Below are 225,176 nucleotides of genomic sequence, written 5' to 3'. Positions count from 1 at the left end.
CGGAGTCGTGCGATTGGCTGACGATTTTGAAAAGCCGTGGTGGTGTTTTGAGCGCGAATCGGTGTCGATTAGGCATGCGAATTTAGTGTCGGAACCGATTCGAATACTCGCTGCATGGCTATTCGGGTGCATTGAACCGCGAAGACCCAATGAAGACTGGCAGCAAGCGGCCACGAGCAGACTTCATTGCCAGATACTCGCTGTGCTTTTCGTAGGGTGCTGTGTGTTCCAGGCCAACGCCGATTGCTTCGGTGCGCGCAGCATTGCTGGGAACTAACGCTAGCTATCGAGTGCGGTCATCACGGGAAGTCTGTCCGAGAGAAAATCCAACAACGCCCTGACCGCCGGCACCATTCCGCGCCGGGTAGGAAACACCGCATGCACCACCAGTTCGCGTGCCGCCCATTCGGGCAAGACTTGACGCAGATCCCCGCATTCCAGAGCAGGTCGGCAGCCCAGCGCCGAAAGTAGCGCAACCCCCTGGCCGTCCCGAGTCGCTTGCATTGCCAGGGACCAGACACTGGCCATCAGGCGGGGGCGGAGTTCAATGGTGCGCACTTCGGATTCAGGACCGATCAGCTCCCACTGCTGTAGCGGAGCCTCTTCAAGCAAACTGATCGTATCGGCGTGCTTTAAGTCGTCCGGTGACTGGATTGCCGGATGTCTTTCCAGATACGCCGGACTGGCCACCAGGATACGTCGGCTGGTGCCATATCGACGTGTCACCAGTTCGGGGGCCATGCTCGATTCGGGGCGAAGTCGTAAAGCAACGTCAATGCCTTCGGCTACCAGGTCCATGACTCTATCGGAGGCCTGAAGTTGAATCTGCACACGCGGATACTGAGCCATGAATTGCGATAGCCATGGCGTCAGATATATTTCCGCCGCGCCAGCGGGGCAACTGATACGGATCAGACCTGTGGGACCGGACGAAGAGAAATCGATCGCATCCTGTGCCGCGTGCGCTTCTGCGACCAGGCTGCGGCAATGTTCCAGAAAGCGGGCGCCCACCTCGGTCAACTGAATCTTGCGCGTGGTGCGCTGGAACAACAAAACGCCCAAACGTTGTTCGAGTTGCAATACTCGCAGGCTGAGTTTGGACTTGGCAACGCCCAGCACTCGACCTGCGGCTGAAAATCCACCGTGCTCGGCCACTGCGACGAAGTAATAGAGATCATTCAGATCCTGCAATACCGCTTTTTTTTTCACCAGGATTGTCGTCCACGGAAGAACAGTTCGTCACTATATTGCCTCTTATCGAAGGATTGTCCAGGAAATAACATCCCTAACCACCTGCATCGCGATGTCGACTCCAGCGGTGCAGGCGCTTTCCCACCTGGTTAGAGATGTGACGATGAAATCTATAGTCCTGTCTGCTTTTGGAACCATGCCGATCGTGGACGAGCGCCCGCTTCCGGTCGCCGGGCCGCAGGAAATTCTGATTCGAATGACCCACGCCAGTCTGAATCCGATTGACCGGCGGATCGCAGAAGGTTTTTTCAAGGACCGGTTTGAACACCGCTTTCCGCTGACGCTCGGTATCGACGGTGCTGGCGTCGTCGAGTCGATTGGCGAACAGGTGAGCGACTTCGAGGTCGGCGATTCCGTATTCGGACGGTTTCTGCACAGCTATGTCGGTAACGGCAGCTTCTCTGAATATGTAGCCATATCGGCTGACGCAACGCTGCTGCATACGCCGCTCGGCGTGCCGCCAGCTTTGGCGGCAGCCCTGCCCACCGCGGCGACGACTGCCCTTCAGGCCGTCGAGTCCCTCGGCCTGCCGCCTGGCAGCGTTGTTCTGATAATGGGGGCCACCGGTGGAGTGGGCACGTTCGCTGTGCAACTGGCACGTGCCAAAGGCTACCAGGTGCTGGCGAGCGCATCGTCCGAAGCGGCTCCATGGCTGGCGCAATTGGGCGTCGAGCATGTTTTCGACAGAAAGCAGAATGTTCCTGAGCGGTTGAGCACGGGTTGGCCTGCTGGCATCAACGGCCTGATCGACCTCGTCAATCCTGCGCCGGCCTTTGCTGAGTTGGTTTCCTGCATTGCTCCCGGCGGGACGGCGCTCAGTAGCATTTGGTCCGCCAATGCCGATGTCGCGGCAGCGCGCGGAGTACGCGTCGTCAATCTGGAAATGCTGCCCAACCGCGAGGATCTTCGGACCCTTGCGCAACAGGTGCTCAGCGGTTCCCTTCGCGTCGTGATCGATAAGCACATCTCGCTCGAAGCCGTGCCCGCAGTCATGAGCCAACGGCAGCCCGGTGGCGCACGGGGCAAGACGGTGATCGACATCGCCTAGGGGGCCGGAAGAGGAACATGCGTGCATGTTCCATACCGCACTTTTAATAAAGGAACTTGTATGAAAGTTACTTCGGCGGTCGCTGTAAGAAGCGACGACGTACTACAAATTCTTCCTCTGGAATTGGACCCTCCGGGATTCAACGAAGTGATGGTGCGCATCGTTGCCACCGGTATCTGCCATACGGACATTGCGGTGCGAGACGAACTCGTCGATGTGCCGATGCCGGTCGTCCTGGGCCATGAGGGAGCCGGTGTGGTCGAGTGTGTCGGTCCCGGTGTCGAGCACCTGCAACCGGGTGATCATGTGGTGCTGTCTCTGGCCTCATGCGGAACCTGCAGGAAATGTGCAAGCGGCCTGCCAACCTATTGCGAATCGCATGCTGCACTCAATTGGGCGGCCTGTCGCAGCAATGCCACGACCTGCCTGCATGAACTGGACAGCGGCAAAGATGTCCACAGCCACTTCTTTGGGCAATCGTCTTTTTCCAATTACGCGACAGTCAACGTCAGCAGTGCGGTCAAGGTCGATCCCAAGGCGCCGCTGGAATATCTGGGGCCATTCGCATGCGGCATCATGACCGGTGCGGGTGCGGTACTGAACACCCTGAGCCCACGCCCGGGCTCTACGCTTGTGGTGTTCGGCCTTGGTGCGGTAGGGCTGGCTGCTGTAATGGCGGCACGCGTCGCCGGATGTGGGCATATTGTCGCCGTCGATATCAAGGACAATCGTCTAGCGCTGGCGAAACAAGTGGGTGCCACCCACTGCCTCAATCCGAAAACGGATGATCTGACGGCCCTGTTGGGGGAGTTGACCCAAGGCCGCGGTGCCGATTATGCGGTGGAAGCCGCAGGCAACACCGGCGTCATGCAGTCGGCGATCGCCTGCCTGGCCGAGAACGGCCAGTGCGCCTTGACGGGTGTGGTCAAGGAGCACACGACCATTCCGCTTGATGTAATGCATGTCATGCGTGGTCGCCATATCAAGGGAACGATCATGGGCGACGCCGCACCGAGGGAATTCATCCCGCAATTGATCGAACTCTTTCTACAGGGCCGTTTTCCAGTCGATGCTCTGGTCCGCTTCTATCCGATCGACGAGATAAACCAGGCCATCGAAGACTCTCTTTCAGGTGCGACGATCAAAGCTGTCATTCAAATGCGACATCCATAGATGAAGGGGAAAATCATGAAGCTTGTTAAACCTGTCCTGTTCGCTCTGTCGCTGGCGATGGTTGCCAGCGGTGTTTTTGCCGATACACCAGCGGAAAACGGAAAGAGCCATATCGTCCAACGAGGTGATTATAAGTATCTGGCGCCGGGTTATGACACCGAAGATGTGGCGCGCTTCTTTCGGGAAAGCCTGAATGGTTGGTCGGAGACGCCAGCCAACGTCGCACGTTACTTTACCCCGTCGGGGACATTTGAACTGGCCTATGCGCCAGCGGACGACTTCCCGATATTTTCGCGCTCCAATACCGGGCGGGAGAATATCACCCGCTATTTTACCGAGATGAGCGCCTATCTAGGGCGGCTCGAATATTCCGAGATAAAGAACTGGACCCAGCTCAAGACGAACGAGCCGGGTACGTACGTCTTCGAATACACCAGCCGCGGTCTGATCAAGGCCACTGGCGGAGAGTACAACCAGAAGTTCATTTCCATCGTCAAGGTGGCGGATGGCCAGATTTCCTACGTCCGTGAATACTGGGACCCCTACGTGGCACTGCGTGACTTCAACCTGATCCAGCGCACGCCCGCAACTTCCAACTGAGGTTGGTCTCATGAAGAACGCGTTCCTCGAGTTTGACCTTATCGTCGTTGGTGGTGGTTCGGCGGGTGCAGTTCTAGCGTCGCGCCTGAGTGAAACCCCCGGGTTCCGTGTGCTGCTCATCGAGGCAGGTCACCACTACGGCTCTCATGAGTTCCCAGACCGACTCGCATCGGTAGATTCGGTCGGCGGCGACGCCGAGCATCGATGGTCACCGACACGGGATGTCGCCCGGGGGCGCCCGACTGGAGGGTTGCGAGCAAAGGTGATCGGCGGGGGCTCAACGATCAACGCTGGCGCATTTGTGCGTGCACCACGAGCCGATTTCACACGATGGACGGAACATGGACTGAAGGGTTGGGCGTATGGTGACGTACTGCCTTTTTATAAAAAATGCGAATCTTCCGATTATGGCGATGATGCGCTTCATGGTCGTGACGGGCCGATTCCCGTTCATTTGCGCACCCTGGATGAACTGACTCGAGATGCGCGCGAGTTCATTGCGGCGGCGCAACTCGCCGGTTTCCCTTATGTCGATGACGCGAATGGGCCCTCTTCGTTTGGAGTATCCATTTATCCGGCCAATGTTCGCGACGGCGTGCGGATAAACACCGCCATGGCATATCTCGGTGGCGAAGTGGTTGCGCGTGAGAATCTCACGCTTGTCGCTGACGCCAGCGTCGATGTCCTGTTGTTTGCAGGCAAGCGCGTGGTCGGTGTCAGGCTAGCCGACGGCAGAGAGTTTCGCGGTCGTCAAGTTGCGCTTGCGGCTGGTGCGGTTGGCAGTGCGGCAGTGCTGATTCGCTCAGGCATTGGGCCGCGAGCGAAGCTCGAACGACTTGGGATTCCACTTGTAGAAGACTTGCCGGTGGGGCAGGCGCTGATGGATCAGCCGCATGTCTACTTGCAGGTTGTGACACGCGATGGAGGTGAGCGGACGCCGGCGGTGGGCGGCAAGGTGTGGGGACGTTCGCCACTCGCAACGGGAGAGGAACTCGATTTCTACCTTGGCTTCAATCATTACGCGGACGAGTCAGTCGCGTCCTCCGGACATGCGTTCGGAGTCATAGTATGCGCCTGTCATGTGGAGTCTCGTGGAACGATGGAATTGCTTGCCCGTCACCCTGATGCGGAAATCGATGTTTCACTGAACCTGCTTCAAGTACCGAACGATACCGTCCGGCTGATGGCGGGCATCGAGGCTGCATTGCGTGTGGTACGCCAGGCTCCTTTGATCGAGCGCGTGGAGAGTGTGACGTTCCGCGACGGGACCCCGGTGCCGGACGACCCGGATGTTCTGCGTGCAGCTTTACAGCAACATGTGGAACCCACCCTGCACATCACATCAACGGCGCCAATGGGGGCCGCGCGCGACGGTCTCAGCGTGACGAACTGCGAAGGGATGGTGTGGGGAGTCGAAGGGCTGCGTATCGTGGATGCGTCAATCTATCCAGAGACACCTTCCGTGGCGACGAACCCGACTGTAATCATGGGAGCTGAATACTTGGCACACAAGATCACCGTATCGGAGCAGCGACGCTGAATATGTGCTGAGAGCGTCACTGCAAGCCAAGGATTCGAATACCGCTGGTATCCCGATGATGGCGGGCGCCTGACTTCGCGAAAGATACTTCAGGCTCCTGCCAAGGGGCGGGGAGGGCGGGCACGCCTCCCGTCATTTCGGCGCATTGCCGAGCATCTCGTCCAGGTCGCGCATGGTCTGTTTCCTGGCCTGGACGCCCTTGAGTTCGGCGAACATCGCCTGGACGGTCCGCACCATGCGCGCGGTGGCCATCTTGCCCAGTGGTAGCATCTGGTTGTTGGCGCGGATGGCGGGGGCGCAGACGAAGGCGAACGAGCGTTGCAGCCAATAGTCGTACTTCTCCGGGTCGATCCAGCCTTCGACGGTTTTCACGTTGTTGATGACGTTGTCGATGCGGCGCATGGCGCGCGCGTTGTAGAAGCGGATCCTGCGCTCCTCGCACTTGAACTGGACTTCGTAGGCCGCCAGCGTCGGCATCGACGGGTCTTCGAAGATCTGCATGATCTGCGCCGACTGGATGCCCTTGGGCTTCTGCACGATGCCGGCGGCGTCGGCGACGAATATCTCGTTGTTGTAGCGTTCGCCCTTGCCGTAGACGATCCAGTAGTCGCCCGAACTTTCGGCGATGGCTGTCGTTGCCGTGCACAGGAGAAGCAGCGGCAGCAGCCAGCGTCGAAGGTGGAGGAGTGGTTTGGTCATCGCTTCTTCCTTGAAATGTGGTGTTCCTGGCCACGGGGGCGTCCAAGGGAGGAATCATAGGTGCGGGCGGCCGCGAGGGTCGACTAGCACGGATGAACTATGGGCGCGCCGGGCGATCCCCGGGGCCGCCCGCCCGCGGCCCTCGCTGTCGCCTGCATCGCGCCAGTCCATGCGGGCGATCTCTGGCTCGTCTACAGCGAAGGAGAAAAGCCCAGCCGCATCTTCGTCGTCGTCGACGAGACCTATCTCGATGCGCTGCCTTTTTCCGAGCGGACCTGCCAGCTCGAAACCATCACCACCCTGGAAAGTCCCAGGGTGCCCGACTGGGTCTCCTCGAACATGCTCATCGACTGCGCTCGCAAGACCCTGGAGGAGCAGCTCATCCAGGTCTCGCCGCGCGGCGGCAGCTCACCACCGCGCCCGACCAGCCGGCGCGCCCGGCGAGCAACCCGGTCGGCGAGGCGTTGACCGCCTTCGCCTGCGAACTGGGACCGAAGGATGGCGTCCAGCGGCGCACAGCGCGACAGGCCGAGACCGACAATCGCGAGCGGGGATGGATGTTCCTGGGACCGCTGACGACGAGCGAGGTCGGCGACGCTCGAAGCGGAGAAGACCGAGAAGGAGCGGCTCGCCGGCGTGCAGGAGACGATGGCACGTTCCGAGGCGTACTCGCACTTCAGCCGGGTGTTCGGCACGTTCGATCGAGACGCGCGGTTGCGTCGCGCAGGCCAGGCGCGGAAGGCCTTCGCTGTCGTTCGTACCGGTGTGCGAGGAACGTTCGTCAGGTCATTCCTTGCGGATGACAAGAGCCAGCGTCTCCAGCGTAACCGGCTTGAACAGGACCTCATCCGCGCCCGCTTGCTGGAAGCGCTCCGCCATGGCCTCCTCGGCGCTGGCCGTCAGGGCGATGATGCGGCGACGGGCGCGGCCTTCGGCCTGCTCTTCCGCGCGGATCCGGGCGACCAGTTCGAAGCCGTTCATCTTCGGCATGTGTCCATCCGTGACGAGCAGGTCGAATTGCCCTGTCTTCCACCGTTCCCAGGCTTCGAGCCCGTCCTCCGAAAGCGTGACGGCATGGCCCAGCTGCAGTAGTTGTCCTTCCAGGACGATGCGGTTGAACGGGTGGTCGTCGGCGACGAGGATGCTCAGCGATGTCGCCCGCGTATCCATGTCCGGACTGGCCGTCACCTCGGGCAGGGTGGCCGGAGGCGCGGCGAGCGGCAGTTCGAGCGTCACGCTGAAATGCGAGCCCTTGCCGGGTTCGCTCTGCAGCGCGATATGCCCTCCCATGTGCTCCACCAGGCGCCGCGTGATGTTCAGGCCGAGCCCGCTGCCATGAGCCTGCCCGGCCTGGGCGGACTCGACCTGGGCGAAGGGCTGGAACAGCTTGGCGCTGTCCTCCGCCGAGACGCCGATGCCGGTGTCGATGACGTCCAGTTGCACATGCAGATGCTGCGACCGGCGCGTGCCGCTTACCCGCATCGTCACGCCGCCCCGCTCGGTGAACTTGATGGCGTTGCTCAGCAGGTTGAAGGTGATCTGCTTCAGGTGCAGCGGATCCACTGTGACCCACGTGTCCACTTCGCCATGGAGCTCGGTGGTCAGCGCCAGCTGTTTCTGGCGGGCCAGGCCGTCCACCAGCCCGGCTATCTCTTCCATCAGCGCCTTCAGCGCCACGGCCTTGGGCGTGGAGTCGATTTTTCCGCTTTCGATCCGGCTCAGGTCCAGGACATTGCCGATCAGCAGGAGCAGCCCCTGGGCAGCGGTCTGCGCGGCGACGAGCGATTCCTTGTCCAGCACGCCCTGGTCGGCCTGGCGCAGGGCCAGTTCCTGCAGGCCGATCACCGCGCTCAGCGGGGTACGCAGCTCATGGCTCATGGTCGACAGGAAGATGCTCTTGGCCTGGTTGGCGGCCTCCGCCTTCTGCTCCGCCTGGCGGGTCCTGCGGATCTGCCGGGTCAGGTAGAGCCCCCAGACGATGGAAATGGCTACCAGAAGCAGAAACACGCCCACGATCTGCAGGATAAGTTGCCGGTAATCACGCCAGAAGCTTCCCTTGATGCTCAGATACCTGGGCTCCCATTTCCTGATCAGCTCGGAGATTTCTTCCGGGGTCACCGAGAGCTGGGCCTTTTCCAGGATGCTGTACAGCTCCTTTTCCGGCGCCTGCACGGCCAGGCTGACGGGGCGGCTGTACTCGTCCAGTACGCCTGTCACCCGCAGGCGATTGTCGAAGCGTTGGGTCACCACGAAGCGGGCGGCGTAGTCGCTGCCGACGAAGCTGTCGTTTATGCCTTCGTCGACACTGCGCAGCGCATCGACGAGGGTGGGATAGACGGCCAGCCTGATGCGTGGGTGATGCGTGCGTATCTCGCTTTCCAGGAAGTAGCCGGAAACCACCGCCACGCGCTGCCCCTCGAGTTCGGAAAGGTGGTGGACCTGATCGTTTCCGCCGGGTCTGGGCGAGCCTTTCGCGGCGAGGACGATGACCGACGACTGCAGGTAGGGCGGCAACAACTCGATGCTGTCCGATAGCGCTGGCGTAGGCGACATCACCGGCGACAGCAGGGCATCCCCCCTGGCCATCGCCTGGTCGAGTTCCGTGTAGTTGCGGGCGGCGACATAGTCGAAGCGGAGGCCGCTGCGGCGGCTGACGAGCTCCAGGTAGTCCGGGCCGATGCCTACCGCCTTGCCATTCTGGTCGAACTGCCCGAGCGCGCCCAGCGAACCATTGAGCACGACCTTGATCCTGGGGTTGTCCGCCAGCCAGCGGTTTTCCCTGGGCGTCAGGGCTATCCGGTTGTCGCTCAGGCTGATGCTTCGGCCACCGCTCCAGCTGCGCAGGATGCCGTCGCCGAACTGTGCGGAGACGACAGGCAGGGCCTTGTCGAGATAGGCGCGCAGGCGCGCGTCGTCGGGTCTCAGGAGAAAACCGAAGCCTCGGCTTTCGATGGGGGCGAAGCTCTTGATCTTGAGGTTCACCCAGTAATTGGTATTGATGAGGTAGTTGCTGGAAACCACGTCTCCCAGCGCCGCGTCGACTTCGTCGAGGGCCAGGGCCTCCAGTGCCCGCTTGGTGGATTCGTAGAGGAACAGCCGACTGCCGGGATAGGCGGCGGCAATCTGCGTTTCCGTGAGATAGCCGGGAGGGATGGCCAGGCGGATGGCGGATTTCTCCAGGGATTCCGCTGCGTCGCTGGTGGTGACCAGCACGGGTTGGTCGAGCAGGTAGAGTTCGCTCAGGGCCAGTTTGCTGGCGCTGGCTTCGACCGGCGTGCTGCTGCCCAGCAGGTCCACTTCACCCCGGCGCAGGGCCTGGAGCGCGGCTTCCCGCGAAGGATAGCGGGCGATCCGGACAGGCTGGTCGAACAGCAGTGCGAGATAATCCGCGGTAATGCCCTGCAGGTGATTGGCGCTGAGCAGTTCCAGTGGCGGATAGTCGGGGCTGGACACGCCAAGGGTCAGCGGTCCCCGCTCGGCCAGCCACTGCCTATCGGCTTCGTCCAGCCAGGGGCGAAGGGTCGGGGCTACCCGCCCGAACAGGGTGATGGGCGTCTGTTGGGCCAGGCTGAGCGTGTTGCCGGCAAGGAAAACGACAAGAAAGGCTAGCGCGCGCCAAGCCATTGCCCTCATGGAGTGTCCTTCGAAATCTGCTGGGTGTGGATGCGTCGGAACCGTGCGTCGGCGGGCCTATGGCCTGGCGCGCGGGAGCCCTGGCGATGTCGAGCTGGCCGCCTTGCCGGCAGGCACCCTTCGCCGGCGAGGTGTGGCCGGCGCAGAGCCTCTTCCATCCTTGCAGGGCAAGCGCGGGAAAGAGGGGAGACGATTCAGACGGACCGGGAATGTCGGTGCTTCGACGTTCAGGCGTTCGGTACGCGTTCATGACCGTGCTTCCGATGCTTGGCGGGAGGGACTCGATGGATCTGTCCTGGGCGCCATGGTAGCACCTGCCCGCCACAGACGCCTCAATGATCCTTGCGGCCAGGGAGCTTCCGCGGATTTTCGTTGCTGTAGGACTTTCCTGACTTGAGCCGCTGTGCTGGCGCGGCCGTTGCGAAGCGAAAGAGCTGCTCAACTGCAACGCGTGCATGCGCAGAATGCCGCGGTGGCGCCTGGAGCCGGCGCGCTTCGCGAGGTGAGGGCAGCCATGCCGGATGGGCGATAGCGGCAGCGGAGGCTGGTCAATTCCCTTATCCTCGCCCATTGATTGATGTTCCGATGGCTGGGTTCAGGTTGATCTGGCGAGGCCGATGGGTTTGACATGCGGAAACTTGCTGGCCGAATCCGCAAGCATGACGATGAGGGGCGTATGAACGAGAAACTGGATTCGAAACAGTCGATGGATAGGCTGTTCGATAGCCGATCCTTGGAGTCCATAACAGGCGGTGAGCCGGACGCATTGCGACGTCTGCTGGACACGCTGCTGACGAGCAGCCGGGACGACCGCGCACGTTTGGCGCAGTTGCTCGAACACAAGGACCAGCAGGGGCTGGCCGAACTTGCTCACCGTATAAAAGGCGCTGCCAGGGTGGTTGGCAGCAGCGTCCTGGTAGAGGCTTGCACCCGGCTCGAGGAGGCCTGTCGGGGGCGGGGCGAAGGTCTTGCCCTGGTGCCCGGCTATGCGGCGACTCTGGACGATGGACTCGAAACGTTCGAAGCCAGCATTCTGGCGGAGTTGGCCAGGCTTACAAAAGTCTGAGTCGTTTCCGGTGGTGGGTTCTTCAGCGGCCTACCACCTACCAATTCCTTATCCCGCGGAGACATGCCTCTTCTCCTGTCTCCTGACTTCTCAAGGCCGGGCCGTCTGGTCCCGGTTTCTCTGTTTCACCTGGAGACAGCGTCCTTCTAATTTCAGCGGGCCTGCCATGGTTTCAATCGGGCTTGTGTGAAGTGCCAATTCGCCGATGAATTGATATGGGCTTTCTGCTTCGCAACTACCGGAACTTCTGGAAGTTTTTCCACTTGTGAACGCAAACAGGCGGGCTTTCCTGTCTCGTTATTTGAGATGAATCATTATTTAGGGTACTTGTAGGAAAATTCATACATTTCGGGGGACGTTTCATACGGCGGCATGGGAAGCGATTAATTGTCGTCCTATTGATGCTTCTGGAGAATAGGCGTGGCTCTTAAGGAGTTCATTTTCGCAATACATCCACTAGCAAAAAGGAAGCTCAATCGTGTCCATTTCCATGAAAAGTCTTCTGGCTGCCGCAGTAGCCAGCCTGGTTGTCGGTAACGCCATGGCTGCAGACGGCACCATCAACTTCACCGGCAACATCACTGCTGCATCCTGCAATATCACCGGCGGCGCCGGCACCGGTGTTACCGGTGACAAAGGCAACAAGATCATCGACGTCAACCTGGGCACTGTCAGTATCGATGCTCTGGGCGGCACCGCTGGTGGCGGCATCGCGGCCGGTACCAACATCAACCTGGATCTGGACTGTGGCGCTACCGGCACCGGCCTGACCCACGTCCAGCTCCGCTTCGACCCGCAGTCCGGCTCCCAGATCGACCCCAACAACAACCAGTTGCTGAAGCTGACTGGCGGCTCGACGGCCAAAGGCGTAGGCATCGGCCTGTACAAGCAGGACGGCACCCGCATCAACCTGTCCAACTCCAGCGACGTCTTCGAGGAAGCGCTGGTCAAGGCTGGTACCGATCCGAACTACACCTATAGCGCCAAGCTGAACCTGCGCGCCGGTTATGTCATGACCGCCTCCGATGCCAAAGGCGTAACTGCGGGTTCCGCGAACGGCACCCTGCCGTTCACCCTGACCTACCGTTAATTCGCCCTGTAGAGGGGGGCTGCGGCCCCCCTTTCTCAAGCTTCGAGTTAAACCATGAAACTTGCATTGTCTTCCAGATTACTTTGGGCTGGCGCCTTCATGTTGTTTTCCGGCATGGCCAGTGCGGGCATTACCTTGGGTGGCACACGCGTCGTTATCCAGGCTCCTGCCAAGGAGGCGTCCATCCTGGTGAAGAACCAGGCCGCAGAGGACATCATGATCCAGTCCTGGATGGAGCCCGAATCCGGCAGCGGGATACAGGATGTTCCTTTTGCGATCACGCCACCACTGAGCCGGTTGGGCGCGAACAAACAGCAGAACCTGCGCATTCTCTTCCAGGGTCAAGGGCTGCCGTCGGATCGTGAGTCCGTGTTTCGCCTGAGCGTCCAGGAAATCCCGCAGAAGGCAAAAGGGGAAAACACCCTGCAGATCGCACTTCGTCAACGTATCAAGGTTTTCTATCGTCCGGCAGGACTGCCGACTGTTGAAGACGCGCCAAAGAACTTGAAATGGCGCCTGGTTCGTCAGGATGGAAAAGCACTCCTCGAAGTCACCAATGATTCGCCCTTTCATATTTCCTTTGTCGCCGTGAAGTTGAAATCCGGTAGCAAGTCCTATGAAGCCATGGCGGACATGATTGCACCGAAGTCCTCTCAAAAGTTGGTTCTAAAGGATGCTGTTCCGAGTGCCGCCACCGGTTTGAGCGTCGAGTTTGAAAACGTCAACGATTTTGGTGCCTCCGAGAAACACTCAGGTGTCCTGACGAACTGATTCATATGCAGGGTAGGGCAGGTCGGAACCTGTCCTGATTACGGACAAATATTTCCAGCCGAAGTTGGGAAGTTAGCCCAAGGGATAGTCTCGTGGCCATTTTCAGGAAAAAGTTCAATTTCAAAATAGCCCTTTGTTCCGGGTCTTCCTGTTTTATGGCCCTGGGGCTTGCGCTGCCGGCCGCTGTCCAGGCGGTGGAGTTCAATACGGAACTCCTGAACAATACCAATGGCAGCCCGGTTGAACTCAAGTATTTCGAGCAAGGAAACTCGGTTGCGCCGGGCTCCTATAACGTCGACGTCTACCTGAATCAGACGATGATCCGTCGCCAGGACATCAACTTCAGCGCCAATGCCGAAACCGGCGAGGTCCGTCCGGTCATTCAGGTCGGCCTGCTCAGGGACCTGGGCGTCGACGTGGCCCGCCTGATGCGCGACAACCTGATTCCATCCAATCTCGAGAACAATACTCCGCTGGACATCGCAGCGCTCATTCCCGGCGCGTCGGTCGATTTCGAGGTCAACCAGCTGGCCCTGCTGGTCAGCATTCCGCAGATGTATGTCCAGCGGCATGTCCGGGGCTATGTGGATCCTTCCCTCTGGGACGATGGGGTCACGGCGCTGTTCACCAACTACCAGGCCAACTTCAGCCGCAATACCAGCCATGGCGACAGCAGCGACTATCGATACCTGGGTTTGCGCAATGGCTTCAACCTGTTCGGCTGGCGCCTGCGCAACGACTCCTCCCTGGTCGGCGGCACCGGCATGCGCAACAAGTTCAGCAGCAACCGCACCTATGTAGAGCGCGATATACGTCCACTCAAGGGCACTCTTTCTCTCGGCGAGCTGTATACCAACTCGGAAATCTTCGACAGCGTGCGTATGCGAGGGGTGAGGTTGCAATCCGATATCGGCATGCAACCCGACAACGAGGTCGGCTACGCGCCCGTGGTACGTGGAATCGCTGAAACCAACGCCACTGTCGAGATACGCCAGGACGGCTACGTGATCTATTCCACCAGCGTATCGCCGGGGGCTTTCGAGATCACCGACATCTATCCCAGCGGTTCCAACGGTGACCTGGAGGTGAAGATCATCGAGGAGGATGGGCGCGAGCGAACCTTCAAGCAGTCGTATTCCTACCTGCCCGTGATGACGCGTAAGGGGAACCTGCGCTACAGCGTATCGGCTGGTGAGTACCGGAACGACGGGCAACCCTCGCCCAAGCTGGTGCAGGGCACCACCGTCTACGGCATGTCCGACAACGTCACCGGGTACGGCGGCCTGCTGGTGGCCGACAACTACAATGCCACCAACCTTGGCCTGGGCTTGAACACCCCTTATGGCGGGCTCTCGATGGACATCACCCACAGCCAGTCGAAGGCCCGGCGCAGCGGCAGGAGCCAGGGGCAGAGCTTGCGCTTCCTCTATTCCAAGACCATCAACTCCACCGACACCAACTTCACCATGGTGGGCTACCGCTACTCCACCGAGGGCTACCGCACGCTCAGCCAGCATGTGGAGGATCTGTCGAGCGAGGACTTCCTGAATGGTGTCAGCTATGGCCGGCAGAAGAGCCGCCTGGACCTGACGGTGAACCAGACGCTGTTCCGCACCAGTTCGATCTATCTTAGCGCCGGCGAGACGACGTACTGGAACCGCCAGGGTAGTACCCGCCGCTGGCAGTTCGGCTACAGCAGCAGCTACAGGAGCGCCACCTACAGCCTGGCGGTATCGCGTACCCAGGACACCGGGCCGGTGGGCCAGGCCGATACCCAGTTCACCGCCTCTGTCAGCATTCCCTTGGGTAGTTCGAGTCGTTCTCACCGTGCCTACGCCAGTGCCGTATCCTCCCGGCATGGGGATTCCAGCCTGCAAAGTGGCGTTTCCGGTTACCTGGACGATCAGAATTCCGTCAACTACTCCGTCCAGGCGGGACATAGCAAGTACAACGGCGACAGCGGTAGCGTGGGGCTTGGCTGGGATACCGCGAAGGCTTCGTTGAGCGCCAACTACAGTCAGGGACGCGACAACAAGCACATCGATATGGGCGCCAGCGGTTCCGTCGTGGTGCATGGGGGCGGCGTGACCTTCGGCCAGTCGGTGGGAGAAACCTTCGCGCTGGTCGAGGTGCCGGATGTCTCCGGTGTCGGTATCGAAGGCTACCGGGGCGTGCGTACCGATGGCAGTGGCTATGCGGTAGTGCCCTACGCGCAGCCATACCGATACAACTATGTGAACCTGGATGCCACCACGCTCGGTTCCGATACCGAGGTTTCCGACAACTCCAAGATGGTCGTTCCCACTCGCGGGGCGGTGGTCCGCAGCAGCTTCGCCGCGGAATCCGGCCGCCGCGTGCAGTTCGAACTGACCATGGGCTCTGGCGAGAAGATCCCGTTCGGTGCCCAGGCCTACGACGCGGAGGAGAAGGTGGTCGGCATGGTGGACAACCTTTCTCGTCTGCTGGTGTTCGGCATCCAGGATCAGGGACGTCTTTCCATCCGTTGGAGCAGCGGCTCTTGCATGGCTGACTACCAGTTGCCGCCGAAGAACAAGGAACTTGCCTATGAACGCGTGCAGCTCTCTTGTGTCTCGCCCACCAACGGAATATGACTGAGAGTCCCTTCATGAAACGATTTTTCCTGACCGTGGTGATCGTCTTTCTCATTTTTCCCGTCGCTGGCTTTGCCAAGCCGACTGAGGGTTGCTTCGTCGTATCTCGGGGTGGTAATGGCGAGACCATTCCCTATCAAGATGTCAGGTTCCCTGCAGTATTGCCTTCGACGTTCGACCCGAATGTGCCGGATGGTACGGTGATCTATGATGCCGCGGGTATGGGAGACAACTACTTCGCGGTCGTGATGTGTGGAGTTAGTGAGCTCATCGGGAACATGGTGTACGAAGGCGTGGGGAGGTACAACGCCAAGTTCAATGCCTATGAAACGTCGGTGTCAGGGGTCGGCTATCGAATAACGGATTTCGAAAAAGATGGGTGGTGGCCGAGAAACATAAACTATCAGGGAATTGGAAAGATTCTTTTAGGGGCGAACGACTATAGAGTGCAGCTGGTGAAAACCGGACCCATTACCGCCGCCGGGGTACTGTCAGGTGAGATCGGTACTATCAGGGTCCTGGATCATGGCGGTCTGGTAGCCGCACGAGTCAGTTTCAATGGCGGCCTGCCGATTCGCCCGACCGTTCCCACCTGCACCATCCAGAAAAAGAGGCTCGACATAGGCCTGGGTGAGGTCAGCCTGGTCCAGCTGGAGCGGAGTGGCGGATCGGATTACAAGCCCTTCTCCATCGACCTGCAATGCTCGGGAGGCTCGACAGGCGCCTCTACCCGGATGTTCATCACCCTGACCGACTCCACGAACCCGGGTAATCGCGGCAACCGGTTGACTCTGTCCTCCAAGGGCTCCACCGCGGCCAAGGGCGTCGCCGTGGAAATTCGCCGGGCGGACGACTCCATGGTCAGCTTCGGCCCGGACTCCAAGATCACCGGCAACCCCAACCAATGGTTCGTCGGCCAGTTCGGCAACACCAGTACCTCGATTCCGTTGAGGGCGCGCTATGTGACGACGTCCTCTCCGCTGGCAGCGGGCCAGGCCAATGCCGCCGCGACCTTCACGATGAGCTACCAGTAAGGGCGGTACTATCGCTTCTTGCCAGGCGGGCGCCAGCGCTTCGCCTGGTTTGCCGTCAGGTCGACGTATCAGCCACCGCCGAGTCCATCCAGCAGGTCCGGCCTGCATACCTGGCGTTCCAGTTGCAGGAGCCTCTGCTTGGCCTCCAGTCCTCCGGCGAAGCCGGTCAGCCCCCCCGATGCGCCGATGACCCGATGGCAGGGGGCGATGATGGAGATCGGGTTCCTGCCATTGGCCGCCCCGACCGCCCGTACGGCCCTGGGGCTGCCGATCTGCGTGGCGATTTCCGAATAGCTGCGGGTTTCGCCGAAGGGAATGGTAAGCAGCGCGGCCCAGACCTTCTTCTGAAAATCGGTGCCGTGGAAGTCGATGGGCAGGTCGAAGCGTGTGCGCTGGCCGGCGAAGTATTCGCGCAATTGGCGTTCGGTCTCGATGAGCACGGGGTTGGCGTCCGCCGCCTCCATCGCGTCCAGCGGAACGCGATTCGGACGTTCGTGCGGCCAGAGCACGGCGACCAGCGCCGGGCCCCTGGCTACCAGCGTCAGGGTACCGACCGGCGACTGCATTTTCGTATAGCGGTAGTACATCTGTGGCACATCCTTTCCCGGCAAGGCCGCCCCAGTGTACGCAATGATTCACGGGAGCGAGGAGAGGGGTTGGCCAGGCTCCCTGTTTCCCGCCCCGGTGGGCCGCGCTGGGCGCCCTGGATGGCGCCCGCGGCCAGGCCAGCGGAACTGTGAGATCTGGCAGGCGATTTGCCAGGCAAAGTAGGTTGTCATTGGTTTGTAGTCTTTTCGAGCCGGAGACGACGTTCGATGGTGGTGGGTTGTAACGGTTCTTTGCCGCTTGCCGGATTCCTCCCGTAGCGGGCGCAGCCACCAGCGTCGGACAGTCCGGGCCGGTTCTCCAGCGAAGAGCCGTCGTTCATGCGGCTGCGAAGCATCCTGGGCATGGCCAGGCCGGTTGCCGGCCCCTGGCCACCGAAACTTTTTCGTTCGGACTCCGAATACCGCGCTTCGCCCAGCGCCGCTAGTTTCCCGTTCCTGACAAAGCAAGCGCTCTGGCTCAGGCCTCTCCTGAAACAGGCGCCTATCGCTGAAGAGGGAACGTTCTGTCATGACCACACTGGCCAACCTGACCGAGGTTCTGTTCCGCCTCGACTTCGATCCCGGCACCGAACTGTATCGCTATCGGGGCCAGACATTGAGCCGCCGGCAGTGCCGCTCCGCCATCCTCTCGCAGGCAAGCCAGCTGGCCCGGGTGCTCGAACCCGGCGACCGGGTGGTGCTGGCGCTCAACGATTCGCCCTCGCTGGTCTGCCTGTTCCTCGCCTGCATCGCCGTTGGGGCGATTCCGGCGGTGATCAATCCGAAGACCCGCGAGCCGGCTCTGGCCGAGATCCTGGCCGATTGCCAGGCCAGCCTGGTGGTTCGCGAAGCCGATGCGCCTTCGTTGAGCGGGCCGTTGGCGCCGCTGACCCTGCGTGCCACCGTCGGGCAGCCGTTGCTCGACGATTTTTCCCTGGCGGCGCTGGCGGGGCCCGCCGAGCCCGGCTGGAGCGACTTCCACCGCCAGGAGTCGACGACGCCCTGCTATCTGCAATACACCTCGGGTTCCACCGGCGCGCCGAAGGGCGTGATCCACACCTTGCGCAATACCCTCGGCTTCTGCCGTGCCTTCGCCGGGGAATTGCTGGCGCTGCGCGAAGGCGACCGGCTGTATTCGATACCCAAGATGTTCTTCGGCTACGGCATGGGCAACAGCCTGTTCTTCCCGTGGTTCAGCGGCGCCTCGGCGCTGCTCGACGACACCTGGCCGAGCGCGGAGCGGGTGCTGGAGAACCTGCGCGCCAGCCGGCCGAAGGTGCTGTTCGGCGTGCCGGCGATCTATGCGGCGTTGCGCCCTCATGCGCACGAACTCCTGGAGAGCGTGCGCCTGGCGTTTTCCGCCGGATCGCCCCTGCCGCGCGGCGAGTTCGAGTTCTGGAGCGCCCAGGGCCTGGAGATCTGCGATGGCATCGGGGCGACCGAGGTCGGCCATGTCTTCCTCGCCAACCGGCCGGGCCAGGCGCAGGCCGATAGCACCGGCCTGCCGTTGCCGGGCTACGAGTGCCGGTTGCTGGACCGTGACGGCGAGACCGTCGAGGCGGCCGGCCAGCAGGGCGTGCTGCTGGTGCGCGGGCCGGGGCTGAGCCCGGGCTACTGGCGGGCCAGCGTCGAGCAGCAGGCGCGCTTCGCCGACGGCTGGTACCGCACCGGCGACCTGTTCGAGCGTGATGAGCGAGGCGCCTACCGCCACTGCGGACGGGAGGACGATCTGTTCAAGGTGAATGGCCGCTGGGTGGTGCCGACCCAGGTCGAGCAAGCGGTCTGCCGGCATCTGCCGGAGGTGCGCGAAGCCGTGCTGGTGCCTACCAGTCGGCGTCACGATGGCCTGCGTCCGACTCTTTTCGTGACCCTGGACGAGCGCCAGGAGAGCAACCAGATCCTGCTGGCGCAACGCATCGACCAGCATCTCGGCCAACGGATTCCCTCGCACATGCTGCCCAGCCAGCTGCATGTACTGCCGGCACTGCCGCGCAACGACAACGGCAAGCTGGCGCGCGCCGAGCTGCGTCATCTCGCCGACACCCTCTACCACGACAACCTTCCGGAGGAACGGGCATGTTGATTCAGGCTGTGGGGGTGAACCTGCCCCCATCCTATGTGTGTCTGGACGGACCGCTGGGCGGCGAACGCCCCAGGGCCCAGGGCGACGAGATGCTGATGCAGCGTTTGCTGCCGGCGGTGCGCGAGGCCCTGGACGAGGCGTCTGTGCAGCCCGAGGAGATCGACCTGATCGTGGGCCTCGCCCTGTCTCCCGACCACCTCATCGAAAATCGCGACATCATGGCGCCGAAGATCGGCCACCCCTTGCAGAAAGTGCTCGGGGCGAAGCGTGCGCATGTCTTCGACCTCACCGATTCCAGCCTGGCCCGCGCGCTCTACGTGGTCGATACCCTCGCCAGCGACCAGGGCTATCGCAACGTGCTGGTGGTGCGCGGCGAGTCCAGCCAGGGACTGGAGGTGGATAGCGAATCCGGCTTCGCCCTCGCCGACGGCGCCCTGGCGCTGCTCTGCCGGCCGACCGGCAAGGCTGCGTTCCGCCGCGGTGCGCTGGGCGGTGATCCGGCGCAGGAATGGCTGCCGCTGAGCATTCCACTGAATACCGATATTCGCCAGGTAGGCGACGTCAAGGGACATCTCAACCTGCCGGCCCAGCCCGGGTTGCCCGAAGCGGTGCGCGCCGGATTCACCCGCCTGGCCGGGGACTTCCCGCAGCTGAACTGGGTGCGCGAGGAATGGTTCGGCCAGGGGCGGCCCGATGGTCGTTGCCTGGGGCCGTTCGAGCTGGCGTCGCAGTTGCGCGCGGCGCAACGCGACCGCCTGGAGGAGTTGCTGCTGATCAGCTTCGATCCGTTCGGCATGGTGGTGGAGGGCGTGACCCTGGAACTGGCGGGAGAAGCTCATGCATAAGGTCAAACTGGCAGCGATCACCTGTGAGCTTCCGGCTCGCAGCTATGAAAACGACGATCCGGTGTTCGCCGCGGTACCGGACCTCAGCGAGTCCTGGTGGCAATTCTGGGGCGTCAATCGGCGGGGCTATTTCGATCCGCGGAACGGCGAGAACGAGTTCAGCCTGGTGGTCCGTGCCGCCGAGCGCCTGCTGCGCAGCAGCGATACCGCGCCGGATAGCGTGGACATGCTGATCTGTTCGGCTTCTTCGCCGATCATGACGGACGCCGGCGATGTCCTGCCGGATCTGCGCGGGCGTCTCTACCCGCGCATGGCCAACGTGCTGTCCAAGCAACTCGGACTGAGCCGGGCGCTGCCACTGGATTCGCAGATGGAGTGCGCCAGCTTCCTGCTCAACCTGCGCCTGGCGGCGAGCATGATCCGCCAGGGCAAGGCGGAGAAGGTGCTGGTGGTGTGCAGCGAATACATTTCCAACCTGCTCGACTTCACCTCGCGCACCTCGACCCTGTTCGCCGATGGTTGCGCGGTGGCCCTGCTGACCCGCGGCGACGACGACAGCTGCGACCTGCTGGCCTCGGCCGAGCATAGCGACGCCACGTTCTATGAAGTGGCCACCGGTCGCTGGCGCCTGCCGGAAAACCCGGCCGGCGAGGCCAGGCCGCGGCTGTATTTCTCGTTGTTCAGCGATGGCCAGAACAAGATGGCCAGCTTCGTCCCGACCAACGTGCCGATCGCGATGCGCCGCGCCCTGGAGAAGGCCGGGCTGGGCAGCGACGAGATCGACTACTTCGTGTTCCACCAGCCGGCGCCGTTCCTGGTCAACGCCTGGGCCGAAGGCATCGGCGCGCGTCCGGACCAGTACCAGCTGACGATGGGCGATACCGGGGTGATGATCTCGGTTTCCATTCCCTACACCCTGATGACCGGCCTGCGCGAGGGCAAGATCCGACCCGGCGATCGCATCGTCATGGCCGGCGCCGCGACCGGCTGGGGCTTCGCCGCGCAGGTCTGGCGGCTGGGCGAGGTACTGGTGTGCTGACCCATCGCCACGCCGATCCACTGCGCTCGAGGAGGGCCGCACATGGGTAATCCGATTCTCGCCGGGCTGGGGTTCAGCCTGCCGAAACGCCAGGTCAGCAACCATGACCTGGTGGGACGCATCAACACTTCGGACGAATTCATCGTCGAACGCACCGGCGTGCGCACGCGCTACCACGTCGAACCGGAGCAGGCGGTCAGCGCGCTGATGGTGCCGGCGGCACGCCAGGCCATCGAGGCCGCCGGGCTGCTGCCGGGGGACATCGACCTGCTGCTGGTCAACACCCTGTCGCCGGATCACCACGATCCATCCCAGGCCTGCCTGATCCAGCCGCTGCTCGGCCTGCGACAGATCCCGGTGCTGGATATCCGGGCGCAATGCAGCGGGCTGCTCTACGGCCTGCAGGTGGCCCGCGGGCAGATCCTCGCCGGCCTGGCGCGGCATGTCCTGGTGGTCTGCGGCGAGGTCCTGTCCAAGCGCATGGACTGTTCCGATCGCGGGCGCAACCTGTCGATCCTGCTCGGCGACGGCGCCGGCGCGGCGGTGGTCAGCGCCGGCGACAGTCTCGAAGATGGCCTGCTGGACCTGCGCCTGGGCGCCGACGGCAACTACTTCGACCTGCTGATGACCGCGGCGCCGGGCAGCGCGTCGCCGACCTTCCTCGACGATAACGTCCTGCGCCAGGGCGGTGGCGAGTTCCTCATGCGCGGCCGGCCGATGTTCGAGCATGCCAGCCAGACCCTGGTGCGGATCGCCGGCGAAATGCTCGCCGCCCACGCGCTCACGCTGGACGACATCGACCACGTCATCTGCCACCAGCCGAACCTGCGCATCCTCGATGCGGTGCAGGAGCAACTGGGCATCCCGCAGCACAAGTTCGCCGTCACCGTCGATCGCCTCGGCAACATGGCTTCGGCCTCGACCCCGGTGACGCTGGCGATGTTCTGGCCGGACATCCAGCCGGGACAACGGGTGCTGATCCTGACCTACGGCTCCGGGGCGACCTGGGGCGCGGCGCTGTACCGCAAACCGGAGGAGGTGAACCGGCCATGTTGAGACTCTCGGCTCCCGGCCAACTGGACGATGACCTGTGCCTGTTGGGGGACGTTCAGGTACCGGTGTTCCTGCTGCGCCTCGGCGAGGCGAGCTGGGCGCTGGTCGAAGGAGGGATCAGCCGGGATGCCGAATTGGTCTGGGCCGACCTGTGCCGTTGGGTGGCCGACCCGTCCCAGGTGCATTACTGGCTCATCACCCACAAGCACTACGACCATTGCGGCCTGTTGCCCTACCTGTGCCCGCGGCTGCCCAACGTGCAGGTCCTGGCGTCGGAGCGGACCTGCCAGGCCTTCCGGTCGGAAAGCGGCGTGCGGGTAGTCGAGCGCTTGAACCGGCAACTGCTGCGTGCGGACCAGCGGTTGCCCGAAGCCTGCGCCTGGGACGCGTTGCCGGTGCGTCCGCTGGTCGACGGCGAGTGGCTGGAGCTCGGCCCGCGGCATCGCCTGCAGGTCATCGAGGCGCACGGTCATAGCGACGACCAGATCGTTTTCTACGACGTACGTCGGCGGCGCCTGTTCTGTGGCGACGCCCTGGGTGAGTTCGACGAGGCGGAAGGGGTGTGGCGGCCGCTGGTATTCGAGGACCTGGACGCCTACCTGGACACCCTGGAGCGCCTGCAGCGGTTGCCGACCCTGCTGCAGCTGATCCCGGGCCATGGCGGCCTGCTGCGGGGGCGGCTGGCCGCGGACGGGGCGGAGTCCGCCTTCACCGAGTGCCTGCGGCTGTGCCGGCGCTTGCGCTGGCGGCAGGCGATGGGCGAGTCGATCAATGAGTTGAGCGAGGATTTGCACCGTGCCTGGGGTGGGCAGAGCGTCGACTTCCTGCCCGGCGGACTGCACCTGGGCAGCATGCGCCGGATGCTGGAGATTCTTTCCCGCCAGTCGCTGCCGCTGGAGTGAGACGGGAAATTCATTGCGGCGGCGAGCGCCGTCGGCGCTGGCCGCAATCGAGGGAATGAAGGGGGATATCGATGATGGACAGGCTGTTGCGTGGTCGCGCTACGCCGGCCGGCAGCCCGTGGGCGCCGGGGGGTGGCTTGTGAGCGGGAGCGGTTATCGGCTGGAAGAGCGCCTGAAGTACCGCTCCCTGTCGCCTGACGCGTTGTCGGTCTGGCGCGCGGCGGGAAGCGGACGGATGCTGTTCGACTGTTTCGATGTCGACAGCAAGGCGCCGCGGCGCAGCGTGGCGATTCTTTCCAGTTGCCTGCGCATCGAATGCTGGGGACGCGATGTGCTGCTGCGCGCGTCCAACCCCAATGGGCGCGCCTTGCTGGCGCCATTGAGCGAGGCGTGTCCGGCGCAGGTCACCTGCCTGCGCGACGGCGATACCCTGCACTGGCGCTTCCCCCATGAGGCGCCGGAGGCGGACGAATGGCGGCGCCTGCACGCCCTGTCCAGCCTGGAGGCGCTGCGCCGGGTGCTCGAGACCCTGGGCGGTGACGAGCGGCCGGTGCTACTGGGCGGACTGTTCAGCTTCGACCTGGCCGAGCAGTTCGAGCCGCTGCCGGCGCCCGCCAATCCCGCCCGGCAATGTCCGGATTATCTGTTCCTGGTTCCCGAACTGCTGCTGGACATCGATCACGTGGCGCGCCAGGCCTCGCTGCAGGCCTTCGTCCACGAACCGGGCCGGCATCAGGCGCTGGCCGCCAGCCTGCGCCGGTGCGCCGACGAATACCATGGCGCCGTCGATGACGCGGTCGAACCCGCGCTTGCCGGGGTTCGTGCCGGCAACTACCAGGTCGACCTCGACGACGCGAGCTTCGCCCGCCAGGTGGAGCGCCTGCAGGAGCATGTCAGGGCAGGCGACGTATTTCAGATCGTACCGTCGCGCAGTTTCAGCGTGCCCTGCGCCGACCCCTGGCGGGCCTATCGCCAACTGTGCCTGCGCAATCCCAGCCCGTACCGGTTCTTCCTCGACGCGGGAGACTTCTGCCTGTTCGGGGCCTCGCCGGAATCGGCGGTGAAATACGATGCCGCCAGCCGTGAGGTGGAGCTCTATCCCATCGCCGGTACCCGGCCGCGCGGGCGCGACGCCGAAGGGGCCATCGATGCGGAACTGGACAACCGCCTGGAGGCGGAACTGCGTCTGGACGCCAAGGAAATCGCCGAGCACATGATGCTGGTCGACCTGGCGCGCAACGATCTGGCGCGGGTCTGCCGGCGTGGCACCCGGCGGGTGCGCGACATGCTCAAGGTCGACCGCTACAGCCATGTGATGCACCTAGTCTCGCGGGTGGCCGGCGAGTTGCATCACGAGCTGGACGCCCTGCACGCCTACCGGGCCTGCCTGAACATGGGCACCCTGGTCGGTGCGCCGAAGGTCCGTGCCATGCAATTGCTGCGGCAGTTCGAGGACGGCTATCGCGGCAGCTACGGCGGCGCGATCGGCATCCTCGACAGCGCCGGCAATCTCGACACCAGCATCGTCATCCGTGCCGCCGAGGTTCGCGACGGCATCGCCCGGGTCCGCGCCGGAGCCGGTGTGGTGCTGGACTCGGAGCCCCGGCTGGAGGCCGAGGAAACCCGCAACAAGGCGCTGGCGGTACTCACCGCCGTGGCCGCCGCCGAACGCGAAAGGGGAGAGCGCGATGCGCATCACGCTGTTGGATAACTTCGATTCCTTCACCTACAACCTGGTCGAGCAGTTCTGCCTGCTGGGCGCCGAGGTGCGGGTGATGCGCAACGACACGCCGTTGCAGACGGTACGCGCGGCGCTGCTGGCCGACGGCTGCGAATTGCTGGTGCTGTCGCCGGGGCCGGGGCGGCCGGAGGACGCCGGTTGCTTGCTGGAATTGCTCGCCTGGGCTCGCGGGCGCCTGCCGGTGCTCGGCGTCTGCCTCGGCCACCAGGCCCTGGCGCTGGCCGCCGGAGGCGCGGTCGCGGTGGCGCGGCGCCCGCTGCACGGCAAGAGCACGGCGCTGCGCTTCGATCCGCGCCATCCATTGTTCGATGGCATCGGCGACCTGCGCGTCGCGCGCTACCACTCGCTGGTGGTCAGCCGTCTGCCGGAGGGCTTCGAGTGCCTGGCGGACGCGGATGGCGAAATCATGGCGATGGCCGATGCGCGGAACCGGCAACTGGGCCTGCAGTTCCATCCCGAATCGATCCTCACCACCCACGGCCAGCGCCTGCTGGAGAACGCTCTACTCTGGTGCGGCGCGCTGCCGGTACGCGAGCGCCTTCGGGCCTGAGCACCGTGGCACCGTCTCGACGATGCTCGGCTGCCAGGCCGGCGCCTCGTCGAAGCGCTGCCGGCCCAGTTCGCGCAGGCGCTGGCGGGCGCTTTCGAGAAAGCGCAGGAAGCTGCGCTCGGACTCCAGCGCGGTGTTGTAGTAGCAATACACCTTGGTATCGATGCCTCCCGGCTCGTACAGCTCGCTGAGAACGGCCAGGGTGCCGGCGCGCAGGCGCTCCTCGACGAAATAGTGCGGCGCGATGCCCCAGCCCACGCCGGCTTCCACCAGGCGCAGCATATCGTCGAAGTTCTCCACGAAGAGCACCTTGTCGCTGACCGGGCGAAGCAGGTTCGAATGCTGGCCGAAGCGGCTGCCGAGGCTGATCTGCCGGTAGTTGGCCAGGCTCGCGATGCTGTGCAGCGAAGCATTGCACAGCGGATGCTGGGGATGGGCGACGACGAACGCCTTGGTGTAGCCGAGCACGCACTGGTTGAAGCGGGAGATCTTCAACTCCTCGTCGATGGTGATGGCGATGTCGATTTCCGCGTTGTCCTGCTTGATGGTCGCCAGGCTGTCGGCCGGCGAGGTGCGTATCAGGCTGACCATGTTGAAGTCGTCGAGCAGGACGCTGCTCACCGTGTCGCAGAACGATGGCGGGATTGCCGTATCCAGCAGCACCCGCAGGTTGCGTGGCCCCTTGTTGAGGTTGAAGGCGATGTCGCCGATCAGCTGCTGGTAGTTCAGCAGGCTGCGCATGTAGGGGATCAGGCGTAGCGCCTGCTCGGTGGGTTCGACCTTGTAGCCGTCGCGACGGACCAGCTCCACGCACAGGTCGATTTCCAGGTTGCTCACCGCTGAGCTGACCGCGGTGTGCGACTTGCGCAGGATACGCGCAGCGGAAGAGATCGAGCCGGAGGCGATGACCTGGAGGAACATGTTGACGTGATTGAGGTTATGAATAGGCATCCCTTTGTCCTTTTATTGGGTGGCGCGTGCCGCTTCCCTTGATCGGGTCAGGTTGCCGCTGCTGGCGAAGAAGCGTCGAGGACTCGATACATAGCGCCCGAGTATTTCAACTTGTCTTCTGGATGACGTTTTCATCGGGGGAATCCTCCCGTCGATCGGTGAAGCGCAAGGGCTGGCGTGGCAAGGGTGTTACTGGCCGCCGGGCTTGGCACGGTGGCCGACGCATGGCACGGGAGTCGTCGTATCGAAGGTGAGGGATGACGGCTCTGTTTCAGGATTTTTTTATAATTATGTGAAAGAAGAGCTTATTTCAGTGAAATGAGTTTCATATTGCTCGTAAATTCGACGAAAAGAAATTGCGGATATTTACCGGGGCTTTAACGTTAATACCAAGGGCTTAATACTAAAGTACCAGGCGTTGCCCGCCGGCAGGGTTGTTCGGATCGCCGGCGGCGAAGGATTCAAAAGGTTTGTTCTAAGAAACAGAAAAATTATGTCGTGTCGGTCTAACCACCGAAACCTATGTCTTTTGTTAGCGTAGCCGTCTGCCAGCGGGGCTTGGCGCCGGGATGGCCCTGGCCAGCCTATGCGGTTAGAATCCGCGACCTTGCAGGCGGTGCCGGGTGCCGTGCCCGGGCCTGCGATCGTCAGCTTCCGGCGGGCCAGCCTGCCGCCGGGTATAAGATAGAGAGACGCGCTGTTGCGCCTTCAGGTGTAGCGACTATGACGCAGATTTCCGAACGACTCCTGGTCCAGGCCCACCTGGCCGCCAAGCAACCCCGCGTGTTGAGCGAGCAGGAGAGCGCCGAGCACCGCGCGGCGATCGCGGCCGAGCTGAAGGCGCAGAATGCCGTGCTGGTGGCGCACTACTATTGCGATCCGGTGATCCAGGCGCTGGCCGAGGAGACCGGCGGTTGCGTGTCCGACTCGCTGGAGATGGCCCGTTTCGGCAACCAGCACCCGGCGCAGACCGTGGTCGTCGCCGGGGTGCGCTTCATGGGCGAGACGGCGAAGATCCTCAATCCCGAGAAGCGCGTGCTGATGCCGACCCTCGAGGCGACCTGTTCACTCGACCTGGGCTGCCCGGTGGACGAGTTCTCGGCATTCTGCGACCAGCATCCGGAGCGCACCGTGGTGGTCTATGCGAATACCTCCGCGGCGGTGAAGGCTCGCGCCGACTGGGTGGTGACCTCCAGTTGCGCGGTGGAGATCGTCGAGCACCTGATGGACAACGGCGAACCCATCCTGTGGGCGCCGGACCAGCATCTGGGGCGCTACATCCAGCGCGAGACCGGCGCCGACATGCTGCTCTGGGACGGCGCCTGCATCGTCCACGAGGAGTTCAAGGCCAAGCAGCTCGAGGACATGAAGGCGCTCTACCCGGACGCGGCGATCCTCGTCCATCCCGAATCGCCGGAGAGCGTGGTGGCGCTGGCCGATGCCGTGGGTTCGACCAGCCAGTTGATCAGGGCCGCGCAGACCCTGCCGAACAGCACCTTCATCGTCGCCACCGACCGCGGCATCTTCTACAAGATGCAGCAACTGTGCCCGGAGAAGACCTTCGTCGAGGCTCCCACCGCCGGCAATGGCGCCGCCTGCCGCAGCTGCGCGCACTGCCCGTGGATGGCGATGAATACCCTGGAGCGCACCCTGGCCTGCCTGCGCGAGGGCAGCGGGGAGATCTTCGTCGACCCGGCACTGGTTCCGCGCGCGGTCCGTCCGTTGAAGCGCATGCTCGATTTCACCCAGGCCGCGCGCCTGCGCCTGGCCGGCAACGCCTGAGCCTGCAAGCCCGCTCCGCGGGGCGAATGGCGCCGCCGGCAGCATTCGTCCCACGCCCTGCTTCGGCGAACATCACCGGGCTTTTTTCCTCGGATCAGCCGTCGATCAGCGGAACATTTCCTTGACCATCCTTTCCTGCTGGCGGATTTCCTGCTGGCGCGCGTCGATCCGCGCGGCCAGCTGGAAGTTGCCGCCGGCGCGGCGCTTGGCGAAGTCCAACTGCTCGATGGCGGCCTGGTAGTCGCCGGTCAGCGACAGGTATTCGGCGCGTGCCTGGTGCACGCCGATGGCGTTGTTGGTCAGGCTGCGCACCTCGGCCAGGCGGTTCCAGACGTCGGGGTCGAGCGGGCGGGCCTTGCTCAGGTCGTCGAGGATCTTTTCCGAGTCCTGCGGCTTGCCCATCTTCAGCATCAGGTCGGCGCGCGCCTGTTTCAGCGGATAGCTGCTGGGGAACTGGGCGAGCATCTTCTTCAGCCGCTGGTCGGCGTCCGGCAGGCGGTTGGCGGTGATGTCCAGTTCGACCTGGGCGAGGTTGTAGGCGACGTCGTTGGGTGCCTTCGCCAGCAATTGCCTGAGGTTGTCACGGGCATCGTTGAGCTGGCCGATGCGCGTCTGCGAGATGGCCAGCCCGTAGCGTGCGGCGTCCAGCCCGGGATTGTCGTTGAGCATGGCGCGGAAGCGCTTGCCGGCCATCCCCGGGGTTTCCTCGAAGATCAGCTGGGTACGCGCGCGCATCTGCTGGTAGCGCAGGCTGTCTTCCTTGCCGCCCTGGGGATACTGCTCTGCGCGGTTGCGGGTGTCGGCGATACGCGACTCGGTGACCGGGTGGGTGAGCAGGAACTCCGGCGGCTTGCCGTCATAGCGGTACTGCCGCGCCAGGCGCTCGAACATGTTCGGCATCGAGCGCGGGTCGTAGCCGGCACGGACCATGTTGGTGACGCCGACGCGGTCGGCTTCCTGCTCGTTCTGCCGGGAAAAGCGCAACTGGTTCTGGATCGCCGCGGCCTGGGTCCCGGCGATCGCCGCGATCCCCGCGTCGCCTGCACCGGCGGCGGCGGCGACGATGCCGGCGAGCATCGCCGCCATCACCGGCAACTGCATGCGCTGCTGCGCCTCGATGCCGCGGGCGAAGTGGCGCTGGATCAGGTGGCCGAGTTCGTGGGCCAGCACCGCGGCGTACTCGCCTTCGGTCTGGGCGTTGAGCAGCAGGCCGCCATTGACCCCGATCACCCCGCCGGGCGCGGCGAAGGCGTTGATCTGCGCATCGCGGATGAGGATGAAGGCCAGCCGGTGGTCCTGCAGGTCGCTGGTCTCGGCCAGCCGATAGACGCTGCTTTCGACGAAGTCCTTCAGTTGCGGGTCGGTGATCGCGTCGACCTGGTTGCGCAGCATGCTCAGCCAGGCGCGGCCCAGCTGGAATTCCTGCTCCGGCGAAACGATCGAGGAAGATGCGTCGCCCAGGGAGGGCAGATCGTCCGACATGACCGGCGAAGCGAGCATGCAGGCGAGCGTCAACAGGGCGGGGCGCAGTACATTCATGCAGGAAGCTCAGGTTGGCAAAGGCCTTACTTTAGCCGTTGGTTATCGGCACTGCCTAGGTATCTGCCCGGGACCCGAAGCTGTTGGAGGTCGCCCGCCGTTTCAACTGGCCAGCGGCGGATGGGCTTGGGTATGCTTGTCGGCCCTTCGGGAGAGGCTGTCATGACGGATAACGATTCATTTCCCCTGGTATGTGACGCGGAGCTGGATGCCAGTGGTCTCAACTGTCCGCTGCCCCTGCTCAAGGCCAAGCTGGAGCTGAACCGCCTGCCCAGCGGCGGGGTGCTCAAGGTGATCGCCACCGACGCCGGGTCGCAGCGCGACTTCCGCGCCTTCGCCCAGCTCGCCGGCCACGAGCTGCTCCGCGAGGAGGCTGAGGAGGGCGTCTACCGATACTGGCTGCGCAAGCGTTAGCGGAGCCTCCGCCGTACCGATTCAGGATTTGCGATGATCAAGGTGTTACGCGACTGGATGCAGCGCTACTTCTCCGACGAGGAGGCGGTGGTGCTGGCGATCATGCTGGTGCTCGGCTTCAGCGTCATCCTCGCCTTCGGCGGGATGCTCGCGCCGGTACTGGCGGCGATGGTGATCGCCTTCCTGATCCAGGGCGTGGTCGGCATGCTGGAGCGCTTCCGGATGCCGCACCTGTTCGCCGTGTGGCTGGTCTACAGCCTGTTCCTCGGCTTGCTGGCGCTGTTCCTGGTGGTCCTGCTGCCGCTGCTCTGGCAGCAATTGTTCACCCTGTTCAACGAACTGCCGCGGATGCTCGGCGAATGGCAGAGCGTGCTGCTGATGCTGCCCGAGCGTTATCCGAGCCTGATCAGCGAAGAACAGGTGCTCAAGGCGATAGAGACCGCGCGCGGCGAGTTCGGCCAGATCGGCCAGTGGGCGCTGACCTCGTCGCTGGCCAGCCTGCCGGTAGTGGTGAACATCATGATCTACCTGGTGCTGGTGCCGATCCTGGTGTTCTTCTTCCTCAAGGACAAGAAGCGCTTCTACACCTGGTTCCGCCGCTACCTGCCGCGCGAGCGCGGGTTGATGAAGCAGGTCTGGGCGGAGATGAACCAGCAGATCGCCAACTACATCCGTGGCAAGGTCATCGAGATCGTCATCACCGGCGCGGTGACCTACATCGCCTTCGCCTACCTCGGCCTCAACTACGCGGCGTTGCTGGCCCTGCTGGTCGGCCTGTCGGTGGTGGTGCCGTACATCGGCGCGGTAGTCGTGAGCGTGCCGGTGGCGATGATCGCCTTCTTCCAGTGGGGCTGGAGCGACCAGTTCATCTACCTGATGGTGGCCCACGCGATCATCCAGGCGCTGGACGGCAACGTGCTGGTGCCGCTGCTGTTCTCCGAAGCGGTGAACCTGCACCCGGTGGCGATCATCTGCGCGGTGCTGCTGTTCGGCGGACTGTGGGGATTCTGGGGGGTGTTCTTCGCGATCCCCCTGGCGACCCTGGTGAAGGCGGTGCTGGACGCCTGGCCTAAGGATCTTCCCGAAAGCCCGGCGGCGACCTCGTAGCGTCGGGTGGAAATGAAAAAGGCCGCGGAAGCGGCCTCTTTCGCTGGCGCGGGACTCAGGCCCCGTTCAGCGCCTGGGCGGCGGCGAGCACCGCATCGACGTGGCCGGGGACCTTCACGCCACGCCACTCCTGGCGCAGCACGCCATCCTTGTCGATGAGGAAGGTGCTGCGGTCGACTCCCATGTATTCCTTGCCGTAGAGCTTCTTCAGCTTGATCACGTCGAACAGCTGGCAGACCGCCTCATCCTTGTCGCTGATCAGCTCGAAGGGGAATTCCTGTTTGCACTTGAAGTTCTCGTGGGACTTCAGGCCGTCGCGGGAAACCCCAAAGACCTCGGTATCGGCCCGCTGGAACGCCGCGTACTGGTCGCGGAAGCCCTGGCCCTCGGTGGTGCAGCCCGGAGTGCTGTCCTTCGGGTAGAAATAGAGGACGACCTGCCTGCCTCTCAGCGCGGACAGGGTCACTTCCTTGCCGCTGGTGGCGGGGGCGGTGAAGTCGGGGACGGGTTTGTCGATAGCGACCGGCATGGACTCGGCTCCTCAGGGATGTTGGGGGCGCCAGGGTTCGATCAGGGCGTCCAGGTTCAGGGCGTCGGCGAAGTCCAGGAACTGGTCGCGCAGCCAGCTGATCTGGGTGCCGGCGGGCAGGGTCACGGTGATCGTGGCGTTGAGCATGGTGGTGTTGGTGTGCGGCGCCTGGTAGGTGTCGCAGGTGAGGTTCTCCAGCTCGATGTTGTGGTCGATGAAGAACTGGCAGAGTTCGTTGAGGATGTCCGGGCGATACACCGCGCTGACATAGGCCACGTAAGGCAGCGCCTGGGCGCGGGTCACGTGGGCGTTGCTGCGGGTCATGCTGAGGGTGATGTCGCCGCGCTTGGTGAGGGTCGGCAGGCTGCCCTCGAGGCGGGCGAGGGCATCCCAGCTCCCGGAGACCTGCAGCACCAGGGCGCTGAACTCGCCATGGCGGGTCAGGCGGCTGCTGACCACGGCGCAGCGGCTCTCGACGCAGGCGCGGCAGAGCAGGGTGGTCAGCTCCATCGGATTGGGGCCGAGGGCGCTGATCAGAAGGAATTGTTCGCGGGGTTGGCTGGTGGACATTCAACTTTCCTGGAATACGCTGGCGGCACGGGCCGTACCTGAAAGCGGGAAGGGTAGCGAAAAGCGCCGCCGAGGGAAACGTCTGCCGCCTGTCAGGGGCTTCCGACGACGCGGCGCTCGTCTTGTGCAAGGCCTGCCGCCGACAGTACCATTACCGCTTTAATTTCGCGGCAGGAGCGGTTGCATGATTGCGGGCAGTATGGTGGCACTGGTCACCCCCTTCGATGCTCAGGGTCGACTGGACTGGGACAGCCTCGCCAAGCTGGTGGACTTCCACCTGCAGGAAGGCACCAACGCCATCGTCGCCGTCGGCACCACCGGTGAATCGGCCACGCTGGACGTGGAAGAGCACATCCAGGTGATCCGTCGCGTGGTCGACCAGGTCAAGGGGCGCATCCCGGTGATCGCCGGCACCGGCGCCAACTCCACCCGCGAGGCGGTGGCGCTGACCGAGGCCGCGAAGAGCGGCGGCGCCGACGCCTGCCTGCTGGTGACGCCGTACTACAACAAGCCGACCCAGGAAGGCATGTACCAGCACTTCCGCCATATCGCCGAAGCCGTTGCGATCCCGCAGATCCTCTACAACGTGCCGGGCCGCACCTCCTGCGACATGCTTCCGGAGACCGTCGAGCGCCTGTCCAAGGTGCCGAATATCATCGGCATCAAGGAAGCCACCGGCGACCTGCAGCGCGCCAGGGAAGTCATCGAGCGCGTCGGCAAGGACTTCCTCGTCTATTCCGGCGACGACGCCACCGCCGTCGAGCTGATGCTCCTGGGCGGCAAGGGCAACATTTCGGTCACCGCCAACGTCGCGCCGCGCGCCATGAGCGACCTGTGCGCCGCCGCCATGCGCGGCGACGCCGCTGCCGCGCGGGCCATCAACGACCGCCTGATGCCGCTGCACAAGGCGCTGTTCATCGAATCCAACCCCATTCCGGTGAAGTGGGCCCTGCATGAGATGGGTCTGATCCCCGAGGGCATCCGCCTGCCCCTGACCTGGCTCAGCCCGCGTTGCCACGAGCCGCTGCGTCAGGCCATGCGCCAGACCGGCGTATTGGCTTGATCAAGGAGCTCCACGCAATGAAGCGACTGGCTGGACTGACCGCCCTCGCCCTAGTTATCGGCAACACTTCCGGCTGCGGCTGGCTGTGGGGGCCGGAGGGCTACTTCCGCGACCGCGGCACCGATTACCTCGGTGCCCGCGAGACGCCGCCCATGCAATTGCCCGAAGGGGTCCACAGCAAGCCGCTCGATCCGCTGCTGCCGATTCCGCTGAACGTCGCCACCACCCATGAGAAGGAGGGGGAGTACGAGGTTCCGCGTCCGCAGCCGCTGGCCAATTCCGGCGAGATCAGCGACTACAGCCTGCAGCGTAGCGGCGACAGCCGCTGGGTAGTGGCCCAGCGGCCGCCGGCGGAGGTCTGGCCGGTGGCCCGGCAGTTCTTCGAGGAGAACGGTTTCCGCATCGCCGACGAGCGTCCGCAGACCGGCGAGTTCAGTTCCGACTGGCAATCGCTGTCGCAGCTTTCCGCGCCGCTGGCACGCCGCCTGAGCAGTCGCGTGAGCGGCGTCGAGCCGGACGGCCAGGCACGGGTTCGGGTGCGCATCGAGCCCGGGGTGCAAAGCAATACCAGCGAGGTCTACGTGCTCAGCCAGACCCGCGCCGCCGGTGACACCAGCAGCCCGAGCTGGCCGAGCAAGTCGGTGGCGCCGAGCCTCGACGCGGCGCTGCTCGACGAGATGGTCGCGAGCATGGCGCGCAGCGCGGAGCAGGGCGGTTCGGTCTCCCTGCTGGCAGCCAACTCGGTCTACGATACGCCCGGCACCTTCGAGCTGAGCAAGGACGGCAGCGGCAACCCGGTGCTGACCCTGCAGTCCGACTTCGACCGCTCTTGGGTCAGCGTCGGGCGTGCCCTGGACAGCGCCGACATCCGCGTCGACGACCTCAACCGCAGCCTTGGCGTGTACTACGTGAACATCGCCGAAGGGGCGAAGAAGCCCGACGAAGACAAGCCTGGCTTCTTCAGTCGCCTGTTCGGCGGCGGCGAGAAGACCAAGGAAGAGGAAGACGCCAAGGCGCAGCGCTACCAGGTCCGCCTGACCACCGTCAGCGACGCCGTGCAGGTCACCGTCGACAAGGACATCAACACCTCTGCGCCGGCCGATGTCGCGCAAAACGTACTGGAAAAACTCCAGGAGAGCATGCGCAATGCGGTTCGCGGTTCTGGGCAGCGGAAGCCGGGGCAATTCGGCCTTGGTGAGCAGTTCTGACACCCGGATACTGATCGACTGCGGCTTTCCGCTGCGTGAAATCATCAAGCGTCTGGCGCGCCTGGGGCTGAGCCCCGCGCAGCTGGACGCGATCCTGGTCACGCATGAACACGCCGATCATATCCATGGCGTCGAGCTGCTGGCGCGGCATTACCAGATCCCGGTCTATCTGAGTGCGGGTACCCTGAGCGGCATGCGTCGCCCGGTGCTCCCCGCCGAACTGTTGCGGGCCGGCCAGCGCCTGGCGATCCGCGGGCTGGAGGTGCAGGTGGTCGGCGTCTCCCACGATGCCCGCGAGCCTACCCAGTTCGTGCTGACCGACGGGCAGCGGCGCTTCGGCATGCTCACCGATCTGGGAATGGCCACGGCCGAGGTGCTGGAATGCTATCGTGCGGTGGATGCGCTGGTGGTCGAGGCCAATCACGACAGCACGATGCTCGCCGGCGGCCCGTACCCCTATTTTCTCAAGGCCCGCGTTGGCGGTCCGCGAGGGCACTTGAACAACCACCAGTCCGCCGAACTGGTGAAGCAGCTGGACTGGCGCCGCATGCAGCACCTGGTGCTGGCCCATCTCAGCGAAAAGAACAACTCGCCGCAGCTGGCCCGGCAAACCTTCGTCGACACCCTCGGGTGCGATCCGGGCTGGCTGCAGGTGGCCGATCAGCATTCAGGCCTGGACTGGCGCGAGATCGCCTAGGCCCTATTACCCGTAAGCGGAGCCCATCATGGAAAAACGCGAAGAACTCTACCGCGGCAAGGCCAAGTCGGTTTACCGGACCGACGATGCCGACCGTCTCATCCTGCTGTTCCGCAACGACACCTCCGCCTTCGATGGCAAGCGCATCGAGCAGCTCGATCGCAAGGGCGCGGTGAACAACAAGTTCAATGCCTTCATCATGCAGAAGCTGGAAGCCGCCGGCATTCCGACCCAGTTCGACACGCTGCTGTCGGATACCGAGTGCCTGGTGAAGAAGCTCGACATGATCCCGGTCGAGTGCGTGGTGCGCAATTTCGCCGCCGGCAGCCTGGTGCGTCGCCTCGGTGTGGAAGAGGGCGTCGCCCTGACTCCTCCCACCTTCGAACTGTTCCTGAAGAACGACGCCCTGGGCGATCCGTTCATCAACGAATCCCACGTTCAGGCCTTCGGCTGGGCCACTCCCGAGCAACTGGCGCAGATGAAGACCTATTCCTTCAAGGTCAACGAAGTGCTGAACAAGCTGTTCGACGAGGCCGGCCTGCTGCTGGTGGACTTCAAGCTGGAGTTCGGCCTGTTCCATGGCCAGATCGTCCTCGGCGACGAGTTCAGCCCCGACGGTTGCCGCCTGTGGGACAAGGAAACCCGCAAGAAGATGGACAAGGACCGCTTCCGCCAGGGCCTCGGCGAGGTGATCGAAGCCTACGAAGAGGTGGCCAGGCGCCTGGGCGTGCCGCTTTAACCTCGGACGCGCGCAACCATCTGAAAGAACGCGAAAAAATCTTCAAGAAGGCTTCGCGTTCTGCGTACAAGCTGGTATCATGCGCGCCGCACGGAGAGATGCCGGAGTGGTCGAACGGGACGGATTCGAAATCCGTTGAGTCAGCAATGGCTCCTAGGGTTCAAATCCCTATCTCTCCGCCATTACATATGGCCAGAACCCCTGAAATGCTTGGCATTTCAGGGGTTTTGTCTTTTCTGTGGCTGGCTTGAGGGGATGGGGCGCAGCGCCTCCATCCCACGAAGGGCGTTTCGGTGCTGGCCTTCAGAGCACCTCCGCCGCCACGGCGTCCACCGCGGCTTTGGCGATCTCCACTACCTCGTCGGCCTCGGCGCGGCTCAGCACCAGCGGCGGGGCGAAGCCGAGGATGTCGCCGTGGGGCATGGCGCGGGCGATCATGCCGCGTTCAAGGCACGCCGCCGAGACTCTCGGGCCTATCTTCTGCGCCGGGTCGAAGGGCGTGCGCGTCTCGTGTTCGGCCATGAACTCCAGTGCCGCCAGCATGCCGTCGCCGCGCACTTCTCCCACCAGCGGGTGGCCTTCGAAGGTCTGGCGCAGCCGTCGGTTGAGGTAGCCGCCGACGTCCGCGGCGTTGGCGGTGATGTTTTCGCGTTCGAGGATATCCAGGTTAGCCAGCGCCGCTGCCGCGCAGATCGGGTGACCGGAATAGGTCCAGCCGTGGCCCATGGCGCCTTCGCGGGCGGAGGCGCTGTCGATCGCATCCCAGACCTTCTCGCCGACGAGCACCGCCGACAACGGCGCGTAGGCACTGGTCAGGCCCTTGGCGGTGGTGATCAGGTCCGGGCGCAGGCCATGGCGCTGGCTGCCCATCTTGTCGCCGAGGCGGCCGAAGGCGCAGACCACCTCGTCGGCGATCAGCAGCACGTCGTACTTCGCCAGTACCGCCTGGATCGCTTCCCAGTACCCCTCGGGCGGAACGATGATGCCGCCGGTGCCCATCACCGGTTCGCCGATGAAGGCCGCCACGGTGTCCGGGCCTTCGGCGAGGATCAGCTTCTCCAGTTCCTGGGCGCAGTGGCGCACGAAGGCCGCCTCGTCCATGCCCGCCGGGGCCTTGTAGAAGTGCGGGCAGAGGGTGTGCTTCACGCCTTCCACCGGCAGGTCGAAGTGCTGGTGGAAGCTGGCCAGGCCGGTGAGGCTGCCGGTGACGATGCCCGAGCCGTGGTAGCCGCGCTGGCGCGAGATGATCTTCTTCTTCTGCGGACGGCCCAGCACGTTGTTGTAGTAGCGCACCAGCTTGACCTGGGTTTCGTTGGCGTCGGAGCCGGAGAGGCCGTAGTAGACCTTCTTCATGCCTGCCGGCGCCCAGTCGCGGATGATCCGTGCGGACAGCTCGATGATCGCCTCGGAAGAGTGACCGACATAAGTGTGGTAGTAGGCCAGTCGTTTGGCCTGCTCATGGATGGCGTCGGCCACTTCGAGGCGGCCATAGCCGATGTTCACGCAGTACAGTCCGGCGAAGGCATCCAGCAGTTCGCGGCCCTGCTGGTCGCGGATACGCACGCCCGAGGCGCCGGTGATTATGCGGCCGGGCAGGGTGCCGCTGGCGTGGTCGTGGGCGTGGGTGGAGGGGTGCATTAAGTGCGCCCGGTCCTGTTCGAAGAGCTTGGCGTAGTCGGTCATGGCGGTGTTCTCCTCAGATGGCGCCGTGATGCAGGCAGAAGTATTTGGTCTCGATGAAGGGCTCGAAGCCTTCGCTGCTACCCTCGCGGCCCAGGCCGGAGGCCTTCATGCCGCCGAAGGGAATGGGGTGGCCGGTGAAGCGGGCGCCGTTCACCGCGACCATGGCGAACTCCAGGCGCCGCATCAGCGGCCAGACCTGATCGAGGCGCTGTCCGCAAATGTAGGCGGCCAGCCCGTACTCGCTGGCGTTGGCCAGTTCGACGGCTTGCTCCAGGTCGTCGTAGGCGGTCACTCCGGCGATGGGCGCGAAGTTCTCCTCGCGCCAGATGCGCATGGCCGGGGTGACGTCGGCGAGCAGCGTGGGCTGGTGGAACCAGCCGCCCAGGGCATGGGGTTCGCCGCCCGCCAGCAGCCGCGCACCGCGGTCGATGGCGTCGCGCACGCGCTCGCAGGTGGCAGCGAAGGCAGCCTGGTGCATCAGCGGGCCGATGTCGCTGCGCGGGTCGCTGGCCGGGCCCACGCGCAGCTCGCGCACCGCGGCGGCGAAGCGCTTGAGGAAGGGCTCGTAGCTTTCGCGGGCGACCAGAATGCGGTTGGCCGCGCAGCAGTCCTGGCCGGAGGTCTGGAACTTGGCGTTGATGGCGAATTTCACCGCCTGCTCCAGGTCGGCGTCGGGCAGCACGATGAAGGGCGCGTTGCCGCCCAGTTCCAGCGCCACTTTTTTCACATCCTGGGCGGCGGCCTGCAGCACCAGCTTGCCGACGCGGGTCGAGCCGGTGAAGCTCACCGCGCGCACGCGGCTGTCCTGTACCAGGGTTTCCATGCTCATCTGCGGTTCGCCCAGCACTACGTTGAAGACGCCGGCCGGGAGCCCGGCTTCCTCGGCCAACTGGGCCAGGGCGAAGGCCGAGTAGGGCGTCTCGTGGGCCGGCTTGACCACCACCGTGCAACCGGCGGCCAGGGCGGCGGCGGCCTTGCGGGTGATCATCGCCGCGGGGAAGTTCCAGGGGGTCAGCAATGCCGCCACGCCCACCGGCTCCATGACGGTGCCCAGGTGGGCGCCGGGGATGTGGCTGGGGATGTTGCGGCCGTCCAGGCGCCGGGCCTGTTCGGCGAACCAGGGGATGAAGCTGGCGGCGTAGTCGATCTCGCCACGGGACTCGGCCAGGGGCTTGCCCTGTTCCTGGGAGAGCATCTGCGCCAGGTCCTCGCGGTGCCGGCGGATCAGTTCGGCCCAGCGCAGCAGGGGCGCGGCGCGCTGGTCCAGGGACAGCTTGCGCCAGGCCGGGAAGGCCGCGGCGGCGGCATCCACCGCGGCGACTATCTGCTCGCGTTCGAGCAGCGGCACGTGGCCGATGACCTCGCGGCTGGCCGGGTTTTCCACGGCGACGCTGGCGCCGCTGGCGCTATGCAGCCACTGGCCGTTGACGTAGCACAGCGACTTGAAGAGGAGGGGGTGGGCGTAGGACATGACGGCGTTTCCTTGCAGGTGGCATGGGAGTCATCCTAGGGCGGACGCCGTGGCGGTTTTTTCCTAAGGGCGGGGCGGCGGCGGCAATTCTTTCCGCAGATGCGCCGCCGGCTTGGCTTTTTTCGCCCGACGGCGCGCCGCCGGCAGGCGAAGGGCGGCATGCCGTCAGGTTCCCGCCAGCGCCTCTGCCGGTACGGCCGCATCCAGCGGCTTGATCACCTTGGTGACGATGTAGGTGAAATAGCGCTCGATTCCCAGGTCTTCCAGTAGCAACTGGTCGATAAAACGCTGGTAATGATCGATATCCCGAGCCTGGATCATCGCGATGTAGTCCACCCCGCCGCCGGTGGCGTAGCAGAAGCCCACTTCCGGCGCCTGCTGCAGACGCTGTTCGAAACGCCGCATGTCCTGGGCCGTGTGGCGGCCCAGGGTGACTTCCACCAGCACCTGCTGCTGGCGGAACAGCGCCGGCCAGTCGATCTGCGCGCGGTAGCCCTTGATCAGGCCGGCTTCCTCCAGCTTGCGCACCCGCTCCCAGGCCGGGCTGACCGAGAGGTTGATGGCTTCGGCCAGGCTGGACTTGGTGATGCGTCCGTCGCCGGCGAGGATGCGCAGGATCTTCAGGTCGTAGCGGTCGAGCTTGGTCATCGCCACCTCCGGCGCCGTGGTGCGCATCAGTCCAGCACTTCGGCGACCACCGCCAGGGTGTCGCCGCTCTGCACCAGACCGGGGAAGTGCCGCGCGGCGAGGATGCCGCCACGCTTGGCCCGGTACTCCACCGGTGCGGCGCCTGTGCGCAGCACGTCGTGCACCCGCGCCAGCACCTCGCCGCGCGCCACTCGCTCGCCGAGGTCGCGGCACATCTCCAGCAGGCCGCTGTGTTCGCTGGCGACGAAGCAGTCTGCGTCGGGCATGTCGAGCATCCGCGAAGGCGCCTGCTCGATTGCGCCGTGCAGGATGCCGGCCTGCACCAGCACGTTGCGCACGCCGCGGCGTGCGATGGCGACGCTGCGCGCGCTGCTGCTGCCGCCGCCGCCCAGTTCGGTGGTGACGAACAGCTTGCCCTGCGCCTCGGCGGCGCTGTCGTACATGCCCACCGCGTCCAGCTCCAGCATGCGCATGGCGTAGGGGGCGGAGAACGCCCGCATCAGCGCCTCGCAGCCTTCCTGCTGGGCCTTGTCCGGCAGGACGTGGCAGGCGGCGAAGGGCAGGAAGTCGAGGGTGCGGCCGCCGGAATGGATGTCCAGCACCACATCGGCCAGCGGCAGCAGGGTGCGCTGGAAGTAGTCGGCGATCTTCTGCGTCACCGTGCCGTCCGGGCGGCCGGGGAAGCTGCGGTTGAGGTTGCCGGCGTCGATCGGCGAGGTGCGCTTGCCGGCGAGGAAGGCCGGGGCGTTCATGAAGGGTACGACTATCACCCGGCCGCGGATGTCCTCGGCGCGCAGTTCCTGGGCCAGGCGACTGAGCGCCACCGGCCCTTCGTACTCGTCGCCATGGTTGCCGCCGGTGAGCAGTGCGGTGGGGCCTGCGCCGTTCTTTACCACGCAGACGGGGATCATCACCGCGCCCCAGGCCGAGTCGTCGCGGGAGTAGGGCAGCTTGAGATGGCCGTGCTGCACGCCGTCGTGCTCGAAGTTGACGCTGGCGGCGATGGGGTTGTCGGGCAACTGGTTCATGGTTTCACTCCTTGACGAACAACTGGCGCGGGTAGTCGCAGAAGGTCTGTGCGCCGCTGTCGACGATCAGCAGGCTTTCGGTGATTTCCAGGCCCCAATCGTCCATCCACAGGCCGGGCATGAAGTGGAAGGTCATGCCCGCTTGCAGCACGCTCTCGTCGCCGGGACGCAGGCTCATGGTGCGTTCGCCCCAGTCCGGCGGGTAGCTGATGCCGATGGGGTAGCCGCAGCGGCTGTCCTTGTGGATGCCGAACTTCTGCAGCACGCGGAAGAACGCACGGGCGATGTCGCCGGTGGTATTGCCCGGCCTGGCCGCTTCCAGGCCGGCGGCGATGCCTTCGACCACGGCCTTTTCCGCATCGAGGAAGTGCTGCGGCGGCTTGCCCAGGTAGATCGTGCGCGACAGCGGGCAGTGGTAGCGCTTGTAGCAGCCGGCGATCTCGAAGAAGGTGCCGGCGCCGCGCTGGAAGGGCGTGTCGTCCCAGGTCAGGTGCGGCGCGCTGGCGTCGGCGCCGGTGGGCAGTAGCGGGACGATCGCCGGGTAGTCGCCGCCGTGGCCGTCGACGCCGAGGATGCCGGCGCTGTAGATCTCCGCCACCAACTGGTTCTTGCGCATGCCCGGTTCGATGCGTTCGAGGATGTGCGCATGCATCTTCTCGACGATGCGCGCGGCGACGCGCATGTATTCGATCTCGCGCGGAGACTTCAGCGCGCGCTGCCAGTTGACCAGCGCGGTGGCGTCGACGAAGCGCGCCTGCGGCAGGTTGCTCTGCAGCGAGCGGAAGGCGGCGGCGCTGAAATAGTAGTTATCCATTTCCACGCCGATGGCCAGCGTTTCCCAGCCGCGCGCGGCGATGACTTCGCGGGCCAGGTAGTCCATGGGATGGCGCTCGACGGACTGCACGTAGTGGTCCGGGTAGCCGACGATAGCGTCGGCCTGCATGAACACGGTGCGCCGCGCGCCGTTGGCGTCCTGGCCGCGGCCGAACCAGACAGGCTCGCCGTCCAGCGCCAGCAGCACGCACTGGTGCACGTAGAAGGACCAGCCATCGTAGCCGGTCAGCCAGGCCATGTTCGACGGATCGCTGACCAGCAGCAGCTCGATGCCGCGCTGCTGCATGCTGGCGCGAACCTTGGCCAGGCGCTGGGCGTATTCCTCCCGCGCGAAGGGGAGATCGACGACGATTTCGGGCATGCGGAAATCCTCTGGATTGAGTGGTTGCCGGGCCTGCTCCGGAAGGCCCGTGCCTGGGCTCCCCTGTCATCCCGAGGCTCTGCCGTTGCAGAGGAGGGCCGGGACGGCGGGGAATTGTTCAACTGCTGAAGCGGAACCCCTTGCCCATGCGCTGCGCGCGCTGGAAGGCGAGGCCGGCGATGGCGGTGTCCTGCGCGCCGGTGCCGGTGAGATCGCAGAGGGTGATGTCCCGGGCGCTGCGGCGGCCCGGGCGGAGGCCGGCGATGACCTGGCCGAGTTCGGCGAAGTCGGCGTCCGCCGCTACCAGGCCGGCCGCGATGGCGTGGTGCAACTCGCCGAGCACGCGGGTCTGGCTCAGGCGGTCGGCGACGTAGCAGTCCAGTGCCGCCAGCGCGTCGGCGGCGATCTCGTTCTTGTGCTCGGCGTCCGAGCCCATGGCGGTGATGTGCAGGCCTGGACGCAGGTGGCGCCGTTCGAGCAGCGGCTCGCGACTGGGCGTGCTGGAGATGGCGATGTCCGCGCCTTCCAGGGCTTCGTCGACGCTGGAGCAGGCGACCACCGGGATGCCCAGGGCGGTGCTCAGCTCGGCGGCGCACTGGCGCGCCTTGACCGCGTCGCGGGCCCAGAGGCTGGCGCCTTCGATCGGGCGCACCAGGCATAGCGCCTTGAGCTGCAGGCGCGCCTGCTCGCCGGCGCCGAGGAGGGCTACCCGGCGGGCGTCTTCCCGGGCCAGCCACTTGGCGGCTACGGCGCCGGCGCAGGCGGTGCGCACCGCGGTGAGGTAGCCGTTGTCCAGCAGCAGGGCGTCGAGCAGGCCGGTGTGCGCCGACAGCAGCATCATCATGCCGTTGAGGCTGGGCAGGCCGAGCCGGGGATTGTCGAAGAAGCCCGGACTGACCTTGATGGCGAAGCGCGGCAGGCCCGGCAGGTAGGCGGTCTTCACGTCGACTTCGCCGTTGCGCTCGGGAATGTCCAGGCGCAGGATCGGCGGCATCGCCACCGCCGCCGTTGCCAGCAGGCGGAAGGCTTGCTCGACGGCGTCGAGGCTTTCGCGGTCCAGCGCCACGCAGGCGCGCAGGTCGGCTTCGCTGAGCAGGGTGACATCAGCCATGGGGGGCTTCCTCGATGATGCGTTGATGTTGATCGATGGCGATGTTGCGGCCGCTGACGACCACCACCACCGGCCCTTCGGCGGCGATCCTCCCTTCCAGCAAGGCGGCAATGCCCACCGCCGCCGCGCCTTCGAGCACCTGACGCTCCTCGCGGTAGGCGTGGCGGATGCCGGCGGCTATCGCGGCTTCGTCGAGCAGGTGCAATTCGTCGCAGTGGGCGCGGGCGAGGTCGAAGGTGTAGCGGTTGTCCAGGCCGATGCCGCCGCCGAGGGAGTCGGCGAGACTTGGCCGCTCCTCCACCTCCACCGGTCGGCCGGCTTCCAGGCTGGCGGCCATGGCCGCGCCGCGGCGCATGCTGATGCCGTGCAGGCGGATCGACGGATCGGCTGCTTTCAGCGCCAGGGCCAGGCCGCCGAACAGGCCGCCGCCGGAGAGCGGGACCAGCACCTGGCGTACCTGCGGCAGTTGTTCGAGGATTTCCAGGCCCAGGGTGCCCTGGCCGGCGATGATCTGCGGGTGATCGAAGGGCGGCAGCAGCGCCGCGCCCCGCTCGTGGGCAATGCGCTCGGCTTCGGCCTGCGCGTCGTCCTGGCTGTTGCCGACGATACGCACCTCGGCGCCGAGGGCGCGGATCGCCTCGACCTTGTTCGCCGGCACCAGGCACGACAGGCAGATGACCGCCGGTACGCCCAGCGCGCGGGCGGCATGGGCGAGGGCGCGGCCGTGGTTGCCGGTGGAGGCGGCGACCACCCCGCGCGCCTTCTGCGCGTCGTCCAGTTGGGCGATGGCGTTGCTGGCGCCGCGCAACTTGAAGCTGCCGGTGGCCTGCTGCGACTCCAGCTTCAGATACACCGGCTCGCCCAATCGTGCGGAGAGGCTCGGCGAATGCTCCAGCGGCGTCTGCCGGACCATCCCGTGGATGCGCTGGCGCGCGCGGTACAGCTCGATCAGGGGGATCTCGTTGGCCATGGCGGCCTCCCGACAATGCAGTCGGGCCGAGTGTATGAGCGGGAAATTGTCGCGACGAATGTACTAGGACGATGTTGCGGGGATTGTCATTCGTCGCGGGGGAATACGCTCTACCGCTCTCCAGCCGGGCGAGGAGCGTGCCCTGCGTCAGAAGTCGTGGATCTTCGGATACTGCTCGAACAGCTCGCGCATGTCGTCCAGGGCCTGGGCCATGCGTTCGTCGCTGCATTCGGCGCCCATGCACAGGCGCACCGCGCGCGGCCGGGGCGTGCCGCGGACCATGAAGGGATCCGGCAAGGTCACGGCGATGTGCCGGTGCCGCAGTTCGCGCACCAGGCTGTCCAGTTCCCAGTGCTCGGGAATCCCCATCCAGCAGTTCAGGGACTGCGGCGCATGGCCCAGCAGGTAGTCGGCGAAGCGCTCGCCGACCAGCGCCTGACGCGCCGCCAACAGGCGTCGCTGGCGTTCCGCGAGGGCCTGGGCGTTGCCGTTGTGAATCCAGCGCGTGGCCACCTCGGCCAGTAGCGGCGCGGCCATCCAGCTGTTCACCCGCAGGATGCTCTCGGTGCGCAGGGCCAGGCGTCGTGGCACCGCCAGATAGCCGATGCGCAGGCCGGTGAGCACGCTCTTGGTGAAACTGGTGCAGTAGAACGACAGCTCCGGCAGATAGTGGCTCAGCGGCGGTGCGCGGCGCTCGCCCAGCAGCGGGCCATAGACGTCGTCCTCGACGACGTAGACGCCGAAGCGCTGGGCGATGGCGGCTATCTCCCGGCGCCGCGCATCGCTCATCAGGCTGGAGGTGGGGTTGTTCAGGTTGGGCGTGCACACCAGTGCGGTGATGCGCTCGTTGGCGCAGAGGTCTTCGAAGTGCTCCGGATCGATCCCCTCGCGGTCGACCTCCACGCCCTTGAGAGTGAAGCCGAGCACCTGGGAGTTGCCGATCACTCCGTGGTCGGTCAACTGCTCGCAGAGCACCACGTCGTCCGGCCCGGCCAGCGAGGCGAGGGCGAGGAAGATGGCATGGGCGGCGCCGTTGGTGATCAGCAGGTCGTCGCGCTCGCAGTGCAGGCCCTGTTGCGCCAGCCACTGCGCCGCCGCCTCGCGGTGGCTGTCGAAGCCGGCGATCGGCCGGCAGGCGCGCATCCACGGCTGGTCCGTCTCCTGTGCCAGTTCGCGGCAGGTGTCCCGCCACAGGCGGTCGTGCTCGTCGGTGTGGACGATGCTGGCGATGGAGAAGTCCACCAGCGCGCGTTCCGGGTGGTCGAGCATGTAGCGCGCCATGCCCTCGGTCATGCGGCGCGAGACGAAGCTGCCGCGACCCACCTCGCAGCGCACCAGGCCTTGGCGTTCCAACTCCTTGTAGGCGTTGGTCACCGTCTGCACGCTGATGCCCAGGCCGTCGGCCACCTGGCGCTGCGCAGGCAGGCGCTGGCCGTCCTGCAGGCGGCCCTGCTCGATTTCCGTGGCGATGGCCTGGACCAGCGTCTTGTACTTGGATTCGCCGACCCGCAGGCCGGCCAGCGCGTGGCGCCAGCTTTGCATGATGGGCATTCCCTTTCGTCCTCGGCACAGGGTGATGGATCAGGGCATTTCCATGGATTGTCCTAGTGCAATTCCAGCGCTGGAAAGCCTTTTGTATGCTCGGCCCGACCGGTCGTGCATGGCTCCGTTTCGCCGCGGAGCGGGCCGGCGCAGAAAAAAGCCGCGGATGGGCGCTGTGCGACAGGCGGTTTTTTCCGTCGCGACGGCGCCGATCGGGAACTGCCGCAAGGCCGGACGGCTTAGTCTGCAACGCAATGAATGCCCTCTCCCGGGGCAGTACTTCGGAAGGCCCGCTCGACGGGTCCCAACATAAGAACAACAGTCGCACGACATCGCTACCTGCCATCCACCGCCGCGTCCCAACTACACAACAAGGCCGGCACGAGAAGATCAGGAGATCCGAAGATGAGTACCGCCCCCCGTTCCCTCCATCGCCTGGCCCTGGCCGGCAGCCTGCTGGCGGGCCTTGCGGCCAGCTTCGCCAGCCAGGCCGAGAGCACCCTCGAACGCATCCAGAACAGCGCCACGGTGCGCATCGGTTATGCCAACGAGGCCCCCTTCGCCTACACCGAGACCTCCGGCAAGGTCACCGGCGAGTCGCCGGAGATCGCCGCCAAGGTGTTCAGCGCCATGGGCGTGAAGAAGATAGAGCCGGTGCTCACCGAATGGGGCGCGCTGATCCCCGGATTGCGCGCCGGGCGTTTCGACGTGATCGCAGCCGGCACGTACATCACCCCGCCGCGTTGCCGGCAGGTGATCTTCACCGATCCGCACTACCAGATCCCCGACACCCTGCTGGTGAAGCGGGGCAACCCGAAGAACCTGCACAGCTACGCCGACGTGGCGAAGAACCCGGACGTGCGCCTAGCGATCATGTCCGGCACCGTCGAGCTGGGCTACGCCCGCGCCGAGGGAGTGAGCGAGGAGCAGATCGTCCAGGTGCCGGATACCACCGCGCAGCTCCAGGCGGTGCGTGCCGGTCGCGCCGACGCCAGCGTCGGCACCGCGCTGACCATGAAGGGTCTGGCGAGCAAGGGGGGCGACAGCGTCGAGGCCATCACCGACTTCAAGGACGACCCGGCGCACATCGGCTATGGTGCCCTGGCCTTCCGCCCGGAAGACCAGGACCTGCGCGATGCGGTGAACCGGCAACTGAAGAAGTGGCTGGGCAGCGACGATCACCTGCGGACGGTCGAGCCGTTCGGCTTCGACAAGTCCAATCTGACCGACAAGAGCGCCGCCGAGCTCTGCAAGCAATGAGCGACGGGGCCTGGCCCCTCGGTCGTTCTTTCGAACCTGTCGATACGGGATGCGCAACATGGGTGAATTGCTTCCACTGCTGATGGAGGGCGCCTGGGTCACCGTCCAGGTCACCTTCTTCGGTTCTCTGCTGGCGGTGGCGATGGCCATCATCGCCGCCCTCGGCCGCCTGGCGCCGTGGCCGGCGGTACGCTGGCTGGCCATCGGCTACATCGAGCTGTTCCGCGGCACCTCGCTGCTGGTGCAACTGTTCTGGCTGTTCTTCGTACTGCCGTTGCCGCCGTTCAACCTTGATCTGGGCGCCTACACGGTGGCCATTCTCGGGCTGGGCCTGCACATCGGCGCCTACGGCGCGGAAGTGATGCGCGGGGCCATCGGCTCGGTGCCCAGGGGCCAGTACGAGGCTGCGCTGGCGCTGAACATGACGCCGTTCACGCGCTTCCGCCGGATCGTCCTGCCGCAGGCGCTGCTGTGCGCCATACCGCCGGGCACCAACCTGCTGATCGAGCTGCTGAAGAACACCTCGCTGGTGTCGCTGATCACTCTTTCGGACCTGGCCTTCCGCGCCCGTCAACTGGACCAGGCGACCTTCGAGACGCTGAAGATCTTCAGCCTGACCCTTGTGCTCTACTTCGCCATGGCCCAGGTCATCGTCTTCCTCATGCGCCGCCTGGAACGCCGGCTGGGGCATGGGCGCATCCGGGGAGGCTTGCGATGAAATTCTTCGACTGGCAGTTCGCCTGGCAGATCCTGCCGCAGCTGCTGCACGCTTCGCTCAAGACCGTCGGCATCACCCTGGTCGGCTTCACCCTGGCGATGGTCTTCGGCCTGCTCTTCGCCATGGCCCGGCGCAGCCGGCACTTCTGGTTGTCGTGGCCGGTGGCCTGGCTGATCGAGTTCATCCGCAGCACGCCGCTGCTGATCCAGGTGTATTTCCTGTTCTACGTGCTGCCCAGCTACGGGCTGAGCATGACCTCGCTGGTGGCTGGCACCCTGGGCATCGCCCTGCACTACGCCTGCTACACCGCCGAGGTCTACCGTGCCGGCCTGGATTCTGTGCCGCGCGGACAGTGGGAAGCGGTCACGGCGCTGAACTTCTCGCCGTGGCGCGCCTACCGCCAGGTGATCCTGCCCCAGGCCGTCCGCCCTGTGCTGCCGGCCCTGGGCAACTACCTGATCGCCATGTTCAAGGACACTCCGGTGCTCTCGGCTATCACCGTGGTGGAAATCATGCAGCAGGCCAAGAACGTTGGCTCCGACAGCTTTCGCTATCTGGAGCCGATCACCCTGGTCGGGGTGTTCTTCCTGCTCATCAGCATCGGCCTGGCCGGCGTCGTCCGCCAGGTGGAAAAACGCACGGCGCTGCCATGAAGACGCCTATCGGAGGAAACCCCATGACCGTCCTGTCCATGACCGCCCGGCCGCTGGCCAGCGAGGCCCCGCAGGCGCAGACCGCGCAGCCGATGGTGCGCTTTCGCGACGTATGCAAGAGCTACGGCAGCTTCAGCGTGCTGAACCGCCTGAACCTGGAGGTAGGCGCCAACGAGAAGGTCGCCATCATCGGCCCGAGCGGCTCGGGCAAGTCGACCCTGCTGCGGGCCTTGATGACCCTGGAGAGCATCGACAGCGGGGTGATCGAGGTGGATGGCGAGCCGCTTACCCACCAGTTGCGCAACGGCGAACCGGTGCGCGCTTCCGAAGCTCACGTGCGCCGCGTGCGCGGCAAGATCGGCATGGTGTTCCAGAGCTTCAACCTGTTCCCGCACATGAGCGCGCTGAAGAACGTGATGGAGGCGCCGGTCCAGGTGCTGGGAATGCGCCGCAGCGAGGCTCGCGAGCGTGCCGAGGAGCTGCTGGCGATGGTCGGCCTGGGCGACAAGCTGGAGCACTATCCCACGCAACTCTCCGGTGGCCAGCAGCAACGCGTGGCCATCGCCCGGGCCCTGGCCATGCGACCGAAGGTGATGCTGTTCGACGAGGTGACCTCGGCGCTGGACCCGGAACTGTGCGGCGAGGTGCTCAACGTGGTGCGCCGGCTCGGCGCCGAGCACAACCTGACCATGCTGATGGTCACCCACCAGATGGGCTTCGCCCGCGAGTTCGCCGACCGTGTGTGCTTTTTCCACCAGGGCGGCATCCTCGAACAGGGGACGCCGGAGCAGCTGTTCGGGCAGCCGCAGCATGAGCGGACGCGCTGCTTCTTGAGCGCGGTGAACGAAGCGAGTTGAAGCGCGGCTTGTCCGCCGCGCTGAGCGGGTGCCCCGGCAGGCGCGGGTCTCGCTGGGCATCGACAAGACCCGGGCCGAGTCCTTCGCCGTCGCCGCGCGGGTGCGCTTCGAACGGTTCTTTCAGCTGGCTGAATGCTATTCCTTGGCCGTGCTTTTGTGTGCCACGTTCTGTGGAAACAGCGCGCGGCTCACGAAGCGCGCGGTATCCCGCAGGTCGGTACCGATCCGTTCCAGATCGTCGGGTTGGTGCTGGGCGCTGATGCCGATGGCGGAAATGGCGAAGCGCGGCTGCTCGTCGTGGTCGACGATGGCGCTGGCGACCATGCTGACGCCGCGATACAGGTGCTCCTCGTCGATGGCCCAGCCGCGCGCGGCGGCGTCGGCCGCTTCGGCCTGGTACTGCTCGAAGCTCGGCGGGTTTTCCCAGCGCACCCGGGTCAGGCGCCTGCGCAGTTCGTCCTCCGGCAACCTGCGCAGGCCGGCGATGCAGCGTCCGGCGGCGCCGACCAGTTCCGGCAGGCGGGTGCCGATGGCGACGTTGACATGGGCGACGGGCGGGGCGGCGAGGGCGATGACACGGATGTGCGCGTCGTCGGTCACCTGCCACAGGGCGACGAGGATGTGGTGGGCGATGCTCAGGCGTTCCAGTTCCGGCTGGATCAGGTCGGCATAGCTGCGGCCAAAGAATCCTACGGCGAGTTCCGAGAGGCCGAGACCGAGCTGGTAGGTCTTGCTGGCGTCGTCGAACGAGGCCAGGCGCTCGTTGCTCAGGGTGCGCAGGATGTTGAACGCGCTGCTCGGGCTGATGCCGGTGGCGCGGGCGATGGCGGCCACGCCTTGCGCGCCGTCGGCATGGGCCAGGTGGCGAAGTATCTGGATGGCATTCACGACGGCGCCGACATCCTTGCCGCCGGCGCTTTTGCTTGGGGCGTCCTTGGTCATTCTTCCTCTTTCTTGTTCAGTATTCTGATTGACATTCACGATAGTGAATATATTCTGACCTTCCGGAGCGTACAACCGGCGTCATCGGCAGGATCCGGTTCGGCGTTCACCGCGATGCACTTTGCAGCAAAGGTCGACAAGAACAAAGGAGAAACCTCGTGGCAGATCTTCCCGATGGCAGTACTCCGGGACCTGAGGCGCAATACCTTGCGTATCTCGCCCAGGGCCGTTTCATGTTGCAGCGCAGTCGCTCCAGCGGCCGTCACGTGTTCTACCCGCGCCACCTGGTGCCGGGCAGCGGCGAGACCGATCTGGAGTGGGTTCCCGCCAGTGGCCTGGGCACGCTCTATGCGATCACCGTCAATCGCTCCCGTGGTGGCGAGCACAATGTCGCGCTGGTCGACCTGGACGAAGGTGTCCGCATGATGTCGCGGATCGAGGGGCATGCGAGCCTGCCGATCGGTACCCGGCTGCAGGCGCGCATCGTCGAGCAGGACGGCGCCAATGTCGTGGTGTTCGTTCCCCGGGAGGTGCACCCATGAGCGCGGCACTCCGTGGCAGGACCGCGATCGTCGGCATCGGCAGCGCGGGCCTCGGCGAAGCGCCGGGGCACAGCGCCATCGAACTGCTCGCCCAGGCCTCGCTCAGGGCCATCGCCGACGCCGGCCTGGCACTTCGCGATATCGACGCGATCTTCGCCGCCACCAGTTCCCATGCCTTTCCCACCCTGTCGGTCGCCGAATACCTGGGGATCCGGCCGAGATTCGTCGATGGCACCAACATCGGTGGTTCCAGTTTCGAACTGCACCTGCTCCAGGCGACGCTCGCCCTGGAAGCCGGCCTGTGCGACGCCGCGCTGATCTGCTATGGCTCCAACCAGCGCACCGCCGGTGGCCGCCTGGTGTCGATGAGCGAGCCGCAATGGCACGAGACGCCCTACAGGCCGCGCCATCCGATCACCGCCTACGCCCTGGCGGCCAGCCGGCACATGCACCAGTACGGCACCACTCGCGCACAGCTCGCCGAAGTGGCGGTATCCGCGCGGCAATGGGCCAATCTCAATCCCGAGGCATTCGCCCGCGGTCCGCTGAGCGTCGACGACGTGCTGGCCGCGCGGATGGTCAGCGACCCGCTGAGCACCGCCGACTGCTGCCTGGTCACCGATGGCGGTGGCGCCTGCGTGGTGGTGCGCGCCGAGCGCGCCCGCGACCTGCCCGGCACGCCGGTGTACTTCCTCGGCGCGGCCGGCGCGCAGTGGCATCGCTCGATCGTGTCGATGCCCGATCTCACCGTGACGGCAGCCTCGGAAAGCGGCTCCCGGGCGATGGAGATGGCCGGTGTGCGGCACGCCGATATCGACCTGGTGATGCTCTACGACGCCTTCACCATCAACACCCTGCTGTTCCTCGAGGACCTGGGCTTCTGCGCCAAGGGCGAGGGTGGCCGGTTCGTCCAGGACGGACGTATCGCGCCCGGCGGCGAACTGGCGGTGAATACCAACGGCGGCGGGCTTTCCTGCGTGCATCCCGGCATGTACGGGATGTTCCTGATCATCGAGGCGGTCACCCAGCTCCGCCGCCAGGCCGGCGAGCGGCAGCTGGCCAGGGCCGACGTGGCGCTGCTGCATGGCAACGGCGGCACGCTGTCGAGCCAGGTGACCGCGTTGCTCGGCACCCGCGACACGCTCTAGACCCCAGGCCGACAGCTTCCCCGGGCACCGCCGGAGCGGCGTCCCACGGGCGCGCTCGCCCGCGAAAAGGTTGCCGCGCCGGCCGCAAACGAACGGACCAGGTGGACCCCATGTCAGCGAACCACTCGCAACAGATCGTCGACGCTCCACGCTTCGCCAGCCTCACTCCGCTGATCGAACCGCGCTCGGTCGCGGTGATCGGCGCTTCCAGCGATCCGACCCGCATCGGTGGCCGACCGATCGCCTACATGCTGCGCCACGGCTATGCCGGACGCATCCTTCCGGTCAATCCGAACCGGACCGAGATCCAGGGCCTGCCGGCCTTCGCCGAGGTCGAGGCGCTGCCCGAGGCGCCGGACGTGGCGATCGTCGCCGTGCCGGCGGCGCAGGTGCTGGAAACCGTCCAGGCGCTGGGGCGCAAGGGCGCGCGCAGCGCCATCGTGTTTTCCTCCGGTTTCAGCGAAGTCGGCGCGGCCGGCGCGGCGATGCAGGAAGCCATCGTCGCTGCCGCCCGCGCGAGCGGCATGCGTCTGCTCGGGCCGAACGCGCTGGGCGTATTCAACGGCAACCTCGGCTACTACGCGTTCTTCTCCACCAGCATGGAGCGCGGCGTACCGCTGCCGGGCCGGGTGGGAATCGCCACCCAGTCCGGCGCCTACGGCGCCCACCTGCTCGGCATGGCGCGCCAGCGTCACCTGGGGACGCCGATCTGCGTGGCCACCGGCAACGAGGCCGATGTCACCCTGGGCGACAGCATCGGCTGGCTGGTGGAGTCGCCGGAAATCGACGTGGTGATGGCCTACGCCGAATCCATCCGCAATGTCGACAGCTTTCTCGCGGCCCTCGAGCGCGCACACCGCGCCGGCAAGCCGGTGATCCTGCACAAGGTCGGGCGCAGTGCCCTCGGCAGCCGCGCGGCGCTGTCCCACACCGCCTCGCTGGCCGGCGACGACAAGGTGCTGGACGCGGTGCTCGGCGACTACGCGGTGATCCGCGCGCGCACCACCGAGGAGCTGATGGACATCGCCTATCTGGCCACCCGGCGCATCTACCCGGTGGATAACAGCCTCGGCATGATCACCGTCAGCGGCGGCGCCGGGATCATCGTCAGCGACGCTGCCGAGGAGGTCGGCCTGCCGATGCCACCGATGCCGGAGGCGGCCCAGGCGCGGCTGAAGGAGCGGCTGTCGTTCGCCTCGCCGATCAACCCGCTGGATTGCACCGCCCAGGCGCTCAACGACCTGGGCCTGGTACGCGACTTCACCGAGTCGATGGTGGTCGACGGCGGCTATCGGTCGCTGATCGCCTTCTTCACTCAGGCCGGCACCGCCGCCTCCGTCGGCCCGCGCCTGGCCGAGGAGCTGAGGCGGGTCAAGGAGGCCCACCCCGATCGCCTGTTCGTGGTCTCGGTGATGGGCCAGGGCGAGGAGCTGGCGCCCTACGAGAGCGCCGGCTTCGCCCTGTTCGAGGATCCCACCCGGGCGGTCGTGGCGATCCAGGCCATGGGTCGCCTCGGCGAGGCTTTTGCCCGGCCCCTGCGGCAGCGCACGGCGGGCGAGGGCCCGGAGCTGCCCGCGGGCACGCCCGCCGAGGCCGAGGCCAAGCGCCTGCTGGCGATGGCCGGCATCGAGTCCGCCGCCGAAGCGGTGCTGGTCGATGCCGGCGCGGCAGTGGCCTTCGCCGGGCGCATCGGTTACCCGGTGGTGCTGAAGATCGCCTCGCCAGACATCCTGCACAAGTCGGATATCGGCGGCGTGCTGCTCGATATCCGCGACGCCGACGGCGTGCGCGCCGGCTTCGACCTGCTGCTGCGGCGCGCCGCCGAGAGGGCACCGCTGGCGCGCCTCGACGGGGTGCTGGTGGCGCGTCAGCTGGAAGGTGGGGTGGAGTGCTTCATGGGTATCCAGCGCGACCCGCTGTTCGGTCCGGTGGCGCTGTTCGGCCTTGGCGGGATCTTCGTCGAAGTCCTGCGGGACGTGGTGTTCCGTCGCTGCCCGTTCGACGCCGAGGAGGCCGAGACGATGATCCGCGGCATCAAGGGCGCGCCGCTCCTGCTCGGTGCGCGCGGGCGCCCGGCGGCCGACGTGGCGGCGCTGGCGCGGCTGTTGTCGAACCTGTCGCGCTTCGCCTGGGCGGCGGGGCCGCGCTTGCGCTCGGTGGACCTCAACCCGGTCATCGCCTTGCCCGAGGGGCAGGGCGCCTGGGCCGTGGATGCGGTGGTGGAACTCGAGGAGGTGGCCGATGGCGCTCGATCCTGAGGTGCTCCTGAATTACCCGATCCCCGAGGTTCGCCAGCGCTACAGCCGTCGCGACACGGCGTTCTACGCCCTGTCCCTGGGGTTGGGCGGCGACCCGCTGGACGAGCGCCAGCTGGCTTTCGTCGATCCACGCCGGGAGTTGCGGGCATTGCCGTGCATGGCGCTGGTGCTCGGTCATCCGGGCTTCTGGCTGGGCAGGCCGGACACCGGGGTCGACGCGCTACGCCTGGTGCATGGCGAGCAACGCCTGGAGTGGCACCGGCCGTTGCCGGCGGAGGGCGAGGTGATCGGCCGGACCCGGGTCACCGGGCTGGTGGACAAGGGCGCCGAGAAGGGCGCGCTGCTCTATAGCGAGAAGGTCCTCAGCGATGCGCTCAGCGGCGAGGTGCTGGCCGTCGCCCACAGCACCACCTTCCTGCGCGGCGACGGCGGCTGCGGCGGTTCCCGACAGGTGGCGCAAGCGCCGCACCGCCTGCCGGAGCGGGCGCCGGACCTGCAGGTCGACCTGCCGACCCGCCCCGAGCAGGCCCTGTACTACCGCCTCAACGGCGACGACAACCCGCTCCACGCCGAGCCGGCGGCGGCGCTTCGCGCCGGTTTCCCGCGGCCGATCCTGCACGGCCTGTGCACCCTCGGCGTGGCGTTCCACGCGCTGCTGCGCGGGCTCGCCGATTATCGGGCGGAGCACCTGGGGCAGTTGCAGGTGCGCTTCTCGGCGCCGGTGTTTCCCGGCGAGACGCTGCGCACGGAGATGTGGAGCGATGGCTCGTTCCGTACCCGTGTCGTCGAGCGCGACCGGGTGGTGCTGGACAACGGCCGGATCGGCGCCCCTCGAGAGCGGCCGGACTGAACCGAAGGGTGTCGGCCCGGAGGCTCCGGGCCGGCGCGACGATGAAGCGAACCCCTGCCTGCGAGAACAACAATAATGAATGCCACCGCGCTTTCCCCGAACCCGGCGCCGGCCATCCCCCGGCGCACCATGCTCATCGCCTTCGTCTTCTGCTTCCTCGGCCTGCTCGCCGACGGCGTCGACCTGATGTTCCTCGCCTACAGCCTCAACAGCCTGAAGACCGAATTCGCCCTGAGCAACTTCGAGGCCGGCTCCCTCGGCAGCCTGACCCTGGCCGGCATGGCCATCGGCGGTATCTACGGAGGCTGGTGCTGCGACCGCTTCGGCCGGGTGCGGGTGGTGACCTGGACCATCGTGCTGTTCTCCATCGGCACCGCGCTGCTCGGGCTGACGCAGAGCTACTGGCAGTTCGCGCTGGTCCGCTTCGTCGCCTCGCTCGGCCTCGGCTCGCTGTTCGTCGCCTGCAACATCCTGATGTCCGAGTGCGTCGGCACGAAGTACCGCACCACCCTCCTTGCCGCCATGCAGGCCGGCTGGACCGTCGGCTACCTGGTCGCGACCCTGCTGGCGGGACGGATCATCCCCGAGTTCGGCTGGCGCGTGCTGTTCTTCACCGCGCTGGGCCCGGCGCTGGTCTGCCTGCTCTTGCGGCCCTGGGTGCCGGAGTCGCCTTCCTGGCTGGCGACCCGGAGCGAACGCCGGCGTTCCGGTGCGGCCCAGCGCGCGGCGCGCGGCGCCGGTCCGCTTGGGCGGATGCTGGGCGATCCGGAGACGCGCGGCATGTTCCTGCTCTGGAGCCTGACCTCCTGTTTCCTGCTGTTCGGCTACTACGGCACCAACAACTGGATGCCGTCCTACCTCGAAAGCGAGCTGGGGATGAACTTCAAGTCGATGACCGGCTATATGGTCGGCACCTACAGCGCGATGATCCTCGGCAAGATCGTCGCCGGCGCCTGCGCCGATCTCTTCGGCCGGCGCCTGACCTTCGCCGCCGGGGCCATCGGCAGCGCAGCCTTCATGCCGCTGATCGTGTTCCATCACTCGCCGGCCAACATCCTCTGGATCCTGATCATCTTCGGTTTCATCTACGGCGTCCCGGTCGGCGTACTCGCCACCTACATGACCGAGAGTTTCTCCACCCGGGTACGCGGTTCGGCGGTGGGCACCGCCTACAACCTGGGACGCATCGGCGCGGCGCTGGCGCCCGCCGGTATCGGCCTGCTGGCCAGCCATGTATCGATCGGCGCGGGTTTCCTGGTGATGGGCATCACCTATGTGCTCACCGGGCTGATCCCGGCGCTGTTCATTCCGGACCGCCTCTACGACCCGAACCGGGCGTCCGGCGACAGCCAGGCGGCATCCCCGCCACTGGCGGCCGGCGGCGCCCGGCCAAGGCCTGATCCTGCAGAAGGAGTGCGTATGCCATGAATGCTTTCCCACACGATCCGAGCGGCGCGCGTCCGCCCGTCAGTTTCCAGGAGTTCATCGGCCTCGAGCGCTGGACCGACGCCGACGGGGTGGCGCGGGTGCGCCTGGGGCACCGTCCCGAACTGATGAACTACCTGCAGCAATTCCACGGCGGGGTGCTGATGTCCGTGCTGGACGCCGCCATGGCCGAGGCGATCCGCGCCTGTCTGCCGGATTGCTCGATGGTCACCATCGACATGGCCACGCATTTCATGGGCAGCGCGCGCGGCGAACTGAGGGGCGTCGGCAGGCTGGTGCGGCGGGCCCGCACCATCTGTTTCTGCACGGCGCAGATCAGCAACGAGGACGGCGAGGTGATCGCCATGGCTTCGGGCAGCTTCAGGTATCGCGTGGCGAAGCCCTAGCGGCGTTTCCAGGCGTCGCGGCGGGATTGCCCGTCGTGCGTTCTACCTATGGCCTGCGCGGGGCCGGCCGTCACCCTCCGTCCGGCAGGGGAGCGGACACCGTCCTATCCACAGGAGTACGAGCAGATGAGCGAGCAAGACGATTGGGACCGCGAGCGCGAGGAGCGCTTGCGGATGATCCGTGACAGCGCCGCCTCCCTGGTGCCGCGCGACGGCGACCTGACGCGGGTGCGCCGCGGCCGTTTCAGCGGGACCGCGGTGGACCGCCAGGCCTGGCGCGAGGTCTGTGCCATGGGGTGGCCGGGGCTGCGTCTGGACCAGGCGCTGGGCGGCAGCGGCCTGGGCATGGCCGAGTGGGTGGCGTTGCTGGAGACCCTGGGGCGCGGCCTGCTGCCCGAGCCGCTGATCGAGGTCGGGCTGGTGGCGCCGCTGCTGCCGGAGGAGCAACGCGCCGCGTTGCTGGCCGGGGAGCGCCTGATCCTGCCCGCCGGCATCGGCTACCGCGAGGAACGGCAGCGCCCGTGCCTGGATGGCGGACGGCTGCGCGGCGGCGTCGCCCGCGTTTGCCTGGGAGGCGCCGCCGATGCCTGGCTGGTGGCTTGTGCGCAGGGCCTGGCGCTGGTCGAGCGCGATGCCGCCGGGGTTGAGCTGGTTTGCGAGCCGACCCAGGATGGCGCCCACCGGGCGCGCCTGCGTTTCCACGACACGCCGGCGCGCCCGCTGCCCGTCGACGGGCCCGTCGAGCAGGCGCTGGATGAGGCGGCGCTGGCTTGCGCCGCCTACCTGGTCGGGCTGATGGACGGCGCCTTCGAGCGGACCCTGGAATATCTCAGGGTGCGCCGCCAGTTCGGGCGCGAGATCGGCAGCTTCCAGGCGCTGCAGCACCGCATGGTCGACCTGAAGATCCAGATCGAGCTGTCGCGCGCGATGGTTGGGCAGGCCGCCGCCGCGATCGATGCCGGGGCGTCCGCCAACGAGCGCCGGCGGCAGGTCTCCAGTGCGCGGGTACGCGGCTCGGAGGCGGCATTGCTGGTGACCCGCCAGGCCATCCAGTTGCACGGCGGCATCGGCTACACCGACGAGGCCGACATCGGCCTGTTCCTGCGCCGCGCCATGGTGCTGCTCAATGCCCATGGTTCGCTGGATTTCCACCGGGCGCGCTACGTCGAGTCGCTACAGCGGGAGGTGGCCTGATGAGCGGCTTGTTGCAGGAAACGCGCGGCACGGTGCGCCTGCTGCGCTTCGACAATCCGGAACGGCGCAACGCATTGTCGCCGGCGCTGCGCATGGATCTGCTCGCTGCCCTGGAGGTGGCCGAGCGCGACCCGGCGATTCGCAGCGTGCTGCTCAGCGGCGGCGACGAGGTGTTCTGCGCCGGCGGCGACCTCGCCGACATGCGGGTCGGCAGCCTGGCCGACGGCAGGGCGCGGATGCGCGACAACGCACGCCTGGTGCGACAGATGGTGCGCATGGGCAAGCCGCTGATCGCTGCTGTCGAAGGCTGGGCGGTGGGGGCCGGGCTGTCCGTGGCGCTGGCCTGCGACAGCATCGTCTGCGGCGCCACCGCGCGATTCGCCGCCGGTTTCGGCAAGGTCGGCCTGCTCGCCGATCTCGGCCAGTTGCATACCCTGCCGGCGCGCATCGGCTTCGGCCGGGCGCGGCAGATCCTTCTGTTCGGCCAGGTGGTGGAGGCCGAGGAAGCGCTGCGCATCGGCCTGGCCGATCAGCTCTGCGCCGCCGGCGGCGCGCTGGACGCCGCGCTGGCGCTGGCCGCGCGGGTGGAGCAGCAGGCGCCGTTGCCGCTGGCGATGACTCGCGCGCTGCTCGCCGACGGCCTTGACCTGCTGCTGGAGCGCGAGGGCGAGTTGCAGAGCCAGCTGTTCCTCAGCGCCGACCACGCCGAAGGCAAGGCCGCCTTCCTCGCCAGGCGCCCCCCCGTATTCGGAGGACACTGAAATGACCGACTACAACCGTCTCGACGACGATACCTTTCGCCGGGTGGTCCGCGACTGGATCGCCGCCCACTATCCGCAGCGCATCCGCAATCCTTCCCACCGCCTGGGGCGCGAGGAAACCCGCGAGTGGTACCTGCTGCTGTCGCGACAGGGCTGGCTGTGCCCCGGCTGGCCCGCGGAGTACGGCGGCATGGGCCTTAGCGCCGGCAAGCAACTGATCATGATGGAGGAAATGGAGGACTACGGTTGCGCGCGCCTGCCCGACAGCGGCGTGACCATGCTCGGTCCGCTGCTGATCCGCTACGGCGACGAGGTGCAACGGGCGCGCTTCCTGCCGCGCATCCTCAGCGGCGAGGACATCTGGTGCCAGGGCTACAGCGAGCCCAACGCCGGCTCCGACCTGGCCAGCCTGCGCACCGAGGCGCGCCTGGAAAACGGCGAGTGGGTGGTCAACGGACAGAAGACCTGGACCACCATGGGCGCCGAGGCCAACTGGATGTTCATGCTGGTGCGCACCGAGCGCAGCACCCGGGCGCAGCAGGGGATCAGCTTCCTGCTGGTGTCGATGGACAGCCCCGGCATCGAGGTGCGGCCGATCCTCAACCTGGAGCTGCACGGCGAGTTCTGCGAGGTGTTCTTCGACGATGTGCGGGTGCCCCGGGAAAACCTGGTCGGCGAGATCAACCAGGGCTGGAGCATGGCCAAGGCGCTGCTCGGTTTCGAGCGGATCTTCCTCGGTTCGCCCAAGCAGTCCACCTTCGCCCTCCAGCGCCTGGAGCGCCTGGCCCGGCACCTGGGACTGTGGCGCGAGCCGCTGTTCGCCCGGCGCTTCGCCGCGCTGAGCATGGACCTGGACAGCCACAAGGCGCTCTATGGGCGTTTCGCCGAACGCCTGCGCCGCGGGGAGAGGCTCGGGCCGGAGGTTTCCATGCTGAAGATCTTCCAGTCCGAGCTGTACCAGCGCATCAGCGAGCTGGGCCTGGAGATCGCCGGCGAGGACGCGGCGCTGCTGCAACCCTTCGCCGACGATCCCGACCTGCATCCGGCGGGGATCTTCATCCAGTCGCGGCCGACCACCATCTACGGCGGCAGCAACGAAATCCAGCGCAACATCCTGGCCAAGAGCGTCCTCGGCCTGCCGGGCTGAGCGCAACCGATATCCAGCGGACCAAGAGGTTTACCCATGAGCACGAAACTCAACGAAGGCAAGGTCGCGATCGTCACCGGCGCGGGCGGCGGCATCGGTCGCGAGATCGCCCTGGCCCTGGCCGACTCCGGGGCGCGGGTGGTGATCAACGACATCGGCGTGTCGCTGCAGGGCGCGGGGGGCTCGGCCTCGCCGGCCGAGGAGACCCTCGGCCTGATCCGCCAGCGTGGCGGCGACGCACTGGTCAACACCGACAGCGTCGCCGGTTGGGACAGCGCGCGGCGCATCGTCGACTGCGCCATGGACGGTTTCGGCCGCCTGGACATCGTGGTGAACAACGCCGGCATCCTGCGTGACGTGATCTTCCACAAGATGAGCGCCGAGGACTGGTTGTCGGTGATCGATGTCCATCTCAACGGCAGTTTCTTCGTCAGTCGCGCCGCCGCCGAGCGTTTCCGCGCCCAGCAGGGAGGGGCGTTCGTGCACATGACCAGCACCTCGGGGCTGATCGGCAACGTCGGCCAGGCCAATTACTCCGCGGCCAAGCTGGGCATCGTCGCCCTGAGCAAATCCATCGCCCTCGACATGCAGCGCTACAACGTGCGTTCCAACTGCATCGCGCCGTTCGCCTGGAGCCGGATGACCGACTCGATCCCGGCCGACACCCCGGAGCAGAAGGCCCGCGTCGAGAAGCTGCAACGCATGACCCCGCAGAAGAATGCGCCGCTGGCGGTCTACCTGGCCTCCGACGCAGCCCGCGAAGTCACCGGCCAGGTGTTCGCCACGCGCAACCACGAGTTGTTCCTGATGAGCCAGAGCCGGCCGTTGCGCAGCGTGCATAGCGAGCGCGGCTGGACTGCGGAGAGCATCGCCGAGCACGGCATGCCGGCGTTGCGCGGCAGCTTCATGGACCTGGCGCGCAGCCCGGATGTGTTCTCCTGGGACCCGATCTGAACCGGGGGCAATCCATGGGCGTGTTCAGGACCCGCTTCACCGAGACCTTCGGCGTCGAACACCCGGTCATGCAGGGCGGCATGCAGTGGGTCGGGCGCGCCGAGTTGGCCGCCGCGGTGGCCAATGCCGGCGGCCTCGCCACGCTGTCGGCGCTGACCCAGCCGAGCCCGGAGGCACTGGCTGCGGAGATTGCCCGCTGCCGCGAACTGACCGATCGGCCGTTCGCGGTCAACCTGACCCTGCTGCCGACGCAGAAGCCGGTGCCCTATGCCGAATATCGCGCGGCCATCATCGAGGCGGGAATCCGCGTCGTCGAAACCGCCGGCAACGACCCCGGCGAGCACATCGCCGAATTCCGTCGGCACGGGGTCAAGGTGATCCACAAGTGCACCGCCGTGCGTCACGCGCTCAAGGCCGAGCGACTGGGCGTGGACGCCGTCTCCATCGACGGCTTCGAATGTGCCGGCCATCCGGGCGAGGACGACATTCCCGGGCTGGTGTTGCTGCCCGCCGCGGCCAACCGGCTACGCGTGCCGATCATCGCTTCCGGCGGCTTCGCCGACGGACGCGGGCTGGTGGCGGCGCTGGCGCTGGGCGCCGACGCGATCAACATGGGCACGCGTTTCCTCGCCACCCGCGAATGTCCGGTACACCCGGCGGTGAAAGCGGCGATCCGTGCGGCCGACGAGCGTTCCACCGACCTGATCATGCGCTCCCTGCGCAATACCGCGCGGGTGGCGCGCAACGCGATCAGCCAGGAAATACTGGCGATCGAGGCGCGTGGCGGGGCCGGCTACGCCGACATCGCCGCGCTGGTCAGCGGCCAGCGCGGCCGCCAGGTCTACCAGCGGGGCGATACCGACCTGGGGATCTGGTCGGCCGGCATGGTCCAGGGCCTGATCGATGACGAGCCGACCTGCGCCGAGCTGTTGCAAGGCATCGTCGAACAGGCCCGCGGCCTGGTGCGGCAACGGCTGGAGGGCATGCTTGCGCAGGACTGAGGCGTTCCTTCCTGGTCGGCGTGGCGGGCTTCGCCGAGGATCGCCCGGGCGCGCGACGGTCTTGCGTATCCCGATGTTTCCACGCCGTTGACCCTGTAGTGGCTACAGCCTTTTCACTGGTTGGCGTCAGAACACCACGAGAGGATTGCGCCATGGGTTTCTTCGAACGGTTGCTGCAGGGCGGTCGCCATCATGGGTACGGCGGAGGCGGCCACCACGGTTCCGGTCATCGGCGCGGCACGGACGGCCAGCCGTCGGCGCCGGCCGCCGCGCCGGCTGTCGCCTGCCCGTCTTGCCGTGCCGCCAATGCGGCGACGGCGCGCTTCTGCCAGGGCTGCGGTGGCTCCCTGGCGCCGCTGCGCTGCGGCGCTTGCCAGGCGGAAGTCGCCGCGGCTGCGAAGTTCTGCGGCGCCTGTGGCGCGCCGCAGCGGTAGGCTCAGTCGGCGGCGAGGATTTCCACCGCCTGGCGGGGATCCTTCGGCCCGGCCGTGTCGCCCGGTTGCTTGCCGAGCAGGCTCTGCCCCAGTGGCGAGCGCGGGGTGATGACCAGCACTTCGCGGCCCTCGCAGTCGACCTTCAGGCCGGCTGCCGCGGGGCCGAGGAACACCACGCGGCGACTGCCGTCGGTGTTCAGCAGGGTGACCAGCGCGCTGAGCTGGATCCCCTGCTCCTCGTCGAAATCGCGCAGCGCCAGGTTGCGGTACAGGTTCAGCGCCTGGCGGATCTCCTCGACCCGGCGCGACTGCCCGGCGGCCAGGTAGGCGGCCTCCAGGCCGAGGGTGTCGTACTTGTTCTCGGCGACGTTCTCTTCGTGGGTCGCGCTCTCGTGGGCGGTCTGGGCGGCGCGCACGGCGGCGTCGAGATCCGCGGCGAGGGCTTGCATGATCAGGTGCAGCAGCTGTTTCTTGTCCATGGTCGGGCGTGGCTGGTCGGCGAAGGGGTGCATGGTACGGGAAATGCGCCGGATCCAGACAGCGCTCCGAACTGTATGAAAAGTCGGAATGACGTGGCGAATAAAGGTCGTTTGTCGCTGCCGGGCAAACCGACTACAACGGGCGGAAACGGACAGCCAGGAGAACCACCCCCATGATCGATGGATTGCTGCGCAGCCTCGGCCTCGACCCCACCGACTTCGGCGAGGGCGAGCATGCCGTGCATACCCCGGTCGACGGCAGCCGCCTCGCCATGCTGCGCCTGGAGGGGCGCGATGCCGCGGGCGCCAGGCTCGAACGCGCCGAACAGGCGTTCCGCGCCTGGCGCCAGGTGCCGGCGCCGCGTCGCGGCGAACTGGTACGGCTGTTCGGCGAAGAGCTGCGCCGGCACAAGGTCCAGCTCGGCGAACTGGTGTCCTGGGAGGCTGGCAAGATCACCCAGGAAGGCCTCGGCGAAGTGCAGGAAATGATCGACATCTGCGATTTCGCGGTAGGCCTGTCGCGCCAGTTGTACGGCCTCACCATCGCCTCCGAGCGACCCGGCCACCACATGCGCGAGACCTGGCATCCGCTGGGTGTGGTCGGGGTGATCAGCGCGTTCAACTTCCCGGTCGCGGTATGGTCGTGGAACGCCGCGCTGGCCCTGGTCTGCGGCAACGCGGTGATATGGAAGCCATCGGAGAAGACGCCGCTGACCGCGCTGGCCTGCCAGGCCCTGTTCGAGCGCGCGGCGCGGGCATTCGGTGCAGACGCGCCGGCGCACCTGAGCCAGTTGCTGATCGGCGGTCGCGAGGCCGGCGAGGCGCTGGCGGACGATCCGCGTGTCGCGCTGCTCAGCGCCACCGGCAGTACCCGCATGGGGCGCGAGGTGGCGCCGCGGGTGGCAGCGCGCTTCGGCCGCTGCATTCTCGAGCTGGGTGGCAACAACGCGATGATCCTCGCCCCGAGCGCCGACCTCGACCTGGCTGTGCGCGGCATTCTCTTCGGCGCGGTGGGTACCGCCGGGCAACGTTGTACCACCCTGCGCCGGCTGATCGCCCACGAATCGGTGAAGGACGAGATCGTCGCTCGCCTGAAGACGGCCTATTCGAAGGTGCGGATCGGCCATCCGCTGGAGGGCAACCTGGTCGGGCCGCTGATCGATGCGCACAGCTACCGGGCCATGCAGGATGCCCTGGCACGGGCCCGCGAGCAGGGCGGCCAGGTGTTCGGCGGCGAGCGGCAACTGCGGGAGCGCTACCCGGACGCCTACTACGTGTCGCCAGCCATCGTCGAAATGCCGGGGCAGACCGAGGTGGTGCGCACGGAAACCTTCGCGCCGATCCTCTACGTGATCGGCTATCGCGATTTCGATGAGGCCCTGCGCCTGAACAACGAGGTGCCCCAGGGGCTGTCCTCGTGCATCTTCACCACCGACCTGCGCGAGGCGGAGCGTTTCCAGGGCGCCGCCGGCAGCGACTGCGGGATCGCCAACGTCAACATCGGCACCAGCGGCGCGGAGATCGGCGGCGCCTTCGGCGGCGAGAAGGACACCGGCGGCGGTCGCGAGTCCGGCTCGGACGCCTGGAAGGCCTACATGCGCCGGCAAACCAACACCGTCAACTATTCCCGTGAGCTGCCGCTGGCGCAGGGCATCACCTTCGACTGAACGGAACGCGGCGGATGGCTCGCCGCATGGCTAATGGCTATCGGGCTGGCAGCGGAGTCGCGCATGGGTGGTTTGCAGCAACGGTGTCTATGGGAAGTGGTCACGCCAGGCTTGCCCGGGTCGGCGAGCCTGGACGGCGAGCAGCGGGCGGATGTCTGCGTGATCGGTGCCGGCTTCACCGGGCTGTCGGCGGCGCTGCACCTGCTGGAGGCCGGGCGTTCGGTGTGCGTGCTGGAAGCGCACGAGATCGGTCACGGGGGATCCGGGCGCAACGTCGGGCTGATCAACGCCGGCACCTGGATTGCTCCGGACGAGGTGGTCTCCAGACTCGGCGCCGAGCATGGGGAAAAGCTCAACGGCGTGCTGGGCCGGGCGCCGGCGCTGGTGATGGAAACGATCGAGCGCCTCGGCATCGACTGCCAGCTGCGGCGCGAGGGCACCCTGCACATGGCGCACAACGCCAGTGGCGTGGCCGAGCTGCGGCGCCGCCACGCGCAGTGGACGCGACGCGGCGCGCCGCTGGAACTGTTGGGCGGAGCGGCCTGCCACGAGACCTGCGGCACCCGCCGGATCAGCGCCGCGCTGCTCGACCGGCGTGCCGGAACATTGAACCCCATGGCCTATGTACGGGGGCTGGCGGCGGCCATCCTGCGCCTGGGCGGGCGTCTTCACGAGCGCTCGCCGGTGTGCCGGCTGGAGCGTCACGGCTCGTGCTGGGCGGTACGCAGCGCGGCGGGTGTGGTGCTGGCGGAACAGGTGGTGATCGCCTCGAATGCCTATACCGAAGGCGAGTGGACCGACCTGCGCCGGCACTTCTTCCCCGGCTACTACTACCAGGTCGCTTCGGCGCCGCTGCGGGGAGCCGCGGCCGACCGCATCCTGCCGCATGGGCAGGGGGCCTGGGATACTCGGACGGTGCTCAGCAGCATCCGTCGCGACGCCCAGGGACGCCTGCTGCTGGGCAGCCTCGGCAACGGTTCGAGCAAGCCGACCTGGTTTCTCCGCCAGTGGGCCGAACGTATCCGGCGGCACTACTTTCCCGAGCTCGGCCGGGTCGACTGGGAGTACACCTGGACCGGCCGCATCGCCTTCACGCCCGACCACCTGATGCGCCTGTTCGAGCCTGCGCCGGGCCTGCTCGCGGTGACCGGCTACAACGGCCGGGGGGTGACCACCGGCACGGTCGTGGGCAAGGCGTTCGCCGAGTATCTGCTGGGCGGCGAGCGCGATGCCTTGCCGTTGCCGTTCAGCGCGTCGAAACCGGTAACGGCCGCCCGGCTGCGCGGTTGCGCCTACGAGGCGGGCTTTTCCCTGTACCACGCCGGGCAGTGCCTGCGGGTCGTGCTCTAGAAGAGGGCGGTCCGTGCGTGTGTTTTCAGCAGAATGATGTTAATTTGTTGTAAACACACATGAGGAGGTCGTCATGAGCGCTCTCATCAAGGAACGCCCCAGTGCCGATGCCGTCCTGGCCAAGGCGGTGCTGGCCGCGCGCGAGCAGCTGGGCCTGACGCAACTCGAACTGGCCGGGATCCTCGGCGTCGACCGCAGCGCCATCAGCCGCTGGAAGAGCCAGGGCCTGCGGGTGGACAGCAAGACCGGCGAACTGGCCCTGCTGCTCGTGCGGGTCTACCGCGCGCTGTATGCCCTGTTCGGCGGGCAGCAGGAGGACCTGCGTCATTTCATGCGCACGCCCAACCATCACCTGGGCGGGGAGCCCCTGGCGCTGATGGGACAGGTACAGGGCCTGGTGCATGTACTGGAGTACCTCGACGCGATCCGCGGCAAGGTCTGATGCCCGGCGCGCCTGAGCGGGTTGCCTACGCCTGTCGCGGAAAAGGCTGGCAGCCGGTGGCGACGCGCCTGGCCGAGCGGATATTCCAGTGCCGGTATGCTGGCATCCGACACCACGGGAAGCGAGGGATGGAATGGTGAGCGAGATCTGGCGCCTCTGCGCAGGCGAGAAGCAGGTCCGGCCGCTGCAAGGGCGGCTGGTGCGGCTGGTGGAGAGCCAGGAGCAGGTGGCGACTCTGCAACTGGTGGATACCCTCGAGGAGCAGGCGTTGCTCGAGGAGTTGCTGGAGTCCAGCAAGCCGCCGCTGCCGGAAAGTGCCGAGCCGCTGCATTACCTGTTGAAGACGCCGTTCCGCTATCCGCCCTTGCGCTGGGGCTCGCGCTTCGGTCGCCGGCATGAGCCAGGCCTGTTCTATGCCGCGCTGAAACTGGAGACAGCGATGGCCGAGGGCGCCTATTACCGTTGCGTCCTGTGGAGCGGCATGGCGGTGCCGCCGCCCAGTGGGCGGATCCTTTCCGAGCACGCCTCGTTCGAGGCGGCCTGGAAGGTGGAGCGGGGCGTTCGCCTGCAGGAACCGCCTTTCTCCGACTACGAGCGCGCGCTGACCGATACCGCCGACTACCGAGTCGCCCAGGAGCTGGGTAGTGCCATGCGCGGCGCCGGTGTACAGGCATTCGAGTATCGTTCGGCGCGTTGCCCGCAGCGTGGCTGCAATGTCGCCCTGTTTACGCCGCGGGCCTTCATCGAGAAACGTCCGCGCAACCTGACCCCATGGCTGTGCGAAACCACCGCCAGCTATGTGGCGTTCAAGCCTGCGCACGTGCCGGGCTCGCCGAAGGTGTTCGCTCGCGAACTGTTCCTGGTGGACGGCCGCCTGCCCCAGCCGGCATGACCTTGGGGCCATGCGCCGGCAGCCGGGAGCGGGGTTTCCGGAAGACTGGAGGACGGCGGGATGAGCGGGATCTCCCCACTCGCGAGCAGCGGTTCGTCCTGTGGCTCCGCAAGCCCGGTGTTTCGCTTGCGGATGCCCCGCGATGGGGCGCGAAGGCGCCGCGGCGAAAATTTGTGCACAAATGGAAAGCAGCTTGTCAAGGGCTGAGAGCGGTAGGCTCTAAACGCTTGATTTTTCATGTTTGATTCGTAACTTATTGAAAAATAAAGATAAAAATAGTTGGTGAAAAAATCGTCAATCTGTCCCATAGCCCCGCTCCATCGGGGCTTCGGCAGTTTTTTGAGGTCTTTTCCACCGGGTTATCCACAGGTTCTGTGGATTTCCCAAGCGCTTGCTCGACAGCACATCGCGTGCTCCAAAGCAAGCCCTGCGAGCGCGACAAGAGTGCCGGAGCCTGTGGCGAAGGCGGCGCTGGCTGCGAGCCGTGGCCAGCCTGCTGCTGCGCCATCGCAGAGGTCTTCGGGGAAGGGCCATCCTGGCTGGCCTGGCTGGCAGGCGCCATTCGCTCGACGGCTTTTTTCCGAGAACCTAGAATCCGCTGCACGCGCCTGCCCGCCCGACTGGCGAGGGCGTCCTTTCCCGCTGGAGTACCTTGATGGCCGTCGATCTACCGAACCTGTTGCTTGGCCTGCTCGCCGCCGCGCTTCCCCTGGCCGGGCTGGCCTGGCAGTTGCAGCGGCGGAGCAGCCTGGCGGAGCGCGAAGTGGCCTTGCTCGGCGAGCGGCTGGCGACCGCCCAGTTGGCCCAGGATGGCTTGAACGCGCAGCTGGAAATGGGGCGGGAAGCTTATCAGCAACTCGGCGAGCGTCACGCCAAGCTGGCCGGCGAGGCCGCGGCCCTGCGCCGTGAAGCCGAACTGATGGGCGAAGAGCGGCAGCGCGCGGCCGAGGCGGAAGCGCGCTGGGCCAGCGAGCGCCAGGCGCGGGAGGAGGAATTGCGCCGGCTGGCGTCGGAGCGCGCCGGACTGGCCGCGGAACTGCGCGAGCAACAGGACAGCCATCAGCAGCGCCTGGCCGACCTGCAGGCGGCGCGCGACGAGTTGCGGGCGCAGTTCGCCGAACTGGCCGGAAAGATCTTCGATGAGCGCGAGCAGCGTTTCGCCGAAACCAGCCAGCAACGCCTGGGGCAGATGCTCGACCCGTTGAAGGAGCGCATCCAGGCGTTCGAGAAGCGCGTGGAAGAAAGCTACCAGCAGGAGGCGCGCGAGCGCTTCTCCCTGAGCAAGGAACTGGAGCGCCTGCAGCAACTCAACCTGCGCCTGGGCGAGGAGGCGACCAACCTGACGCGCGCGCTCAAGGGCCAGAAGACCCAGGGCAACTGGGGCGAACTGGTGCTGGAACGGGTGCTCGAGCATGCCGGCCTGGAAAAGGGTCGCGAATACGACACCCAGGTCAGCCTGAAAGGCGCCGAGGGCGAGCGCTTCCAGCCGGACGTTCTGATTCGACTGCCCGGCGACAAGCAAGTGGTGGTGGACGCCAAGGTCAGTCTCACGGCCTACCAGCAGTACATCGCCGCCGACGACGAACTGCTGCGCCAGCAGGCGCTGAAGCAGCACGTGACTTCGTTGCGCAACCATGTCAAAGGGCTTTCCGGCAAGGACTACCGGCGCCTGGAGGGGCTGCACAGCCTCGATTTCGTCCTGCTCTTCATGCCGATCGAGGCGGCGTTTTCCACCGCCTTGCAGGCCGAGCCGAACCTGTTCCAGGACGCCTTCGCGCAGAACATCGTGATCGTCAGTCCGACCACTCTGCTGGCGACCCTGCGCGTGATCGACAGTCTCTGGCGCCAGGAGCGGCAGAACCAGAACGCGCGGGAGATCGCCGAGCGCGCCGGTTCCCTGTACGACAAGTTCGTGCTCTTCGTCCAGGATCTCGACGAGGTCGGCGCACGCCTGCAGCAGGTGGACAAGGCCTACGCGGCGGCGCGCAACAAGCTCGCCGAGGGGCGCGGCAATCTGATCAGCCGTAGCGAGCAGCTCAAGTTGCTGGGGCTCGCGCCAGCAAGAGCCTGCCGCCGGACTGGCTGGATCGGGCGCTGGTGGCGCCGGCGGAAGAGCGTGGGGCGGACTGAGCCTCAGTCCGTCCCGAGGTGGGCGAGGACGAACGCCAGGCGCTCGGCGATGCCGGCTCTGGGCAGTTCCAGCAACCGATAGCCCGACTCCGCATAGACTTCGCGCATCGCCCGTTCGGTGCGCAGGGCTTCGGCGAAATCCTGGCGGCGCTCGGTATCGTTGCGATAGATCGCCTCCCAGGCCGGGGCGATGAACACCCGGCGGTTGTAGCGCAGGTCGTTCGCCGCTTCGCGCAGCGCGGGCGGTTCGTCGAGTCGGCTCAGGCGGGCGTAACCCAGGACGTCGACGATACCGCGGTCGAAGAATACCGGGCCGGCGGTTTCGCGATGTGCCTGCCACGTCGCCAGGGCCTGTTCCAGCATGAGTGTCTTGAACGCTTCGGCGTTCGCCCAGGGCAGGGCGTCGCCCCGGTTCGCCAGTTGCTGGCGGATGATCGCCCGGCCGGCCTCGCCCACGCAGCGTTGGCCGTGCCGCCGCAGGGCTTCGAGCAGGCTGGTCTTGCCCGTGCCGGGGGCGCCCGTGAAGACGAAGCAATGCTTCAACTCGATAGGCATCGTGAGTCTCTTCGGAAAAGGATGATGGAGGAAAGGATGTCGCGAGGGAGAGGAAAAGAAGGGCGTCCGGGAGGACGCCCTGAAGATGATCATGGAGTAAGTCGACTGTTCAGAGCGGTGGCGTGGTGGAAAGTTCCATGCCTGTCCATCAGCGCGCGGGCGTGAGGGTCAGCCGCTTGCTGCCATAGGCGCGGTCGAGGTTCTGTGGCTGGAACGGGAAGCTGACGTAACGCCCCTTGAGCCAGGCATCGATGCCGTCGGCATAGTGCGGGCTGGCCGGGTTGCCGGACTGGCCGCTGCTGTTCACGCCGATCATCGGTTCGCTCTGGCCGAAATCGACGATCAGGCGCATCGCCGGGATCAGCCAGGTGTCGAAATCCTGGCCCCAGTTGTAGGCAGACACGTCCAGGGTGGTATGGTCGCCCCCCGCCGGGTAGGGACCGCGGTCGAGATAGCCCTTGATTGCGCCGAGTCCGGCACGCTCACCGGCGCTCAGATAGGGGGCCATCCGCGAACTGTCGCTCTGCCATTCGTAGGTGTGCAGCGAGCCCCATTGCCAGGCCTTGCGCTCGTTGCCCAGCCGCTGTTCGCAGAACGCCACCGCAGCGGCCAGGCTGCGGGCCAGGATCGCCGGCTTGTCTTCCTTCTGCGGGGTCCGGATGTCGTCCCAGAACGGGCTGTCGTCGCGACCGAGCAGGTGGTCGGCCTGCGCCGAGTAGGAGAGGTTGGCGGTTTCGACGAAGGCCTTCCAGGCCGGACCATCCTCCGGACCGAGTTCGTCGAGGAAAATCTGCCGGGCGCTTTCCTGGAGAAACGCGCCGTACAGCGCGGCGTCGCTGGAGTTCGCCGCCAGCTTGCCGTCGAACGCCATCAGCCGGTCGTAGGCCTCGTGCGCGCGGCCGCGCTGCGCTTCCGGCAGGGCGTCGATGGCCTGGCGCAGCGGCAGGGCCATGCCGGGGCTGTCGAACATCGCCTGCAGCTTGGCGACGAACAGCGAGGTCTGGTCGTACTGCATGCGGATCATGCTCTGGGTATCGTGGCTCCTGCTGGCGCCGGCCAACTGGGCGATGCGCTCGGCGCGCTCCGGGTAGTACCAGGAGTTGGACAGCTGGGCGCCGTAGCCGGGTTGCACGGTCCGATGGTTGGCGGTGCCCAGCCAGCCTTGCTGCGGGTCCTGGTCGGAGGGATGGAGGATCGGCTCGGCATAGCCGTCCCAGTCGTAGCGCCCGTCCCAGCCGGGGGAGGGCAGCAGGCCGCGACCTTCCTTGCGGTTCGGGTAGCGACCGGTGACCTGCCAGCCGATGTGCTTCTCGTCGGCGAACACGATGTTCAGAGGCATCGCGCGGATTTCGCGGGTAGCGTCGAAGGCCTGCTCGATGGTCCGGGCTCGCGACAGGTCGAAGAAACCGTCGAGGGTCCGGTCGGCTTCCTGCTGGATGCTGCGGTAGGCCAGGCCATAGCCGCTGCTCAGCGGCAGCGGCTGGAGGATGTTCTTGCGTTCGCCCAGGGCGCTGTTGAGCAGCGGGCCGTGGCGGGTTTCGTGGATCACCTCGCGGATTGGCCGCTGGCCCTTGATGAAGAAGGTTTCCTGGCGCTCGCGGGTCGGCAGCCATTTGCCGTCGGCCAGGTAGTAGAGGCGGTTGCCCTGGCGTCGCAGCTGTTCCAGGTAGAGATCCTGGTTGTCGCCCAGGACCATGGTCATGCCCCACGCCAGCTTGCCGTTGAAGCCCGCCACCACGCCCGGCAGGCCGGCGATGGAGACGCCCGCGGCCTGGTACTTGGGCGAGCGGATCTGCACGTAGTTCCACACCGAAGGCATGCTCAGCGGCAGGTGGGTGTCGTTGGCCAGCAGGCTCTTGCCGCTGCGGCTGCGTTGCGGCGCGATGGCCCAGTTGTTCGAGGCGGCGACACCGAGCATGCTCAATGCGGCGACCTGCCGGGCGGCGCCATCGATGCCGGCGAGACCGGGAATCTGCCCGTCCAGGCGCAGACCCTGGAGCTTTTCCGCTTCGTCGAACGGCAGGTTCTCGTCGGGATAGGACGGGGTCAGCCAGGCCAGCTTGTCGCTGCCGACCTTCTGGGCGATCGCCAGCGAGGCGATTTCTTCCTGGAGGTTCACCGCCAGGCCGAAGTTGAGCAGGACGAAGACCAGCGCCGAGTCCTCGGGCTTCCAGTATTCCGGGCGGTAGCCGGACTGGGCGAGGTCCATCGGCAGCTTGTCGCGGTAGCGGTACAGGTAGGCGTTGACGCCGCGCGCATAGACCTCGAAGAAGCGTCGCAGGCGTGGCGAGGCGTTCTTGTACTGGATCTCCGCGGCCTGGCGCAGGTTCACCGTGCGCATGAAGCGGTCGATCTCCAGCGCGCCGGGGCCGGCCATCTCGGCCAGGCGCCCCTGGCCCAGCAGGCGCAGGCCGACCATCTGGCTGAGGCGGTCGGAAGCGTGCACGTAACCCAGGGCGAACAACGCGTCGTGGAAGGTACTGGTCTCGATCAGCGGCATGCCCAGCGCGTTGCGCCGGATCGAGACGTTCTGCGCCAGGCCCTTGATCGGCTGCACGCCGGAGGTTGGCGGCAGGCTGTCGGCATAGCGGTCGTCGAGCCAGGACTGGCAGCCGGCGAGACCGAGCAGGGTGCCGAAGGCCGCGGCGGCGCCGCAACGGGGAAGAAAGCGCATGAAGGCTGGCGAGGCCATGGGGTGGGAGCTCCTGCGGGGGTGGTCGCGTCGAGAGGCGCTACGTTAGAGAGGAGCGCAGGGCCGCGCAAGCTCCGCCTGCGGTCGTCCGCGAGGTCGTTCGCAGGCCGGCTCGGGACTCGCTACTTCGGCGGGTTGATGCGCTCCACCAAAGCATAGGCGCGTTGCGTCGCCGGGCGCTGGCGAATGTTCTCGAACCAGCGCTGCAGGTGGGGGAAGTCGGCAAGATCCTGCTCCTGCCACTGGTGCGGGACGATCCACGGATAGATCGCCATGTCGGCGATGCTGTAGTCGTCGCCGGCGACGAAGGCGCGGTCGGCCAGACGCTGGTCGAGGACGCCATACAGGCGTGCGGTTTCCTTGACGTAGCGCTCGATGGCGTAGGGGATCTTCTGCGCGGCGAAGCGGCTGAAGTGATGGTTCTGTCCGGCCATCGGCCCCAGCCCGCCCATCTGCCAGAACAGCCATTGCAGGGTTTGTTCGCGGGTGCGCAGGTCCCTGGCGAGGAAGCGGCCGGTCTTTTCCGCGAGGTAGAGCAGGATCGCGCCGGACTCGAACAGGGCCAGGGGTTCGCCGCCGTCGGCCGGCTGCCGGTCGACGATGGCGGGAATCTTGTTGTTCGGAGAGATTTTCAGGAATTCCGGCTGGAACTGCTCGCCCTGGCCGATGTTGATCGGGTGGAGGGTATAGGGCAGGCCGGCCTCCTCGAGGAACAGGCTGATCTTGTGGCCGTTCGGGGTGGTCCAGTAGTAGAGGTCGATCATCGGTGCCTCCGCTTCTTCGATGGGCTACGAACGGAAGACTGTACGCCAGAAGGGGAGGTTCGATGCAAATCGTGCCGGTCGCTGCACAGCGCTGTCGCGCCGGCAAAAAGGCCCGCTGTCATGCGGGCCTGGAATTCTCCGAGCGCGGCGGCGCTCAGGCGCCGTGGCACTTCTTGAATTTCTTCTCGCTGCCGCAGGGGCAGGGGTCGTTGCGGCCCACCGTCTTCAGCGGGTTGCGCACCGGCTCGTGGCTGTGGTTGCAGTGCGGGCCGTGGACGTGGCCATGGTCGTGCTGGTGATCATGGTCGTGGTTGCAGTTCGGGCCGTGCACGTGGGGTTCCTGACTCATGGGGGACCTACTCTGGAATGAAATCGCCGGGAATTATCTCGCCATTTCGTCTCAGGTGCACGCTGCGGCCGAACATCAGGCCGGTCTTCACCTCGCCCGCCAGGCGATAGCGGATCGGCTCCTCCGGACGTTCGAGGAGCTTGACGATGTATTTCATGTGGCGCCAGAGATTGGTTCGCACCGGCACGTCGAACACTTCGTGGCCGTGGGCCGGTACGGTGAACCACTGGCCGGATTCGCCTTCGGCGAGCTGGATGTCGTTGAGTTGCACCGCGTACCGCAGGCCGCGCACCGGCAGGCTGAAGTCGTTGGGATTGTCGATGCGGAAGCGCATGACGAACTCCTGCTCCAGCAGGCGTGCCTTGATCACCTCCACCTTCAGCAGCTTGACGTCCGGGTCTTCGAAGTTGCCGGTCATCCAACTGCAGCCGGACAGATTGGAGATTACGCCCCACATCATCATAAGGCTGATAATTCTTATCATTTGCGCCTGGTAATTCATGTCAATCCCCCCCGAGACGCCCCAGTTTATCAAGCAGTGAATGTGCTGCAACTCATTGTTGTATAGAGGAAAGATGTTTCAGCTACAGGCCTGTGTCCACATGTTTCCCGCATTGCGGCCCGGGGAGCATGGAGAAGCGCGTATGCCCGTGCAAGTCTTCCCGTCGGCTCGCGCGTCCGGCATGGCTGACCCGAGCCTGGCCGTTGCCGACCCAGTCACTGCATGGGACCACGGCGAGGGGTACAATCGTTCCCGCAATCGTCAGGGGGCGCCACGCCGCCCGGCCCGTCACTCGGAGAGATGCCAATGAGCCGCTTTGAAATCGCCTTTTCCGGTCAACTGGTCGCGGGCGCCAGGCCCGAAGTGGTCAAGGCCAACCTGGCCAAGCTGTTCCAGGCCGACGCGCAGCGTATCGAGCTGCTGTTTTCCGGACGCCGGGTGGTGATCAAGAACAATCTCGACGCGGCATCCGCGGAGAAGTACCGCAGCGTGCTGGAGCGCGCGGGAGCGATCGCCCTGGTCAGCGAGATGGAGGTCGAGGAGGTGGTCATGGCGCCACCACCGGCGCCGCAGCCCTCGGCAGCGACACCGCCGTCCGTGGCGGCTGCGCCGGCACCCGCCGGGCGCCTGCAGGTCGCGCCGCGGGACGGCTACATGGCGGCCTTCGCCGAGGTTGACGCGCCGGACTTCGGCCTGGCTCCGCTAGGTGCCGACCTGCAGGAAGCCAAGGCCGGGATCGAGGTGCCGAAGCTCGATCTCGCTGGTCTCAGCATCGCCCCGGTCGGCAGCGACATGGGCCAGGCGCGCGCCGAGGCGCCGCCGCCGGCGCCGGATACCAGTCACCTGCGCCTGCAGGACTGAGACGCTCAGCCCGGCAGGCGGGCAACGCATCGAAAGCGTCCGGCGCCAAGTCCTCGGCCAGAGCGACCAAGCGCGGCGCGGTCATCCGCCGGTTCGACGGTGATCGCTACGGCGCCGCTGGACACCGGCTCAGTGGTCGAAATCGTCCTGGTAGACGAACTTCGGCATTTCCCAGTGGAAGCGGATGGCCAGGAGGCGGAACAGGAAGCCGCTGAACAGGGTGATCAGCATCGCCTGTTCCGAGGGCAGTTCCAGTTCCACGCAGATCAGGTAGCACCAGGCGCTGGCGAAGGACACGCTGGCGTAGAGCTCGCGGCGGAAGATCAGCGGCACGTCGTTGCAGAGGATGTCGCGAAGGATGCCGCCGAAAACCCCGGTTATCACCCCGCTGATCGCCGCGATCAGCAGGCTGTGGCCCATCTCCAGGCTGACCTGGCAGCCGATCAGGGTGAACGCCACCAGGCCGACCGCGTCGAGCACCAGGAACAGCGAGCGCAGGTGGCGCATCAGCGGCGCGATGAAGACCGTGACCAGCGCGGCGACGGCGGTCAGCGCCAGGTATTCGGGATGGCGGACCCAGGTCAGCGGATAATGGCCGAGCAGCATGTCGCGCACCGAGCCGCCGCCCAGGGCGGTGACGCAGGCGATCAGCACCACGCCGAACAAGTCCATGCTGCGCCGGCCGGCCGACAGCGCACCGGTCATGGCTTCGGCGGTGATGGCGATGATGTAGAGCACGGTCAGCAGCATGGGGATGGGCCCGGATGAAAAGGCTGCGCATTCTACCCGAGCGGCCGGGAACGCCCAAACCGCGGCGCCTGGCGCAGTCTCTCAGGCGTGCATGCGCAACCAGAAACGCTCCTGGCAGGCGTTGCTGAAATGCTTGTGGCGAGGGCGGATGTCCTGTCCCGCGGCATCCAGCACCTCGTAGCCGATCCAGCATTCCTCGCAGGCCTGCTCGCGCGGCAACAGGTCGCGTTCGCAATGCTGGCGCAGACGCACGCCGTTGTCGAAGCGATAGATGGCCTCGCGGCTGTGGATTTCGCTGCCGCCCTCCCGGTACCGCCGTTCCTCGCGCTGTTCGTCGCTGATCGAAACGGGTGAGGGCAGGGCATGGATGGCGCGGATGTAGCTGGCGAGCGAGCGCATCGGTCAGTTGATCCAGGGACCGCAGCATTTCTTCAGCTTGCCGCCGGCGCCGCAGGGGCACGGGTCGTTGCGGCCGAGCCCGAGGGCTACCGTGGGGTCGAGGAAATACCAGCGGCCGTCGCGCTGGACGAAGCCGGAACACTCGCGGTGGGCATGCTCACCGGCGGCGTCGTGCCAGCGCGCGGTGAAGGTGACCCGCGCGTGTTCCGGTTTTCCGCCGAGCACCTCGTGGCTTTCCACGTCGAGACCGAGCCAGGTGCTGCCGTGGCTCCAGGCGCGGATGCCGTCGAGATCGAGTCCGGCCTGCTGCGCCGGCAGCGTGGTCTCGCGCAGGTAGTCCACCAGGCCCAGGGCATAGGCGCTGTAACGCGAGCGCATCAGCGCTTCCGCGGTGGGGGCCGGATGGCCCCGGTGATAGCGGCCGCAGCATTCGTCGAGCGGGTCGCCGCTGCCGCAAGGGCAGGAGGGTTGGTTCATGCTTACCACCAGTACTTGCCGAAATTTTCCGGGTTGGCCCAGAACCTGGCGTTCAGCCAGTCGGGGACCTGCTTGTATTCGTGCAGGTCGTAGGTGAACAGGGTCAGGGTCTGCCCCTCGCGCTGGAAGCGTTCGCTGTTCTGCATGGCGAGGGCGAAGAAATCGGTTTCGTTCCAGTCGCTGGCGCCGAGGTCGACCAGTACCGCGACCCGGCTGGCGTTCAGGTTGCGCACCCCGGCGAGCAGTTGCAGGCCGCGGCGCTGCGGCAGGTGTTCCAGGCAGTCGACGAAGAGTGCCAGGTCGAAACGCTGGCTGGCCAGTTCAGCGGGCAGTTCCGCTGCCGGGCTGTGTGCCAGTTGGCACTGTGGATGGTTGTGGAGAAAGGCCTCCACCGCCGGCAGCCGGCTGGCGCCGACCACTAGCAGGCGCTTCGGCGCGTGGCGGGCGAGCAGCGCGGCCAGGGCCTGTTGCGGGGTGCGCGGGGAAATCGGTTCGCTCATGGGAAAACAGCCTCCTCGGATTCGCCAAGACTAGCCTGAAGCGCCTGCATGGCCTAGTGCTGGCGCTTTTTTCGGCAGGGGTCTTTACTCCCTATCTGTCGGTAACAACCGATCCACGAGGAGAATTCCAATGAGCATCACGAGGACCGCTTTACCCCTGATCCTGGTCAGCGGCTTGCTGACGGGCTGCGCAGGGTTGCAGAAAAGCGACTGGCCGACCTGTGCGGCGGTCGGTGGTGTTACCGGGGCCGGCCTGGGCGCGATCGAAAGCAGCAGCTGGGCCGGCTGGGGCGCCCTGATCGGCGGTGGTGTCGGCGCCGCCTATTGCTGGGTGCATGGCGCCGGCGAGCAGGTCGCGCCGCCGCCTCCGCAACCGGTCGAGGAAGTCGCGCCGCCGCCCCCGGTGGTCAAGGAGGAAACCATTGTCGTGCGCGACCTGCACTTCGCCTTCGACTCGTCGAAGGTGGACGCCGCCGACAGCGAGAAGCTCAACGGTATCGCCGAGCGCCTGAAGGGTGAGGCGGCCAGTACCCGGCTGAGCATCACCGGGCATACCGACAGCGTCGGTTCCGACGCCTACAACCAGAAGCTGTCGGAACGGCGCGCCAATGCCGTTGCGAACTATCTGATCGATGCCGGGGTGCCTTCGAGCATCATCGTCGGCGTGCAGGGCCTGGGCGAAAGCCAGCCGGTCGCCGACAACAAGACCCGCGAGGGCCGGGCCGAGAACCGCCGGGTGGAAATCCTCATCAAGCGCGAGTGACGCCGCAGTCACGCAGGAAAACGGGGGCCTGGTCGCCCCCGTTTTCGTCCATGGCTGGCGCAGCGGCGGACTGGCGAGTATGTTCCCCGCACACGATGTCTTGGGGGGAGTTCCATGAAAGCGTTTCTCGGCCTGGGCAAGCTCGTGACCCTGGCGTTCTGGGGCACGGTGCTGGTCAATCTGCTGCATCCGTTCGCCTATCCGCTGAACTGGCTGTTGTCGATCGCGGGCGGCCTGATCCTGTTGATCCACCTGATCGAGATCCTGGTGCTCGGACGGCGCCTGAAGGCGCGCGCGCACCCCTGGCTGGATCGCTTCCAGGTACTGCTGTTCGGTGTGTTCCACATGCTCGCGCTGCCGGCCCTGAGCCCGGCCAGCGAGGCGCCGCGGGAGCAGGAGGATGGCGATGCGTAAGCGACTGTTCGGCTTGTTGCTGATCGCTCCGCTGTGCTGGGCCGAGGCCGCCATGGCGGCCGATAACCCGGCGCCGGCGGTACGCCAGCAGGGCATCGGCGGCACCGTGCGGGTCCAGCCCAACTCGGTGATGCGCCTGCCCAAGCGGGCCCAGGAGCTGCGCCTGCAACGGGTGGAGATCGGCGAGGATGGCGCCCTGCTGATTCCTCTGCAGGTCAGCGTGCTGCGCATCGAGGAACTGCGCATGGCGCGCAATGCCCGCATCGGCGTGGCCCCGGGCGAGGGGCGCATCAGCATCGAGGTGATCAGCGGGCACCTGGCCGACGGCAGCATCATCGCCGCCCCGGGCGCCACCGGCACCTTTCGCCAGCGCGCCGGCAACGGTCGCGACCTGACCCTGCGGTTGCAGGCGGTGGAAGTGGAGAACCTGCTGCTGGACGCCCGCGGCGGCGTCGGCGCGCCGGGCTATGACGGCCTGGACGGCGCCTCTGGCAAGGCCTCGGGATGCTTCTGGGGCAGCGCGCAGAAAGGTGGCGACGGCCAGTCCGGCAGCGACGGTGGACCGGGTGGGGCTGGCGGTCGGATTCGCCTGGAGGTGCCGGGCGACTTCCCCGTGGAGCGCCTCCAGACCCGCCTGGAGGGCGGCGTCGGTGGCGCCGGCGGCAAGGCTGGCAAGCCGGGTGCGGCCGATCCCGACAACGGTTGCTGGATCTATTCGGTGGACGCCGGCCGGGCCGGCCGCGGCGGGCAGGATGGCGCGAATGGCGCCGACGGCAGCGATGGCAGCCTGGATGTCGTGCGCTTCTGAGCGAAGGCGCGAGGCTGCCGGGAGGGCGGCAGGCCGCTGAGCGGCCCGCGCAGGTTGCGCCAACGCCTCAGAGGCTGGGGCGCGCGGCCACCAGGGCCACCAGGAGCACGCCGAGGAGCAGGTTGAAGCCGACGGTGCGACGGATCCTGCCCAGCGCCTGGCCGCCGGCCGGCCAGTCCCGCGCTTCCACCGCCCGGCGCAGCTCCGGCAGTTGCAGGGCCTGTACCCGCAGGAACAGCGCCAGCATGGCGACGTAGAGGCCCATCATCACCTGTACGTAGCGCGGCGCGCCGGCGAAGCCGTTGAAGCTCAGGTGCAGCATGCCGACGCCACTGAGTGGCAGCAGGATCACCGCCGCCCATACCCAGTGGAAGAAACGCCGGAACACCTCCAGCCACAGGCCCAGCCGGGCCGGCGCCTCGAGGGTGGCGACCGCCGCCGGACGGAGGATCGTCCAGGCGAAGAACATCCCTCCGACCCAGGCCAGGGCGGCCAGGACATGCAGGGCGTAGACGAGGGCGTAAGGGGTCATTCGGCGATCTCCACTGGCGGTTGTGACGAAGCGCGTTATCATAGCCGCCCTGTCGAACCACTGAAAATTTATCCAGCTATGGCGCGCCGGCGGATTCGTCTTCCGCTGCGCGCCGGGCCCAGGAATTCCATGCTCAGCGCCGAACTCAAGTCCCAGATCCAGGGTGCCTACACCCGCTTTCTCGAAGCCAAGGAGCTGAAGCCTCGCTATGGCCAGCGCCTGATGATCGCCGAAGTGGCCAAGGCCCTCGGCGCGATCAAGGAGGACGAGGAGGGGCACCGCGAGGGCGAGCCGGCGGTGGTCGCGGTGGAAGCCGGCACCGGTACCGGCAAGACCGTGGCCTACAGCCTGGCGGCGATCGCCTGCGCCAAGGCCAGCGGTAAGCGCCTGGTGATCGCCACCGCCACCGTCGCCCTGCAGGAACAGATCGTCCACAAGGACCTTCCCGACCTGCTGCGCAATAGCGGCCTGGCTTTCAGCTTCGCCCTGGCCAAGGGCCGCGGGCGCTACCTGTGCCTGTCCAAGCTCGACGTGCTGCTGCAGGAAGGCCAGGCGCAGAGCGCGACGGCGCAGCTGTTCGCCGACGACGGCTTCAACATCGATGTCGACGAGGCCAGCAGCAAGCTGTTCAACCAGATGATCGAGCGCCTGGCCGGCAACCGCTGGGACGGCGATCGCGACAGCTGGCCGGAGGCGATCGACGACGCGCACTGGGCGCAACTGACCACCGACCACAGCCAGTGCACCAACCGGCATTGCCCGAACTTCCAGCAGTGCGCCTTCTACAAGGCGCGCGAAGGCATGACCAAGGTCGACGTGATCGTCACCAACCACGACCTGGTGCTGGCCGACCTGGCGCTGGGCGGCGGCGCCATACTGCCCGACCCGCGCGAGACCCTCTATGTGTTCGACGAGGGCCACCACCTGCCGGACAAGGCCATCGGCCACTTCGCTCATTTCACCCGCCTGCGCGCCACCGCCGACTGGCTGGAGCAGATCGCCAAGAACCTCACCAAGCTGCTCGCCCAGCACCCGCTGCCGGGCGACCTCGGACGCCTGATCGAACAGGTGCCGGAACTGGCCCGGGAGATCAAGACCCACCAGCAATTCATGTTCACCGCCTGCGAGGAGATCGGCGACTTCCGCGCCGGCGAAGACATGGAAGGCCGCGAGCGACCGCGCCACCGGTTCGTCGGCGGGGTCGTCCCCGAGCATATCCGCGAGATGGGCATCGAGCTGAAGAAGGGCTTCGCCAAGCTGACTGACCTGTTCACCCGCCTCACCGACATCCTCAAGGAAGCGATGGACGGCGAAGGCGCCGGCGGCATCGCCAGCCACCAGGCGGAAGAGTGGTACCCGCTGTTCGGCAGCCTGCTGGCGCGCGCCCAGGGCAACTGGGAGCTATGGACCGCGTTCACTTGCGAGGATCCGCAGGACAGTCCGCCGATGGCGCGCTGGCTGACCCTCGCCGAGAGCGGCAGCTTCTACGACATCGAAGCCAACGCCAGTCCGATCCTGGCCGCCGAGACCTTGCGCCGCAACTTGTGGAACGTCGCCTACGGGGTCCTGGTGACCTCCGCCACGCTGACCGCGCTGGGCACCTTCGATCGCTACCGGATGCGCGCCGGCCTGCCGCGTGGCGCGATCACCGCGGTGGTGCCGAGTCCGTTCCACCATGCCGAGGCCGGCGTGCTGCGAGTGCCCGACCTCAAGGCCGATCCGCGCAACGCCGCCGAACACACCGCGGCGATCATCCGCGAGCTGCCGGACCTGGTGAAGGGCGCGCGCGGCAGCCTGGTGCTGTTTTCCTCGCGCAAGCAGATGCAGGAAGTCTTCGACGGCCTCGAACGCGACTGGCGCAAGCGGGTGTTCATCCAGGGCAACCTGTCCAAGCAGGAGACCCTGAACAAGCACAAGGCGCGGGTCGATGATGGCGAGGAAAGCGTGCTGTTCGGCCTCGCCAGCTTCGCCGAGGGCGTCGACCTGCCGGGCGCCTACTGCGAGCACGTGGTGATCGCCAAGATCCCCTTCGCCGTGCCCGACGACCCGGTGGAAGCGGCGCTGGCCGAGTGGATCGAGGCGCGCGGCGGCAATCCGTTCATGGAGATCGCCGTACCGGACGCCTCGCTACGCCTGGTCCAGGCCTGCGGGCGGCTGCTGCGCACCGAACAGGACCGCGGCACCATCACCCTGCTGGATCGCCGCGTCGTCACCCAGCGCTACGGCAAGGCCATCCTCAATGCGTTGCCGCCGTTCCGGCGGGAAATCGCCTGAGGCGCTGGTCTCGCTGGCGAACCCCTCTTATGTCAGGGTTCACAAGGTGGCCGGGGGCTGGAAGAATGCTTCGACCACTTTTCGCCGGAGCTCCCGCATGACCCCGCAAGGCCACTGTGACCGCCGTTTCGCCCCGCTTGCCGAGGCCTTCGCCAGGCTCTTCGATAATCCGCAGGAGCGCGGCGCGGCGCTGTGCGTGCAGGTCGGCGGCGAGACGGTGGTCGACCTCTGGGGCGGATTCGCTGACAAGGACGGCCATCAGCCCTGGCAGCGCGACACCCTCCTCAATCTGTTTTCCTGCACCAAGACCTTCACCGCCGTCGCCGTGCTGCAACTGGTGGCCGAGGGCAAGCTGGAACTGGACGCCCCGGTGGCACGCTACTGGCCGGAGTTCGCCGCCAACGGCAAGGCGGCGATCAGCGTGCGCCAGTTGCTCTGCCATCGCGCCGGCCTGCCGGCGCTGCGCGAACAGCTGCCGCCGGAGGCCCTCTATGACTGGGAAGCCATGACCGCGGCGCTGGCCGCCGAGGAGCCCTGGTGGATACCGGGCGAGGCCCATGGCTACGCGCCGATCACCTATGGCTGGCTGGTCGGCGAAGTGATCCGCCGGGTCGACGGCCGTGAACCGGGCGCGGCCATCGTTGCCCGCACCGCGGCGCCGCTGGGGCTGGATTTCCACATCGGCCTGGACGACAGCCAGTTCGGCCGCGTCGCGCACATGGCGCGGAGCAAGGGCAGTCTCGGCGACGCCGCCGCCCAGCGCATGCTCAAGACCATGATGAGCGAGCCGCTGGCCCTGACCACCCGCGCCTTCACCAACCCGCCATCGATCCTCACCAGTACCAACAAGCCGGAATGGCGGCGCATGCAGCAGCCGGCGGCCAACGGCCACGGCAATGCGCGCGCGCTTGCCGGCTTCTACAGCGGCCTGCTGCAGGGACGCCTGCTGGAGGATGCGTTGCTCGGCGAACTGGCCCGCGAACATGCGGTGGGGGAGGACCGGACCCTGCTGACACGCACCCGCTTCGGCCTGGGCACCATGCTCGACCAGCCCGGCGTGGCCAATGCTACCTACGGCCTCGGTGCCAAGGCCTTCGGCCATCCCGGGGCGGGTGGTTCGATCGGCTTTGCCGATCCCGAGCGCGAACTGGCTTTTTCCTTTGTCAGCAATGCCTTGGGGCCGTACGTGCTGATGGATCCGCGGGCGCAGCAGTTGGCGCGCGTCGCCGGCGAGTGCCTGTAATAGGTTGGTTAACTTTTAACCGCCTGTCGGCTGAATGCCAAATTTCATTGCCAAATAATGGCTTAGCGACACAATCTAAAGCGTCGTATGAGATAGGGCGTTGCCGGTGCAGTGGATTGAACCGGCATCGCTGCGATGTGACCGGCGGTTGAGCCGAATGTTCCATCGGGCTCGCCTTCTTTCACTTCCAACGGACCCCGACGTATGAAACTGCTTAAGACCTCGACGCTTCTTCTCTGCATGACCGCTTCCGGCTGCAGCTATTTCCAGACCCAGGATGCCTCCACCCCCCCGACCAAGGCGTCGGCCGAGCAGGCGTCCGGCCATTCCTGGTGGCCGTTCGGCAAGGACGACGGGCAGACCGTCGCCAGGCAGGCCGCCGAACCGGAGGCGGAGGCCGAGCATGTCGGCTCCAGCCACTGGTGGTGGCCGTTCGGCAAGGACGAAGCCGGCCAGGACGTAGCGGCCAAGGCGGCCGAGCAGAAGGCCGAGATCGCCGCGGCGAAGAAAGACGTCGCCGCAGCCGCCGAGCCGAAGACCGCCAACCCCTGGTGGTGGCCGTTCGGCGCCAGCTCCGCGGGCAAGGCTTCGGGCAAGCCGGCGCTGGTCCAGCAGAAGGTCACCAAGGAGTGGCTGGACGCCCACGAGAAGGCCCTGCGCGAAGCGATCGCCGGCAGCGAATTCACCCTCGAGCGGCGCGACAACGCGCTGATCGTCATCGCCCCGGCCGATTATTCGTTCAATCCCAAGCGCCACACCATGCTGATGCCGATCACCCTCAACCCGCTGGGCAAGGTCGCCAAGATGGCCCAGGCCGATCCGCAGAGCGGCATCCTGGTCCTCGGCCATACCGACAGCACCGGCAGCAAGGCGGTCAACGACAAGCTGAGCTTCGAGCGTGCCCAGTCGGTGGCGGCGATCTTCCGCCTCAGCGGCCTGAAGGGCGACCAGCTGCGCCTGAAGGGCGTCGGCTCCGACATGCCGCGCGCCGACAATTCCAGCGCCGCCGGCCGTGCCCAGAACCGCCGCGTCGAAGTGCTCTATACCCAGCGCGCCAGCCTGCTGTCCCTGGCCCAGGGCAACTGAGCCGAAGCCGGGGCGGGGCGCTGGCGCCATTGTCCCGGATCAAGCGCGAGGCGGAGTCTGCGGTTAAGCTATGGCGCATTTCCCCCTGGAGATGCGCCATGACCCAGTCCCTGGCCGATATGCGCCGCGAGTACACCCGCGATGGCCTCAGCGAGGCCAACGCCCCGAGCGACCCCTTCAGCCTGTTCCGCCAGTGGTTCGACGACGCGGTGAAGACCGAGCGCCTGCCGGTCGAACCCAATGCCATGACCCTGGCCACCGTCGACGCCGACGGCCATCCGCATTGCCGCATCCTCCTGCTCAAGGGCCTCGACGAGCGCGGCTTCACCTTCTTCACCAACTACGAAAGCGCCAAGGGCCGGCAATTGGCGGCCAATCCGCGGGCGGCGATGACCTTCTTCTGGCCGGCCCTGGAACGTCAGGTGCGGATCGAAGGCGAGATCGAGAAGGTCACCGCGCAGGAGTCCGACGCCTACTACCAGGTGCGCCCGCTGGGCAGCCGCCTGGGCGCCTGGGCCTCGCCGCAGAGCCGGGTGATCGCCGACCGCGCCGAGCTCGAGCGCCTGCTGGCCGAGACCGAGCGGCGTTTCGCCGACCAGGCGCCGAGCTGCCCCGAGCACTGGGGCGGCTACCGCCTGCTGCCGCAGCGCATCGAGTTCTGGCAGGGGCGCCCGAGCCGCCTGCACGACCGCCTCGACTACCGGCACCAGGACGGCGTCTGGGCGCGCGAACGCCTGGCCCCCTGACGCCGCCATGTTCGAACTGGATTCGGCGCTGGCGCAGCACATCGTCGATCGGGCGATGGCGATCCTGCCGCACAACATCAACGTGATGGACGCCCAGGGCATGATCATCGGCAGCGGCGATCCGTCGCGCCTGCACACCCGCCACGAAGGCGCGCAACTGGTACTGGCCAACCGCCGGGTGGTGGAGATCGACGAGCAGGCCGCCGCCTGCCTGCGTGGGGTGCGGCCGGGAGTCAATCTGCCGTTGCTGCATGCCGAGCGCCTGGTCGGTGTGCTCGGCATCACCGGAGCGCCGGAGGTGGTACGGCCCTATGCCGAGCTGGTGCGGATGGCCGCGGAAATGCTCATGGAGCAGCGCCAGATGCAGGATGAGCGGCACTGGCAACGCCAGCGCCAGGAGACCTGGCTGCGCCAGTTGCTCGATCCCGCCCACGGCCTGGGCGCGCTGGCCGCCGACGCCGAGCACCTTGGTCTGGCCTTGCACTGGCCGCGCCAGGCGGTCTTCCTCGAGTTGCACGAGCATGCCGACCCGCTGCCGTTCCAGGCGCGTCTGCTGGCCGCGCTTGGCTCACGGGCCGAGCATTGGAGCGCGGCGCTGGGCGAGCGCCTGGTGTTCTGGTGCCGGCCGGCGTCACAGGCGGATGCGCTCGAGCACTGGCTGGAGCGCGCCGACGCGCGAGGCTGGGGCGTGGCGCGTCTGTGTTGCAGCGATCCGGTACACAGCCTGGAGGCGCTGCGCGCCTCGGCCCGCGCGGCGCGTGAATTGCTGGATTATGCGCGCAGCCGGTTGCCCGGCCAGCGGGTGGTGGGCCTGGACGGGCACCGCCTCGCCAGCCTGCTGTTCAGCCAGCGTGACAACTGGCAGGTGCGGCAGTTGCTGGCGCCCCTGCAGCGGGTGCTCGACCATGACCCGCAAGGTCTGCTGGCCGCCACCCTGGCGTGCTGGTGCGCCCACGACGGGCATGCCCAGGCCTGCGCCCAGGCGCTGGGAATCCACCGCAACAGCCTGCGCTACCGGCTGGAGCGCATCGCCTCGATCAGCGGGCTCGACCTCGGTCGCCTGGAGCATCGCCAGCAACTGCTGCTGGGCCTGCAATTGCTGGTGCCACGCCGCGGGTGAGGAGCGCGCCAATCGATTCACTGTGCGGACGCACAAAATCAAGGGCATCCGTCGGCACCTTCCTCTGGCCATTGCACAAGGCGGCGCAGGCTCCGGTGGAGCGAAAATGAGCCGCCCCTGGGCGCCCATCCCACACCCATAACAACAAGGAGGCGGCTCATGACCCTGGTCCTGATCCTGCTGGCGTTGATCGCCTTTATCGTCCTGTCCACCACACGACTCAAGCTGCACCCGTTCCTCGCCCTGCTGGCCGCCGCGCTGCTCGCCGGCTTCGCCTACCAGGTACCCACGGCGGAAATCGTCAAGACCGTTACCGGCGGCTTCGGCAGCATCCTCGGCTACATCGGCATCGTCATCGTGCTCGGCACCATCATCGGGGTGATCCTCGAGCGCAGCGGTGCGGCGATCACCATGGCGGAAAGCGTGATCCGCCTGCTCGGCGAACGCTTCCCGACCCTGACCATGTCGATCATCGGCTACCTGGTGTCGATCCCGGTGTTCTGCGATTCCGGTTTCGTCATCCTCAACTCGCTGAAGAACGCCCTGGCGGCGCGGATGAAGATATCCACCATCGCCATGAGCGTGGCCCTGGCCACCGGTCTTTACGCCACCCACACCTTCGTGCCGCCGACCCCGGGACCGATCGCCGCGGCCGGCAACCTCGGCCTGGACGCCAGCCTTGGCCTGGTGATCGCGGTCGGCCTGGTGGTCGCCTTCGTCACCGCGATGGCCGGCATGTGGTGGGCCAATCGCTTCGTCGGCAAGGACATTCCCCTGGTCGATGACGGCCAGGTCGTCCAGACCGAAGAGGATTTCAGCGAGCTGCGCGCCCGCTACGGCAAGCTGCCCAGCGCGACCCAGGCGTTCGCGCCGATCTTCGTACCGATCCTGTTGATCTGCCTTGGCTCGGTCGCGGTATTCCCGAGCAAGCCGCTGGGCGAAGGCGTACTGTTCGCCTGCCTGAACTTCCTCGGTCAGCCGGTGGTTGCCCTGCTGGTCGGCCTGGCGCTGGCCTGCACCCTGCTCAAGGGAGAGAACAAGCGCGAGGAATTCCACGAGCGCGTGGTGGAGGGCATCCAGTCGGCCGCGCCGATCCTGCTGATCACCGGTGCCGGCGGCGCCTTCGGCGCGATGTTGAAGATCACTCCGCTCGGCGACTACCTGGGTAGCACCCTGTCCGCGCTGGGCATCGGCCTGTTCATGCCGTTCGTGGTAGCGGCCGCGCTGAAGACCGCGCAGGGCTCGACCACCGTGGCCCTGGTCACCACTTCGGCGCTGGTCGCACCGCTGCTGCCGCAGCTCGGCCTGGACAGCGAGATGGGCCGGGTCCTGACGGTGATGGCGATCGGCGCCGGGGCGATGACGGTGTCCCACGCCAATGACAGCTTCTTCTGGGTGGTCACCCAGTTCAGCCGCATGACCGTATCCACCGCCTATCGCGCGCAGACACTGGCGACCCTGGTCCAGGGCATCGCCGGCATGCTCGCGGTATGGCTGCTCAGCCTCGTGCTGCTCTGATTGAAGCGGGGCCGGGGACTCCCGGCCCTGCGAGGTGACTGATGAAAATCGTGATTGCTCCTGATTCGTTCAAGGAAAGCCTGTCCGCCCCGGCGGTCGCCGACGCCATCGGGCGTGGCTGGTCGAGGGTCTTCCCGCAGGCGGAGATTTGCCTGCGGCCCATGGCCGATGGAGGCGAGGGCACGGTGGAGGCGGTCCTCGCCGCTACCACCGGCGAACGTCGCGAGTGCCGGGTCGCAGGCCCGCTCGGTGAACCTACCCTGGCACACTGGGGCTGGCTGGACGACGCCACCGCGGTGATCGAAATGGCTTCCGCCAGCGGCCTGCACCTGGTCCCGCGCGACCGCCGCGACGCGACGCGCAGCAGCAGCCGTGGCACCGGTGAGCTGATCCGCGCGGCGCTGGACGCCGGGGCGCGGAAGATCATCCTCGGTCTCGGTGGCAGCGCCACCAACGATGCCGGCGCTGGATTGCTGAGTGCGCTCGGCGTGCGCTTCCTCGATGCCGGCGGTGTGGAGCTGCCACCCGGAGGGGCGGCGCTGGCGCGCCTGCACAGCCTCGACCTGGGTGGGCTGGATCCGCGCCTGGTGGATGTCGCTGTGGAGGTCGCCGCGGATGTCGACAACCCGCTGTGCGGGCCGCGTGGCGCCTCGGCGGTGTTCGGTCCGCAGAAGGGCGCGAGCGCCGAACAGGTGGCGCAGCTGGACGCCGCCCTGGCGCACTTCGCCAAGGTGGTCGCGGCGACCCTGGGTGAGGACTTCAGCCGGATGCCGGGCGTCGGCGCCGCCGGCGGCCTGGGTTTCGCCGCGAAGGCATTCCTTCGCGCGCGGTTCCGCCCGGGAATCGAACTGGTGGCGGAGCTGGCCGGGCTGGCCGATGCGCTGGTCGATGCCGACCTGGTGCTGACCGGCGAGGGCCGCCTGGATGCGCAGAGCCTGCATGGCAAGACTCCGGTCGGAGTGGCGCGGATCGCGCGCGCGGCCGGCGTTCCCGTGGTAGCCCTGGCCGGTAGCCTGGGCGATGGCTACCAGCGCCTGCACGACGCCGGCATCGATGCGGCGTTCAGCCTGGCGCCGGGACCGATCAGCCTGGAGCAGGCCTGTGCCGGAGCGGCGGAGGAGCTCGAGGCGCGAGCCGAGCAGATCGCCCGGCTCTGGCGCCTGGCTCAGGCTTCGCGGGAAGGGTAGTCGGCGGCGGCGCGCTCCAGCCAGGCCGGCAGGTCGCGCCGCTTCACCTTGCTGGCCTTGGCCTCGGCCAGTCGCCGTAACAGATAGTCACGCTTCTGCGGGTCGTCGCCGGCGAATGACAGCGCCAGGTCGCGGTCCATCCAGCGGCGGATGCGCCAGTAGATCCACCAGTGGAAATACAGGCCGGCGGCGGTGGTGACGACGATGATGAAATAGTCCATGGCTGTTCCTTCTGCGGGCGCTCACCCTAGCCGATCGGTTCCGCCGATGAAAGCGGGGGAGGGTTCGGTCGAAACTGAACGAACCTGTACCATTGCTGAATCGATTCGATTATCTCGCGCCAGCCAGGTGACAGGAGCGGCCGCGGGAGAGTCTAATGTTCGTCAGTTATCCCTTTCGGAGATGCCCGTTATGCGCAAGTCTGCCCTGATCGTTGCTTCCTTCACCGCCATGGCCCTGGCTCTTGGCGGCTGCCAATCCAGCCTCACCGGCGATACCTATTCCCGTGAGGAAGCCCGTACCGTGCAGACTGTACGCATGGGCACCATCCAGGCCTTGCGCCCGGTCAAGATCGAAGGTACCAAGACTCCGATCGGCTCCATCGCCGGCGCCGGCGTCGGCGGTGTCGCCGGCAGCGCGGTCGGTGGCGGCAAGGGCAGCTACGTCGCGGCCATCATCGGCGCGGTCGCCGGCGGCCTGCTCGGCGCGGCCACCGAAGAGGGGCTGACCCGTACCCAGGGCGTCGAGATCACCGTGCGCGAGGATGACGGCAGCACCCGCGCCTACGTCCAGCAGGTCGACCAGGGCCAGATCTTCCGGGTCGGCGAGCGCGTGCGCATCCTGACCGTGAACGGCACCAGCCGCGTCGCCCATTGATCCCAGTCTCGTGGTTCCACGGCCGGCACCTTGCCGGCCGTTTTCGTTAGGCCGTCGGTTCCCTCCCGGCGTGCTCTTGCTAAGCTTCAAGTCATTGCCCTTGCAGCGCTTTTTTCGGTTTTCCGGCAGCCGGAACGACTGAATTTTGTAATAATTCAATCCATGACGTTCGTTCGATAGATTGCGATAATCGTAGCTCCGTCGCGCCGCGCCTTTCCGACGGCGGACGGGGGCTTCGAGCTGCTGGCGATCCGGCCGCGCACCGACAACCGCGGGGAAGCACCGCCGGCCTGACATGCCGGAGGGCTCCGCCACCGAAGAGGAGTAGCCCATGATTCTGGCGCTGATCATCGCGCTACCGTTCCTGGGGGCGCTGCTGCCCCTGCTCGCCGAGCGTGGCGGCCGCACCTTGTGCGCGGCGGCGGCGGGCGTCGCGCCGCTGCTCGGCCTGGCGCTCCTGCTCGGCCAGCGCGGCACGGTGTTCGCCGGCCAGGCGCTGACCGCCAGCTACGCCTGGCTGCCGGACATCGGCATCAACCTCAGCCTGCGCCTGGACGGCCTGGGGTTCCTGTTCGCCCTGCTGATCCTGGGCATCGGCCTGCTGGTGATTCTCTACGCCCGTTACTACCTTTCCGAACAGGAGCCGATGGGGCGCTTCTTCGCCTTCCTGCTGCTGTTCATGGGCTCCATGCTCGGCGTGGTGCTGGCGGAAAACCTGTTGCTGATGATGCTGTTCTGGGAGCTCACCAGCCTGTCGTCGTTCCTTCTCATCGGCTTCTGGGGCAGCCGCTCCGATGCCCGCAAGGGCGCGCGGATGGCCCTGACCGTCACCGGCGGCGGCGGCCTGGCGTTGCTGGCCGGAATCCTGCTGCTCGGCCACATCGCCGGCAGCTTCGAGCTCACCCAGGTACTGGCGGCTGGCGAGGCGGTCCGCGCCCACGCCCTGTACCCGCTGGTGCTGGTGCTGATCCTGCTCGGCGTATTCACCAAGTCGGCGCAGTTCCCGTTCCACTTCTGGCTGCCCCATGCGATGGCGGCGCCGACCCCGGTGTCCGCCTACCTGCACTCGGCGACCATGGTCAAGGCCGGGGTGTTCCTGCTGGCGCGCCTCTACCCGGCGCTGGCCGGCACCGAGTGGTTCTTCTACCTGGTCAGCCTGAGCGGACTGGTGACGTTGCTGCTGGGTGCCGGCATGGCGCTGTTCCAGCACGACCTGAAAGGCCTGCTGGCCTACTCGACGATCAGCCACCTGGGCCTGATCACCCTGCTGTTCGGCCTCGACTCACCGCTGTCGAACGTCGCCGCGGTGTTCCACATCATCAACCACGCCACCTTCAAGGCCTCGCTGTTCATGGCTGCCGGGATCATCGACCACGAGACCGGCAGCCGCGACATGCGCCTGATCAACGGGATGTGGCGCTACCTGCCGCACACCGCGGTGCTGGCCATCGTCGCCTCGCTGGCGATGGCCGGGGTGCCGCTGCTCAACGGCTTCCTCAGCAAGGAGATGTTCTTCGGCGAAACCCTCAGCCAGAACCTGCTGGGCAGCTTCAACTGGATGGTTCCGGCGATGGCGACCCTGGCCGGGGTATTCTCGGTGGCCTACTCGCTGCGCTTCGTCCACGACGTGTTCTTCAACGGCGAACCGGCCCGGCTGCCCAAGTTTCCGCCTCACGAGCCGCCGCGCTACATGAAGGTGCCGGTGGAGATCCTGGTGTTCCTCTGCCTGCTGGTCGGCATGCTGCCGGCCTACACCGTGGCGCCGCTGCTGGCCACCGCCGCCAGGGCCAGCCTCGGTGGCCACCTGCCGGAATACAGCCTGGCGATCTGGCACGGCTTCAACCTGCCGCTGCTGATGAGCGTGGTGGCGCTGGTCGGCGGGGTTCTGGTGTACGTCCTGCGCAAGCCGCTGTTCAACTGGTACGCCGGGTTGCCGGAGATCGACGCCAAGCTGGTCTTCGAACAGCAGGTGCAGCGCGTGGTGATGTTGGCTGAACGCTTCACCGCCTGGCTGGAGAACGGTTCGCTGCAACGTTACCTGGCCTGGCTGCTGGGCGTGGCGGTGCTCGTGGTGGTGGTCGAGCTGGTGCCGCTGACGAGCCTGACCGGTTCGCGCGGCCTGACCCCGCTGGACGGGATCACCGCCCTGGGCATGCTGGTGCTGGCCTTCAGCGGCCTGGTCACGGCGCTGTTCCACCGCATGCGCCTGGTCGCACTGCTGGTCCTCAGCGTCGCCGGCCTGCTGGTGGCGCTGGCCTTCGCCCGCTTCGCGGCACCGGACCTGGCGCTGACCCAGCTGTCGGTGGAAGTGGTGACCATGGTCCTGCTGATGCTGGCGCTGTATTTCCTGCCCTCGCGCACCCCGGCGGAGTCCTCCAGCCTGCGGGGCCTGCGCGACGTGGTGCTGGCCGGCGGGGTCGGCACCATGGTCGCGCTGCTGGCCTACGCGGTGCTGACCCGACCCTACGAGAGCATCGCCGGGTTCTTCGTCGAGAACAGCGTCTCCGGTGGCGGCGGCTACAACGTGGTGAACGTGATCCTGGTGGACTTCCGCGGCTTCGATACCCTCGGCGAGATCAGCGTGCTGGCGATCGCCGCGGTCGGCATTCATGCGATGCTCGCCGGCTTCGCTCTGCACAAGCCGACCTGCGATCCGCAGGGACGCAACTGGGCCCACGCCAAGCATCCGCTGATCCTGGAAACCCTGTCGCGAGTGCTGCTGCCGCTGGCCCTGCTGATCTCGGTGTTCATCTTCCTGCGCGGGCACAACCTGCCGGGCGGTGGTTTCATCGCCGGCCTGGTGACCGCGATCGCCCTGGTGCTGCAGTACATCGCCAGTGGCTCGCAGTGGGTCGAGCAACGCCTGCCGCTGAACTACGCGGCGATGGCCGGCGCCGGGGTGCTGATCGCCGGGCTCACCGGGCTCGGCAGCTGGCTGTTCGGCTATCCGTTCCTGACCTCGGCGTTCGGCCACTTCGAGTTGCCGCTGATCGGCGAGATCGAGTTGGCCACGGCGATGCTGTTTGACCTGGGCGTGTACCTGACGGTGGTCGGCGCCGCGCTGCTGATCCTGTCCTACCTCGGCAAGCTGAGCCTGATGCCTGAACCCGTCGCGAAAGAGGAGGCGCTCTGATGGAAGCCCTGTTCGCCATCACCCTCGGCCTGCTCACCGCCAGTGGCGTCTACCTGCTGCTGCGGGCGCGGACCTTCCCGGTGGTGCTCGGCCTCACCCTGATCTCCTATGCGGTCAATCTGTTCCTCTTCGCCATGGGCCGGCTCAGCGGCGGCGTCGCGGTGATCGGCACCCCCGGCGAGTACGGCGACCCGTTGCCGCAGGCGCTGGTGCTGACCGCGATCGTCATCGGCTTCGCCATGACCGCATTCGTCGTGGTCCTGGCCCTGCGCGGCCTCGGCGACCTCGGCAGCGACCATGTCGACGGACGCCCGGACGAGGAGGAGTCGCGCCCATGAGTCACTGGCTGATCCTGCCGATCCTGGTCCCGCTGTTCGCCGGCAGCCTGCTGCTGTTGCCACTGGCCGAGCGCTGGCAGCGCGGCCTGTCGCTGCTGGCGAGCCTGGCGCTGATCCCGTTGAGTCTGCTGCTGTTGCGCACCGCCGCCAGCGGCGACCTGACCGTCTATGCCCTGGGCAACTGGGCCGCGCCGTTCGGTATCGTGCTCCTGCTCGACCGCCTCGCCGCGCTGATGCTGCTGGCCACCGCCGTGCTCGGCAGCGCCGCGCTGATCTACGCGCTGCGCGGCGACGACCGGCTGGGCAAGCACTTCCACGCGCTGTTCCAGTTCCAGCTGCTGGGCATCAACGGCGCCTTCCTCACCGGCGACCTGTTCAACCTGTTCGTGTTCTTCGAGATCCTCCTGATCGCCTCCTACGCGCTGCTCCTGCATGGCGGCGGCGCGGAGCGGGTACGCTCGGGCCTGCACTACGTGATCCTCAACCTGGTCGGCTCGGCGTTCTTCCTGATCGCCGTGGGCACCCTGTACGGCCTCACCGGCACCCTGAACATGGCCGACATGGCGCAGAAGATCGCCCTGGCCGACGCCGGGCGCGCACCGCTGCTGGGCGCCGCCGGGCTCCTGCTGCTGGTGGTGTTCGCCCTGAAGGCGGCATTGCTGCCGCTGTACTTCTGGCTGCCCCGCGCCTATGCCGCGGCCAGCGCGCCGGTGGCGGCGCTGTTCGCGATCATGACCAAGGTCGGCATCTACTCGATCCTGCGTGTCTACACCCTGGTCTTCGGCGAGGGCGCCGGCGAACTGGCCAACCTGGCCCAGGCCTGGCTCTGGCCGCTGGCCCTGGCGACCCTCGCCCTGGGCGCCGTCGGCGCGCTGGCGGCGCGCACCCTGCAAGGCCTGCTGGCCTACCTGGTGGTGGTCTCCGCCGGGACCCTCCTGGCCGGCGTGGCGCTGGGCACCGAGCGGGCGCTGGCGGCGTCGCTGTATTACCTGTTGCACAGCACCTGGATCGCCGGTGGGCTGTTCCTGCTCGCCGACCTGATCGTCCGCCAGCGCGGCGACAAGGCCGGCGACCTGGTCCAGGGGCCGGCGTTGCAGAACCCGGCGCTGCTCGGCGGCGCCTTCTTCCTCGGTGCCATCGCCGTCGCCGGCCTGCCGCCGCTGTCGGGGTTCTTCGGCAAGGTCATGCTGCTCCAGTCGGTCGCCCCGGGCGGCCAGGCGCTGGCGCTGTGGAGCGTGGTGCTGGGCGGTGGCCTGGCGGCGCTGGTGGCGCTGAGCCGCGCCGGCAGCACGTTGTTCTGGCGCACCGGGCACACCGTGCTCGGTAGCGCCGAACTGGACCACGGCCGGCTGTTCGCCTGCATCCTGCTGCTGGCCGCAGGTCCGTTGCTGGTGGTCGCGGCCAAGCCGCTGCTGGCCTATGTCCAGGCCACCGCCGCGCAGTTGCATGACCTCGACCTGTATCGCCAGATCGCCACCCGCGGAGGTGCAGCATGATCAGCCGTTCCCTGCCACGTCCACTCCTGCGCGTGCTGCCTCATCCGGTGCTCAGCGTGCTGCTGGTGTTGGTCTGGCTGCTGCTGGTGGACTCCTTCGCCCTCGGCCAGTGGTTGCTGGGCGCCTTCCTCGGGGTGGGTATCCCGCTGCTGACCAACCGCCTGCTGGTCGGGCGCAGCCAGGAGTGGCACCCGTTCCTGCTGCTGAAGCTGCTGGTGCTGGTGATGTGGGACATCCTCGTCGCCAATCTCCAGGTCGCCCGTCTCACCCTGGGGCCGGTCGAGCGACTGCGTCCGGCGTTCGTCGAGGTGCCGATCGACCTGGAGAACGACCTCGCCATCAGCGTGCTGGTGAGCATCGTCTCGCTGACCCCGGGGTCGGTGTCGTCGGACCTCAGCGACGATCGCAAGACCCTGCTGGTGCACGGCCTCGACGTGCCGGACAAGGACGCGCTGGTCGCCGAGATCAAGCAACGCTACGAGGCGCCGCTGAAGGAGATCTTCCCATGCTCGCTTACGTGATCCCGCTGTGCCTGGCGCTGCTCGGCCTGGCCCTGGTGCTGACCCTGGCGCGCCTGGTCAGGGGGCCATGCCTGCCGGACCGTGCGCTGGCGCTGGACACCCTGTACGTGAATGCCATCGCGCTGCTGATGCTCTACGGCATCTGGCGCGACAGCGACCTGTTCTTCGAGGCGGCGCTGCTGATCGCGGTGCTCGGTTTCGTCGGCACGGTGGCGGTGGCCAAATACATGCTGCGCGGAGACATCATCGAATGAACGGCGAACCCCTGGGCCTGTGGCTGGAAATCATCGTCTCGGCATTCCTCCTGCTGGGCAGCGCCTTCGTCCTGATCGGCGCGATAGGCCTGTACCGCCTGCCGGACTTTTTCATGCGCCTGCATGGCCCGACCAAGGCGACCACCCTCGGCGTCGGCGGGGTGATAGTGGCCTCGCTGGTCTACTTCTCCAACCGTCTGGCGGGGATCAGCCTCCATGAGTTGCTGATCAGCCTGTTCCTCTTCATCAGCGCCCCGGTGAGCGCCTACATGCTGGCCAAGGCCGCGGTGCTGCAGCAGTTGCCGCTGGCGAAGAAGACTCGCGGCAAGCCCTGGGAGCAATGAGGCCCGGGACCGGCGCAACAGTTTTGCCCGGCTTCTGTGCCTGTCGGCGCGGCTAGCCGGCTGCCTATACTGGGAATCCGTTTTCCGGCGCCGACTGGCGCCCGTGCTGGAGGTTCCCTTTGACTCGGACGCGCTGGTTCGCCCTGGCCTGCCTGATCCTGGCGATGGCGCTGTGGGGCAGTTCGTACGTGGTGCTGAAGGTCGCCTTCCGCGAACTGCCGCCGCTCTGGGTGATCTTCGCCCGCATGGCCCTCGGCAGCCTGGTGTTCCTCGCCGCCTGGCGCTGGCGCGGACGTATCGACTACCGTCCGGGCGACTGGAAGTACCTGCTCGGCCTGGCCGCCTGCGAACCCTGCCTGTACTTCCTCTGCGAATCCTTCGCCCTGCAGTACACCAGCGCCGCCCAGGCCGGGATGATCACCGCGCTGCTGCCGCTGCTGGTGGCGGTGGGCGCCTGGCTGCTGCTGCACGAGCGGATCGGCCGGATGACCTGGATCGGCTTCGGCCTGGCGGTGCTCGGTTCGATCTGGCTGAGCCTCGCCGGCGAGCCCGACCTGCATGCGCCGCGACCTTTGCTGGGCAACTTCTTCGAACTCCTCGCGATGCTCTGCGCGACTGGCTATACCCTGTTGCTGAAGCACCTGTCGGCGCGCTACTCAGCGTTCGCCCTGACCGCCATGCAGGCCTTCGTCGGCACGCTGTTCTTCCTGCCGCTGGCGCTGGCCAGCGCCGACCTGCCGAGCCAGCCCAGCGCACTGGGCATCCAGGCGGTGGTGTATCTCGGCGTGGTGGTCACGGTAGGCGCCTACGGCCTGTACAACTTTGGCGTCGGTCGATTGCCGGCCAGCCAGGCCTCGGGGCTCATCAACCTGATTCCGGTCTTCACCCTGGTATTCGCCGCGCTGTTCCTCGGCGAAACCCTCAACGGCCCGCAGCTGCTCGCCGCCGGCCTGGTCTTCATCGGCGTCGCCATCAGCCAGTGGCGCAGCGCCGCGCCGCCGCCTCCGGCCGGCGTCCTCAACTGAAGGAGTAGGCATGACCCTCGACCACCGGCAGTGGGCCCGTGAGGCGATCCGCATCATCGAGGCGGATTTCCAGCGCAGCGCCGATACCCACCTGATTCCCCTGGAGACCCCCGGCCTTCCGGGTGTCGAACTGTATTTCAAGGACGAGTCCAGCCACCCCACCGGCAGCCTCAAGCACCGCCTGGCACGCTCGCTGTTCCTCTATGCGCTGTGCAATGGCTGGCTCAGGCCGGCCGCGCCGGTGATCGAGGCGTCGAGCGGTTCCACGGCGATTTCCGAAGCCTATTTCGCGCGCCTGCTGGGCCTGCCCTTCATCGCCGTGATGCCGGCCAGCACGTCGAAGGAAAAGATCGCGCAGATCGCCTTCTATGGCGGGCAGAGCCACCTGGTGGACGACCCTACGCAGATCTACGCCGAGTCCGAGCGCCTGGCGCGGGAGAGCGGCGGACACTTCATGGACCAGTTCACCTACGCCGAGCGCGCCACCGACTGGCGGGCGAACAACAACATCGCCGAGTCGATCTTCCAGCAGATGCGCCACGAACCGCACCCGACCCCGACCTGGCTGGTCTCCAGCCCCGGCACCGGCGGCACCCTGGCGACCCTCGGCCGCTACGTGCGCTATCGCCAGCACTGCACCCGGGTGCTCTGCGCCGACGCCGAGCGCTCGGTATTCTTCGACGCCTACGTCAGCGGCGACCGCGGCCTGACCCTGGATTGCGGCTCGCGGATCGAGGGCATCGGGCGGCCGCGGGTCGAGGCGTCATTCCTGCCGGAGGTGATCGACGCCATGGTCAAGGTACCGGACGCCTGGTCGCTGGCGGCCATGCATTACCTGGCGCGGCGCCTCGGCCGGCGGGTCGGCGGTTCCAGCGGGACCAACCTGATCGGCGCCCTGGTGGCCGCGCGGCAGATGGTGGCGGTGGGGGAGACGGGCTCGCTGGTGGCGATCCTCTGCGACGGCGGTGAACGCTATGCGACCACCTATTACGATCCGGTCTGGCTGGCCAGGCAGGGCCATGCGCTGGAACCCCTGATCGAGGCGGTGGCTGCCTGCGTCGAGCGCGGCGTGGCGCTACCCGACGGACTGTTGGTGGCTGGATTTTGAAGGAGGGGACATGAACCGTTTGCGAGCTGCCGAAGCCGGCGATATCGAGGCCATGACCGACCTGTTGCTGAGCCACGGGCCGAATCCCTGGAACCATTTGCCGGAGGAGGAGGTGCGTGCGCATCTGCGGGCCATCGCCGGCGGCGAGGTACGTGCCGTCCTGGCCGAGCGCGACGAGCGGCTGCTGGGGTTCGCCAGCTTCCGTCGCACCGAGGATTTCGCCCATTACCAGCCGCAGCGTGCCGATGCGCCGCGGGCCTATATCTGCGAGGCGGTAGTGCATCCGGCGGCGGCCGGCCAGGGTCTCGGCAGCGCGTTGCTGGAGGCGGTGCTGGCCCGGCTGGCCGACGAAGGCATCGAGGACGTCTATATCGATCGCCACGAAGAGAACCTGGCGTCGGCGGGAATGATGCGCAAGGCCGGCTTCGTCGAGCTGGAAACCTATGCCGATCCGGCGCGGCGGCCGAACGGCTCGGGGCGCTCGACGGTATGCCATCGCAATCTTTCCCTCCAGCGCGAAGCCGCACGGTGAGTTTCATCCGTCTCAAGGTGCGCGCCGCTTTCATGGTCCACGGCTACGACGCGGACAACCGGGAAATCGTCGAGCAGATCGGCGAGGAACGGTTCGTCGAGAAACTGCTGCGCGTCGAGCGTATCCAGTCGGTCAGCGAGAAGTACCTGCTGGTCAGCGCTTCCCATGGTCGCGTCGCCTACTGGGAGTACGAAGGCGGCCTGGCGGCATTGCGGCGGCGCCTGGAACAGGCCGGACTGCTGTTCTGAACGGGAGACGGGCCGCCGTGGCGGCCCGTGTCGTCACTTGCCCAGCGCGCCCGGATAGGCGCAGCCGCGCAGCGTCTCGCCGTCGATGCGCAGCTCGGCGGAATAGCTGCTGAAGGCGCCGCTCATGCTGTCGCTGCAGGGCGACGGGGCGATCCACAGCTCGACCTTCTTGCCGTTCGCCTCGCTGGAGTAGCTGGTGCTGCCGTTGGGTAGCTCCTCGGCGACATAGGGCAGGGCCAGGGCTTCGTGCTCCGGGCGATCCAGGCGCAGGCCCTGGTTGTTCACCCTGGCGCTCCAGAACGGCTCGTTGCCATTGGCGGCGAAGGTCAGCAGCTTGAAGTTCGGATCGTCGCAGCCGGGGCCCTCGTTCTGCACGCGGTACAGTCGGCTGACCTCCAGCTTGCCGTCGGTGCCGCGCGCCTTGGCCGGGCCCATGGTGCCGCGCAGGTCGACGAACAGGCCCTGGGCGCCGTCGTCGAACAGGGCGTCGGCTTCGCGACGCAGGCCGGTATTGGCCACGTCCTCGACGCTGAACAGGCGTTTCTCGGCGCAGGGGCGGAATTGCAGCGCGCCGTTGATCTTCACCAGTTCGCCCTGGAAGCGGGTGTCTACACTGGTGCTCGGCGATTCGGGCTTCCACACCTGGCAGGCGGCGAACAAGGGGAGCAGGCTGTAGACCAGCAGACGGGCAGGGCGCATAAGGAAGACTCCATCGAAAATGCGCCCACGTTACCGAGCGTCCGGGCCGAGCTCAAGTCCGATCGGCCTTCACTATGACCGGGGAGGCGAACGATGATCCAATGCAAGCGAGTCTACGAACCGGCGTCGCCCGCCGATGGCCGGCGCGTCCTGGTGGACCGGCTGTGGCCGCGCGGCATCCGCAAGGAAGCGCTGGCCATGGACGACTGGTTGAAGGAGGTGGCGCCGTCCAGCGAGGTGCGCAAGCGGTTCAGCCACGATCCGGCGCTGTTCGACAGCTTCCGCGAGCACTACCGCGCCGAGCTGCAGGCCCATCCGGAACATTGGTGGGGCCTGCTCGACAGCGCCCGCGAGGGCACCCTCACCCTGCTCTATGGCGCCCACGACCAGCGGCACAACAACGCCGTGGTGCTGGCCGAATTCCTCGAGGAGGAACTCGACCGGCAACAACCGGGCAGTTCGCCGACCTGCTATGCGGACCGCCTGTCCTGACCGGCGTCCCTTACCAGATCCGATACACCTGCCCGGTCTGCGCACCTTCCACGCTGCGCGCGTAGCCCAGCGCCGCATCGGCCGCCGGTACCGGCTTGAAGCCGCGGAAGTAGGGGGCGTAGCCAGGCATCGCCTCGCTGATCACGGTCGGACTCACGGCGTTGATCCGCAGGCCGCGCGGCAGCTCGATGGCGGCGCCGCGCACGAAGCCTTCCAGAGCGCCGTTGACCATGCTCGCGGAACTGCCGGAGCGGATCGGCTGGTCGCTGAGAATGCCGCTGGTGAGGGTGAAGGAGCCGCCGTCGTTGGCGTATTCGCGGCCGATCAGGACCAGGTTGACCTGGCCCATCAGCTTGTCGCGCAGACCGAGCTGATACTCGACCTCGCCCATCTCTTCCAGCGCGCCGAAGTGCACCTTGCCGACCGCGGCGACCAGCGCGTCGAAGCGACCGGTCTTTTCGAACAGGGCACGGATCGAGGCGGCGTCGTTGATATCGACCTGGAAGTCGCCGCTGCTGTGGCCGACCCGGACGATCTCGTGGCGTTCGCCGAGTTCCTTGTCGATACCTTTGCCGAGGGTGCCACTGGCACCGATGAGGATGATCTTCATGCGAGCCTCTCGTTGGAATGAAGGAAGACGGTTTCCAGTGTAGAGTCGGCTTTGGTGTGGATAATCCAGCCAATCGTCAACCTTTCGTTTCCATGGGGAAACAGTCGTGAAAGACCTGGAAGACCTGGCCGCTTTCGCCGTGCTCGTCGAACTGGGCAGCTTCACCCGCGCCGCCGAACGCCTGGGTTGCAGCAAGGGGCAACTGTCGAAGCGCATCGGCGCCCTTGAGCGGCAGCTCGGCGTGATCCTGTTGCACCGCACCACCCGGCGACTGTCGCTGACCGCCGCGGGCGCCGCGCTGCTGCCCGAGGCGCAGGCGCTGCGAGCCCAGGCGCAACGCGCGCGGCAGGCGGTGGCGCGGCTGCAGGAGTCGGTGGAAGGGCAGGTGCGGGTGACCTTGCCGGTGTCGTTGGGCGAGACGCTGTTCGATGCCCTGCTGGAGGACTTCCAGGCGCGCTATCCGCTGCTGCGCGTCGAACTGGACCTGTACAACGGCCTGCGCGACCTGGTCGGTGAGGGCTTCGACCTGGCGATCCGCGCCGGCGTGGACCAGGACGCGCGGCTGGTGGCGCGGCCGTTGTTCGTCCTGCAGGAAATCACCTGCGCGAGCCCCGCCTACCTGGCGCGGCATGGCGAACCGTTGCGTCCGGGCGAGCTGCGCGAGCGCGAGTGCCTGCTCAACTCGCACTACAGCGGGCACGAGGAGTGGCTCTACCACCGTCGCCACCGGCTGGAGCGGGTAGCGGTCTCGGGCTTCCTCGCCAGCAACCACTACAGCCTGTTGAAGAAGGCCGCGCTGGCCGGCGCCGGCATCGCCCGGCTGCCGTCGTACATGGTCCATGACGAACTGGGCGATGGTCGGCTGGCCTGGCTGCTGCGCGACTACCAGACGCGCAGCACGCCGATGTTCCTCGTCCACCCGTTCCAGGGCGGCCTGCCGCGGCGTACCCAGGTGCTCGCCGACTACCTGCTCGACTGGTTCGAGCGCAGCCGGCGACAATTGATCGGCCTGCAGGGTTGAACATTTCGCCGCGACACGGCTCTATTGCACTCCGAGCCGGCCCGATGCCGGGCCGGGACCCATCGCGGGCCCGTCGTCGCACAAGGAAGGCGACGGAACGTGGCAGAATTGCGCACCGGACCGCTCGAGCGCGAGCGGACGCCACTCATCGAACGCTTGGATAGGGACATGCAAAGCAGCTTTCCGCAATCGAACACTCCCCAGATCCGTCGCGCCGGAGTCGATCTCAACGGCGTGATGTCGGTGCTCAGCAAGCACCTCTATTCCACGCCCACCGTGGCCCTGCGCGAGCTGGTGCAGAACGCCCATGACTCGATCCTCCGCCGCCGCCTGGAGCAGCCCGACTGGCAGGGCCCTTCGCGGATCGAGGTGATCGGCGACAGCGCCAGCAATACCGTGCGCATCGTCGACACCGGCGCCGGGCTCACCGAGCACGAAATCCATGCCTACCTGGCCACCGTCGGCGTCGGCTACACTCGTGGGCTGCGCCAGTCCGGCCACGAGGACAGCGGGCTGATCGGCATGTTCGGCCTGGGCTTCCTCTCCGCCTTCGTGCTGGCCCGCCGGGTCAGCGTGCGGACCACTTCCTACCAGCAGCCGGAACTGGGTTTCTGCTACGTCTCCAGCAACGCCGAGCAGTACAGCGTGACGCCGATGCCGGCGCGGCCGGTGGGCACCGAGATCACCCTCGAACTGCAGGACGAGTACAGCGCGCTGACCCAGGCCGCGCGTCTGCGCGAGATCCTCGAACGCTACTGCGTGCTGCTGCGCGAGCCGATTCACGTCGGTGGCGACGCCCAGCCGATCAACCCGGAGCCGCCGCCGTGGCGGCTGGCCGCCGATGCCGCGTTGCACCCCCTGCAGCAGCGACGCCGCGACCTGGAGTTCGCCGCGCGCTTCGAACACGACTTCGAGCCGATCTGCTGCCTGCCGGTGCGGCCCGACGAGCGGGTCGACGTGCGGGGCCTGCTGTGGATCCAGGACGGTGGCACCTATGGCACCAGCGACAACCGCAATCTCTCGGTATTCCTCCGCGGCATGCTGCTCGACGACGACGCCCGCGACCTGCTGCCGTCCTGGGCCGGTTTCGTCGGCGGGGTGATCGAGTCGAACCGCCTGACGCCCACCGCCAGCCGTGAGGACCTGCAGCGCGACGACCATTACGCGGCGATCCAGCATGCGCTGGCCGAGGCGCTGATCGCCGGGCTCGGCGAGGTCGCCCGGCAGCAGCCGGAGGCATGGCGACGGGTCCTGCTGCGGCACAACGAAGCCCTGCTGGGTGCGGCGCTGTGCGACGAGCGACTGTTCGCGCTGATGATGGACAGCCTGCGCGTACCCACCTCGCAAGGCGACCTCCCGGCCTCCGAACTCCTTTCGCGCGGCGCGGTGCACGTGCTGTTGGACAACGACAGCGGCTTCGAGGAAATGCTGTTCCGCGCCATGGGCGTACCGGTGGCCCATGGCAATCGCTATGCGGTGGTACCTTTTCTGCGTCGCTGGGCCCAGGCCAAGGGCCAGCGCCTGGTGGAACTGGGCACCGAGCAGGGCAACCGCCAGTTGTTCCGCCTGGATCGTCTGCCCGAGCGCGAGACCGCCTGGCTTGCCGAGCAGCTGGGCAGCGCCGGGGAGGAACTGGTGATCGCCCGCTTCAGCCCCGAGGAACTGCCGCTTGTGGTAGTGCCCGACCGCGACGCCGAACTCAAGCGCCGGCTGGAGGACGACGAGGCCGACAAGCGTATCTCCACCGCGGCGTTGCGCCTGGCCCGGCAGTTCACCCGCAAGCTCGACAATCGCCAGCCGAGCCGGCTCTACGTCAACCTCGACAATCCGGCGGTGCAGGCGCTGCTGGCGGCCGTCGGCGAGGAGCGCGGCGAAGCGGCCCATGCTGCGCTGCTGCTGCGCTCGTTCAAGGTGATCATCGCCGGTCAGGGGCGCGGCCAGCCCGCGACCTCGCTGAACCAGGCCCTGGCCGGACTCGCCGATTCGGTGAAGCGCCTGTTGGGGCAATAAGAAAATTCGCAACACGCCTGATGGAGACTGAAGCATATGGATATCTGGAACTGGGTGGAAAAGCTCCGCGCCGACCTGCGTGAAGCCGGCCAGGAGCAGAGTGCGCGGCTGATCGACGAACTCACCGCGTATGTCTGCGACCTCGAGGTGGAGCGCGCCGAGGCGCTGTTGCCGGAGGTCAAGGCGCTGAGCCGGACGTTGAACAACCCGTGGCTGGAAATCTTCGTCCGCCACTGGGAGATGCGTAACCGGGTCGGCAACCAGCTGGAGGGCGAGACCGCCCTGGCCGACGCCGTTTCCCTGTTCGAACTGGCCAACCGCGACGACACCCAGGCCTGCCCGCAGTCGGTCTGCGTGACCCAGGACCTGGCGTCGTGCTACGCCAACGTCGACGGCCCGGGCTGGGTGGAGGAGCGCATCGAGGTCTGTGACGAGACCCTGGCGCGGATCGACCCGACCTGGGCCTGCTTCCACTGCCTGAGCAACGAGAAGGCCGAGGCGCTGCTCGACGACGGGCGCGGCGAAGACGCCCTGGCCTTCCTCGCCGAACAGGAGAAGAAGATCCTCGACGCAGGGGAGGAGGTGTTCGACAGCCTCCTGGAGATGCGCGTGGCGATCCTCCTGAGCCTGGGCCGCGCCGAACAGGCGTTGGCCCTGATCGGCGAGATGGAGGACAAGGTCGAAGGCGCGGAGTGGAACAACATCAGCCAGCCACGGCGCCTGTACAAGGCCCATGCGCTGGCCTTGCTGGCGCGCGACGAGGAAGCCCTGGAGGCGCTGCTGCCGTTCTCCGAGATCGCTCCGCGCTACCGCACGATCTGGCTGCGCGCGGTCTACCTGCTGCTGCAACGGACCCCGGAGCGCAACACCTGGGACTTCGGCGGGCGCCTGCAGCAGATGCTCGAGCACTACTCGCAGAAGGGCGCGCACCGGGTGGTCGTCGACGTCGCCAGCCAGGCCATCCGCCTCGCCTTGCAACGCGGTTCGGTGTGGAGCGCCAGGCGTCACCTGGCGCTGGCCGAGCGACATGCGCAACAGTTGCAGCGCGATCGCGGCGCCAGCGAACTGCTCGCCGGGCTGCGGACGGAAATCGACGCCGCGCCGCAGCAGCAGGACCTGCCTGTGCCGGCCGCTGAACTGCTCGACTGGCTGGCGGCGCAGGGCGCCGAAGACTCGCCGCGCAACCCGGAGAAGGAGGTGCAGTGGCTGCTCCAGGCGCTGGCCGAGCGACCCGACGATACCGCCCTGCGCGAAGTGGCCGCCTCGGCGCTGCAAGCGTGTTCCGCCGACGACGAGGCCATCGACCTGCTCTGGGAATACGTCGAACGCCACACCGACGAGGAACAGCAGCTGGCCTACTACCTGCTCAACGCCTTGCTGGCGCGCGGCGAGTACGACCAGGTCAAGCGTCTGGGACGGCTCTACGCCGACAGCGTGCCGCTGATCGCCCTGTGGAGCGAGGTCAAGCTGGCCGAGAAACTCAACGACTGGCCGGAACTGGAGCGCGCCTGCCAGTCGGTGCTGGAGCTTTCCCCCGGCTCGCTGGGGGCCCACAGCCTGCTGGGCAAGGCGCTGATGGAGCAGGATCGCTTCGCCGAGGCGGCGCTGGCCTACCAGCGACTGGCCGGCAAGCTGGAGGAACCGCAGTCGGTGCAGTGGGACCAGATGACCGCCGCCAGCGCCGCGCGCGACTGGACGATGCTGCGCGAGGTGGCCGCCGGGATGGGCATGGAGTTCGCCGCTGGCGAGGGGCCGATCGAGGAAGACTGGGGCTGGGTGATCGTCCGCTACATCGAGGATGGCGAGGCGCTCGACTACTATGCCCGGCGCACCGGCCCGGTGACCGCGCGGGTCCTGGAGAACGCCCCGGGCAACCGCGGCCAGCGGGTCGGCGACTGGGTGGTGTTCGACGCCGGGCTGATCTACCCGGCGCCGGAGGACGAAGAGGAGCGCAAGCGCTTCGTGCCCACCTATGCCGTGGTGCATGTGCTGGAGGGCGGCGGCTATTCGCCGAGCTGGCTGGTGGACGGGGTGTATCCCGGCGAGGAAGCCTTCGACGCCTTCCGTGAGGCCATGGACGCGCGCGGCTGGAAGGTCTGGGTGCACAGCAACCGCGACTACCAGGTCAGCGATGCCAGCAGCGGCGAGGAATTGCGGGCGATCTACTTCACCGTGGCGACGCCCGCGCAGTTGGCCCCGCGCGAGCTGCACCAGGCGTTGCAGGAGGCCACCGGCCAATGGCCGCACCGGATGTGCTGGCTGCGCCTGGCGGAAGCGGCGGAGGTCGACACCCAGCCGCACCTGGATGCCATCGAGCGCTACGGCCTGTAGCCAGCAGGTCATGCCGGTCAGTTAAGAAAACGGCGCTTCCTCAAGCGAGGGAAGCGCCGTTTTCTTGGGCCTTCTCATCGAGGTGAGCGAGAAGCCTCTCGCTCAAAGGCTTGACTGACTGGCATTAGCCCATCGGGGCTGTTTTCGTATCCGCTGATGTCTCCGGCGGGACGGTGTTCAGCCGCCGAGGTAGGCGTCGCGCACCTTCGGGTTGGTCAGCAGGGCGGCGCCGGTGTCGTGCATGACGATCCGGCCGTTCTCCAGCACGTAGGCGCGGTCGGCGAGCTTCAGCGCCTGGTTGGCGTTCTGCTCGACGAGGAACACGGTGACGCCTTCGCGACGCAGCTGCTCGATGATCTCGAAGATCTGCTGGATGATGATCGGTGCCAGACCCAGGGAAGGTTCGTCCAGCAGCAACAGCTTCGGCTTGCTCATCAGCGCGCGGCCGATGGCGAGCATCTGCTGTTCGCCGCCGGACATGGTCCCGGCGCGCTGTTCGTAGCGTTCCTTCAGGCGCGGGAAGAGTTCCAGCACCTTGTCCATCTGCACCTGGTAGTCGTCCTTGTCGGTGAAGAAGCCGCCCATCGCCAGGTTTTCCTCCACCGTCAGGCGGGAGAACACCCGGCGGCCTTCCGGGACCACCGCGATGCTCTTGCGCATGATGCTGGAGGAGGGCAGGCCGACCAGTTCCTCGCCTTCGTAGCGGATGCTGCCGCTGGCCGCCTGCGGCGAGCCGCAGAGGGTCATCAGCAGGGTCGACTTGCCGGCGCCGTTGGCGCCGATCAGGGTGACGATCTCGCCTTTCTTAACTTCCACGCTGACGTCGTGCAGCGCCTGGATCTTGCCGTAGTAGGTGGAAACCTTGTGGAAACTCAGCATGCTCACGCTTCCCCCAGATAAGCCTTGATCACGTCCGGGTTGTCGCGGATCTGCTCCGGCGTCCCGTCGGCCAGGGGGGCGCCCTGGTTGATCACCACGATATGGTCGGAAATGCTCATCACCAGCTTCATGTCGTGCTCGATCAGCAGCACCGTCACGTTGTGCTCGCTGCGCAGCTTGGCGATCAGCGCCTTGAGGTCGTCGGTCTCCTTCGGGTTGAGGCCGGCGGCCGGCTCGTCGAGCATGAGGATCCGCGGGCGGGTCATCATGCAGCGGGCGATCTCCAGACGCCGCTGCTGGCCGTAAGCGAGGGTGCCGGCGCTGCGGTTGGCGAACTCGGTGAGGTTGACTTCCTCCAGCCAGTGCGCGGCGTACTCCATGGCCTCGCGCTCGCTGCGGCGGAACGCCGGGGTCTTGAACAGGCCGGCGAGGAAGTTGGTGTTGAGGTGGCGGTGCTGGGCGACCAGCAGGTTCTCCACCGCGGTCATTTCCTTGAACAGGCGGACGTTCTGGAAGGTCCGCACCACGCCCTTGCGAGCGATCCTGTGGCCGGGCAGGCCCTGGATCTCCTCGCCGTCGAGGCGGATCAGGCCGCCGGTGGGCTGGTAGAAGCCGGTCAGGCAGTTGAACACGGTGGTCTTGCCGGCGCCGTTCGGGCCGATCATCGAGACCACCTGCTTTTCCTCGACCTTCAGGTTGACGCCGTTGACGGCCAGCAGGCCGCCGAAGCGCATGGTCAGGCCGCTCACTTCGAGAATCGGTCGGCTCATGGCTTCAGCTCCAGGTGCGGGCGTTGCATCGGTAGCAGTCCCTGGGGACGCCAGATCATCATCACGATCATGGTCAGGCCGAAGATCAGCATGCGGTATTCGTTGAATCCGCGCATTTCCTGGAGCAGCACCATCACCACCGCGGCGAGGATCACGCCGAGCTGCGAACCCATGCCGCCGAGCACGACGATCGCGAGGATCATCGCCGACTCGATGAAGGTGAAGGACTCAGGCGTCACCAGGCCCTGGCGCGCGGCGAAGAAGCTGCCGGCGAAACCGGCGAAGCTGGCGCCGATGGTGAAGGCGGAGAGCTTGACGATGGTCGGGTTGAGGCCGAGCGCGCGGCAGGCCACCTCATCCTCGCGCAGCGCTTCCCAGGCGCGACCGATCGGCATGCGCATCAGCCGGTTGATCACGAACAGGGCCAGCAGCACCAGCAGCAGGGCGATGACATAGAGCAGGATGACCTTGTAGTTGGTGTTGTAGGCGATGCCGAAGAACTCGTGGAAGGTCTGCATGCCTTCCGGCGCGCGGCGCTCGAAAGTCAGGCCGAACAGGGTCGGCTTGGGGATCGAGCCGATGCCGTTGGGGCCGCCGGTGATCTCGGTCATGTTGCGCAGCAGGATGCGGATGATCTCGCCGAAGCCGAGGGTCACGATCGCCAGGTAGTCGCCGCGCAGGCGCAGCACCGGGAAGCCGAGGAGGAAACCGAACAGCGCGGCCATCATCCCGGCGATCGGCAGGGCGGTCCAGAAACCGAACCCGGCGTACTCGGCGAGCAGCGCGTAGGTGTAGGCGCCCACCGCGTAGAAGCCGACATAGCCGAGGTCGAGCAGGCCGGCCAGGCCGACCACGATGTTCAGGCCGATGCCGAGCATCACGTAGATCAGGATCAGGGTGGCGATGTCCACCGCCCCGCGCGAGGCGAAGAACGGCCAGACGAACGCCACCACGACCAGGGCGAGCACGGCCCAGCGCTGGGTCGACGGCAGGCTGAGGAAGTTCTTCAGGCCGCTGCCGTTGACCTTGTAACCGACCCCGCGGCCCAGCTTGAGCGGGATGCGGTCGCGGAACAGCTGCCAGACGAACATGGCCACGGCGGCCGCGGCGATGGTCCAGAGGGTCTGTGCGTCCGCGCCGAGGACCTCGAGCTTGATGCCGACGGTGCGCAGCTTCAGGCCGAGGATCGGATAGGACACCAGGATGACGAGGAGGGCGCTGAACAGAGCGCGCTTGAGGGACTGGCTCATACCTTTTCCACCTCCGGGCGACCGAGGATGCCGGTGGGCCGGAACAGCAGCACCAGGATCAGCAGGCCGAAGGCCACCACGTCCTTGTACTGGTCGCCGAACACGTCGGCGCCGAAAGCCTCGGCGACGCCCAGCAGCAGGCCGCCGAGCATCGCCCCGGGGATGCTGCCGATGCCGCCGAGCACCGCGGCGGTGAACGCCTTGATGCCGGCGAGGAAGCCGATGCCGGGGTTGATCACGCCGTACTGCATGCCCAGCAGCACCGCTGCCACGGCGGCGAGGGCGGCACCGATGACGAAGGTGAGGGCGATGATGTTGTTGCTGTTGATACCCAGCAGGTTGGTCATCTTCAGGTCCTCGGCGCAGGCGCGGCAGGCGCGGCCGAGGCGGGAGCGGGAGATGAACAGGGTGAGGCCGAACATCACCAGGAAGGTGACGACGAAGATCAGGATCTGCATATAGGAAATCACCACGCCGTTCATGCTGCTCTCGCCGAACACGAAGTTGCCGGGCAGCAGGGTCGGGATGGCTTTTTCCTTCGAGTCCTGCGACAGCATCACGGCGTTCTGCAGGAAGATCGACATGCCGATCGCGGAGATCAGCGGGATCAGGCGGTTGCCGCCGCGCAGCGGGCGGTAGGCGACCCGTTCGATGCTGTAGCCGAAGGCGCTGGTGACGATGATGCTGGCGACGAACGCGGCGAGCATCATCAGCGGAACGCTGTCCAGCCCCATCATCGCCAGCAGGGTGATGGCGATGAAGGCGATGTACGAGCCGATCATGTACACCTCGCCGTGGGCGAAGTTGATCATGCCGATGATGCCGTAGACCATGGTGTAGCCGATCGCGATCAGCGCATAGGTGCTGCCGACGGTCAGGCCGTTAACCAATTGTTGCAGGTAGTGATAAATCTCGGGCATGGGACTCTCTCGCTAAACGCCCGCCGTTGTACGGCAGGAAAACGTTCGGCTCGCGGGTGTGGGGCCGGAACGCTGCTGAGACCCGCGACGATCCGGCGCGCGGCGGGCCGCCGGGACGCAGGGGAAAACCGGGCTCCCGTCCACCAACGGTGAACGCTGCCGGTCTTCGCCTGCCCCTGTCGGGCCGCCGTGCGCGGAATCATCTGCGGGTGCTAAAACAAAGCCCACGGTGGGTGACGTGGGCTTCGTACTGCAACGATGCTTACTTGACCTCGGTCCGGGTGGCGTCCTTGTGCCACTCGTAGACGGTGAAGTCGAAGTTCTTCAGGTCACCCTTCTCGTCGAACCCGAGAGTGCCGGTCGGCGTCTCGAAGGTATTGGCGCGCAGGGCCTCGGCGACCTTCTCCGGGTCGGCCGCGCCAGCCTTCTCGATGCCCTTGGCGATCACGGTCACGGCGGAGTAGGACGGCAGGACGAAGATGCCGCTCGGGTCCTGGTTCTTGGCCTTGAAGGCGTCGATCAGGGCCTTGTTCTTCGGATCCTGCTCGAAGGCCCGCGGCAGGGTCGCCAGCATGCCTTCCGAGGCGTCCCCGGCGATCGCCGTGATCTCGCTGTTGCCGACCCCTTCCGGACCCATGAAGCGCGCGTCCAGGCCGGCCTGCTTGGCCTGGCGCAGCAGCAGGCCCATTTCCGGGTGGTAGCCGCCGAAGTAGACGAACTGTACGCCGGCCTTCTTCAGCTTGCTGATCAGCGCGTTGAAGTCCTTGTCCCCGGCGTTCAGGCCCTCGAAGACGGCGACCTTGACACCCGCGGCCTCCAGGGTCTTCTTCACTTCGGTGGCGATGCCTTCGCCGTACTGCTGCTTGTCGTGCAGCACCGCGATGGTCTTGTCCTTGTAGCGCTCGGCGATGAACTTGCCGGCCACCGGGCCCTGCATGTTGTCCAGGCCGATGGTGCGGAAGATCAGCTTGTAGCCGCGCGAGGTGATTTCCGGGGCGGTGGCCGAGGGGGTGATCATCAGCACGCCTTCGTCTTCGTAGATGTCGGTGGCGGGCTGGGTGGAGCTGGAGCAGACATGGCCGACCACGAACTTGACGCCGTCGTTGACCACCTTGTTGGCGACCGCCACGGCCTGCTTGGGATCGCAGGCGTCGTCGTAGATCACGCCTTCGAGCTGGGCGCCGTTCACGCCGCCTGCCTTGTTGATCTGTTCGATCGCCATCAGCGCACCGGCGCGCTGCATGTCGCCGTACTGGGCCACCGGACCGGTGACCGGGCCAGCCAGGGCGATCTTGATGGTGTCGGCCGCCATGGAGTAACTGGCGAACCCGGCCAGGGCCATCGCGGCGAACAGGCGGGATAGACGCTGAGTACCCTTCTTCATACGTGCTCCACTCTTCTTGTGTGTTGTCATTGTTGTAGTCTCGCGGCCGTGGCGGCCGGAGGAGACCGGGTGATCGTCATGGACGGACCCCGGGAACTGTACCGGTACAGTGTAGAGCGGCGCTTCGTCGCTTGAAAAGCACGGCACGGCGAGCTTCCGTGAATCCTGTCGCCTGGTTGACATAAACGTATAGAAAAACGGCGTGGGCCTGCATCACCTCCCTGGACCCGGTGTTCCTTCGGCTGTCGTGGGCTACCGGCGGACGCTATCATGGCGTCCATGCAATCCAGGTAGATCCCATGACAGAACAAACTAGCACCCTCTATGCCAAGCTGCTCGGCGAAACCGCGGTCATTTCCTGGGCCGAGCTGCAACCGTTCTTCGCCCGTGGCGCGTTGCTCCAGGTCGACGCCGCCCTGGACCTGGTGGAGGTCGCCGCGGCACTGGCCGAGGACGATCGCGAGAAGGTCGCGGCCTGGCTCGCCGGCGGAGGGCTGGGCAAGGTGGAAGAAGCGGCGGCGAAGGATTTCCTGGAGCGCGACCCGCCCCTCTGGGCAGTGGTGGTGGCGCCCTGGGTGGTCATCCAGGAGCGCGCGGAAAAAGAGACGTTGCACTGATCCAGGGCGGTTTTCTTTCCTCGGACCCTGGCTAGACTGATCCCGATTCCCACCAGGAGACTCGTCATGTTCGAACCCGGCCACCTCCATCTGGTCAGCCTGCCCGGCCTCGACCAGCAAGACATCAACATCCATATCCGCTACGAGGTGCGGCACAACGCCGAAAGCGGCGCCTATGTGCACTTCGACATGGACGGCGAGATCGACGGCAAGCCCTTCAGCGACTCCTTCGAGCTGCCGCGCGATACCGCCTTCAACTTCGCCAGCGACGCCACCCGGGTCGCCCAGAAGCACGGGCTGCACCCGAAATTCGGCGCGATCACCCGGGTGCACAAGGAATACGATGCGATGTTCGAGGACATCCGCGACAAGCTGCACGCCCACCCGGGCGAGCCGGTGGACCTGGAGCGGATCATCCGCCACGAGTGACGCGCTCCCTTTTGCCGACAAGGGAAGGGCCCGATATCCACGATATCGGGCCTTTTTCGTTTGCCGGGGAGGCGGGCCTGCCGCTTGCCACCCTTGCCGGCAAGCGGAAATGCCTTGCCGCTTGCCGCTGACGGGAAGCCCCGTTTTTCATTCAACTATTTGAATTAAAAAGATTTTTTATATCTGGCACGCCCCTTGCTGAAGTATTGGCGACGATAGCCATACCGGCAAACAGGTTCGCAGCCATGAGCATCAGTTTCGACAGAGCACTCGGTATCCACCAGCAGGCCCTCAGCTTCCGCGCCCAGCGCGCCGAAGTGCTGGCCAACAACCTGGCCAACGCCGACACCCCGAACTACAAGGCTCGCGACCTGGATTTCGGCGCGGTTCTCGCCGAACAGAAGGACAAGGCCGCCAAGGGCACCTTCGCCACCCGCACCACCAACGAGCGGCATATCGCCGCCGAGGGCTTCGGCATGGGCGAGGGCAGCCTGCAGTACCGCATCCCGGTGCAGCCGTCGATCGACCAGAACACCGTCGACGCGCAGATCGAGCAGGCCAACTACGCCGAGAACGCCATGCACTTCCAGGCGTCCTTCACCTTCCTCAACAGCAAGTTCAAAGGGCTGGTCAGCGCCCTGCGTGGAGAGTAACCGCCATGTCCCTCGCCAGTGTCTTCAACATCGCCGGTAGCGGCATGAGCGCCCAGAGCACCCGCCTGAACACCGTGGCCAGCAACATCGCCAACGCCGAGACGGTTTCCTCCAGCGTCGACAAGACCTATCGCGCCCGCCATCCGGTGTTCTCCACCATGTTCCAGCAGGCCCAGGGCGACAGCGGTTCGCTGTTCGCCGACCAGGACAGTTCCGGGGCCGGCGTGCAGGTGCTGGGCATCGTCGAGGACCAGAGTTCGCTGATGCCGCGCTACGAGCCGAACCACCCGGCCGCGGACGCCAATGGCTATGTGTACTACCCGAACGTGAACGTGGTCGAGGAAATGGCCGACATGATTTCCGCCAGCCGCGCCTTCCAGACCAACGCGGAAATGATGAACACCGCCAAACAGATGATGCAGAAGGTCCTGACCCTGGGTCAGTGAGCGGAGTAGAGCATGAGCATCGATAACGTCAACAGCACTAATCGGGCCAGCGGTTCCGGCGCCACCGAGACCGGGCAGAGCGTCAAGGGCAGCAGCAACCTCGGCAAGGACGAGTTCCTCAAGCTGCTGGTCGCACAGCTGAAGAACCAGGATCCGATGTCGCCGCAGCAGAACGGCGAGTTCATCGCCCAGCTGGCCCAGTTCAGTACCGTCGAAGGCGTGCAGTCGCTGAACAAGAGCATGGAGAGCATCCTCTCCAACTATCAGTCGTCGCAGGCCCTGCAGGCTTCCTCGCTGGTGGGGCGCAAGGTCATCGTGGCGACCGACAAGTCGGTGGTGGATACCAAGGACACCTTCAAGGCATCCCTCAACCTGCCGGTCTCCAGCAGCAACGTCTGGGTCAACGTCTACGACGACAAGGGCACGGTGGTGAACCGCATCAACCTCGGCCAGCAGGCCGCCGGCAGCGTCAGCTTCATGTGGGACGGCAAGGACAGCAGCGGCAACATCATGCCGCCGGGCACCTACAAGTTCGAGGCGCAGACCTCGATCGACGGCAAGACCTACGGGCTCCAGACCTACCTGCCGGCCAACGTCGACAGCGTCACCCTGGGGCAGAACGGCGGCGAGCTGATGCTCAACCTCGCCGGCCTGGGCAGCATCGCGCTGTCCAAAGTACAGATCATCGGCCAATAAGCCGGCGTTTCCGGCAAGGAGCTATCCATGAGTTTCAATATCGGCCTGAGCGGCATCCAGGCGGCCTCCAGCGGCCTGAACGTCACCGGCAACAACATCGCCAACGCCGGCACCGTAGGCTTCAAGCAATCCCGCGCGGAGTTCGCCGACGTCTACGCCGCCTCGGTGCTGGGCTCGGGCAGCAACCCGCAGGGCAGCGGCGTGCTGCTCTCGGACATCTCGCAGATGTTCAAGCAGGGCAATTTCGAAACGACCAACAGCGTGCTGGACCTGGCGATCAACGGCAACGGCTTCTTCGTCACCAGCAACAACGGGGCGATCAGCTATACCCGCGCCGGTTACTTCAACACCGACAAGCAGGACTTCATCGTCGACAACAACGGCTACCGCCTGCAGGGCTACGCCGTGGGACCTAACGGGCAGTTGCAGAACGGCGTGGTCACCGACCTCAAGGTCGAGCGCGCCAACCAGGCGCCGAAGGCCACCTCCAGCATCCAGCAGTCGTACAACCTGGACTCGACCAAGAAGCCGCCGACCGTGACCCCGTTCGACCCGAGCGACGCCTCCACCTACACCTCGTCGTCCTCGCTGGGTATCTACGACAGCCAGGGCAACGCCCACACCATGAGCCAGTTCTTCATCAAGAACGAGCCGAATCCGAATGCCACGCCGCCGATCCCGGAGAACAGCTGGACCATGAAGGTGCTGATCGACGGGGTGAACCCGCTCGATCCGTCGAACAAGACGCCGATGAGCTTCAACGTCAGCTTCGACGCCAGCGGCCAGATGACCTCGGTGCGCGCGCCGGATGGCAGCACCGCCGGGCCGGGCTTCAGCATCGATCCGGCGACCAACGTGATCCAGTTCAGCGCGGCCAGCGGCAATCCGCCGACCCCGGGCACCGGCTGGATCCCGGCCGCCTCGGACGGCAAGACGCCGCCGACCTACGCCTGGAACGGCGCCACCGGCTCCGCCAGCGGCATCACCTTCGACATGCGCAAGTCCACCCAGTACTCCACGGCCTTCGCGCAGAGCAACCCGATCCAGGACGGCTATACCACCGGCCAACTGGCAGGGCTGGAAATCGACGAAACCGGGGTGGTCTTCGCCCGCTATACCAACGGCCAGTCCAAGGTGCAGGGCCAGGTGGTGCTGGCCAACTTCGCCAACATCCAGGGCCTGACGCCGATCGGCAAGACTTCCTGGGTGCAGTCCTCGGAGTCCGGCGAGCCGGCGGTCGGCGCGCCGCGCTCGGGCACCCTGGGGGCGTTGCAGTCCGGCGCGCTGGAAGCGTCCAACGTGGACATTTCCAGCGAGCTGGTGAATCTCATCGTCCACCAGCGCAACTACCAGGCCAACGCCAAGACCATCCAGACCGAGGATGCGGTGACCCAGACCATCATCAACCTGCGTTGACGATGATGGCGGCAAGGCCGCTTGCCGCCAGCGGCAACCCCCGGCCAGGGGTTGCCCCCGAAGCCCCGCCAGGGGGCTTTTCTGTTTTTTAATTCCTTTTAAATCAATAAGTTAGTTTTGTTTTCGAGTTCTGGCACGTTGCTTGCTGGTTAATCTGCAAGAACACCCGGCAGCCTGTGCCGGAGCCCGGAGGATTCGATGGACAAGATGCTGTACGTCTCCATGAGCGGAGCCAGCCAGAACACCCTGGCGATGCGCGCGCATGCCAACAACCTGGCGAACATCTCGACCAGCGGCTTCCGTCGCGACTTCGAGCAGGCGCGTTCGATGCAGGTGTTCGGCGACAGCTTCCCGGCGCGGGTATTCGCCATGAGCGAGCGGCCCGGGACCGATTTCAGCCATGGCAGCCTGCAGGAAACCGGCAACGAACTGGATATCGCCATCGACGGCGACGGTTTCGTCGCGGTGCAGGCGCCGGACGGCAGCGAGGCCTACGTGCGCACCGCCGGCATGCACATCGACGCCGTCGGCATGCTGCGCACCGGCGACGGTTTGCCGGTACTGGGCAACGGCGGGCCGATCGCCGTGCCGCCGGAAGAGAAGGTAGAGATCGGCCAGGACGGCACCATCAGTATCCGCGCCCTGGGCGAGAACCCCAACGTGGTCGCGGTGGTGGACCGGATCAAGCTGGTCAACCCGAACCTGAAACAGATGGAAAAGGGTACCGACGGCCTGCTGCACTACAAGCCGCAGCCGGGCGAGCAGGTGCCGCTGGCCGATGCCAACGTGAAGGTGGTCTCCGGTTTCCTGGAAAGCAGCAACGTGAACGCGGTGGAAGAGATGACCGCGATCCTCTCGCTGTCCCGTCAATTCGAACTGCACGTGAAGATGATGCGCACCGCCGAGGACGATTCGGCGGCCATGGCGCGGGTTTTGCAGATCAGCTAATCACTTGAGCGGGGCGCCATGAAACCGGCGCCCGAGGAGCACGACGATGTTATCGGCACTGTGGGTCAGCAAGACCGGTCTGTCCGCCCAGGACATGAACCTGACCACCATTTCCAACAACCTGGCCAACGTATCCACCACCGGCTTCAAGCGCGACCGTGCAGAGTTCCAGGACTTGCTGTACCAGATCCGCCGCCAGCCGGGCGGCCAGTCGACCCAGGACAGCGAGCTGCCGTCGGGCCTGCAGCTGGGTACCGGCGTGCGCGTCGTCGGCACCCAGAAGATCTTCACCCCGGGCAGCCTGCAGACCACCGAGCAGCCGCTGGACATGGCGGTGAACGGGCGCGGCTTCTTCCAGGTCCTGCTGCCGGACGGCACCGTTTCCTACACCCGCGATGGCAGCTTCCACCTGAACTCCGACGGCCAGATCGTCACCTCCAACGGCTTCGCCCTGGAGCCGGCGATCGTCGTGCCCAACGAGACCCAGACCTTCACCGTCGGCCAGGACGGCACCGTCTCGGTGACCACTACCGGCAACGCCCAGCCGCAGGTGATCGGCAACATCCAGACCGCCGACTTCATCAACCCGGCCGGCCTGCAGGCGATCGGCAACAACCTGTTCCTGGAGACCGGCTCCAGCGGCGCGCCGCAGGTCGGCACGCCGGGCCTCAACGGCCTTGGCACGGTGGCCCAGAACACCCTGGAAAACTCCAACGTCAACGTGGTCGAGGAGCTGGTGAACATGATCACCACCCAGCGCGCCTACGAGATGAACTCCAAGGTCATCTCCACCGCCGACCAGATGTTGTCCTTTGTCACCCAGAATCTTTGACGGGCCCTGACCGGGCCCTGGCTGTACGCCGCGAGGTAGCTTGACATGAACCGGCTGATGATCGTCTCCCTGCTTGGCATCGCCACCGTCCTGGGCGGTTGCGTCAATCCACCGCCGAAGCCGAACGATCCGTACTACGCGCCGGTGCTGCCGCGCACCCCGCTGCCCGCCGCGCAGAACAACGGCGCGATCTACCAGGCCGGCTTCGAGCAGAACCTCTACGACGACCGCAAGGCCTTCCGCGTGGGCGACATCATCACCATCACCCTCAACGAGAAGACCCAGGCGAGCAAGAAGGCCAACTCCGACATCCAGAAGGACAGCAAGACCAAGATGGGGCTGACCTCGCTGTTCGGCAGCGGCATGACCACCAACAACCCGATCGGCGGCGGCGACCTCAGCCTCAGCGCCGAATACGGCGGCTCGCGCGACGCCAAGGGCGACAGCCAGGCGGGGCAGAGCAACAGCCTGACCGGCTCGATCACCGTGACCGTGGCCGAAGTGCTGCCCAACGGCATTCTCTCCGTGCGCGGCGAGAAGTGGATGACCCTGAACACCGGCAACGAGCTGGTGCGCATCGCCGGGCTGGTCCGCGCCGACGACATCGCCACCGACAACACCGTGTCCTCGACCCGCGTGGCCGATGCCCGGATCACCTATTCCGGCACCGGCGCCTTCGCCGATGCCAGCCAGCCGGGCTGGCTGGACCGCTTCTTCCTCAGCCCGCTGTGGCCGTTCTGAGGATGCTCGCGATGACCAAGTTCAAGCACCTGCTGGCCCTCGCCGCGCTGCTCCTGGCCGCCGGCGCGGCCCAGGCCGAGCGGCTGAAGGACATTGCCAGCATCCAGGGCGTGCGGACCAACCAGCTGATCGGCTACGGCCTGGTGGTCGGCCTGAGCGGCAGCGGCGACCAGACCACGCAGACGCCGTTCACCCTGCAGACCTTCAACAACATGCTGGCGCAGTTCGGCATCAAGGTGCCGGCCAACGTCGGCAACGTGCAGCTGAAGAACGTCGCCGCGGTATCCGTGCACGCCGACCTGCCGCCGTTCGCCAAGCCCGGCCAGCCGATCGACGTCACCGTGTCGTCCATCGGCAACGCCAAGAGCCTGCGCGGCGGCAGCCTGTTGATGACCCCGCTGAAAGGTATCGACGGCCAGGTCTACGCGGTCGCCCAGGGCAACCTGGTGGTCGGCGGCTTCGACGCCGAGGGGCGCGATGGCTCGAAGATCACCGTCAACGTACCGTCCGCCGGGCGCATCCCGGCCGGTGCCACCGTCGAGCGCGCGGTGCCGAGCGGCTTCGACCAGGGCAACAGCCTGACGCTGAATCTCAACCGCCCGGACTTCACCACCGCCAAGCGCATCGTCGACCGCATCAACGAGCTGCTCGGCCCGGGCGTCGCCCATGCGGTGGACGGCGGCTCGGTGCGGGTCAGCGCGCCGCTCGATCCGAACCAGCGGGTCGACTACCTGTCGATCCTGGAAAACCTCGACGTGCAGCCGGGCGAGGCGGTGGCCAAGGTCATCATCAATTCGCGCACCGGCACCATCGTCATCGGCCAGAACGTCAAGGTCTCGCCGGCCGCCGTGACCCACGGCAGCCTGACCGTGAGCATCACCGAAGACCCGATCGTCAGCCAGCCAGGCGCTTTCTCCAACGGCCAGACCGCCGTGGTGCCGCGCTCGCGGGTGAACGCCGAGGAAGAGACCAAGCCGATGTTCAAGTTCGGTCCCGGCACCACGCTGGACGACATCGTCCGCGCGGTAAACCAGGTCGGCGCCGCGCCGAGCGACCTGATGGCGATCCTCGAAGCCCTGAAGCAGGCCGGCGCGCTACAGGCCGACCTGATCGTGATCTGAGGACGAGGCCATGGATTCCCGTTTGCTCAGCGGTATCGGTGGAACCCCCGACAGCGGTTCCTACACCGACCTTAACCGCCTCAACCAGCTGAAGGTCGGCAAGGACCGCGACGGCGAGGCGAACATCCGCAAGGTCGCCCAGGAATTCGAGTCGCTGTTCCTCAACGAGATGCTCAAGTCCATGCGTTCGGCCAACGAAGCGCTGGGCGACGGCAACTTCATGAACAGCCAGACCACCAAGCAGTACCAGGACATGTACGACCAGCAGCTGTCGGTGAGCCTGTCGAAGAATGCCGGCGGTATCGGCCTGGCCGACGTACTGGTGCGCCAGCTGTCGAAGATGAAGCAGGGCGCCAGGGGCAACGGCGAGAATCCGTTCGCCCGGGTCGCCGAGAACGGCGCCGGACACTGGCCGAGCAATCCCAACGCGCAGGCCGGCAAGGCCTTGCCGCTGCCGGAAGCCGGTCGCGACGACTCGAAGCTGCTCAACCAGCGGCGCCTGGCGCTGCCGGGCAAGCTGGCCGAGCGCATGCTCGCCGGCATCGTACCTTCCGCCTCGCCGACCGCCAGCCAGGCACAGGGCCTCGGCCAGGACAGCTACCTGCCGGCGCAGAGCTACCCGGCGGCGAGCCGCCGCGGTTTTTCCACCGATGGCCTCGACAGCCAGGGCAGCCGGCGCCTCGCCCAGCCGCCACTGGCCAAGGGACGGTCGATGTTCGCCTCGGCCGACGAATTCATCGCCACCATGCTGCCGATGGCCCAGAAGGCCGCCGAGCGGATCGGCGTCGACGCCCGCTACCTGGTGGCCCAGGCCGCGCTGGAAACCGGCTGGGGCAAGTCGATCATCCGCCAGCAGGATGGCGCCAGCAGCCACAACCTGTTCGGCATCAAGACCGGCAGCCGCTGGGACGGCGCCTCGGCGCGCGCCCTGACCACCGAGTACGAAGCCGGCAAGGCGGTGAAGGAAGTCGCGGCCTTCCGTTCTTATTCATCGTTCGAGCAGAGCTTCCACGACTACGTCAGCTTCCTCCAGGGCAACGATCGCTACCAGAACGCCCTGGACAAAGCCGCCAACCCCGAGCGCTTCATGCAGGAACTGCAGCGCGCCGGCTACGCCACCGATCCGCAGTACGCCCGCAAGGTGGCGCAGATCGCCAGACAGATGCAGACCTACCAGGCCGTCGCCGCCGCCGGCACGCCGCCCCTGGGTTGAGCAAGGAGGATTGATCCATGTCTGACCTACTTTCCATCGGCCTGTCCGGCCTGGGCACCAGCCAGACCTGGCTGACCGTCACCGGGCACAACATCACCAACGTCAAGACCCCGGGCTACAGCCGCCAGTCCGCCATCCAGCAGACGCAGGTCCCGCAGTTCAGCGGCGCCGGCTACATGGGCTCGGGCAGCCAGATCGTCGATGTGCGCCGGCTGGCCAGCGACTTCCTCACCGGCCAACTGCGCAACGCCACCAGCCAGAATAGCGAGCTGAATGCGTTCCTGGGGCAGATCGATCAGCTCAACTCCCTGCTCGCGGACAACACCACCGGGATCAGCCCGGCGATGCAACGCTTCTTCTCCGCCTTGCAGACCGCTGCGCAAACCCCTTCCTCGACCGAGGCGCGCGAGGCGGTGCTGGCCCAGGCTCAGGGCCTGAGCAAGACCTTCAATACCCTCTACGACCAGTTGGACAAGCAGAACAGCCTGATCAACCAGCAGTTGGGGGCGCTGGCCTCACAGGTGAACAACCTCAGCCAGAGCGTGGCCAGCTACAACGATGCGATCGCCAAAGCCAAGTCCGCAGGTGCTGTACCCAATGACCTGCTCGACGCTCGCGACGAGGCGGTGCGCAAGTTGTCTGAGCTGATCGGTGTGACGGCGGTCACCCAGGATGACAACAGCGTCAGTCTCTTCATCGGCAGTGGTCAGCCGCTGGTGGTGGGCAATACCGTCTCGTCGTTGAGCGTGACGCCAGGAGTGGATGATCCGACCCGCTATCAGGTGCAACTGACGCTTGGCGATTCCACGCAGAATGTGACCAGGCTGGTTTCCGGCGGGCAGATGGGTGGCCTGCTGACTTATCGCGATACCGTCCTGGACAGTTCCTACAACAAGCTTGGTCAACTGGCGCTGACCTTCGCCGATACCGTCAACAAGCAACTGGGGCAGGGGCTGGACCTGGCGGGCAAGGCCGGTAGCAACCTGTTCGGCGACATCAATGATCCGGACATCACCGCGTTGCGCGTACTGGCGAAGAACGGCAACACCGGTAACGTCCATGCCAGCCTGAACATCACCGACACGGCGAAGCTCAATTCCAGCGATTATCGGCTGGACTTCGACGGTACCGGTTTCACGGCGCGACGCCTGGGCGATGACGCCGCCATGCAGGTCTCGGTCAGCGGTAGCGGCCCGTATACCCTGACATTCAAGGATGCCAGCGGTGTCGACCAGGGTTTCAGCGTGACCCTCGATCAATTGCCGGCCGCAGGTGACCGTTTCACTCTGCAACCGACACGGCGCGGCGCCAGCGACATCGAGACTACCCTGAAAAATGCCGCGCAGCTGGCCTTCGCCGGTTCCGCCCGTGCCGAGGCCACTACCAACAACCGTGGCAGTGGCAGCATCGGCCAGCCGAACCTGGTCGGCGGGCCTTCACCGATCGACCCGGCGGTGCTGCAGAACGCCTTCGGTACAAATGGCCTGCCGCTGAGCGCGACGGTCAGCGCGGACGGCAAGACCTACACCCTTACCTCGCCTTTGCCGGCCGGCTGGAGCTATGTCGACAAGGACGGCAATGCTCTGTCCGGCAGTCCGACGCTGAGCAGCGGCTCTACCAACAATGTGCGCATGGCCTACACCGATCCGGGGAGCGGTCAGACCTATACGTACGAGTTCAATCTGGCCAACGTGCCGCAGACTGGCGATAGCTTCACCCTGAGCTTCAACAAGAACGGCGTTTCGGACAACCGCAATGCTCTCAATCTGAACGCCTTGCAGACCAAGCCGACGGTCGGCGGCACCGGTAGCACGGGGTCCACCTACAACGATGCCTACGGGGGGCTGGTCGAACGGGTCGGCACGCTGACGGCACAGGCGCGGGCCAGCACCGAGGCTTCGCAGACCGTGCTGAAGCAGGCTCAGGACAGCCGTGACTCATTGTCCGGGGTGAGCCTCGACGAGGAGGCTGCCAACCTGATCCAGTTCCAGCAGTACTACAGTGCGTCGGCCCAGGTGATTCAAGTTGCCCGCTCGCTGTTCGATACCCTGATAGGCGCGTTCCGCTGAGCGCTTTAACCGAGAGACCGTCGCCATGCGCATTTCCACGATCCAGGCTTTCAACAACTCGGTCAGTGGCATTTCCCGGAACTATGCCGATCTGACGCGCACCCAGGCTGAAATCAGTGCCGGCAAGCGCCTGCTGACTCCGGCCGACGACCCGGTCGGTGCCGTGCGTCTGCTGCAACTGAATCAGGAACAGGCACTCAACGGCCAGTACAAGTCAGGGATCACGGCGGCGAAGAACAGCCTGCAGCAGGAGGAAACCATCCTCAATTCGGTCGGCACCGTCATCCACCGGATCCGCGAGATCGCCGTCCAGGCGGGCAACGGTGGGCTGGACTCTTCCGACAAGAACGCGCTGGCCACCGAGTTGGCGCAACGTGAGGACGAGTTGCTGAACCTGCTCAATAGTCGCGATGCCAGCGGCAAATACCTGTTCTCGGGTAGCCAGGGCGACACCCAGCCTTTCGTACGCAACCCGGATGGTACCTACTCCTACAAGGGCGACGAAGGCCAGCGCGAGGTTCAGATCGCCAGCAGCACCTTCATCGCCATCAGCGACAATGGCAAGGTTCTTTTCGAAAGCGGCAGCAACGCCAACCGTGTATCCACCGGCAAGGATGCCGCTGGCCTGGACTCCAGCGGCAAGCCAAGCGGCAGCGGCATATCTCTGGGCCTGGTGACGGACAAGGAGGCCTACGACACGGTGTTCCCATCGAGTACGCCACCGCAAGCCAGCGATGGCGTCGGCATTCATTTCACCGATGCCAAGAACTACGTGGTCTACGATCTCAAGACGATTCCGCCGGGCTACGACTGGAGCACCAGCGACCCGAATCCGCCGAGCTTCGCCACGTTGGCCAGCGGCAAGATCGACGACAACCCCCAGAGCAGCGACTTCATTATTTTCGGTGGGGTGAAAGTGCAGATCGACGGCGAGCCGCAGGGGGGCGACACTTTCAGCATCAAGCGCCAACCTGACCAGGAAAAGCGTAGCCTGCTCAATACCGTGTCCGACCTGCGCAAAGCCCTGCTCAGTGCCGAGGATACGCCGGCCGGCAATCTGGCGATCCGTGACGCAGTGGGCGTGGCGATCTCCAACCTGGACTCATCGAACTCCCAGATACTGACCGGTCAGGGGCGTATCGGCGCCCGGATGAACGTCACCGAGTCGACCGAGACTTTCATCGACGACGTGACCCTGGTGAACACCGCTGTGATCTCGCAGATCCAGGACCTGGATTATCCCGAAGCGCTCTCCCGGTTAACCCTGCAGTCCACCATCATGGATGCGGCGCAGCAGAGTTTCGTGAAGATTCGCGGGCTGAGCCTGTTCAACTACATGAGCTAAGCGGATGACTACCGAAGGGCCGATATCGCGAAGTCGACAGCAGGTCTTGGAATGACGGACAGACAGCGGATAAAAGGCAAGCCCGTCGCCATCGACTACGACAGCACCCTGGCATTCTTCGAGGGCCGGGCTACCCGCGACTACCGCAACGCGCTGAGCTCGACGATGTACCAGGACCAGCAACCGGAGCTGGTCGAGGAGCGCGATCGTCGCGAGAAACTCCGTGTAGCCCCGGGGTTCGCCCTGCCCGCTGTGCGGAAGGTCCTCGACATCGGCTGCGGTATCGGTCGTTGGGGTTGGCTGGTGGCCGAGCAGGCGCCGCATGCCGCCTACCTGGGGATCGACTTCTCCACTGCGTTGGTCGAGAAGGCCAGGCGGGAAGCGCGGCAGCGTGGCCATGGGAGGCTGGTTTTCCAGGAGATGTCGGCGACCGATATCCGCCCCGCCGAGTTGGCGCTCAGCCCTCCCTACGATCTGCTGTTAATCTCGGGTCTGCTGATCTATCTCAATGACGTGGATTGCCTGGAGTTGCTGCGTCAGGCATTGCGCCTGTGCGCGCCGGACGGACGGATCTACTTGCGCGAGCCGGTGGCCATCGAGCAGCGCTTGACGCTGGATCGTTTCTTCTCGCAAGAGTTGCAACATGAATACTCGGCGGTCTACCGCACCGTTACCGAACTCAAGGACATGCTTGCACAGGCCGGAGGCGGGCAAGCGCCTGCGATACTCGAAGAGGACTGCCTGTTCGCCGAGACGTTGGAAAAGCGTGCTGAAACCCGCCAGTACTTCATGATTCTGCAGCGACGGGGATGACTCTGTGCGTACCGCCTATTGCTTCGATCTGGATGGAACCCTGACCCGCCAGGAGTTATTGCCGTTGATTGCGTCGTCCGTCGGCCTCGAAGACGAGATCGAGGTGCTGACACAGGCGACCATCGACGGGTTCCTGCCGTTCGACAAGTCTTTCAAACTCAGAGTCCGCCTGCTGCGTGACGCGAATCTGGACTGGATCCACACGACTCTGCGTCAGCAAGTGGAACTGGATCCGCATATCCTGGCATTCATCTCCCAGCATCCCGGCCAATGTTTCGTCATGACCGGCAACTTGGATCTCTGGGTTCGACCGGTGCTGGAGCGTCTTGGCGTGCGCAGTTTCACTTCGCGAGCCTCTGTGCGTGACGGACGCCTGGAGGGGGTGGAGGAAATTCTCCACAAGGGCGATGCGGTGGCTTCCCTGCGCAACGAGTTCGATCGCATCGTGGCTGTGGGCGAAGGCATGAACGACGTGCCGATGTTCGAGGCCGCCGACCTGCGAATCGCCTATGGTGGGGTGCATGTGCCTAACCGGGTGCTTACGGGGCTGAGCGATTTCGTGGTTCATGAAGGAGAATCCCTGTGCCGGCTATTGAACATGCTGTGATCAGTGCGGCGGGCATCGGCTCTCGTCTGGGGTTGAACAAGCCCAAGTGCCTGGTCGAGGTCGGTGGCAGGACTCTGCTGGCCCAGCACCTGGAACGCCTCGTCGATATCCCCACCGTCTGGGTCGTCGTCGGATTCCAGGAGGAACTGGTGATCGAGCAGGTACGCAGTCTGCGCAGGGACGCGATCATAGTGCGCAATCCCGATTTCGATCGAACCAATACTCTGCAGAGCATTCACAGGGTCTCGCGTCATCTCGATGGTCGTTTCCTCGCAGTGGATGGCGATACCTTCATCGAAAATCGCTCCTTCGAACGCTTCCTCCGGGCCGCTGCCGAGCACGAGGGGCTCGTCGGGGTCTCGCGCTATACCACCAGCGATGGCGTGCGGGTCCTGCTGAACCAGGAGGAAGGAATGGTCACTGCCTTCACTCGCGAGCCGCAGCACGCGTTCGAATGGACAGGTATCGCGGTTCTCCAGCCGAATATGGTGGTGGATCAGCCCATCTATGTATATCAGGCCCTCGAGTCCTACCTGCCGTTGCCCGCGCAAGAACTCGACGCCTTCGACATCGACACCGCCATCGATCTGGACATGGCGCGGCGTGTACATCTGAACAACTGGAACCTGAATGATTGACGACAGCGTGAGCGAAGCAGGCCGGCGCGAAAGCACATACGCCGAGCAGCGTTCGGCCTGGTTGGGTCGGCAAGTATTGCCATTGCTGGAGGAGAGTGCAGCCGTTTGGGTCTGTGGAATGGATATCGCAGCGCTTGCCGGGGGGGCGAGGATCGTCGAGGCGCGCGCAGCGAGCGATCTGCCCGTGGGTGAACGCTTCCGACTGGCCTGCCTGGGGGGCGTGGTGGGGCGCATCACGGATGAGTGGCAGGCTATGCGCCAGTTGCTGCGAATCGTCGAGGCACTGGAGGATAGTGGCTGGTTACTGCTGGAGGATGTCCTGTCGGTGTCCGGCGCGAGCGATTGCCGGCGCCAGGAGGATCAGGCCCGCCTGGTACTTTCCCTGGGCCTGCGCCGGGTGGCCGATATACGCCTGGGAGCGGCGGATGACGCCGGCCGGCAGCGTGTGCTGCAACTGTTCCAGCAGGACCTGGCGGTTGCGCGTCCGAAGCGCTATTCGGGGCTGAGGGTCGCCTGCTACGGCAACATGCCGTTCCATTATCGTTCGTTGCGTCCGTTGGCTGAGTGTTTCGAGGACAGCCTGCTGAGCCTGGACATAGACGAAGTGATGGCCTGGAAGCCGGACGTGATCGCGGTGGCCGATGGCTGGTCGGTGGAGTTCTGGCGCGACTACTGCGACGCGCACAACGTTTTGCTGATCGGCATGCGTCATGGTTCGGTCACCCGTTATGGCTACGCCGAGGGCACCTATCGCTACGCCGACTATCTCTGCGGTAGCGCCTGGGATATCGACGATACCCTGGCTTCCGCGGTCATGCCTCGCAAGGGCTTCCTGCTGACTGGCAACGGCTGGTGCGACGAGGTGTTCCGACTGCCGGCCAGGACTCCGGATGCCAGGCGGCCGACGATCCTTTTCGCGCCCACCTACAACCCCGAGATCAGTGCCGCCGTCCATATCGGCGACCGGGTGGTGGCGTTGATCCGCAAGGTCTATCCAGAGTCCCGGATCATCATCAAGCCACATCCCGCCATCGTCCAGCATGAGCATGCGTTCGTCAGCGACAAGGACCTGTTCCGCGACCTCATGCGTCTCTGGCGCGAACAGGCGCGCATCGATCCGCTGGTCAGCCTGGTGGACGATCCCGAGGCGAGTATCGCGGCCAGTTTCGCCGAAGCCGATATCCTGCTGGCGGATCGCTCCTCGCTGATCTTCGAGTTCATGACGCTCGATCGCCCGATCCTGCTCTTCTCCCGTGAAGAACGGATTGCACGCTGGGCCTACAATCCGGATGCCCCGGGCAATGCCTGGCGCGACATCGGATTGGAATTCAGCGACGACGAGCAGTTGCTGGATCTGATGGCCAACGCTTTTGGGCTGCATGCGGAAAATCGCAGCACCCAGGAAGTCCGAACGCAGCAGCTTTATGGCCGGTTTCGCGATGGATGCAGTATCCAGAGGGTGGCGGCCGCGATTGCTCAGGTGCCGCGTTTGCATATCGTGCTCGATGCGCGTATCGCAACGGACCGCGGACAACGGTTGGTCGAATACTACGCCACCCATTTCGCCTGTCGCCGCATCAGCCTGATCGCTGCGCCGGGCGCGCTTCTGCCGGATGGCGTACAGCGATTCGATTCGTGGCAGGCATGGCGCGATATGGAGGCGGCCACGCTGGAGCGGACGGCGTCCGCGGTGCTGCTGGTGGAAAATGACGGCGGCCTGCTGCCAGGCAGTGCTCACCAGGTAAGCGCACTACTGCCGGCCATCGCCGGGGGGCGTGTGCGTCATGCCCGTCTGGCAGGGGAGGCGGGGCAGGGGGGCGTCGTGGGTGGCGACTGGAGCGTACGCCGTCTGGACAGGCTGCTCGCCCGTCTGCAGCCGAATGCAGCCTGGCGTCTGTTGGAGCCCGGTCTGCTGTTCGAGGAACTGGCCGACTTGCCGCTGGAGTCAGAGCTGCCGCTGTGGCTACGGGCCGTGGCGGCAATGGAGCCGCCGATCGAATGGCCCGCTGGACAACTGAATCTGTTCGCCGAGGCGGGACTGCTGCGGCAGGGAGATGTCCATATGCTCTGCGCGCGTTCTCGGCTACGAGCCGTTCCCTGCGTATTGGGTGCGCCCTTGCGTCAGCGTCAGGTGACACTGCAGGTGACGCCCTTTGCCAGCCATCTCTACGACCGTTTTCCGTTCCAGTTGCGGGTGTCCCTCAACGGCCAGCTTTTCAGCAGCCTGGCTATCGAAGACGCACGGCCGCAGGGGCTGACCCTGCCATTCCGGAGCGACGAACGCGGTGGCATGACGATCGAGCTGGAGTGCGATGGCAGTTATCCGGCCTTCGAAGGTGTCTCGACACCGGTCTCGCTGTTGCTTCAGGCATCGTTTCAGCCGGAGCCGGGCGGCTATTGCCCGGCGCTGGCGAGCGGCGCGACGGGTCCGGTGGTTGCGGAGGCCCCACGCAGCGACTACGAGACCTGGCTTTGTGGGCGCGAACCGGTACCTGCGCGCTACCGTTCCTTCATCGATGGCTTGCAGCGTACGCTGAGAATCGAGGTCCTGGTACACGCCGACGAAGCCGCGGACGCCGTGCTGCAACGGACGCTGGCGAGCCTCGACAGACAGGTGTTGCCGGCCTGGCGAGTCCGGGTCCTGGGTCGGGCCGAGGCTTTCGTACGCAAGGGGCTGGCCTGGCAGCCCGACGGATGTTCCGTGGTCGAGCGAATCAACCGAGCGGTGGCCGATAGCGACGCCGATTGGTTTATCGTCATCCATGCGGGAGATGAGTTGGCGCGTGCCGCGTTGCTCCTGTTGGCGGAAAAGGCGCGCGCGGAAGGCGCCCTGCTTTGCTGCTACAGCGACGAAGACCATCTGCGGGATGGGCGGTACGAGGCGCCATTGCTCAAGCCTGACTTCAACCTGGACCTGCTGCGTAGCTATCCCTATAGCGGCCGCTCCCTTGCCTTTCAGCGCTCCGCTTTTCTGGCGCAGGGTGGGCTGCACGAAGGTTTCGGCGCCCTCGCGTTGCAGGACCTCATGTTCCGCCTGGTGGAGCGGGAGGGCCTGGGGTGTGTAGGCCATCTTGCCGAAGTCCTTTATCACAGTGCGTGTGCGTTCGGCGAATGGCTTGCAAGCGCTGACGTGCAGCCGTTCATCGCGGTGGCGGTCGGTGAGCATCTGAATCGCCTCGGGATCCCGCACCGTATCGAGCCGGGCCGTTTGGCTGTGATCAACCGCATCGTCTATGAGTATGCGGGCATGCCTTCGGTATCCCTGTTGCTTCCCATTGGCGACAGCCTGAGTCTCCTCCAGCGCAGCGTGGAAAGCCTGCTGGAAAATACCGACTATCCCTCCTACGAATTGCTGCTGGTTGTCGCCGAGCCGCCAGCGGCCGATATGCTCGCCTGGCTGGAGGCGGTCCAGGGGCTGGGCAGCGAGCAGATCCGGGTGTACCACCCGCAGGCCGCTAGCCAGGCGGAATGCCTTAATCTCTGCGTGGCCGAGGCCCGGGGGGAGTTCATCCTGTCGCTGGGCGTCGGCGTGGTGGCGCTTCGTCCAGACTGGTTGCGCGAAATGCTCAATCACGGCCGGCGCCCAGAGGTCGGGCTGGTTGGCGGCAAGCTGCTGGGCATGGACGGAACGATCCGCGAAGCTGGCCTGGTGCTCGGCCTGGGCGGTGCGGTGGGCCGCGCCTTCGCCGACGAGCCGGGGGAGAGCGCCGGCTACATGCATCGCCTGCTGGTGACGCAGAATCACACGGCGCTGTCGGCTTCGTGCCTGCTATTCAAACGCTCGCTGCATGAGGAGGCGGGTGGCTTCGACGAGGGTGATTTCGCCCGCGGTCACGCCGACGTCGATTTCAGCCTGCGTGCCCGCCAGCTCGGCTACCTGAGCGTATGGACGCCCTATGCGGTGCTGGCCCAGGACGGCGGTTTCGCGGCGCCTTCCGCAGACGCCGATGCGGCTTTGTATCGGCGCTGGCTTCCGGCATTGGCGCAAGACCCTGCCTACAACCGCAACCTCAGCCTGGAAGCTGGCGGTTTCGCTCTCGAGCGCCCCCGGTTTCCCGACTGGCAGCCGCTGTTCGGATGTTCGCCGCTACCGCGTATCCTGGCGCATCCCGCCGACCCCTACGGCTGCGGCCACTATCGTGTGCGCCAGCCGTTTCGTGCGCTGCACGACGCCGGTCTGCTGGATGGATTGCTCAGCGAGTCGCTCCTGCGGCCGGTAGCGCTGGAGCGTATGGATATCGACAGCATCGTCCTCCAGCGGCAGATCAGCGACGAGCAACTGCAGGCGATTGCCCACATGAAATCGTTCAACCGTGCCTTCCGGGTCTACGAACTGGACGACTACCTGCCTGATCTGCCCTTGAAAAGCCTGCACCGGGCCGAAATGCCCGGCGACATTCGGCAGATCCTCGGTCGTGCTCTCGGTCTGGTGGACCGCTTCGTGGTCTCGACCGAGCCCCTGGCGGATGCCTTCCGTCAGCTCCACGGCGATATCCGGGTGCTGCCCAACCGCCTTCCCCTCCACTGGTGGCGCGATCTTTCCAGCCAGCGCCGGGATGGCGCACGGCGACGGGTCGGGTGGGCAGGTGGAATCGGCCATGACGGCGATCTCGAGCTGATTGCCGAGGTCGTGCGCGAGCTGGCGGACGAGGTCGACTGGGTGTTCTTCGGGTTCTGCCCCGACGCCTTGCGCCCGTATGTACGCGAGTACCATCCCGGCGTGGAGATCGAGCGCTATCCCGCCTACCTTGCCAGTCTCGATCTCGATCTCGCCCTGGCGCCGCTGGAGCAGAATCGGTTCAACGAGTGCAAGAGCAACCTGCGGCTTCTGGAATACGGGGTGCTTGGTTTCCCGGTGATATGCAGCGATGTGCTCTGCTATCGCGATGGCTTGCCTGTCACGCGGGTGAAGAATCGTCGCGAGGACTGGCTGCAGGCCATTCGCATGCATCTATCCGACCCGGATGCCAGCGCTGCCGCCGGTGCGCAGTTGCGCGAGGTGGTGCGACGCGACTGGATGCTCGAAGGAAAGCACCTGCATGAATGGGCGGCAGCCTGGCTACCTGACTGACAGGCGTGCTCCTCGTGCCGGGCCGGTGACGCAAGTCATCGGCCTTTTTCATATATGCGGCGGCGCTTGGAAGGGCTAAAGAAAGTCGACGGCAAGTCGATGCAGTGAGTATCGGCGTTTCCACCAGGCGTCGGGCGAACCGACCGTGGCGCAGGAACGAGACTGACGGAGCTTCTTCGGAGAGTGCAACCCACTGAAGAAGAAGGGAAAAAGATAAATGTTGATTTTTCTCTAAAGCTCCGCCGGGAGACGCCGATAAACACCATGAACGCGAATTCTTGGGGCACCTGAGCAAGCAGGCCGAGAGATCGCAAGCTCAGGTAACCGAAAAATAGGTCCTTTGGAGGAAACCACCATGGCCCTTACAGTCAACACGAACATTGCTTCCCTGAACACTCAGCGCAACCTGAATGCTTCTTCCAACGACCTCAACACTTCGTTGCAGCGTCTGACCACCGGCTATCGCATCAACAGCGCCAAGGACGATGCTGCCGGCCTGCAGATCTCCAACCGTCTGTCCAACCAGATCAGCGGCCTGAACGTTGCCACCCGCAACGCCAACGACGGCATCTCGCTGGCTCAGACCGCTGAAGGTGCCCTGCAGCAGTCCACCAACATCCTGCAGCGCATCCGTGACTTGGCCCTGCAATCCGCCAACGGTTCCAACAGCGACGCCGACCGTGCTGCCCTGCAAAAGGAAGTGGCTGCGCAACAGGCCGAACTGACCCGTATCTCCGACACCACCACCTTCGGTGGCCGCAAGCTGCTTGACGGTTCCTTCGGTACCACCAGCTTCCAGGTCGGTTCCAATGCTTACGAAACCATCGACATCAGCCTGCAGAACGCCTCTGCCAGCGCCATCGGTTCGTACCAGGTGGGCAGCAACGGCGCAGGTACCGTTGCCAGCGTAGCGGGCACCGCAACCGCTTCGGGCATTGCCTCGGGCACCGTCAACCTGGTCGGTGGCGGCCAGGTGAAGAACATCGGCATTGCCGCCGGCGACAGCGCCAAGGCCATCGCCGAGAAGATGGACGGCGCCATCCCGAACCTGTCGGCGCGCGCACGCACCGTCTTCACCGCTGAAGTCAGCGCGGTGGCTGGTGGTTCGATGAACTTCGATGTCACCGTAGGCAGCAACACCGTGAGCCTGGCTGGCGTGACCTCCACACAGGACCTGGCCGACCAGTTGAACTCCAACTCGTCCAAGCTGGGTATCACCGCCAGCATGAACGATAAAGGCGTGCTGACCATCACTTCCGCCACCGGCGAGAACGTCAAGTTCGGTGCCCAGACCGGTACCGCTACTGCCGGTCAGGTCGCGGTCAAGGTCCAGGGCTCCGACGGCAAGTTCGAGGCGGCTGCCAAGAACGTGGTGGCTGCGGGCACTGCCGCTACCACCACCGTGGTGACGGGTTACGTGCAACTGAACTCGCCGACCGCCTACTCGGTCAGCGGTACCGGCACCCATTCTTCGCAAATCTTCGGCAACGCCAGCGCCGCGCAGAAGAGCAGCGTGGCCAGCGTCGACATCTCCACCGCCGACGGTGCGCAGAACGCCATTGCGGTCGTCGACAACGCTCTGGCCGCGATCGACGCCCAGCGGGCCGACCTCGGTGCTGTTCAGAACCGTTTCAAGAACACCATCGACAACCTGACCAACATCTCGGAAAACGCTACCAACGCACGTAGCCGCATCAAGGACACCGACTTCGCTGCCGAAACCGCGGCGCTGTCGAAGAACCAGGTGCTGCAACAGGCTGGTACCGCGATCCTGGCCCAGGCCAACCAACTGCCGCAGGCGGTACTGAGCCTGCTGCGTTAAGCCCGGGAACGGTCACTCACGCGGTAGTGGGAGGAAGGGGCGACCCTTCCTCCCTTTTCCCTTTGCGAGGCATGAGAAATGGACGTCGGAAACATCACTTCCCTTTCTACGTTCAAGACCGGCAAGACTACTCCGGAGACCAGCGGCGATATCTTCGCGCAGCGCAGCGCAGCGGATGGCCTCGGCCAACCGGTGCCGGACCCAGCGGTTTCCAGGGATGCCACCGAATCCCGCGATGACCTGGGGCTCGCTGTCAGCGATATCCAGTCCTTCGTGCAGAGTGTCAAGCGCAACTTGAACTTCAGCATCGACGATTCCTCTGGCCAGGTCGTGGTCAAGGTGATCGACGGTGACTCGGGTGAAGTCGTGCGGCAAATTCCTTCCGAAGAAGTACTAAAACTTGCCGCCCGGCTCGACGATGTACGCAGTGTCTTGTTCGAAGCCCGCGCCTGACGCGGCTTGAACGAATTGGCATGGTGCTTGCCCTATCGAAGGCATAGGGCAGACATGCACAGTTTTTTGACGGAGATGGATTATGGCCGGTATCTCGATAGGAGTAGGCTCGACCGACTACACCGAGTTGGTGAGCAAGATGGTGAACCTGGAGGGCGCGGCTAAGACCAACCAACTCGCCACCCTGGAGAAGACCACCACGACCCGCCTGACTGCTCTGGGTCAGTTCAAGAGCGCGATCAGTGCGTTCCAGACGGCTCTTACGGCGCTCAACAGCAACTCCGTATTCATGGCACGTACCGCCAAGTCTTCCAACGAAGACATACTCAAGGCGACTGCTACCCAGAGCGCCGTGGCCGGCACCTACCAGATCCAGGTCAACAGCCTTGCCACCAGCAGCAAGATCGCTCTGCACGCCATTGCCGATCCTGCCAATGCCAAGTTCAACAGCGGCACGCTGAACATTTCCGTCGGCGACACGAAGCTTCCGGCAATCACGGTCGATTCCAGCAACAACACCCTGGCCGGCATGCGTGACGCCATCAACAAGGCGGGGAAGGAAGCGGGGGTCAGCGCCACCATCATCACCGACAACTCCGGCTCGCGTCTTGTGTTGAGCAGCAGTAAAACCGGTGATGGCAAGGACATCAAGGTCGAGGTGAGCGACGACGGCAGCGGTGGAAATACCTCGCTCAGCCAACTGGCCTTCGATCCCGCGACGGCTCCCAAACTCAGCGACGGACCTGCTGCCGGTTACGTGACCAAGGCGGTGAACGGCGAGATCACCGTTGACGGCCTGAAGCGCAGTATTGCCTCCAATAGCGTGAGTGATGTCATCGAGGGAGTCAGCTTCGATGTGAAGGCGGTTACGGAGGCCGGGAAGTCGATCAACCTCACGGTTTCCCGAGATGACGCCGGGGTCAAGGAGAGCGTCAAGAAATTCGTCGATGCCTACAACACCCTAACCAAGTTCATCAACGAACAGACCGTGGTAACCAAGGTCGGCGAGGACAAGTCGCCGGTTACCGGAGCGCTGCTCGGCGATGCCTCCGTACGCGCCCTGGTGAATACCATGCGCAGCGAACTGATCGCCTCCAACGAGAATGGCAGCGTGCGGAACCTGGCGGCCCTGGGGATCACCACCACCAAGGATGGTACGCTGGAAATTGACGAGAAGAAGCTCGATAAAGCGATCAGCGCCGATTTCGAGGGAATCGCCAACTATTTCACGGGCGATACCGGCCTGGCCAAGCGTCTGGGCGACAAGATGAAACCCTACACGGATGCGCAGGGGATTCTCGATCAACGCACCACGACCCTGCAAAAGACCCTCACCAGTGTCGACAAGCAGAAAGCCGACCTGGCCAAGCGGCTGGCTGCGCTGCAGGAGAAGCTGACCACTCAGTTCAACCTGCTTTCCGCCATGCAGGACGAAATGACCAAGCGCCAGAAAAGCATCACGGATAACCTTGCCAGCCTACCCTACGGCAGCGGCAAGAAGTAATGAGGCGCCGACTGACGATGCGGCGCACGGGCCGCGTCGTCGGCAAAAAACTTCCCGTCCACCGTAAAGCTCCTGCGCTTCTTGCCGATAACCCGGTCATAGCGAAGCCCATTGGGAGCGGGTCCATGTACGCGATGAAAGCGATGAAGCAATACCAGCAGGTCAGCATCGAGGCGCAGGTCTCCGATGCCAGCCCTCACCGTCTGATTCAACTGCTGATGCAGGGTGGACTGGAGCGCCTGGCACAGGCGCGTGGCGCGATGGAGCGGGGGCAGGTTTCGGAAAAGGGCATCCTCATTGGCAAGGCCATTGGCATCATCGGCGGGCTTCGCGAGGCATTGGACAGCCAGCACGGCGGCGAGCTGGCCGGCAATCTGGATCGCCTTTATGAGTACATGATCGCTCGTCTGGTCGAGGCCAATACCAGTAACGATGCCAGCCTGCTCGACGAAGTCAGCGCCCTGTTGCTGGAAGTGAAGTCCGGGTGGGACGGCATTTCGCACTGAAGAGTTCTAAAGGATTCGTTATGAGCCAAGCCACGCAACAACTGGATGAGACTCGACTCGCCCTGGCCGATGCGCTACAGGCGGGCAACTGGGAAGCCATCGGCGAACTGGACCAGGTTTGCCAGGTCAAGATCGACGAGGCGATGCATGAGGCGGAGCGTGACGAGCAAGCCCTGCGTACAACCCTGGAGCAGTTGCTGAGCCTGTACAACGACATGCTCGGTGCCTGCCAGCGGCAGCGTGAAGCTATTGGTGCGGAACTCACCGGCTTGCAGCGTGCCAGCAAGGGCGCCAAGGTCTACCAGATGTTCGGTTGAGTTTTCCATGGCATTGTGCCGATAGTTTGGCGCAGGAATTTTCTGAGGAATTTTCCGCATCTCTGAAACCCCCATCAGTCCTGCAATCCATGCGGGCTGTGGGGGTTTTTTCATGGCTCATTTGGTCGGAAACAGCAAAAAAAACACGCCATAAAATTGACTAATCGTTCACATTTGACTTAACTAGTGGCCAAATGCTGGCTGCTTATTCTGAATAGGCATTAGTCCCAGCCCTCTTTCGGGTCGCCGACGGCCCATGGATGCAAGGCAGCTGATCAAAATGTGGCGCGAAACCAAACTCTTGCTGATTGACGATAATCTCGATCGCAGTCGCGACCTGGCGGTCATTCTCAACTTCCTCGGCGAAGACCAGCTGACCTGCAACAGCGAGGATTGGCGCGAGGTCGCCGCAAGTCTGAGCAACAGTCGCGAGGCCCTGTGCGTGCTGCTCGGCAGCGTTGAGTCGAAGGGTGGGGCGGTCGAGTTGCTCAAGCAACTGGCGAGTTGGGACGAGTATCTGCCGATCCTGCTGATCGGCGAACCGGCGCCGGCCGACTGGCCGGAAGAGCTGCGGCGCCGGGTGCTGGCCAGCCTGGAGATGCCGCCCAGCTACAACAAACTGCTCGACTCGCTGCATCGTGCCCAGGTCTACCGCGAAATGTACGACCAGGCCCGCGAGCGCGGCCGCTCCCGCGAGCCCAACCTGTTCCGCAGTCTGGTCGGCACCAGCCGGGCGATCCAGCAGGTGCGGCAGATGATGCAGCAGGTCGCCGATACCGATGCCAGCGTGCTGATCCTCGGTGAGTCGGGTACCGGCAAGGAAGTGGTGGCGCGCAACCTGCACTACCACTCCAAGCGCCGCGAAGGACCGTTCGTGCCGGTCAACTGCGGGGCGATTCCGGCGGAGCTGCTGGAAAGCGAGCTGTTCGGCCATGAGAAGGGTGCCTTTACCGGCGCCATCACCAGCCGTGCCGGGCGCTTCGAACTGGCCAATGGCGGCACCCTGTTCCTCGACGAGATCGGCGACATGCCGTTGCCGATGCAGGTCAAGCTGCTGCGCGTGCTGCAGGAACGCACCTTCGAGCGGGTCGGTAGCAACAAGACGCAGAACGTCGACGTGCGGATCATCGCCGCGACCCACAAGAACCTCGAGAAAATGATCGAGGATGGCACCTTCCGCGAGGACCTCTACTACCGCCTGAACGTGTTTCCCATCGAGATGGCGCCGCTGCGCGAGCGGGTGGAGGACATCGCCCTGCTGCTCAACGAACTGATCTCGCGGATGGAGCACGAGAAGCGCGGTTCGATCCGCTTCAACTCGGCGGCGATCATGTCGCTCTGCCGCCATGATTGGCCGGGCAACGTTCGCGAGCTGGCCAACCTGGTGGAGCGCCTGGCGATCATGCATCCCTACGGGGTGATCGGGGTCGGCGAACTGCCGAAGAAATTCCGCCATGTCGACGACGAGGACGAACAACTCGCCAGCAGCCTGCGCGAAGAGCTGGAAGAGCGCGCGGCGATCAACGCCGGGCTGCCGGGAATGGACGCGCCGGCGATGCTGCCGGCCGAGGGCCTGGATCTCAAGGACTACCTCGCCAACCTCGAGCAGGGCTTGATCCAGCAGGCGCTGGACGATGCCGGCGGGGTGGTCGCGCGAGCGGCCGAGCGGCTGCGCATCCGGCGCACCACGCTGGTGGAGAAGATGCGCAAGTACGGCATGAGCCGGCGCGACGACGACCTGTCGGATGATTGACGGGTGTTTTAGTAACCCATTGATTTCCATTTGAAATATATTTAGGCACGGGTATTGCTACAGCTCGGTCGACCGACAGAACCATGACGTCGCGCCGACCGAGAGAATCGCAATGCAACCAGCCGCCAATCTCCTTTCCGGGCAGCCCGCCGATACGGCGGAGGCCACCAGCCGCGCCGGCCTCGAGCAGGCTTTCGCGCTGTTCAACCAGATGTCCAGCCAGCTCAGCGAGTCCTACAGCCTGCTGGAAGAGCGTGTCAGCGAGCTGAAGGGGCAACTGGCGCTGGTCAGCGCGCAGCGCATGGAAGAGCTGGCGGAGAAGGAGCGCCTGGCCAACCGCCTGCAGAGCCTGCTCGACCTGCTTCCCGGCGGGGTCATCGTGATCGACGCCCACGGCGTGGTCCGCGAAGCCAACCCGGCGGCGCTCGGGTTGCTTGGCGAGCCGCTGGTGGGCCTGCTCTGGCGCGAGGTGATCGCCCGCTGCTTCGCCCCGCGCGAGGACGATGGCCACGAGATTTCCCTGCGCGACGGACGTCGCCTGTCCATCGCCACCCGCTCGTTGAACGGCGAGCCGGGGCAGTTGGTCCTGCTCAACGATCTCACCGACACCCGACGCCTCCAGGAGCAGCTGGCGCGCCACGAACGCCTGTCGGCGCTGGGGCGGATGGTCGCCTCGCTGGCCCACCAGATCCGCACCCCGCTATCGGCGGCGCTGCTGTATGCCGGGCATCTCAGCGAGCAGGCGTTGCCGACCGACCAGCAGCAACGCTTCGCCGGACGCTTGAAGGAGCGCCTGCACGAACTGGAACACCAGGTGCGCGACATGCTGGTATTCGCCCGTGGCGAGCTGCCGCTGAGCGACCGGGTGACGCCCAAGGCGCTGTTCGACAGCCTGCGCGCGGCGGCCGACGCCCATGTCCAGGGTCTCCAGGTGCGCTGGCAGTGCGAGGCGCGCGCTGGCGAGTTGCTGTGCAGTCGCGACACCCTGGTGGGCAGCGTGCTCAACCTGGTCGAGAACGCGATCCAGGCCGGCGGCGCGGACCTGCGCCTGAAGGTGCACCTGTATGTCCGCGGCGACAGCCTGCGCCTGAGCGTCAGCGACAACGGCCCGGGCATGGACGCGACGACCCTGGCGCGCCTGGGCGAACCCTTCTTCACCACCAGGGCCACCGGCACCGGCCTCGGCCTGGCGGTGGTCAAGGCCGTGGCGCGCGCCCACCAGGGGCAGCTGCAATTGCGCTCGCGGCCCGGGCGCGGCACTTGCGCCACCTTGATCCTGCCGCTGATCCCGGCGGCACCTCTTTCCGTGATTCAGGAGTAACCCCATGGCTGCCAAGGTCCTGCTGGTCGAAGACGACCGCGCACTTCGCGAAGCCCTCAGCGACACCCTGCTGCTGGGCGGTCATGAGTTCGTCGCCGTGGAGTCGGCGGAGGCCGCGCTGCCGGTGCTGGCCCGCGAAGCCTTCAGCCTGGTGATCAGCGATGTGAACATGCCGGGCATGGATGGCCATCAGTTGCTCGGCTTGATCCGCGCGCGCCATCCGCACCTGCCGGTGCTGCTGATGACCGCCTACGGCGCGGTGGATCGCGCGGTCGAGGCGATGCGCCAGGGCGCCGCCGACTACCTGGTGAAGCCGTTCGAGGCGCGCGCGCTGCTCGACCTGGTGGCGCGTCACGCCCTGGGCCAGTTGCCGGGCAGCGAACAGGACGGACCGGTGGCGCTGGAGCCGGCCAGCCGGCAACTGCTGGAACTGGCCGCGCGGGTCGCGCGCAGCGATTCCACGGTGCTGATTTCCGGCGAGTCCGGCACCGGCAAGGAAGTCCTCGCCAACTACATCCACCAGCAATCGCCGCGCGCCGGCAAGCCGTTCATCGCGATCAACTGCGCGGCGATCCCGGACAACATGCTCGAGGCCACGCTGTTCGGCCACGAGAAGGGCTCCTTCACCGGCGCCATCGCCGCTCAGCCGGGCAAGTTCGAACTGGCCGATGGCGGCACCATCCTCCTCGACGAGATCTCCGAGATGCCCCTCGGCCTGCAGGCCAAGCTCCTGCGTGTGCTGCAGGAGCGCGAGGTGGAGCGGGTCGGCGCGCGCAAGCCGATCAGCCTGGATATCCGCGTGCTCGCCACCACCAACCGCGACCTCGCGGCGGAAGTGACGGCGGGGCGTTTCCGCGAGGATCTCTACTATCGCCTGTCGGTCTTCCCGCTGGCCTGGCAACCGCTGCGCGAACGACCGGCGGACATCCTGCCGCTGGCCGAGCGCCTGCTGCTCAAGCACAGCCGCAAGATGAACCTGGGGGCGGTTGCGCTCAGCGCCGAGGCCGCCCGGTGCCTGGTCCGGCACGCCTGGCCGGGCAACGTGCGCGAACTCGACAACGCCATCCAGCGCGCCTTGATCCTGCAGCAGGGCGGGCAGATCCAGCCGGCCGACCTGTGCCTCGCCGCGCCGATCGGCATGCCGCTCGCCGCCCCGGCGCCCGCGCCGCTGCCGGCGATGCCGCCGGCAGCGGCGAGCGTCGAGATTCCGGCGCCGAGCCTGCCGCAGGACGGCGCCCTGGGAGAGGACCTGCGACGTCGCGAGTTCCAGGTGATCATCGACACCCTGCGCAGCGAGCGCGGCCGTCGCAAGGAGGCCGCCGAGCGCCTCGGCATCAGCCCGCGAACCCTACGCTACAAGCTCGCGCAGATGCGCGACGCGGGGATGGACGTCGAGGCCTATCTCTACGCCATCTGAGCGCTCGCCGTGTCCCCCAGGCCCGCCTCGCGCGGGCCTTTTGCATTTTCCTCCGGTCGTCGCCCGGGGCTGTTCGAGCGTGCGCGCCTGCCGATAACCGGAGAAGGGACGGACCCGCCAGCGATCGCCAGCATTGGCGGCGCACGTTGGCGTCGGGCCTTGGGTCGACTTGGCACCCTTGTTGCTAACTCCTCTGCAAAGTGCCGGGCGGCGTCAAAAAAGCCGCGGCTGTTGGAGGAAGAGTCATGAGTCAGGGTGTCGAGTTCAATCGTCTGATGCTGGAAATGCGCTCCATGCAAATGGAAGCCATGGCCAAGGCCAAACCGGTTCAGGCGCCGGCCGAAGCGGGGGCGCCGAGCTTCTCGGAGATGCTCTCCCAGGCCGTGGGCAAGGTGAACGAGACCCAGCAGGCCTCCACCGCCATGGCCAACGCCTTCGAGGTGGGCCAGAGCGGCGTCGACCTGACCGACGTGATGATCGCCAGCCAGAAGGCCAGCGTGTCGTTCCAGGCCATGACCCAGGTGCGCAACAAGCTGGTCCAGGCCTACCAAGACATCATGCAGATGCCGGTCTGAGCGGCGCGAGGATAACTAGGTCATGGCCGATGCACTGATCGACAGCCAGGTTCCCGCCAAGAGCGGCGGTGCCGGGATGCTGAAGAAGTCCTTCCCGGGACTGTCGTTCCTCGACAACCTTTCCGAGATGACCATGCTGCGCCAGATCGGCCTGCTGGTCGGTCTCGCCGCCAGCGTGGCGATCGGCTTCGCCGTGGTGCTCTGGTCCCAGCAGCCGGACTACAAGCCGCTCTATGGCAGCCTCAACGGGGTCGACGCGAACCGCGTGGTGGAAGCGCTGACCGCGGCGGACATTCCCTACAAGGTCGAGCCCAACTCCGGCGCGCTGCTGGTCAAGGCCGACGATCTTGGCCGCGCGCGGATGAAGGTGGCTTCCGCCGGCGTGGCGCCGACCGACAACAACATCGGTTTCGAGATCCTCGACAAGGAACAGGCGCTGGGCACCAGCCAGTTCATGGAGGCGACCAACTACCGGCGCGGCCTGGAAGGCGAACTGGCGCGCACCGTGTCGAGCCTGAACAACGTCAAGGCGGCCCGTGTGCACCTGGCGATCCCGAAGAGCTCGGTATTCGTCCGCGATGACCGCAAGCCCAGCGCCTCGGTGCTGGTCGAGCTGTATCCTGGGCGCAGCCTGGAGCCGAGCCAGGTGATGGCGATCGTCAACCTGGTCGCCACCAGTGTGCCGGAACTGGACAAGTCGCAGGTCACCGTGGTGGACCAGAAGGGCAACCTGCTCTCCGACCAGCAGGAGCTGTCCGAGCTGACCATGGCCGGCAAGCAGTTCGACTTCACCCGGCGCATGGAAGGCCTGCTCACCCAGCGCGTGCACAACATCCTGCAACCGGTGCTGGGCAACGGCCGCTACAAGGCCGAGGTGTCCGCCGACGTGGACTTCAGCGCGGTCGAGTCGACCTCGGAGATGTACAACCCGGACCAGCCGGCCCTGCGCAGCGAACAGCGCAACAACGAGGAGCGGCAGAACTCCTCCGGCCCGCAGGGCGTGCCGGGGGCGTTGTCGAACCAGCCGCCGGGGCCGGCCACCGCGCCGCAGCAGGCTACCGCTGGCGCGCCGGCCGACTACGTCGCGCCGGGCCAGCCGCTGAAGGACGCCAACGGCCAGACCATCATCGACCCGAAGACCGGCAAGCCGGAACTGGCGCCGTACCCGACCGACAAGCGCGACCAGACCACCCGCAACTACGAACTGGATCGCTCGATCAGCTACACCAAGCAGCAGCAGGGGCGCCTGCGCCGGTTGTCGGTGGCGGTGGTGCTGGACGACCAGATGAAGGTCGATGCGAAGACCGGCGAGGTCAGCCACCAGCCCTGGAGCGCCGACGAACTGGCGCGCTTCACCCGCCTGGTGCAGGACTCGGTCGGCTACGACGCCAGTCGCGGCGACAGCGTCAGCGTGATCAACGCGCCGTTCGCCCCGGCCCAGGCCGAGGAGATCGACAGCATTCCGTTCTATTCGCAGCCGTGGTTCTGGGACATCGTCAAGCAGGTGCTCGGCGTGCTGTTCATCCTCGTCCTGGTGTTCGGCGTGCTGCGTCCGGTGCTGAGCAACATCAGCGGCGGCGGCAAGGGCAAGGCGTTGGCCGACGGCGGCCGCGACGGCGACCTGGCGCTGGGCGACAGCGGCCTGGAGGGCTCGCTGGCCGACGATCGGGTCAGCATCGGCGGGCCGTCGAGCATCCTCCTGCCGAGCCCCACGGAGGGGTATGATGCGCAACTGAACGCGATCAAGAACCTGGTCGCACAGGACCCGGGCCGCGTCGCCCAGGTCGTGAAAGAGTGGATCAACGCCGATGAGTGAGCGCCATGAGTGAGAACCGTCTCGCCGCCAAACTGACCAAGGTCGACAAGGCCGCCATTCTGCTTCTCTCGCTCGGCGAGACCGACGCGGCGCAGGTCCTGCGGCACATGGGGCCGAAAGAGGTGCAGCGGGTCGGCGTGGCCATGGCCTCGATGCGCAACGTGCATCGCGAGCAGGTCGAGCAGGTGATGGGCGAGTTCGTCGAAGTGGTGGGCGACCAGACCAGCCTCGGCGTCGGCGCCGACGGCTATATCCGCAAGATGCTCACCCAGGCCCTTGGCGAGGACAAGGCGAACAACCTGATCGACCGTATCCTGCTCGGCGGCAGCACCAGCGGCCTGGACAGCCTGAAATGGATGGAACCGCGCGCCGTGGCCGATGTGATCCGCTACGAGCACCCGCAGATCCAGGCCATCGTGGTCGCCTACCTCGATCCCGACCAGGCCGCGGAGGTGCTCAGCCATTTCGACCACAAGGTGCGCCTGGACATCGTCCTGCGCGTGTCCTCGCTGAACACCGTGCAGCCGTCGGCGCTGAAGGAACTCAACCTGATCCTGGAGAAGCAGTTCGCCGGCAATTCCAACTCCACCCGCACCACCATGGGCGGGGTCAAGCGCGCGGCGGACATCATGAACTACCTCGACAGTTCGATCGAGGGCCAGCTGATGGACTCGATCCGCGAGGTCGACGAAGACCTGTCCGGGCAGATCGAGGACCTCATGTTCGTCTTCGACAACCTCGCCGACGTCGACGACCGCGGCATCCAGGCATTGCTCCGGGAAGTCTCCTCGGATGTCCTGGTGCTGGCGCTCAAGGGCTCCGACGAGGCGATCCGCGAGAAGGTCTTCAAGAACATGTCCAAGCGCGCCGCCGAACTGCTGCGCGACGACCTGGAGGCCAAGGGGCCGGTACGGGTCAGCGAGGTGGAAGGTGCGCAGAAGGAAATTCTCACCATCGCCCGGCGCATGGCCGAGGCTGGCGATATCGTCCTCGGCGGCAAGGGTGGCGAGGAGATGATCTGAGGTGGCGCCCCATGACAAGGACAAGGACGATTCCAGCGAACTGATCCGCGGCAAGGCCGTGGCCGCCTTCGATCTCTGGTCGCTGCCCAGTTTCGACGAGCCGCGCGAGGAACCTGCCGTCGCGCCGCCGGAGACGCCGGCGGTGGAAGCCGAACCGGCGCCAGCGGCGGTCGAGGAGGTCGAGCTGGAAACCGTCAAGCCGCCGACGCTGGAAGAGATCGAGGCGATCCGCCAGGACGCCTACAACGAAGGATTCGCCACCGGCGAGCGCGACGGCTTCCATGCCGGCCAGCTGAAGGCCCGGCAGGAGGCCGAGGAAGCGCTGAAGGAGCGCCTGGAGAGCCTCGAGCGCCTGATGGGCCAGCTTCTGGAACCGATCGCCGAGCAGGACACGCTGATCGAGCAGGGGCTCGTCAGCCTGGTCAACCATGTCGCCCGCCAGGTGATCCAGCGCGAGCTGCACATGGACTCCAGCCAGATCCGCCAGGTCCTGCGCGAAGCGCTGAAGCTGCTGCCGATGGGCGCAGAGAATATCCGCATCCATGTCAATCCGCAGGACTTCGAGCGAGTCAAGGCGTTGCGCGAGCGCCACGAGGAAAGCTGGCGGATCCTCGAGGACGATGCGCTGCTGCCGGGCGGCTGCCGCATCGAGACCGAGCACAGCCGTATCGACGCGAGCATCGAGACGCGCCTGGCACAGGCGGTGAAGCAACTGTTCGAGCAGCAGCGCGAACAGGCCACCCATCCGCTGGCCAGCGATATCCGCATTGATCTCGACGCTCCCGGAGACGTCGATGCGTCTTGAGCGCACCAGCTTCGCCCGGCGTCTGGAAGGCTACACCAATGCGGTCTCGCTGCCGGCCCAGCCGGTGGTCGAGGGCCGCCTGCTGCGCATGGTCGGCCTGACCCTCGAGGCCGAGGGCCTGCAGGCCGCGGTGGGCAGCCGTTGCAACGTGATCAATGAAAGCGGCTACCACCCGGTGCAGGTGGAGGCCGAAGTGATGGGTTTTTCCGGTAGCAAGGTGTACCTGATGCCGGTCGGCAGCCTCGCCGGCATCGCTCCTGGTGCGCGGGTCGTGCCGCTGCCGGATACCGGGCGCCTGCCGATGGGCATGTCGATGCTCGGCAGGGTGCTCGACGGCGCCGGCCGCGCCCTCGACGGCAAGGGCGGGATGCGCGCCGAAGACTGGGTGCCGATGGACGGCCCGACGATCAACCCGCTCAAGCGCCATCCGATCAGCGAACCGCTGGACGTCGGCATCCGCTCGATCAACGGCCTGCTCACGGTCGGCCGCGGCCAGCGCCTCGGCCTGTTCGCCGGCACCGGCGTGGGCAAGTCGGTGCTGCTGGGGATGATGACCCGCTTCACCAGGGCCGACATCATCGTCGTCGGGCTGATCGGCGAGCGCGGCCGCGAGGTGAAGGAGTTCATCGACGAGATTCTCGGCGAGGAGGGCCTCAAGCGTTCCGTGGTGGTCGCCTCGCCGGCCGACGATGCGCCGCTGATGCGCCTGCGCGCGGCGCAGTACTGCACGCGGATCGCCGAGTATTTCCGCGACAAGGGCAAGAACGTCCTGCTGCTGATGGATTCGCTGACCCGCTACGCCCAGGCCCAGCGCGAGATCGCCCTGGCGATCGGCGAGCCGCCGGCGACCAAGGGCTATCCGCCGTCGGTGTTCGCCAAGCTGCCGAAACTGGTGGAACGCGCCGGCAACGCCGAAGCCGGGGGCGGCTCGATCACCGCGTTCTACACCGTGCTTTCCGAGGGCGACGACCAGCAGGACCCGATCGCCGACGCCGCCCGCGGCGTGCTCGACGGCCACTTCGTGCTGTCCCGGCGGCTGGCCGAGGAAGGCCACTACCCGGCCATCGACATCGAGGCCTCGATCAGCCGGGTGATGCCGCAGGTGGTCGAGCCCGGGCACCTGCGCGACGCGCAGCGTTTCAAGCAGCTGTGGTCGCGTTACCAGCAGAGCCGTGACCTGATCAGCGTCGGCGCCTACGTCGCCGGCGGCGACGCCGAGACCGACCTGGCCATCGCGCGCTTCCCGGCGATGCGCCAGTTCCTGCGCCAGGCCCTGGACGAAAGCGAAAGCCTGGCGGACAGTCGTGCGCGCCTGGCGAGCCTGCTCGCCGGCGGCCAGGCCTGAGGCGCGCTGAGGCATGGAGAAGCGCGCGGCGCGGCTGGCGCCGGTGGTGGACATGGCCAGCAAGGCCGAGCGCGACGCCGCGACCCAGTTGGGCAACTGCCAGCAGCAGTTGCTTGCGGCACAGCAGAAGCTGGCGGAGCTGGAACGCTACCGCAACGACTACCAGCAGCAATGGATCAGCCAGGGCCAGAAGGGCGTCAGCGGCCAGTGGCTGATCAACTACCAGCGCTTTCTTTCACAGCTGGAAACGGCCGTCGTCCAGCAGGCCAACAGCGTGAACTGGCATCGCGAAGCGGTGGACAAGGCACGGCTCAACTGGCAGGAGAAGTACGCCCGCCTGGAAGGCCTGCGCAAGCTGGTCGAGCGCTACCTGGAAGAGGCGCGCCAGGCCGAGGACAAGCGCGAGCAGAAACAGCTCGACGAACTCGCCCAGCGTACCCGCCGCCAGGACGACTGACGGCTCAGAAGAACGGACGCGATGCCTTGAGCATGAAGGTGGTGTCGCAGTAGCTGTTGTGTCCCGAGTAGGCGCTGCAATCGCTGCCGGTCAGGCTGGTGCCGCTGTAGGACAGGTTCAGGTCGATGCCCAGCCAGGGCCGCGACAGGTTCACCGACCAGTCGTTGAACACGCTCACATAGCCCCCGCCACCGAGGCTCGCCGGATTGTCCAGGCGATGGTTGCCGTATTTCAGGGTGACGTCGAAACCGAACGGCGGATTGACCCCGAGGTCGGCGAACAGGGTGGTGTCGTTGCGTCCCGGGTCGCTGCTGAAGGCCGCGCCGAGGCGGCTGCCGAACACCGACAGGCCGCCGTAGAGTTCGGCGGCGTCGTTGGCCGGCTGCTCCGGACGACTATAGCGGATCAGCCCCATCTCGTAGCCCAGGCGATTGTTCAGCGGACGCTTGAAGCCGGCGTAGGAGTCGATCTCGGTGGGCTTGCCGGGATCGAGGTTGGAGGTCCAGTTGCCGATGTACCAGCCGCTTTCGTGGCTGAGGTCGAGGCCGCCGTGGAAGCTGCCGGAGCTGCCCGGAGTGACCAGGCCCTGGGCCATGCTGCGGGTCGGGCTGGTCGCCAGTTTCAGTTCGAAGTCGCCCAGGTCGCGGGCCATTACCTGGGCCAGGGCCGAGGTGCTGGCGAGCAGGGCACAGGTGAGCACGAGCAGGTGCTTGAGCATGGTTCTCCCCTGGTGATGCGGACAACGGCGCTGCGCCGTTCTTCCCGCGCCATGCCAACGGCCAGGCCATGGCGCTGGGCCAGGCGAGGTCGGCAGGTTGGATGGGCGGGAAGAGCGGCGTGCTAGAGCGCCACGAACCATCTTAACCAAGGTTCGGCCCGGGGCCCGACCGCTCGTCAGGCACGAACGATTATTTGTTACCGCAGGCTTTCCGCGCGATTGGCCAGGCGCGCCACTTCAACCCGGTTGCGACCGCTGCTCTCGGCCCGGTACAAGGCCTGGTCGGCGGTGCTGTAGAGTCTGGCCTGGGCACCGCTGCCGAGGCTCGCCGCGCCGTTGCAGGTCGGCCTGGGCGTGGTCCGTCGCCACTTCGAAGGCGAGCATGGCCAGGCCAGGGATGATCTCCTGGCGCCAGGGCTGGTGGTCGGGGTCGGCGCGGAAGCCCCTGAGGGAGGACACCAGGATATGCACCAGGTTGACCGGCGCCGTCAGCAGTGCGAGGCAGGTCGGTCGTGCCAGGTTTTCCCGGGCGATGGGAATGGCCAGGGACGAATTCACCTCGATCGCGTGCTGGATCGATTCGAGCCTCGTTCTGGCCACGTGCGGCGGTCCTGCATGGGCGTTGTGCCATCAGGGCATGGCAGCGGCATGGAGGGTTCCTCATCCCTGTCTCCAGGCCGGTCGTCCGTTTTGCATGGGCGTACCTGGCCACTTCAGTCCGGCAGGCCGGAGGCCAGGATCAGCGCGACCAGCCCGAGGACGCTCCAGTATGTGGCCAGGGGCCCGGCGTGGTCGAACGGCAGCAGGGTGGAGCAGGCCAGGCCCAGGCCGATCAGCAGGTAATAGGCGAGGCCGAACAGGGCGCCGGCGCGGCCCCGGCAATCGGCATAGGCGTGCAGCGCCGGCCCCAGCAGATTGGGGATCGCCAGGCCGAAGCCGATGAAGATCGGCAGGGCCGGCGCGGCCCAGGCCAGTCCGTGGGCGTATCCCGCGAGCGCCAGCAACGTCTGCGCCGCCGCCCCGCCGGCCGCCAGCGCCAGGCCCAGGCGTACCCGACGGCCGCTGGGCCAGCCTGGCGGCAGGCGTCGGTTGAGCAGCGCGCCGAGGCTCCCGGCCAGGGCGATGGCCAGGCCGACCCAACCGAAGCCCAGCCAGGGCAGGTTGCCGACCATGAACGGGCCCGCGGCGTAGAAGGAAAACACCAGCACGTTCAGCACCGCCACCAGCAGCGCGCGCTTCTGCAACAGGCGGTCGGCGAGCGCCCGCCGGCACACCGCCAGGGTTCCCGGACCCGCTGCCGCCGGCGCATGGGTTTCCGGCCAGCGCAGGGCGACCAGCGCCAGTAGCGTGGCGAGTAGCGCGGCAAGGGCGGCGAACACCGCCGGGTGGCCGCCCAGGTCGGCCAGCCACTGGCCGCTGACGGGACCGACGGCCGGCGACCAGGCCAGCACCGCGCCCAGGGTGACGAAATAGCTCATCAGCGCCGGCCCGTGCAGCACGTCGCGCAGGCTGGTCTGCACCGTCACCGAGCAGGTCGCCAGGCCCAGCCCCTGCAGCGCGCGACAGGCGAGCAGGCTGGCGTAGTCTGCGCTGGCCCAGGCGCCGAGGGTCGCCAGCGTGGCCAGGCCGAGCCCGCCGAGCAACGCCGGGCGGCGGCCGAGATGGTCGGCCAGCCAGCCCCAGAGCCAGATGCCCGGGGCGAAGCCGACGAAGAACAGCGCCATGGTCCATTGGCTGGTGGCGCCGTCCAGCTGCCAGTGGCGCGCGAGCGCCGGCAGGGCGGGCGAGAGAATGGTTTCGGCGGCCTGCGGCAGGGCGAGCAGGACGATCACCAGCGGCAGGGGAGGACAGGTACGCTCGGACATGGGCTCTCCGGAAAAAAGAGCCAAGCCTAGGCGGCATGTCGCTGGCAGAATGCAGCGGTCAGGACAGGAAACATCGCGAAGAGGACAAGATGCCGCGTTACCCCTACGAACAGGTCGATGATCCCGACCTCGCCCGTTGTCCGGTGGTCGGCCTAGAGGTCGACAGCAGCGGCCACCGCAGTGACTGGCATTGCCATCGGCGCGCGCAGTTGCTGTACATGGCCGCCGGCAGCGTCACGCTGTACTTCGCCGAGCGCATCTGCCAGCTGACTCCGCTCCAGGCCGCCTGGCTGCCCGCCGGAGTGCCGCACCGCACGGTCCTGCATGGGCGTTTCGCCTACCGCAGCCTGTATTTCGCGCCGGAGGCGTTCAGCGACCTGGCGCAGGTGGCGCGGGTGGTGGAGGTCAATCCGCTGTTGCGCGAGTTGATCCTGCGCATGACCGGCTGGGCCGCCGATCTCGAGCTGGAAGGTCGGCACCGGACGCTGCTGCGCGCCCTGTTCGAGGAGCTGGCGGCGGCGCCGGAACAGGCCGCGAGCCTGCCGTTGCCGCGCGACCCGCGGGCGCTGCGGGTGGCCGAGGCGCTGCTGGCGCAACCGGCCGAGGGCCGTGGCATCGACGCCTGGGGACACGAGGTGGGGGCCAGCGGGCGGACCCTGGCGCGCCTGTTCGGTGACGAGACCGGCCTCAGCTTCGCCCGCTGGCGGACCCAGGCGCGCCTGTTCGAAGCGCGCCGGCGACTGGCCGAAGGGCGTTCGGTGACCGAGGTCGCCCACGCCCTGGGCTATGCCAGCGACAGCGCATTCATCGCCATGTACCGGCGGGTTTGCGGGCAGTCCCCGGGACGGGCGCTGCGTGGCGCGGACTGAGGCGTCAGAAGCGCTCGTGGACGCCGAGGTAGCGCCATTCTCCGGGTGGCAGCCTGGCCAGCGACAGTGCGCCGATGCGCAGGCGGCGGATGCCGCGTACCTCCAGTCCCTCGCTTTCGCACATGAAGCGCAACTGGCCGGGCTGGGCACCTTTGAGGGCGAAGCGCAGGTGGTTTTCGTTCTGCCAGCTGACCTTGCATGGCGGCAGTGCCCGGCCGCGGTAGGCAAGACCATGGCGTAGCCGTTCGAGACCGCCGGGAGGCAGTTCTCCGGCGACTTCCACGAGATATTCCTGTTCGATCCGCGCGCCGTCCTCGACCAGTTTGCGCAGCACGCCATGTTGCTGGCTGAACACCAACAGGCCGGACGCCTCGGTATCCAGCGGGATCGTCGCGCGTTGCCGGGCGAAATGCTTCTTCAGCGGCCGCAGGACGCTGGCGTCGGCCTCCCAGCGGTGCGCCGCGACCAGCAGCCGGGCGGCTTCGTCCTCCCGGCAACCGGCCGGCTTGTGCAGCAGCAGGGTGACCGGCGCGAGCGGCTCGGGACGGGCCCCGGGAAGCAGCTCCACGCGCTGGTCGAGCACCTTGAACTGTGGCTCCTCGACCACCGTGCCGTCGACGCTGACCCAGCCTCCCTCGATGTACAGCTCGGCCTCGCGGCGCGAGCAGGCGATGAGTTCGACGAGGCGTCTGGACAGGCGGATCGGTTCGGTCATGGCGGGGAGCACTGGCGTGGCGGGCCGCCAGTGTACCCGTTGGCGCGGCTGGCGCCGAGGAATGATTCGTCCGGCGGTCGGTCCCAACAGAAGGAACCTGTCGGGAGAAACCTATGCATTCACGCCTGATCGATGGCCTGGAGTGGGACCTGGACGAGGACGGCAGCGGCAGCCTGTGCAACGTCCATGGCGACAAGGTGCACCTGCGCCAGGGCGACATGGACGGCGCCTGCGGACCCTACTGCCTGGTCATGGCGATGCTGGTCCGCGGCCAGTTGCGCCGGCGCCAGGCCAAGGGCCTGGAGCGGGTCGATAGCCGCAGCCGCTATGGGCGCCTGATGAAAGCGCTCGGCCAGCACGGTCCCCTGCTGCGGGTGGGCACCACCGGCGTCGACCTGCTGGAGCTGCTGGCGCAGATCAACGATACCGAGCACTTCGCCCTGAAGGGCGAGGGGCGCCTGCTGGTCCGGCGCACCAGGGAATACCTGCAGGGCGGTTATCCGGTGGTGCTGGGCTTCCACGGACGCAAGGGCAGCGACATCCGCCACTGGGGCCTGGCCATCGGCATGAGCGAGCGCGCCTTCCTGCTCCTCGACCCGGCCCACGACCTGCCGCGCGGCCAGGCCTGGAACGCGGTGATCAGCAGCGAGGCGCATGGCTCGCGCTTCGGTTATCGCTACATCAACGCCAAGGGCACCTGGGCGGTGACCCTCAAGGAAATGGTCGCGCTGCTCTGAGAGCTGCGGCGGGTTTTGTTACAGCCCGTGTGCAAGCGCGCAAACGCGATGGATCAGCGACTAGAGTGGTGTTTTTCCGCTTGGAAGGAGAGAACCCATGCCGGGCCTGTCTATGCGCGCTATCCTGCTGAGCGCCGTTGCGCTGCTCGCTCTCCCGGCACAGGCGGTGGACGCCGGCCGCCACGCCAGCGAACTGGGCAGCGTCGAAGTCACCCCGGTGGTCGGCGGGCTGGCCTATCCCTGGGCCGTGGCCTTTCTCCCTGGCAACGGCGGCATGCTGGTCACCGAGCGTCCCGGTCGCCTGCGTCTCGTCAGCCCGGCGGGCGAGCTGTCGGCGCCTCTGGAAGGCGTGCCGAGGGTCTTCGCCAGCGGCCAGGGCGGCCTGCTCGACGTGGCCCTGTCGCCAGGTTTCGCCGAGGACCGGCTGGTCTACCTGACCTACGCCGAGGCTGGCGCCGATGGCCGCGCCGGGACCACCGCCGGACGCGGGCGGCTGTCGGCGGACAAGCGCCGGCTGGAGAACTTCCAGGTGATCTTCCGGCAACTGCCCAAGCTGTCCAGCGGCCATCACTTCGGCTCGCGGCTGGTCTTCGACGGCCATGGCCACCTGTTCATCGCGCTGGGCGAGAACAACCAGCGCAGCACTTCTCAGGACCTCGACAAGCTGCAGGGCAAGATCGTCCGGTTGTATCCGGATGGCGGCATTCCCAAGGACAATCCCTTCGTTGGTCGCGCCGACGCGCGCCCGGAAATCTGGAGCTATGGCCACCGCAACCAGCAGGGCGCCGCGCTGAATCCCTGGACCGGCCAGCTCTGGACCCACGAGCACGGGCCGCGTGGCGGCGACGAGATCAACATTCCCCGGGCCGCGGGGAACTACGGCTGGCCGCTGGCGACCCACGGCATCAACTACACCCTGCTGCCGATCCCCGAGGCCAGGGGCAAGACCGTCGAGGGCAGCGAGGCGCCGCATCACGTCTGGGAGAAATCGCCGGCGATCAGCGGCATGGCGTTCTACGACGCGACACGCTTCCCAGCCTGGCAGCACAACCTGTTCATCGGCGCGCTGGCGACGCAGGAACTGATCCGCCTGCAACTCGACGGTGAGCGGATCGTTCACGAGGAACGCCTGCTGGGCGATCTAGGGGTGCGCATCCGCGATGTGCGGCAGGGACCGGACGGCTATCTCTACCTGCTCACCGACCAGAAGGACGGGCAACTGCTGCGCCTGGGGCTGCTGCCGAAATGATCAGCCCTGGCTGCGCTTGAGCCGGACGTACAGCGCCTCGACCTTTTCCCGGGCCCAGGGCGTCTTGCGCAGGAAGGCCAGGCTGGACTTGATGCTCGGGTCGTTCCTGAAGCAGCGGATATCGACGCGCCTGGCGAGCTCCGCCCAGCCGTGATGGGCGACCAGTTCGGTGAGCAGTCTTTCCAGGGTAACGCCGTGCAGCGGATCGGGGTGGCTGGCCATGGGGCAATCGGGACTCGGGCATGAAAAAGGGGATGGAGCGTGGCACATCTGCGTGCCGGCCAGCCATCCCCTTCGGTGTTCCCGCTACGGACGGGTGATCAGCGCTTCTTGCTGATGGTGATCTGCCGGGAAGGCCCATAGACCTGGCCGCTGACGCCCTTGGCGATCTTCTGGATCTCGCCGCCGGCCTGGAGGAAGGCGGCGACCTGCGCTTCGATGGACTCGCGGGTTTCCACCGCGGGAGCCGGCTTGGCGACTTTCGGAGCGACGGTTTTCTTCATGATGGCCATATCCGGGGACCTGTCTCTGCATTAAATATGGCCGTTCATTATAACCGAAGCGGGGTTTTATTTCATCTTGAATATTATCGATCAGATTTCGGGCGTAACCTGCTGTTTTCCATAAAGACCGTTAGCCAATACCCGAGAAGCACGCTGCGGTATTTCCAGCGGCCTTGCTTGGCGTGGACCGCGCATGGCGAGGCGCGGGAAGATTCCGAGAGTGAGGTTCTACGCTGCGCTGAAGAATGGCGCTGTTTATTTATCCCGATATAGGCGGGTGTGCTCTGCATCGCTTATTCCGAGTTGTCCGGAAAGTTGCTTCGGGTTATTGGGTGAAGTTGTGTGAAACATGTGTTTTCCAGTTGCTCTGGAAGATACTTCGCCAATGACCGCGCATCGCTTCCTCCCGTCTCCCGGTGCTAACCTGCTGCACCCCGAGCCGAACGCGAGCGCCGCATGCCTGCCATCCTGTCTTCCCGCCAGCGCAACGCCCTGCGCCTGGCCTGGCGCTTCATGGCGCCCTATCGCTGGCGCATGCTGGGTGCCCTGGCGGCGCTCCTGTTCACCGCGGCGATCACCCTGTCCCTCGGCCAGGGCATCCGCCTGCTGGTGGACCAGGGATTCCTCACCGCTTCGCCGGAACGACTCGATCGCTACATCCTGCTGTTCTTCCTGCTGGTGCTCGGCCTGGCGCTGGGCACCTTCGTGCGCTTCTACCTGGTGTCATGGATCGGCGAACGCTTCGTCGCGGACATCCGCAAGCGCGTATTCGACCACCTGATCGAGCTGCATCCCGGCTTCTACGAAACCAACCGCAGCTCCGAAATCCAGTCGCGCCTGACCGCCGACACCACCCTTTTGCAGACGGTGATCGGCTCTTCGCTGTCGATGGCCCTGCGCAACGCCCTGATGCTGGTCGGCGGGGTGCTGTTGATGTTCGTCACGAACGCCAAGCTGACCAGCATCGTGGTACTGGCGTTGCCGCTGGTGATCGCGCCGATCCTACTGTTCGGTCGCCGCGTGCGCAGCCTGTCGCGGGAAAGCCAGGACCGGGTGGCCGACGTCGGCAGTTATGTCGGCGAGACCCTCGGCCAGATCAAGACGGTACAGGCCTACAATCACCAGGCGCAGGACCGCCAGCGCTTCGCCGGCACCGTCGAGCGAGCCTTCGACACCGCGCGCAGGCGCATCGCCCAGCGTGCCTGGCTGGTCACTGTGGTGATCGTGCTGGTGCTCGGCGCGGTCGGGGTGATGCTCTGGGTCGGTGGCCGTGACGTGATCGCCGGTAGCATCTCCGCCGGCGAACTGGCCGCCTTCGTCTTCTACAGCCTGGTCGTCGGCATGGCCTTCGGTACGCTCAGCGAAGTGATCGGCGAGCTGCAGCGCGCCGCCGGCGCCGCGGAGCGCATCGCCGAACTGCTCGGGGCTCGCAGCCAGATCCGCCCGCCAGCTCAGCCGCTGGTCCTGCCGGCGCGGGTGAGCGGACGACTCGAACTGCAAGGGGTGAGCTTCGCCTATCCGACCCGCCCTGCGCAGTGGGCCATCGACGACATCAGTCTGGTCGTCGAGCCGGGGGAAACCCTGGCCCTGGTCGGTCCTTCCGGGGCCGGCAAGTCGACCCTGTTCGACCTGCTGCTGCGCTTCTTCGATCCGCAGCAGGGGCGGCTGTTGCTGGACGGTCAGCCGATCGTCGAGCTGGACCCGGCCGACCTGCGCCGCTGCTTCGCCCTGGTTTCGCAGAACCCCGCGCTGTTCTTCGGCAGCGTGGAAGACAACATCCGCTACGGCCGCCCCGGCGCCAGCGCCGCCGAGGTCGAGGCCGCGGCGCGGGCGGCGCATGCCCACGAGTTCATCCTGCGTTTGCCGCAGGGCTACGCCACTCATCTGGGCGAGGGCGGCATCGGCCTCTCGGGGGGCAGCGCCAGCGCCTGGCGATCGCCCGCGCGCTGCTGGTGGACGCGCCGCTGCTGCTGCTCGACGAAGCCACCAGCGCGCTGGATGCGGAAAGCGAACACCTGATCCAGCAAGCCCTGCCCAGCCTGATGAGCGGGCGCACCACCCTGGTGATCGCCCACCGCCTGGCCACGGTACAGAGTGCCGATCGCATCGCGGTGATCGACCAGGGCCGGTTGGTGGCGATCGGCAGCCATGCCCGGCTGATCGCCGAGAACCCGCTGTATGCGCGCTTGGCGGAGTTGCAGTTCGCCGTCGCCGGTCGCTAGTTCAGAGCGGCTTGTCGATGCCCGCGTACTGCTTGTCCAGCTCGCCGATGCGCTGCGCGTAGGCGCGGGACAGGCACCCGGTGTCGCCGCCGCAGCGGCGCCGCTCCTGTAGCCAGGCCTGCTGCCGGTCCTGCATCGCGCCACGTCCGCCCATGGCGAACAGGCCGCGCAGGAAGCGGTATTTCACGCTCATCTCGACGTCCTGGTCATTGAGCGCGCGGTTGGCGCAGATGGCTTTTTCATCGGCCCGCGTGGCTTTCTCGCAGTCGAAACTGGCCGCATGCGCCAGGGGGGCCAGCAGGATGCCGGCCAGGGCCGGGAATAGCAGATGCTTCATGCCGCTCTCCGTTGCGTTTCATTCGAAGCTTCGACGCCGGCGCGGGAGACGGGTTCGGCCGCGCGCGGCAAGGTCAGTGGGAGAGGATCAGGGCCTTCTGTTCGGGAATGACGGTGCGCTCGCGCGGGTTGTCCGCGCCTTCCGTTTCCTCCGCCTCGGGGCGGTTGGCGAACAGGCTCTTCAAGGTGCTCAGCAGCGGCCGATCCACGCCTTGCCCGGCGAGTTGGCCGCGGCTTTCCGGTGGCTCCGGATTGGCCACGGTGACCACGTGGAAATCGCTGATCTCGATGATCCCGCGCCCCTCGGCGAGCAGGTGGAAGGAAAAGGCCTTGCGCGCCTCGGGGTTGTCGAAGGCGAAGCTCAACTCCAGCGGCTTGCCCTTGAGCAGGCGCGGGAGCTCCGGCACCGGGATCGGCACGTCGCGCTCGAACTCCTTGGTCTTGAGCGTCACCCGGGCGCCGCTGCGGTCCATCTGCAGGGCGCGGATCTTCAGGTTGACCGTGGTCCGGCTGTTCTTCGGCATCTCCAGGTATTGCGCGCCGATCAGGTTGTCGGTCCAGTCGTTGTGGCTTTCCGGCTTCAGGCGGATACGCTCGCGGGTGGCGAACTGGAATTCCTGGCCCAGCGGGCTGCCCAGCTGCACGGAGTGGTCGAGGACCGCGGCGCGCTGGCTGACTAGGCGTGCCTGGCGACCGCCGAAGCGGCCAAGGAACTCGGCCTCGTCGGCGATGAAGCCCTCGCTGCGGTAGCGCCGGCAGGTCTGCTGGAAGTCGCACTCGACGAAGGTGTCCTTGCCGTCGTGGTGGCGCAGCAAACCGTTGGTGTAGGACATCATTTCGCGACCGCTGGCGTAGTCGCGGAACAGCGAACGTCCGGAAATCCCCGTCGGCACCCGGTAGCCGAAGTAGTCGAGCACCGAGGCGGTGAGGTCGACATGACCGTAGACGCCGCTCTTGATCGGCGGCAGCGCCGCCTGTTCCGGCGCCAGCACCAGATTGAAGCCCCAGGCCGAGGCGAGGCGCACATGGTCGACGCCATGGGACTCGTCGGACGTGAGGATCACCAGGGTGTCGCGCAGCACACCCTGCTTTTCCAGGTCGGCGAGGAAGGCGTCGATCGCGTCGTCGAGATAGGCCACCGCGGCCTGCTTGGCGCTCGGGTAGCGCGCCAGGTAGTCGGCGGGGGCGGAGTAGGGCTGGTGGGTACCGACGGTGAGCAGGGTCAGCATCCAGGGTTTCTTCTGCTGGCGCAGTTGTTTCACGTAGGTCGCGGCGCCTTCGAAGAAGGCCTTGTCGTCCATGCCCCAGGGGAATTCCAGGTAGGACCTGTTGCGGAACCAGTCGCGCCCGAGGGTCTTGTCGAAGCCCATCTGCGGCATGACCTTGTCCTTGGCCATGAAGCGCAGGCCGGCACCCTGCAGGAAGTGCGTGCTGAATCCGTGCTGGCGCAGCTGGCTGGGCAGGCACTCCCTGGCCCGGGTCGGGTTGTTCAGCAGCTCGACGCCCTTCGGGGTGCCCGAGTCGAGCTTGCTGTAGTCGCCGCAGAGCATGGCGTAGAGGCCGCGGATGGTCTGGTGGCTGTGCAGCACGTAGTCCGGGGTGGTCATCGCCCGCTCGGCCCAGCCGCTCAACCTGGGCATCAGCGCTTCGTGGTAGCTGCTGTTGATGGCCGCGCGGTTGGCGGCGATGTAGGCGCCGGGAATCCCCTCCATGGCCACGATCAGGACGTTGCGCGCACGTCCGCCGCCAGCCAGCAGGGGGGCGCCGGAAAGATCGAGCTGGTTGAGGCCAGCGACGTCCGGCGGGGTCTCCGGGCGATCACCGGCGAGCCAGTCCTCGGCCGCCAGCTGGCCGCTGCTGAACGCACCGGCCAGCAGCTTGTGCGGCAGGTTGTATTGGTACCACTGGTCGGCGTCGCTCGGCCGCAGGTACTGCAGGCCGACATGGGCGGCGAGGAAGGCCGCCGGCAGGGCATAGGCGTAGCGCGGCAGGCGCGGACCGCGGCGACGCCAGAGCAGTACGCAGAGCAGCAGCGCGCCGCCGAGGCCGAGCGCCAGCGGCAGGTGGGCGAGGCCGCCGCCCTGGGTCGAGCTGCTGACGAACTGCGGATCGAGCAGGTACTTCAGGTCGGAGGGTTCCGGCATGCGGCCGACCGCGCCGACCAGTTCGGCGGTACCGATCAGCAACAGGCACCACAGCGCCATCACCGGCAGCGCCAACCACAGCGAGCGGCGGTGCAGAAACAACGCCAGCAGGCTGCCGAGGGCGAGGTCGGAGAGGTAGCCGGAGGGCGACGACCAGCCGAGCCAGTAGCGGGCCGCGAGGGGGGCGGCCATGAACAGCGCGGTCAGCGCAAGAAGCGAGCCGCACGATGAGAGCCAACGGCTGAATGGGCGCACAGGAACTCCTGGTGAACGGAGGCGATCCTTTATAAGGATGTTCCAAAAAAGAATTAAAGATTAACGATTTTGAAACATCGTTGTGCTTGCTGCCAGTAGACAGTCGGCATTTGGGAAATTTCCGCGTGCTTCAGGATGTTTCGGCCTGAACGGTCGCGCGGACGATGAGCGGCGCCGGTGCCGTGGCAAAAACTTCAGCCCGGACCCGGCGCCGGCGGTAGAATGCCGCCCCTTCGACAGAAGGAGTCAGCATGGCGGTCATCGGGCGTTTCAATTCCCTGCAGGTGGTCAAGCACACCGAGTTCGGGCTGTACCTCGACGGTACCCAGCACGGCGAGATCCTCCTGCCCAGGCGCTATGTGCCGAAGGACCAGCCCAGCGAGGTGGGCGACTGGCTCAACGTATTCATCTACCTGGACAGCGACGATCGCCTGATCGCCACCACCCAGACGCCGAAGGTCCAGGTCGGCGGTTTCGCCAGCCTGAAAGTGGTGGAGATCAACCGGATCGGCCTGTTCCTCGACTGGGGCCTGCCCAAGGACCTGCTGCTGCCGCACTCGGAAGAGAAGCGGCCGCTGCAGGTCGGCGACTACTGCGTGGTCTACGTCTACCTGGACAAGCGCACCAACCGCATCACCGCCACCGCCCGCCTCGACCGCCAGCTGGACAACGTTCCGCCGCGCTACAGCGTCGGCCAGGCGGTCGACCTGCTGGTGGTGGAGCGGACCGAGATGGGCTTCAAGGCAATCATCGAGGGCAAGCACTGGGGCCTGATCCACAAGAACGAGGCGTTCCGCTTCCTCCGCAGCGGCATGCGCGAGCAGGGCTACATCAGGGAACTGCGCGCGGACGGCAAGATCGCCCTGAGCCTGCAGCCGGTCGGTGCCGAGGCTGCCGTGGAACTCAGCCAGCAGATCCTCGCCCGGCTGCTGGAAGCCGGCGGCAGCCTGCCGCTGAGCGACAAGAGCTCGCCGGAAGACATCCACCGGCTGTTCGGGGTCAGCAAGGGTACCTTCAAGAAGGCCATCGGCGGCCTCTACAAGAAAGGCCTGATCCTGATCCACCCGGAGCGCATCGAACTGCAGCGCTGAAGCCGCCGCCGCTCAGGGCTGCAGGAACGCGGCGAAGTCCAGCCCGGTGCCACCCGGACGGATATCGCGCAGGCGCCTGCCGGCGTCGGCGCTCAGTTCCAGGCTCAGGGTCGGCCGGCGGGCGTTCTTGTCGCGCAGCTCCAGGCCTTCCTGCTGCTGGCGGAGAAAGCTGGTAGGCACCTTCAGGTGCTCCACGGCGTCGCCGGCCGGGCTCAGCAGCAACAGGTTGAGGAACTTGCCGGTCTTCAGCTGGCTCAGCGGGATATCGAACCACCAGGCATTCTTGCTCTTGTTGAAACGGGCGAGCAGGGTGTTGCCGGAGTCCAGCACGGACATGCCCAGGGCCTGGTTGAGCTGCGCGATGGCTGCGGCTTTATCGAGTTTCATGGAGTTTCCTGACGGGCCGCGCCGGCCGGGATGGCGGGCGGCTAGCCGGCTATTCTAGCAGTCACTGGCCAGGCCAGGGCCGGCCGCCGAGAAGGCGCAGGCCCCGACGCTCAGACCATCCGCCGGAACTGCCGCCAGCGCTGCTGCCAGCCCGTCAGCAGCGGCGAGGCGGCGCTGCCGGTGCCGGCGTCCTGCAGGCGCGGGTGATGGCTGACGACATTGGCCAGGATCGGTTCCTGGGCGCTTTTCACGTCGACGAAGAACAGGTGCTGGCCCTGCCGCAGGCGCTCCTCGAAGGGACGGAAGGCACTGTTCGGCCGTTGCAGGCCGAAGAAGCTGCCCTCCCACAGGCAGAAGGCGCAGAGCACGGCGCCGAGGAACAGCACTGGGATCCAGCCGGCGGCGGTTTCGGTCCAGCCGCTGGCGTAGGCGGCAGCCACCGCGACGATGGCCAGGGCCAGGCCGATCAGCAGGCCGACGCGGCCAGAACGGACCACGTCCTTTTTCATGAATGGCGAGACTTCGTGCAGGTGGTGCCGGCCGGCTTCCGCATCCTCGTCGCTGAGGACGTGGATCTGCTCGGTGGCGATGCCGCTGGCTTCCAGTTCGGCTTCGAGCCGTTCCAGCTCGTCGAGGTTGTCGCTGATGTAGTAATGCCGCTTCATGGCATGCCTCCCATCGTCTGACGGCCTGTTCCGTGGGTGAACAGGCGAAGGTGGATACCCCCTGTCGGTGGACCCCGGGCGTCCGCAAGCGGCGGGTGGGGCGGGGTCGTTCGTTGTTTATGCGGCATCCAGTCCGGCATTCCCGGCAACGACGGTCGGGACGCCAGGCCACTGGCGCCTCCCTTCAACATAGGCCGGAAGCGGAATACCGGTGGTGCGGGGCGATGGACGGGCCGGGTACGGGTGGGCCGTACGCAGCTCGCGAGCGCAGGTCTACCCGGCGGGAACGATGATCGCGACGCGGCGGTTCTCGCTGCGTCCGGCGCGGGTCTTGTTGTCCGCCACCGGCCTGCTCATGCCCAGGCCGCGGACCTCGATGTTGGCCGCCGGCATGCCGGCCTCGCGGAACACCGCGGCCACCGACTCGGCGCGGCGCTCGGACAGCTTCAGGTTGTAGCCTTCGTCGCCGTAGTTGTCGGTGTGCCCTTCCAGGCGGACCTTGTCGATGCCTACGTCGAGCAGGGCGCGGGCGATCTTCGTCAGGGTGGTGCGGCTGTCCGGATTGAGGCGATCGAGGTTGTTGCCGAACAGCACCTTGCTCGACATGCCGAACTCCCAGCCCTCGTCGCGGAGTTCGAAGCCCTGTTCCTGGAGCACGGCGATCTGCTCCGCGGTCAGGCCGGTCGTCTGCGGCGGCTTGGTCTGGCAGCCGGCCAGGCCGAGCAGCAGGCCGAACAGGGCGAGGATGAGCAATCTACTTGGGTGGAGCCTCTGGGGTAGCACGGTCTATCTCCTTTTCTTGCTGCAGGATGCGGGGGTCGTTGAGGTCCGCCAGGCGTCGGCTGCCGCGGGCCTGGCGCTTGGCGATGTACATCGCCATGTCGGCGTCGTGGAGCAGCGCCGCGGGGCTGTCCGCGTGATCGGGATAGAGAGCGATGCCGATGGTCAGCGAAGTGCTCACGGTGCTGCCGTCGCCCAGGCGGATTGGCGCCTGCATGCTGGCGATGATGTTGTCGGCGATGCGCAGGGCGTCGGAGCCGGAGGCCAGCGGCGCGAGCAGCACGGCGAATTCGTCGCCACCCAGGCGCGCCACCAGGTCGCTCTCGCGCAACTGGCCGCGGATGCGCATGGCGATGTTGACCAGCACGGTGTCGCCGGCTGCATGGCCGAGACGGTCATTGATCTCCTTGAAGCGGTCGCTGTCGATGAACAGCACCGCCAGTTGTTCGCGATGCTGCATGGCGTCGCGCAGGGCGCGGCTCAGGCGGCCCTCGAAGAACGCGCGGTTGGGCAGGTTGGTCAGGCTGTCGTGATGGGCCAGGTGCGCCAGCGAAGCGTTCTCGTCCCGCAGGCGCGCCTGCCAGGACTCGAGCTCGTCGAGCAGGGCGTTGAAGTCCTCGCCCAACTGGCTCAGCTCGGCGATGGCGGCCTCCGGCACGCGTTTCTCGAAGTCGCGCTCGCGGCGCACGGTATGCGCGACCCGGGCGAGCTGGTCGAGCGGTCCGACGATGCCGCGGACCAGGCGCCGCGACAGGTAGAAGGCGCCCAGCGCGGTGAGCAGCAGGCAGAGGATCATCCCGGCGAAGCCGGTGAGCAGGAAGCGCAGCAGGCTGCCGCCGGAACCCTTGACTTCCACCGAGCCGATCCTCTGCCCTTCGTGGAGGATCGGCTGCTCGGTCGGCGCGCTGAGCAGCCAGTGTGCCAGTTGCTGTTCCATGAGGTGCAGCGGCCCGGTGCTTTCCCGGTGCCAGCTGGCCAGGGTCCGGCCCTGCCTGTCGTAGACGATGGCGCTGGAGACCTCCTCGCTGGACGCGATGAGTGCCAGGGACTCCTCGGCGGCCTGGGCGTCGCCGAAGACCACCGCGGCCTCGACGGTATAGCTGATCGAGCGGGCGATCAGTTGCTGGTTGGGATCGGCGTAGGCGCGCAGGGTCAGCAGCCCGACCAGGGTCACCGCCAGCCCGGCGGTGAACACGGCGACCAGTGCCACTCCCAGGTGCGCGCGATAGAGCACCCGGCGCAGGGAAGGATTGGAGCCCGTATAGCGACGACGATTCATCACGGGGTAGCCTGCCGCCTTGCCAGTTTCAGTACGCTCGGGTGGACGCGTACGCCGCTGCGGGCGATGGAGTCGAGGTTGACCTCGAAGGTGATGCGCGGGCCGCCGACATTGAGGCAGAACATGCTGCCGACGCTGCACTCGCTGCCGCGTTCGCTGATCGACAGCACCGGGTGCCCGGCCAGGCTGTGGAACACCTGCCGGCGTTCGCGTTCGTCGACCACCCCCAGGTAGATCACGTTGCACAGCGTGCCGAGCCCGGGGCTGTCCACCGCGCGGCGCTCCACCTGTACCCGGCGACCATTGGCCTGGACCATGCCGCGGAGCATGCCGTCGGCGTACTCGGTCGGACCGACCACGCACAATTGCAGGACCGTGGGCTCCTTGGGCCAGCGCACGTAGCTGAAGATACCCAGCAGTACCTGGCTCACCGCGTTGCTGCGCTGTTCCACCGAGACCCGCGCCTCCTCCGCCCACAGCCGGCCGCCGCACAGGCACAGGCCCGCCAGAACCAGCCAGGCGAGGGTGCGCCTGTACGGGTCGAGGGTCTGCGAGGCAGGCGATCCGAACGCAAGCAAAAAGGGATTCCTCCAGGGAAAAGGCACGGCGGCACAACTGGCCAGTGTAGCGTCATGTGCGGCGAATATTACCGGATGCGCGGGGAAAGAAACCGGCTCGGCGTCAATTCAATGGCGCAATCGAGGCGAAGGTGAAGGGCCTGGCGCCTTGTCCTGTCTGGTTTTCTGGCGGAGCATGTAGGAAGATTCTGATTTTATCTGGGGTGTGGAATGATCCGGGAAATCCTGAAGATGGGCGACGAGCGCCTGCTGCGCATCGCGCCGCCGGTACCCGCCGAGTCGTTCGGCAGCCAGGAGTTGCAGCGGCTGATCGACGACATGTTCGAAACCATGCGCCATGTCGGCGGCGTGGGCCTGGCCGCGCCGCAGATCGGCGTCGACCTGCAGCTGGTGATCTTCGGCTTCGAGCGCAGCGAGCGCTATCCGGACGCCCCGGCGGTACCGCCGACCATCCTGCTGAATCCGCGCATCACGGCGCTGGACGACGAGATTGAGGAAGGCTGGGAAGGCTGCCTGTCGGTGCCCGGCTTGCGCGGCATGGTCCCGCGCCACCGGCGCATCCGCTACCAGGGCGTCGATCCGCAGGGGAAACCCATCGACCGCAGCGTCGAGGGCTTCCATGCGCGGGTGGTGCAACACGAGTGCGACCACCTGATCGGCCGCCTGTATCCCTCGCGGATCACCGACTTCGGCAAGTTCGGCTTCACCGAGGTACTGTTCCCCGGGCTGGATTCCGCCGCCGACGACTGAGCGCCCGCCGCTCCGGTTCAGCCCTGTGCCGGCGCGCCGGGCAGGGCTCGCGGTGCGCTTTTCTTCACGCGCTGCGCCAGGCGCTCCGCAGCGGCTTCCTGCGGATTTCCTTCTTCGCGTTCATTGCCTTGCTCATGGCGCCAGCTCCCGCGCAGCGCCTGCGCGACCGACCGCTGAGCAGCGGTGGAGGCCTTCAGCAGGGTGCGCGGCGCGGGCGGTGAGCGGTGGCGCTCAGCGCAACTGCCGCTGCGCGGTGATTTCCGGCAGGTCCTGGCGGCGCAGGTAGACCAGCAGCGGTTCGCCGATGTTCAGCCGTTCGTTGATGTTCTGTTCCAGCAGGATCTGCAGTTGCTCGCGGCCCAGGCGCATGACGTCGTCGCGCACCGAGCTCCAGACGAACTCGCTGGTGGGCGTGATGCTGTCGTCGGGTACGTCCATGCCGAAGGAGTCTTCGCTGAAACGCACGATATAGCGGCCGGTCTTGCGGTTGAAACCGACGAAGCCCTTGAGAGCGTCGGCGGCCTGGCAGATGTCGGTGGATGAGATACTCATGCGGAACCTCCCTGAACGTTCCTGTTTCCACGGGTGCACGCATTGCCGGCGGCGCCCCCGTTCTGCGGCGGGGATCGCTCGGGCCGAGCGGGGTATTCTGCCAGTTGCCGCGGCGCGTGGAAGGTGGCGCACCGCGAACGGTAGTGGGACGGATTGTCGCGACCTTGGTTAAACCGCCGCCACGCGCTAGGCTCGGGGTTCGCAGCCGACCGAGTGGAGAACAGCGCCAGATGCCAGGGACCGTGGATTTCAAGCAACGGATATCCCGTCAGCGTCCGCATGACCGGGAGTCGTTCGGACATGCCGGCGAGGACGATCTGCAGGAGATCGTCTACCAGCTGGAAAGCGACCGCGGGCGGATCATCAACTCCGCCGCGGTGCGCCGCCTGCAGCAGAAGACCCAGGTCTTCCCGCTGGAGCGCAATGCCGCGGTGCGCAGCCGCCTGACCCACTCGCTGGAAGTGCAGCAGACCGGGCGCTTCATTGTCCGCACGCTGTTCGCCCAGCTCGGCCCGGGCGCCGCCGAGGTCGGCCTGGACGGGCTCGAGGGCGCGCTGGAGAGCCTGGTGGAGATGGCCTGCCTGATGCATGACATCGGCAACCCGCCGTTCGGCCATTTCGGCGAGTTCGCCATCAACGACTGGTTCGAGCGCAACCTCGACGGCCTGTTCCAGCGGCGCGTACCGCCGGGCCAGGGCGATGCGCCGCTGCAGCAGCGCATGCTCACCGACCTCAAGCATTTCGAGGGCAACGCCCAGGCCATCCGCCTGGTGGTCAAGCTGCTGCGCCTGAACCTTACCTACACGCAGACCGCCGGCCTGCTCAAGTACGTGCGCCCGGCCCATGAGCCGAGGCCGGACAAGGCGGCGCCGAACCACTACCTGAACAAGAAGCCGGGCTTCTATCTGTCCGAGGAGGCCTTCGTCGGCGACTTGCGCCAGGCTCTCGGCATGCGCCCGGGCACGCGCCACCCGGTGGCCTACATCATGGAGGCGGCCGACGACATCTCCTACTGCCTGGCGGATATCGAAGACTCGGTGGAAAAGGGCATCCTCGGCATCGGCCAGTTGGCCGACCTGCTGGTGGACAAGTTCGCCGTCCACCAGTCGCCGGATGCGCCGGTACCTGGCGACCGCGAGGGCATGAGCTTCCGCCGGATGGTCGCCTATTCGCTGGAAAAGGCCGAGCAGGAGCCGATCAACAAGGTCAGCGAGTTCTTCATCCGCCTGCGGGTGAAGATGATCCATCCGCTGGTCCGGCATGCCGCCCGGCAGTTCATCGACAACCTCGAGGCGGTGCACGCCGGCACCCTCGGGCGGGCGCTGGTGGAGGACGGCAGCCTGCCGCATGCCATCGTCCAGACGTTCAAGGATGTGGCCATGGAACGGGTGTTCTGCCATCCGGAGGTGGAAACCCTGGAACTGCAGGGCTACCGGATCATCCAGGGCCTGCTGGATTTCTACGCGCCGCTGCTGCGCCTGCCGGCGGAGGATTTCCAGGCCCTCGCCGAGGGCCGCCAGGCGGCCACCCCGCACCCGCAACTGCTGGTGCGGCGGCTGCCGAGCCAGCAGATCAAGGCCTACCTGGAAGCCATGAAGAGCCTGGACGGCGCCGCGCCGCGGCAGCAGTGGGAGTTCTATTACCGCTGCCGCATGCTGCAGGATTTCGTCAGCGGCATGACCGACCAGCACGCCCAGGACGAATACCGCGCGTTGTCCGCGCTGTAGAGGAGGGACGCCGATGCGCTACGCCGCCGGGCTGCTCGCCGGGGCCCGCCGCCTGGTGGTCTTCACTGGCGCCGGGGTTTCCGCGGAAAGCGGGATACCCACGTTCCGCGACGCCCTCGACGGTCTCTGGGCGCGCTACGATCCGGCGGCCCTGGCCACGCCAGCCGCCTTCGCCGACGATCCGGCGCTGGTCTGGGGCTGGTACGAATGGCGGCGCCAGAAGGTGCTGCGCGCCCAGCCGAATCCGGCGCACCGGGCGATCGCCGCGCTCGCCGACCGGGTCGCCGATACCCGGCTGGTCACCCAGAACGTCGACGACCTGCACGAGCGCGCCGGCAGTCGCGAGGTCCTGCACCTCCACGGCAGCTTGCACGCGCCGCGCTGCGCCGGCTGCGCCATGGCCTACCGGGGGCCCCTGGCGGAAGCGGCGGAGCCGGAGGCGGGACGGCGGATCGAACCGCCGCGTTGCCGGGCCTGCGGCGGGCCGGTGCGTCCGGGGGTGGTCTGGTTCGGCGAGGCGCTGCCCGAGACGGCCCTGCGCGAGGCCTTCGCCGCCGCCGGCGAATGCGACCTGCTGCTCAGCGTCGGCACCTCCGGCATGGTGCAGCCGGCGGCGCGGATACCGGCGCTGGCGCTGGAGCGCGGTGCCAGCGTGGTGCACGTGAACCCGCAACCGGTGCGCACCGGCCATCCGCGCGAACGCTGCCTCGTCGGGACGGCCGGCGAGGTCCTGCCCGCCTTGCTGCGCATGGCGTTTCCCGGCTGAGGCTCAGCCCTGGTCCAGGCCGAGGAGGATCACCGCGGAACCGGCCAGGATCAATAGCCAGTAGAGCGTGCCGAGGACGATGAACAGCAGGTTGTAGCCCGAATAGCCGGCGTTGCGCGCGCCCTGCGGGTCGCCGCTGGCGAGGTTGGCCTGGCGCTGGATGTTGCGTATCGGGATCAGCGGCGTGAGCAGCAGCAGGAGCGATGGCAGCGAGTAGGGCTGCAGCGCCGGGATGACGTCGGTGAGGTGACTGATCATGTTTGCCGCGACCGTCAGCAGCACCGCCCAGGTCGCGTCGTGATCCGGGCTCCACGGCGCCTGCCGTTCTCCCGGCAGGGCCCGGTGGATCCGCCGCGCCAGGGCGTGGAAGAAGAAGATGCCGAAGATCGCCCGCCACACCGGGCTGATCCGTTGCTCCATCTGCGGCTGCTGGGCCTTCCAGTGCTTGTACATCCAATACACCGCGTACAACCCCAGGGTGACGAGGAAAAGCACGCTCATCTTGCCCAGCGAGGTGACGAAGAAATGCGCCTGGGTCGCGGGGCGGTCCTCGACCAGAGGCGCTTGCGGAGTCTTGTAGACGTTTTCCATAACCTGTTCCGGTAGTCCGTGGAAGTCCGCCATTGTGCCTTCCGCCAGCGTGCCGGGCCAGCGGCCGGGGCGCCGCCACCCCGGCCGGATGCTCAGGCCTCGCGGCTGGGCGGCGCCATGAACTCGGGGCCGACCGGATCGTGGATGGTCTCGGCGAGGATCCGCTCGATGCGCGCCATGGCCTCGTCGTCCAGGCGCCAGCCGAAGGCGTCGGCGATGCCGTTCAACTGCTCCGGCTTGCGCGCCCCCCACAGCGCCACGGTCGGGCCGCGGTCGAGGATCCAGCGGATGGCCAGGGCCAGCACCGACTTGCCATAGCGCTCGCGAGCCAGTTCCTCCAGTTGCGCGACCGCCGCCAGGTACTGGCCGAAGCGCGGCTGGCGGAACTTCGGGTCGGACTTGCGCAGGTCGTCGCCGTCGAAACGGGTATCGGCGCTCATCCGCCCGGAGAGCAGGCCGCGGCATAGCGCGCCGTAGGCCAGCACGACCAGGCCGTGGCGCTCGGCATAGGGCAGCACGTCGGCGTCGATGGCGCGCTCGAACAGGTTGTAGGGCGGCTGCACGCTGGCCAGCGGGGCGAAGCGGCGGAAGCCGTCCATCTGCTCCGGCGAGTAGTTGCTCACGCCGATGGCGAGGATCTTGCCGTCGCGGCGCAGGCGCTCCAGTTCGCCAGCGGTTTCCTCGTGGGGCACCAGCGGGTCCGGCCAGTGGATCTGGTACAGGTCGATGCGGTCGGTGTTCAGGCGCCGCAGGGAGTCCTCGACCTCCTGGCGGATACGCGCGGCCGTGGCGTTGCGGTGGATGCCCGCGTCGTTCCACTGCAGCGCCGCCTTGGTGGCGATCACCGCCCTGTCGCGCAGGCCTTGCAGGGCCTTGCCGACGACCTCTTCGGAATGGCCGAAGCCATACACCGGCGCGGTGTCGATCAGGTTGATGCCGGATTCCACCGCGCGGCGGATGGTCCGCACCGAGGTCGCGTCGTCCGCGCCGCCCCACATCCAGCCGCCGATGGCCCAGGTGCCCAGGCCGACGCGCGAGACCGGCGTGTCGATGCCCGCGATGCGAATGGTTTCAACGCTCATGGAAGTTCTCCTGCTGGTCGGGAAAGGCTCGCCGGCAAGGCGCCGGCGCGAGTGGCCTGCGTGGCAGTCGACGAATCGGCCGTACGGGCCACCAGGGAACGATTACCCTAGCTCACCCGGGATTGAATGTGGCTCAATGCTGCATTGACCCCGAGAACTGCCAGGAGCCCCGGAATGCCGGCCTTCACCCGTGCCGAACTCGCCGACCTGAATGTCTTCATGACTATCGTCCGGCGCCGCAGCTTCCGTCATTCGGCCCAGGAACTGGGGGTCAGCACCTCGGCGCTGAGCCACAGCATGCGCAACCTCGAGGCGCGGCTCGGGGTGAAACTGCTCAACCGCACCAGTCGCTCGGTGGTGCCGACCGATGCCGGCAGCGCGCTGGCGGCCAAGCTGGAGGATGGCTTCCAGGTGATCGGCGAGGCCCTCGGCGAACTCGACGCCTATCGCACCTCGCCGGTGGGCCGGCTGCGCCTGAACGTGCCGCGCGACGCCTCGCGGCTGCTGGTGGGGCCGGTGCTGAGGCGCTTCACCGAGGCCTATCCGGACCTGCAGCTGGAGCTGTCGGTGGAGGACCGCATGGTCGACATCGTCGCCGATGGCTACGATGCCGGGATCCGCTACGGCGGGACGGTACCGCAGGACATGGTCGCGGTGCCGCTGACCGGGGAATTGCGCTGGGTGGTGGCCGCGGCGCCCGACTACCTGGCGCGGCACGGCGTGCCCGAGCGGCCGGACGACCTGCTGCGGCATGCCTGCATCCGCATGCGCCTGGGCGACAACTCGTTCTACAAGTGGGAACTGGGCGACGGCGAGCGGATGGTCGCGGTCGACGTGCCCGGCCCGCTCAGCGTCAACGAGAGCAACGCGGCGGTCGCCGCGGCGCTGGATGGTGTCGGCCTGGCCTATTGCCTGGAGGTGGGGATCGCCGAGGAACTGCGCAGCGACCGCCTGCGCCTGGTACTGCCGGAATGGACCTCGATGGGCGCGCCGTTCTGCCTCTATTATCCGAGCCGGCGCCAGCCGCAGCCGGGCTTGCGCCAGCTGATGGAAATGATCCGCGGCGACTGGCTGGGCCGCGCCTGAAAAGGAAAACCGCCCGTCGCGTGCTCACCTGGGCCCGGCAGCCACGCTCGGGCGGTGCGTGGCAGAGGGAACATGCCGCTGCGGCGAGGCGTCAGGCCCGGCGGGTCCGCCAGGAGCGTCGGCGCGGGGCCGGATGCTGGCGGCCGAACCAGTGCCAGCGGTTGCGCCGCAGCGCCTCGTGACATTCGTCGCGCAGCCAGGCCGGCAGCAGGCGCAGCCAGCGCAGATGGCGCCAGGGCCCCGGTAGTAGGCGCAGGACTTCCAGGAGGGCGTCGCTGTCGTCGCAGGCATAGGCGCCATCGATGAACAGCCAGGTGTCGAAATGCCCGGGTGCCAGGCCGAACCATTCGAGGATCGCCCGGCCCTCGGTGGACTGGGCGGCGCACAGTTTCAGGCGGGCGTCCGCGCGACGTGCCAGGAAGCTGCTCCAGAGGCCGCAGAAACGGCAGTGTTCGTCGTAGAGCACGAGCTTGTCGCCGGGCTGGAGGTACGGCGGCAGTGACATGAGGTTCTCCCCTGGTTCGGCTGTTCTTGCGAAGCCTTCGCACGGTAGCGGCCGGCTGCTGGAGCGGCTAGTGGGCGTGCTGTCAGAGTTTTCTTTCTGTGCAGTCATCGATTCGTCTTTCACCGGCCGGCGCCCGGCGATGGCCGATTCCTTTCCTGGAAGACGATGCTGCGCGCGGGTGGTTTAAGTTCGATGACGCCGGGACGAACGGGAGCGTTCCCCGGCGCGCGTGGCGGGGAACGCTGGGGGGATCAGCGGGAGACCGCTTCGAGGAGGGGCTCGGCGGCCAGCTTACCGACACCAGCCATGGCAGCGGGCCGGGCATGTAGCCGATCTCCAGGTTGGCGCCGGTGTCCAGTGCGTCGGGGAACACGCAGATCTCGTAGCCCTTGAACGGCTGGTCCTCGGGTTTCCCGTCTACTGCCGGCGCCAGCAGGCAGGCCGGGGTCCGCGCGGTGATCGAGCGGCTGGTGGAGGCGTTCACCGACGCGCCGGCCTGAGCCTGCAACGCCGGCGGCGGATTCCGGTCGAATGCGGCGCGCCGCGGAATCGCGCATCATGGCGGCCACCAGACCGAGGAGATTTCCATGGCAATCCCAAGCATCCCGCCCCTGTCCGTATTCGCGCTCGGGCTGGCGCTGGCCACGGCCGCCAGCGCCGCCGACGAGGCGCAACTGGTCGAGGCGATCAACGCCTACCGTAGCCAGCCGCAGAGCTGTGCCGGACAGGCCAGCGGCGAGTTGCCGCCGTTGTCCGCCGACCCGCGCCTGGCGCTGCCGGTGAATGCCTCCGGCGACCTGCAGCAGGCCATGGCGCGGGCGTCCTACCCGATGGTCAACGTGCAGTCGATCAGCCTCTCCGGCCCGCGCGACGCCGGCGCGGCGATGAAGGCCCTGGAGGAAAGCTTCTGCCGCGTGGTGCTCGACCCGCAATTCGTCGACATCGGCGTCAGCCGCCAGGACCGCGACTGGCGCATCGTCCTGGCGCGGCCGCTGCTCAGCGGCGGCATGGGCGACTGGCAGGCGGAAGGGCAGAAGCTGATGGAGCGGATCAACGTGGCACGCGGGCAGGCGCGCCAGTGCGGCGGCAAGTCCTACGCCGCGGCGCCGCCGCTGGCCTGGAACGCCACCCTCGGCGGTGCCGCCGAGGCGCATGCGCGGGCGATGGCCAACGACAACTTCTTCGACCATCTCGACCGCGACGGCCGCACGCCTGGCGACCGTGCCGAACTGGCCGGCTACGGCGGCGGGCTGATCGGCGAAAACATCGCCGCCGGCCAGGATGGCGTGGCCAAGGTGGTCGACGGCTGGCTGGCCAGCCCCGGCCATTGCGCCAACCTGATGAACCCCGGCTACCGCGAGCTGGGCGCGGGCTATGCCACCGATCCGAAGAGCGACGCGGGTATCTACTGGACGGCCATGTTCGGCGCGCCGTAACGGCGTCGGCGGCGGGCACGCCGCGCGGCCCGGACGGGCGGCGAAAATGAAAGAACCCGGCGAGCGTTCGCCGGGTTCTTCAGGTTCGGGCTAGCCGTTCTCCTCAATGCGGCGCATTGAGGGTCAGGCGCATGTGCCGGTTGACGTCCTTGTACAACAGGTAGCGGAAGCGACCCGGGCCGCCGGAATAGCAGGCCTGCGGGCAGAAGGCGCGCAGCCACATGAAGTCGCCGGCTTCCACCTCTACCCAGTCCTGGTTCAGGCGGTACACCGCCTTGCCTTCCAGCACGTACAGGCCGTGCTCCATCACATGGGTCTCGGCGAAGGGGATCACGCCGCCCGGCTCGAAGTTGACGATGTTGACGTGCATGTCGTGGCGCATGTCGCTCATGTCGACGAAGCGCGTGGTGCTCCAGCGGCCCTCGGTGTCCGGCATCACCAGCGGCTGGATGTCCTGCTCGTTGGTGACGAAGGCTTCCGGCAGCGGTACGCCGTCGACCTTCTGGTAGTGCTTGCGGATCCAGTGGAAGCGGGTGTGCTGGCCGGTGGTGTTGCGCACCTTGTAGTCGGCGCCCGGCGGGATGAAGGCGTAGCCGCCCGGCTGCATGGCATGGACCTGGCCCTGCAGGGTCAGGCTCAGCTCGCCTTCCACCACGAACAGCACGGCCTCGGCGTTGGGATCCTGTTCCGGCTTGTCGCTGCCGCCGTTGGGCGCCAGTTCGACGATGTACTGCGAGAAGGTCTCGGCGAAGCCGGACAGCGGGCGGGCGATCACCCACATGCGCATGTTGTCCCAGAAGGGCAGGTGGCTGGTGACGATATCGCGCATCACGCCCTTGGGAATCACGGCGTAGGCTTCGGTGAACATCGCCCGGTCGGTGAGCAGCTCGGTCTGTGCCGGGTGCCCGCCGTGCGGCGCGTAGTAGCTGGACTTGGACATGGAGCGTTTCCTCGTTGTTGTCTTGCTGCCGACGCGCGCCGCCGGATGAAGCGGGCTGGGCACGAGCCGTTGCTGACGGCAACGATATCCAGCGCCCCTCGCATGCACAAATTAAATGTTGGAATCTACCGTATTCATTTATCGAATGCGGGCCGGCCACGCGTATCTTCCGCCAGCACCCGCGATAGCACGCGTGCCAGCGCCTTCACCATCGGGTCCGCCGCCGGCCGGTGCAGCAGCGCCACTTCGAACACGTCCACCGCCGGTAGCCCGGCGTTCTTCGGCAGCACCGCATGGCCTGCGCTCACCGCGCGCAGCGGCAGCAGGCCGATGCCCATGCCATCGGCGATGGCCGATTGCAGGCCGCTGAGGCTGGAACTGGTGAAGCTGATGTGCCAGCGCCGGCCGACTGCCTCCAGCGCGGCGATCATCTCGTCGCGATAGACCCCGCGCGGTGGGAAGGTGACGATCGGCAGCGGATCGAGGTCGATGCAGGGGTTCCTGGCGCTGTCCACCCAGCGCGTCTTTTCCGGCCAGCAGGCCAGCGCCTCGCGGCTGGCGCGGCGCTGCTTGAGCAGTACCAGGTCGAGTTCGCCGCGGTCGTAGCTGGCGCTGAGGTCGCGGCTCATGCCGCTGGTGACCTCCAGCTTGACCTGCGGGTAGCGCCGGTTGAACGCCGCCAGTTGCTCGGTGGTGCGGCCGGCGGCGAAGTCGTCCGGTACGCCGATGCGTACCGTCAGCGCCACGGTGGCGCCGGACAGCGCCTCGGCCAGCTCGTCGTTCAGCGCCAGCAGGCGGCGGGCGTAGCCGAGCAAGGTATCGCCGGCATCGGTCGGCAGCACGTCGCGGTTGCCGCGTTCGAGCAGGCGGTGCCCGGCCAGTTCTTCCAGGCGCCGGACCTTCTGGCTGACGGTCGACTGGGTCGAGTGCAGGCGCGCGGCGGCGGTGGTGAAGCTGCCGCAGTCGGCCACCGTGACGATGGCGCGGAGCAGGTCGAGGTCGAACAGGCGGCTATTCGGTTTTTCACTGTCGCTCATGGCGATATCGCGTTTTCGAATGACCACCCGCTTTTAGCAGGTCGCCGCGGTCCGTCGCAATCCTCGGCGCCGGCGCGACGCGTTCCGGCCAACCGTGGGGAGGGCGGTAGGCGCTACTCGGGCACCTCGACGTTGACCTGCAGCGCGTCGTGGCGCCAGTACTCCAGGTCGCAGTCGATCAGGCGTCCCGACTGGTCGCGGTTGACCCGCACGATCCGCAGCGCCGGGCTGCCCACCGAGACCCGCAGCGGCCCGGCGGCCTCCGCCGGGAGGATGGTCGGGAGCATCTCGAAGCGCACCCGGCCGTAGCGGATGCCGTAGTGGTTGGCGTAGAGATCGGTCAGCGAGCGGGTCAGGTCGAAGCGCTCGATGCCGGGAAAGTAGGCGGGATTCAGGTAGTGCTCGACGTAGAGCACCAGCCGCCCGTCGACCCGCCGCGCCCGGCGGATCTGGAATACCCGCGACAGCGCCGGCAGCTCCAGGCGCTGGCAGATGTCGACGCTGGCCGGGATCATCGCCGCGCCGAGCACCTCGGTCTCCGGCACCCGGCCCTGGTCGGCGACCATCGCGTGGAAGTGGCTGCGCACCAGCGGGTTGTACAGCAACCGTTGCGGCGAGACGAACCAGCCACGGCGTTCCTCGCGGTAGATCAGGCCCTGGTCCTCCAATTGGCCGAGGGCCTCGCGCAGGGTGATGCGGGTGGTCGAGAACAATTCGCTCAGTTGCCGCTCGCTGGGCAGCTTGCTGCCGCGCGCGAGCAGGCCGCGCTCGATCTGCTCGCGCAGGGACTGGTAGATCACCGTCAGGGGGCGGGACGGCTCGTCGCGCATATCGGCGCTTCTCCGCTGGGGCTTCGGGGGCTACAGGGTAATGCTTCCGGGCCGCCGGCGGTATAGCGCGGCGCGCCTTCTCAGCGCCACTCCAGCACCGGCCAGCCGGCCTCGCGGGCGTGGCCGAGCAGCGCCGGGTCGGGGTTCACCGTGTGCGGCCGGTCGACCCGCGAGAGCAGCGGCAGGTCGTTGCGCGAGTCGGAATAGAAGGTCGCGCCGGCCAGCGTCTCGTCCTCCTGGGCCAGCCAGGCGTCGAGGCGCCGGACCTTGCCCTCGCGGTAGGTGAGGGTGCCGCGGGTGCGCCCGGTGTAGAGACCGTCGCGCTCCTCGATGTCGATCGCCAGCACCTCGTCCACCCCCAGCCGGCGGCCGATGGCGCTGACCAGGAAGTGCGCCGAGGCGGAGATGATCAGCAGGCGGTCGCCAGCCTGGCGGTGGCGTTCCAGACAGCGCACGGCGTCGGCGTGGATGCGCGGCGCGATGATCCGCGCGACGAAATCCTCGACGGCGCTGGCGATCTCCGCCGGGGTACGTCCGGCGATGGGCGCCAGGCTGAAGTCCATGTAGTCCTCCATGGCCAGCCGACCCTCGGCGTAGAGTTCCATGAGGCGGCGTTCCTGGTGCAGGAACGCGGTCTTCTCGACCCAGCCCAGTTCGGTCATGTAGCGCCCCCAGAGGGTCGCGCAGTCACCGTCGATCAGGGTGTCGTCGAGGTCGAAGAGAGCGAGTGGCATAGGCAGTTCCTTGTTCGCTGATGGTTGGCCCGGCGCGCCTGGCGGCCGGGCGGGTGAGTGGGGAAAGCTTCAACGCGCCTTGCCGGCCGCCAGCAGCGGCGCGCCGGCGATGCTCGCCGCCGGCTCGGCCTGGCGCGCGCCCGGCCGGCTGTTCCAGAACGGCACCAGCAGCAGGCTGGCGAGCAGCGCGGTGGCGGTGAACACGAAGAACACCGTGAGGGTATCGAAGTAGCCCGGCAGCAGGCCGCCGAGGATCGCCCCGATCGAGCCGCAGCCGTTGACGAAGCCGGTGGCGGTGCCGGCCGCCTCGCTGGTGCCGAAGTCGATGGCGGCGGCGCCGCTGATCATCGAGTCCGGCCCGTAGAGGGTGATGCCCATCATGAACAGCAGGCCGACCACCAGGTACAGGCTGCCGCTCTGCATCGCCGGCACGAACAGCGCCAGGCACACGGTCAGCGCCGCCAGGCTGAGCACGCAGGCCGGCATGCGGCGGGCGCCGAACAGCTTGTCCGAGGCCAGGCCGATGAGGATCGGCCCGGCCAGCCCGGCGACCTCGAAGGCCGAGGGCACGATGGCCGAGGCGACCTTGCCGATCTCCGGCATGCGTTCGTAGATGATCACCGGGCCCCAGAGCAGGATCGCGTAGCGCGCCGGCTTGAGCAGGAAGTAGGCGATGCCGAGGACCAGCACGTGGGGATTCCTCAGCGCCTTCAGCAGGGCGCCGGAATGGCTTGGCCGGGGCGCGTTGGCGGGGTGCGCGGCCTCGGCCTCCACGGGCGGCAGGCCGACGTCCTGCGGACGGTTGCGCTGGAGGAAGAAGAACAGCACGGCCACCGCCAGCACCACTCCCGCCGAGGACAGGAAGGCCATGCGCCAGTCGTGCGTCAGCTGGTAGGCGCACCAGCCGGCGAAGGGCGTCGCCACCAGCCCGCCGAAGGCGTAGCAGGTACTCCACAGGCCGAGCACGCGGCCGCGCTCGTAGGTGGCGAAGAAGGCGCCGATGTTCTTGCACAGCCCCGACCAGCCGGTGGACTGCGCCAGGCCCTGGACCACCATGCAGGCGGCGAAGATCGGCAGGGTGGCGAAGGTACCCATCGCCAGCGCCGCCAGCGCCGAGGTGAGCAAACCGCCGAGCACCACCACGCGGGTGCCGAAGCGGTCGGCGAACACCCCCCACATGAACTGGCCCACGGCGTAGGCGGCCAGGTAGAGGGCATCGAGATCGGCCATGGCGCTCTTGTCGAGTTCGAAGGAGGGGTCTTCGGCGATGCCGAGCTTGGCCACCGAGAAGGCCTTGCGGGTGAAGTAGAAGGCGGCGTAGGCCAGCCAGGTGATGACGAAGATCTGGATGCGCCAGCGCTGGAGCGATTGCCAGCCACGGTGCAGGGTACCGTTGTGGTTGTTCATGTGGGTCCCTATGGGTCTAGACAGTGCGGGGAGGTTTGTTCTTGTTGTGCTGCTGCAAAGCTGTCCGGATGCATGGTCTAGGCCAGATGCCTTTGACCATGACTTTTTTCACGCAAGGTTGGGGGCTGGTGACACGCTCCTTCTCGGCCATACCGAGATAGCCATGGGGTGTTGATCAGTAATGGCGGGGCTTGCCCGGCGATCCGATCAGGCGGATCGGTGAACGGAGGCCAATCTAGCACCGTGATTTTTATTGGTATAGACCAAAAATAGTGCAAAAGGATTCGAATTTTGCGAGGGAATGCCCTGGATTAATGCAAAAGCCTCGCACCGGGAGGAGGGATGCAAGGCATTTATTGAGAAATTTCAGGGATTTGGAATAGACCAGATTTTCGATGGATAGGCCGAAGACCCGCCTGGCTGGATGCAAGGCGGGCTTTCATCGCGGAAGCAGGCGCGGAAGGCGAGCATTGGCCGCAGATCCGAGATTGTCGCCGGTGTGCCGGTTTCAGAGCGGTGAAGCGCCGTTTGCAAAACAGGTGGAGGCGCCGCGCCGGCCGTCGCTGGATCGGTGGACAGTCAATCGGCGCTGGCGCAGCCGAGACGCACCGCGAGCGTCCTGTCAGTCGCCAGTCGCGTATCCGCCGCCAGCATCAGCGTGCGGACGCCTTCGTGGCGACCGTCGAGCAGGCCTTCCTGAAGGACCAGCGCCTGCGCATTGGCCTGCGTGGCCAGCAGCCGATAACGCACCAGCGCCGAGGTACAGCCGCATTCGCCGGTGGAACGCCGGGCCTCCAGGGTGAGTGGCAGGTGCAACTGGCCCTCCGCCGTGTGCGGCGCACCGAGCCGGGCGGCGAGGCAGGCGGAGAGGGCATTGTCGAGCGTCGCCGCGTCGGCGAATGGGGCGGCCAGGCAGAGGCTGCCGAGGAGCAGGGCTTTGGCGTCCATGTCGGGGTTCCGCTGGGGCTGAGAGGGAATCATGGCTGAGGTGGGCGGGTGCTGCCAGCCCAGGAGATCTATCAAGGAAAAACGTCTGGCTGAAACCGCCGCTCTATCCGGCGACGAGCGTCGACTTGCATGAACGAGTGGCGTCCGCCATTGCTCAAGCCCTGACTCCTTTCAGGGTATGTGGCGGGATCAGGCCCGGATCAGCGGGCGTGGGCTGTCGAGGAGGTGCGGACAGTCGGAGAGGGGGATCCAGGTCTTGCCTTGCCAGTGCAGGGTGTCGATCTCGGCGGTTTTCCAGCGCAGCACGGCGCGCTGGGGCGTGGCTTTGTGGCGGGTCTGGCTGCGCAGGCGTGGCAGCACCGAGCCGCTGACCCAACGACGCAAGCCTCGCGCCGCGCCGGGTACGGCGAGCCAGAGCAGGGCGTAGAGCCCGGACTCGCTGACCAGGCAATCCTGGTGTGGCCCGTGGCGTTCGTCGTGGAGCCAGGCGAGCCGCCACTGGTCGGCATCCAGGTGCCGCTCCAGCGCATGGCAGAGGGCGAACAAGCGCTCGCGCTGTTCCGCCGTCGCCAGCGGCCACGGCGCCTCGTCACACAACGCCGCCGGCGCCCGACCGCCCAGGTAACGGCCCAGCAGCCGCACCAGGTCGGAGAGCACGAACCAGCCTTCCTCATCCAGCAGCACGGCGCGCAGGACCCGATGGTGGTGGGTGAAACGACTGGGGTGGAGGAGGGTGTCAGACATGGCGCACCTCCGGGGAGGTGGTGTTGGTGTCGTGCCGCGAGGGGATGAATGGGGTGGGTTGAAAAACGAATGGCATACGCATTTCCTCAATGGAATACACCGCTACTTTCGGGAGCGGTTTGCCGCTGGGTGGTATGCGTTCTTAGCGCCGAAGAATGATTATGGAGCGCACCGATAGCGGTCAACGGTAGGGCGAATAACTGCAAAGCAGTTATCCGCCGATTCTCTGAAGCCATTGCTTGTACATCGACTTGACGAAGTTCTTTCAATCCCCCGATGCTCGGGCGTTACAGGAAAATCCTGTGTAGTTGCGGATAACGCTTCGCGTTATTCGCCCTACCTCTTCCAGAGAAACATCCGACGCTCCGGTCCGCCCCATCAGGAGGCCGAGCGGAATCGTCGTGTAGGAGGTCGAATGCAGGGGCAAGCGCTTTGGTTACTTTCTCGGGGCCGGCCATCCTGCGAGGCCGAGAAAAAGACTTGGTAGCCGGGGTAGAGCGAGTAACGGCACAGCCGTTATCCGCCAGCAGACTCAAACCCGCTCCGCCGCTCGGACCTCCAAGGAAGGATCACCGGCCCAATCCTTGGGATAAAGCCCTTCAGCTACGGCCCGGTGGAAGGTGGAGAAGGGCCAGTCCTTGACCGCCGTAACCAGCCCGTGTTTCACAGGGTTGAGATGGATGTAGTCGAAATGGCGCCGGTAGTCCGTGTCATTGCGAATCAGGTGTTCCCAGTAGCGGTGTTGCCAGATGGCGCGTTGTCCTCGCCGCCGTTGCGCGAGGGTACGTGGTTCGTGGCAGGGGATGCGCCGTGCGAAGCCGGACTTGATGACCTTCCAGCGGGTGGCGAAATCGGCATCGTGGGGCGGCAGGGTCCAGAGGCAATGCATGTGTTCCGGCAGCACGACCCAGGCATCGATGCGGAAGGGATGCCGGTGCCTGGTCTGAGCGACCACGCGGCGCAGCAGGTCGATTTCGCGGGTCAGCAGGTTAGAGCGGCGGTCATGCAGGGTGACGGTGAAGAAATAGGTGCCGCCAGGGACCCAGGTTCGTCGGTAGCTTGGCATTGGGGATCATCCGTGTATCCAGAGGGATTTCGGAGCGTACCTTGGCCAGGTGGCGGATAACGCTGCGCGTTATTCGCCCTACGAAGGTTTCAGATTGAGTGAATGGTTGGGCATGTTTTTCTCTTTAATGAAGAGCCCCGCACAAGGCGGGGCTCTTTTCTCTACCACTGCCCCAAAAATCCCTTTCCGGCAACAGCGTCTAACGGTCTTGACCTAAATCGAGAATCTCAATCCCAGCTCAGTGCTCCGCCCGTCTGGTACTCGATAACCCGCGTCTCGAAGAAGTTCTTCTCCTTCTTCAGGTCCATGATCTCCGACATCCACGGGAACGGGTTGGTGGTCCCCGGATACTCTTCCTTCAGGCCGATCTGGGTCAGGCGCCGGTTGGCGATGAACTTCAGGTAGTCCTCCATCATCGCCGCGTTCATGCCCAGCACCCCGCGCGGCATGGTATCGCGCGCGTATTCGATCTCCAGCTGGGTGCCCTGGAGGATCATCTGGGTCGCCTCGTCCTTCATCTGGGCGTCCCACAGGTGCGGGTTCTCGATCTTGATCTGGTTGATCACGTCGATGCCGAAGTTCAGGTGCATCGACTCGTCGCGGAGGATGTACTGGAACTGCTCGGCGGTGCCGGTCATCTTGTTGCGGCGGCCCATGGAGAGGATCTGGGTGAAGCCGCAGTAGAAGAAGATGCCTTCCAGCACGCAGTAGTAGGCGATCAGGTTGCGCAGGAACTGGCGGTCGGTTTCCGGGGTGCCGGTCTGGAACATCGGGTCGGAGATCGAGCGGGTGTACTTCAGGCCCCACGAGGCCTTCTTCGCCACGCTGGGGATCTCATGGTACATGTTGAAGATCTCGCCCTCGTCCATGCCCAGCGACTCGATGCAGTACTGGTAGGCGTGGGTGTGGATCGCCTCTTCGAAGGCCTGGCGCAGGATGTACTGGCGGCACTCGGGGTTGGTGATCAGGCGGTACACGGCCAGCACCAGGTTGTTGGCGACCAGCGAGTCGGCGGTGGAGAAGAAGCCGAGGTTGCGCATGACGATGCGCCGCTCGTCCTCGCTGAGGCCGTCCTTGCTCTTCCACAGGGCGATGTCGGCGTTCATGTTGACTTCCTGCGGCATCCAGTGGTTGGCGCAACCATCCAGATACTTCTGCCAGGCCCAGTCGTACTTGAAGGGGACGAGCTGGTTGAGGTCGGCGCGGGCGTTGATCATCTGCTTGTCGCCGACCTGCACGCGCGCGGCGGAGCCTTCGAGGTCGTCCAGGCCTTCCTGGATGTCGAGGTCGTTCAGGGCCTTCTTGGCGCGGGCGACGGCGTCGGAGTCGTCGGCGGAAACGGCGCGCGCTTCTTCCACCGAGCCGGCGGCTTCGTCGTCCAGCTTGTCATGGCCCTGGGCAACGGCCTGGGCGGCGGCGGGCGCGGCCTTGGCTTCGGTCGGGTCTTCTTTGTCGAATTCGTCCCAGCTCAGCATCTTGCTCTCTCCTGGTCTGGCGGCCGTCTCGGCGGCCTGGATATGGGGCGTGAGGTGCACGCGAAAGCGGTGGTCCGGCACGGTCTGGCCGGGCCGTTCTTCTCCCCCGGAGGGAAGAAGGGGATTGTTCCTGGCCCTGGCGAGAGGCCTTGCGCTGCCAGCGTGGCGCTGGACGAGCGACCGTCAGGCGCCGGGCAGGCCGGACCCACGCGAGGAGTCCGGCTTGCCCGGCCGCGACACGGACGTCGTTCAGCGACGCGCGATCACTGGCAGGCTTCGCAGTCGGGGTTGTCGATGCTGCACGCCTGCGGTACCGGCGCCGGCTTCGGCTCGGCGGCCGGGGCGGCTTGCAGGCCGTCGTTGCCACCGGCCGACACGGCGTTGAGCTTGCCGGTGTTGATGGTGGACTTCTCGGTGCTGGTGGCGGCCAGGGCACGGAGGTAGTAGGTGGTCTTCAGGCCGCGGAACCAGGCCATGCGGTAGGTCACGTCGAGCTTCTTGCCCGAGGCGCCGGCGATGTACAGGTTCAGCGACTGGGCCTGGTCGATCCACTTCTGGCGACGGCTGGCGGCTTCGACGATCCAGCGGGTCTCGACTTCGAACGCGGTGGCGTAGAGGTCCTTGAGGTCCTGCGGGATGCGCTCGATCTGCTGCACGGAACCGTCGTAGTACTTCAGGTCGTTGACCATGACCGGGTCCCACAGGCCGCGGGCCTTGAGGTCGCGCACCAGGTAGGGGTTGATCACGGTGAACTCGCCGGAGAGGTTCGACTTCACGTACAGGTTCTGGTAGGTCGGCTCGATCGACTGCGAGACGCCGGTGATGTTGGCGATGGTCGCGGTCGGCGCGATGGCCATGATGTTCGAGTTGCGGATGCCTTTCTGTACGCGCTCGCGCAGCGGCGCCCAGTCGAGGGTTTCCGACAGGTCGACTTCGATGTACTTGGCGCCGCGCTCTTCGATCAGCTTCTTCTCCGAGTCGATCGGCAGGATGCCTTGCGACCACAGCGAGCCCTGGAAGGTCTGGTAGGCGCCGCGCTCGTCGGCCAGGTCGCAGGACGCCTGGATCGCGTAGTAGCTGATGGCTTCCATGGACTGGTCGGCGAAGGCGATGGCCGCGTCCGAACCGTAGGGGATGTGCTGCAGGTACAGGGCGTCCTGGAAGCCCATGATGCCCAGGCCTACCGGACGGTGCTTGAAGTTGGAGTTCTGCGCCTGCGGGACCGAGTAGTAGTTGATGTCGATGACGTTATCGAGCATGCGTACCGCGGTCTTGACGGTCTTCTCCAGCTTGGCGGTGTCCAGCTTGCCGTCGACGATGTGGTTGACCAGGTTGATCGAGCCCAGGTTGCAGACGGCGATCTCGTCCTTGTTGGTGTTCAGGGTGATCTCGGTGCAGAGGTTCGAGCTGTGCACCACGCCCACGTGCTGCTGCGGGCTGCGCAGGTTGCACGGGTCCTTGAAGGTCAGCCACGGGTGGCCGGTCTCGAACAGCATGGAGAGCATCTTGCGCCACAGGTCCTTGGCCTGGACGACCTTGTGCAGCTTCAGCTTGCCGTAGCTGGCCAGGGCCTCGTAGTACTCGTAGCGCTCCTCGAAGGCCTTGCCGTAGAGGTCGTGCAGGTCGGGGACGTCGGACGGCGAGAAGAGGGTCCAGGAGCCGTCGTCGAAGACGCGCTTCATGAACAGGTCGGGGATCCAGTTGGCGGTGTTCATGTCGTGGGTACGACGACGGTCGTCACCGGTGTTCTTGCGCAGCTCGAGGAATTCCTCGATGTCCAGGTGCCAGGTCTCCAGGTAGGCGCAGACCGCGCCCTTGCGCTTGCCGCCCTGGTTGACCGCGACCGCGGTGTCGTTGACCACTTTCAGGAAGGGCACGACGCCCTGGGACTTGCCGTTGGTGCCCTTGATGTAGGAGCCCAGCGCGCGCACCGGGGTCCAGTCGTTGCCCAGGCCGCCGGCGAATTTCGACAGCATGGCGTTGTCGTGGATGGCGCCGTAGATGCCCGACAGGTCGTCCGGCACGGTGGTCAGGTAGCAGCTGGAGAGCTGCGGACGCAGGGTGCCGGCGTTGAACAGGGTGGGGGTGGAGCTCATGTAGTCGAAGGACGACAGCAGGTTGTAGAACTCGATGGCGCGTGCCTCGCGGTCCTCCTCCTCGATGGCCAGGCCCATGGCCACGCGCATGAAGAAGATCTGCGGCAGTTCGAAGCGGATGCCGTCCTTGTGGATGAAGTAGCGGTCGTACAGGGTCTGCAGGCCGAGGTAGGTGAACTGCTGGTCGCGCTCGTGATCGATGGCCTTGCCCAGTTTCTCCAGGTCGAATTCCTTCAGCTTGGCATCGACCAGCTCGAACTCGGCGCCTTTCTCGATGTAGGCCGGCAGGGCCTTGGCGTACAGCTCGGCCATTTCGTGATGGGTGGCGCTCTCGGCCACGCCGAGGAAGCCCAGGGCTTCGGCGCGCAGGGTGTCCATCAGCAGGCGGGCGGTGACGTAGGAGTAGTTCGGCTCGCGCTCGACCAGGGTGCGCGCGGTCATCACCAGGGCGGTGTTGACGTCCTTCTCGGCGACGCCGTCGTAGAGGTTCTTCAGGGTCTCGCGCTCGATCAGCGCGCCGTCCACCTCGGCCAGGCCTTCGCAGGCTTCGCTGATGATGGTGTTCAGGCGGCCCATGTCCAGCGGCGACAGGCTGCCGTCGGCGCGGGTGATGCGGATGCTCGGGTGCGGCTGGGCGACGTCGCTGGCGGCGCCGGCGTTCTTGCGCTCGGCGGCGCGGGCTTCGCGGTAGATCACGTAGTCGCGGGCGACCTTCTGCTCGCCGGCGCGCATCAGGGCCAGTTCGACCTGGTCCTGGATCTCTTCGATGTGGATGGTGCCACCGGACGGCATGCGGCGCTTGAAGGTGGCGGTGACCTGCTCGGTCAGGCGGCGCACGGTGTCATGGATACGCGACGAGGCGGCGGCGGTGCCGCCTTCCACGGCGAGGAACGCCTTGGTGATGGCCACGGTGATCTTGTCATCGGTGTAGGGGACTACGGTGCCGTTGCGCTTGATCACGCGCAGCTGGCCCGGCGCGGTGGCGGCCAGATCCTGCGACGAATCGGCGGCCTGCGGCGCGTTGGCCTGCGGGTTCTCGCGTGTGGTGTCGGTATGCATGGGTGGGTATCTCCACGTTCTCGTAATGGTTTTGCTAGCGGGCGCCGGGGCGCCCATTCCCTTGAATCGATAAAGAGCCGGGCAGCCGGCCTCGCGGCGGCTGCTTCATTCGAATGCTGAGGGTGGGGACTGTGAGTGCCTCCCTGGCCCTGGCGGGTTCGTGGCGTTTTGCCGGCGAACACAATACCTAGTGGTGTTGACTGTCTGTTTACAGTGTCCGTTGCAACACCCGTACCGCTTTTCCAACGCCATGAAGGGCTCCCCGCGGTGAGCACCGCCGATGCTTTCAATACGTCTGGAAATGGCTTTTTTCGGAGCCGCCGGAGCCATCTGAGTGGTCCGTGCGCGGTTGGTTCCGTTGTAGCCGTTCGTTCGCTCGAAACCCAAGATATAGGGGGTGGCGCCGATGGGGATACAAGATAATGCGCTAATGGGGTGTTTGCAAGGTGACAGTCTGGGGGAAACCTGTGGATAAAGTGTGGGTCTTCTGTGCGTGATTCCTAGGAATCGTCCGTAGGCCGCGGCAGCGCTGGAGAATGCCATTCGTCGCCCTCGGAAAGCACCGTCGCAGACCTGTTCCCCAACCTTTCGGGGCGCGCACCCTACCCACAATATGTAGTGTTTGCAAGATGTTCCGCGCCCGCTGCCGCGCGGCGTCCGTATTGGCTACAATGCGGGCCGCTCCGAGAGGGCCGCACGGCGGCCCCGGGACCGCGATACGAAGGAGGCTGTGTGGAGCAAGAAGCCTGGCGCATCCTGATCGTCGAGGACGATCGACGCCTGGCCGAGCTGACCCGGGAATACCTGGAAGGCAACGGCCTGAAGGTCGACATCGAGGCCAACGGCGCGCTGGCCGCGGCGCGCATCCTCGCCGAGCGCCCGGACCTGGTGGTGCTCGACCTGATGCTGCCGGGCGAGGACGGGCTGTCCATCTGCCGCCAGGTGCGCCCGCAGTTCGACGGCCCGATCCTGATGCTCACCGCGCGCACCGACGACATGGACGAGGTGCTCGGCCTGGAGATGGGCGCCGACGACTACGTGTGCAAGCCGGTGCGCCCGCGCGTGCTGCTGGCGCGTATCCGCGCCCTGTTGCGGCGCAGCGAGGCCCCGGAAACGGGCGCGCCGCCCTTGGACAGCAAGCGCCTGGCGTTCGGCCGCCTGGTGATCGACAACGCGATGCGCGAGGCCTGGCTGGACGAGGCCACCATCGAGCTGACCAGCGCCGAGTTCGACCTGCTCTGGCTGCTGGCGGCCAACGCCGGGCGCATCCTCTCCCGCGAGGAGATCTTCAACGCCCTGCGCGGCATCGAGTACGACGGCCAGGACCGCTCCATCGACGTGCGCATCTCGCGGATCCGCCCGAAGATCGGCGACGACCCGATGCATCCGCGGCTGATCAAGACCGTGCGCAGCAAGGGCTATCTGTTCGTCGGCGAGGGCTGAGCCGCGTTCGCCGCGCCGGCCGCCCGGCCGGCATCGACACCCATGGGGGCTCGCCGATGAAATCCATCTTCCTGCGCATCTATGGCGGCATGCTCCTGGCCCTGCTGCTGGTCAGCGGCCTCGGCCTGTTCGGCCTGCACTGGATCAACGAGGTACGCGGCGAGCACTACCGCGAGGAACTGGCGCGCGGCACTTTCCGCCTGATGGCCGACAACCTGCAGCCGATGAGCGCCACCGAGCGCAAGCGCGCCCTGGCGCAGTGGAGCCGGCTGATGGGCATCCCGCTGCGGCTGGTCGGACTGGACGAGCTGCGGCTGGACGGGCGCAGCCGCGCGCGGCTGATGAACGGCCAGGTGCTGGTGAAGCAGACCGCCGAGCACACCGTCACCGTGCATACCCAGGCCAGCGCCACCGAGGGGCTGGTGCTCAGTGGCGAGGTGCAGCAGGTCAGCGAGCAACTGGCGCGGGCCACGGTCTACCTGCTGATGGACGAACTGGTGCGCTACCCGGCCAGCGAGCAGCCCTACCACCTGGCGCGGATCGTCCGCGACAAGCGCTTCGGCTTCCCGGTGCACCTGCTCCAGGTCAAGGAGCTGGACCTCGACGACGACCAGCGCCGGCGGGTGGTGGAAGGCGACACGGTGATGGCGCTGGGCAAGGACGGCGACTCGATCCGCATCTTCGCCGGCATCCTCGACACGCCCTGGGTGCTGGAGCTGGGCCCGCTGTACCAGATGAACCTCTATCCGCCGCAGTTGCTGTTGCTGCTCGGCGCCCTGTGCCTGGGCTTCATCGGCCTGATCATCTACCTGCTGGTGCGCCGCCTGGAGCAGCGTCTGCGCAGCCTGGAGGCGGCGGCCTCGCGGATCGCCCGGGGCAGCCTGGACACCCGCGTCGAGGTGCGCGGCGGCGACTCGGTGGGACGCCTGGGCGCGGCCTTCAACCACATGGCCGAGCATATCCACCGGCTGCTGACGGTGCAGCGCGAGATGGTCCGCGCGGTGTCCCACGAGCTGCGCACGCCGGTGGCGCGGCTGCGCTTCGGCCTGGAGATGATCGAGACCGCCGAGACCGACGCTGCCCGCCTGAAATACCTGGAGGGAATGGACAACGATATCCAGGACCTCGACAAGCTGGTCGACGAGATGCTCACCTACGCGCGGCTGGAGCAGGGCTCGCCGCCGCTGACCTACCAGCGCGTGGAGCTGGGCGCGCTGGTGCGCCAGGTGGTGGAGGAGATCGCCCCGCTGCGCCGCGAGGTGTTGGTCAGCTGCGAGGAGGGAGTGCTGCTGCCGGAGGAGCTGGGCAGCTGGATCGAGGCCGAGCCGCGCTACCTGCACCGGGCCCTGCAGAACCTGCTGACCAATGCGCTGCGGCATGCCGATCGTCGGGTCAGGATCAGCTACCGGGTCAGCCTGGAGCGGTGCCGGGTGGATGTCGAGGACGACGGGCCGGGGGTGCCGGAGGCGCAATGGGAGCGGCTCTTTACGCCATTCCTGCGCCTGGACGACAGCCGCACCCGGGCTTCCGGCGGGCACGGCCTGGGGCTGTCGATCGTCCGGCGGATCGTCTACTGGCATGGCGGGCGGGCCTCCATCGGCCGCAGCGAGACCCTGGGCGGCGCCTGCTTCACCCTGGCCTGGCCGCGCAAGGCGGGTCTGCGCGACCGCTGAAAAGCTGACGGAAATATGGCAGCTAGCTATCTGCAAGTGCATGCGCAGACGTATTCCAGGCGTAGCGAAAACATATCGAAAGGCCAGTCCCGCCGGGCGTGGCAGGTATTCCGCCAGGGGCTAAAAAAGTCCTTTTCAGTTGGACTCGTTTGTTTATACTCCGGGACGCGGTGGCTAGTGGAACGCCATTCGAAATGCCCGCTCCAACGGCATTTTGCCGGGGTCGGATAACAAGAACAGCGTTGCGCAGCCGAACCGTCGAAGTCTTCCCGGATTGGGAAGGCCACTTATAAAAAATTGCAAGTTGGAGAGTGTGGTAATGGCTGATCGTGAGGTCGGAACCGTCAAGTGGTTCAATGACGCCAAAGGTTATGGATTCATTCAACGCGATAGCGGTCCGGACGTGTTCGTTCACTACCGCGCCATCCGCGGCGAGGGTCACCGCTCCCTGGTGGAAGGCCAGAAAGTGGAATTCTCGGTGATCCAGGGCCAGAAAGGCCTGCAAGCGGAAGACGTCTCCAAGGTCTGATTCCCGCAAGCAAAAGCCCGTCGCGAGACGGGCTTTTGTCATCCAGCGCATCCACCCCGCCAGGCCCGCCAACGGGCGGCCCTCGCAGCGCGGGGTTTTCGTCGTTCAGCCGGTGCGCCAGGTGATTTCCTCGACGCCCTCGGCGCTGACCCGCAGCCAGCGGTCGGCGTCTTCCTCGCCCTGGTTCTCGTCCCAGCCGCCCGGCGCGCAGCGGATCTCCACGCCCAGCGCGGCCTGCGCGGCCCTGGCGCAGGCGAGGTCGTCGTCCCAGGGCGTGCTGTCGCTCTCGAGGAACAGGCTGTGCCACTTGCCCACCGCCTTCGGCAGCCAGGTGACGCGCACCGCGCCGTGTTCGCCGCGGGCCGTGCACTTGAGGGTCTGGCCGCGTTCCTGCCACGGGCCGCAGGGGCCCAGCGCCTGTTCCAGCCAGGCGGCGACGGCCGCGTGCTCGGCGTCTTTCAGGTAGATCTCGATATCCGGTTGGCGCATGGGGTTCTCGGGGACGGTCAGTCGCGTTGCAGCCAATCGTAGCGCACCGCCACGCTGACTTCGAAGGGTTCGGCGAGGATCCGCGCGCGGCGCTCGGCGTTGACCCGCCAGCCGTGCGGGGTCATGGCCAGGAGGTTTTCCCGCGCTTCGTAGCTGTCCAGGGCCAGGCGGAAGCTGAGGGTTTCCGTATGGCGCAGGCTGAGCGGCGCGGGCAGGCCGGCGAGGTGCTTGTCGTCGGCGTAGTCGCGCACGTCATCGTAGAGGCGCTGGCGCAACTCCAGCAGGTGCGCGCTGGCCGGGCCCAGGCGCAGCACGCCGCCGCCGGGGGCGAGGACGCGCACCGCCTCGTTCCAGTCGATCGGGCTGAATACGCTGGCGATCAGCTCGCAACTGGCCTCGGCCAGCGGCAACCGCGCCATGCTCGCCACAAGCCAGGTCAGCTGTGGCGCACGACGGCAGGCGCGCTTCACCGCCTCGCGGGAGATGTCCAGGGCGTAGCCCTCGGCGTCGCCCAGGGCTTCGCCGAGCTGGGCGCTGTAGTAGCCTTCGCCGCAGCCGATGTCCAGCCAGCGCCGTGGCGCGCGCTCGGCGGCCAGCTCGGCCAGGCGCCGGGCCAGCGGCGCGTAGTGGCCGGCGCCGAGGAACTGGCGGCGGGCCTCGACCATGGCGGCGTTGTCGCCCGGGTCGAGGCTTTTCTTGTGCTGCACCGGCAGCAGGTTCAGGTAGCCCTGGCGGGCGCGGTCGAAGCGGTGCCCGGCGGGGCAGGCGACGCCGTTGTCGACCGTTCCCAGGGCGGCGGAGCAGAGCGGGCAGATCAGCATCAGGCGAGCAGCCTCACCAGGGTCTGGTAGTAGATCTCGGTGAGCAGTTCCAGGTCGCTGGCCAGGACCCGCTCGTTGACCTGGTGGATGGTGGCGTTGACCGGGCCGAGCTCGACCACCTGGGTGCCCATGGTGGCGATGAAGCGTCCATCGGAAGTACCGCCGCTGGTCGAGGGCCGGGTCTCGCGGCCGGTGACCGCCTTGATGCTGGCGGCCACCGCGTCGAGCAGCTCGCCCGGTTCGGTGAGGAACGGCAGGCCGGACAGCGCCCATTCGATATGCCAGTCCAGGCCGTGCTTGTCGAGGATCGCCTCGACGCGCTTCTGCAGGCCTTCGACGGTGGATTCGGTGGAGAAGCGGAAGTTGAACAGCGCGCTCAGTTCGCCGGGGATGACGTTGGTGGCGCCGGTCCCGGAGTTCAGGTTGGAAATCTGGAAGCTGGTCGGCGGGAAGAAGGCGTTGCCGTCGTCCCAGTGTTCCGCCGCCAGTTCGGCCAGCGCCGGGGCAGCCAGGTGGATCGGGTTCTTCGCCAGGTGCGGGTAGGCCACGTGGCCCTGCACGCCGCGGATGGTCAGCCTGGCGCCGAGGGAGCCGCGGCGACCGTTCTTCACCACGTCGCCGACCAGGCTGGTGCTCGACGGTTCGCCGACGATGCACCAGTCCAGGCGCTCGCCGCGCGCGGCGAGGCGCTCGACCACCGCCTTGGTGCCATGGTGGGCCGGGCCTTCTTCGTCGCTGGTGATGAGGAAGGCGATGGCGCCCTTGTGCCCGGGATGGTCGGCGACGAAGCGCTCGACCGCGACGATCATCGACGCCAGGCTGCCTTTCATGTCCGCCGCGCCGCGCCCGCAGAGCATGCCCTGCTCGTCGATCAGGGCGTCGAAGGGTTGGTGCTGCCAGGCCTGCACCGGCCCGGTGGGGACCACGTCGGTGTGCCCGGCGAAGCACAGCACCGGGCCGTCGCCGCCGCGCCGCGCCCAGAAGTTGTCCACCTCTTCGATGCGCATCGGCTCCAGGGCGAAGCCGGCGGCTTCCAGGCGGCGCATCATCAGGGCCTGGCAATCGGCGTCGACAGGGGTGACGGAGGGGCGGCGGATCAACTCGCAGGCGAGTTCGAGGGTCGGCGAGAGACTCGGCGAAGAGGCGGTCATGGGGAGGGCATCCTGAACGGGTCGAGCGGGAAAGGGGGAATCTTAAAGCATAAACGCTGGCGAAGGGGCGCCGTTTAGGCGGGCGTTTCGGATCGGCAACCTCGGCGCGGCGGCGGATAACCGCGTTACGGCTATCCGCCCTCCGGAGTATCCAGCGCCCGGATCGGGCGCAGGCGAGTAGCGCGAAGCGCTACCCCCGGGCGGGTTTCCATGGGCTGCGCCCAAGCGCCGCTCTGTCCGGTGCCTCCTCGCATGCTGTCCCGCGCCCCTGCGAGGCACTCAGGCGCCGGGCTGGCGGCTCCCTTGCAGGTCTGGCCCGGTCGCCGCGGCAGGCTGCAAGAACGCAGGCGACGCGGCGCGCCCGGCTTTTTATAATGCGCGGCAATTCGCGATCGGATGTTTCAGGGGTGGGTGATGCAGGTGGATGAACAGCGCTTCGGCGGTATCGGCCGGTTGTACGGTCGCGAGGGGCTGCAGCGCCTGGCCGACAGCCACGTGGCGGTGGTCGGCGTCGGCGGGGTCGGTTCCTGGGCGGCGGAAGCGCTGGCGCGCAGCGGCGTCGGCGAGATTTCCCTGTTCGACCTCGACGATGTCTGCGTGACCAACACCAACCGCCAGGTGCACGCCATCGAGGGCGCGGTGGGCAAGGCCAAGGTCGAGGTGATGGCCGCGCGCATCCTGGCCATCAACCCGGCCTGCCGGGTCCGCGCGGTGGCCGATTTCGTCACTCGCGAGACCATGGCCGAGTACATCGTGGACTTCGACTACGTCATCGACTGCATCGACAGCGTGGCCGCCAAGGCCGCGCTGATCGCCTGGTGCAAGCGGCGCAAGATCCCGGTGATCAGCACCGGCGGCGCCGGTGGCCAGGTCGATCCGACGCAGGTCCAGGTCGCCGACCTGAACAAGACCTTCAACGACCCGCTGGCGGCCAAGGTGCGTTCCACCCTGCGCCGCGACTACAACTTCTCGCGCACGCCGGGACGCACCTACAGCGTGCCCTGCGTGTTCTCCAGCGAACAGCTGCGCTACCCGAAGCCGGACGGCACGGTGTGCCAGTCGAAGAGTTTCGTCGGCGAAGGGGTGAAGCTGGACTGCGCCGGCGGCTTCGGCGCGGTGATGATGGTCACCGCCACCTTCGGCATGGTCGCCGCCGCCCGCGCCGTCGAGCGCCTGGCGGAAGGCCGCGCGCTGCGGCCGTCGCGGCGCACGCCGGGGAAGGCCTGATCAGGCGCCGACCGCCACCAGGCTGAGCAGGCGCTCGTCGAGCACGGCGAACTGGGCGTCCAGCTCGCTGCCGTGCCGCCACTCCGCCGACAGGTCAGTGAGCAGGCGCAGCCGGGCGTGGCCGTCGGCGCGCCATTCCAGCAGTTCCGCATGTTCGAAGTAGAAGCGCTTGCCCACCAGCGGATAGAGCGCCTTGAACAGGCTTTCCTTCAGCGAGAAGACCAGCGTCACCAGCAGGCCGGTGCGTCGCTCCAGGTCGTCGGCGAAGCGCAGGCGCTCGCCTTCGGTGAGGATCTCGCCATGCAGGTAGCGCGCCCGTTCGGCTTCGAGCAGGGTTTCCACGTCCAGGCCGAGGCCGCGCCAGTCGCCGCGCGCCGCCACCAGGGCAGCGGCCCAGCGGTCGCCGTGGGTGATCGAGCCGCTGATCGCGGCCGGCCAGACCGGCGCGCGGTCCTCGCCGATGGCCGGCACCTGGCCGTTGCCGTCGAGGGCGAACAGGGCCGCGCGCGCGCAGAGGCGTCCGGCGAGGAATTCGGCCTGGCGCTTGGCCACCGCGCGGAGGATGTTCGCCGGCGGCTGGATGCCGGCCAGGGCGAAGTCGCCGGGTTGCAGCAGCGCCGGGTCGAAGCGGGTGCTGCGCAACTGCACGCCGGGCAGCGCGACGGGCAGCGGCCAGTGGGCGTCCAGCGGGGAGCAGAAGGCGGGAAGACGGTCGTTCATGGCGCGCATTGTGCCGGTTCCCGACGTGGCCCACCAGTCACGCGGCGCTTACACAAGATTGCAAAAGCGCAACAAAGGAAAACGGACCGCGAGGCCCGGTTTTGACAGACTGCGCCGCGCATTCCCGTGGAATGCAGGTGAGGTTGTTTGTTGATGACGGGATACTGTCCTGTCTCGACCTTTCAAGACGGGAGTCCTTCCGGGGACTCCCGTTTTTTTATGCGTCGAGGCCGGGTCAGCCCCGCTTGAAGATGTCCTCGAGGAACGCCTGCAGGTCCGCCCAGGAGCGCTGGTCGGCCTGGCGGTCGTAGCCGATGTCCAGGCCGTGGCCCTGGTGCGTGTCGGCGTCCGGATTGGTGAAGCCATGCCTGGCGCCGTCCTGGATCACCACCTGGTAGTCGGCGCCGGCGGCGCTCAACTCCTGTTTCAGGGCGTCGAGGTCCTTGGTCGGGACCATGCTGTCGGCGCTGCCGTGCTCCACCAGGATCTTCGCCCTGACGCTGCCCTTGCTGGCCGGGGTGGTGGTGCCGAGGGCGCCGTGGAAGCTCGCCACGCCGGCCAGCGGCAGGCCCTGGCGAGCCATGTCGAGGACGATCTTGCCGCCGAAGCAATAGCCGATCGCGGCGACCTGGCTGGGATCGGTCTGCGGTTGCCGCTTCAGCAGTTCCAGGCCGGCGAGGAAGCGCGTCCTGGCGGCGTCGGCGTCCTTCGTCGCGGCCTGCATGAAGGCCATCGCGTCCTGCGGGTGCCCGGTGTGCTTGCCATCGCCGTACATGTCGATGGCCAGGGCGCTGTAGCCGAGTCCGGCGAGATCGCGGGCGCGGCGCTTGGCGTAGTCGTTGAGACCCCACCATTCGTGGACCACGATGACGCCGGGGCGGATTCCCGGCTTGCTGTCGTCGTAGGCGAAATAGCCGACCATGCGCGTGCCGTCGGCGCCCTGGTAGGGCATCTCGCGGGTCTGGATCGCGGCCTGGGCGCCGAACGCGCAGGCGATGAGCAACAGGGCGCTGAGCAGGCGCATGGCGTCTCTCCGTGAAAGGGTCCCCGATCAAGATAGACGCTTGCGCGCGGGTCGCGGGAAAAACCCTCGGTGCCGGCCCTGCGCCGCTCAAGCGCGGGCCGCCCGGGCCGGGCAAAGCGCGCGGCGCTCATCTACCCTATGGGCGATTCCCTTCCCCTCGCTAGGACACCGTCTGGATGCCTGACCTGAGTACCTGGAACCTGACCATCCCCCAGGGCCGCCCGGCCATCACCATCTCCACCAGCCAACTGCAGCGCGACTACCGCAGCGACTATTTCCAGCGCACCGCCGAAGGCATTCGCTTCTGGGTGCCGGTCAACGGCAGCCATACGCGCAACAGCGAGTTCCCGCGCAGCGAGCTGCGCGAGACCCTGTCCAGCGGCAGGCCCTACAACTGGCGTTACGCCAGGGCCGACAACTGGCTGCAGGCGACCCTGCGCATCGAGGCGGTGCCCTCGACCCGGCGCATGATCATCGGCCAGATCCACAGCGACGGCAGCAACAGTGGCCAGGCCGCGCCGCTGGTGAAGCTGCTCTACCAGCTGCGTCTCGACCAGGGGCGCGTCCAGGCGCTGGTGCGCGAGCGCCCGGATGACAGCGGGACCAGGGTCTACACGCTGATGGACGGGATCCCCCTGGGCCAGTCGTTCAGCTACCGCATCGGCGTTTCCCGCGACGGCCTGCTCAGCGTCTCGGTGAACGGCAGCGCCCTGGAGCAGCGGCTGGACCCGCAATGGGCCTACCAGGGGCTGTACTTCAAGGCCGGACTCTATCTGCAGGACAACCGCGGGCCTTCCAGCGAAGGCGGACGGGCAACCTTCAGCGAGCTGCACGTTCGCCATCAGTGACGATAGGACGGTGGTGCGTCGCGCACTACCTGCCTTCGCAGGATTTCACAACTGCAAGAGTTGACAGGTGCGGAGGCGGGAATTCCGCGCGTGAAGAAAAATATCCATGTTTTGTAAAGGGTGAAATGCCCGGGCGAAGCGCGGCTTCTGGTACTTGAGTACATTCTTTTGCCTTGGCTCCCCGCATCGAATAAATACCGCGCTCGACGAATATCCTCCTCCGTTATCCGGAAGGGCGCGTTCCCGCGCGGCCGGGAGTTGTCGCTTGCCGGTTGCCGTCCGGTAATTCGCCAAGTCAAAAAAATACCGCCAATAATTATTGTGGATAACTATTGATTAAGTAACTTCCTGTCAACTGTGCGAAGCGTCAGCTTATTGCCGGTTTTACCTGTCGCTATTGATTTTTCACGTTCCGGGAAAGTTCGGGGCGTGAATGTTCCTTGGCTGTTATCAGCGAGAAACTTTCATTTCAATGAAATATAGGGAGTCTTCGATATGAACGATCAGGTAAATGCATTGCCGGTTCTCGACCAGGCGGAAGTGGAACAGGTCGCCGGCGCTGGGACATTCCTTGGCGACGCCATCATCAATGGCGTCTACGCGGCCAACTCCTTCCTCAATTCCCCACTGTTCTCCAGCATCGGCAACGTCGCCAGCGCCATCGGCCTCAACCGTACCCACGAACTGGTGGACCTGCTGGCGTTCCAGGTGCCGTCGGTGGCGGCGATCACCGTGGGCAAGATTCTCGGCGGGACCGACAACCACAACGTTCCGCTGCATTACAACAAGGAAAGTGGCGAAGGGCTCTACAGCTGATCGGAACGCACCGTTGAAAGAACGACTCGATGCCTCGGCATCGAGTCGTTCCCTGTGAATGCATTGATGGAGTCGATGATATGAAACGCAGGAGTGTGCTCTTGTCGGGTATCACCCTGAGCGGAACCGCACTGGCCAATGACTCGATATTCTTTTCGCCCTTGAAATATCTGGGGGCGGAACAACAACGATCTATCGATGCCTCGCGAAGTTTGCTGGACAATCTGCTTCCACCGAGTCTGCCGCAATACGACAACCTGGCCGGGAAGTTGGCGCGGCGCGCGGTATTGTCCGGCAAGAAGCTGGCATATGTCTGGACCGCAAACTTCGCCAATGTCAAAGGTGTGCCGATGGCACGCTCGGTGCCCCTGGGTGAATTGCCGAACGTCGACTGGCTGTTGAAGACCGGCGCAGTGATCGTCGAGCTGATCGTCAATTTCGTTGCCTCGCTGCCGGCCTCGGCCGCCGCCCAGTTCGAGCGGATCGCCGCCGGACTCAGCGCTGACCTGGAGGCGGCGCGCAAGGTCCATGCAGAGTTGCTGGAGCAGGCGAAGAACGACCCGGCCGCGGCCGCCAGCCTGCTGCTGCGCTTCACTGAGTTGCAGGCACGGGTGATCGCCCTGCTGACACGGGTCGGCTTGCTGGTCGACGACATCCTCAAGAGCGCCAGCAACCTGGTTACCCAGGACGGGCAGGACGATGGCCTGAACCGCTTTCGCGCGGTGTTCGGCACCCTGCGCCTGCCGCAGGTCGCCGACAGCTTCCGTGACGACGAAGCGTTCGCCCACTGGCGGGTGGCCGGGCCGAACCCGCTGCTGATCCGCCGCGTCGATGCGTTGCCGGGCAACTTTCCGTTGAGCGAAGAGCAGTTCCGCCGGGTGATGGGCGCCGACGACAGCCTGCTGGAAGCCGCGGCCAGCCGCCGCCTGTACCTGCTGGACTACGCCGAACTGGGCAAGCTGGCGCCAGTGGGCGGGGTGGACAAGCCGCTTACCGGCACGGGCTTCGCCTACGCGCCGATCGCCCTGTTCGCCCTCGGCAAGGACCGCGCGACGTTGCTGCCGGTGGCCATCCAGTGCGGCCAGGACCCGGCGACCCATCCGATGTTCGTGCGCCCCGCCGAGTCGGAAAGCGAGCTGTACTGGGGCTGGCAGATGGCCAAGACGGTGGTCCAGGTGGCCGAGGAGAACTACCACGAGATGTTCGTCCACCTGGCCCAGACCCACCTGGTGAGCGAGGCGTTCTGCCTGGCTACCCAGCGCACCCTGGCGCCGACCCATCCGCTGCATGTCCTGCTCGCCCCGCACTTCGAGGGGACCCTGTTCATCAACGAGGGGGCGGCGCGGATCCTGTTGCCGAGCGCCGGCTTCATCGACGTGATGTTCGCCGCGCCGATCCAGGACACCCAGGCCACCGCCGGCGGCAATCGGCTGGCTTTCGACTTCTACCGCGGCATGTTGCCGGAGAACCTGAAGGCGCGGAACGTCGACGATCCGCTCGCGCTGCCGGACTATCCCTACCGAGACGACGGCCTGCTGGTGTGGAACGCGATCCGCCAGTGGGTGGCCGACTACGTGGCGGTGTACTACGTCGGCGACGGCGACGTGACCGGCGATGTCGAGCTGGCGGCCTGGGTCGGCGAAGTGATCGGCAGCGGCAAGGTGGCCGGGTTCCGCCCGATCGCCAGCCGGGCGCAACTGGTCGAGGTGCTGACCATGGTGATCTTCACCGCCTCCGCGCAGCACGCGGCGGTCAATTTCCCGCAGCCTTCGATGATGACCTACGCGCCGGCGATCTGCGCCATGAGCGCGGCGCCGGCGCCGGACTCGCCGAGCGGCAAGAGCGAGGCGGACTGGTTGAAGATGATGCCGCCGACCCTGGTGGCGCTGGAGAAGGTGAACATCTACCACCTGCTCGGTTCGGTTTACCACGGTCGCCTGGGCGACTACCGGCAGACCGGCTTCCCTTATGCGCCGGTGTTCTCGGACGCGCGGGTGACCGCTAGCGGCGGACCGCTGGAACGCTTCCAGGCGCGCCTGAAGGAGGTCGAGGCGATCATCCGCACGCGCAACCAGGCGCGGCGCCGGCCCTACGAGTTCCTGCTGCCGAGCCGGATTCCGGCGAGCACCAATATCTGAAGGGAGAAATAGAACGGGGCGCCCCTGGGCGCCCCGTTCGGCTCAACTGCTTTCGCCTTCGGCGTCCGCTGGCATGGCATGCCGCCGCCTCAGCTGGCGACGCGCCAGCAGGCTGCCGACGAGGATCACGAACAGCGCGCCGAAGGCCGCCGCGCCGTAGTGCAGGTAATGGTCCCACTGCGCGTAGGGCGCCAGCCAGGGCTTCAGCGCGCTGTCGGTGAGCAGCATGCCGCCGGCGATCCAGCCGAGCAGGCCGCCGCCGAAGAGGATGATCAGCGGGAAGCGGTCGATCAGGCGCAGGATCAGCTGGCTGCCCCAGACGATGATCGGGATGCTGATCAGCACGCCCAGGGAGACCAGGAAGAAATCCCCGGCCGAGGCGGCGGACAGGGCGATGACGTTGTCCAGGCTCATCACCGCGTCGGCGATGATGATGGTCTTGATCGCGCCGAGCAGGTGGGTGCTGCCCTTGATGTCGTCGCCGTTCTCCTCCTCCGGCAGCAGCAGCTTGATGCCGATCCACAGCAGCAGGAGCGCGCCGATCACCTTCAGGTACGGCAGGTCGAGCAGGTGCAGGGCGAAGAACAGCAGGAGGATGCGGATCAGGATGGCGCCGGCGACGCCGCCGAAGATCGCCTGCTTGCGCCGGTGCGCCGGCAGGTGCCGGCAGGCGAGGGCGATGACCACGGCGTTGTCGCCGCCCAGGAGGATATCGATGGCGACGATCTGCAGCAGGGCTGTCCAGAACGTCGGGTCGCTCAACCAGTGGATCAAGGCTGTACTCCGAAACGTGTAGTGAGGGCGGAAAGCCCGGGACGGCGGCGGATGGCGGCCGCCCGGCTTTCCAGCGGTGGTCCTGGGGACCGTCGGGGCCGGCTCCGGCTTGTGGACGGAGGCGGGGAACACTGCTTGGACAGGCGGACGCCCGGCCAGTGCCCGGAAAATCGACGCGTAGGTGCGCCGTCGCATCCAGGCTCCAGGTGTGACGCGGCGGATCGGCCACGAGACACCCGGCAAGCGCATTCCGTCGCCAGTCTGCCCGAGCAGGGTTTCAGCCGGCTTTCATTCAGGGGGGGAGATGGCGTCGCTCCCGACGGGGCGGTAGGCTAGCGGACTGTGTGGCTGATTCGACCCGTCGATTTCGGCGCCGGGCTTCGCCATGCCGCGTTTGCCGCTCCTCGGCGTAGTCCCGGTACCCGAACTTCGATCGAATCCACCGCACAGGCCACTAGGCTTTCGGCGCCGGGGGAGCCCGCCGGTGCCATGGACGACCGCTCACCGCACAAGGAAAACCCATGCGCAGTCTTCTTCTTTCCTCGCTGGCGTTGCTGCCCACGCTGGCCCTGGCGCAGCCCGACGCCTCGACCTTCCCTTCCTGCCTCGCCGGCCTGCAGAAGAAGGCCCAGGCACAGGGCATTTCCGCAGACAGCTATGCGCGCTTCACCAGCGGCCTGCAGGCCGACCTGAGCGTGCTCGAGCTGCTCGACGCGCAGCCGGAGTTCACCACCCCGCTGTGGGACTACCTGGCTGGCCTGGTGGACGAACAGCGGGTCAGCGATGGCAAGGCGATGCTCGCCCGGTACGACGAGCTGCTCGAGCGGGTGGCCGCGCGCTACGGCGTGGACAAGTACACGGTGGTGGCGGTGTGGGGCGTGGAAAGCGACTACGGGCGGATCTTCGGCAAGCGCCCGCTGCTGACCTCGCTATCGACCCTGTCCTGCTACGGGCGTCGCCAGGCGTTTTTCCAGGGCGAGTTCCTCGCCACCCTCAAGCTGCTGCAGGCCGGCGACATCCGCGACGCCGGCATCACCGGCTCCTGGGCCGGGGCCTTCGGTCATACCCAGTTCATGCCGTCGACCTATGCGCGGATCGCCGTGGATTTCGACGGCGACGGCCGGCGTGACCTGGTCGGCAGCGTGCCGGACGCCCTCGGCTCCACCGCCAACTACCTGAAGAAGGCCGGCTGGCGCACGGGACAGCCGTGGGGCTACGAAGTGAAGGTGCCGGCCGATTTCCCCGCCGGCCTGGCCGGGCGCGGCAAGCGCCAGCCGCTGTCGGCCTGGGTCGCCCGCGGGGTGAAGCGGGTCGACGGGCAGCCGCTGCCGGGCGGCGACGAGAAGGCCGCGATCCTCCTGCCGACCGGGGCCCAGGGCCCGGCCTTCCTGGTCTATCGCAACTACGATGCGATCTATTCCTACAACGCCGCGGAAAGCTATGCGCTGGCCATCGCCCTGCTTTCCGATCGCCTGCGCGGCGGCAGCGGCCTGGTGGCGTCCTGGCCGACCGACGACCCGGGCATCAGCCGGATCGAGCGCAAGCAATTGCAGAAGGCGCTGCTGGCGCGCGGCTACGACATCGGCGAGGCCGACGGGCTGATCGGCACCAGCACGCGCAAGGCGATCCAGGCCGAGCAGAAGCGCCTCGGCCTGACGCCGGCCGATGGCCGCGCCGGGCGCAGGATCCTCGAGGCCCTCGAGGGCGCCCAGCCCTGAGCCCGCCGCGCCGCCCGGTTCGCGGGCGGCGCTACCAGCCTTTCACTCCGGTCATGTCCGGCAGGTGGTGGGCGATCCCCTTGTGGCAGTCGATGCAGGTGGCCTCGCCGCTGGCCAGCGCGGTGGAGTGCATCTGTCGCGCGCGCACGCTCTGCCGGGTGAAGTCCATGAACTCGAAGTTGTGGCAGTTGCGGCATTCCAGCGAGTCGTTGGCCTTGAGCCGCGCCCATTCGTGCTCGGCCAGCTCGCGGCGGTGATCGAGGAACTTCTCGCGGGTATTGATGGTGCCGAAGATCTTGCCCCAGACCTCCTTGGAGGCCTGCATCTTGCGCGCGATCTTGTCGGTCCACTTGTGCGGCACGTGGCAGTCGGGACAGGTGGCACGGACCCCGGAGCGGTTGCTGTAGTGAATGGTGTCCTTGAGCTCGGCGAACACGTTGTCGCGCATCTCGTGGCAGGAAATGCAGAAGGTCTCGGTATTGGTGGCTTCCAGCGCGGTATTGAAGCCGCCCCAGAAGATGATCCCGGCGATGAAGCCGCCAAGGGTCAGGAAGCCCAGGCTGAAATGCACGCTGGGACGACGCAGGACCCGCCAGTAACCGGCCAGCCAGGCGATGAGTGCTTTCATGCGGCCTCCCTCAGGGCTTGCGCGCCGCATTGGCGGCTTCTTTCTCGAGGATCTGGTCGATGTTCTCGAAGCGGTTGTCGACCAGCGGCTTCACGTCCTGTTGCGGCACATGGCACTGCACGCAGAAATAGCGGCGCGGCGAGACGGCGGCCAGCGGCTGGCCGTCGCGGTCCATGTAGTGGGTGATGCTGATCATCACCGCCTGGGTCCGCGCGCTGTTGGCGCGGCTGTGGCAGGACAGGCACTTGTTGCTGTCCTTGTCGATGCGATAGCCGACGATGCTGTGGGGAATGGTCGGCGGTTGTTCGGGGTAGTTGCGCTCGCGTTTCAGGTCCTTGTTTTCCTCGGCCGCCAGCGGCGGCGCCGGACGGCTCTCGGCCAGCGTGCCGCCGGGGCGGCGGCCGTCGGGGGCGGGCGCGTCCAGCGGGTAGCCGGGGTCGGCGGCGAAGGCCGTGGGAGCACCGAGCAGGACGAGGAGCAGGGCAGTCAGCAGAGGTTTCATGGCGCGCTCCTCAGGCCAGGTTGAGCAGTTCGATGCGAACGGCGCACTTCTTGTAGTCGGTCTGCTTGGAGATCGGGTCGGTGGCGTCCAGGGTGACCTTGTTGATCAGCTTGTTGGCGTCGAAGAACGGTACGAACACCAGGCCCTGGGGCGGCTTGTTGCGCCCTCGGGTCTCGACCCGCGCGCGGATCTCGCCGCGCCGGCTGACTACCCTGACCTCGCTGCCGCGGCGCAGCTTGAGCTGGCGCGCGTCGTCGGGGTGCATGTAGACCACCGCGTCGGGCACCGCCTTGTACAGCTCCGGAACCCGCGCGGTCATGCTGCCGGTATGCCAGTGCTCGAGCACCCGGCCGGTGGCGAGCCAGAACGGGTAATCCCGGTCCGGTGCCTCGGCCGGCGGCTCGTAGGGCAGGGCGAAGACGATCGCCTTCTTGTCCGGATAGCCGTAGAACTGCACGCCGCTGCCCTTGCTCACATAGGGGTCGTAGCCCTCGCGGTAGCGCCAGCGGGTTTCCTTGCCGTCCACCACCGGCCAGCGCAGGCCGCGCGCCTCGTGGTAGGCGTCGAACGGGGCGAGGTCGTGGCCGTGGCCGCGACCGAAGGCGGCGTATTCCTCGAACAGGCCCTTCTGGATATAGAAGCCGAACGCGTCGACCTCGTCGTTGGCGTAGCCCTTGGCCAGGTCGCTGGCCGGGAAGCGGTCGATCTGGCCGTTGCGGAACAGCACCTCGTAGAGGGTCTTGCCCTTCAGCTCGGGGGCCTTCGCCAGCAGTTCGGCGGGCCAGACCTCGTCGGTGGTGAAGCGCTTGGAGAATTCCACCAGTTGCCAGAGGTCGGACTTCGCCTCCCCTGGCGCCTTCACCAACTGGTGCCAGAACTGCGTGCGGCGCTCGGCATTGCCGAAGGCGCCTTCCTTCTCCACCCACATGGCGCTGGGCAGGATCAGGTCGGCGGCCTGGGCCGAGACGGTGGGATAGACGTCGGAGACGATCACGAAGTTGTCCGGGTTGCGCCAGCCGGGCAGCACCTCCTGCATCACGTTGGGACCGGCCTGCATGTTGTTGCTGACCTGGGTCCAGTAGACGTTGAGCACGCCGTCCTTGAGCATCCGGCTCTGCTGCACGGCGTGGAAGCCGACTTTTTCCTGGATGGTACCGGCCGGCACCTTCCAGATCTTCTCCGCGGTTTCCCGGTGCTTCGGGTTGGTCACCACCAGGTCGGCCGGCAGCCGGTGGGAGAAGGTGCCGACCTCGCGCGCGGTGCCGCAGGCCGAGGGTTGGCCGGTGAGCGAGAAGGGACTGTTGCCCGGTTCGCTGATCTTCCCGGTGAGCAGGTGGATGTTGTAGATCAGGTTGTTCGCCCAGACCCCGCGGGTGTGCTGGTTGAAGCCCATGGTCCAGAACGACACCACCTTGCGCCTGGGGTCGGCGTAGAGTTCGGCGAGAGCCTTCAGGCGCTCGGCCGGCACGCCGCTTTCGCGGGCGGCGCGCTCCAGGGTGTAGGGCTTGACGAACTCGGCGAAGGCGTTGAAGTCGATGTCGCTCCAGGTGTTGGCCTTGTCGGCGTTCTTCGCCTTCTTCTCCAGCGGGTCGTCCGGGCGCAGGCCGTAGCCGATGTCCTCGGCGCCGTGGGCGAAGCGCACGTGACGCTCGACGAAGTCGCGGTTCACCGCGCCGCTTTCGATGATGTGGTTGGCGATGTAGTTGAGGATGATCAGGTCGGTCTGCGGCTTGAACACCATGGGGATGTCGGCCAGCTCGAAGCTGCGGTGCTCGAAGGTGGAGAGCACCGCGACCTTGACCTGCGGTGCGCTGAGCCGGCGGTCGGTGACCCGCGACCAGAGTACCGGGTGCATCTCGGCCATGTTCGAGCCCCAGAGGACGAAGCTGTCGGTGGCCTCGATGTCGTCGTAGCAGCCCATCGGCTCGTCCATGCCGAAGCTGCGCATGAAGCCCATCACCGCCGAGGCCATGCAGTGGCGGGCGTTGGGGTCGATGTTGTTGCTGCGCAGGCCGGCCTTGAACAGCTTGTTCGCCGCATAGCCTTCCCAGACCGTCCACTGGCCGGAGCCGAACATGCCGACCGACTCCGGGCCCTTGGCTTCGAGCGCGGCCTTGAACTTCTCGGCCATGATGTCGAAGGCCTGCTCCCAGCTGATCGGCTGGAACTCGCCCTGCTTGTCGAACTTGCCGTCCTTCATGCGCAGCAGCGGGCGGGTCAGGCGGTCGCTGCCGTACATGATCTTCGACAGGAAGTAGCCCTTCACGCAGTTGATCCCGCGGTTGACCTCGGCCTTGATGTCGCCATGGGTGGCCACCACCTGGCCGTCGCGGGTGGCGACCATCACGCTGCAACCGGTGCCGCAGAAACGGCAGGGGGCCTTGTTCCAGACCAGGCTGGTGACGTCCGCCTCGGTCACCAGGTTGCTGGCGCGGACCAGGATCGGCAGGCCGGCCGCCGCCGCGGCGATGGCGGCGGCGTTGGCCTTGGCGAATTCACGACGGGTGAGGTTCATCGATTGTCTCCTCGGGCGAGCACGGTATCGCGCGGTCGGTCATGGCCGCCGCGTCGTCGCTATCGTCGTCGTGCAGGATCTCGTGGTAGACCAGCACGGCGTTGAGCACTCCTGGCAGGTTCTGCAACTGACCCAGGGTGTCGAGAATCTGTTCTTCGCGTTCTGCTTCCAGTACCAGGATCAGCTTGCCCTGCGGGCTTTCCTGGTAGATCTCCAGGCCGTCGAGGCGCGCCAGGTTGGCTTTCACCGCCGGCAGCCGATCGGGCCGGCAATGCAGGATGAGGCTGGCGATCTGCAGGGCTTCAGGCATGTCGTGGAGACTCCTCGGTGGACAGCGCGCGCAGCTGGATGGCCTGGCTCGGACAGGGCGCCAGGCAGGCGCCGCAGCCGTTGCAGCGCTGGCTGTCGAGCTCGGCCAGGGCGACGCCGCCGGGCGCCGGGCGGAAGCGGATCGCGGCGGGTTCGCAGGCGTCCTGGCAACTGCGGCAGTGGATCCCGGCCAGGGCCAGGCAGTCTTCGCCGATCGCGGCGACCCAGGGGAAGGCCCGGCCGCCGGTGCCGATCAGCCCGGCGCCGCAGGCCTGCGCGCATTCCCCGCAGAGGCTGCAGCCCGCGGCGGACAGGTCTAGCTCGGCGAGCCGTCCGGCGCCGATCCGCAGCACAGCTTCCGGGCAGGCCTCGACGCAGGCGGCGCAGCCCGTGCAGCGTGCGGCGAAGTCGGCGGCGGTCCATGGCGGGCGGCGCGTCGGCGGACGCCCGCCGAGGCGACCGAACAGCTCTCGGCGAGTGGGCATGTTCGACCTCAGGCCGGCGGCCCGGGCGGGCCGGCCAGCAGCTGGTACATCCAGACGCAGAAGCCGAAGCCGCCGACCAGTGCGACGGACAGCAGCGGGAACAGGCAGATCACGAGGAACAGGAAGAGCCTGGCTTCCATGCCCTTGACGCGTCCCTGGTCGGGTTGTTCGTTCATTCGCCCAGCCTCTGTGCAGACGACTGTAGAGAGCCTAGACCCTACTCGCAGTGCGGGCAAAAACCTCGTCGAGCGCGGCGCGCGGCGGCCTGGAAACAGAGCGTTCACCGGCAAACGCGAGCCGTTCAGCGCGGGTTCAGCAAGCGTTCAGGGGCGGTTCAGTACCCTGTCCGTACTCTGCAAGCCGTGATCTACACGACCCTCGCAGAACGGAGAAACACCATGAACGCACTCAAGACTCTCTTCATCGCTACCGCCCTGCTGGGCTCGGCCGCTGGCGCCCAGGCCGCCGATAACTTCGTCGGCCTGACCTGGGGCGAGACCAGCAACAACATCCAGAAGTCCAAGTCGCTGAACCGCAACCTGAACAGCCCGAACCTCGACAAGGTGATCGACAACACCGGCACCTGGGGCATCCGCGCCGGCCAGCAGTTCGAGCAGGGCCGCTACTACGCGACCTACGAGAACATCTCCGACACCAACAGCGGCAACAAGCTGCGCCAGCAGAACCTGCTCGGCAGCTACGACGCCTTCCTGCCGATCGGCGACAACAACACCAAGCTGTTCGGCGGCGCCACCCTCGGCCTGGTCAAGCTGGAGCAGGACGGCAAGGGCTTCAAGCGCGACAGCGACGTCGGCTACGCGGCGGGCCTGCAGGCCGGTATCCTGCAGGAGCTGAGCAAGAGCGCGTCGATCGAAGGCGGCTATCGTTACCTGCGCACCAACGCCAGCACCGAGATGACCCCGCATGGCGGCAACAAGCTGGGTTCCCTCGACCTGCACAGCAGCTCGCAGTTCTACCTGGGCGCCAACTACAAGTTCTAAGTGACCGCGCAGCGCCCGCGAGGGCATGCTTGGATGGCCGGGCCGCAAGGTCCGGCCGCATCTCATCCGGAGGAACCTCATGAAACTGCTGGTCGTGGAAGACGAGGCGCTGCTGCGCCACCACCTCTATACCCGCCTGGGTGAACAGGGGCATGTGGTGGACGCCGTCCCGGACGCCGAGGAAGCCCTCTACCGGGTCAGCGAGTACCACCACGACCTGGCGGTGGTCGACCTCGGCCTGCCGGGCATGAGCGGCCTCGACCTGATCCGCGAGCTGCGCTCGCAGGGCAAGGCCTTCCCGATCCTGATCCTCACCGCCCGCGGCAACTGGCAGGACAAGGTCGAGGGTCTGGCCGCCGGGGCCGACGACTACGTGGTCAAGCCGTTCCAGTTCGAGGAGCTGGAGGCGCGTCTGAACGCGCTGCTGCGACGCTCCTCGGGGTTCGTCCAGTCGACCATCGAGGCCGGCCCGCTGCTGCTCGACCTGAACCGCAAGCAGGCGCTGGTCGGGGAGCAACCGGTGGCGCTGACCGCCTACGAATACCGCATCCTCGAATACCTCATGCGTCATCACCAGCAGGTGGTGGCCAAGGAGCGCCTGATGGAGCAGCTCTATCCCGACGACGAGGAGCGCGACGCCAACGTCATCGAGGTGCTGGTCGGCCGCCTGCGGCGCAAGCTCGAGGCCTGCGGCGGCTTCAAGCCGATCGACACGGTGCGCGGCCAGGGCTACCTGTTCACCGAGCGCTGCCGGTGATCCGCTCCCTCCGTGTCCGCCTGATGCTCGGCGCCGCCACCCTGGCGGTGCTGTTCATGCTGGCGCTGCTGCCGGCCTTGCAGCGGGCCTTCGGCATCGCCCTGGAGAACACCATCGAGCAGCGCCTGGCCGCCGACGTGGCGACCCTGGTGTCGGCGGCGCGGGTCGAGCATGGCCGCCTGGTGATGCCCGAGCACTTGCCGGTGGAGGAATTCAACCTGCCGGAGGCCAAGGTCCTCGGCTACATCTACGACCAGAATGGCCATCTGCTCTGGAGTTCGACCTCGGCGGCCGACGAGTCGATCCACTACACGCCGCGCTACGACGGGCGCGGCAACGAATTCCACACCACCCGCGACGCGAAGGGCGAGGAGTTCTTCGTGTTCGACGTCGAGATCGACCTGCTGCGCGGCAAGCAGGCTGCCTACAGCATCGTCACCATGCAGTCGGTCAGCGAGTTCGAGAGTCTGCTCAAGGGCTTCCGCGAACAGCTCTACCTGTGGCTCGGTGGTGCCCTGCTGGTACTGCTCGGCCTGCTCTGGCTGGGCCTGACCTGGGGCTTCCGGGCGATGCGCGGGCTGAGCTCCGAGCTGGACCAGATCGAATCCGGCGAGCGCCAGAGCCTCAGCGAGGAGCACCCCCGCGAGCTGCTGCGCCTGACCCATTCGCTGAACCGGCTGCTGCGCAGCGAGCACAAGCAGCGCGAGCGCTACCGGCACTCCCTAGGCGACCTGGCGCACAGCCTGAAGACACCGCTGGCGGTGCTGCAGGGAGTCGGCGACCAGCTCGCCGAACAGCCCGGCAACCGCGAGCAGGTGCGGGTGCTGCAGGGCCAGATCGAGCGCATGAGCCAGCAGATCGGCTATCAGTTGCAGCGCGCCAGTCTGCGCAAGAGCGGCCTGGTACGCCATCGCGAACAACTGGCGCCGCTGGTGGCGACGCTGTGCGACGCGCTGGACAAGGTCTACCGCGACAAGCGCGTCGACCTGCAACGCGACTTCTCGCCCACCTTCAGCGTGCCGGTGGAGCGCGGCGCCCTGCTGGAGCTGCTCGGCAACCTGCTGGAGAACGCCTATCGCCTGTGCCTGGGCAAGGTCCGCGTGGGCGCGCGGCTGGGGCCGGGCTACTCGGAGCTGTGGGTGGAGGATGACGGTCCCGGAGTCCCCGCCGAGCAGCGCGCGCGGATCATCCAGCGCGGCGAGCGCGCCGACACCCAGCATCCGGGGCAGGGCATCGGCCTGGCGGTGGCCCTGGACATCATCGAAAGCTACGACGGCGAACTGAGCCTGGACGATTCCGGACTGGGCGGCGCCTGCTTCCGCATCCGTTTCGCTACAGTCTGAGACCTGGCTGCCGTTACCTACGTCTGAGGTTTTTCCGCGCTACGCTGAAGTCTGTTCGGCGGGCGCAGCTCCTTTGATGCAGGTACCGGGGATTCGAGCGGATGTTCAGTGGCAAAATCGGGGATAACGGACTCTGGCCGGGTATGCGGACCGGCGCGCTATTCTTTCTCGCCGCCCTGGCCTGCATCTACCTGTCGCGCCAGCCCGCCACCATCGCGGCGATCTGGCTGCCCAACGCGATCCTCGCCGCGGCCCTGCTGCGCGCGCCGTTGCGCCAATGGCCGATGATCCTGTTCTGCACCGCCCTGGCCAACCTCGCGGCGAACCGCCTGTATGGCGACAGCCTGTGGATGAGCGCGGCCTTCCTTCCGGCCAACCTGAGCGAGGCGACCTTCGCCGCGATGCTGTTGCGGATGAACCGGGTGCGCGAGGACTTCGATTTCAACCTGCTTTCGGCGGTGCGCGTGCTCTGGGCCGGCGCGCTGGTACCGCCGTTGCTCGGCGCCTCGGTGGGGGCGGCGCTGGTCAGCCTGTTCGGCCTGGGAAGCTTCCCGCAGATGTGGGCGCGCTGGTATGTCGGCGATGCGATGGGCATGCTCGCGCTGCTCCCGCTGTGCCTGGCCAGCAGCCTGGCGACATGGCGCCACGGGCTCTCCGGGCGCGCCGGGGTGGACAACGCGATGCTCTTGCTGGCGACCCTGTTCATCAGCTTCGTGGCCCTGACCCGGCTGCCGTACTCCTTCATCTATGTGCTGCTGCCGCTGCTGGTGGCGGCGGCCAGCACCAGCGTGTTCGGCACCGCGCTGATCGGTTGCCTTAACACCTGCTTCATCGCCGTACTGATCGCCATGGGTGTGTTCGCTCCCGAATCGTCCCAGCAGCGCTTCGGCGAACCGCTGCTGTACCTGCCGATGGCCCTGACCCTGATCCCGGCATTCCTGGTCTCGGTGATCATGGAGCGCAGCCGGCGCGAGCAGCATCAGGTGGCCATCGGCGAGGCGCAGTTCCGCGGGGCCATGGAGTTCTCGGCGATCGGCACGGCCCTGGTGGCGCTGGACGGCCGGCTGTTCAAGGTCAACGAGGCGCTGTGCCGGATGCTCGGCTATCCCGCCGAGCGCCTGGGCGAGCTGACGTTCCAGGCGATCACCTATGCCGCCGACCTGGAGCTGGACCTCGACCTGGTCCGCGACCTGCTGGCCGGCCGGATCAATTCCTACCAGATGGAAAAGCGCTACCTGCGCCAGGACGGCGAGACCTTCTGGGCGCGCATCAGCGTGTCGCTGGTGCGCGACGAGGAAGGCATCGCCCAGTACTTCGTGACCCAGGTCGAGGACATCGACAGCCGCAAGCGCGCCGAGCTGGAGCGCGAGCGCCTGGCCGAGCGGGTCAAGCTGGCCACCGATGCCGGCCAGATCGGCATCTGGGAATGGGACCTGCGGCACAACCACCTGCACTGGGACTTCCGCATGTTCGATCTCTACGGCATCCGCAGCGGGCCGGGCGAGACCACGGTGGAGCAATGGCAGGCGGCCCTCCATCCGGACGACCACGAGCGTGTGCTGCACGAGCTGGATCGCGCCCTCAGCGGGCTGCAGAAGTTCGACTGCGAGTTCCGTATCGTCCGTCCGGACCGGCAGGTCCGCCACCTGCGGGCGATCGCCACGCTGACCCGCGACGAGGACAACCGGCCGGTGCGGATGATCGGCATCAACAGCGACATCACCGAGATCCGCACCCTGGCGGAAACCCTGTACGAGGAAAAGGAACGCCTGCAGGTCACCCTCTATTCGATCGGCGACGCCGTGCTGACCACCGATGCCGGCGGCCGGGTGACCTTCATGAACCCGGTGGCCGAGGCGATGACCGGCTGGACCCTGCAGGATGCACTCGGCGCGCCGCACGAACTGGTCTTCAACGTGCTCGACAGCGACACCGGCGATACCCTCGACAGCCCGGTGCGACGTTGCCTGCAGAACACCCGGGTGTTCTACCTGGAAGATGGCGCCACGCTGATCAGCCGCAAGGGCGAGCAGCACGACATCCAGAATTGCGCGGCGCCGGTGCGCACCCGTGACGGCGAGATCATCGGCACCGTGCTGGTGTTCCAGAACGTCACCAAGGCCCGGGCGATGCAGCGCGAGCTGAGCTATCACGCTTCCCACGATGCCCTCACCGGGCTGTTCAACCGCACCAAGTTCGAGGAGGAACTGCGGCGCGCGCTGGCCAATGCGCAGGAGCGGGCGAGCCAGCATGCGCTGTGCTTCATCGACCTGGACCGCTTCAAGGTGGTCAACGACTCCGCCGGACACGCCGCCGGCGACATGCTGCTGCGCGAGCTGAGCCGGATCCTCGCCGACCGTACCCGGGCCTCCGACACCCTGGCGCGCCTGGGCGGCGACGAGTTCGGCCTGCTGCTGTTCGACTGCGACCTGGCGGTGGCCGAGGAAGTGGCGAGCAAGCTGATCGAGCAGATCTGCTCGGTGCGCTTCCCCTGGGAGGGGCGGGTCTACGACGTGGGCGCGAGCATCGGCATCACCGCGCTCACCGCCACCTCGCGCAGCACCAGCGAACTGATGAGCCAGGCCGACGTGGCCTGCTACGCGGCCAAGCACGCCGGGCGCAACCGGGTCTCGGTGTACCAGTTCGGCCACGAGGAAGTGGAGCGCCAGCACCGCGACATCCTGCTCGCCAGCGGCCTGCGCGAAGCCCTGGAGAACGACCGTTTCCAGCTGCAGGCGCAGGAAATCGTGCCGGTCGTCGCGCGCCGCGATGGCGGCCGGCATTATGAACTGCTGCTGCGGCTGTACGATCCGGATGGCCAGATGACCCCGCCGGGCGCCTTCATTCCCGCCGCAGAACGCTTCAACCTGATGGCCAGCATCGACCGCTGGGTGATCAATGAGGCGCTGATCAACTTCGGGCCGCGGATCGCCGCCATCGATGGCTTGACCATCGGCATCAACCTGTCCGGCAATTCGCTCAACGACCCGCTGTTCCTGCCCTACCTGCTGGACCGCATCGAACACTCGCCGCTGGGGCCGGAGCGGCTGTACTTCGAACTGACCGAGACGGCGCTGATGAACCAGCTGTCGGTGGCCTCGCGAATCGTCGACAAGCTGCGCGACCTCGGTTGCAAGGTGGCGCTGGACGACTTCGGCTCCGGCCTGAGTTCGTTCAATTACCTGAAGAACTTCGCCGTCGATGCGATCAAGATCGATGGCAGCTTCGTCCGTAACCTGGACAAGAGCCCGGTGGACCAGGCCATCGTCGACTCCATCAACCAGATCGCCCAGCGCCTGGGCGCGGTGACCGTGGCGGAGTTCGTCGAGAGCCGGGAGATTCTCGACCACCTGGCGCGCCTCGGCGTGGACTACGCCCAGGGCTACGCGGTGGGACGGCCGCAGCCCTTCGCCACGGTGCTCGACCAGCTGCGCGGCGCCCGCCGCCAGGGGCTGGGCTGAGGTTCAGGCCTCGGCCTGGAGACGGTACGCGCCGGGGGTGAGGCCGGTCCACTTCTTGAACGCCCGGTGGAAGGCCGAGGGCTCGGAAAAGCCGAGCTGTTCGGCGATATCCTGGATCGACAGCTCGTCGCGACCCAGGTGGTAGATCGCCAGGTCGCGGCGCAGGTGATCCTTGAGTTGCTGGAAGCTGCCGCCTTCCTCGCGCAGGTGGCGGCGCAGGGTCTGCGAGCTCATGTGCAACTGGCGGGCGACCTGGTCGAGATCCGGCCAGCGCCGGCAGTCGCGGCCGAGCAGGCGGCGGATCTGGCTGGTCAGGCTGTCGCCGCCGTCCGGACGGGCCAGCAGGTCGGCGGGCGAGTGCTGGAGGAACTGCTTGAGGGTACGTTCGTCCTGCAGCAGCGGCATGCCCAGGTAGCGGGCGGAGAACAGCAGGCTGGTGCAGCCGGCGGAAAACCGCCGGGGCAGGGGAACAGCAGGTCGTACTCGGCCTGGTGCTCCGGCGCCGGGTAGCTGAAGGTGGCCTCCTCCAGGCGGATGCGCTGGCCGATCAGCCAGCTGGCGAGGCGGTGCCAGATCACCAGCAGGCTTTCGGCGAGGAAGTGGTCCGGGTCCGCCAGGTGGCTTTCCTCGAGGCTCAGGCGCACCTGCTCGCCGTCGCGCCGCAGGTGGACCAGCGGCGCCTGGGGAAACAGCCCGTAGAACAGCTCGCCGCGCTGCAGGGCCTTTTCCAGGGTCCGGCAGTGGATCAGGGTGTGGCACATCATGGCGAAGGTGCCGCGCTTGCTGCGTACCTCGCCGAAGCCCATGTACTCGTCGTCCAGCGCTTCCCAGAGCAACTGCATCAGGCGGGTGAACTGCTCCGGCGCGATACGCGCCCGCGGTTCGTCCAGCAGCGCCGGCTGGATGCCGGCCCGGCGCAGCAGGGCGGGGCCGTCCAGGCCCTGGCGCGTGGCCCCGCGCAGGGCGGCACGGACGAAGTGGCTGGCGATGGTGCGCTCACGCATGGCGGCGTCCTTGTTGTTGGAACGGCGATGGTAGGGCGCGGCCCGGACGAGGACAAGGGAGTGGCGGAGTCCCGCCAGGCGTGGACGGCGCAACCGGTCCGGCGGGCGGTAATCCGCCACGCTTAGTGCGCTATGCATTTTTCATTTTTATAATAACTTATTGATTTATAACAATTTTATTTTCGGATTAAGGTTTCTGGCACAGCCTCTGCAATGCCTGGGCAAGGTTCCGCCGCGGCGGATCACGACAAAAAATCTCCCCGGCAAGGGGGGTAACGCTACCGGTGGGCGCGATCCAGGGAACTGGCGAGGCGCTCCCCGCGAGGACTCTGCCCATGACCAAACAACCCTTCTACAAGAGCCTGTACGTGCAGGTTCTGGTCGCCATCGCCATCGGTATCGCGCTAGGCCACTGGTATCCCGAGACCGCGGTGGCGATGAAGCCGTTCGGCGACGGTTTCGTCAAACTGATCAAGATGGCCATCGCGCCGATCATCTTCTGCACCGTGGTCACCGGCATCGCCGGCATGCAGAGCATGAAGTCGGTCGGCAAGACCGGCGGCATGGCCCTGCTGTACTTCGAGATCGTCTCCACCGTGGCCCTGATCATCGGTCTGGTGGTGGTCAACCTGGTCCAGCCGGGCGCCGGCATGCACGTCGATCCGAACACTCTCGACACCAGCAAGATCGCCGCCTACGCCGCCGCTGGCGAGAAGCAGAGCACCGTCGATTTCCTGATGAACGTCATCCCCGGCACCGTGGTCGGCGCGTTCGCCAACGGCGACATCCTCCAGGTCCTGTTCTTCTCCGTGCTCTTCGGCTATGCCCTGCATCGCCTGGGTAGCTACGGCAAGCCGGTGTTCGAGTTCATCGAGCGCGTCTCCCACGTGATGTTCAACATCATCAACGTGATCATGAAGGTCGCCCCGATCGGCGCGTTCGGCGCCATGGCCTTCACCATCGGCGCCTATGGCGTGGGCTCGCTGGTGCAGCTCGGCCAACTGATGCTGTGCTTCTACATCACCTGCCTGCTGTTCGTGCTCATCGTCCTCGGTGGCATCGCCCGCGCCCATGGCTTCAGCATCCTGCGCTTCATCAGGTACATCCGCGAGGAGCTGCTGATCGTGCTCGGCACCTCGTCCTCCGAGTCGGCCCTGCCGCGGATGATCGACAAGATGGAGAAGCTCGGCTGCAACAAGTCGGTGGTCGGCCTGGTGATTCCCACCGGCTACTCCTTCAACCTCGACGGCACTTCGATCTACCTGACCATGGCCGCGGTGTTCATCGCCCAGGCCACCGACACGCCGATGGACATCACCCACCAGATCACCCTGCTGCTGGTGCTGCTGATCGCTTCCAAGGGTGCCGCCGGCGTCACCGGCAGCGGCTTCATCGTGCTCGCCGCGACCCTCTCCGCCGTCGGCCACCTGCCGGTCGCCGGCCTGGCGCTGATCCTCGGCATCGACCGCTTCATGTCCGAGGCCCGCGCGCTGACCAACCTGGTCGGCAACGGCGTGGCCACGGTAGTGGTTTCCAAGTGGTGCAAGCAGCTCGACGAAGGCACCTTGCAGCGCGAACTGGCCGGCGAGGGCAACGCCTCGTCGCCCGCCAGCGATATTCCGGTGGGCGGCCGCGAAGCGGTCTAAGCTCAACCCTGTTCGGCAGGGGGAAGTGAAGAGCTCCCTGCCGCCCTTCGAACCCGCCCTCGTGGCGGGTTTTTTTATGCCTCGGTGGCGGCCTGCTCGCGTAGCCAGGCGAGGAACTGGGAAAGAGGCGCCCGTTGCGCCGCCCCGGGCAGGCTCACCGCATAGTAGGCGAAGCGGCTCGGCCAGGGGCTGTCGAGGGCGAGCGCCAGGCGGCCGCTGGCGATCTCCGCGCGGGCGTGGATGTCGCGCACCAGGGCGATGCCCTGGCCGGCCTCGGCGGCGCGCAGCAGGAGGAGGTCGTCGGCGAAGGCCGGGCCCCTGTCCATCCGGGGGTCGTCCGCCACCCCCATCGCCTGCAGCCACAGGCGCCAGTCGCGGCGCTCCGCTTCCTGCAGCAGCGGGTAGGCCAGGCAATCGGCCGCTTCGCAGAGCGCCGGGCCTTCCGCCAGCAGGCGCGGGCTGGCCACCGGGATCAGTGGCGGCGCCATCAGCGCCTGCACGTCGAGCCCGGGGTAGTCGCCGAGGCCGTGGCGAATGGCGACGTCGATGCGCTCCCGACGCAGGTCGGCGAGCTGCGCCGAGGCCTCGACACGGACTTCCACCTGGGGATGGCGAGCACTGAACTGGCCGAGGCGCGGCACCAGCCAGGCGGCGGCGAAGGACGGCTCGGTGCTCACCGTAAGGGTCTGCCGGGCATTGATGGCTTCCAGCTGGGCGAGGCTTGCGGCGATCTGCTCGAAGGCCTGGCGGAGTCCGGGATAGACCTGCTCGCCCGCCGCGGTCAGGCGCATGCCGTGGCTGGAGCGCTGGAACAGGGCGACGCCGGTGCGCTCCTGCAACAGCCGTAGCTGTTGGCTCACCGCACCGGGGGTGACGCCCATGGAGACGGCTGCGCGGGTCAGGCTGCCGTGGCGGGCTGTTTCGACGAAGGCGCGTAGCGCGAGGAGCGGAAGGACGGCACCCATGGTTTCAGTTTTTCTATAAAGAGATTGGAGAAAGGATCGTTTCTCTCCCGTCGGGCCTGGGAGCAGCATGTCGGTGCGAGACGGGAAGCATTTTAGCCTAGCTGCTTTCTTCGGCTCGCGGGAAGCGGCAGGCCCGCTTCCCGGTCGTCGCCGGTCCCGACGGTACGGCGCCGTACAATCCACCGCCGCAAGGATATTCGCGATGCCTTCCCTCCAGCTGTACAGCGACAGTTCACCCAACGGCTTCAAGATCACCATCGCTCTCGAGGAACTGGGGCTGCCCTATGCGCTGCACCACGTCCGCATCGACCACGGCGAGCAGCGCCGCCCGGCGTTCCTGCGGCTGAATCCGCATGGCCGGATCCCGGTGCTGGTCGACCGCGCCGCCGGCATAACCCTGTTCGAATCGGCGGCGATCCTCCAGTACCTGGCGGAAAAGACCGGCCAACTGCTGCCCGAGTCGCCCCGCGAGCGTTGGGAGGCCCTGACCTGGCTGACCTTCCATGCATCGAGCATGGGGCCGATCCTCGGCCAGCGGGTGCACTTCGAGATATTCGCCGAAGAGCGCCACGCGCCTGCCATCGAACGCTACCGGCGGCTCTCCGAGGAAATCTTCGCCACCCTCGACCGGCGCCTGGCCGAACGGCCCTGGCTGGCCGGCGAGCAGTATTCCATCGCCGACATCGCCACCTTCGGCTGGACCCACACGGCGCGCATCGTCGACTTCGACTTCAGTCATCATCGCCATCTGGACGACTGGCATCGACGCATGGCCCAGCGGCCGGCGGTGCGGCGCGGGATCGTCCTGCCGGAACCGGCGGTGGGTCCATGAGCGCCCTGTTGCAAGGCGCCTCGGCGGCGGCCTTCGCCGGGCACCCGGGCTATCGGCGGATGTTCGCCGAGGACGCGCTGACCCTGGGCCTGTTCCTGCCGCTGCGTTTCTACCAGGGCGACATGGCGGTGCTGCTGGGCCAGGCGCGGCTGGTCGAGGAGATCGACCGGCTGGGGTTCGCCGCCGTCTGGGTGCGCGATGTGCCGTTGTTCGACCCGCGCTTCGGCGACGCCGGGCAGGTGTTCGATCCGTTCACCTACCTCGGCTACCTGGCCGCGCGCACCCACCGTATCGCCCTGGCCACCGGCAGCGCGGTGCTCTCGCTGCGCCAGCCGGTGGATCTGGCCAAGGCTGCGGCGAGCGTCGACCGGTTGTCCGGCGGACGCCTGGTCCTCGGCCTCGCCTCCGGCGACCGGCCGCTGGAGTTTCCCGCCTACGGCCTGGAGCATGCGCAACGCGGCGAGCGTTTCGCCCAGGGCCTGGACTACCTGCGTCAGTTGCTCCACGGCAGCCGGCATTTCGCCTCGTCGCTGGCCACGCTGGACGACGCCGAGCTGTTGCCGCGTCCGGCGGCCGGCGCCATTCCGCTGATCGTCACCGGTAGCGCGCGGCAGACGGCGGACTGGCTGGCGCGCCAGGCCGATGGCTGGCTGACCTATCCGGAGTCGACTGTCGATGCGTCCGGGCCACGTCGCCTGGCCGGGAAGATCCGCGCCTGGAGGATGTCCATCGCCGATGGCGGGTTCCGCCCGCACATGACCAACGAATGGCTCGACCTGGTGGACGACCCGGCGTATCCGCGCACGCCCCTGCACGGCGGCTACGTCCTGCGCACCGGGCGCCACGGCCTGATCGAGCTGCTCGGCGAGTGGCGCGCGGCGGGCGTCAACCATGCCGCCCTGGGTATCCAGTTCTCCGCCAGGCCGGCGGCGGAAGTCATCCAGGAACTGGCCGAGGAGGTGCTGCCGCTGTTTCCCTCGCACCAGGGGGTGGAGCCGGCGAGCATGGACTGGTAGCTGTCCGATTCGGTCAAGCGAGCCTGAGCGCTCGCGTCATTGAGGGCGCCGGCCGGCGCCGCCTACCCTGCGGGACCACTGACCGCCAGGGAGTCCCAGAACATGCAACGGCAGATCTTCGAGACCGAACACAACCTGTTCCGCGATGCCTTCCGCGCCTTCCTCGTCAAGGAGGTGGTGCCGCACCAGGAAGAATGGGAAGAGGCCGGTGTGGTCGATCGTGGCGTGTGGGCCAAGGCGGGGGAGATGGGCTTCCTGCTGCCCTGGGCGGACGAGGAATACGGCGGCGCCGGGCTCAAGGATTTCCGCTACGAGCAGATCATGTGCGAGGAGCTGGCGCGGATCAACGAACCGGGCTTCATGATCCCGCTGCACTCGGCGCTGTGCGGACCCTACATCGCCGAGTACGGCAACGCCGAGCAGAAGGCCCGCCTGTTGCCGGGGATCATCCGTGGCGAGACCATCCTCGCCGTGGCCATGACCGAACCCGCCGCCGGATCCGACCTGGCCGGCATGCGCAGCACCGCGGTGGACAAGGGCGACCATTGGTTGCTCAACGGCTCCAAGGTGTTCATCTCCAACGGCCTGCTGGCCGATGTGGTGATCGTCGCGGCGAAGACCGACCCGGCGAACCGGCACGCCATGGGCCTGTTCCTGGTGGAACGCGGCATGGAGGGCTTCGAGCGCGGGCGCAACCTGAAGAAGCTCGGCATGAAGAGCCAGGACACCGCCGAGCTGTTCTTCAACAACGTGCGGGTGCCTAAGGAAAACCTGCTGGGCGACCCCAAGGGCGGCTTCTTCTACCTGATGAACATGCTCGCCCAGGAGCGCCTGACCAACGCCTGCGGCGCGGTGGCCGGGGCCGAGGCGGCGCTGCAGGCGACCATCGACTACGTGAAGGAGCGCCAGGCCTTCGGCCGGCCGGTGGCGCACTTCCAGAACACCCGCTTCAAGCTCGCCGAGATGCGTACCCAGATCGACGTGGCGCAGGTCTTCACCGACCGCTGCGTGATGGACCACAACCAGAAGAAGCTGACCCCGGAAGTCGCCGCCGAAGCCAAGCTGTTCACCACCGAGTTGCTGGGCAGGGTGGTCGACGAAGGCGTGCAGCTGCATGGCGGCTGGGGCTACATGTGGGAGTACCCGATCTGCAGGATGTACGCGAATGCCCGTATCCAGCGGATCTTCGCCGGCACCTCGGAGATCATGAAGGAGATCATCAGCCGCGGCATGAAGCTCTGAGCCCGGCCGACGCCACGGCCATGTCGTGTCGCGCGTCGCGCGGCTAGGCTGGTCGGCACCATGTCTCGACGATCCCCCGGCGAATACCAGGAGTGACCATGAAAGGCCCGTTGTCTTCGTTGAAAGTGCTGGATTTCTCCACCCTGCTGCCAGGGCCGTTCGCCTCGCTGCTGCTGGCGGACATGGGCGCCGACGTGCTGCGCGTGGAGTCCCCGGGACGCATGGACCTGGTGCGGGTGCTGCCGCCGCACGTCGACGGCACCTCGGCCAGCCATGCCTACCTGAACCGCAACAAGCGCTCCATCGGCCTCGACCTGAAGCGGCCCGGCGCGCGCGAGGTGGTGCTGGAACTGGTGCGCGAGTACGACATCGTCCTCGAACAGTTTCGTCCCGGAGTGATGGACAGGCTCGGCGTCGGCTACGAGGCGCTGAAGGCGGTCAATCCGGGCCTGATCTACGTGGCCATCACCGGTTACGGCCAGACCGGGCCCTACCGCGAGCGCGCCGGGCACGACATCAACTACCTGGCCCTGGCCGGGATCGCCAGCTACACCGGCCGCAGCGAACGCGGGCCGTTGCCGCTGGGGGTACAACTGGCGGATATCGCCGGCGGTTCGCTGCATGGCGTGATGGGCCTGCTGGCGGCGGTCATCCACCGACAGCAGACCGGCGAGGGGCAGTTCGTCGATGTCAGCATGACCGATTGCGCCTTCAGCCTGCACGGCATGGCCGGCGCCGGCTACCTCGCGGCCGGGGTCGAGCCGGAGATGGAGGCGCTGGCGCTGAACGGCGGCAGCTTCTACGACTACTACCGCACCCGCGATGGCCGCTGGTTCTCGGTGGGCAGCCTGGAGCCGCAGTTCATGCAGCAGTTCTGCGCTGCCCTCGGCCGTCCGGAGCTTGCCGCCCGCGGCCTGTCGCCGAAGCCGGAAGAACAGCGCGCGCTGAAGCGCGAGATCGAGATCGAATTCGAAAAGCGCGACTTCGCCGAGTGGCAGGAGGTGTTCGCCGCCCTGGATGCCTGCGTCGAGCCGATGTTGCCGCTCTCCGAAGCGGTCGCGCACCCGCAGTTGCAGGCACGCGGGCTGGTCGCCCAGGTGCCGAGGCCGGAAGGTGGCAGCCAGGCGCAGGTGGCCTGCCCGATCAAGTTCTCCGCCGGCCTGCCGGCGCCTCGCCACATCGGCGCGGCGCTGGGCGCCGATACCGTGGCGGTGCTCGAAGGGCTGGGCTATACCGCCGAGCGGATCGCCGAGCTGAAGGCCGCCAGGGCGATCGCCTGAGTCAGTCGCGGGTCACTTCGCCGCTGAATACCAGGGTTGCCTTGCAGCGCCGGCAGTAGTAGCGGCGCCCCTTGGCCACCAGGTTGTGGCGTTGCGCGGAGAACGGGAAGTCGTTGTGCTCCGGGCAGTGGCAGCGGTACAGGTAGCGAGTGGCGGTGCGGCGCTTGACCGCATAGGTGTGGCAGCGGTCCGGCGGCAGGCCGTAGATACCGCGCATGATCAGTTGCCATTCCTCGCCGTGGGGACGGATGCGCGGACCGAACAACTGGTGCGCGATCAGGTGCGCGACTTCGTGGGCCACGGTCTGTTCGAGGAAGTGTTCGCGGTTTTCGCGGTACAGCTGGGGGTTGAAGCGCAGCAGGTTCTCGTCGAGGTGGGCGACCCCGGCCTTCTGGCCGCGCAGGCGGAAGCTGACGGTCGGGCGAGGAAAGGTGCGCTGGAAGAAGTCTTCGGCCTGCCGATAGCAGGCCTCGACGCGGGCGTTGAGGTGTTCGGGCATTCGGGAAACTCCGGCAGCGGGCGATTATGCCGGAGAGAGGAGGGAGGGCGCAGTCGTCATGGCGACCGCTCGTCCGGGGTGCAGGATCAGGCAAGCGCGGCGGTGGGCAGGAAAAGGACCGGGCGGCGGTTGCCTGCGGCCCGGTCGCATGGCACGGCGGCTCAGCTGGTGTATTCGGGGCCGACCCCGCTGCCCCAGAGGATCACCGACAGGGCGATCATCGCCACCAGCACCACCAGGCCGACCGCCAGCACCGAGCTAGAGAACAGGAAGCCTTCGTCCTTGTGGATGTTCATGAAGGTGGGAATCCCCACGTAGAGCAGGTACACCGTGTAGCTGATCGCCGCCACCCCGACGATCATCCCCAGCCACAGGTGCGGGTACAGCGCCGCCAGCCCGGCGATGAACAGCGGCGTGGCGTTGTAGGCGGCGAACACGATGCACTGGGTGAGGCTCGGGTTGGCGTCGTAGGTGCGCGCCATCCAGTGGATGAAGGCGCCCATCACCGCGACCCCGGCGAGCATCGCCAGGTAGGTGAGCACGGTCATCTGCAGCGCGCTGGCCTGGGTCAGCTTGACCGGGTCGCCATTGCCGATCACCCAGCCGACCTGGGTGGTGCCGATATAGGCGGAGATCGCCGGTATGGCAGCCAGGACCAGGATGTGGGTCAGGTACATGTGGCTGATGCTTTCCTCTTCGCCACGGATTTCCTGCCATTCCTGATCGGGATGGGTGAAGAGCCCCCATACATGATGGATCATGCCCGTTTCCTCCTCGTTCTTATGCGGCCGCCCCCCAGCGAAGCGCCGGACGCGCATGGACAGCGCCAACCGGTGCTCGGCCGACCTATGCGACCTTATGTCGCAGTATAGGAACGGGCCGACCCCGCGTCGCTTGCGGGGTTAGAGCAAATCGAAGTTTCACGGCCGGCTGTAATAGCGTTGCAGTATTTCCATGGCCTTGTTGATCGATTGCAGGCGCGCGGTGCTGCCGCCGCGGTCGGGATGGTGCTGGCTGACCAGTTGCCGGTAGCGCAGCTTGATGGCGGGATAGTCGGCCGCACCGTCCAGTTCGAACAGGGCGAGGGCGGCGGCCTTTTCCTCGCCGCCCTGCATGCGCGTCCAAAAACTCTGCAGCAGCCGCTCGACGTCGGCCTCGCTGGTCTGGCCGAGGTGGCGCAGGTCGAGATAGTAGTCGCGCAACGGGTCGCCACGCTCCAGCGCCTGCTCGCCAGCGACGTAGGGCCGCAGGCGCAGGCTCAGCGGGCTGATCTCCAGGTGCGCCTCGCCCTCGGCCCGGAGGTGGTCGCGCAAGTGGTAGAGCGCGTTGAACAGCAGGAAATGGGTGCGGAACAGCACCAGCTTGTCGGCCAGCTCGCGGTGCGGGATATGCGTGGAATGGCGGGCTTTCAGCAACCGGATCAGCTGGTATTCGGAAAGTCCTTCGGGGTGCTCGCGCAGCAGGCAGAGGATCTGCCCGGCGAGGTCGAGGCGATGGTCGAGGTCGGCAGTCATGGGACAAGACTAGCATCGGGCGTCGGCAACGGGCGCCTGGCGTCGCGTCTGTAATGCGGGCCGTTCCGCTGCTCGGCATGATTCGCGAGGCCGATCGGAATGGCACAATGAACGGTCATGCCAGACAACCGGTGAAAGGTAATCATGAGTTATACAAGAGTGGATATTTCGTCCTGGAACAGGCGGGAGCATTTCGAAATATTCAGGGGCGACGGGCAGTGCACGTTCAGCCAGACGGTTCAACTCGATATCACGCGGCTGCTCGACTTCACCAGGTCCAGGGGCTACAGGTTCTATCCGGTGTTCATTCACTCGATTGCGAAAGTGGTGAACCGGTTCCCGGAATACCGGATGGCCATGAAAGGCGACGAGCTGATCGTCTGGGACTGCGTCCATCCCAACTACACGACCTTCCATCCCGATACCGAGACATTCTCGTCCTTCTGGAGCCACTACCACGATGATCTGGCGCGTTTCCTCGCCGAATATTCCATGGACAGGGAAAAATACCGGAACGACCATTCGTATTTCCCCAAGGGTTTCATCGAGAATGTCTTCTACGTCTCGGCTAATCCCTGGGTAAGCTTCACCAGCTTCGATTTCAACTTCGCCAGCGCGAACAACTTCTTTGCGCCGTTGTTCACCGTCGGAAAGTACTATTCCCAGGCCGGCAAGACACTCGTTCCCCTGGCGGTGCAGGTACACCACGCCGTTTGCGATGGGTTCCACGCCGCCCGCCTGATCACCGAGTTGCAGAAACTCTGCGACGAGGCAGGCGGCTAGCCGACATTCAGTGGCGGGCGGAGCCTCTCTGCCCGGAGCTGCGAGGCAACCCTGAAGGAACGCCATGGGCACCGCTTTGCGCAGGCGTTCTGCCCAACGAAGGCGCAATCAGGCGCTGATCGGGTGGCGGCGCCTGTTCTCCATCGCATGGGACCGGCGGATTGCCTATGGATGGAAGGATGTTGCCGGTTGCCTGTCGACGGGGTACGTGCGTATCCCGGCCGGGTATTTTGTGCGTAAAATAGCCAGCTTTTCTCCTCGTACACCCGGATTCCAGAGCACCATGGGCACCCTTTCGGTCAATCAGAACAAACTGCAGAAGCGCCTGCGCCGCCTGGCCGGCGAAGCCATCACCGATTTCAACATGATCGAGGATGGCGACAAGGTCATGGTCTGCCTGTCCGGCGGCAAGGACAGCTACACCATGCTCGACATCCTGCTCTACCTGCAGAAGGTCGCGCCGATCCGCTTCGAGATCGTCGCGGTGAACATGGACCAGAAGCAGCCCGGCTTCCCGGAGCACGTCCTGCCGGAATACCTGAAGTCGATCGGCGTCGAGTACCACATCGTCGAGAAGGACACCTACTCGGTGGTCAAGGAGAAGATCCCGGAAGGCAAGACCACCTGCTCGCTGTGCTCGCGCCTGCGCCGTGGCACGCTGTACACCTTCGCCGACGAGATCGGCGCGACCAAGATGGCCCTCGGTCACCACCGCGACGACATCCTCGAGACCTTCTTCCTCAACATGTTCTACGGCGGCACCCTGAAGGCCATGCCGCCGAAGCTGCTGGCCGACGACGGGCGCAACGTGGTGATCCGCCCGCTGGCCTACTGCAGCGAGAAGGACATCGAGGCCTATTCCCAGCTCAAGGAGTTCCCGATCATCCCCTGCAACCTCTGCGGTTCGCAGGAGAACCTGCAGCGCCAGGTGGTCAAGGAAATGCTGCTGGAGTGGGAGCGCAAGTCGCCGGGGCGTACCGAGATCATGTTCCGCGCCCTGCAGAACGTGGTGCCGTCGCAACTGGCCGACCGCAACCTGTTCGACTTCGCCAACCTGCGCATCGACGAGAACGCCACGCCGCGCTTCCTCGACGTGATGAACCTCTGAGCCGCGCCGCGGGTCAGTTCTTCTCTCCGGTCTGCAAGGATTCCCGATGCGCGACTACGCCTGGATGTACGAATACTGCCTGAACCGCTTCGGCTCCAGGGAGGCGCTGGAAGCGCGCCTGCCGCAGCCAAAGAGTGCCGCCGAGCTGCGCGCGGTGCGTGACGACCGCTACCTGTCGCTGATCAGCCTGCGGATCTTCCGCGCCGGCCTCAAGCACAGCCTGGTGGACGCCAAGTGGCCGGCCTTCGAGGAAGTGTTCTTCGGCTTCGATCCGCAGAAGGTTGTGCTGATGAGCGCCGAACATCTCGAGCGGCTGATGCAGGACGCCCGCCTGATCCGCCACCTGGGCAAGCTCAAGAGCGTGCCGCGCAATGCGCAGATGGTGCTCGACCTGGCCCGCGAACATGGCAGCTTCGGCAACCTGCTCGCCGACTGGCCGGAAACCGACATCGTCGGCCTGTGGAAGCTGCTGACCAAACGCGGCAACCAGCTCGGCGGTTTGTCGGCGCCGCGTTTCCTGCGAATGGCCGGCAAGGACACCTTCATTCCCACCGACGACATGGTCGCCGCGCTGAAGGCCCAGGAAATCATCGACAAGCCGCCCACCAGCCTCAAGGACCTTGCCGCCGTGCAGGCCGCCTTCAACCAGTGGCGCGAGGAGAGCGGGCGGCCGCTGTGCCAGCTGTCGGTGATGCTGGCGCATACCGTCAACCACTGAGCTAGAGGCTCAGCCGACCGCTGCCGATCATCCACAGCGCCGCCAGCGCGAGCACCAGCACCAGCGTCGCGACGGCGCCCTCGGCGGGATTGCCGAACGCCGGCAGGCCGCGCTGGCGACGGGCATGGAGGAAGAAGCCGAGGCCCGGCGCGTAGAGGATCATCGACAGCAGCAGGTATTTCAGGCCGGCGGCGTAGATCAGCCAGACCCCATAGAGCGTCCCCAGCGCCGCCAGCGCCAGCAGTGCCCCCGGGCGCGGCCGGCGCGTCACCAGCTTCAGGCAGAAGCCGGCGCAGAGCAGGTAGGGGATCAGCGCCATCGAAGTGGCCAGCTGGATCAGCGCGTTGTAGCCGGAGGCGTTGAGGAAGGCCACCAGCAGCAACGCCGAGATCAGCGTGTTGGTCAACCACAGCGCCGGCGCCGGGGTATCCACCGCGTTGGTGCGACCGAACAGCGCCGGGGCGGTGTGGTTGGCGCCGCGGCTGGCCAGGTAGAGCATTTCCACCGCCAGCATGGTCCAGGCCAGCAGCGCCCCGCCGACCGAGACGACCAGCCCGACGTTGATCAGCGTGGCACCCCAGGGGCCCACCGCGGCGGCCATCACCTGGGCCATGGACGGGTTCTTCATCTGCGCCAGTTCATGCTGCGGCACCACCCCCAGCGAGAGTACCGAGACGCAGACCAGCAACAGCAGGGTGACCACGAAACCGAGCAGGGTGGCGCGGCTGACGTCGGCCGCGCGCCGCGCGTGGCTGGCATAGACCGTGGCGCTCTCGATGCCGAGGAATACCCAGACGGTGTAGAGCATGGTGGTTTCCACCTGGCGGGTGACGCTGCCCAGCGCCGGGCTGCCCCAGAAGTCCAGGTGGAAGGTCTCGATGCGGAAGGCCAGGGCCACGCAGAGGATGAACAGGGCGATCGGCACCACCTTGGCGAGGGTCACGATGGCGTTGGTGATCGCCGCGTTGTGCACGCCGTGGAGGACGAAGGCGTGCATCAGCCACAGCACCGCCAGTTCGCCGAGCAGCGCCGGCCAGGTGGTGCCGTCGCCGAAGAAGGCCAGAGCGCCGAACGAGCCGAGGGCGCTGAACAGCACCACCAGGTAGCCGGCGTTGCCGACCCAGGCGGAAATCCAGTAGCCCCAGGCGGCGTTGAAACCCAGGTACTCGCCGAAACCCTCGCGGGCATAGCCGTAGACGCCGTCGTCGAGTTCGGGACGGGTGGTCGACAGCCACTGGAAGATCCGCGTCAGGGTCAGCATGCCGACGAAGGTGATCGCCCAGGCGATCAGGATCGCGCCGGCGCCGGCACCCTCGGCCATGTTCTGCGGCAGGCTGAAGATGCCGCTGCCGATGATCCCACCCACCACCAGCGCGGTCAGCGCCGGCAAGCCCAGTTTGCCCTTGTCCGAATCCGGCATGTGACACCTCCGAAACTGCATCCGGTAGGTCGCACCGCGCCAGGCCCTGGCGCGGGCGACAAGGGACGGCAAGCAGGTGCCCGCCGCCGTTGGGCGAGGTCAGAAGCGCAGCGACATGCAACTGACGCCGCCGTCGATCTTGCGGTACTCGGAGGTGTCGACCTCGATCACCCGGTAGCCGAGGCGGGCGATCTTCTCGTGGGTCCGGGGATAGCCGGCGGGCATGATCACCCGCTCGTTGACCCAGATGCAGTTGGCGGCGTAGGCCTCCTCTTCGGGGATCTCGATGATGTTGAAGCGCTGGAACTCCGGCTTGTCGACGAACTCGCCGGCGGCCAGCAGGTTGTCGTGCTCCAGGTAGGCGAGCCCGGTCTTCAGGTGCAGGACTTTCTCCAGGCGTACCACCGAGCCGCTGAGGCCGTGTTTCTCGAGGATCGCGATCATCTGCCGGGCGCCTTCGGCGTTGGTGCGCGCCGATTCGCCGATGTAGAAATGCTCGCCGACCATCATGATGTCGCCGGCCTCCACCGTGCCGGGCGCCTCGATGCGCTCGACCTTGCCCGGGTAGAAGCGCTGGATGGTCTCTTCGATGATCTCGGTCTCGCCGCGCCGTGACTCCGCGCCGGGGCGGGTGATGATGGCGCAGCGCGGGGTGCAGAGCACCGGATCCTCGACGAACACCGAGTCGGGGAAGCGTTCGTCCGGCGGCAGCAGGGTGATGTCCACGTCGCAGGTCTGCAAGGCACGGATGTAGGCGTTGTGCTGCTCCAGGGCCTTGGCGTGGTCCGGCTTGCCGAGGTGGCTGGAGGTCAGGCCGTCGACCAGGCTGCGGGCGGGGGTGCGGGCGATGATGTGCTTGAACATGATGGTTTTCCTCGTGTTGGGACGAGGTGATCGTTGCAAGCCGCGCGCCAGGGGCGGCGAGGGTTTCGTGCGGGAAAACCTTGATAAATCGGAAGATTTCCCTGGCTTTGCGGTGGATTCGTTGATCCGGACCAAGGACCGGAAGCCGCGGATGGTCGATCATGGGACATCTGTCGATATCTCGACATCAGGAAACGGGGGGCGCACATGGCACTTGTCGAAAAACCGACGAATTCAACGCGAAGCGACGAGCTGGCCTGGCTGGTCGGCTGTCTCGCACCGATTTTCGATGGGTTGCGACAACCGGTCACGGTGGTCGATCCGGCTGGCCGTTTCGTCTACTACAACCGCGCCAGTGGCCTGCTCGACGGCCTCGATCCGCAACAGGCGCTGGGCATGCACGTGTTGCAGAGCGCGCCCTGGCTGGCGGCGGAGCAGAGCACCCTGCTGCGTTGCCTGGCCCAGGGGCGGCCGTCCATCGATACCGTACAGGCCTATGTCGGCGCCGGCGGCGAATTGCTGCAGTACCGCCACCGGGCGGTTCCGCTGCATGGACGTGGCGGCGAGCTGGTCGGCGCGATGGAGGTCGGCGAGGTGGTGGCGGAGGCTGACGAGCCCGCTGCCGCGGGCGACTGTCCGGCCATTCTCAGCGAGGCGCCGAGCCTGCTGCGGCAATTGCGCCGCCTGGACATCTTCGCCGCCACCGACCTGCCGCTGCTGATCCATGGCGAGACCGGTACCGGCAAGGAACTGTTCGCTCGCCGCGCCCATGCGCTGAGCCCGCGGCGCGGCGGCCCGATGATCAGCCTGAACTGTGCGGCGATCCCCGAGACCCTGCTGGAAAGCACGCTGTTCGGCACCACCCGCGGTGCCTTCACCGGCGCCGAGAACCGCAAGGGCATGTTCGCCCTGGCGCAGGGCGGGACGCTGTTCCTCGACGAGATCAACTCCATGCCCATGGCCATGCAGAGCAAGCTGCTGCGGGTGCTGCAGGATGGCAGCTACCTGCCGCTGGGCAGCCTGAGCCCGCAGCGGGCCGACGTACGCCTGATCGCGGCGAGCAAC

General features: G+C 66.5%; 211 protein-coding genes, 1 tRNA gene and 5 pseudogenes (1 of these 217 running past the window's edge). 134 read left to right on the top strand and 83 right to left on the bottom strand.

What is annotated here, in order from left to right; all coding sequences use genetic code 11:
- Positions 1-279 precede the first annotated feature (279 nt).
- The gene (locus B7D75_RS20200) at positions 280-1,209 is read right to left on the bottom strand and encodes a LysR family transcriptional regulator (RefSeq protein WP_107114359.1); all 930 of its coding nucleotides are present in this window, start codon (positions 1,207-1,209) and stop codon (positions 280-282) included.
- A gap of 145 nt (positions 1,210-1,354) precedes the next feature.
- On the opposite strand from B7D75_RS20200, the gene B7D75_RS20195 reads away from it, so the two are divergent.
- From B7D75_RS20195 to B7D75_RS20180, 4 genes are read left to right on the top strand one after another with little or no spacing between them, the layout of a single operon-like run.
- On the top strand, positions 1,355-2,299 hold the full coding sequence (locus B7D75_RS20195; protein ID WP_034081830.1) for an NADP-dependent oxidoreductase: 945 nt from the start codon (positions 1,355-1,357) through the stop codon (positions 2,297-2,299).
- Positions 2,300-2,359: 60 nt separating this feature from the next.
- A complete protein-coding gene (locus B7D75_RS20190) occupies positions 2,360-3,472 on the top strand; it encodes an NAD(P)-dependent alcohol dehydrogenase (protein WP_034081823.1) in 1,113 nt (370 codons plus the stop codon).
- A gap of 15 nt (positions 3,473-3,487) precedes the next feature.
- Positions 3,488-4,072: a nuclear transport factor 2 family protein gene (locus B7D75_RS20185; RefSeq protein ID WP_225317517.1), complete on the top strand. Its 585-nt coding sequence runs from the start codon at positions 3,488-3,490 to the stop codon at positions 4,070-4,072.
- A 10-nt stretch (positions 4,073-4,082) separates the two neighbouring features.
- Positions 4,083-5,612, top strand: a complete 1,530-nt coding sequence (locus B7D75_RS20180) for a GMC family oxidoreductase (RefSeq protein ID WP_034081825.1) — start codon at positions 4,083-4,085, stop codon at positions 5,610-5,612.
- 132 nt (positions 5,613-5,744) lie between these two features.
- On the opposite strand, the gene B7D75_RS20175 is transcribed toward B7D75_RS20180, so the two are convergent.
- Entirely contained in the window at positions 5,745-6,311 is a 567-nt protein-coding gene (locus B7D75_RS20175; protein WP_107114358.1) for a hypothetical protein, read from the bottom strand.
- Positions 6,312-6,410: 99 nt separating this feature from the next.
- Here B7D75_RS20175 and B7D75_RS20170 point away from each other — a divergent pair, with 99 nt between their 5' ends.
- A complete protein-coding gene (locus B7D75_RS20170) occupies positions 6,411-6,779 on the top strand; it encodes a hypothetical protein (protein WP_107114357.1) in 369 nt (122 codons plus the stop codon).
- Positions 6,780-7,097: 318 nt separating this feature from the next.
- Here B7D75_RS20170 and B7D75_RS20165 read toward each other — a convergent pair whose 3' ends face one another.
- Entirely contained in the window at positions 7,098-9,944 is a 2,847-nt protein-coding gene (locus B7D75_RS20165) for an ATP-binding protein (RefSeq protein WP_034079400.1), read from the bottom strand.
- A gap of 676 nt (positions 9,945-10,620) precedes the next feature.
- On the opposite strand from B7D75_RS20165, the gene B7D75_RS20160 reads away from it, so the two are divergent.
- From B7D75_RS20160 to B7D75_RS29415, 5 genes are all read left to right on the top strand, one after another.
- On the top strand, positions 10,621-11,010 hold the full coding sequence (locus B7D75_RS20160; protein ID WP_012076809.1) for an Hpt domain-containing protein: 390 nt from the start codon (positions 10,621-10,623) through the stop codon (positions 11,008-11,010).
- A gap of 478 nt (positions 11,011-11,488) precedes the next feature.
- The gene (locus B7D75_RS20155; RefSeq protein WP_079384945.1) at positions 11,489-12,100 is read left to right on the top strand and encodes a fimbrial protein; all 612 of its coding nucleotides are present in this window, start codon (positions 11,489-11,491) and stop codon (positions 12,098-12,100) included.
- 54 nt (positions 12,101-12,154) lie between these two features.
- Positions 12,155-12,871, top strand: a complete 717-nt coding sequence (locus tag B7D75_RS20150; RefSeq protein WP_034079403.1) for a fimbrial biogenesis chaperone — start codon at positions 12,155-12,157, stop codon at positions 12,869-12,871.
- Positions 12,872-12,963: 92 nt separating this feature from the next.
- On the top strand, positions 12,964-15,483 hold the full coding sequence (locus B7D75_RS20145) for a fimbria/pilus outer membrane usher protein (protein ID WP_107114356.1): 2,520 nt from the start codon (positions 12,964-12,966) through the stop codon (positions 15,481-15,483).
- A 14-nt stretch (positions 15,484-15,497) separates the two neighbouring features.
- On the top strand, positions 15,498-16,517 hold the full coding sequence (locus B7D75_RS29415) for a fimbrial protein (RefSeq protein WP_158039274.1): 1,020 nt from the start codon (positions 15,498-15,500) through the stop codon (positions 16,515-16,517).
- A 68-nt stretch (positions 16,518-16,585) separates the two neighbouring features.
- Here the strand turns inward: B7D75_RS29415 and B7D75_RS20135 are convergent, their stop codons facing one another.
- Positions 16,586-17,104, bottom strand: coding sequence for a methylated-DNA--[protein]-cysteine S-methyltransferase (locus B7D75_RS20135; protein ID WP_053814348.1), 519 nt, complete (start codon positions 17,102-17,104; stop codon positions 16,586-16,588).
- A 529-nt stretch (positions 17,105-17,633) separates the two neighbouring features.
- Between B7D75_RS20135 and pqsA the strand changes: the two genes are divergently transcribed.
- The 7 genes from pqsA to phnB all read left to right on the top strand — a co-directional run bounded on the left by pqsA (position 17,634) and on the right by phnB (position 25,317).
- Positions 17,634-19,187, top strand: coding sequence for an anthranilate--CoA ligase (gene pqsA / locus B7D75_RS20130; RefSeq protein WP_003148820.1), 1,554 nt, complete (start codon positions 17,634-17,636; stop codon positions 19,185-19,187).
- Positions 19,181-20,032: a 2-heptyl-4(1H)-quinolone synthase subunit PqsB gene (gene pqsB, locus B7D75_RS20125; protein WP_033998683.1), complete on the top strand. Its 852-nt coding sequence runs from the start codon at positions 19,181-19,183 to the stop codon at positions 20,030-20,032. The genes pqsA and pqsB overlap by 7 nt, the downstream gene beginning before the upstream one ends.
- On the top strand, positions 20,025-21,071 hold the full coding sequence (pqsC, locus tag B7D75_RS20120; RefSeq protein ID WP_034079409.1) for a 2-heptyl-4(1H)-quinolone synthase subunit PqsC: 1,047 nt from the start codon (positions 20,025-20,027) through the stop codon (positions 21,069-21,071). The genes pqsB and pqsC overlap by 8 nt, the downstream gene beginning before the upstream one ends.
- Before the next feature lie 42 nt (positions 21,072-21,113).
- Positions 21,114-22,127 (top strand): anthraniloyl-CoA anthraniloyltransferase, encoded by a 1,014-nt coding sequence (pqsD, locus tag B7D75_RS20115; RefSeq protein WP_003148817.1) that lies wholly within the window; start codon positions 21,114-21,116, stop codon positions 22,125-22,127.
- Complete coding sequence (locus B7D75_RS20110; protein ID WP_012076800.1) at positions 22,121-23,026, top strand: MBL fold metallo-hydrolase; 906 nt, start codon at positions 22,121-22,123, stop codon at positions 23,024-23,026. The genes pqsD and B7D75_RS20110 overlap by 7 nt, the downstream gene beginning before the upstream one ends.
- Before the next feature lie 118 nt (positions 23,027-23,144).
- Positions 23,145-24,737 (top strand): anthranilate synthase component 1, encoded by a 1,593-nt coding sequence (locus B7D75_RS20105; RefSeq protein ID WP_107114681.1) that lies wholly within the window; start codon positions 23,145-23,147, stop codon positions 24,735-24,737.
- Positions 24,715-25,317 carry an anthranilate synthase component II gene (gene phnB / locus B7D75_RS20100; protein ID WP_012076798.1) on the top strand — a complete coding sequence of 201 codons (603 nt, stop codon included), beginning with the start codon at positions 24,715-24,717 and terminating at the stop codon, positions 25,315-25,317. Before B7D75_RS20105 ends, phnB begins: the two co-directional genes overlap by 23 nt.
- Here the strand turns inward: phnB and mvfR are convergent.
- Entirely contained in the window at positions 25,270-26,268 is a 999-nt protein-coding gene (gene mvfR / locus B7D75_RS20095; protein ID WP_034079410.1) for a multiple virulence factor transcriptional regulator MvfR, read from the bottom strand. The two genes, phnB and mvfR, sit on opposite strands and share 48 nt — an antisense overlap.
- Positions 26,269-26,991: 723 nt before the next feature.
- Here mvfR and nadA point away from each other — a divergent pair.
- Complete coding sequence (gene nadA / locus B7D75_RS20090; RefSeq protein WP_043099272.1) at positions 26,992-28,050, top strand: quinolinate synthase NadA; 1,059 nt, start codon at positions 26,992-26,994, stop codon at positions 28,048-28,050.
- 105 nt (positions 28,051-28,155) lie between these two features.
- Here nadA and B7D75_RS20085 read toward each other — a convergent pair whose 3' ends face one another.
- Positions 28,156-29,589, bottom strand: a complete 1,434-nt coding sequence (locus B7D75_RS20085) for a tetratricopeptide repeat protein (RefSeq protein ID WP_034079413.1) — start codon at positions 29,587-29,589, stop codon at positions 28,156-28,158.
- 162 nt (positions 29,590-29,751) lie between these two features.
- On the opposite strand from B7D75_RS20085, the gene B7D75_RS20080 reads away from it, so the two are divergent.
- Positions 29,752-30,003 carry a sulfurtransferase TusA family protein gene (locus B7D75_RS20080; RefSeq protein WP_034079415.1) on the top strand — a complete coding sequence of 84 codons (252 nt, stop codon included), beginning with the start codon at positions 29,752-29,754 and terminating at the stop codon, positions 30,001-30,003.
- 33 nt (positions 30,004-30,036) lie between these two features.
- Positions 30,037-31,110 (top strand): AI-2E family transporter, encoded by a 1,074-nt coding sequence (locus B7D75_RS20075; RefSeq protein WP_003153030.1) that lies wholly within the window; start codon positions 30,037-30,039, stop codon positions 31,108-31,110.
- Positions 31,111-31,165: 55 nt separating this feature from the next.
- Here the strand turns inward: B7D75_RS20075 and B7D75_RS20070 are convergent, their stop codons facing one another.
- Both B7D75_RS20070 and B7D75_RS20065 read right to left on the bottom strand, forming a co-directional pair.
- Positions 31,166-31,639 carry a peroxiredoxin gene (locus B7D75_RS20070; protein WP_034079418.1) on the bottom strand — a complete coding sequence of 158 codons (474 nt, stop codon included), beginning with the start codon at positions 31,637-31,639 and terminating at the stop codon, positions 31,166-31,168.
- A 12-nt stretch (positions 31,640-31,651) separates the two neighbouring features.
- Complete coding sequence (locus B7D75_RS20065) at positions 31,652-32,209, bottom strand: glycine cleavage system protein R (RefSeq protein WP_034079420.1); 558 nt, start codon at positions 32,207-32,209, stop codon at positions 31,652-31,654.
- A 184-nt stretch (positions 32,210-32,393) separates the two neighbouring features.
- On the opposite strand from B7D75_RS20065, the gene dapA reads away from it, so the two are divergent.
- The 5 genes from dapA to B7D75_RS20040 all read left to right on the top strand — a co-directional run bounded on the left by dapA (position 32,394) and on the right by B7D75_RS20040 (position 36,098).
- Positions 32,394-33,272 (top strand): 4-hydroxy-tetrahydrodipicolinate synthase, encoded by an 879-nt coding sequence (gene dapA / locus B7D75_RS20060; protein WP_012076791.1) that lies wholly within the window; start codon positions 32,394-32,396, stop codon positions 33,270-33,272.
- Positions 33,273-33,289: 17 nt separating this feature from the next.
- Positions 33,290-34,480, top strand: a complete 1,191-nt coding sequence (gene bamC, locus B7D75_RS20055; RefSeq protein ID WP_012076790.1) for an outer membrane protein assembly factor BamC — start codon at positions 33,290-33,292, stop codon at positions 34,478-34,480.
- Complete coding sequence (locus B7D75_RS20050) at positions 34,419-35,177, top strand: MBL fold metallo-hydrolase (protein WP_033998687.1); 759 nt, start codon at positions 34,419-34,421, stop codon at positions 35,175-35,177. The genes bamC and B7D75_RS20050 overlap by 62 nt, the downstream gene beginning before the upstream one ends.
- 28 nt (positions 35,178-35,205) lie before the next feature.
- Positions 35,206-35,916, top strand: a complete 711-nt coding sequence (gene purC / locus B7D75_RS20045) for a phosphoribosylaminoimidazolesuccinocarboxamide synthase (RefSeq protein ID WP_053814344.1) — start codon at positions 35,206-35,208, stop codon at positions 35,914-35,916.
- 92 nt (positions 35,917-36,008) lie between these two features.
- Positions 36,009-36,098: transfer RNA gene (locus B7D75_RS20040), tRNA-Ser, on the top strand.
- 121 nt (positions 36,099-36,219) lie between these two features.
- Here B7D75_RS20040 and B7D75_RS20035 read toward each other — a convergent pair.
- The 8 genes from B7D75_RS20035 to ehuR form a co-directional block, all read right to left on the bottom strand.
- On the bottom strand, positions 36,220-37,599 hold the full coding sequence (locus tag B7D75_RS20035; protein ID WP_043099269.1) for an aspartate aminotransferase family protein: 1,380 nt from the start codon (positions 37,597-37,599) through the stop codon (positions 36,220-36,222).
- A 13-nt stretch (positions 37,600-37,612) separates the two neighbouring features.
- Positions 37,613-39,070 carry an NAD-dependent succinate-semialdehyde dehydrogenase gene (locus B7D75_RS20030; protein ID WP_012076787.1) on the bottom strand — a complete coding sequence of 486 codons (1,458 nt, stop codon included), beginning with the start codon at positions 39,068-39,070 and terminating at the stop codon, positions 37,613-37,615.
- Positions 39,071-39,235: 165 nt separating this feature from the next.
- On the bottom strand, positions 39,236-39,718 hold the full coding sequence (locus B7D75_RS20025; RefSeq protein ID WP_034079585.1) for an Lrp/AsnC family transcriptional regulator: 483 nt from the start codon (positions 39,716-39,718) through the stop codon (positions 39,236-39,238).
- Between the two features lie 26 nt (positions 39,719-39,744).
- Entirely contained in the window at positions 39,745-40,746 is a 1,002-nt protein-coding gene (gene doeB / locus B7D75_RS20020) for a N(2)-acetyl-L-2,4-diaminobutanoate deacetylase DoeB (protein ID WP_034079430.1), read from the bottom strand.
- Between the two features lie 4 nt (positions 40,747-40,750).
- Positions 40,751-41,941 (bottom strand): ectoine hydrolase DoeA, encoded by a 1,191-nt coding sequence (gene doeA / locus B7D75_RS20015; RefSeq protein ID WP_107114355.1) that lies wholly within the window; start codon positions 41,939-41,941, stop codon positions 40,751-40,753.
- A 118-nt stretch (positions 41,942-42,059) separates the two neighbouring features.
- Positions 42,060-43,052: a cyclodeaminase gene (locus B7D75_RS20010; protein WP_033998691.1), complete on the bottom strand. Its 993-nt coding sequence runs from the start codon at positions 43,050-43,052 to the stop codon at positions 42,060-42,062.
- Positions 43,045-44,022: a hydroxyectoine utilization dehydratase EutB gene (gene eutB / locus B7D75_RS20005; RefSeq protein ID WP_107114354.1), complete on the bottom strand. Its 978-nt coding sequence runs from the start codon at positions 44,020-44,022 to the stop codon at positions 43,045-43,047. Before eutB ends, B7D75_RS20010 begins: the two co-directional genes overlap by 8 nt.
- A gap of 147 nt (positions 44,023-44,169) precedes the next feature.
- Complete coding sequence (ehuR, locus tag B7D75_RS20000; RefSeq protein WP_012076782.1) at positions 44,170-45,564, bottom strand: MocR-like ectoine utilization transcription factor EhuR; 1,395 nt, start codon at positions 45,562-45,564, stop codon at positions 44,170-44,172.
- Positions 45,565-45,969: 405 nt separating this feature from the next.
- On the opposite strand from ehuR, the gene ehuB reads away from it, so the two are divergent.
- The 4 genes from ehuB to ehuA are packed head-to-tail and all read left to right on the top strand — an operon-like array spanning position 45,970 to position 49,052.
- Positions 45,970-46,824 (top strand): ectoine/hydroxyectoine ABC transporter substrate-binding protein EhuB, encoded by an 855-nt coding sequence (gene ehuB, locus B7D75_RS19995; RefSeq protein WP_012076781.1) that lies wholly within the window; start codon positions 45,970-45,972, stop codon positions 46,822-46,824.
- A gap of 58 nt (positions 46,825-46,882) precedes the next feature.
- Complete coding sequence (gene ehuC / locus B7D75_RS19990; RefSeq protein ID WP_003155327.1) at positions 46,883-47,542, top strand: ectoine/hydroxyectoine ABC transporter permease subunit EhuC; 660 nt, start codon at positions 46,883-46,885, stop codon at positions 47,540-47,542.
- Positions 47,539-48,195 carry an ectoine/hydroxyectoine ABC transporter permease subunit EhuD gene (ehuD, locus tag B7D75_RS19985; protein ID WP_034079436.1) on the top strand — a complete coding sequence of 219 codons (657 nt, stop codon included), beginning with the start codon at positions 47,539-47,541 and terminating at the stop codon, positions 48,193-48,195. The genes ehuC and ehuD overlap by 4 nt, the downstream gene beginning before the upstream one ends.
- 23 nt (positions 48,196-48,218) lie before the next feature.
- The gene (ehuA, locus tag B7D75_RS19980) at positions 48,219-49,052 is read left to right on the top strand and encodes an ectoine/hydroxyectoine ABC transporter ATP-binding protein EhuA (RefSeq protein ID WP_012076778.1); all 834 of its coding nucleotides are present in this window, start codon (positions 48,219-48,221) and stop codon (positions 49,050-49,052) included.
- 135 nt (positions 49,053-49,187) lie between these two features.
- On the opposite strand, the gene B7D75_RS19975 is transcribed toward ehuA, so the two are convergent.
- Positions 49,188-49,994, bottom strand: a complete 807-nt coding sequence (locus tag B7D75_RS19975; protein ID WP_003157902.1) for an IclR family transcriptional regulator — start codon at positions 49,992-49,994, stop codon at positions 49,188-49,190.
- Positions 49,995-50,152: 158 nt separating this feature from the next.
- On the opposite strand from B7D75_RS19975, the gene B7D75_RS19970 reads away from it, so the two are divergent.
- From B7D75_RS19970 to B7D75_RS19915, 12 genes are all read left to right on the top strand, one after another.
- Positions 50,153-50,536 (top strand): Zn-ribbon domain-containing OB-fold protein, encoded by a 384-nt coding sequence (locus B7D75_RS19970; RefSeq protein ID WP_071537114.1) that lies wholly within the window; start codon positions 50,153-50,155, stop codon positions 50,534-50,536.
- A complete protein-coding gene (locus tag B7D75_RS19965; RefSeq protein ID WP_107114353.1) occupies positions 50,533-51,684 on the top strand; it encodes a thiolase in 1,152 nt (383 codons plus the stop codon). The genes B7D75_RS19970 and B7D75_RS19965 overlap by 4 nt, the downstream gene beginning before the upstream one ends.
- 110 nt (positions 51,685-51,794) lie before the next feature.
- Positions 51,795-53,942, top strand: a complete 2,148-nt coding sequence (locus tag B7D75_RS19960; protein ID WP_033998696.1) for an acetate--CoA ligase family protein — start codon at positions 51,795-51,797, stop codon at positions 53,940-53,942.
- Complete coding sequence (locus tag B7D75_RS19955; protein ID WP_034079442.1) at positions 53,926-54,792, top strand: MaoC/PaaZ C-terminal domain-containing protein; 867 nt, start codon at positions 53,926-53,928, stop codon at positions 54,790-54,792. The genes B7D75_RS19960 and B7D75_RS19955 overlap by 17 nt, the downstream gene beginning before the upstream one ends.
- A 75-nt stretch (positions 54,793-54,867) precedes the next feature.
- Complete coding sequence (locus B7D75_RS19950) at positions 54,868-56,220, top strand: MFS transporter (protein ID WP_034079443.1); 1,353 nt, start codon at positions 54,868-54,870, stop codon at positions 56,218-56,220.
- Entirely contained in the window at positions 56,217-56,624 is a 408-nt protein-coding gene (locus tag B7D75_RS19945; RefSeq protein ID WP_107114352.1) for a PaaI family thioesterase, read from the top strand. Before B7D75_RS19950 ends, B7D75_RS19945 begins: the two co-directional genes overlap by 4 nt.
- Positions 56,625-56,750: 126 nt before the next feature.
- Entirely contained in the window at positions 56,751-57,818 is a 1,068-nt protein-coding gene (locus B7D75_RS19940) for an acyl-CoA dehydrogenase family protein (protein WP_043099256.1), read from the top strand.
- Complete coding sequence (locus tag B7D75_RS19935) at positions 57,818-58,579, top strand: enoyl-CoA hydratase/isomerase family protein (protein WP_058146273.1); 762 nt, start codon at positions 57,818-57,820, stop codon at positions 58,577-58,579. Before B7D75_RS19940 ends, B7D75_RS19935 begins: the two co-directional genes overlap by 1 nt.
- A gap of 1 nt (position 58,580) precedes the next feature.
- Positions 58,581-59,726: an acyl-CoA dehydrogenase family protein gene (locus B7D75_RS19930; protein WP_053814336.1), complete on the top strand. Its 1,146-nt coding sequence runs from the start codon at positions 58,581-58,583 to the stop codon at positions 59,724-59,726.
- A gap of 36 nt (positions 59,727-59,762) precedes the next feature.
- Positions 59,763-60,680: an SDR family NAD(P)-dependent oxidoreductase gene (locus B7D75_RS19925; protein ID WP_107114351.1), complete on the top strand. Its 918-nt coding sequence runs from the start codon at positions 59,763-59,765 to the stop codon at positions 60,678-60,680.
- 14 nt (positions 60,681-60,694) lie between these two features.
- On the top strand, positions 60,695-61,681 hold the full coding sequence (locus B7D75_RS19920) for an NADH:ubiquinone reductase (protein ID WP_079977066.1): 987 nt from the start codon (positions 60,695-60,697) through the stop codon (positions 61,679-61,681).
- 152 nt (positions 61,682-61,833) lie between these two features.
- Positions 61,834-62,115 carry a double zinc ribbon domain-containing protein gene (locus tag B7D75_RS19915; RefSeq protein WP_034079448.1) on the top strand — a complete coding sequence of 94 codons (282 nt, stop codon included), beginning with the start codon at positions 61,834-61,836 and terminating at the stop codon, positions 62,113-62,115.
- Between the two features lie 2 nt (positions 62,116-62,117).
- On the opposite strand, the gene B7D75_RS19910 is transcribed toward B7D75_RS19915, so the two are convergent.
- Positions 62,118-62,594, bottom strand: a complete 477-nt coding sequence (locus tag B7D75_RS19910; protein WP_033998987.1) for a GreA/GreB family elongation factor — start codon at positions 62,592-62,594, stop codon at positions 62,118-62,120.
- A gap of 173 nt (positions 62,595-62,767) precedes the next feature.
- On the opposite strand from B7D75_RS19910, the gene amaB reads away from it, so the two are divergent.
- The 5 genes and pseudogenes from amaB to rmuC all read left to right on the top strand — a co-directional run bounded on the left by amaB (position 62,768) and on the right by rmuC (position 69,075).
- A complete protein-coding gene (gene amaB / locus B7D75_RS19905; RefSeq protein WP_043099249.1) occupies positions 62,768-64,261 on the top strand; it encodes an L-piperidine-6-carboxylate dehydrogenase in 1,494 nt (497 codons plus the stop codon).
- Between the two features lie 63 nt (positions 64,262-64,324).
- Positions 64,325-65,611 (top strand): L-pipecolate oxidase, encoded by a 1,287-nt coding sequence (gene amaA / locus B7D75_RS19900; RefSeq protein ID WP_107114350.1) that lies wholly within the window; start codon positions 64,325-64,327, stop codon positions 65,609-65,611.
- 73 nt (positions 65,612-65,684) lie between these two features.
- Positions 65,685-66,053 (top strand): antitoxin Xre/MbcA/ParS toxin-binding domain-containing protein, encoded by a 369-nt coding sequence (locus B7D75_RS19895; RefSeq protein WP_003157715.1) that lies wholly within the window; start codon positions 65,685-65,687, stop codon positions 66,051-66,053.
- 136 nt (positions 66,054-66,189) lie between these two features.
- Positions 66,190-66,945 carry an RES family NAD+ phosphorylase gene (locus B7D75_RS19890; RefSeq protein ID WP_074197528.1) on the top strand — a complete coding sequence of 252 codons (756 nt, stop codon included), beginning with the start codon at positions 66,190-66,192 and terminating at the stop codon, positions 66,943-66,945.
- 769 nt (positions 66,946-67,714) lie between these two features.
- Positions 67,715-69,075, top strand: a pseudogene (rmuC, locus tag B7D75_RS19885) (DNA recombination protein RmuC).
- Positions 69,076-69,078: 3 nt separating this feature from the next.
- On the opposite strand, the gene B7D75_RS19880 reads toward rmuC, so the two are convergent.
- The 5 genes from B7D75_RS19880 to B7D75_RS19860 all read right to left on the bottom strand — a co-directional run bounded on the left by B7D75_RS19880 (position 69,079) and on the right by B7D75_RS19860 (position 73,937).
- Positions 69,079-69,630 carry an AAA family ATPase gene (locus B7D75_RS19880; protein WP_012076759.1) on the bottom strand — a complete coding sequence of 184 codons (552 nt, stop codon included), beginning with the start codon at positions 69,628-69,630 and terminating at the stop codon, positions 69,079-69,081.
- 148 nt (positions 69,631-69,778) lie between these two features.
- Positions 69,779-72,322 (bottom strand): acyl-homoserine-lactone acylase QuiP, encoded by a 2,544-nt coding sequence (gene quiP, locus B7D75_RS19875; RefSeq protein WP_058129152.1) that lies wholly within the window; start codon positions 72,320-72,322, stop codon positions 69,779-69,781.
- 122 nt (positions 72,323-72,444) lie between these two features.
- A complete protein-coding gene (locus tag B7D75_RS19870) occupies positions 72,445-73,086 on the bottom strand; it encodes a glutathione binding-like protein (protein WP_012076756.1) in 642 nt (213 codons plus the stop codon).
- A 154-nt stretch (positions 73,087-73,240) separates the two neighbouring features.
- Positions 73,241-73,435: an SEC-C metal-binding domain-containing protein gene (locus tag B7D75_RS19865; RefSeq protein ID WP_003153714.1), complete on the bottom strand. Its 195-nt coding sequence runs from the start codon at positions 73,433-73,435 to the stop codon at positions 73,241-73,243.
- Positions 73,436-73,442: 7 nt separating this feature from the next.
- Positions 73,443-73,937 (bottom strand): LEA type 2 family protein, encoded by a 495-nt coding sequence (locus tag B7D75_RS19860; protein ID WP_003153715.1) that lies wholly within the window; start codon positions 73,935-73,937, stop codon positions 73,443-73,445.
- Positions 73,938-74,243: 306 nt separating this feature from the next.
- Between B7D75_RS19860 and B7D75_RS19855 the strand changes: the two genes are divergently transcribed.
- Positions 74,244-74,798, top strand: coding sequence for a hypothetical protein (locus B7D75_RS19855; protein WP_107114349.1), 555 nt, complete (start codon positions 74,244-74,246; stop codon positions 74,796-74,798).
- Between the two features lie 129 nt (positions 74,799-74,927).
- Here B7D75_RS19855 and B7D75_RS19850 read toward each other — a convergent pair whose 3' ends face one another.
- The 4 genes from B7D75_RS19850 to B7D75_RS19835 all read right to left on the bottom strand — a co-directional run bounded on the left by B7D75_RS19850 (position 74,928) and on the right by B7D75_RS19835 (position 76,924).
- A complete protein-coding gene (locus B7D75_RS19850) occupies positions 74,928-75,548 on the bottom strand; it encodes a trimeric intracellular cation channel family protein (protein ID WP_003081997.1) in 621 nt (206 codons plus the stop codon).
- An 81-nt stretch (positions 75,549-75,629) separates the two neighbouring features.
- Positions 75,630-75,947 (bottom strand): hypothetical protein, encoded by a 318-nt coding sequence (locus tag B7D75_RS19845; protein ID WP_058175184.1) that lies wholly within the window; start codon positions 75,945-75,947, stop codon positions 75,630-75,632.
- A 3-nt stretch (positions 75,948-75,950) separates the two neighbouring features.
- Positions 75,951-76,424 (bottom strand): YchJ family protein, encoded by a 474-nt coding sequence (locus tag B7D75_RS19840; RefSeq protein ID WP_034079460.1) that lies wholly within the window; start codon positions 76,422-76,424, stop codon positions 75,951-75,953.
- 2 nt (positions 76,425-76,426) lie between these two features.
- On the bottom strand, positions 76,427-76,924 hold the full coding sequence (locus B7D75_RS19835) for a DUF6231 family protein (protein ID WP_003153446.1): 498 nt from the start codon (positions 76,922-76,924) through the stop codon (positions 76,427-76,429).
- 130 nt (positions 76,925-77,054) lie between these two features.
- On the opposite strand from B7D75_RS19835, the gene B7D75_RS19830 reads away from it, so the two are divergent.
- The 3 genes from B7D75_RS19830 (at position 77,055) to B7D75_RS19820 (ending at position 78,909) form a co-directional block, all read left to right on the top strand.
- Positions 77,055-77,687 carry an OmpA family protein gene (locus B7D75_RS19830; protein WP_003082015.1) on the top strand — a complete coding sequence of 211 codons (633 nt, stop codon included), beginning with the start codon at positions 77,055-77,057 and terminating at the stop codon, positions 77,685-77,687.
- A gap of 114 nt (positions 77,688-77,801) precedes the next feature.
- Entirely contained in the window at positions 77,802-78,101 is a 300-nt protein-coding gene (locus B7D75_RS19825) for a DUF1145 domain-containing protein (RefSeq protein ID WP_003153443.1), read from the top strand.
- Entirely contained in the window at positions 78,094-78,909 is an 816-nt protein-coding gene (locus tag B7D75_RS19820; RefSeq protein WP_012076749.1) for a hypothetical protein, read from the top strand. Before B7D75_RS19825 ends, B7D75_RS19820 begins: the two co-directional genes overlap by 8 nt.
- Before the next feature lie 67 nt (positions 78,910-78,976).
- Here the strand turns inward: B7D75_RS19820 and B7D75_RS19815 are convergent, their stop codons facing one another.
- The gene (locus B7D75_RS19815; protein ID WP_034079462.1) at positions 78,977-79,441 is read right to left on the bottom strand and encodes a CopD family protein; all 465 of its coding nucleotides are present in this window, start codon (positions 79,439-79,441) and stop codon (positions 78,977-78,979) included.
- A gap of 129 nt (positions 79,442-79,570) precedes the next feature.
- Between B7D75_RS19815 and dinG the strand changes: the two genes are divergently transcribed.
- The 7 genes from dinG (at position 79,571) to B7D75_RS19780 (ending at position 88,615) form a co-directional block, all read left to right on the top strand.
- Positions 79,571-81,715 (top strand): ATP-dependent DNA helicase DinG, encoded by a 2,145-nt coding sequence (gene dinG / locus B7D75_RS19810; protein WP_033998707.1) that lies wholly within the window; start codon positions 79,571-79,573, stop codon positions 81,713-81,715.
- Between the two features lie 97 nt (positions 81,716-81,812).
- Positions 81,813-82,958 (top strand): EstA family serine hydrolase, encoded by a 1,146-nt coding sequence (locus B7D75_RS19805; protein WP_012076746.1) that lies wholly within the window; start codon positions 81,813-81,815, stop codon positions 82,956-82,958.
- A 204-nt stretch (positions 82,959-83,162) separates the two neighbouring features.
- On the top strand, positions 83,163-84,044 hold the full coding sequence (locus B7D75_RS19800; protein WP_043099238.1) for an OmpA family protein: 882 nt from the start codon (positions 83,163-83,165) through the stop codon (positions 84,042-84,044).
- A gap of 98 nt (positions 84,045-84,142) precedes the next feature.
- Positions 84,143-84,790 carry a pyridoxamine 5'-phosphate oxidase gene (gene pdxH, locus B7D75_RS19795; RefSeq protein ID WP_003153441.1) on the top strand — a complete coding sequence of 216 codons (648 nt, stop codon included), beginning with the start codon at positions 84,143-84,145 and terminating at the stop codon, positions 84,788-84,790.
- 7 nt (positions 84,791-84,797) lie between these two features.
- Positions 84,798-85,910 carry a sugar diacid recognition domain-containing protein gene (locus B7D75_RS19790; protein WP_034079465.1) on the top strand — a complete coding sequence of 371 codons (1,113 nt, stop codon included), beginning with the start codon at positions 84,798-84,800 and terminating at the stop codon, positions 85,908-85,910.
- 159 nt (positions 85,911-86,069) lie between these two features.
- On the top strand, positions 86,070-87,428 hold the full coding sequence (locus tag B7D75_RS19785; protein WP_034079466.1) for a GntP family permease: 1,359 nt from the start codon (positions 86,070-86,072) through the stop codon (positions 87,426-87,428).
- 41 nt (positions 87,429-87,469) lie between these two features.
- Complete coding sequence (locus tag B7D75_RS19780) at positions 87,470-88,615, top strand: glycerate kinase (RefSeq protein ID WP_053817545.1); 1,146 nt, start codon at positions 87,470-87,472, stop codon at positions 88,613-88,615.
- Here the strand turns inward: B7D75_RS19780 and B7D75_RS19775 are convergent.
- Positions 88,594-88,836 (bottom strand): hypothetical protein, encoded by a 243-nt coding sequence (locus B7D75_RS19775; protein WP_034079469.1) that lies wholly within the window; start codon positions 88,834-88,836, stop codon positions 88,594-88,596. The two genes, B7D75_RS19780 and B7D75_RS19775, sit on opposite strands and share 22 nt — an antisense overlap.
- 190 nt (positions 88,837-89,026) lie before the next feature.
- Here B7D75_RS19775 and B7D75_RS19770 point away from each other — a divergent pair, with 190 nt between their 5' ends.
- From B7D75_RS19770 to B7D75_RS19720, 11 genes are all read left to right on the top strand, one after another.
- Positions 89,027-89,491 (top strand): outer membrane lipoprotein, encoded by a 465-nt coding sequence (locus tag B7D75_RS19770; protein ID WP_003082056.1) that lies wholly within the window; start codon positions 89,027-89,029, stop codon positions 89,489-89,491.
- 331 nt (positions 89,492-89,822) lie between these two features.
- A complete protein-coding gene (locus B7D75_RS19765; RefSeq protein ID WP_107114348.1) occupies positions 89,823-92,624 on the top strand; it encodes a monovalent cation/H+ antiporter subunit A in 2,802 nt (933 codons plus the stop codon).
- Entirely contained in the window at positions 92,624-92,962 is a 339-nt protein-coding gene (locus tag B7D75_RS19760; RefSeq protein WP_107114347.1) for a Na+/H+ antiporter subunit C, read from the top strand. The genes B7D75_RS19765 and B7D75_RS19760 overlap by 1 nt, the downstream gene beginning before the upstream one ends.
- A complete protein-coding gene (locus B7D75_RS19755; RefSeq protein ID WP_034079472.1) occupies positions 92,959-94,458 on the top strand; it encodes a monovalent cation/H+ antiporter subunit D in 1,500 nt (499 codons plus the stop codon). Before B7D75_RS19760 ends, B7D75_RS19755 begins: the two co-directional genes overlap by 4 nt.
- On the top strand, positions 94,455-94,979 hold the full coding sequence (locus B7D75_RS19750) for a Na+/H+ antiporter subunit E (RefSeq protein WP_003149690.1): 525 nt from the start codon (positions 94,455-94,457) through the stop codon (positions 94,977-94,979). The genes B7D75_RS19755 and B7D75_RS19750 overlap by 4 nt, the downstream gene beginning before the upstream one ends.
- Complete coding sequence (locus B7D75_RS19745; protein ID WP_003149691.1) at positions 94,964-95,233, top strand: K+/H+ antiporter subunit F; 270 nt, start codon at positions 94,964-94,966, stop codon at positions 95,231-95,233. Before B7D75_RS19750 ends, B7D75_RS19745 begins: the two co-directional genes overlap by 16 nt.
- Complete coding sequence (locus B7D75_RS19740; protein WP_107114346.1) at positions 95,230-95,577, top strand: Na+/H+ antiporter subunit G; 348 nt, start codon at positions 95,230-95,232, stop codon at positions 95,575-95,577. Before B7D75_RS19745 ends, B7D75_RS19740 begins: the two co-directional genes overlap by 4 nt.
- Positions 95,578-95,696: 119 nt before the next feature.
- Positions 95,697-96,602 (top strand): DMT family transporter, encoded by a 906-nt coding sequence (locus B7D75_RS19735; RefSeq protein WP_107114345.1) that lies wholly within the window; start codon positions 95,697-95,699, stop codon positions 96,600-96,602.
- Between the two features lie 10 nt (positions 96,603-96,612).
- On the top strand, positions 96,613-97,710 hold the full coding sequence (locus B7D75_RS19730) for a PLP-dependent cysteine synthase family protein (protein ID WP_053814327.1): 1,098 nt from the start codon (positions 96,613-96,615) through the stop codon (positions 97,708-97,710).
- Positions 97,711-97,720: 10 nt separating this feature from the next.
- Positions 97,721-98,242, top strand: a complete 522-nt coding sequence (locus tag B7D75_RS19725) for a GNAT family N-acetyltransferase (RefSeq protein ID WP_034079475.1) — start codon at positions 97,721-97,723, stop codon at positions 98,240-98,242.
- The gene (locus B7D75_RS19720; protein ID WP_003149696.1) at positions 98,239-98,490 is read left to right on the top strand and encodes a hypothetical protein; all 252 of its coding nucleotides are present in this window, start codon (positions 98,239-98,241) and stop codon (positions 98,488-98,490) included. The genes B7D75_RS19725 and B7D75_RS19720 overlap by 4 nt, the downstream gene beginning before the upstream one ends.
- A 33-nt stretch (positions 98,491-98,523) precedes the next feature.
- Here B7D75_RS19720 and B7D75_RS19715 read toward each other — a convergent pair whose 3' ends face one another.
- Positions 98,524-99,189 carry a COG3650 family protein gene (locus B7D75_RS19715; protein ID WP_003149697.1) on the bottom strand — a complete coding sequence of 222 codons (666 nt, stop codon included), beginning with the start codon at positions 99,187-99,189 and terminating at the stop codon, positions 98,524-98,526.
- A 93-nt stretch (positions 99,190-99,282) separates the two neighbouring features.
- On the opposite strand from B7D75_RS19715, the gene B7D75_RS19710 reads away from it, so the two are divergent.
- On the top strand, positions 99,283-99,681 hold the full coding sequence (locus tag B7D75_RS19710) for a DUF488 domain-containing protein (protein WP_107114344.1): 399 nt from the start codon (positions 99,283-99,285) through the stop codon (positions 99,679-99,681).
- Positions 99,682-99,691: 10 nt separating this feature from the next.
- On the opposite strand, the gene B7D75_RS19705 is transcribed toward B7D75_RS19710, so the two are convergent.
- Entirely contained in the window at positions 99,692-100,291 is a 600-nt protein-coding gene (locus tag B7D75_RS19705) for a short chain dehydrogenase (RefSeq protein WP_003149699.1), read from the bottom strand.
- A 106-nt stretch (positions 100,292-100,397) separates the two neighbouring features.
- Here B7D75_RS19705 and B7D75_RS19700 point away from each other — a divergent pair, with 106 nt between their 5' ends.
- The 3 genes from B7D75_RS19700 to B7D75_RS19690 all read left to right on the top strand — a co-directional run bounded on the left by B7D75_RS19700 (position 100,398) and on the right by B7D75_RS19690 (position 105,653).
- Positions 100,398-101,312: a LysR family transcriptional regulator gene (locus B7D75_RS19700; protein WP_033998721.1), complete on the top strand. Its 915-nt coding sequence runs from the start codon at positions 100,398-100,400 to the stop codon at positions 101,310-101,312.
- A 99-nt stretch (positions 101,313-101,411) separates the two neighbouring features.
- Complete coding sequence (locus B7D75_RS19695; protein ID WP_074197518.1) at positions 101,412-103,322, top strand: ATP-binding protein; 1,911 nt, start codon at positions 101,412-101,414, stop codon at positions 103,320-103,322.
- 36 nt (positions 103,323-103,358) lie between these two features.
- Positions 103,359-105,653 (top strand): tetratricopeptide repeat protein, encoded by a 2,295-nt coding sequence (locus B7D75_RS19690; RefSeq protein ID WP_058146262.1) that lies wholly within the window; start codon positions 103,359-103,361, stop codon positions 105,651-105,653.
- Positions 105,654-105,830: 177 nt separating this feature from the next.
- Here B7D75_RS19690 and B7D75_RS19685 read toward each other — a convergent pair whose 3' ends face one another.
- From B7D75_RS19685 to B7D75_RS19665, 5 genes are all read right to left on the bottom strand, one after another.
- The gene (locus B7D75_RS19685; protein ID WP_003149701.1) at positions 105,831-106,532 is read right to left on the bottom strand and encodes an ABC transporter ATP-binding protein; all 702 of its coding nucleotides are present in this window, start codon (positions 106,530-106,532) and stop codon (positions 105,831-105,833) included.
- Between the two features lie 2 nt (positions 106,533-106,534).
- Positions 106,535-107,302, bottom strand: coding sequence for a high-affinity branched-chain amino acid ABC transporter ATP-binding protein LivG (gene livG / locus B7D75_RS19680; protein WP_012076730.1), 768 nt, complete (start codon positions 107,300-107,302; stop codon positions 106,535-106,537).
- Positions 107,299-108,552 (bottom strand): high-affinity branched-chain amino acid ABC transporter permease LivM, encoded by a 1,254-nt coding sequence (locus B7D75_RS19675; RefSeq protein ID WP_003149702.1) that lies wholly within the window; start codon positions 108,550-108,552, stop codon positions 107,299-107,301. The genes livG and B7D75_RS19675 overlap by 4 nt, the downstream gene beginning before the upstream one ends.
- On the bottom strand, positions 108,549-109,472 hold the full coding sequence (gene livH / locus B7D75_RS19670) for a high-affinity branched-chain amino acid ABC transporter permease LivH (protein ID WP_012076729.1): 924 nt from the start codon (positions 109,470-109,472) through the stop codon (positions 108,549-108,551). The genes B7D75_RS19675 and livH overlap by 4 nt, the downstream gene beginning before the upstream one ends.
- 262 nt (positions 109,473-109,734) lie before the next feature.
- Positions 109,735-110,856, bottom strand: coding sequence for a branched-chain amino acid ABC transporter substrate-binding protein (locus B7D75_RS19665; RefSeq protein ID WP_003149703.1), 1,122 nt, complete (start codon positions 110,854-110,856; stop codon positions 109,735-109,737).
- Between the two features lie 299 nt (positions 110,857-111,155).
- Between B7D75_RS19665 and B7D75_RS19655 the strand changes: the two genes are divergently transcribed.
- From B7D75_RS19655 to fliJ, 31 genes are all read left to right on the top strand, one after another.
- Entirely contained in the window at positions 111,156-111,473 is a 318-nt protein-coding gene (locus B7D75_RS19655) for a DUF2288 domain-containing protein (protein WP_003149704.1), read from the top strand.
- Positions 111,474-111,539: 66 nt separating this feature from the next.
- A complete protein-coding gene (locus tag B7D75_RS19650) occupies positions 111,540-111,902 on the top strand; it encodes a DUF5064 family protein (protein ID WP_003149705.1) in 363 nt (120 codons plus the stop codon).
- A 245-nt stretch (positions 111,903-112,147) separates the two neighbouring features.
- Positions 112,148-112,555 carry a flagellar basal body rod protein FlgB gene (gene flgB / locus B7D75_RS19645; protein ID WP_033969368.1) on the top strand — a complete coding sequence of 136 codons (408 nt, stop codon included), beginning with the start codon at positions 112,148-112,150 and terminating at the stop codon, positions 112,553-112,555.
- 5 nt (positions 112,556-112,560) lie between these two features.
- On the top strand, positions 112,561-113,001 hold the full coding sequence (flgC, locus tag B7D75_RS19640; RefSeq protein ID WP_003082150.1) for a flagellar basal body rod protein FlgC: 441 nt from the start codon (positions 112,561-112,563) through the stop codon (positions 112,999-113,001).
- 12 nt (positions 113,002-113,013) lie between these two features.
- Complete coding sequence (gene flgD, locus B7D75_RS19635) at positions 113,014-113,697, top strand: flagellar hook assembly protein FlgD (RefSeq protein WP_003149706.1); 684 nt, start codon at positions 113,014-113,016, stop codon at positions 113,695-113,697.
- 27 nt (positions 113,698-113,724) lie between these two features.
- Positions 113,725-115,113, top strand: coding sequence for a flagellar hook protein FlgE (gene flgE / locus B7D75_RS19630; RefSeq protein WP_012076727.1), 1,389 nt, complete (start codon positions 113,725-113,727; stop codon positions 115,111-115,113).
- Between the two features lie 198 nt (positions 115,114-115,311).
- Positions 115,312-116,061: a flagellar basal-body rod protein FlgF gene (flgF, locus tag B7D75_RS19625; protein WP_012076726.1), complete on the top strand. Its 750-nt coding sequence runs from the start codon at positions 115,312-115,314 to the stop codon at positions 116,059-116,061.
- A gap of 46 nt (positions 116,062-116,107) precedes the next feature.
- The gene (flgG, locus tag B7D75_RS19620; protein WP_003082164.1) at positions 116,108-116,893 is read left to right on the top strand and encodes a flagellar basal-body rod protein FlgG; all 786 of its coding nucleotides are present in this window, start codon (positions 116,108-116,110) and stop codon (positions 116,891-116,893) included.
- A 45-nt stretch (positions 116,894-116,938) separates the two neighbouring features.
- Positions 116,939-117,634, top strand: a complete 696-nt coding sequence (flgH, locus tag B7D75_RS19615; protein WP_034079483.1) for a flagellar basal body L-ring protein FlgH — start codon at positions 116,939-116,941, stop codon at positions 117,632-117,634.
- An 11-nt stretch (positions 117,635-117,645) separates the two neighbouring features.
- The gene (locus tag B7D75_RS19610) at positions 117,646-118,755 is read left to right on the top strand and encodes a flagellar basal body P-ring protein FlgI (protein ID WP_003082169.1); all 1,110 of its coding nucleotides are present in this window, start codon (positions 117,646-117,648) and stop codon (positions 118,753-118,755) included.
- Between the two features lie 10 nt (positions 118,756-118,765).
- On the top strand, positions 118,766-119,968 hold the full coding sequence (flgJ, locus tag B7D75_RS19605) for a flagellar assembly peptidoglycan hydrolase FlgJ (protein WP_107114343.1): 1,203 nt from the start codon (positions 118,766-118,768) through the stop codon (positions 119,966-119,968).
- A 17-nt stretch (positions 119,969-119,985) separates the two neighbouring features.
- Entirely contained in the window at positions 119,986-122,037 is a 2,052-nt protein-coding gene (gene flgK / locus B7D75_RS19600; protein WP_053814319.1) for a flagellar hook-associated protein FlgK, read from the top strand.
- A gap of 25 nt (positions 122,038-122,062) precedes the next feature.
- On the top strand, positions 122,063-123,382 hold the full coding sequence (gene flgL, locus B7D75_RS19595; protein ID WP_053814318.1) for a flagellar hook-associated protein FlgL: 1,320 nt from the start codon (positions 122,063-122,065) through the stop codon (positions 123,380-123,382).
- Positions 123,383-123,433: 51 nt separating this feature from the next.
- Positions 123,434-124,195 carry a class I SAM-dependent methyltransferase gene (locus B7D75_RS19590; protein WP_053814317.1) on the top strand — a complete coding sequence of 254 codons (762 nt, stop codon included), beginning with the start codon at positions 123,434-123,436 and terminating at the stop codon, positions 124,193-124,195.
- A 4-nt stretch (positions 124,196-124,199) separates the two neighbouring features.
- Positions 124,200-124,802: an HAD-IB family phosphatase gene (locus B7D75_RS19585; protein WP_053814316.1), complete on the top strand. Its 603-nt coding sequence runs from the start codon at positions 124,200-124,202 to the stop codon at positions 124,800-124,802.
- A complete protein-coding gene (locus tag B7D75_RS19580; RefSeq protein ID WP_079741334.1) occupies positions 124,778-125,440 on the top strand; it encodes a phosphocholine cytidylyltransferase family protein in 663 nt (220 codons plus the stop codon). The genes B7D75_RS19585 and B7D75_RS19580 overlap by 25 nt, the downstream gene beginning before the upstream one ends.
- On the top strand, positions 125,433-130,511 hold the full coding sequence (locus B7D75_RS19575) for a CDP-glycerol glycerophosphotransferase family protein (protein ID WP_107114342.1): 5,079 nt from the start codon (positions 125,433-125,435) through the stop codon (positions 130,509-130,511). The genes B7D75_RS19580 and B7D75_RS19575 overlap by 8 nt, the downstream gene beginning before the upstream one ends.
- A 355-nt stretch (positions 130,512-130,866) precedes the next feature.
- Complete coding sequence (gene fliC, locus B7D75_RS19570) at positions 130,867-132,333, top strand: B-type flagellin (protein ID WP_053814313.1); 1,467 nt, start codon at positions 130,867-130,869, stop codon at positions 132,331-132,333.
- Positions 132,334-132,411: 78 nt separating this feature from the next.
- Complete coding sequence (locus B7D75_RS19565) at positions 132,412-132,786, top strand: flagellar protein FlaG (RefSeq protein ID WP_058129164.1); 375 nt, start codon at positions 132,412-132,414, stop codon at positions 132,784-132,786.
- Positions 132,787-132,868: 82 nt separating this feature from the next.
- Positions 132,869-134,290, top strand: a complete 1,422-nt coding sequence (fliD, locus tag B7D75_RS19560) for a flagellar filament capping protein FliD (RefSeq protein WP_053814311.1) — start codon at positions 132,869-132,871, stop codon at positions 134,288-134,290.
- A 125-nt stretch (positions 134,291-134,415) separates the two neighbouring features.
- Positions 134,416-134,796, top strand: a complete 381-nt coding sequence (gene fliS / locus B7D75_RS19555) for a flagellar export chaperone FliS (RefSeq protein ID WP_053814310.1) — start codon at positions 134,416-134,418, stop codon at positions 134,794-134,796.
- Between the two features lie 20 nt (positions 134,797-134,816).
- A complete protein-coding gene (gene fleP / locus B7D75_RS19550) occupies positions 134,817-135,113 on the top strand; it encodes a pili length/flagellar attachment protein FleP (protein ID WP_053814309.1) in 297 nt (98 codons plus the stop codon).
- 280 nt (positions 135,114-135,393) lie between these two features.
- On the top strand, positions 135,394-136,866 hold the full coding sequence (gene fleQ / locus B7D75_RS19545; RefSeq protein WP_003152329.1) for a transcriptional regulator FleQ: 1,473 nt from the start codon (positions 135,394-135,396) through the stop codon (positions 136,864-136,866).
- A gap of 112 nt (positions 136,867-136,978) precedes the next feature.
- Positions 136,979-138,187 carry a sensor histidine kinase gene (locus tag B7D75_RS19540; protein ID WP_003152330.1) on the top strand — a complete coding sequence of 403 codons (1,209 nt, stop codon included), beginning with the start codon at positions 136,979-136,981 and terminating at the stop codon, positions 138,185-138,187.
- A 4-nt stretch (positions 138,188-138,191) separates the two neighbouring features.
- On the top strand, positions 138,192-139,604 hold the full coding sequence (fleR, locus tag B7D75_RS19535; protein ID WP_034079496.1) for a sigma-54-dependent response regulator transcription factor FleR: 1,413 nt from the start codon (positions 138,192-138,194) through the stop codon (positions 139,602-139,604).
- Between the two features lie 245 nt (positions 139,605-139,849).
- On the top strand, positions 139,850-140,179 hold the full coding sequence (fliE, locus tag B7D75_RS19530) for a flagellar hook-basal body complex protein FliE (RefSeq protein WP_003158014.1): 330 nt from the start codon (positions 139,850-139,852) through the stop codon (positions 140,177-140,179).
- 22 nt (positions 140,180-140,201) lie between these two features.
- Positions 140,202-141,995 carry a flagellar basal-body MS-ring/collar protein FliF gene (fliF, locus tag B7D75_RS19525; protein WP_012076711.1) on the top strand — a complete coding sequence of 598 codons (1,794 nt, stop codon included), beginning with the start codon at positions 140,202-140,204 and terminating at the stop codon, positions 141,993-141,995.
- 5 nt (positions 141,996-142,000) lie between these two features.
- Positions 142,001-143,017 carry a flagellar motor switch protein FliG gene (fliG, locus tag B7D75_RS19520; RefSeq protein WP_012076710.1) on the top strand — a complete coding sequence of 339 codons (1,017 nt, stop codon included), beginning with the start codon at positions 142,001-142,003 and terminating at the stop codon, positions 143,015-143,017.
- A gap of 1 nt (position 143,018) precedes the next feature.
- Positions 143,019-143,822 (top strand): flagellar assembly protein FliH, encoded by an 804-nt coding sequence (fliH, locus tag B7D75_RS19515; RefSeq protein WP_003158012.1) that lies wholly within the window; start codon positions 143,019-143,021, stop codon positions 143,820-143,822.
- Entirely contained in the window at positions 143,812-145,167 is a 1,356-nt protein-coding gene (gene fliI, locus B7D75_RS19510; RefSeq protein ID WP_012076709.1) for a flagellar protein export ATPase FliI, read from the top strand. Before fliH ends, fliI begins: the two co-directional genes overlap by 11 nt.
- A gap of 13 nt (positions 145,168-145,180) precedes the next feature.
- Positions 145,181-145,624 (top strand): flagellar export protein FliJ, encoded by a 444-nt coding sequence (gene fliJ, locus B7D75_RS19505; RefSeq protein ID WP_003158011.1) that lies wholly within the window; start codon positions 145,181-145,183, stop codon positions 145,622-145,624.
- Positions 145,625-145,628: 4 nt separating this feature from the next.
- Here fliJ and B7D75_RS19500 read toward each other — a convergent pair whose 3' ends face one another.
- From B7D75_RS19500 to B7D75_RS19490, 3 genes and pseudogenes are all read right to left on the bottom strand, one after another.
- Entirely contained in the window at positions 145,629-146,342 is a 714-nt protein-coding gene (locus B7D75_RS19500) for a TorF family putative porin (protein ID WP_003158010.1), read from the bottom strand.
- A gap of 396 nt (positions 146,343-146,738) precedes the next feature.
- Positions 146,739-146,942, bottom strand: a pseudogene (locus tag B7D75_RS19495) (GGDEF domain-containing protein); the annotation flags it as partial.
- 113 nt (positions 146,943-147,055) lie between these two features.
- Positions 147,056-148,207, bottom strand: a complete 1,152-nt coding sequence (locus B7D75_RS19490; protein ID WP_043099207.1) for an MFS transporter — start codon at positions 148,205-148,207, stop codon at positions 147,056-147,058.
- 89 nt (positions 148,208-148,296) lie between these two features.
- Between B7D75_RS19490 and B7D75_RS19485 the strand changes: the two genes are divergently transcribed.
- The gene (locus B7D75_RS19485; RefSeq protein ID WP_034079590.1) at positions 148,297-149,076 is read left to right on the top strand and encodes an AraC family transcriptional regulator; all 780 of its coding nucleotides are present in this window, start codon (positions 148,297-148,299) and stop codon (positions 149,074-149,076) included.
- A 4-nt stretch (positions 149,077-149,080) separates the two neighbouring features.
- On the opposite strand, the gene B7D75_RS19480 is transcribed toward B7D75_RS19485, so the two are convergent.
- Positions 149,081-149,791, bottom strand: coding sequence for an rRNA pseudouridine synthase (locus tag B7D75_RS19480; protein ID WP_034079503.1), 711 nt, complete (start codon positions 149,789-149,791; stop codon positions 149,081-149,083).
- Positions 149,792-149,904: 113 nt separating this feature from the next.
- Here B7D75_RS19480 and hcuA point away from each other — a divergent pair, with 113 nt between their 5' ends.
- Positions 149,905-150,528, top strand: coding sequence for a hydrophobic compound transporter HcuA (hcuA, locus tag B7D75_RS19475; RefSeq protein ID WP_033998743.1), 624 nt, complete (start codon positions 149,905-149,907; stop codon positions 150,526-150,528).
- A 97-nt stretch (positions 150,529-150,625) separates the two neighbouring features.
- A complete protein-coding gene (locus B7D75_RS19470) occupies positions 150,626-151,777 on the top strand; it encodes a PQQ-dependent sugar dehydrogenase (RefSeq protein ID WP_043099203.1) in 1,152 nt (383 codons plus the stop codon).
- On the opposite strand, the gene B7D75_RS19465 is transcribed toward B7D75_RS19470, so the two are convergent.
- Complete coding sequence (locus B7D75_RS19465; protein WP_003157644.1) at positions 151,778-151,999, bottom strand: VF530 family protein; 222 nt, start codon at positions 151,997-151,999, stop codon at positions 151,778-151,780.
- 98 nt (positions 152,000-152,097) lie between these two features.
- Positions 152,098-152,289: a hypothetical protein gene (locus B7D75_RS19460; RefSeq protein WP_003157643.1), complete on the bottom strand. Its 192-nt coding sequence runs from the start codon at positions 152,287-152,289 to the stop codon at positions 152,098-152,100.
- A 447-nt stretch (positions 152,290-152,736) separates the two neighbouring features.
- Here B7D75_RS19460 and hcuC point away from each other — a divergent pair.
- A pseudogene (hcuC, locus tag B7D75_RS19455) lies at positions 152,737-154,502 on the top strand (hydrophobic compound transporter HcuC).
- A 1-nt stretch (position 154,503) separates the two neighbouring features.
- On the opposite strand, the gene B7D75_RS19450 reads toward hcuC, so the two are convergent.
- Entirely contained in the window at positions 154,504-154,839 is a 336-nt protein-coding gene (locus tag B7D75_RS19450) for a lysozyme inhibitor LprI family protein (RefSeq protein ID WP_003157845.1), read from the bottom strand.
- 73 nt (positions 154,840-154,912) lie between these two features.
- Complete coding sequence (locus B7D75_RS19445) at positions 154,913-157,237, bottom strand: LTA synthase family protein (protein WP_107114341.1); 2,325 nt, start codon at positions 157,235-157,237, stop codon at positions 154,913-154,915.
- 251 nt (positions 157,238-157,488) lie between these two features.
- Here B7D75_RS19445 and B7D75_RS19440 point away from each other — a divergent pair, with 251 nt between their 5' ends.
- Positions 157,489-158,328 (top strand): CvfB family protein, encoded by an 840-nt coding sequence (locus tag B7D75_RS19440; RefSeq protein ID WP_012076700.1) that lies wholly within the window; start codon positions 157,489-157,491, stop codon positions 158,326-158,328.
- A 12-nt stretch (positions 158,329-158,340) separates the two neighbouring features.
- Here B7D75_RS19440 and B7D75_RS19435 read toward each other — a convergent pair whose 3' ends face one another.
- The 5 genes from B7D75_RS19435 to B7D75_RS19415 form a co-directional block, all read right to left on the bottom strand.
- Positions 158,341-158,715: a hypothetical protein gene (locus B7D75_RS19435; RefSeq protein WP_012076699.1), complete on the bottom strand. Its 375-nt coding sequence runs from the start codon at positions 158,713-158,715 to the stop codon at positions 158,341-158,343.
- Between the two features lie 110 nt (positions 158,716-158,825).
- Positions 158,826-159,380, bottom strand: a complete 555-nt coding sequence (locus tag B7D75_RS19430) for a hypothetical protein (protein ID WP_012076698.1) — start codon at positions 159,378-159,380, stop codon at positions 158,826-158,828.
- Positions 159,381-159,653: 273 nt separating this feature from the next.
- Positions 159,654-160,163: an OmpA family protein gene (locus B7D75_RS19425; protein WP_033998752.1), complete on the bottom strand. Its 510-nt coding sequence runs from the start codon at positions 160,161-160,163 to the stop codon at positions 159,654-159,656.
- On the bottom strand, positions 160,135-161,439 hold the full coding sequence (gene tpbB / locus B7D75_RS19420) for a diguanylate cyclase TpbB (RefSeq protein ID WP_034079510.1): 1,305 nt from the start codon (positions 161,437-161,439) through the stop codon (positions 160,135-160,137). The genes B7D75_RS19425 and tpbB overlap by 29 nt, the downstream gene beginning before the upstream one ends.
- On the bottom strand, positions 161,439-162,017 hold the full coding sequence (locus tag B7D75_RS19415) for a YfiR family protein (protein ID WP_034079511.1): 579 nt from the start codon (positions 162,015-162,017) through the stop codon (positions 161,439-161,441). Before B7D75_RS19415 ends, tpbB begins: the two co-directional genes overlap by 1 nt.
- Before the next feature lie 210 nt (positions 162,018-162,227).
- Between B7D75_RS19415 and def the strand changes: the two genes are divergently transcribed.
- Positions 162,228-162,767, top strand: coding sequence for a peptide deformylase (def, locus tag B7D75_RS19410; RefSeq protein WP_053814303.1), 540 nt, complete (start codon positions 162,228-162,230; stop codon positions 162,765-162,767).
- Between the two features lie 231 nt (positions 162,768-162,998).
- Here the strand turns inward: def and B7D75_RS19405 are convergent, their stop codons facing one another.
- The gene (locus tag B7D75_RS19405) at positions 162,999-163,319 is read right to left on the bottom strand and encodes a DUF2025 family protein (RefSeq protein ID WP_003157837.1); all 321 of its coding nucleotides are present in this window, start codon (positions 163,317-163,319) and stop codon (positions 162,999-163,001) included.
- Between the two features lie 230 nt (positions 163,320-163,549).
- On the opposite strand from B7D75_RS19405, the gene dgt reads away from it, so the two are divergent.
- Both dgt and B7D75_RS19390 read left to right on the top strand, forming a co-directional pair.
- On the top strand, positions 163,550-165,046 hold the full coding sequence (gene dgt, locus B7D75_RS19395) for a dGTPase (RefSeq protein WP_034079513.1): 1,497 nt from the start codon (positions 163,550-163,552) through the stop codon (positions 165,044-165,046).
- A 13-nt stretch (positions 165,047-165,059) separates the two neighbouring features.
- Positions 165,060-165,812, top strand: a complete 753-nt coding sequence (locus B7D75_RS19390; protein ID WP_107114340.1) for an SIR2 family NAD-dependent protein deacylase — start codon at positions 165,060-165,062, stop codon at positions 165,810-165,812.
- A 3-nt stretch (positions 165,813-165,815) separates the two neighbouring features.
- Here the strand turns inward: B7D75_RS19390 and B7D75_RS19385 are convergent, their stop codons facing one another.
- Positions 165,816-166,403 carry a DUF4234 domain-containing protein gene (locus B7D75_RS19385; RefSeq protein ID WP_033998764.1) on the bottom strand — a complete coding sequence of 196 codons (588 nt, stop codon included), beginning with the start codon at positions 166,401-166,403 and terminating at the stop codon, positions 165,816-165,818.
- Positions 166,404-166,495: 92 nt separating this feature from the next.
- Complete coding sequence (locus tag B7D75_RS19380; RefSeq protein ID WP_012076694.1) at positions 166,496-167,485, bottom strand: aldo/keto reductase; 990 nt, start codon at positions 167,483-167,485, stop codon at positions 166,496-166,498.
- 174 nt (positions 167,486-167,659) lie between these two features.
- Between B7D75_RS19380 and B7D75_RS19375 the strand changes: the two genes are divergently transcribed.
- A complete protein-coding gene (locus tag B7D75_RS19375) occupies positions 167,660-168,571 on the top strand; it encodes a LysR family transcriptional regulator (protein WP_003152736.1) in 912 nt (303 codons plus the stop codon).
- Positions 168,572-168,662: 91 nt separating this feature from the next.
- Here B7D75_RS19375 and B7D75_RS19370 read toward each other — a convergent pair whose 3' ends face one another.
- Together B7D75_RS19370 and B7D75_RS19365 are read right to left on the bottom strand one after the other, a co-directional pair.
- Positions 168,663-169,076: a thiol-disulfide oxidoreductase DCC family protein gene (locus B7D75_RS19370; RefSeq protein ID WP_034079518.1), complete on the bottom strand. Its 414-nt coding sequence runs from the start codon at positions 169,074-169,076 to the stop codon at positions 168,663-168,665.
- 298 nt (positions 169,077-169,374) lie between these two features.
- Positions 169,375-169,521: pseudogene (locus tag B7D75_RS19365) on the bottom strand (glyoxalase III HchA); the annotation flags it as partial.
- Positions 169,522-169,663: 142 nt separating this feature from the next.
- On the opposite strand from B7D75_RS19365, the gene B7D75_RS19360 reads away from it, so the two are divergent.
- Complete coding sequence (locus B7D75_RS19360; RefSeq protein WP_107114339.1) at positions 169,664-170,512, top strand: CAP domain-containing protein; 849 nt, start codon at positions 169,664-169,666, stop codon at positions 170,510-170,512.
- Between the two features lie 103 nt (positions 170,513-170,615).
- Here the strand turns inward: B7D75_RS19360 and B7D75_RS19355 are convergent, their stop codons facing one another.
- The 10 genes from B7D75_RS19355 to B7D75_RS19310 form a co-directional block, all read right to left on the bottom strand.
- Positions 170,616-171,452 carry a bifunctional allantoicase/(S)-ureidoglycine aminohydrolase gene (locus B7D75_RS19355; RefSeq protein ID WP_003086528.1) on the bottom strand — a complete coding sequence of 279 codons (837 nt, stop codon included), beginning with the start codon at positions 171,450-171,452 and terminating at the stop codon, positions 170,616-170,618.
- A gap of 134 nt (positions 171,453-171,586) precedes the next feature.
- A complete protein-coding gene (locus B7D75_RS19350; protein WP_053814299.1) occupies positions 171,587-172,489 on the bottom strand; it encodes a LysR substrate-binding domain-containing protein in 903 nt (300 codons plus the stop codon).
- A gap of 113 nt (positions 172,490-172,602) precedes the next feature.
- Positions 172,603-173,319, bottom strand: a complete 717-nt coding sequence (locus B7D75_RS19345; protein ID WP_003152740.1) for a UTRA domain-containing protein — start codon at positions 173,317-173,319, stop codon at positions 172,603-172,605.
- Positions 173,320-173,399: 80 nt separating this feature from the next.
- A complete protein-coding gene (locus B7D75_RS19340; RefSeq protein WP_107114338.1) occupies positions 173,400-174,053 on the bottom strand; it encodes an HAD family hydrolase in 654 nt (217 codons plus the stop codon).
- 69 nt (positions 174,054-174,122) lie between these two features.
- Positions 174,123-175,460, bottom strand: a complete 1,338-nt coding sequence (locus B7D75_RS19335; protein ID WP_107114337.1) for an MFS transporter — start codon at positions 175,458-175,460, stop codon at positions 174,123-174,125.
- 579 nt (positions 175,461-176,039) lie between these two features.
- Complete coding sequence (locus B7D75_RS19330) at positions 176,040-176,408, bottom strand: DUF2195 family protein (protein WP_003151958.1); 369 nt, start codon at positions 176,406-176,408, stop codon at positions 176,040-176,042.
- Positions 176,409-176,597: 189 nt separating this feature from the next.
- Positions 176,598-177,152 carry a BRO-N domain-containing protein gene (locus B7D75_RS19325; RefSeq protein ID WP_107114336.1) on the bottom strand — a complete coding sequence of 185 codons (555 nt, stop codon included), beginning with the start codon at positions 177,150-177,152 and terminating at the stop codon, positions 176,598-176,600.
- Positions 177,153-177,684: 532 nt separating this feature from the next.
- Positions 177,685-178,218: an REP-associated tyrosine transposase gene (locus B7D75_RS19320; RefSeq protein ID WP_107114335.1), complete on the bottom strand. Its 534-nt coding sequence runs from the start codon at positions 178,216-178,218 to the stop codon at positions 177,685-177,687.
- A 227-nt stretch (positions 178,219-178,445) separates the two neighbouring features.
- Entirely contained in the window at positions 178,446-179,693 is a 1,248-nt protein-coding gene (locus B7D75_RS19315) for a ribonucleotide-diphosphate reductase subunit beta (RefSeq protein WP_003086547.1), read from the bottom strand.
- 263 nt (positions 179,694-179,956) lie between these two features.
- Positions 179,957-182,848: a ribonucleoside-diphosphate reductase subunit alpha gene (locus B7D75_RS19310; protein WP_107114334.1), complete on the bottom strand. Its 2,892-nt coding sequence runs from the start codon at positions 182,846-182,848 to the stop codon at positions 179,957-179,959.
- Between the two features lie 732 nt (positions 182,849-183,580).
- Here B7D75_RS19310 and B7D75_RS19305 point away from each other — a divergent pair.
- The 3 genes from B7D75_RS19305 to B7D75_RS19295 all read left to right on the top strand — a co-directional run bounded on the left by B7D75_RS19305 (position 183,581) and on the right by B7D75_RS19295 (position 186,493).
- Positions 183,581-184,291, top strand: a complete 711-nt coding sequence (locus B7D75_RS19305; protein WP_003151962.1) for a winged helix-turn-helix domain-containing protein — start codon at positions 183,581-183,583, stop codon at positions 184,289-184,291.
- Positions 184,292-184,347: 56 nt separating this feature from the next.
- Positions 184,348-185,964: an ATP-binding protein gene (locus B7D75_RS19300; protein WP_034079533.1), complete on the top strand. Its 1,617-nt coding sequence runs from the start codon at positions 184,348-184,350 to the stop codon at positions 185,962-185,964.
- Positions 185,965-186,283: 319 nt separating this feature from the next.
- The gene (locus B7D75_RS19295) at positions 186,284-186,493 is read left to right on the top strand and encodes a cold-shock protein (protein WP_003082372.1); all 210 of its coding nucleotides are present in this window, start codon (positions 186,284-186,286) and stop codon (positions 186,491-186,493) included.
- A gap of 105 nt (positions 186,494-186,598) precedes the next feature.
- Here B7D75_RS19295 and B7D75_RS19290 read toward each other — a convergent pair whose 3' ends face one another.
- Genes B7D75_RS19290 through dapE form a run of 3 tightly spaced genes read right to left on the bottom strand, consistent with a single transcriptional unit; the run spans position 186,599 to position 188,954 of the window.
- Positions 186,599-186,982: a hypothetical protein gene (locus B7D75_RS19290; protein WP_003151966.1), complete on the bottom strand. Its 384-nt coding sequence runs from the start codon at positions 186,980-186,982 to the stop codon at positions 186,599-186,601.
- Positions 186,983-186,999: 17 nt separating this feature from the next.
- Entirely contained in the window at positions 187,000-187,803 is an 804-nt protein-coding gene (locus B7D75_RS19285; RefSeq protein ID WP_012076680.1) for a putative RNA methyltransferase, read from the bottom strand.
- On the bottom strand, positions 187,803-188,954 hold the full coding sequence (gene dapE, locus B7D75_RS19280) for a succinyl-diaminopimelate desuccinylase (protein ID WP_033998780.1): 1,152 nt from the start codon (positions 188,952-188,954) through the stop codon (positions 187,803-187,805). The genes B7D75_RS19285 and dapE overlap by 1 nt, the downstream gene beginning before the upstream one ends.
- A 414-nt stretch (positions 188,955-189,368) precedes the next feature.
- Here dapE and tcdA point away from each other — a divergent pair, with 414 nt between their 5' ends.
- Positions 189,369-190,181: a tRNA cyclic N6-threonylcarbamoyladenosine(37) synthase TcdA gene (gene tcdA / locus B7D75_RS19275; protein WP_012076678.1), complete on the top strand. Its 813-nt coding sequence runs from the start codon at positions 189,369-189,371 to the stop codon at positions 190,179-190,181.
- Here the strand turns inward: tcdA and B7D75_RS19270 are convergent, their stop codons facing one another.
- On the bottom strand, positions 190,182-190,910 hold the full coding sequence (locus B7D75_RS19270) for a 4'-phosphopantetheinyl transferase family protein (RefSeq protein ID WP_033998782.1): 729 nt from the start codon (positions 190,908-190,910) through the stop codon (positions 190,182-190,184).
- Positions 190,911-191,136: 226 nt separating this feature from the next.
- Positions 191,137-191,925, bottom strand: coding sequence for a dienelactone hydrolase family protein (locus B7D75_RS19265; RefSeq protein WP_058129180.1), 789 nt, complete (start codon positions 191,923-191,925; stop codon positions 191,137-191,139).
- A 176-nt stretch (positions 191,926-192,101) separates the two neighbouring features.
- On the opposite strand from B7D75_RS19265, the gene B7D75_RS19260 reads away from it, so the two are divergent.
- The 3 genes from B7D75_RS19260 (at position 192,102) to loxA (ending at position 195,727) form a co-directional block, all read left to right on the top strand.
- Complete coding sequence (locus tag B7D75_RS19260; RefSeq protein WP_053817522.1) at positions 192,102-192,773, top strand: polysaccharide lyase family 7 protein; 672 nt, start codon at positions 192,102-192,104, stop codon at positions 192,771-192,773.
- A gap of 495 nt (positions 192,774-193,268) precedes the next feature.
- Positions 193,269-193,589 (top strand): hypothetical protein, encoded by a 321-nt coding sequence (locus B7D75_RS19255; protein ID WP_034079537.1) that lies wholly within the window; start codon positions 193,269-193,271, stop codon positions 193,587-193,589.
- Positions 193,590-193,669: 80 nt separating this feature from the next.
- A complete protein-coding gene (gene loxA, locus B7D75_RS19250; protein WP_107114333.1) occupies positions 193,670-195,727 on the top strand; it encodes a lipoxygenase LoxA in 2,058 nt (685 codons plus the stop codon).
- Between the two features lie 42 nt (positions 195,728-195,769).
- On the opposite strand, the gene B7D75_RS19245 is transcribed toward loxA, so the two are convergent.
- Positions 195,770-196,501 (bottom strand): TerC family protein, encoded by a 732-nt coding sequence (locus B7D75_RS19245; protein ID WP_003148841.1) that lies wholly within the window; start codon positions 196,499-196,501, stop codon positions 195,770-195,772.
- A 521-nt stretch (positions 196,502-197,022) separates the two neighbouring features.
- On the opposite strand from B7D75_RS19245, the gene B7D75_RS19240 reads away from it, so the two are divergent.
- On the top strand, positions 197,023-198,219 hold the full coding sequence (locus B7D75_RS19240; RefSeq protein ID WP_053817521.1) for a lytic murein transglycosylase: 1,197 nt from the start codon (positions 197,023-197,025) through the stop codon (positions 198,217-198,219).
- A 31-nt stretch (positions 198,220-198,250) separates the two neighbouring features.
- Here the strand turns inward: B7D75_RS19240 and B7D75_RS19235 are convergent, their stop codons facing one another.
- Genes B7D75_RS19235 through napE form a run of 6 tightly spaced genes read right to left on the bottom strand, consistent with a single transcriptional unit; the run spans position 198,251 to position 202,834 of the window.
- Positions 198,251-198,847, bottom strand: a complete 597-nt coding sequence (locus B7D75_RS19235) for a cytochrome c3 family protein (protein WP_003148839.1) — start codon at positions 198,845-198,847, stop codon at positions 198,251-198,253.
- 10 nt (positions 198,848-198,857) lie between these two features.
- Positions 198,858-199,349 (bottom strand): nitrate reductase cytochrome c-type subunit, encoded by a 492-nt coding sequence (locus tag B7D75_RS19230; RefSeq protein ID WP_012076671.1) that lies wholly within the window; start codon positions 199,347-199,349, stop codon positions 198,858-198,860.
- Between the two features lie 10 nt (positions 199,350-199,359).
- A complete protein-coding gene (gene napA, locus B7D75_RS19225) occupies positions 199,360-201,864 on the bottom strand; it encodes a nitrate reductase catalytic subunit NapA (protein WP_107114332.1) in 2,505 nt (834 codons plus the stop codon).
- A complete protein-coding gene (locus B7D75_RS19220; RefSeq protein ID WP_034079545.1) occupies positions 201,845-202,174 on the bottom strand; it encodes a chaperone NapD in 330 nt (109 codons plus the stop codon). The genes napA and B7D75_RS19220 overlap by 20 nt, the downstream gene beginning before the upstream one ends.
- Positions 202,167-202,658: a ferredoxin-type protein NapF gene (gene napF / locus B7D75_RS19215; RefSeq protein ID WP_052151048.1), complete on the bottom strand. Its 492-nt coding sequence runs from the start codon at positions 202,656-202,658 to the stop codon at positions 202,167-202,169. The genes B7D75_RS19220 and napF overlap by 8 nt, the downstream gene beginning before the upstream one ends.
- An 8-nt stretch (positions 202,659-202,666) precedes the next feature.
- Positions 202,667-202,834: a periplasmic nitrate reductase, NapE protein gene (napE, locus tag B7D75_RS19210; RefSeq protein WP_003082429.1), complete on the bottom strand. Its 168-nt coding sequence runs from the start codon at positions 202,832-202,834 to the stop codon at positions 202,667-202,669.
- 222 nt (positions 202,835-203,056) lie between these two features.
- On the opposite strand from napE, the gene B7D75_RS19205 reads away from it, so the two are divergent.
- From B7D75_RS19205 to B7D75_RS19190, 4 genes are all read left to right on the top strand, one after another.
- Entirely contained in the window at positions 203,057-203,659 is a 603-nt protein-coding gene (locus tag B7D75_RS19205) for an outer membrane beta-barrel protein (protein ID WP_012076667.1), read from the top strand.
- Between the two features lie 79 nt (positions 203,660-203,738).
- A complete protein-coding gene (gene phoP / locus B7D75_RS19200; RefSeq protein ID WP_033998793.1) occupies positions 203,739-204,416 on the top strand; it encodes a two-component system response regulator PhoP in 678 nt (225 codons plus the stop codon).
- The gene (gene phoQ, locus B7D75_RS19195; RefSeq protein ID WP_034079546.1) at positions 204,413-205,759 is read left to right on the top strand and encodes a two-component system sensor histidine kinase PhoQ; all 1,347 of its coding nucleotides are present in this window, start codon (positions 204,413-204,415) and stop codon (positions 205,757-205,759) included. The genes phoP and phoQ overlap by 4 nt, the downstream gene beginning before the upstream one ends.
- Before the next feature lie 101 nt (positions 205,760-205,860).
- Positions 205,861-209,220, top strand: a complete 3,360-nt coding sequence (locus tag B7D75_RS19190; RefSeq protein WP_033998794.1) for a diguanylate cyclase — start codon at positions 205,861-205,863, stop codon at positions 209,218-209,220.
- Positions 209,221-209,223: 3 nt separating this feature from the next.
- Here the strand turns inward: B7D75_RS19190 and B7D75_RS19185 are convergent.
- Positions 209,224-210,224: pseudogene (locus B7D75_RS19185) on the bottom strand (AraC family transcriptional regulator).
- A gap of 335 nt (positions 210,225-210,559) precedes the next feature.
- On the opposite strand from B7D75_RS19185, the gene dctA reads away from it, so the two are divergent.
- On the top strand, positions 210,560-211,870 hold the full coding sequence (gene dctA, locus B7D75_RS19175) for a C4-dicarboxylate transporter DctC (RefSeq protein WP_012076662.1): 1,311 nt from the start codon (positions 210,560-210,562) through the stop codon (positions 211,868-211,870).
- Positions 211,871-211,944: 74 nt separating this feature from the next.
- On the opposite strand, the gene B7D75_RS19170 is transcribed toward dctA, so the two are convergent.
- Complete coding sequence (locus B7D75_RS19170; protein WP_033998798.1) at positions 211,945-212,835, bottom strand: LysR substrate-binding domain-containing protein; 891 nt, start codon at positions 212,833-212,835, stop codon at positions 211,945-211,947.
- 202 nt (positions 212,836-213,037) lie between these two features.
- Here B7D75_RS19170 and B7D75_RS19165 point away from each other — a divergent pair, with 202 nt between their 5' ends.
- The 4 genes from B7D75_RS19165 to B7D75_RS19150 all read left to right on the top strand — a co-directional run bounded on the left by B7D75_RS19165 (position 213,038) and on the right by B7D75_RS19150 (position 217,205).
- Positions 213,038-213,667: a glutathione S-transferase family protein gene (locus B7D75_RS19165; protein ID WP_012076660.1), complete on the top strand. Its 630-nt coding sequence runs from the start codon at positions 213,038-213,040 to the stop codon at positions 213,665-213,667.
- Positions 213,664-214,683 carry an LLM class oxidoreductase gene (locus tag B7D75_RS19160; protein ID WP_043101904.1) on the top strand — a complete coding sequence of 340 codons (1,020 nt, stop codon included), beginning with the start codon at positions 213,664-213,666 and terminating at the stop codon, positions 214,681-214,683. Before B7D75_RS19165 ends, B7D75_RS19160 begins: the two co-directional genes overlap by 4 nt.
- A gap of 102 nt (positions 214,684-214,785) precedes the next feature.
- Entirely contained in the window at positions 214,786-215,925 is a 1,140-nt protein-coding gene (locus tag B7D75_RS19155; protein ID WP_034079551.1) for an acyl-CoA dehydrogenase family protein, read from the top strand.
- A gap of 98 nt (positions 215,926-216,023) precedes the next feature.
- The gene (locus B7D75_RS19150; RefSeq protein ID WP_003156925.1) at positions 216,024-217,205 is read left to right on the top strand and encodes a CaiB/BaiF CoA transferase family protein; all 1,182 of its coding nucleotides are present in this window, start codon (positions 216,024-216,026) and stop codon (positions 217,203-217,205) included.
- Position 217,206: 1 nt separating this feature from the next.
- Here the strand turns inward: B7D75_RS19150 and B7D75_RS19145 are convergent, their stop codons facing one another.
- The 3 genes from B7D75_RS19145 to B7D75_RS19135 form a co-directional block, all read right to left on the bottom strand.
- Entirely contained in the window at positions 217,207-217,704 is a 498-nt protein-coding gene (locus B7D75_RS19145) for a SprT family zinc-dependent metalloprotease (RefSeq protein WP_003156924.1), read from the bottom strand.
- Between the two features lie 161 nt (positions 217,705-217,865).
- Positions 217,866-218,465: a Yip1 family protein gene (locus B7D75_RS19140; protein WP_012076657.1), complete on the bottom strand. Its 600-nt coding sequence runs from the start codon at positions 218,463-218,465 to the stop codon at positions 217,866-217,868.
- Positions 218,466-218,624: 159 nt separating this feature from the next.
- Positions 218,625-219,218 (bottom strand): DNA-J related domain-containing protein, encoded by a 594-nt coding sequence (locus tag B7D75_RS19135; protein WP_034079557.1) that lies wholly within the window; start codon positions 219,216-219,218, stop codon positions 218,625-218,627.
- 144 nt (positions 219,219-219,362) lie between these two features.
- Here B7D75_RS19135 and catA point away from each other — a divergent pair, with 144 nt between their 5' ends.
- The 3 genes from catA to B7D75_RS19120 all read left to right on the top strand — a co-directional run bounded on the left by catA (position 219,363) and on the right by B7D75_RS19120 (position 221,827).
- Complete coding sequence (catA, locus tag B7D75_RS19130; RefSeq protein ID WP_034079559.1) at positions 219,363-220,001, top strand: type A chloramphenicol O-acetyltransferase; 639 nt, start codon at positions 219,363-219,365, stop codon at positions 219,999-220,001.
- A gap of 283 nt (positions 220,002-220,284) precedes the next feature.
- A complete protein-coding gene (ttcA, locus tag B7D75_RS19125; RefSeq protein WP_003082462.1) occupies positions 220,285-221,109 on the top strand; it encodes a tRNA 2-thiocytidine(32) synthetase TtcA in 825 nt (274 codons plus the stop codon).
- Between the two features lie 46 nt (positions 221,110-221,155).
- Positions 221,156-221,827, top strand: a complete 672-nt coding sequence (locus B7D75_RS19120) for a DNA-3-methyladenine glycosylase I (protein ID WP_107114331.1) — start codon at positions 221,156-221,158, stop codon at positions 221,825-221,827.
- Between the two features lies 1 nt (position 221,828).
- On the opposite strand, the gene B7D75_RS19115 is transcribed toward B7D75_RS19120, so the two are convergent.
- The gene (locus B7D75_RS19115) at positions 221,829-223,247 is read right to left on the bottom strand and encodes a basic amino acid/polyamine antiporter (protein WP_003156919.1); all 1,419 of its coding nucleotides are present in this window, start codon (positions 223,245-223,247) and stop codon (positions 221,829-221,831) included.
- 99 nt (positions 223,248-223,346) lie between these two features.
- Positions 223,347-224,111: a dimethylargininase gene (gene ddaH, locus B7D75_RS19110; RefSeq protein ID WP_058129187.1), complete on the bottom strand. Its 765-nt coding sequence runs from the start codon at positions 224,109-224,111 to the stop codon at positions 223,347-223,349.
- A gap of 207 nt (positions 224,112-224,318) precedes the next feature.
- Here ddaH and B7D75_RS19105 point away from each other — a divergent pair, with 207 nt between their 5' ends.
- Positions 224,319-225,176 carry the 5' portion of a sigma-54 interaction domain-containing protein gene (locus B7D75_RS19105; RefSeq protein WP_058175159.1) on the top strand. The gene runs 543 nt beyond the window's last position, so 858 of the gene's 1,401 nt are visible here — the first part of the coding sequence; the start codon lies at positions 224,319-224,321; its stop codon lies off the right edge, out of view.

It is taken from the genome of Pseudomonas paraeruginosa, from assembly GCF_003025345.2.
In the GTDB taxonomy this organism is placed as follows: Bacteria; Pseudomonadota; Gammaproteobacteria; order Pseudomonadales; family Pseudomonadaceae; genus Pseudomonas; species Pseudomonas paraeruginosa.
The sequence above is the reverse complement of the archived record's forward strand: the minus strand, read 5'-3'. Positions and strand labels throughout refer to the sequence as shown.

Coding starts and splice junctions, on each gene's coding strand:
- B7D75_RS20195 (WP_034081830.1), top strand. CDS start 1,355: ATGAAATCTATAGTCCTGTCTGCTTTTGGAACCATGCCGATCGTGGAC.
- B7D75_RS20190 (WP_034081823.1), top strand. CDS start 2,360: ATGAAAGTTACTTCGGCGGTCGCTGTAAGAAGCGACGACGTACTACAA.
- B7D75_RS20185 (WP_225317517.1), top strand. CDS start 3,488: ATGAAGCTTGTTAAACCTGTCCTGTTCGCTCTGTCGCTGGCGATGGTT.
- B7D75_RS20180 (WP_034081825.1), top strand. CDS start 4,083: ATGAAGAACGCGTTCCTCGAGTTTGACCTTATCGTCGTTGGTGGTGGT.
- B7D75_RS20175 (WP_107114358.1), bottom strand. CDS start 6,311: ATGACCAAACCACTCCTCCACCTTCGACGCTGGCTGCTGCCGCTGCTT.
- B7D75_RS20170 (WP_107114357.1), top strand. CDS start 6,411: ATGGGCGCGCCGGGCGATCCCCGGGGCCGCCCGCCCGCGGCCCTCGCT.
- B7D75_RS20165 (WP_034079400.1), bottom strand. CDS start 9,944: ATGAGGGCAATGGCTTGGCGCGCGCTAGCCTTTCTTGTCGTTTTCCTT.
- B7D75_RS20160 (WP_012076809.1), top strand. CDS start 10,621: ATGAACGAGAAACTGGATTCGAAACAGTCGATGGATAGGCTGTTCGAT.
- B7D75_RS20150 (WP_034079403.1), top strand. CDS start 12,155: ATGAAACTTGCATTGTCTTCCAGATTACTTTGGGCTGGCGCCTTCATG.
- B7D75_RS29415 (WP_158039274.1), top strand. CDS start 15,498: ATGAAACGATTTTTCCTGACCGTGGTGATCGTCTTTCTCATTTTTCCC.
- B7D75_RS20135 (WP_053814348.1), bottom strand. CDS start 17,104: ATGTACTACCGCTATACGAAAATGCAGTCGCCGGTCGGTACCCTGACG.
- pqsA (WP_003148820.1), top strand. CDS start 17,634: ATGACCACACTGGCCAACCTGACCGAGGTTCTGTTCCGCCTCGACTTC.
- pqsB (WP_033998683.1), top strand. CDS start 19,181: ATGTTGATTCAGGCTGTGGGGGTGAACCTGCCCCCATCCTATGTGTGT.
- pqsC (WP_034079409.1), top strand. CDS start 20,025: ATGCATAAGGTCAAACTGGCAGCGATCACCTGTGAGCTTCCGGCTCGC.
- pqsD (WP_003148817.1), top strand. CDS start 21,114: ATGGGTAATCCGATTCTCGCCGGGCTGGGGTTCAGCCTGCCGAAACGC.
- B7D75_RS20110 (WP_012076800.1), top strand. CDS start 22,121: ATGTTGAGACTCTCGGCTCCCGGCCAACTGGACGATGACCTGTGCCTG.
- phnB (WP_012076798.1), top strand. CDS start 24,715: ATGCGCATCACGCTGTTGGATAACTTCGATTCCTTCACCTACAACCTG.
- mvfR (WP_034079410.1), bottom strand. CDS start 26,268: ATGCCTATTCATAACCTCAATCACGTCAACATGTTCCTCCAGGTCATC.
- nadA (WP_043099272.1), top strand. CDS start 26,992: ATGACGCAGATTTCCGAACGACTCCTGGTCCAGGCCCACCTGGCCGCC.
- B7D75_RS20085 (WP_034079413.1), bottom strand. CDS start 29,589: ATGAATGTACTGCGCCCCGCCCTGTTGACGCTCGCCTGCATGCTCGCT.
- B7D75_RS20080 (WP_034079415.1), top strand. CDS start 29,752: ATGACGGATAACGATTCATTTCCCCTGGTATGTGACGCGGAGCTGGAT.
- B7D75_RS20075 (WP_003153030.1), top strand. CDS start 30,037: ATGATCAAGGTGTTACGCGACTGGATGCAGCGCTACTTCTCCGACGAG.
- B7D75_RS20070 (WP_034079418.1), bottom strand. CDS start 31,639: ATGCCGGTCGCTATCGACAAACCCGTCCCCGACTTCACCGCCCCCGCC.
- B7D75_RS20065 (WP_034079420.1), bottom strand. CDS start 32,209: ATGTCCACCAGCCAACCCCGCGAACAATTCCTTCTGATCAGCGCCCTC.
- dapA (WP_012076791.1), top strand. CDS start 32,394: ATGATTGCGGGCAGTATGGTGGCACTGGTCACCCCCTTCGATGCTCAG.
- bamC (WP_012076790.1), top strand. CDS start 33,290: ATGAAGCGACTGGCTGGACTGACCGCCCTCGCCCTAGTTATCGGCAAC.
- B7D75_RS20050 (WP_033998687.1), top strand. CDS start 34,419: ATGCGGTTCGCGGTTCTGGGCAGCGGAAGCCGGGGCAATTCGGCCTTG.
- purC (WP_053814344.1), top strand. CDS start 35,206: ATGGAAAAACGCGAAGAACTCTACCGCGGCAAGGCCAAGTCGGTTTAC.
- B7D75_RS20035 (WP_043099269.1), bottom strand. CDS start 37,599: ATGACCGACTACGCCAAGCTCTTCGAACAGGACCGGGCGCACTTAATG.
- B7D75_RS20030 (WP_012076787.1), bottom strand. CDS start 39,070: ATGTCCTACGCCCACCCCCTCCTCTTCAAGTCGCTGTGCTACGTCAAC.
- B7D75_RS20025 (WP_034079585.1), bottom strand. CDS start 39,718: ATGACCAAGCTCGACCGCTACGACCTGAAGATCCTGCGCATCCTCGCC.
- doeB (WP_034079430.1), bottom strand. CDS start 40,746: ATGAACCAGTTGCCCGACAACCCCATCGCCGCCAGCGTCAACTTCGAG.
- doeA (WP_107114355.1), bottom strand. CDS start 41,941: ATGCCCGAAATCGTCGTCGATCTCCCCTTCGCGCGGGAGGAATACGCC.
- B7D75_RS20010 (WP_033998691.1), bottom strand. CDS start 43,052: ATGGCTGATGTCACCCTGCTCAGCGAAGCCGACCTGCGCGCCTGCGTG.
- eutB (WP_107114354.1), bottom strand. CDS start 44,022: ATGGCCAACGAGATCCCCCTGATCGAGCTGTACCGCGCGCGCCAGCGC.
- ehuR (WP_012076782.1), bottom strand. CDS start 45,564: ATGCAAAGCTGGCGCCACGCGCTGGCCGGCCTGCGGGTCGGCGAATCC.
- ehuB (WP_012076781.1), top strand. CDS start 45,970: ATGAGTACCGCCCCCCGTTCCCTCCATCGCCTGGCCCTGGCCGGCAGC.
- ehuC (WP_003155327.1), top strand. CDS start 46,883: ATGGGTGAATTGCTTCCACTGCTGATGGAGGGCGCCTGGGTCACCGTC.
- ehuD (WP_034079436.1), top strand. CDS start 47,539: ATGAAATTCTTCGACTGGCAGTTCGCCTGGCAGATCCTGCCGCAGCTG.
- ehuA (WP_012076778.1), top strand. CDS start 48,219: ATGACCGTCCTGTCCATGACCGCCCGGCCGCTGGCCAGCGAGGCCCCG.
- B7D75_RS19975 (WP_003157902.1), bottom strand. CDS start 49,994: ATGACCAAGGACGCCCCAAGCAAAAGCGCCGGCGGCAAGGATGTCGGC.
- B7D75_RS19965 (WP_107114353.1), top strand. CDS start 50,533: ATGAGCGCGGCACTCCGTGGCAGGACCGCGATCGTCGGCATCGGCAGC.
- B7D75_RS19960 (WP_033998696.1), top strand. CDS start 51,795: ATGTCAGCGAACCACTCGCAACAGATCGTCGACGCTCCACGCTTCGCC.
- B7D75_RS19955 (WP_034079442.1), top strand. CDS start 53,926: ATGGCGCTCGATCCTGAGGTGCTCCTGAATTACCCGATCCCCGAGGTT.
- B7D75_RS19950 (WP_034079443.1), top strand. CDS start 54,868: ATGAATGCCACCGCGCTTTCCCCGAACCCGGCGCCGGCCATCCCCCGG.
- B7D75_RS19945 (WP_107114352.1), top strand. CDS start 56,217: ATGAATGCTTTCCCACACGATCCGAGCGGCGCGCGTCCGCCCGTCAGT.
- B7D75_RS19940 (WP_043099256.1), top strand. CDS start 56,751: ATGAGCGAGCAAGACGATTGGGACCGCGAGCGCGAGGAGCGCTTGCGG.
- B7D75_RS19935 (WP_058146273.1), top strand. CDS start 57,818: ATGAGCGGCTTGTTGCAGGAAACGCGCGGCACGGTGCGCCTGCTGCGC.
- B7D75_RS19930 (WP_053814336.1), top strand. CDS start 58,581: ATGACCGACTACAACCGTCTCGACGACGATACCTTTCGCCGGGTGGTC.
- B7D75_RS19925 (WP_107114351.1), top strand. CDS start 59,763: ATGAGCACGAAACTCAACGAAGGCAAGGTCGCGATCGTCACCGGCGCG.
- B7D75_RS19920 (WP_079977066.1), top strand. CDS start 60,695: ATGGGCGTGTTCAGGACCCGCTTCACCGAGACCTTCGGCGTCGAACAC.
- B7D75_RS19915 (WP_034079448.1), top strand. CDS start 61,834: ATGGGTTTCTTCGAACGGTTGCTGCAGGGCGGTCGCCATCATGGGTAC.
- B7D75_RS19910 (WP_033998987.1), bottom strand. CDS start 62,594: ATGGACAAGAAACAGCTGCTGCACCTGATCATGCAAGCCCTCGCCGCG.
- amaB (WP_043099249.1), top strand. CDS start 62,768: ATGATCGATGGATTGCTGCGCAGCCTCGGCCTCGACCCCACCGACTTC.
- amaA (WP_107114350.1), top strand. CDS start 64,325: ATGGGTGGTTTGCAGCAACGGTGTCTATGGGAAGTGGTCACGCCAGGC.
- B7D75_RS19895 (WP_003157715.1), top strand. CDS start 65,685: ATGAGCGCTCTCATCAAGGAACGCCCCAGTGCCGATGCCGTCCTGGCC.
- B7D75_RS19880 (WP_012076759.1), bottom strand. CDS start 69,630: ATGCCTATCGAGTTGAAGCATTGCTTCGTCTTCACGGGCGCCCCCGGC.
- quiP (WP_058129152.1), bottom strand. CDS start 72,322: ATGGCCTCGCCAGCCTTCATGCGCTTTCTTCCCCGTTGCGGCGCCGCC.
- B7D75_RS19870 (WP_012076756.1), bottom strand. CDS start 73,086: ATGATCGACCTCTACTACTGGACCACCCCGAACGGCCACAAGATCAGC.
- B7D75_RS19865 (WP_003153714.1), bottom strand. CDS start 73,435: ATGAGTCAGGAACCCCACGTGCACGGCCCGAACTGCAACCACGACCAT.
- B7D75_RS19860 (WP_003153715.1), bottom strand. CDS start 73,937: ATGAATTACCAGGCGCAAATGATAAGAATTATCAGCCTTATGATGATG.
- B7D75_RS19855 (WP_107114349.1), top strand. CDS start 74,244: ATGAGCCGCTTTGAAATCGCCTTTTCCGGTCAACTGGTCGCGGGCGCC.
- B7D75_RS19850 (WP_003081997.1), bottom strand. CDS start 75,548: ATGCTGCTGACCGTGCTCTACATCATCGCCATCACCGCCGAAGCCATG.
- B7D75_RS19845 (WP_058175184.1), bottom strand. CDS start 75,947: ATGCGCTCGCTCGCCAGCTACATCCGCGCCATCCATGCCCTGCCCTCA.
- B7D75_RS19840 (WP_034079460.1), bottom strand. CDS start 76,424: ATGAACCAACCCTCCTGCCCTTGCGGCAGCGGCGACCCGCTCGACGAA.
- B7D75_RS19835 (WP_003153446.1), bottom strand. CDS start 76,924: ATGAGCGAACCGATTTCCCCGCGCACCCCGCAACAGGCCCTGGCCGCG.
- B7D75_RS19830 (WP_003082015.1), top strand. CDS start 77,055: ATGAGCATCACGAGGACCGCTTTACCCCTGATCCTGGTCAGCGGCTTG.
- B7D75_RS19825 (WP_003153443.1), top strand. CDS start 77,802: ATGAAAGCGTTTCTCGGCCTGGGCAAGCTCGTGACCCTGGCGTTCTGG.
- B7D75_RS19820 (WP_012076749.1), top strand. CDS start 78,094: ATGCGTAAGCGACTGTTCGGCTTGTTGCTGATCGCTCCGCTGTGCTGG.
- B7D75_RS19815 (WP_034079462.1), bottom strand. CDS start 79,441: ATGACCCCTTACGCCCTCGTCTACGCCCTGCATGTCCTGGCCGCCCTG.
- dinG (WP_033998707.1), top strand. CDS start 79,571: ATGCTCAGCGCCGAACTCAAGTCCCAGATCCAGGGTGCCTACACCCGC.
- B7D75_RS19805 (WP_012076746.1), top strand. CDS start 81,813: ATGACCCCGCAAGGCCACTGTGACCGCCGTTTCGCCCCGCTTGCCGAG.
- B7D75_RS19800 (WP_043099238.1), top strand. CDS start 83,163: ATGAAACTGCTTAAGACCTCGACGCTTCTTCTCTGCATGACCGCTTCC.
- pdxH (WP_003153441.1), top strand. CDS start 84,143: ATGACCCAGTCCCTGGCCGATATGCGCCGCGAGTACACCCGCGATGGC.
- B7D75_RS19790 (WP_034079465.1), top strand. CDS start 84,798: ATGTTCGAACTGGATTCGGCGCTGGCGCAGCACATCGTCGATCGGGCG.
- B7D75_RS19785 (WP_034079466.1), top strand. CDS start 86,070: ATGACCCTGGTCCTGATCCTGCTGGCGTTGATCGCCTTTATCGTCCTG.
- B7D75_RS19780 (WP_053817545.1), top strand. CDS start 87,470: ATGAAAATCGTGATTGCTCCTGATTCGTTCAAGGAAAGCCTGTCCGCC.
- B7D75_RS19775 (WP_034079469.1), bottom strand. CDS start 88,836: ATGGACTATTTCATCATCGTCGTCACCACCGCCGCCGGCCTGTATTTC.
- B7D75_RS19770 (WP_003082056.1), top strand. CDS start 89,027: ATGCGCAAGTCTGCCCTGATCGTTGCTTCCTTCACCGCCATGGCCCTG.
- B7D75_RS19765 (WP_107114348.1), top strand. CDS start 89,823: ATGATTCTGGCGCTGATCATCGCGCTACCGTTCCTGGGGGCGCTGCTG.
- B7D75_RS19760 (WP_107114347.1), top strand. CDS start 92,624: ATGGAAGCCCTGTTCGCCATCACCCTCGGCCTGCTCACCGCCAGTGGC.
- B7D75_RS19755 (WP_034079472.1), top strand. CDS start 92,959: ATGAGTCACTGGCTGATCCTGCCGATCCTGGTCCCGCTGTTCGCCGGC.
- B7D75_RS19750 (WP_003149690.1), top strand. CDS start 94,455: ATGATCAGCCGTTCCCTGCCACGTCCACTCCTGCGCGTGCTGCCTCAT.
- B7D75_RS19745 (WP_003149691.1), top strand. CDS start 94,964: ATGCTCGCTTACGTGATCCCGCTGTGCCTGGCGCTGCTCGGCCTGGCC.
- B7D75_RS19740 (WP_107114346.1), top strand. CDS start 95,230: ATGAACGGCGAACCCCTGGGCCTGTGGCTGGAAATCATCGTCTCGGCA.
- B7D75_RS19730 (WP_053814327.1), top strand. CDS start 96,613: ATGACCCTCGACCACCGGCAGTGGGCCCGTGAGGCGATCCGCATCATC.
- B7D75_RS19725 (WP_034079475.1), top strand. CDS start 97,721: ATGAACCGTTTGCGAGCTGCCGAAGCCGGCGATATCGAGGCCATGACC.
- B7D75_RS19715 (WP_003149697.1), bottom strand. CDS start 99,189: ATGCGCCCTGCCCGTCTGCTGGTCTACAGCCTGCTCCCCTTGTTCGCC.
- B7D75_RS19710 (WP_107114344.1), top strand. CDS start 99,283: ATGATCCAATGCAAGCGAGTCTACGAACCGGCGTCGCCCGCCGATGGC.
- B7D75_RS19705 (WP_003149699.1), bottom strand. CDS start 100,291: ATGAAGATCATCCTCATCGGTGCCAGTGGCACCCTCGGCAAAGGTATC.
- B7D75_RS19690 (WP_058146262.1), top strand. CDS start 103,359: ATGGATATCTGGAACTGGGTGGAAAAGCTCCGCGCCGACCTGCGTGAA.
- B7D75_RS19685 (WP_003149701.1), bottom strand. CDS start 106,532: ATGCTGAGTTTCCACAAGGTTTCCACCTACTACGGCAAGATCCAGGCG.
- livG (WP_012076730.1), bottom strand. CDS start 107,302: ATGAGCCGACCGATTCTCGAAGTGAGCGGCCTGACCATGCGCTTCGGC.
- B7D75_RS19675 (WP_003149702.1), bottom strand. CDS start 108,552: ATGAGCCAGTCCCTCAAGCGCGCTCTGTTCAGCGCCCTCCTCGTCATC.
- livH (WP_012076729.1), bottom strand. CDS start 109,472: ATGCCCGAGATTTATCACTACCTGCAACAATTGGTTAACGGCCTGACC.
- B7D75_RS19665 (WP_003149703.1), bottom strand. CDS start 110,856: ATGAAGAAGGGTACTCAGCGTCTATCCCGCCTGTTCGCCGCGATGGCC.
- B7D75_RS19655 (WP_003149704.1), top strand. CDS start 111,156: ATGACAGAACAAACTAGCACCCTCTATGCCAAGCTGCTCGGCGAAACC.
- B7D75_RS19650 (WP_003149705.1), top strand. CDS start 111,540: ATGTTCGAACCCGGCCACCTCCATCTGGTCAGCCTGCCCGGCCTCGAC.
- flgB (WP_033969368.1), top strand. CDS start 112,148: ATGAGCATCAGTTTCGACAGAGCACTCGGTATCCACCAGCAGGCCCTC.
- flgC (WP_003082150.1), top strand. CDS start 112,561: ATGTCCCTCGCCAGTGTCTTCAACATCGCCGGTAGCGGCATGAGCGCC.
- flgD (WP_003149706.1), top strand. CDS start 113,014: ATGAGCATCGATAACGTCAACAGCACTAATCGGGCCAGCGGTTCCGGC.
- flgE (WP_012076727.1), top strand. CDS start 113,725: ATGAGTTTCAATATCGGCCTGAGCGGCATCCAGGCGGCCTCCAGCGGC.
- flgF (WP_012076726.1), top strand. CDS start 115,312: ATGGACAAGATGCTGTACGTCTCCATGAGCGGAGCCAGCCAGAACACC.
- flgG (WP_003082164.1), top strand. CDS start 116,108: ATGTTATCGGCACTGTGGGTCAGCAAGACCGGTCTGTCCGCCCAGGAC.
- flgH (WP_034079483.1), top strand. CDS start 116,939: ATGAACCGGCTGATGATCGTCTCCCTGCTTGGCATCGCCACCGTCCTG.
- B7D75_RS19610 (WP_003082169.1), top strand. CDS start 117,646: ATGACCAAGTTCAAGCACCTGCTGGCCCTCGCCGCGCTGCTCCTGGCC.
- flgJ (WP_107114343.1), top strand. CDS start 118,766: ATGGATTCCCGTTTGCTCAGCGGTATCGGTGGAACCCCCGACAGCGGT.
- flgK (WP_053814319.1), top strand. CDS start 119,986: ATGTCTGACCTACTTTCCATCGGCCTGTCCGGCCTGGGCACCAGCCAG.
- flgL (WP_053814318.1), top strand. CDS start 122,063: ATGCGCATTTCCACGATCCAGGCTTTCAACAACTCGGTCAGTGGCATT.
- B7D75_RS19590 (WP_053814317.1), top strand. CDS start 123,434: ATGACGGACAGACAGCGGATAAAAGGCAAGCCCGTCGCCATCGACTAC.
- B7D75_RS19575 (WP_107114342.1), top strand. CDS start 125,433: ATGATTGACGACAGCGTGAGCGAAGCAGGCCGGCGCGAAAGCACATAC.
- fliC (WP_053814313.1), top strand. CDS start 130,867: ATGGCCCTTACAGTCAACACGAACATTGCTTCCCTGAACACTCAGCGC.
- B7D75_RS19565 (WP_058129164.1), top strand. CDS start 132,412: ATGGACGTCGGAAACATCACTTCCCTTTCTACGTTCAAGACCGGCAAG.
- fliD (WP_053814311.1), top strand. CDS start 132,869: ATGGCCGGTATCTCGATAGGAGTAGGCTCGACCGACTACACCGAGTTG.
- fliS (WP_053814310.1), top strand. CDS start 134,416: ATGTACGCGATGAAAGCGATGAAGCAATACCAGCAGGTCAGCATCGAG.
- fleP (WP_053814309.1), top strand. CDS start 134,817: ATGAGCCAAGCCACGCAACAACTGGATGAGACTCGACTCGCCCTGGCC.
- fleQ (WP_003152329.1), top strand. CDS start 135,394: ATGTGGCGCGAAACCAAACTCTTGCTGATTGACGATAATCTCGATCGC.
- B7D75_RS19540 (WP_003152330.1), top strand. CDS start 136,979: ATGCAACCAGCCGCCAATCTCCTTTCCGGGCAGCCCGCCGATACGGCG.
- fleR (WP_034079496.1), top strand. CDS start 138,192: ATGGCTGCCAAGGTCCTGCTGGTCGAAGACGACCGCGCACTTCGCGAA.
- fliE (WP_003158014.1), top strand. CDS start 139,850: ATGAGTCAGGGTGTCGAGTTCAATCGTCTGATGCTGGAAATGCGCTCC.
- fliF (WP_012076711.1), top strand. CDS start 140,202: ATGGCCGATGCACTGATCGACAGCCAGGTTCCCGCCAAGAGCGGCGGT.
- fliG (WP_012076710.1), top strand. CDS start 142,001: ATGAGTGAGAACCGTCTCGCCGCCAAACTGACCAAGGTCGACAAGGCC.
- fliI (WP_012076709.1), top strand. CDS start 143,812: ATGCGTCTTGAGCGCACCAGCTTCGCCCGGCGTCTGGAAGGCTACACC.
- fliJ (WP_003158011.1), top strand. CDS start 145,181: ATGGAGAAGCGCGCGGCGCGGCTGGCGCCGGTGGTGGACATGGCCAGC.
- B7D75_RS19500 (WP_003158010.1), bottom strand. CDS start 146,342: ATGCTCAAGCACCTGCTCGTGCTCACCTGTGCCCTGCTCGCCAGCACC.
- B7D75_RS19490 (WP_043099207.1), bottom strand. CDS start 148,207: ATGTCCGAGCGTACCTGTCCTCCCCTGCCGCTGGTGATCGTCCTGCTC.
- B7D75_RS19485 (WP_034079590.1), top strand. CDS start 148,297: ATGCCGCGTTACCCCTACGAACAGGTCGATGATCCCGACCTCGCCCGT.
- B7D75_RS19480 (WP_034079503.1), bottom strand. CDS start 149,791: ATGACCGAACCGATCCGCCTGTCCAGACGCCTCGTCGAACTCATCGCC.
- hcuA (WP_033998743.1), top strand. CDS start 149,905: ATGCATTCACGCCTGATCGATGGCCTGGAGTGGGACCTGGACGAGGAC.
- B7D75_RS19470 (WP_043099203.1), top strand. CDS start 150,626: ATGCCGGGCCTGTCTATGCGCGCTATCCTGCTGAGCGCCGTTGCGCTG.
- B7D75_RS19465 (WP_003157644.1), bottom strand. CDS start 151,999: ATGGCCAGCCACCCCGATCCGCTGCACGGCGTTACCCTGGAAAGACTG.
- B7D75_RS19460 (WP_003157643.1), bottom strand. CDS start 152,289: ATGGCCATCATGAAGAAAACCGTCGCTCCGAAAGTCGCCAAGCCGGCT.
- B7D75_RS19450 (WP_003157845.1), bottom strand. CDS start 154,839: ATGAAGCATCTGCTATTCCCGGCCCTGGCCGGCATCCTGCTGGCCCCC.
- B7D75_RS19440 (WP_012076700.1), top strand. CDS start 157,489: ATGGCGGTCATCGGGCGTTTCAATTCCCTGCAGGTGGTCAAGCACACC.
- B7D75_RS19435 (WP_012076699.1), bottom strand. CDS start 158,715: ATGAAACTCGATAAAGCCGCAGCCATCGCGCAGCTCAACCAGGCCCTG.
- B7D75_RS19430 (WP_012076698.1), bottom strand. CDS start 159,380: ATGAAGCGGCATTACTACATCAGCGACAACCTCGACGAGCTGGAACGG.
- tpbB (WP_034079510.1), bottom strand. CDS start 161,439: ATGAATCGTCGTCGCTATACGGGCTCCAATCCTTCCCTGCGCCGGGTG.
- def (WP_053814303.1), top strand. CDS start 162,228: ATGATCCGGGAAATCCTGAAGATGGGCGACGAGCGCCTGCTGCGCATC.
- B7D75_RS19405 (WP_003157837.1), bottom strand. CDS start 163,319: ATGAGTATCTCATCCACCGACATCTGCCAGGCCGCCGACGCTCTCAAG.
- dgt (WP_034079513.1), top strand. CDS start 163,550: ATGCCAGGGACCGTGGATTTCAAGCAACGGATATCCCGTCAGCGTCCG.
- B7D75_RS19390 (WP_107114340.1), top strand. CDS start 165,060: ATGCGCTACGCCGCCGGGCTGCTCGCCGGGGCCCGCCGCCTGGTGGTC.
- B7D75_RS19385 (WP_033998764.1), bottom strand. CDS start 166,403: ATGGAAAACGTCTACAAGACTCCGCAAGCGCCTCTGGTCGAGGACCGC.
- B7D75_RS19380 (WP_012076694.1), bottom strand. CDS start 167,485: ATGAGCGTTGAAACCATTCGCATCGCGGGCATCGACACGCCGGTCTCG.
- B7D75_RS19375 (WP_003152736.1), top strand. CDS start 167,660: ATGCCGGCCTTCACCCGTGCCGAACTCGCCGACCTGAATGTCTTCATG.
- B7D75_RS19370 (WP_034079518.1), bottom strand. CDS start 169,076: ATGTCACTGCCGCCGTACCTCCAGCCCGGCGACAAGCTCGTGCTCTAC.
- B7D75_RS19360 (WP_107114339.1), top strand. CDS start 169,664: ATGGCAATCCCAAGCATCCCGCCCCTGTCCGTATTCGCGCTCGGGCTG.
- B7D75_RS19355 (WP_003086528.1), bottom strand. CDS start 171,452: ATGTCCAAGTCCAGCTACTACGCGCCGCACGGCGGGCACCCGGCACAG.
- B7D75_RS19350 (WP_053814299.1), bottom strand. CDS start 172,489: ATGAGCGACAGTGAAAAACCGAATAGCCGCCTGTTCGACCTCGACCTG.
- B7D75_RS19345 (WP_003152740.1), bottom strand. CDS start 173,319: ATGCGCGACGAGCCGTCCCGCCCCCTGACGGTGATCTACCAGTCCCTG.
- B7D75_RS19340 (WP_107114338.1), bottom strand. CDS start 174,053: ATGCCACTCGCTCTCTTCGACCTCGACGACACCCTGATCGACGGTGAC.
- B7D75_RS19335 (WP_107114337.1), bottom strand. CDS start 175,460: ATGAACAACCACAACGGTACCCTGCACCGTGGCTGGCAATCGCTCCAG.
- B7D75_RS19330 (WP_003151958.1), bottom strand. CDS start 176,408: ATGGACGCCAAAGCCCTGCTCCTCGGCAGCCTCTGCCTGGCCGCCCCA.
- B7D75_RS19325 (WP_107114336.1), bottom strand. CDS start 177,152: ATGTCTGACACCCTCCTCCACCCCAGTCGTTTCACCCACCACCATCGG.
- B7D75_RS19320 (WP_107114335.1), bottom strand. CDS start 178,218: ATGCCAAGCTACCGACGAACCTGGGTCCCTGGCGGCACCTATTTCTTC.
- B7D75_RS19315 (WP_003086547.1), bottom strand. CDS start 179,693: ATGCTGAGCTGGGACGAATTCGACAAAGAAGACCCGACCGAAGCCAAG.
- B7D75_RS19310 (WP_107114334.1), bottom strand. CDS start 182,848: ATGCATACCGACACCACACGCGAGAACCCGCAGGCCAACGCGCCGCAG.
- B7D75_RS19300 (WP_034079533.1), top strand. CDS start 184,348: ATGAAATCCATCTTCCTGCGCATCTATGGCGGCATGCTCCTGGCCCTG.
- B7D75_RS19295 (WP_003082372.1), top strand. CDS start 186,284: ATGGCTGATCGTGAGGTCGGAACCGTCAAGTGGTTCAATGACGCCAAA.
- B7D75_RS19290 (WP_003151966.1), bottom strand. CDS start 186,982: ATGCGCCAACCGGATATCGAGATCTACCTGAAAGACGCCGAGCACGCG.
- B7D75_RS19285 (WP_012076680.1), bottom strand. CDS start 187,803: ATGCTGATCTGCCCGCTCTGCTCCGCCGCCCTGGGAACGGTCGACAAC.
- dapE (WP_033998780.1), bottom strand. CDS start 188,954: ATGACCGCCTCTTCGCCGAGTCTCTCGCCGACCCTCGAACTCGCCTGC.
- tcdA (WP_012076678.1), top strand. CDS start 189,369: ATGCAGGTGGATGAACAGCGCTTCGGCGGTATCGGCCGGTTGTACGGT.
- B7D75_RS19270 (WP_033998782.1), bottom strand. CDS start 190,910: ATGCGCGCCATGAACGACCGTCTTCCCGCCTTCTGCTCCCCGCTGGAC.
- B7D75_RS19265 (WP_058129180.1), bottom strand. CDS start 191,925: ATGCGCCTGCTCAGCGCCCTGTTGCTCATCGCCTGCGCGTTCGGCGCC.
- B7D75_RS19260 (WP_053817522.1), top strand. CDS start 192,102: ATGCCTGACCTGAGTACCTGGAACCTGACCATCCCCCAGGGCCGCCCG.
- B7D75_RS19255 (WP_034079537.1), top strand. CDS start 193,269: ATGAACGATCAGGTAAATGCATTGCCGGTTCTCGACCAGGCGGAAGTG.
- loxA (WP_107114333.1), top strand. CDS start 193,670: ATGAAACGCAGGAGTGTGCTCTTGTCGGGTATCACCCTGAGCGGAACC.
- B7D75_RS19240 (WP_053817521.1), top strand. CDS start 197,023: ATGCGCAGTCTTCTTCTTTCCTCGCTGGCGTTGCTGCCCACGCTGGCC.
- B7D75_RS19235 (WP_003148839.1), bottom strand. CDS start 198,847: ATGAAAGCACTCATCGCCTGGCTGGCCGGTTACTGGCGGGTCCTGCGT.
- B7D75_RS19230 (WP_012076671.1), bottom strand. CDS start 199,349: ATGAAACCTCTGCTGACTGCCCTGCTCCTCGTCCTGCTCGGTGCTCCC.
- napA (WP_107114332.1), bottom strand. CDS start 201,864: ATGAACCTCACCCGTCGTGAATTCGCCAAGGCCAACGCCGCCGCCATC.
- B7D75_RS19220 (WP_034079545.1), bottom strand. CDS start 202,174: ATGCCTGAAGCCCTGCAGATCGCCAGCCTCATCCTGCATTGCCGGCCC.
- napF (WP_052151048.1), bottom strand. CDS start 202,658: ATGCCCACTCGCCGAGAGCTGTTCGGTCGCCTCGGCGGGCGTCCGCCG.
- napE (WP_003082429.1), bottom strand. CDS start 202,834: ATGAACGAACAACCCGACCAGGGACGCGTCAAGGGCATGGAAGCCAGG.
- B7D75_RS19205 (WP_012076667.1), top strand. CDS start 203,057: ATGAACGCACTCAAGACTCTCTTCATCGCTACCGCCCTGCTGGGCTCG.
- phoP (WP_033998793.1), top strand. CDS start 203,739: ATGAAACTGCTGGTCGTGGAAGACGAGGCGCTGCTGCGCCACCACCTC.
- B7D75_RS19190 (WP_033998794.1), top strand. CDS start 205,861: ATGTTCAGTGGCAAAATCGGGGATAACGGACTCTGGCCGGGTATGCGG.
- dctA (WP_012076662.1), top strand. CDS start 210,560: ATGACCAAACAACCCTTCTACAAGAGCCTGTACGTGCAGGTTCTGGTC.
- B7D75_RS19170 (WP_033998798.1), bottom strand. CDS start 212,835: ATGGGTGCCGTCCTTCCGCTCCTCGCGCTACGCGCCTTCGTCGAAACA.
- B7D75_RS19165 (WP_012076660.1), top strand. CDS start 213,038: ATGCCTTCCCTCCAGCTGTACAGCGACAGTTCACCCAACGGCTTCAAG.
- B7D75_RS19160 (WP_043101904.1), top strand. CDS start 213,664: ATGAGCGCCCTGTTGCAAGGCGCCTCGGCGGCGGCCTTCGCCGGGCAC.
- B7D75_RS19155 (WP_034079551.1), top strand. CDS start 214,786: ATGCAACGGCAGATCTTCGAGACCGAACACAACCTGTTCCGCGATGCC.
- B7D75_RS19150 (WP_003156925.1), top strand. CDS start 216,024: ATGAAAGGCCCGTTGTCTTCGTTGAAAGTGCTGGATTTCTCCACCCTG.
- B7D75_RS19145 (WP_003156924.1), bottom strand. CDS start 217,704: ATGCCCGAACACCTCAACGCCCGCGTCGAGGCCTGCTATCGGCAGGCC.
- B7D75_RS19140 (WP_012076657.1), bottom strand. CDS start 218,465: ATGATCCATCATGTATGGGGGCTCTTCACCCATCCCGATCAGGAATGG.
- B7D75_RS19135 (WP_034079557.1), bottom strand. CDS start 219,218: ATGACTGCCGACCTCGACCATCGCCTCGACCTCGCCGGGCAGATCCTC.
- catA (WP_034079559.1), top strand. CDS start 219,363: ATGAGTTATACAAGAGTGGATATTTCGTCCTGGAACAGGCGGGAGCAT.
- ttcA (WP_003082462.1), top strand. CDS start 220,285: ATGGGCACCCTTTCGGTCAATCAGAACAAACTGCAGAAGCGCCTGCGC.
- B7D75_RS19120 (WP_107114331.1), top strand. CDS start 221,156: ATGCGCGACTACGCCTGGATGTACGAATACTGCCTGAACCGCTTCGGC.
- B7D75_RS19115 (WP_003156919.1), bottom strand. CDS start 223,247: ATGCCGGATTCGGACAAGGGCAAACTGGGCTTGCCGGCGCTGACCGCG.
- ddaH (WP_058129187.1), bottom strand. CDS start 224,111: ATGTTCAAGCACATCATCGCCCGCACCCCCGCCCGCAGCCTGGTCGAC.